The sequence below is a fragment of the Bacillus sp. LB7 genome, from assembly GCF_030449715.1.
GTDB classification, from domain to species: Bacteria; Bacillota; Bacilli; order Bacillales; family Bacillaceae; genus Bacillus; species Bacillus paralicheniformis.
Map to the genome: position 1 here is coordinate 1 of NZ_JASGCA010000007.1, position 201,941 is coordinate 201,941.

Annotated in this window: 169 protein-coding genes and 10 pseudogenes; 56 read left to right on the forward strand and 123 right to left on the reverse strand. The window is 45.4% G+C overall.

Features of this window, described 5'->3' with window-relative positions:
* The first annotated feature begins 159 nt into the window (after positions 1-159).
* The 3 genes from QMZ64_RS11040 (at position 160) to QMZ64_RS11050 (ending at position 2,558) form a co-directional block, all read left to right on the forward strand.
* Entirely contained in the window at positions 160-921 is a 762-nt protein-coding gene (locus QMZ64_RS11040; RefSeq protein ID WP_265626930.1) for a hypothetical protein, read from the forward strand.
* 59 nt (positions 922-980) lie between these two features.
* Positions 981-1,820: a thymidylate synthase gene (locus QMZ64_RS11045; RefSeq protein ID WP_026579651.1), complete on the forward strand. Its 840-nt coding sequence runs from the start codon at positions 981-983 to the stop codon at positions 1,818-1,820.
* A gap of 309 nt (positions 1,821-2,129) precedes the next feature.
* Positions 2,130-2,558 (forward strand): NucA/NucB deoxyribonuclease domain-containing protein, encoded by a 429-nt coding sequence (locus tag QMZ64_RS11050; protein ID WP_301441310.1) that lies wholly within the window; start codon positions 2,130-2,132, stop codon positions 2,556-2,558.
* A gap of 201 nt (positions 2,559-2,759) precedes the next feature.
* On the opposite strand, the gene lexA is transcribed toward QMZ64_RS11050, so the two are convergent.
* Positions 2,760-3,383 (reverse strand): transcriptional repressor LexA, encoded by a 624-nt coding sequence (gene lexA, locus QMZ64_RS11055; protein ID WP_020451591.1) that lies wholly within the window; start codon positions 3,381-3,383, stop codon positions 2,760-2,762.
* Positions 3,384-3,534: 151 nt separating this feature from the next.
* Between lexA and yneA the strand changes: the two genes are divergently transcribed.
* From yneA to QMZ64_RS11085, 6 genes are all read left to right on the forward strand, one after another.
* Positions 3,535-3,846: a cell division suppressor protein YneA gene (gene yneA, locus QMZ64_RS11060; RefSeq protein WP_020451592.1), complete on the forward strand. Its 312-nt coding sequence runs from the start codon at positions 3,535-3,537 to the stop codon at positions 3,844-3,846.
* An 18-nt stretch (positions 3,847-3,864) separates the two neighbouring features.
* A complete protein-coding gene (locus QMZ64_RS11065; RefSeq protein ID WP_265626929.1) occupies positions 3,865-4,512 on the forward strand; it encodes a YneB family resolvase-like protein in 648 nt (215 codons plus the stop codon).
* Positions 4,513-4,577: 65 nt separating this feature from the next.
* Entirely contained in the window at positions 4,578-4,811 is a 234-nt protein-coding gene (locus QMZ64_RS11070) for a DUF896 domain-containing protein (protein WP_265626928.1), read from the forward strand.
* Between the two features lie 163 nt (positions 4,812-4,974).
* Positions 4,975-6,978: a transketolase gene (gene tkt, locus QMZ64_RS11075; RefSeq protein ID WP_265626927.1), complete on the forward strand. Its 2,004-nt coding sequence runs from the start codon at positions 4,975-4,977 to the stop codon at positions 6,976-6,978.
* Between the two features lie 154 nt (positions 6,979-7,132).
* Positions 7,133-7,570, forward strand: coding sequence for a sporulation inhibitor of replication protein SirA (gene sirA, locus QMZ64_RS11080; protein ID WP_043926445.1), 438 nt, complete (start codon positions 7,133-7,135; stop codon positions 7,568-7,570).
* An 84-nt stretch (positions 7,571-7,654) separates the two neighbouring features.
* Positions 7,655-7,873, forward strand: a complete 219-nt coding sequence (locus QMZ64_RS11085; RefSeq protein WP_003182236.1) for a YneF family protein — start codon at positions 7,655-7,657, stop codon at positions 7,871-7,873.
* A gap of 80 nt (positions 7,874-7,953) precedes the next feature.
* Here QMZ64_RS11085 and QMZ64_RS11090 read toward each other — a convergent pair whose 3' ends face one another.
* Positions 7,954-8,115 carry an aspartyl-phosphate phosphatase Spo0E family protein gene (locus QMZ64_RS11090; protein ID WP_276320352.1) on the reverse strand — a complete coding sequence of 54 codons (162 nt, stop codon included), beginning with the start codon at positions 8,113-8,115 and terminating at the stop codon, positions 7,954-7,956.
* A 242-nt stretch (positions 8,116-8,357) separates the two neighbouring features.
* Between QMZ64_RS11090 and QMZ64_RS11095 the strand changes: the two genes are divergently transcribed.
* From QMZ64_RS11095 to QMZ64_RS11105, 3 genes are all read left to right on the forward strand, one after another.
* Positions 8,358-9,065 (forward strand): cytochrome c biogenesis protein CcdA, encoded by a 708-nt coding sequence (locus QMZ64_RS11095; protein WP_065643193.1) that lies wholly within the window; start codon positions 8,358-8,360, stop codon positions 9,063-9,065.
* Between the two features lie 83 nt (positions 9,066-9,148).
* Complete coding sequence (locus QMZ64_RS11100) at positions 9,149-9,514, forward strand: response regulator (protein ID WP_265626926.1); 366 nt, start codon at positions 9,149-9,151, stop codon at positions 9,512-9,514.
* Between the two features lie 78 nt (positions 9,515-9,592).
* Positions 9,593-10,087, forward strand: a complete 495-nt coding sequence (locus tag QMZ64_RS11105) for a CcdC family protein (protein ID WP_116758574.1) — start codon at positions 9,593-9,595, stop codon at positions 10,085-10,087.
* Positions 10,088-10,122: 35 nt separating this feature from the next.
* Here the strand turns inward: QMZ64_RS11105 and QMZ64_RS11110 are convergent, their stop codons facing one another.
* From QMZ64_RS11110 to sspO, 4 genes are all read right to left on the reverse strand, one after another.
* Entirely contained in the window at positions 10,123-10,551 is a 429-nt protein-coding gene (locus QMZ64_RS11110) for a DUF2621 family protein (RefSeq protein WP_243940554.1), read from the reverse strand.
* A gap of 204 nt (positions 10,552-10,755) precedes the next feature.
* The gene (locus QMZ64_RS11115) at positions 10,756-11,163 is read right to left on the reverse strand and encodes an Hsp20/alpha crystallin family protein (RefSeq protein ID WP_243940557.1); all 408 of its coding nucleotides are present in this window, start codon (positions 11,161-11,163) and stop codon (positions 10,756-10,758) included.
* 124 nt (positions 11,164-11,287) lie between these two features.
* Complete coding sequence (locus QMZ64_RS11120) at positions 11,288-11,434, reverse strand: small acid-soluble spore protein P (RefSeq protein ID WP_243940559.1); 147 nt, start codon at positions 11,432-11,434, stop codon at positions 11,288-11,290.
* Between the two features lie 39 nt (positions 11,435-11,473).
* Positions 11,474-11,620 carry a small acid-soluble spore protein O gene (sspO, locus tag QMZ64_RS11125; RefSeq protein ID WP_243940561.1) on the reverse strand — a complete coding sequence of 49 codons (147 nt, stop codon included), beginning with the start codon at positions 11,618-11,620 and terminating at the stop codon, positions 11,474-11,476.
* Between the two features lie 234 nt (positions 11,621-11,854).
* On the opposite strand from sspO, the gene acnA reads away from it, so the two are divergent.
* From acnA to QMZ64_RS11160, 7 genes are all read left to right on the forward strand, one after another.
* The gene (acnA, locus tag QMZ64_RS11130; RefSeq protein ID WP_265626925.1) at positions 11,855-14,581 is read left to right on the forward strand and encodes an aconitate hydratase AcnA; all 2,727 of its coding nucleotides are present in this window, start codon (positions 11,855-11,857) and stop codon (positions 14,579-14,581) included.
* A 69-nt stretch (positions 14,582-14,650) separates the two neighbouring features.
* Positions 14,651-15,157, forward strand: coding sequence for a redoxin domain-containing protein (locus QMZ64_RS11135; RefSeq protein ID WP_059231071.1), 507 nt, complete (start codon positions 14,651-14,653; stop codon positions 15,155-15,157).
* 71 nt (positions 15,158-15,228) lie between these two features.
* Entirely contained in the window at positions 15,229-15,354 is a 126-nt protein-coding gene (locus QMZ64_RS11140) for an FbpB family small basic protein (RefSeq protein WP_065643189.1), read from the forward strand.
* Positions 15,355-15,422: 68 nt separating this feature from the next.
* On the forward strand, positions 15,423-15,566 hold the full coding sequence (locus QMZ64_RS11145) for an acid-soluble spore protein N (RefSeq protein WP_003182261.1): 144 nt from the start codon (positions 15,423-15,425) through the stop codon (positions 15,564-15,566).
* A gap of 25 nt (positions 15,567-15,591) precedes the next feature.
* Positions 15,592-15,828, forward strand: coding sequence for a small acid-soluble spore protein Tlp (gene tlp, locus QMZ64_RS11150; RefSeq protein WP_075754568.1), 237 nt, complete (start codon positions 15,592-15,594; stop codon positions 15,826-15,828).
* Positions 15,829-15,934: 106 nt separating this feature from the next.
* Positions 15,935-16,351, forward strand: a complete 417-nt coding sequence (locus QMZ64_RS11155) for a YbgC/FadM family acyl-CoA thioesterase (protein WP_265626924.1) — start codon at positions 15,935-15,937, stop codon at positions 16,349-16,351.
* Positions 16,351-16,686, forward strand: coding sequence for a hypothetical protein (locus QMZ64_RS11160; RefSeq protein ID WP_265626923.1), 336 nt, complete (start codon positions 16,351-16,353; stop codon positions 16,684-16,686). The genes QMZ64_RS11155 and QMZ64_RS11160 overlap by 1 nt, the downstream gene beginning before the upstream one ends.
* A 191-nt stretch (positions 16,687-16,877) precedes the next feature.
* Here the strand turns inward: QMZ64_RS11160 and QMZ64_RS11165 are convergent, their stop codons facing one another.
* The 4 genes from QMZ64_RS11165 to plsY form a co-directional block, all read right to left on the reverse strand.
* Positions 16,878-17,240 carry a YxeA family protein gene (locus QMZ64_RS11165; RefSeq protein WP_265626922.1) on the reverse strand — a complete coding sequence of 121 codons (363 nt, stop codon included), beginning with the start codon at positions 17,238-17,240 and terminating at the stop codon, positions 16,878-16,880.
* 452 nt (positions 17,241-17,692) lie between these two features.
* Positions 17,693-18,724, reverse strand: coding sequence for a YdcF family protein (locus tag QMZ64_RS11170; protein ID WP_265626921.1), 1,032 nt, complete (start codon positions 18,722-18,724; stop codon positions 17,693-17,695).
* Between the two features lie 296 nt (positions 18,725-19,020).
* The gene (locus tag QMZ64_RS11175) at positions 19,021-19,308 is read right to left on the reverse strand and encodes a HesB/YadR/YfhF family protein (protein ID WP_020451611.1); all 288 of its coding nucleotides are present in this window, start codon (positions 19,306-19,308) and stop codon (positions 19,021-19,023) included.
* Positions 19,309-19,410: 102 nt separating this feature from the next.
* Positions 19,411-20,004, reverse strand: a complete 594-nt coding sequence (plsY, locus tag QMZ64_RS11180) for a glycerol-3-phosphate 1-O-acyltransferase PlsY (protein ID WP_025809960.1) — start codon at positions 20,002-20,004, stop codon at positions 19,411-19,413.
* Positions 20,005-20,182: 178 nt separating this feature from the next.
* Here plsY and QMZ64_RS11185 point away from each other — a divergent pair, with 178 nt between their 5' ends.
* The 3 genes from QMZ64_RS11185 to parC all read left to right on the forward strand — a co-directional run bounded on the left by QMZ64_RS11185 (position 20,183) and on the right by parC (position 25,315).
* On the forward strand, positions 20,183-20,596 hold the full coding sequence (locus QMZ64_RS11185) for a CoA-binding protein (protein ID WP_265626920.1): 414 nt from the start codon (positions 20,183-20,185) through the stop codon (positions 20,594-20,596).
* Positions 20,597-20,919: 323 nt separating this feature from the next.
* On the forward strand, positions 20,920-22,887 hold the full coding sequence (parE, locus tag QMZ64_RS11190) for a DNA topoisomerase IV subunit B (protein ID WP_075754576.1): 1,968 nt from the start codon (positions 20,920-20,922) through the stop codon (positions 22,885-22,887).
* A 4-nt stretch (positions 22,888-22,891) separates the two neighbouring features.
* The gene (gene parC / locus QMZ64_RS11195) at positions 22,892-25,315 is read left to right on the forward strand and encodes a DNA topoisomerase IV subunit A (RefSeq protein WP_265626919.1); all 2,424 of its coding nucleotides are present in this window, start codon (positions 22,892-22,894) and stop codon (positions 25,313-25,315) included.
* Between the two features lie 261 nt (positions 25,316-25,576).
* Here the strand turns inward: parC and QMZ64_RS11200 are convergent, their stop codons facing one another.
* A complete protein-coding gene (locus QMZ64_RS11200) occupies positions 25,577-26,668 on the reverse strand; it encodes a GntR family transcriptional regulator (RefSeq protein ID WP_105980981.1) in 1,092 nt (363 codons plus the stop codon).
* Positions 26,669-27,019: 351 nt separating this feature from the next.
* Between QMZ64_RS11200 and QMZ64_RS11205 the strand changes: the two genes are divergently transcribed.
* The 4 genes from QMZ64_RS11205 to QMZ64_RS11220 all read left to right on the forward strand — a co-directional run bounded on the left by QMZ64_RS11205 (position 27,020) and on the right by QMZ64_RS11220 (position 32,500).
* Positions 27,020-28,627: a xylulokinase gene (locus QMZ64_RS11205; RefSeq protein WP_265626918.1), complete on the forward strand. Its 1,608-nt coding sequence runs from the start codon at positions 27,020-27,022 to the stop codon at positions 28,625-28,627.
* 23 nt (positions 28,628-28,650) lie between these two features.
* Positions 28,651-29,346, forward strand: a complete 696-nt coding sequence (locus QMZ64_RS11210; protein WP_265626917.1) for an L-ribulose-5-phosphate 4-epimerase — start codon at positions 28,651-28,653, stop codon at positions 29,344-29,346.
* A 42-nt stretch (positions 29,347-29,388) separates the two neighbouring features.
* Positions 29,389-30,813, forward strand: a complete 1,425-nt coding sequence (araA, locus tag QMZ64_RS11215) for an L-arabinose isomerase (protein WP_265626916.1) — start codon at positions 29,389-29,391, stop codon at positions 30,811-30,813.
* Positions 30,814-31,093: 280 nt separating this feature from the next.
* Positions 31,094-32,500 (forward strand): sugar porter family MFS transporter, encoded by a 1,407-nt coding sequence (locus QMZ64_RS11220; RefSeq protein WP_265626915.1) that lies wholly within the window; start codon positions 31,094-31,096, stop codon positions 32,498-32,500.
* 214 nt (positions 32,501-32,714) lie between these two features.
* On the opposite strand, the gene QMZ64_RS11225 is transcribed toward QMZ64_RS11220, so the two are convergent.
* The 3 genes from QMZ64_RS11225 to QMZ64_RS11235 all read right to left on the reverse strand — a co-directional run bounded on the left by QMZ64_RS11225 (position 32,715) and on the right by QMZ64_RS11235 (position 34,311).
* Complete coding sequence (locus tag QMZ64_RS11225; protein ID WP_059231099.1) at positions 32,715-33,497, reverse strand: (S)-acetoin forming diacetyl reductase; 783 nt, start codon at positions 33,495-33,497, stop codon at positions 32,715-32,717.
* A 315-nt stretch (positions 33,498-33,812) separates the two neighbouring features.
* Positions 33,813-33,938, reverse strand: a complete 126-nt coding sequence (locus QMZ64_RS11230; RefSeq protein ID WP_261378965.1) for a hypothetical protein — start codon at positions 33,936-33,938, stop codon at positions 33,813-33,815.
* Between the two features lie 28 nt (positions 33,939-33,966).
* Complete coding sequence (locus QMZ64_RS11235) at positions 33,967-34,311, reverse strand: hypothetical protein (RefSeq protein ID WP_243940585.1); 345 nt, start codon at positions 34,309-34,311, stop codon at positions 33,967-33,969.
* Between the two features lie 327 nt (positions 34,312-34,638).
* On the opposite strand from QMZ64_RS11235, the gene QMZ64_RS11240 reads away from it, so the two are divergent.
* Positions 34,639-36,051 carry an alanine/glycine:cation symporter family protein gene (locus QMZ64_RS11240; RefSeq protein WP_243940587.1) on the forward strand — a complete coding sequence of 471 codons (1,413 nt, stop codon included), beginning with the start codon at positions 34,639-34,641 and terminating at the stop codon, positions 36,049-36,051.
* 46 nt (positions 36,052-36,097) lie between these two features.
* Here the strand turns inward: QMZ64_RS11240 and QMZ64_RS11245 are convergent, their stop codons facing one another.
* The 9 genes from QMZ64_RS11245 to QMZ64_RS11285 all read right to left on the reverse strand — a co-directional run bounded on the left by QMZ64_RS11245 (position 36,098) and on the right by QMZ64_RS11285 (position 46,369).
* The gene (locus QMZ64_RS11245; RefSeq protein ID WP_059231105.1) at positions 36,098-36,442 is read right to left on the reverse strand and encodes a hypothetical protein; all 345 of its coding nucleotides are present in this window, start codon (positions 36,440-36,442) and stop codon (positions 36,098-36,100) included.
* A gap of 112 nt (positions 36,443-36,554) precedes the next feature.
* Positions 36,555-37,241, reverse strand: coding sequence for a respiratory nitrate reductase subunit gamma (gene narI / locus QMZ64_RS11250; protein WP_059231107.1), 687 nt, complete (start codon positions 37,239-37,241; stop codon positions 36,555-36,557).
* Positions 37,238-37,780 carry a nitrate reductase molybdenum cofactor assembly chaperone gene (narJ, locus tag QMZ64_RS11255; RefSeq protein ID WP_020451628.1) on the reverse strand — a complete coding sequence of 181 codons (543 nt, stop codon included), beginning with the start codon at positions 37,778-37,780 and terminating at the stop codon, positions 37,238-37,240. The genes narI and narJ overlap by 4 nt, the downstream gene beginning before the upstream one ends.
* 17 nt (positions 37,781-37,797) lie before the next feature.
* The gene (narH, locus tag QMZ64_RS11260) at positions 37,798-39,267 is read right to left on the reverse strand and encodes a nitrate reductase subunit beta (protein WP_020451629.1); all 1,470 of its coding nucleotides are present in this window, start codon (positions 39,265-39,267) and stop codon (positions 37,798-37,800) included.
* Positions 39,257-42,943: a nitrate reductase subunit alpha gene (locus QMZ64_RS11265; protein ID WP_265626914.1), complete on the reverse strand. Its 3,687-nt coding sequence runs from the start codon at positions 42,941-42,943 to the stop codon at positions 39,257-39,259. Before QMZ64_RS11265 ends, narH begins: the two co-directional genes overlap by 11 nt.
* Positions 42,944-43,116: 173 nt before the next feature.
* The gene (locus QMZ64_RS11270; protein ID WP_265626913.1) at positions 43,117-44,358 is read right to left on the reverse strand and encodes a DUF438 domain-containing protein; all 1,242 of its coding nucleotides are present in this window, start codon (positions 44,356-44,358) and stop codon (positions 43,117-43,119) included.
* The gene (locus tag QMZ64_RS11275) at positions 44,355-44,597 is read right to left on the reverse strand and encodes a DUF1858 domain-containing protein (RefSeq protein ID WP_377903314.1); all 243 of its coding nucleotides are present in this window, start codon (positions 44,595-44,597) and stop codon (positions 44,355-44,357) included. Before QMZ64_RS11275 ends, QMZ64_RS11270 begins: the two co-directional genes overlap by 4 nt.
* A gap of 87 nt (positions 44,598-44,684) precedes the next feature.
* Positions 44,685-45,788, reverse strand: coding sequence for a TIGR04053 family radical SAM/SPASM domain-containing protein (locus QMZ64_RS11280; RefSeq protein ID WP_265626912.1), 1,104 nt, complete (start codon positions 45,786-45,788; stop codon positions 44,685-44,687).
* 113 nt (positions 45,789-45,901) lie between these two features.
* A complete protein-coding gene (locus QMZ64_RS11285; RefSeq protein WP_075754603.1) occupies positions 45,902-46,369 on the reverse strand; it encodes a cyclic nucleotide-binding domain-containing protein in 468 nt (155 codons plus the stop codon).
* Positions 46,370-46,518: 149 nt separating this feature from the next.
* Here QMZ64_RS11285 and QMZ64_RS11290 point away from each other — a divergent pair, with 149 nt between their 5' ends.
* The gene (locus QMZ64_RS11290; protein WP_243940597.1) at positions 46,519-47,241 is read left to right on the forward strand and encodes a YwiC-like family protein; all 723 of its coding nucleotides are present in this window, start codon (positions 46,519-46,521) and stop codon (positions 47,239-47,241) included.
* Positions 47,242-47,286: 45 nt separating this feature from the next.
* Here the strand turns inward: QMZ64_RS11290 and QMZ64_RS11295 are convergent, their stop codons facing one another.
* Together QMZ64_RS11295 and QMZ64_RS11300 are read right to left on the reverse strand one after the other, a co-directional pair.
* Positions 47,287-48,000: a fumarate/nitrate reduction transcriptional regulator Fnr gene (locus QMZ64_RS11295; RefSeq protein ID WP_265626911.1), complete on the reverse strand. Its 714-nt coding sequence runs from the start codon at positions 47,998-48,000 to the stop codon at positions 47,287-47,289.
* Positions 48,001-48,146: 146 nt separating this feature from the next.
* Positions 48,147-49,331: a nitrate/nitrite transporter gene (locus tag QMZ64_RS11300; RefSeq protein WP_265626910.1), complete on the reverse strand. Its 1,185-nt coding sequence runs from the start codon at positions 49,329-49,331 to the stop codon at positions 48,147-48,149.
* Between the two features lie 220 nt (positions 49,332-49,551).
* On the opposite strand from QMZ64_RS11300, the gene QMZ64_RS11305 reads away from it, so the two are divergent.
* The 3 genes from QMZ64_RS11305 (at position 49,552) to QMZ64_RS11315 (ending at position 53,013) form a co-directional block, all read left to right on the forward strand.
* Positions 49,552-49,791: a DUF2164 domain-containing protein gene (locus QMZ64_RS11305; protein WP_020451638.1), complete on the forward strand. Its 240-nt coding sequence runs from the start codon at positions 49,552-49,554 to the stop codon at positions 49,789-49,791.
* Positions 49,754-50,503: a Crp/Fnr family transcriptional regulator gene (locus QMZ64_RS11310; RefSeq protein ID WP_265626909.1), complete on the forward strand. Its 750-nt coding sequence runs from the start codon at positions 49,754-49,756 to the stop codon at positions 50,501-50,503. Before QMZ64_RS11305 ends, QMZ64_RS11310 begins: the two co-directional genes overlap by 38 nt.
* A 155-nt stretch (positions 50,504-50,658) precedes the next feature.
* On the forward strand, positions 50,659-53,013 hold the full coding sequence (locus QMZ64_RS11315; protein WP_265626908.1) for a nitric-oxide reductase large subunit: 2,355 nt from the start codon (positions 50,659-50,661) through the stop codon (positions 53,011-53,013).
* Positions 53,014-53,065: 52 nt separating this feature from the next.
* Here QMZ64_RS11315 and ric read toward each other — a convergent pair whose 3' ends face one another.
* Complete coding sequence (ric, locus tag QMZ64_RS11320) at positions 53,066-53,779, reverse strand: iron-sulfur cluster repair di-iron protein (RefSeq protein ID WP_265626907.1); 714 nt, start codon at positions 53,777-53,779, stop codon at positions 53,066-53,068.
* Between the two features lie 165 nt (positions 53,780-53,944).
* Between ric and QMZ64_RS11325 the strand changes: the two genes are divergently transcribed.
* The 4 genes and pseudogenes from QMZ64_RS11325 (at position 53,945) to QMZ64_RS11340 (ending at position 57,174) form a co-directional block, all read left to right on the forward strand.
* Positions 53,945-54,316, forward strand: coding sequence for a DUF1360 domain-containing protein (locus QMZ64_RS11325; RefSeq protein ID WP_243940607.1), 372 nt, complete (start codon positions 53,945-53,947; stop codon positions 54,314-54,316).
* A 426-nt stretch (positions 54,317-54,742) separates the two neighbouring features.
* Positions 54,743-56,290, forward strand: coding sequence for a cellulase family glycosylhydrolase (locus QMZ64_RS11330; RefSeq protein WP_265627806.1), 1,548 nt, complete (start codon positions 54,743-54,745; stop codon positions 56,288-56,290).
* 98 nt (positions 56,291-56,388) lie between these two features.
* Positions 56,389-56,646: a YnfE family protein gene (locus QMZ64_RS11335; RefSeq protein WP_265626906.1), complete on the forward strand. Its 258-nt coding sequence runs from the start codon at positions 56,389-56,391 to the stop codon at positions 56,644-56,646.
* A gap of 26 nt (positions 56,647-56,672) precedes the next feature.
* Positions 56,673-57,174, forward strand: a pseudogene (locus tag QMZ64_RS11340) (GNAT family N-acetyltransferase).
* 351 nt (positions 57,175-57,525) lie between these two features.
* Here the strand turns inward: QMZ64_RS11340 and QMZ64_RS11345 are convergent.
* The 8 genes and pseudogenes from QMZ64_RS11345 to QMZ64_RS11380 form a co-directional block, all read right to left on the reverse strand.
* A pseudogene (locus QMZ64_RS11345) lies at positions 57,526-58,584 on the reverse strand (alpha/beta hydrolase).
* Between the two features lie 322 nt (positions 58,585-58,906).
* Positions 58,907-59,685 (reverse strand): annotated as a pseudogene (locus QMZ64_RS11350) (sulfite exporter TauE/SafE family protein).
* A 112-nt stretch (positions 59,686-59,797) separates the two neighbouring features.
* A complete protein-coding gene (locus QMZ64_RS11355) occupies positions 59,798-61,204 on the reverse strand; it encodes a right-handed parallel beta-helix repeat-containing protein (RefSeq protein ID WP_265626905.1) in 1,407 nt (468 codons plus the stop codon).
* 133 nt (positions 61,205-61,337) lie between these two features.
* The gene (gene brnQ, locus QMZ64_RS11360) at positions 61,338-62,657 is read right to left on the reverse strand and encodes a branched-chain amino acid transport system II carrier protein (RefSeq protein ID WP_265626904.1); all 1,320 of its coding nucleotides are present in this window, start codon (positions 62,655-62,657) and stop codon (positions 61,338-61,340) included.
* A 529-nt stretch (positions 62,658-63,186) separates the two neighbouring features.
* Positions 63,187-63,288: pseudogene (locus QMZ64_RS11365) on the reverse strand (NADP-dependent alcohol dehydrogenase); the annotation flags it as partial.
* Between the two features lie 499 nt (positions 63,289-63,787).
* Complete coding sequence (locus QMZ64_RS11370) at positions 63,788-64,888, reverse strand: MBL fold metallo-hydrolase (RefSeq protein ID WP_265627805.1); 1,101 nt, start codon at positions 64,886-64,888, stop codon at positions 63,788-63,790.
* 210 nt (positions 64,889-65,098) lie between these two features.
* Positions 65,099-66,364, reverse strand: a complete 1,266-nt coding sequence (locus tag QMZ64_RS11375; protein WP_075213286.1) for an ATP-grasp domain-containing protein — start codon at positions 66,362-66,364, stop codon at positions 65,099-65,101.
* 14 nt (positions 66,365-66,378) lie between these two features.
* A pseudogene (locus tag QMZ64_RS11380) lies at positions 66,379-67,627 on the reverse strand (MFS transporter).
* Between the two features lie 364 nt (positions 67,628-67,991).
* On the opposite strand from QMZ64_RS11380, the pseudogene QMZ64_RS11385 reads away from it, so the two are divergent.
* A pseudogene (locus tag QMZ64_RS11385) lies at positions 67,992-68,206 on the forward strand (Tn3 family transposase); the annotation flags it as partial.
* 101 nt (positions 68,207-68,307) lie between these two features.
* On the opposite strand, the gene QMZ64_RS11390 reads toward QMZ64_RS11385, so the two are convergent.
* From QMZ64_RS11390 to QMZ64_RS11425, 8 genes are all read right to left on the reverse strand, one after another.
* A complete protein-coding gene (locus tag QMZ64_RS11390; RefSeq protein ID WP_265626902.1) occupies positions 68,308-69,369 on the reverse strand; it encodes an enoyl-CoA hydratase/isomerase family protein in 1,062 nt (353 codons plus the stop codon).
* Between the two features lie 15 nt (positions 69,370-69,384).
* Entirely contained in the window at positions 69,385-70,170 is a 786-nt protein-coding gene (locus QMZ64_RS11395) for an enoyl-CoA hydratase-related protein (RefSeq protein WP_265626901.1), read from the reverse strand.
* 80 nt (positions 70,171-70,250) lie between these two features.
* Positions 70,251-71,705 carry a CoA-acylating methylmalonate-semialdehyde dehydrogenase gene (locus tag QMZ64_RS11400; RefSeq protein ID WP_265626900.1) on the reverse strand — a complete coding sequence of 485 codons (1,455 nt, stop codon included), beginning with the start codon at positions 71,703-71,705 and terminating at the stop codon, positions 70,251-70,253.
* Between the two features lie 18 nt (positions 71,706-71,723).
* Positions 71,724-72,611, reverse strand: coding sequence for an NAD(P)-dependent oxidoreductase (locus tag QMZ64_RS11405; RefSeq protein WP_265626899.1), 888 nt, complete (start codon positions 72,609-72,611; stop codon positions 71,724-71,726).
* Between the two features lie 15 nt (positions 72,612-72,626).
* Positions 72,627-74,342, reverse strand: coding sequence for an acyl-CoA dehydrogenase family protein (locus tag QMZ64_RS11410; protein WP_265626898.1), 1,716 nt, complete (start codon positions 74,340-74,342; stop codon positions 72,627-72,629).
* 461 nt (positions 74,343-74,803) lie between these two features.
* Positions 74,804-75,760 (reverse strand): mannose-6-phosphate isomerase, class I, encoded by a 957-nt coding sequence (gene manA, locus QMZ64_RS11415; RefSeq protein WP_409365387.1) that lies wholly within the window; start codon positions 75,758-75,760, stop codon positions 74,804-74,806.
* Positions 75,761-75,778: 18 nt separating this feature from the next.
* Entirely contained in the window at positions 75,779-77,722 is a 1,944-nt protein-coding gene (locus QMZ64_RS11420; RefSeq protein ID WP_265626896.1) for a PTS fructose transporter subunit IIABC, read from the reverse strand.
* A 423-nt stretch (positions 77,723-78,145) separates the two neighbouring features.
* Positions 78,146-78,442 carry a hypothetical protein gene (locus QMZ64_RS11425; protein WP_265626895.1) on the reverse strand — a complete coding sequence of 99 codons (297 nt, stop codon included), beginning with the start codon at positions 78,440-78,442 and terminating at the stop codon, positions 78,146-78,148.
* Positions 78,443-78,665: 223 nt separating this feature from the next.
* On the opposite strand from QMZ64_RS11425, the gene QMZ64_RS11430 reads away from it, so the two are divergent.
* Complete coding sequence (locus QMZ64_RS11430) at positions 78,666-79,550, forward strand: hypothetical protein (RefSeq protein WP_265626894.1); 885 nt, start codon at positions 78,666-78,668, stop codon at positions 79,548-79,550.
* 101 nt (positions 79,551-79,651) lie between these two features.
* On the opposite strand, the gene QMZ64_RS11435 is transcribed toward QMZ64_RS11430, so the two are convergent.
* The 11 genes from QMZ64_RS11435 to QMZ64_RS11485 all read right to left on the reverse strand — a co-directional run bounded on the left by QMZ64_RS11435 (position 79,652) and on the right by QMZ64_RS11485 (position 92,409).
* The gene (locus QMZ64_RS11435; RefSeq protein ID WP_265626893.1) at positions 79,652-79,990 is read right to left on the reverse strand and encodes a hypothetical protein; all 339 of its coding nucleotides are present in this window, start codon (positions 79,988-79,990) and stop codon (positions 79,652-79,654) included.
* Positions 79,991-80,480: 490 nt separating this feature from the next.
* Positions 80,481-82,424, reverse strand: a complete 1,944-nt coding sequence (manR, locus tag QMZ64_RS11440) for a mannose transport/utilization transcriptional regulator ManR (protein WP_265626892.1) — start codon at positions 82,422-82,424, stop codon at positions 80,481-80,483.
* A gap of 284 nt (positions 82,425-82,708) precedes the next feature.
* Positions 82,709-83,365 (reverse strand): ABC-2 transporter permease, encoded by a 657-nt coding sequence (locus QMZ64_RS11445; RefSeq protein ID WP_020451664.1) that lies wholly within the window; start codon positions 83,363-83,365, stop codon positions 82,709-82,711.
* Positions 83,349-84,227, reverse strand: a complete 879-nt coding sequence (locus QMZ64_RS11450) for an ABC transporter ATP-binding protein (RefSeq protein WP_265626891.1) — start codon at positions 84,225-84,227, stop codon at positions 83,349-83,351. The genes QMZ64_RS11445 and QMZ64_RS11450 overlap by 17 nt, the downstream gene beginning before the upstream one ends.
* 2 nt (positions 84,228-84,229) lie before the next feature.
* Positions 84,230-84,604 carry a GntR family transcriptional regulator gene (locus QMZ64_RS11455; protein ID WP_003182395.1) on the reverse strand — a complete coding sequence of 125 codons (375 nt, stop codon included), beginning with the start codon at positions 84,602-84,604 and terminating at the stop codon, positions 84,230-84,232.
* A 280-nt stretch (positions 84,605-84,884) separates the two neighbouring features.
* Positions 84,885-85,736 carry an SDR family oxidoreductase gene (locus QMZ64_RS11460; RefSeq protein WP_265627804.1) on the reverse strand — a complete coding sequence of 284 codons (852 nt, stop codon included), beginning with the start codon at positions 85,734-85,736 and terminating at the stop codon, positions 84,885-84,887.
* 35 nt (positions 85,737-85,771) lie between these two features.
* Entirely contained in the window at positions 85,772-86,842 is a 1,071-nt protein-coding gene (gene uxuA, locus QMZ64_RS11465; RefSeq protein WP_265626890.1) for a mannonate dehydratase, read from the reverse strand.
* A 245-nt stretch (positions 86,843-87,087) separates the two neighbouring features.
* Positions 87,088-89,496 carry a glycoside hydrolase family 31 protein gene (locus QMZ64_RS11470; protein ID WP_265626889.1) on the reverse strand — a complete coding sequence of 803 codons (2,409 nt, stop codon included), beginning with the start codon at positions 89,494-89,496 and terminating at the stop codon, positions 87,088-87,090.
* Positions 89,497-89,515: 19 nt separating this feature from the next.
* Positions 89,516-90,811: a TRAP transporter large permease gene (locus QMZ64_RS11475; protein WP_265626888.1), complete on the reverse strand. Its 1,296-nt coding sequence runs from the start codon at positions 90,809-90,811 to the stop codon at positions 89,516-89,518.
* Positions 90,812-90,849: 38 nt separating this feature from the next.
* Positions 90,850-91,365, reverse strand: a complete 516-nt coding sequence (locus tag QMZ64_RS11480) for a TRAP transporter small permease (protein ID WP_301441311.1) — start codon at positions 91,363-91,365, stop codon at positions 90,850-90,852.
* Between the two features lie 33 nt (positions 91,366-91,398).
* Positions 91,399-92,409 (reverse strand): TRAP transporter substrate-binding protein, encoded by a 1,011-nt coding sequence (locus QMZ64_RS11485; protein WP_265626887.1) that lies wholly within the window; start codon positions 92,407-92,409, stop codon positions 91,399-91,401.
* Positions 92,410-92,877: 468 nt separating this feature from the next.
* On the opposite strand from QMZ64_RS11485, the gene QMZ64_RS11490 reads away from it, so the two are divergent.
* Positions 92,878-93,888 (forward strand): LacI family DNA-binding transcriptional regulator, encoded by a 1,011-nt coding sequence (locus tag QMZ64_RS11490; RefSeq protein ID WP_265626886.1) that lies wholly within the window; start codon positions 92,878-92,880, stop codon positions 93,886-93,888.
* A 251-nt stretch (positions 93,889-94,139) separates the two neighbouring features.
* Here QMZ64_RS11490 and arsC read toward each other — a convergent pair whose 3' ends face one another.
* From arsC to QMZ64_RS11515, 5 genes are all read right to left on the reverse strand, one after another.
* A complete protein-coding gene (arsC, locus tag QMZ64_RS11495) occupies positions 94,140-94,559 on the reverse strand; it encodes an arsenate reductase (thioredoxin) (RefSeq protein WP_243940661.1) in 420 nt (139 codons plus the stop codon).
* A 22-nt stretch (positions 94,560-94,581) separates the two neighbouring features.
* Positions 94,582-95,877, reverse strand: coding sequence for an arsenic transporter (locus QMZ64_RS11500; RefSeq protein WP_265626885.1), 1,296 nt, complete (start codon positions 95,875-95,877; stop codon positions 94,582-94,584).
* Positions 95,878-95,999: 122 nt separating this feature from the next.
* Positions 96,000-96,347 carry an ArsR/SmtB family transcription factor gene (locus QMZ64_RS11505; protein WP_265626884.1) on the reverse strand — a complete coding sequence of 116 codons (348 nt, stop codon included), beginning with the start codon at positions 96,345-96,347 and terminating at the stop codon, positions 96,000-96,002.
* 85 nt (positions 96,348-96,432) lie between these two features.
* Positions 96,433-96,699, reverse strand: coding sequence for a hypothetical protein (locus QMZ64_RS11510; protein WP_265626883.1), 267 nt, complete (start codon positions 96,697-96,699; stop codon positions 96,433-96,435).
* A 153-nt stretch (positions 96,700-96,852) separates the two neighbouring features.
* Complete coding sequence (locus QMZ64_RS11515) at positions 96,853-97,446, reverse strand: YdeI/OmpD-associated family protein (protein WP_265626882.1); 594 nt, start codon at positions 97,444-97,446, stop codon at positions 96,853-96,855.
* Positions 97,447-97,569: 123 nt separating this feature from the next.
* Here QMZ64_RS11515 and QMZ64_RS11520 point away from each other — a divergent pair, with 123 nt between their 5' ends.
* Entirely contained in the window at positions 97,570-98,295 is a 726-nt protein-coding gene (locus QMZ64_RS11520; protein WP_265626881.1) for an endonuclease/exonuclease/phosphatase family protein, read from the forward strand.
* A gap of 22 nt (positions 98,296-98,317) precedes the next feature.
* On the opposite strand, the gene QMZ64_RS11525 is transcribed toward QMZ64_RS11520, so the two are convergent.
* The 14 genes and pseudogenes from QMZ64_RS11525 to QMZ64_RS11590 all read right to left on the reverse strand — a co-directional run bounded on the left by QMZ64_RS11525 (position 98,318) and on the right by QMZ64_RS11590 (position 113,781).
* Positions 98,318-99,175 (reverse strand): RhaT/GlcU family sugar-proton symporter, encoded by an 858-nt coding sequence (locus QMZ64_RS11525; protein ID WP_105978827.1) that lies wholly within the window; start codon positions 99,173-99,175, stop codon positions 98,318-98,320.
* Between the two features lie 140 nt (positions 99,176-99,315).
* Positions 99,316-100,509, reverse strand: a complete 1,194-nt coding sequence (locus QMZ64_RS11530) for a glycoside hydrolase family 10-like protein (RefSeq protein WP_483298499.1) — start codon at positions 100,507-100,509, stop codon at positions 99,316-99,318.
* Between the two features lie 92 nt (positions 100,510-100,601).
* Positions 100,602-101,804: a DHH family phosphoesterase gene (locus QMZ64_RS11535; protein WP_265626880.1), complete on the reverse strand. Its 1,203-nt coding sequence runs from the start codon at positions 101,802-101,804 to the stop codon at positions 100,602-100,604.
* A 151-nt stretch (positions 101,805-101,955) separates the two neighbouring features.
* Positions 101,956-102,715: pseudogene (pflA, locus tag QMZ64_RS11540) on the reverse strand (pyruvate formate-lyase-activating protein).
* A 60-nt stretch (positions 102,716-102,775) separates the two neighbouring features.
* The gene (pflB, locus tag QMZ64_RS11545; protein WP_265626878.1) at positions 102,776-105,001 is read right to left on the reverse strand and encodes a formate C-acetyltransferase; all 2,226 of its coding nucleotides are present in this window, start codon (positions 104,999-105,001) and stop codon (positions 102,776-102,778) included.
* A gap of 276 nt (positions 105,002-105,277) precedes the next feature.
* Positions 105,278-106,777, reverse strand: coding sequence for a glycosyltransferase family 4 protein (locus QMZ64_RS11550; RefSeq protein ID WP_265626877.1), 1,500 nt, complete (start codon positions 106,775-106,777; stop codon positions 105,278-105,280).
* Between the two features lie 136 nt (positions 106,778-106,913).
* Positions 106,914-108,386 carry a D-alanyl-D-alanine carboxypeptidase/D-alanyl-D-alanine endopeptidase gene (gene dacB, locus QMZ64_RS11555; protein WP_265626876.1) on the reverse strand — a complete coding sequence of 491 codons (1,473 nt, stop codon included), beginning with the start codon at positions 108,384-108,386 and terminating at the stop codon, positions 106,914-106,916.
* Between the two features lie 62 nt (positions 108,387-108,448).
* Positions 108,449-109,165 carry a hypothetical protein gene (locus QMZ64_RS11560; RefSeq protein WP_265626875.1) on the reverse strand — a complete coding sequence of 239 codons (717 nt, stop codon included), beginning with the start codon at positions 109,163-109,165 and terminating at the stop codon, positions 108,449-108,451.
* Positions 109,162-109,872, reverse strand: a complete 711-nt coding sequence (locus tag QMZ64_RS11565; RefSeq protein ID WP_265626874.1) for a fluoroquinolone export ABC transporter permease subunit — start codon at positions 109,870-109,872, stop codon at positions 109,162-109,164. The genes QMZ64_RS11560 and QMZ64_RS11565 overlap by 4 nt, the downstream gene beginning before the upstream one ends.
* Positions 109,869-110,717 (reverse strand): ABC transporter ATP-binding protein, encoded by an 849-nt coding sequence (locus tag QMZ64_RS11570; RefSeq protein WP_301441312.1) that lies wholly within the window; start codon positions 110,715-110,717, stop codon positions 109,869-109,871. Before QMZ64_RS11570 ends, QMZ64_RS11565 begins: the two co-directional genes overlap by 4 nt.
* Entirely contained in the window at positions 110,710-111,315 is a 606-nt protein-coding gene (locus tag QMZ64_RS11575) for a TetR/AcrR family transcriptional regulator (RefSeq protein WP_243940688.1), read from the reverse strand. Before QMZ64_RS11575 ends, QMZ64_RS11570 begins: the two co-directional genes overlap by 8 nt.
* A gap of 186 nt (positions 111,316-111,501) precedes the next feature.
* Positions 111,502-112,680 carry an NAD(P)/FAD-dependent oxidoreductase gene (locus QMZ64_RS11580; RefSeq protein ID WP_265626873.1) on the reverse strand — a complete coding sequence of 393 codons (1,179 nt, stop codon included), beginning with the start codon at positions 112,678-112,680 and terminating at the stop codon, positions 111,502-111,504.
* 36 nt (positions 112,681-112,716) lie between these two features.
* Positions 112,717-113,151 carry a helical membrane plugin domain-containing protein gene (locus tag QMZ64_RS11585; protein ID WP_243940692.1) on the reverse strand — a complete coding sequence of 145 codons (435 nt, stop codon included), beginning with the start codon at positions 113,149-113,151 and terminating at the stop codon, positions 112,717-112,719.
* A gap of 399 nt (positions 113,152-113,550) precedes the next feature.
* Positions 113,551-113,781 carry an excisionase family DNA-binding protein gene (locus tag QMZ64_RS11590; RefSeq protein WP_145651984.1) on the reverse strand — a complete coding sequence of 77 codons (231 nt, stop codon included), beginning with the start codon at positions 113,779-113,781 and terminating at the stop codon, positions 113,551-113,553.
* 92 nt (positions 113,782-113,873) lie between these two features.
* Here QMZ64_RS11590 and QMZ64_RS11595 point away from each other — a divergent pair, with 92 nt between their 5' ends.
* Positions 113,874-114,098: a hypothetical protein gene (locus QMZ64_RS11595; RefSeq protein WP_265626871.1), complete on the forward strand. Its 225-nt coding sequence runs from the start codon at positions 113,874-113,876 to the stop codon at positions 114,096-114,098.
* 81 nt (positions 114,099-114,179) lie between these two features.
* On the opposite strand, the gene QMZ64_RS11600 is transcribed toward QMZ64_RS11595, so the two are convergent.
* The 10 genes and pseudogenes from QMZ64_RS11600 to QMZ64_RS11645 form a co-directional block, all read right to left on the reverse strand.
* Positions 114,180-116,132, reverse strand: a complete 1,953-nt coding sequence (locus QMZ64_RS11600) for an AMP-binding protein (RefSeq protein ID WP_265626870.1) — start codon at positions 116,130-116,132, stop codon at positions 114,180-114,182.
* A 30-nt stretch (positions 116,133-116,162) separates the two neighbouring features.
* Entirely contained in the window at positions 116,163-117,692 is a 1,530-nt protein-coding gene (locus QMZ64_RS11605; protein WP_265626869.1) for an acyl-CoA carboxylase subunit beta, read from the reverse strand.
* Positions 117,693-117,712: 20 nt separating this feature from the next.
* Positions 117,713-118,495: an enoyl-CoA hydratase gene (locus QMZ64_RS11610; protein ID WP_265626868.1), complete on the reverse strand. Its 783-nt coding sequence runs from the start codon at positions 118,493-118,495 to the stop codon at positions 117,713-117,715.
* 21 nt (positions 118,496-118,516) lie between these two features.
* Positions 118,517-119,428: a hydroxymethylglutaryl-CoA lyase gene (locus tag QMZ64_RS11615; RefSeq protein ID WP_265626867.1), complete on the reverse strand. Its 912-nt coding sequence runs from the start codon at positions 119,426-119,428 to the stop codon at positions 118,517-118,519.
* A gap of 17 nt (positions 119,429-119,445) precedes the next feature.
* Entirely contained in the window at positions 119,446-119,658 is a 213-nt protein-coding gene (locus QMZ64_RS11620; RefSeq protein WP_003182452.1) for an acetyl-CoA carboxylase biotin carboxyl carrier protein subunit, read from the reverse strand.
* Positions 119,659-119,675: 17 nt separating this feature from the next.
* Positions 119,676-121,016, reverse strand: a complete 1,341-nt coding sequence (locus QMZ64_RS11625) for an acetyl-CoA carboxylase biotin carboxylase subunit (RefSeq protein ID WP_265626866.1) — start codon at positions 121,014-121,016, stop codon at positions 119,676-119,678.
* Between the two features lie 237 nt (positions 121,017-121,253).
* Positions 121,254-125,056, reverse strand: a pseudogene (locus tag QMZ64_RS11630) (non-ribosomal peptide synthetase).
* 17 nt (positions 125,057-125,073) lie between these two features.
* Positions 125,074-132,719: pseudogene (locus QMZ64_RS11635) on the reverse strand (amino acid adenylation domain-containing protein).
* Positions 132,720-133,238: 519 nt separating this feature from the next.
* Entirely contained in the window at positions 133,239-134,876 is a 1,638-nt protein-coding gene (locus QMZ64_RS11640) for an AMP-binding protein (RefSeq protein ID WP_265626865.1), read from the reverse strand.
* A 32-nt stretch (positions 134,877-134,908) separates the two neighbouring features.
* Positions 134,909-136,069, reverse strand: a complete 1,161-nt coding sequence (locus tag QMZ64_RS11645) for an acyl-CoA dehydrogenase (RefSeq protein WP_265626864.1) — start codon at positions 136,067-136,069, stop codon at positions 134,909-134,911.
* Positions 136,070-136,300: 231 nt separating this feature from the next.
* Between QMZ64_RS11645 and QMZ64_RS11650 the strand changes: the two genes are divergently transcribed.
* Complete coding sequence (locus QMZ64_RS11650; RefSeq protein ID WP_265626863.1) at positions 136,301-136,861, forward strand: NAD(P)H-dependent oxidoreductase; 561 nt, start codon at positions 136,301-136,303, stop codon at positions 136,859-136,861.
* Positions 136,862-136,896: 35 nt separating this feature from the next.
* Here the strand turns inward: QMZ64_RS11650 and QMZ64_RS11655 are convergent, their stop codons facing one another.
* From QMZ64_RS11655 to QMZ64_RS11690, 8 genes are all read right to left on the reverse strand, one after another.
* A complete protein-coding gene (locus QMZ64_RS11655; RefSeq protein WP_265627803.1) occupies positions 136,897-137,247 on the reverse strand; it encodes a winged helix-turn-helix transcriptional regulator in 351 nt (116 codons plus the stop codon).
* 201 nt (positions 137,248-137,448) lie between these two features.
* Positions 137,449-138,720 (reverse strand): glutamate-5-semialdehyde dehydrogenase, encoded by a 1,272-nt coding sequence (locus QMZ64_RS11660; RefSeq protein WP_265626862.1) that lies wholly within the window; start codon positions 138,718-138,720, stop codon positions 137,449-137,451.
* 25 nt (positions 138,721-138,745) lie between these two features.
* A complete protein-coding gene (gene proB / locus QMZ64_RS11665) occupies positions 138,746-139,867 on the reverse strand; it encodes a glutamate 5-kinase (RefSeq protein ID WP_165427166.1) in 1,122 nt (373 codons plus the stop codon).
* A gap of 38 nt (positions 139,868-139,905) precedes the next feature.
* Complete coding sequence (proC, locus tag QMZ64_RS11670; RefSeq protein WP_075754402.1) at positions 139,906-140,757, reverse strand: pyrroline-5-carboxylate reductase; 852 nt, start codon at positions 140,755-140,757, stop codon at positions 139,906-139,908.
* 339 nt (positions 140,758-141,096) lie between these two features.
* Complete coding sequence (locus tag QMZ64_RS11675) at positions 141,097-141,774, reverse strand: DUF421 domain-containing protein (protein ID WP_075754373.1); 678 nt, start codon at positions 141,772-141,774, stop codon at positions 141,097-141,099.
* A 51-nt stretch (positions 141,775-141,825) separates the two neighbouring features.
* Positions 141,826-141,951 (reverse strand): hypothetical protein, encoded by a 126-nt coding sequence (locus QMZ64_RS11680; protein WP_265626860.1) that lies wholly within the window; start codon positions 141,949-141,951, stop codon positions 141,826-141,828.
* An 85-nt stretch (positions 141,952-142,036) separates the two neighbouring features.
* Positions 142,037-143,176 (reverse strand): sulfate permease, encoded by a 1,140-nt coding sequence (locus QMZ64_RS11685; RefSeq protein ID WP_279599912.1) that lies wholly within the window; start codon positions 143,174-143,176, stop codon positions 142,037-142,039.
* 14 nt (positions 143,177-143,190) lie between these two features.
* Entirely contained in the window at positions 143,191-143,901 is a 711-nt protein-coding gene (locus QMZ64_RS11690; RefSeq protein WP_020451712.1) for a phosphoadenylyl-sulfate reductase, read from the reverse strand.
* Positions 143,902-144,509: 608 nt separating this feature from the next.
* On the opposite strand from QMZ64_RS11690, the gene QMZ64_RS11695 reads away from it, so the two are divergent.
* Positions 144,510-145,274 (forward strand): phosphosulfolactate synthase, encoded by a 765-nt coding sequence (locus QMZ64_RS11695; RefSeq protein WP_265626859.1) that lies wholly within the window; start codon positions 144,510-144,512, stop codon positions 145,272-145,274.
* A gap of 18 nt (positions 145,275-145,292) precedes the next feature.
* On the opposite strand, the gene QMZ64_RS11700 is transcribed toward QMZ64_RS11695, so the two are convergent.
* From QMZ64_RS11700 to gltB, 8 genes are all read right to left on the reverse strand, one after another.
* Positions 145,293-145,916: a YitT family protein gene (locus QMZ64_RS11700; protein WP_145652444.1), complete on the reverse strand. Its 624-nt coding sequence runs from the start codon at positions 145,914-145,916 to the stop codon at positions 145,293-145,295.
* A gap of 90 nt (positions 145,917-146,006) precedes the next feature.
* Entirely contained in the window at positions 146,007-147,113 is a 1,107-nt protein-coding gene (locus QMZ64_RS11705; RefSeq protein ID WP_265626858.1) for a mandelate racemase/muconate lactonizing enzyme family protein, read from the reverse strand.
* 16 nt (positions 147,114-147,129) lie between these two features.
* On the reverse strand, positions 147,130-148,371 hold the full coding sequence (locus QMZ64_RS11710; RefSeq protein WP_483298500.1) for an MFS transporter: 1,242 nt from the start codon (positions 148,369-148,371) through the stop codon (positions 147,130-147,132).
* A 64-nt stretch (positions 148,372-148,435) separates the two neighbouring features.
* Positions 148,436-149,443, reverse strand: a complete 1,008-nt coding sequence (locus QMZ64_RS11715) for a glycosyltransferase family 2 protein (RefSeq protein WP_265626857.1) — start codon at positions 149,441-149,443, stop codon at positions 148,436-148,438.
* Between the two features lie 22 nt (positions 149,444-149,465).
* The gene (locus QMZ64_RS11720) at positions 149,466-151,166 is read right to left on the reverse strand and encodes a DUF6044 family protein (protein ID WP_301441317.1); all 1,701 of its coding nucleotides are present in this window, start codon (positions 151,164-151,166) and stop codon (positions 149,466-149,468) included.
* Positions 151,167-151,305: 139 nt separating this feature from the next.
* A complete protein-coding gene (locus tag QMZ64_RS11725; protein WP_265626856.1) occupies positions 151,306-151,506 on the reverse strand; it encodes a hypothetical protein in 201 nt (66 codons plus the stop codon).
* Positions 151,507-151,738: 232 nt separating this feature from the next.
* On the reverse strand, positions 151,739-153,220 hold the full coding sequence (gltD, locus tag QMZ64_RS11730; protein ID WP_243940736.1) for a glutamate synthase small subunit: 1,482 nt from the start codon (positions 153,218-153,220) through the stop codon (positions 151,739-151,741).
* Between the two features lie 16 nt (positions 153,221-153,236).
* Positions 153,237-157,802: a glutamate synthase large subunit gene (gene gltB, locus QMZ64_RS11735; protein WP_265626855.1), complete on the reverse strand. Its 4,566-nt coding sequence runs from the start codon at positions 157,800-157,802 to the stop codon at positions 153,237-153,239.
* A 148-nt stretch (positions 157,803-157,950) separates the two neighbouring features.
* Here gltB and gltC point away from each other — a divergent pair, with 148 nt between their 5' ends.
* Positions 157,951-158,853, forward strand: a complete 903-nt coding sequence (gene gltC / locus QMZ64_RS11740; RefSeq protein WP_265626854.1) for a glutamate biosynthesis transcriptional regulator GltC — start codon at positions 157,951-157,953, stop codon at positions 158,851-158,853.
* 375 nt (positions 158,854-159,228) lie between these two features.
* On the opposite strand, the gene QMZ64_RS11745 is transcribed toward gltC, so the two are convergent.
* The gene (locus tag QMZ64_RS11745) at positions 159,229-161,145 is read right to left on the reverse strand and encodes a di-heme oxidoredictase family protein (protein ID WP_265626852.1); all 1,917 of its coding nucleotides are present in this window, start codon (positions 161,143-161,145) and stop codon (positions 159,229-159,231) included.
* A 130-nt stretch (positions 161,146-161,275) separates the two neighbouring features.
* Here QMZ64_RS11745 and QMZ64_RS11750 point away from each other — a divergent pair, with 130 nt between their 5' ends.
* From QMZ64_RS11750 to QMZ64_RS11770, 5 genes are all read left to right on the forward strand, one after another.
* On the forward strand, positions 161,276-162,850 hold the full coding sequence (locus QMZ64_RS11750; protein WP_301441314.1) for an alkaline phosphatase family protein: 1,575 nt from the start codon (positions 161,276-161,278) through the stop codon (positions 162,848-162,850).
* A 137-nt stretch (positions 162,851-162,987) separates the two neighbouring features.
* Entirely contained in the window at positions 162,988-163,461 is a 474-nt protein-coding gene (locus QMZ64_RS11755; protein ID WP_265626849.1) for a MarR family winged helix-turn-helix transcriptional regulator, read from the forward strand.
* Complete coding sequence (locus QMZ64_RS11760; RefSeq protein ID WP_265626848.1) at positions 163,458-165,185, forward strand: ABC transporter ATP-binding protein; 1,728 nt, start codon at positions 163,458-163,460, stop codon at positions 165,183-165,185. Before QMZ64_RS11755 ends, QMZ64_RS11760 begins: the two co-directional genes overlap by 4 nt.
* Positions 165,182-167,005 carry an ABC transporter ATP-binding protein gene (locus tag QMZ64_RS11765; protein WP_301441315.1) on the forward strand — a complete coding sequence of 608 codons (1,824 nt, stop codon included), beginning with the start codon at positions 165,182-165,184 and terminating at the stop codon, positions 167,003-167,005. The genes QMZ64_RS11760 and QMZ64_RS11765 overlap by 4 nt, the downstream gene beginning before the upstream one ends.
* A gap of 238 nt (positions 167,006-167,243) precedes the next feature.
* Complete coding sequence (locus QMZ64_RS11770; protein WP_265626845.1) at positions 167,244-168,458, forward strand: cytochrome P450; 1,215 nt, start codon at positions 167,244-167,246, stop codon at positions 168,456-168,458.
* A 46-nt stretch (positions 168,459-168,504) separates the two neighbouring features.
* Here the strand turns inward: QMZ64_RS11770 and QMZ64_RS11775 are convergent, their stop codons facing one another.
* Positions 168,505-169,221 carry a 3-ketoacyl-ACP reductase gene (locus tag QMZ64_RS11775; protein ID WP_265626844.1) on the reverse strand — a complete coding sequence of 239 codons (717 nt, stop codon included), beginning with the start codon at positions 169,219-169,221 and terminating at the stop codon, positions 168,505-168,507.
* 324 nt (positions 169,222-169,545) lie between these two features.
* On the opposite strand from QMZ64_RS11775, the gene ppsA reads away from it, so the two are divergent.
* From ppsA to QMZ64_RS11790, 3 genes are all read left to right on the forward strand, one after another.
* On the forward strand, positions 169,546-172,140 hold the full coding sequence (gene ppsA, locus QMZ64_RS11780; RefSeq protein WP_265626843.1) for a phosphoenolpyruvate synthase: 2,595 nt from the start codon (positions 169,546-169,548) through the stop codon (positions 172,138-172,140).
* Between the two features lie 454 nt (positions 172,141-172,594).
* Positions 172,595-174,019 (forward strand): MDR family MFS transporter, encoded by a 1,425-nt coding sequence (locus tag QMZ64_RS11785; protein ID WP_265626842.1) that lies wholly within the window; start codon positions 172,595-172,597, stop codon positions 174,017-174,019.
* Between the two features lie 145 nt (positions 174,020-174,164).
* Positions 174,165-176,204, forward strand: coding sequence for a molybdopterin-containing oxidoreductase family protein (locus QMZ64_RS11790; RefSeq protein ID WP_265626840.1), 2,040 nt, complete (start codon positions 174,165-174,167; stop codon positions 176,202-176,204).
* A gap of 41 nt (positions 176,205-176,245) precedes the next feature.
* On the opposite strand, the gene QMZ64_RS11795 is transcribed toward QMZ64_RS11790, so the two are convergent.
* On the reverse strand, positions 176,246-176,722 hold the full coding sequence (locus tag QMZ64_RS11795; protein ID WP_165427186.1) for a MarR family winged helix-turn-helix transcriptional regulator: 477 nt from the start codon (positions 176,720-176,722) through the stop codon (positions 176,246-176,248).
* 202 nt (positions 176,723-176,924) lie between these two features.
* Here QMZ64_RS11795 and QMZ64_RS11800 point away from each other — a divergent pair, with 202 nt between their 5' ends.
* Positions 176,925-178,379, forward strand: a complete 1,455-nt coding sequence (locus QMZ64_RS11800) for an MDR family MFS transporter (RefSeq protein WP_301441318.1) — start codon at positions 176,925-176,927, stop codon at positions 178,377-178,379.
* A gap of 4 nt (positions 178,380-178,383) precedes the next feature.
* Here QMZ64_RS11800 and QMZ64_RS11805 read toward each other — a convergent pair whose 3' ends face one another.
* The 7 genes from QMZ64_RS11805 to abc-f form a co-directional block, all read right to left on the reverse strand.
* Positions 178,384-179,481 (reverse strand): spore germination protein, encoded by a 1,098-nt coding sequence (locus tag QMZ64_RS11805; protein ID WP_165427187.1) that lies wholly within the window; start codon positions 179,479-179,481, stop codon positions 178,384-178,386.
* A 39-nt stretch (positions 179,482-179,520) separates the two neighbouring features.
* Positions 179,521-180,717 (reverse strand): Ger(x)C family spore germination protein, encoded by a 1,197-nt coding sequence (locus QMZ64_RS11810; protein WP_165427188.1) that lies wholly within the window; start codon positions 180,715-180,717, stop codon positions 179,521-179,523.
* Entirely contained in the window at positions 180,704-181,804 is a 1,101-nt protein-coding gene (locus QMZ64_RS11815; protein ID WP_265626838.1) for a spore germination protein, read from the reverse strand. Before QMZ64_RS11815 ends, QMZ64_RS11810 begins: the two co-directional genes overlap by 14 nt.
* 30 nt (positions 181,805-181,834) lie before the next feature.
* Entirely contained in the window at positions 181,835-182,941 is a 1,107-nt protein-coding gene (locus QMZ64_RS11820) for a spore germination protein (RefSeq protein WP_165428670.1), read from the reverse strand.
* A 22-nt stretch (positions 182,942-182,963) separates the two neighbouring features.
* The gene (locus QMZ64_RS11825) at positions 182,964-184,532 is read right to left on the reverse strand and encodes a spore germination protein (protein WP_265626837.1); all 1,569 of its coding nucleotides are present in this window, start codon (positions 184,530-184,532) and stop codon (positions 182,964-182,966) included.
* 1 nt (position 184,533) lies between these two features.
* On the reverse strand, positions 184,534-184,659 hold the full coding sequence (locus QMZ64_RS11830; RefSeq protein WP_023855724.1) for a hypothetical protein: 126 nt from the start codon (positions 184,657-184,659) through the stop codon (positions 184,534-184,536).
* 146 nt (positions 184,660-184,805) lie between these two features.
* Positions 184,806-186,533: a ribosomal protection-like ABC-F family protein gene (abc-f, locus tag QMZ64_RS11835; protein WP_265626836.1), complete on the reverse strand. Its 1,728-nt coding sequence runs from the start codon at positions 186,531-186,533 to the stop codon at positions 184,806-184,808.
* 462 nt (positions 186,534-186,995) lie between these two features.
* On the opposite strand from abc-f, the pseudogene QMZ64_RS11840 reads away from it, so the two are divergent.
* Positions 186,996-188,319: pseudogene (locus tag QMZ64_RS11840) on the forward strand (HAMP domain-containing methyl-accepting chemotaxis protein).
* A 44-nt stretch (positions 188,320-188,363) separates the two neighbouring features.
* Here the strand turns inward: QMZ64_RS11840 and csaA are convergent.
* Positions 188,364-188,696 (reverse strand): chaperone CsaA, encoded by a 333-nt coding sequence (csaA, locus tag QMZ64_RS11845; RefSeq protein WP_265626835.1) that lies wholly within the window; start codon positions 188,694-188,696, stop codon positions 188,364-188,366.
* A gap of 220 nt (positions 188,697-188,916) precedes the next feature.
* On the opposite strand from csaA, the gene QMZ64_RS11850 reads away from it, so the two are divergent.
* Positions 188,917-190,245, forward strand: coding sequence for a serine protease AprX (locus QMZ64_RS11850; RefSeq protein WP_243940779.1), 1,329 nt, complete (start codon positions 188,917-188,919; stop codon positions 190,243-190,245).
* A gap of 50 nt (positions 190,246-190,295) precedes the next feature.
* Here the strand turns inward: QMZ64_RS11850 and QMZ64_RS11855 are convergent, their stop codons facing one another.
* From QMZ64_RS11855 to QMZ64_RS11865, 3 genes are all read right to left on the reverse strand, one after another.
* On the reverse strand, positions 190,296-190,706 hold the full coding sequence (locus QMZ64_RS11855) for a DUF5367 family protein (protein WP_265626833.1): 411 nt from the start codon (positions 190,704-190,706) through the stop codon (positions 190,296-190,298).
* Between the two features lie 6 nt (positions 190,707-190,712).
* Positions 190,713-191,312, reverse strand: a complete 600-nt coding sequence (locus QMZ64_RS11860; protein ID WP_265626832.1) for a TetR/AcrR family transcriptional regulator — start codon at positions 191,310-191,312, stop codon at positions 190,713-190,715.
* A gap of 112 nt (positions 191,313-191,424) precedes the next feature.
* A complete protein-coding gene (locus QMZ64_RS11865; protein WP_265627802.1) occupies positions 191,425-191,910 on the reverse strand; it encodes a MarR family transcriptional regulator in 486 nt (161 codons plus the stop codon).
* Positions 191,911-192,049: 139 nt separating this feature from the next.
* Here QMZ64_RS11865 and yqeK point away from each other — a divergent pair, with 139 nt between their 5' ends.
* Positions 192,050-192,679, forward strand: coding sequence for a bis(5'-nucleosyl)-tetraphosphatase (symmetrical) YqeK (gene yqeK / locus QMZ64_RS11870; RefSeq protein WP_411801690.1), 630 nt, complete (start codon positions 192,050-192,052; stop codon positions 192,677-192,679).
* 55 nt (positions 192,680-192,734) lie between these two features.
* Here yqeK and QMZ64_RS11875 read toward each other — a convergent pair whose 3' ends face one another.
* The 9 genes from QMZ64_RS11875 to QMZ64_RS11915 form a co-directional block, all read right to left on the reverse strand.
* On the reverse strand, positions 192,735-193,220 hold the full coding sequence (locus QMZ64_RS11875) for a DinB family protein (RefSeq protein WP_243940783.1): 486 nt from the start codon (positions 193,218-193,220) through the stop codon (positions 192,735-192,737).
* 30 nt (positions 193,221-193,250) lie between these two features.
* Positions 193,251-194,897 (reverse strand): YndJ family protein, encoded by a 1,647-nt coding sequence (locus QMZ64_RS11880; protein ID WP_265626831.1) that lies wholly within the window; start codon positions 194,895-194,897, stop codon positions 193,251-193,253.
* Positions 194,894-195,511, reverse strand: coding sequence for a DUF4166 domain-containing protein (locus QMZ64_RS11885; RefSeq protein ID WP_265626830.1), 618 nt, complete (start codon positions 195,509-195,511; stop codon positions 194,894-194,896). The genes QMZ64_RS11880 and QMZ64_RS11885 overlap by 4 nt, the downstream gene beginning before the upstream one ends.
* A gap of 1 nt (position 195,512) precedes the next feature.
* Positions 195,513-196,412, reverse strand: a complete 900-nt coding sequence (locus QMZ64_RS11890; RefSeq protein WP_265626829.1) for a DoxX-like family protein — start codon at positions 196,410-196,412, stop codon at positions 195,513-195,515.
* Between the two features lie 239 nt (positions 196,413-196,651).
* Positions 196,652-197,224 (reverse strand): TetR/AcrR family transcriptional regulator, encoded by a 573-nt coding sequence (locus QMZ64_RS11895; protein WP_265626828.1) that lies wholly within the window; start codon positions 197,222-197,224, stop codon positions 196,652-196,654.
* A gap of 7 nt (positions 197,225-197,231) precedes the next feature.
* Positions 197,232-197,945 carry an MBL fold metallo-hydrolase gene (locus tag QMZ64_RS11900; RefSeq protein ID WP_265626827.1) on the reverse strand — a complete coding sequence of 238 codons (714 nt, stop codon included), beginning with the start codon at positions 197,943-197,945 and terminating at the stop codon, positions 197,232-197,234.
* Positions 197,946-198,026: 81 nt separating this feature from the next.
* Positions 198,027-198,500, reverse strand: coding sequence for a GyrI-like domain-containing protein (locus QMZ64_RS11905; RefSeq protein ID WP_265626826.1), 474 nt, complete (start codon positions 198,498-198,500; stop codon positions 198,027-198,029).
* The gene (locus QMZ64_RS11910; protein WP_265626825.1) at positions 198,497-198,778 is read right to left on the reverse strand and encodes a zinc ribbon domain-containing protein; all 282 of its coding nucleotides are present in this window, start codon (positions 198,776-198,778) and stop codon (positions 198,497-198,499) included. Before QMZ64_RS11910 ends, QMZ64_RS11905 begins: the two co-directional genes overlap by 4 nt.
* Positions 198,779-198,831: 53 nt before the next feature.
* Positions 198,832-199,767 (reverse strand): helix-turn-helix transcriptional regulator, encoded by a 936-nt coding sequence (locus tag QMZ64_RS11915; RefSeq protein WP_301441316.1) that lies wholly within the window; start codon positions 199,765-199,767, stop codon positions 198,832-198,834.
* Between the two features lie 136 nt (positions 199,768-199,903).
* Here QMZ64_RS11915 and QMZ64_RS11920 point away from each other — a divergent pair, with 136 nt between their 5' ends.
* Positions 199,904-200,455 (forward strand): CcdC protein domain-containing protein, encoded by a 552-nt coding sequence (locus QMZ64_RS11920; RefSeq protein ID WP_265626823.1) that lies wholly within the window; start codon positions 199,904-199,906, stop codon positions 200,453-200,455.
* 40 nt (positions 200,456-200,495) lie between these two features.
* Here the strand turns inward: QMZ64_RS11920 and czrA are convergent, their stop codons facing one another.
* Together czrA and QMZ64_RS11930 are read right to left on the reverse strand one after the other, a co-directional pair.
* Entirely contained in the window at positions 200,496-200,828 is a 333-nt protein-coding gene (czrA, locus tag QMZ64_RS11925) for a Zn(II)-responsive metalloregulatory transcriptional repressor CzrA (protein ID WP_059230573.1), read from the reverse strand.
* 85 nt (positions 200,829-200,913) lie between these two features.
* Positions 200,914-201,738: a hypothetical protein gene (locus QMZ64_RS11930; protein ID WP_265626822.1), complete on the reverse strand. Its 825-nt coding sequence runs from the start codon at positions 201,736-201,738 to the stop codon at positions 200,914-200,916.
* Positions 201,739-201,941 lie beyond the last annotated feature (203 nt).

Genomic DNA, 201,941 nt, shown 5'->3' on the forward strand with positions numbered 1-201,941 from the left:
AAAACTAGATTTCACTCACATTTTAACAAAAAAAGCTTGTCGATCAAGCCACTTTTTATGGCTTTGTCGACAAGCTGAAAAATCCCTTGCTAAGGGATTTTTTTCGTCTCGGGCGCCCGTATATAATAGTGTTAAAATCGCTTCTGGACAGGAGGGAAGATGATGTTTGCTCCGGACGCCATTCTCCGTACGTGGAGAAGATTCGACGCTTTTCCGATGGAAACGCTGACAAAGGCATGGTTTTATCATCAGGCAGGGGATCAGAAACAGCGGAACGTATCAATGATGAAGGAACACCACCTAGAGTACGGCATTGCCGGTAATTGCTTTGACCTTTCGATTTGGCTGCTGGACGAGTTTACAAAAGACGGAGTGGACGCTTTTCCGATCGGCCGTTCGTTCAAAACAGAACGTGCGCATGCCGCAGTCATCGCGCTTGATGAAAGAGGACGGCGCTTTTTGTGTGATCTGGGAGACCAATGGCTGCAGCCGATTCTGATCGACTGCGAATGTGAAGATTATACCAGTGAAAAGCTGGACGGTTTTTTCCCGGCAGCACAAATTCAAGTCAAGCCGACAACCGGCGGAGTTAAGGTCCTTTACCATCGGCCGAACGGAAAGGTGTCAACTCAAGTCTACTTTACAGACCCTGTTGACATGTCCGTTTTTTGGGAGGCGGCTGAATACTCGCAAGCGGCATTGAAGCCTGAGCCATTACTGGAATGCAGAATTCCGTTTCAACATGAAATCGCGCATTGGGAATTCAGCGGCTGGGACATCTATCTTAGCACGAGCAAAGGATTATACAGAGAAGCGAAGCCGGACACAATCGCAGGCTGGACTGAGAAAATCCATGATGTCACTGGATACGATAAAAATGTTATCAGGAAAGCGTTGGAGATTTATCAAACCCGCGCATGATCTTAAACCTTGAAAAAAACTCATTTTATACATATCATGTGGAAAGAGGAGAGGATAAGATGAGCCATTATGACCAGCAATACAATGCAATCATTCAAAAAATTATTGAATCAGGGATCTCCGATGAAGAATATCAGGTCCGGACGAAGTGGGATTCAGACGGAACGCCGGCTCATACGCTGAGCATCATGAGCGAAAAAATGCGGTTTGACAATTCAGAAGTGCCGATTTTGACGACGAAGAAGGTGGCGTGGAAAACGGCCATTAAAGAGCTGCTTTGGATCTGGCAGCTGAAATCCAATGATGTTCAAGTTTTGAACGATATGGGGGTTCATATTTGGGATCAATGGCGGCTTGAAGACGGCACAATCGGAGCAGCGTACGGCTATCAATTAGCAAAGAAAAACAGAACGGTTAACGGTCAGAAAGCCGATCAAGTGGATTATTTGCTCCATCAGTTGAAGCATAACCCGTCTTCACGCAGGCATTTGACTATGCTGTGGAATCCCGATGACTTGGACGGCATGGCCTTGACGCCCTGCGTCTATGAGACGCAATGGTATGTGAAGGAAGGAAAGCTTTCTTTGGAAGTAAGAGCGAGAAGCAATGACATGGCGCTTGGCAACCCGTTCAATGTGTTCCAATATAACGTCTTGCAGCGCATGATCGCCCAAGTCCTCGGTTATGAGCTGGGCGAATACATCTTCAATATCGGTGACTGCCACATCTATACCCGTCACATCGACAATTTAAACATTCAGATGAAACGCGAGCAGTATGAAGCGCCGAAGCTGTGGATCAACCCGGACATCAAAAACTTTTATGACTTTACAATCGATGATTTTAAATTAATTGACTATAAGCACGGCGACAAGCTGACATTTGAAGTTGCCGTATGAACAGGCGGATTTGCCGCCTGTTTTTTTGTTGTGTGAATGAATTATTTTAAAAAACTACATCGATGAAAAAGTTTGCGTATCTGACAGCCGCATGTACGTGTTTACGTTTAGATCGGACGCAAAAGCACGTGCAGTTTAATATCGAGGAATTCTATCACAGGCATGACCGAGCATTTAACTTGATCATAGAAAATAAACGTTTATTTACACAATCTAAACGTCTTTTTCACAAAGAGCCCGAAAAGCAAAAACAATTCTCTCTTAATCTGTTAGTGATACCAGCATATACAAGAGGAGGTTGTTTTTGTCATGATCAAAAAATGGACGGTTCATCTGCTGTTTTCCGCATTGGTGCTGCTCGGGCTTTCGGGAGGGGCTGCATATTCTCCTCAGCATGCCGAAGGCGCTGCAAGGTATGATGACGTATTGCATTTTCCGGCATCGCGCTACCCTGAAACCGGTGCTCATATAAGCGCTGCAATCAAATCGGGCCATTCAGATGTCTGCACAATTGAAAGATCGGGAGCGGATAAGCGCCGTCAGGAATCATTAAAGGGGATTCCGACCAAGCCGGGCTTTGACCGTGACGAATGGCCGATGGCCATGTGTGAAGAAGGAGGAAAAGGAGCGTCGGTCAGATATGTCAGCTCATCGGATAACCGCGGAGCCGGTTCCTGGGTCGGGAACAGGCTGAGCGGTTACGCTGACGGGACGAGAATTTTGTTTATCGTTCAATAAAAGGGAGACAACGAAAAAAATGTTTCCTCCAGGAAACATTTTTGTTGACAAGAAAACCACTTTGGGGGATAATGGTAATGTAAGCATATGATCAATCCCTCTGTTTCAGGCTCGCATCCTTCATTGCCGTATGGATGTGAGCCTGTTTTTTCGTGCAAAAAAAAAACCGCCGGCCGGCGGTTTTGCTGATGAGTCCGTTTTTTAATGAACAGTGCGGAATACGCCAATGACTTTTCCGAGAATCGTCACATTCTGGAGGATGATCGGTTCCATCGTCGGGTTTTCCGGCTGAAGGCGGATATGTGTTTCTTCCTTGAAAAACCGCTTAACAGTCGCTTCGTCGTCTTCGGTCATCGCAACGACGATATCTCCGTTGTTTGCGGTGTTCTGCTGTTTGACTATCACATAATCCTGATCAAGAATTCCGGCATCGATCATGCTTTCGCCCATGATCTCCAGCATGAAGACATGCTCATCCGGCGGCGCCAGGCGGTCAGGAAGCGGAAAGTATTCCTCAATGTTTTCGACTGCGGTAATCGGCGTACCGGCTGTCACCTTTCCGATGACCGGGACATTGACAACCTGGTTTTTCGGAATGTGAATTTCTTCCTCTGTATCGAGAATTTCGATCGCTCTCGGCTTCGTCGGATCCCTTCTGATCAATCCCTTCGTTTCAAGCCTTGCCAAGTGGCCGTGTACCGTTGAACTTGACGCCAGGCCGACCGCTTCTCCGATCTCCCTGACGGAAGGCGGATAGCCTTTGCGTTTCACTTCTTCTTTAATGAAACGCAAAATATCAAGTTGTCTTTTTGATAGCTTCGTCATTTTTTGCACCTCAAAACGTCGATTTTAGCTAGATTATAGCATGTTTTTCCTTTGAGTACAAACATAGGTTCGAAAAAAACGATTGACAGAAACATTTGTTCGTATGTATACTGAAATCATAAAACCGAACAAACATTCTGGGGTGATGGATATGAAAAGAGAATCATTGATTTTTGTCAGTCTGTTTACTGCTGTGATCAGCTGTTGTATTCTGTTTGTGTCTTTTGCCGGTAAAATCGAAGAAAGAAAGCAATATGTTAAAATAGAAGTGCAGGAAGGCGATACATTGTGGGAGCTGGCCGACCGGATCAAAGGCGGAAAACCCGCTGACAAACAAAAATTCATCGAATGGGTCGCCGATAAAAACAATCTGCCGACTTCCGTCATTAAACCGGGCGATGTCTTGGTTCTGCCGGTAGCCAAACAGCACTCCGATCAATATCAGCTTGCAGTTGTAGAATAAAAGATTGAGGGGATTTCCATGAATGCGATTATTTACACCAGGGTAAGCACTGCGAAGGAGCAGCAGGAAACCTCATTAAAACGGCAGGCTGAAGAGCTTCAGTCGCTTGCCGCCGAGCACGGGATGAACGTCGTGAACGTCATTTCCGAGCAGGCGAGCGGATATGAGATGGACCGCGACGGCGTCTTCGATCTGCTCGAGGAAATCAAAACATCAGACATCGACGCGGTTTTAATACAGGATGATACGCGGCTTGGAAGAGGGAATGCCAAAATTGCCCTTCTTCACTGTTTATATAAAGAAGGCGTTCAAATCTACACGCTGGCTCACCGGGGAAAGCTTGAGCTTTCCGAAGCGGATTCGATGGTTTTGGAGATTGTCGGCATTGTCGAAGAATACCAGCGGAAAATACATAACCTGAAGATTAAGCGGGGAATGAAGAAGGCGGTCGAAAACGGCTACCGCCCGGAGAGGAATCTGAAACACCGCAAAGAAGGCGGCGGGAGAGAGCGGATCGAAGCGCCTCTTTCAGAAATCGTCAGGCTCAGGGAGAACAAGCTGACGTTTGCGGAGATTGCAGCCGTGTTGAGAGGGTTCGGATACAGCATTTCAAAAGCAACCGTTCACCGCCGCTACCAGGAGTATAAGGACGGCCTTGCAGACTAATCTGTTGTCAAACGAAAGCGGATTTAGTAGTATGATGGATATATACCGAATCAAAGGAGTATCTTATGATTTCTAATGAAAAAATAGCCAGAATTAACGAGCTTGCCAAAAAAGCAAAGAGCGGATCTTTAACAGACGAAGAAAAAGCAGAACAGCAGAAGCTTCGCCAGGAATATCTTCAAGGCGTCCGCGCGTCTATGAAAAACACGTTGAAAACTGTGACGATTGTTGACCCTGAAGGTAATGATGTGACGCCTGAAAGGCTCAAACAGGAAAAAAGAAACCGCCGATTGCATTAATTTAGGGAATACGCCGATATCGTATTCCCTTTTTGTATATACTACAATTTAAAATGAAGGCAAAGATTCGTCAATTTTCACTGCTTTTGAGCTGAAATGGTTGTGAAAACCGATGGGTAGATTTATGATAAGAAAGTAGAGTCCATACAGGAAGGGGATCATAATGAAAACGATTGAATTAAAATCTGTCGCAACAATACGAACACTCTCCATAGACGCGATTGAAAAAGCTAAATCCGGTCACCCGGGCATGCCGATGGGGACTGCTCCGATGGCTTATGCGCTTTGGACAAAAATGATGAATGTCAGCCCTGAAAATCCGAATTGGTTTAACAGGGACCGTTTTGTGCTGTCTGCCGGTCATGGATCAATGCTTCTGTACAGCATGCTTCACTTAAGCGGGTATGACGTTTCAATTGAAGACCTCAAGAATTTCCGCCAATGGGGAAGCAAAACGCCCGGGCATCCGGAATTCGGACATACTCCGGGTGTAGATGCGACTACAGGCCCGCTTGGCCAAGGAATTGGAATGGCTGTCGGAATGGCGCTTGCTGAACGTCACCTTGCGGAAACTTACAACCGTGACGACTATCGCGTCGTTGATCATTATACATACAGCATTTGCGGTGACGGAGACTTGATGGAGGGAATTTCATCGGAAGCGGCTTCGCTTGCGGGACATTTAAACCTCGGCCGTCTCATCGTGCTTTATGATTCAAATGACATTTCGCTTGACGGTGAATTAAACCGCTCATTCTCTGAAAATGTGAAGCAGCGTTTTGAAGCGATGAATTGGGAAGTGCTTTATGTTGAAGACGGCAATAACATTGCTGAAATTACGGCAGCCGTCGAGAAAGCGAAACAAAATGAAAAGCAGCCGACATTAGTTGAAGTGAAAACAACGATCGGTTTCGGCTCTCCAAACCGCGCGGGAACATCCGGCGTTCACGGCGCTCCGCTCGGCTCAGAAGAGGCGAAATTAACGAAGGAAGCGTATGAGTGGACATACGAAGAAGATTTTCATGTCCCTTCCGAAGTGTACGAACACTTTAACGAAACAGTGAAGGAAGCGGGCAAGAAAAAAGAGGCGGAATGGAACGAGCTGTTCTCCGCATACAAGAAAGCCCACCCGGAACTTGCCGAAGAGCTTGAACTTGCGATGAAAGGCGAGCTTCCTGAAGGTTGGGATCAGAAAGTACCTGCTTATGAGAAAGGAAGCAGCCTTGCTTCGCGTGCATCCTCAGGGGAAGTGTTAAACGGAATCGCTCAACAAGTGCCGTTTTTCTTTGGCGGATCCGCTGACTTGGCCGGCTCCAACAAAACGACAATCAAAAACGGCGGAGATTTTTCAGCGAAAGATTACGCCGGCAGAAATATCTGGTTCGGTGTACGGGAATTTGCGATGGGAGCAGCTTTGAACGGAATGGCTCTCCACGGAGGCCTTCGCGTATTCGGCGGAACGTTCTTCGTTTTCTCCGACTACCTGAGACCTGCGATCCGTCTTGCGGCATTAATGGGGCTTCCTGTCACATATGTGTTTACACATGACAGCATTGCCGTCGGAGAAGACGGACCGACTCATGAGCCGATTGAACAGCTGGCATCGCTTCGTGCGCTGCCGAACTTGTCCGTCATCAGACCTGCGGACGGAAATGAAACAGCAGCAGCATGGAAACTGGCGCTTCAATCAAAAAATCAGCCGACTGCGCTTGTGTTGACACGCCAAAACTTGCCGACAATCGATCAGTCTGCTGAAGCAGCTTATGAAGGCGTTGAAAAAGGTGGGTATGTCGTTTCGAAAAGTCAAAACGAAAAACCGGAAGCGATCTTGCTTGCGAGCGGATCTGAAGTCGGCCTTGCGCTTGACGCACAAAGCGAGCTGAAAAAAGAAGGCATTGACGTATCCGTTGTCAGCGTTCCGTCTTGGGATCGTTTCGACAAGCAGCCGGCCGAATATAAAAATGCTGTTCTTCCAACTGATGTGACAAAGCGTCTCGCAATTGAAATGGGATCGCCGCTCGGATGGGAGAGATATACCGGCACTGACGGGGACATTCTCGGAATCGACCATTTCGGTGCATCAGCTCCCGGCGAAACGATCATGAAAGAATACGGTTTTACGCCTGCAAATGTAGTTGACCGGGTGAAAAAGCTGTTAAATCGCTAATCGGGTATATGAAAGAGAATGATCTGCGGATCATTCTCTTTTTTTCGTTTCGACAAAATTAGTCGCTTCTTTTATCATCATCAGACAATCATTTCTAACCCCCTTTTGTATAATAGAAAGCATATATTCTTCGAAACAGGGGGATGAGACAGTGATGGAACGCCATTATTACACGTATTTGATAGAAGAGGAATTTGCCGGCCATTATTTTGGAAGAGAGTCTGTCATGTTCAAGCTGTTTTACGATTATCATTGGACGAGCCCCGATCAAAAGTCTCAATTAGCCGCCAAGCAGATCGAGTTCATTACAAAACCGATTCCCGCTGCCCATATACACAAAAGAATGAAAATGAACCTCTGCCGGGAAGACTATACACAAGTTGACTATGTATACAGATTGATTGTTCCAAAAGGAAGCGCTTCTTTTATTATCAAAGACCGACATATTGAGATTTTGGCGAAGGGTCCATTCGATGCCGAAACGGTTTTCTTTGAGGTTTTGCGGAAAGTAAGTCCGTGTTTCCTTGCGATGGATTTTAATATGAAACGTTACGGCTGGCTGAACCCTGTGAAAGAAAGAAATTTTGTATAAAAAAAAGATTTTGGACTGTAGATGTTGTATAATAGCGTTTGGTTTAGTACACTTTATACGAGACAACATGAAGGAGGAAATTAAATGGATTTATGGGTTGTCATCCTAGTGGGCGTTTTAGCATTGCTCGCAGGTGTTGCACTCGGATTTTTTATTGCTCGTAAATATATGATGAACTATTTGAAAAAAAATCCGCCAATTAATGAACAAATGCTGCGCATGATGATGATGCAGATGGGTATGAAACCATCCCAGAAGAAAATTAATCAAATGATGAAAGCCATGGAAAATCAAACGAAATAATACGAATGCGATTATGACATAGAAGGAACATGGTTATAAAATAAAAAACCCGCTTCCGGGTTTTTTATTTTGATCTATGATTATTGTGTATGTCCGAGAGATCGTTTTTGGTATTCCAAAAGAAGGATATCCAGCTGCTGGCTGTGCTGAATGGTGATATGTGAAGTCATGCCGTTTGTCATGACGATTTTTAGCAGCTCTTTTCTTTTTTCCTCAATTTCATGAAGCAAATTTTCTTTCATCACAGGAATTTATCCTTTCTTCTGTAAAAATCATCTTTTTGTTGCCTACTAAATGTTATTATATCCATATATAGGTTCCTTTTCAATTCTGAAGGTGATAAGGGTAAATTGTCAAAATTGATTATATAAAGAAATTCGTGAAACCAACATCCTTTTTTGTGATATGTTAGGAAATTGAAATGTAATTGTCATATCAAATGATTTTCTTTCATGGTATTCCAAAAAATAGAAGGGAGAAAGAGATGGCTGATATCAACTATATTCTCGCTTTCGGTGCAGGGTTTCTATCGTTTATTTCGCCATGCTGCCTGCCGCTGTATCCCGCTTTTTTATCATATATTACAGGTGTCAGCATGAGTGAAATCCATTCTGACAGACTTATGTTTCAAAAAAGGAGCCTGATACATACGATCTTTTTCCTGATTGGCTTTTCGATGATCTTTGTGGCTCTCGGCTACAGCACATCGCTTGTCGGGTCCTTTTTTAAGGATTATCATCAGCTCATCAGGCAGCTTGGCGCGGTATTTATCATCTTTTTCGGATTTGTCACACTGGGGGTTTTTAAGCCTGAATTTTTAATGAAAGAAAGGCGCCTCCATTTTAAAAACAGGCCCGGCGGCCTGCTCGGTTCTGTCGGAATCGGAATGGCATTTGCCGCCGGCTGGACGCCCTGCACCGGTCCGATTCTTGCAGCGGTCATCACCCTCGCCGGAACGAACCCGATGTCGGCTGTGCCTTATATGGTGCTTTATGCGCTCGGATTCAGCCTGCCGTTTCTGCTCCTGTCTTTTTTCATTACAAAGATGAAATGGCTTCGGAAGCATCAGCTCATCATCATGAAGATCGGCGGAATTGCAATGATTGTAGTCGGAATCCTGCTGTTCTTTGACTGGATGACGAAAATCATTATCGTACTGTCAGGCCTGTTCGGCGATTTCAGAGGCTTTTAGAAACCTGGCTAAGAACCGCCTTGGTTTTTTGTTACAATAGGACTGATTCACAGCAAAATTGAATAATGATGTTGGAGGGGAGTATGACAAGGGTTTTAATTGTTGATGATGCAAAATTTATGAGAGATAAAATCAGAGAAATACTTGAAACAGAAGACTTGCAAGTCGCGGGTGAAGCCGGGAACGGGGAAGAAGCTGTTTTGCTTTATCAAGAGCTGCAGCCGGACTTGGTTATCATGGATATTACGATGCCTGTGAAAAACGGGATTGAAGCTTTAAAGGACATGATCAAGCTGAACCCGAAGGTGAAAGTGATCATGTGTACGGCCATGCGGCAAAAGCGAATCGTTGTTGAAGCGATCGAAGCCGGAGCCAAGGACTTTATCGTCAAGCCTTTCGAGGAGACGAAAGTCATCGAAGCGATCCGCCACGTGCTCGGAAATCCTTAAAGCTGAAAACTTGAACATGGTTTTTTTCTTCGTTTTGGAGTATAGTAACAAGTAGAGAAATTAGCTTTAGAAAAAGGGATGATATGTATGATGATCGTCGTTTCATCTATACTTGCCGTCGTGATGGCCGTCATTGTCATGGCTGTCAGAATCAAGTCATCTGAAAAACCGGCTACGGCCAAAAAAATTATACTGCCTCCGATTTTTATGAGCACCGGTGCTCTCATGTTTTTATTTCCGATGTTCCACGTGACCGGTGCCGAATTTTTGGAAGCTCTCACAGTGGGCATGATCTTTTCTATTTTCTTAATTAAAACCTCAAAATTTGAAATCCGCGATGATAAAATCTATATTAAACGCTCCAAATCGTTTGTGTTTATTTTAATTGCGCTGCTCGTCATCCGGATTGTGATGAAGAGCATATTAAGCACAACGATTGATTACGGCGCACTGAGCGGAATGTTTTGGATTCTGGCTTTCGGGATGATCGTTCCTTGGCGGATTGCCATGTTTTTATCGTTCAGAAAGCTTTCAAGCCAGATTGAAGCGTCAAATCACATACAGGTCAATTAAAACAAAACCTTTCCTTCTTTCAGGAAAGGTTTTGTTTATTTAAAAAGCTCTTGATATGAAGAGTGATCAATGTTCTTTTCTTTTAAACGCTTCACGAGGAATTTATGGTCTCTTTTCGGTGTGGCCATAATATAGCCTCTGACGATTAAATCCCGGTCGATTGCGTCGGCTTTTTCCTTCAATGCGAGCTCTCCGATCTTTCCGGCGATTTTCGCTTTTGCTACATCGCGAAACAGTTCGGGTACGGGAGAAACCAATTCTTCAAGCAGTTCTTTTTCTTCGTCATTCCACAAATGCCTTGTCCGTTCAATAAAATAATCCTGCCAGTCCAGCTCAGATTTCCCATCTTCTTTAGGCAGCCTTTTTAAAAATTTGCGAAACATGAAAAAACCGCCGATTGACAAGAGGACGATCATGATGACGATCCAAGCGAGCATCAGCCATAAAAACCATCCTTCCAGCATCTCTCATCACTCCTTTGTCTATAACCTATTTTACATGAAGGCGTTTTAGAAGAACATAGAAAAAATAATATAAAATGGGACACCGGCCTGATCAAAAGAGATGCTAGAACATAATCTATTGTATAGCAATTCCCTAATCGGCCATAGAGAATTGCTAGCGGATATTTGACGAACGAACGGAAAAAACCCGGATGGCAAAGTGTTTTAAGCGCTGTCCGGGTTCTGCTTGTTGTGCATGTATGATATAAAAGGAATATGAAATGAAAGCGAAACTTCCTCTTGGCTTGCTTCCTTATTGATTTTAACTGCAAGAATGCTGTTTTCGCATTCCGCTTCGATCTGTTTGTCATTCAAAAAGAAAGGAAGCATCAGCGATTTTTCGTAATGCTGTTCATCGGTTTTAACCGCAAGCTTGAAATCGTAGCCGGAAAACGTCATGTCAAGGTTCCGGGCATTCAAGCGGCTTAAATCTGCTTCGATTATATATTCAGTGCTCGTTTCGTAAAGGTCAATCGGTAAAGTCTCATCATAGAGGAGAAAAGGGTCGTCAACAAACTGTTTCATCCATTCTTTATCAAAATCTGCGGAATCGAAACGTTTTGTATTTGTCATTTGATCATTCCTCCATACCTAGCCTTACCGTTAGATTATGCACAGCTGTGAATTCATGTGAAGGAGGTTGCATCGCCAGCAGAGAGTTAAAGTCAAAACCGCGCCGTGAAAGACGCGGAAAATATTACATATCGTGACTGGAATTATGTTTTTGTCTCGTATGGTTCCGGTTTTTAACTTTTTTGCTTCCGCTCAAGGGCTCTGGCTGCCCATGCTGAGCTCCTTTCGGTGCGTTTTTGCGCATATCTTTGCCGTCGTTTTTATTTGTCAATGTCTTAACCTCCTAAGCCATCATGAAGGATTTTAGTATTTATTGATTGTTCTTCCGTTTTTTGTTGTTTTGGCGTTCCGCCTCAGTGAGAATATGCTGGTCATCTTCAATATATCCCGCGCCGTTTCCTTGGCGTTTAGCATTGTTCATTCCATTGATGACATGGTTTGCTTTTCGTTTGGCCATTTTCGATCACCTCAGACTGTAGTATAGCCTTAGCGGGTGTATTGTATAAAAAAATGTATTTCCAGTAAAATAAACTTTTTTCCGTATATAAGGCATTCTTATTGAATTTAATAAAAACATTGATATTTACTTATGTTTAAAATTGTTTTAAGATTAAATTGTGAGAAAATTGTGGTGAAATATGCCGATTTTTCTGGCGTATGATCTTGATCTTTAAAGGGGGATTTTGGAGAAATGGCGAATCAGCAACAAGTCGCAAAAAAAGACGCTTTTCAATCAAGAAAAACGTTTACAGTACAAGGCAAAACGTACAGCTATTATTCTTTAAAAGCATTAGAGGATCAAGGAATCGGAAACGTATCAAAACTGCCTTATTCCATTAAAGTTTTGCTCGAATCCGTTCTTCGTCAAGTAGACGGGAGAGTCATTACAAAGGAACACGTTGAAAACTTGGCAAAATGGGGCACTGCCGAATTAAAGGATATTGACGTTCCTTTCAAACCATCCCGCGTTATTTTGCAGGACTTTACCGGCGTTCCAGCCGTTGTTGACCTTGCTTCATTAAGAAAAGCGATGGCTTCAGTCGGCGGAGATCCGGATAAAATCAATCCTGAAATACCGGTAGACCTTGTCATCGACCACTCCGTACAAGTTGACAAAGCGGGTACGGAAGATGCATTGACAATTAATATGGATCTTGAATTCCAACGAAATGCAGAGCGTTACAAATTTTTAAGCTGGGCTAAGAAAGCGTTTAATAACTATCAAGCTGTTCCACCTGCTACAGGTATTGTTCACCAGGTGAACCTTGAGTATTTGGCAAACGTTGTCCATGCTGTGGAAGAAGACGGCGAGATTGTCGCTTATCCTGACACGCTTGTCGGTACTGACTCCCATACAACGATGATCAACGGAATCGGCGTTCTCGGCTGGGGCGTCGGCGGAATTGAAGCTGAAGCGGGCATGCTCGGCCAGCCTTCATATTTCCCTGTACCTGAAGTAATCGGAGCGAAGCTTGTCGGAAAGCTGCCGAACGGCACGACGGCGACAGACTTGGCGCTTAAAGTAACACAGGTGCTGCGTGAAAAAGGCGTGGTCGGAAAGTTCGTCGAATTCTTCGGACCGGGTGTTGCGGAACTTCCGCTTGCAGACCGTGCGACAATCGCAAATATGGCTCCTGAATACGGCGCGACTTGCGGTTTTTTCCCTGTTGATGAGGAAGCATTGGAATACATGCGTTTAACAGGCCGTGATGAAGAACATATCAATGTGGTGAAAGAATATTGCCGTCAAAACGGATTGTTCTACACGCCTGATCAGGAAGATCCCGTATTTACCGATATCGTTGAAATTGACTTGTCAAAAGTTGAAGCGAATCTTTCAGGTCCGAAGCGTCCTCAGGATCTCATTCCGCTGACTGACATGAAAGAGACGTTCCACAAGCATTTGGCAAGCCCTGCGGGCAACCAGGGATTCGGTTTAAACGCGAGTGAGGCTGACAAAGAAATCAAATTTAAGCTTGAAAACGGCGAAGAAGCCGTTATGAAAACGGGTGCGATCGCAATTGCGGCGATTACCAGCTGCACAAATACATCAAACCCTTATGTCTTAATCGGTGCGGGCCTTGTCGCTAAAAAAGCGGTTGAACTGGGATTGAAAGTACCGAACTATGTGAAAACATCCCTGGCTCCGGGTTCAAAAGTCGTAACAGGATACTTAGTCAATTCAGGCCTGCTTCCGTATATGCGCGAGCTTGGATTTAACATCGTCGGATACGGCTGTACGACATGTATCGGGAACTCCGGTCCGCTTGCGCCTGAAATCGAAAAAGCGGTTGCCGAAAACGACCTGCTGATTACGTCTGTCCTTTCCGGAAACCGTAACTTTGAAGGCCGGATTCATCCGCTTGTCAAAGGAAACTACCTGGCGTCTCCGCCGCTTGTCGTGGCCTATGCATTGGCGGGCACGGTAGATATTGACTTGAAAAACGAACCGATCGGCGTCGGAGAAGACGGTCAAAACGTATACTTCAACGATATTTGGCCGACGATGGACGAAATCAACTCCGTCGTGAAGCAAACCGTTACTCCTGAGCTGTTCAGAAAAGAATATGAGCGCGTATTTGATGACAATGAACGCTGGAATGCAATTGAAACAACGGATGAAGCCCTGTATAAATGGGATGAAGAGTCCACTTACATTCAAAACCCGCCGTTCTTTGAAAACATGTCAGTTGAGCCTGGTACGGTTGAACCGCTTAAAGGTTTGCGCATTGTCGGCAAATTCGGAGATTCTGTCACGACTGACCATATTTCTCCTGCGGGAGCGATCGGCAAAGACACGCCGGCCGGAAAATATTTGCAGGAAAAAGGCGTTTCTCCTAGAGACTTCAACTCATATGGTTCAAGACGCGGAAACCATGAAGTCATGATGAGGGGAACATTCGCCAACATCAGAATCAAAAACCAGATCGCTCCTGGTACAGAAGGCGGTTATACAACGTATTGGCCGACAGAAGAAGTAATGTCCATCTATGATGCCTGCATGAAGTATAAAGAAGACGGCACAGGTCTGGTCGTCATTGCCGGAAAAGACTATGGAATGGGTTCTTCCCGCGACTGGGCGGCAAAAGGAACAAATCTGCTCGGCATCAAAACCGTCATTGCAGAAAGCTTTGAAAGAATTCACAGAAGCAACCTTGTGCTGATGGGCGTGCTTCCGCTTCAATTTAAAGAGGGAGAAAACGCTGAAACGCTCGGTTTGACCGGGAAAGAAACGATTGAAGTTGACGTGAGTGAGACGGTGCGCCCGCGCGATCTCGTTCAAGTCAAAGCGATTGCCGAAGACGGCACAGTCAAGTCGTTTGAAGCTGTTGTCCGCTTTGACAGCGAAGTGGAAATCGATTATTACCGTCACGGCGGAATCCTGCAAATGGTGCTCCGCAATAAAATGAAACAGTAATTGAATGAGGAGAGAGAGCCTTTAGCTTTCTCTTCTTTTTTCAGCGTGATCCTGAATTGGAGGATGCCGATGATGAAAAAATTGCTGGCTGCCGCGTTTCTTTTCGTTTTGGCCGGTCTTGCGGTATGGAACTTTACAGGGCAAAAGGAAGCCGAAATCGGCATTGCGAAAGGAGACAAGGCGCCTGATTTTACGCTTCCGTCTTTAAAGGATGGAAACGATGTATCTTTATCAGACTTTAAAGGAAAAAAAGTGCTGTTAAACTTTTGGGCGACCTGGTGTAAACCGTGTGAAACAGAAATGCCTGCAATGGAAGAACTCCAAAACGAAAATCAGGACATTGCTGTTTTGGCCGTCAACTTTACATCTTCCGAGAAAAACGAAGAGTCGGTCAAAACGTTTGCCGAAAGGCACGGTTTACATTTTCCCATCGTCTTAGACCGAACGGGCATCAATGCGAAATACGAGATTTTTTCGTATCCGACGACATTTATTATTGATGAAAACGGAATCATTAAAGATATCGTCCTTGGCACGATGTCGAAAAAGAATATGGAAGAAAAGCTGGGATTATAAAAAATCCCGGCTTTTTTGCTTATATTGCCCAAAAAATGGTGAAAATGAAAACAAGCTGGAGGTGATTCAACATGAAAAAAGCGAAAAGGCGGACATTTGAAGAACTTGTCTTGGAAAACAAAAAGGAGCTCATGACCAACCAGGAGTTTCTTGATCGGCTGGAAGATAAGCTTGAAGAGAAATTTAAGCTGAAGTGACTTTTTAAAAATCGATTCATGTTTACGCTCCTTTTTGAGAATCCTAATGCTGAAAAGGAGGGATAGACATGCCGAGGGAACATGACAAACAGTCTAAATTTGCCCCGAGCCATCTTGGGACAAAACCGGTAGAATATAAACGCAACAAAGGAAAAAAGATGCATGATAAATCAGGAGAAACGCCGATCATTATGCAGACAAAAGGCGAGTAAAGAAGAAAAGGAGGCAGAGACCCGCATGACACACCAAAAACATCATCCGGATGACAGATCAGACAACGTGGAGAAGCTTCAAGACATGGTGCAGAACACAATCGAAAATATCGAGGAGTCTGAGGAGCAGCTGTCTTTTGCCAACGAGGCGGAACAGGAGCAGATCCGCGAAAAAAATCAACGCCGAAATGAAAGCATTGAGGCGATGCGTAATGAAATCCATGACGAGGCGGAAGACCGCGAAAACGGATATCACCAATAAACCAGGGCGACCTGGTTTTTTTGCATGGAAGCCGTCTGTCGTGTTTTTGCCCATTGTATATGCTAAAATTGGATTATATACATTGTGAAAAGGGAGTAGAGGGAATTTGTACGTCTCAAAAAAAGAAATAGAAGTCCGCTATGCCGAAACAGATCAAATGGGCGTCGTTTATCACGCCAATTATTTGATTTGGATGGAGGTAGGACGGACGGCTTTAATTAAAGAACTCGGCTTCTCTTACGCCGAAATGGAGAAAGACGGCATCCTGTCGCCTGTCGTGGATATCAATGTCCGCTACGTCAAACCTCTTCGCTACGGTGAAACCGCGACGGTACATACGTGGATTGAAGAATATAACGGCTTTAAAACGGTATATGGGTATGAAATCTTCAATTCCGCTAGTGAAACCGCTGTGAAGGCCACATCGTCCCATATTTGCGTTGACGGGAACAGCTTCAAACCGGTTCAGTTCCGCAAGCTTTATCCAAAGTGGCATGAAGCTTATGAAGAGGCCAAAAAGTAATGGCGTTCGGGATTAAAAGAAACGAGCTGAACGAATGGAAGCGCGCCGTTTCAAACGGCGAAGTTGCGTTCCTCACGCATTACTGGCTCGATGATAGGTATCCGGATGTCAATACCGTGACAAAAGCAGGATGCGGCAACATTGATAAGCTTGCAGAGTGGGGCAAACAGTACGGACTGAAAAAAGAGTGGATCCATAAAAGAAGCAAATTTCCTCACTTTGATTTATTGGGAGAGAAGCAGATCGAGATTTTAAAACAAGAAAAGCTCTCAAGCCATATCAAGCGTTTCAGGCTCGAATCATTCGATGTTTTAGAGAAACCCGGACACCCTTGAAACAAGCAAGCATTGTCCTTGCTTGTTTCATCCTGTTGAGCAAAAATTGAAGGAGAAAAAGACGGAACGATATCTTTAGTTTCAATGATGTCGTACCTCAGTGTTTTTCATCCCTTGGTAAGGCCGCAGTCATTTTATTTTTCATAAAAAAGTCCCTAAAACAAGAAGTTTTAGGGAGCAGAGTGAGCGTCTCATTCATTTTGATTGTTTAATTTGTGCATGATGTCCTGATCTATTTGCTTCTCGCTTACTTTTTCTTTGCTGGATATGATGTCCCTTCTGTCTTCCCAATGAATAATATAATACTGACCTTTCTGCATTTTTTCCTGAGAAGAGAGTTTTAGGTTTTTGGGTTTTCCATCTTTATCATAACCTGTAACATCATAGTTATAATTTATATATGTGTATCCATCACTCGCTTTTTCTTTCACGACTTTTGGATCTTTTGTAATTTTGACGTAATAATCTTCCGTTGAATAATATCCGGAATATAAAAAGTAGCCCCCGGCCAAAATTATCAGTCCTGCCGTTAAAATCCCTAAAAACCATTTCATTATTTATCACCTCGAACCCATCATATATAAAACCTCCAAACGAAACTATTGATTTTTCTTACATATTCCTTTCACTTTTGTAAGCATTTAAAGTTCAAGCGCACCAAAAAAACAGCTACTTGAAGCAGAGAGAAGCATTGAGAAAAAAGAATCTGTTCACCATTAGATCTGATAAGGGTCAATTGAGGCTTTAGCATTTGAGACCATCACTTTTCAGTTGCGGCTTGTTGCAGATAAAAGAAGGGGAGGTTTTTGCGAAATAGCGGGAAAATCGTTTTCCATTCTATTTGAATCATCGGTGTAGTGAAATTATATTTTCCAAGCAAAAAGACATCTTTCTGGTGAAGATGTCCTTCAAAAATACCCATCATAATCCATCGAGACTTCCATCAATAGCATTCTTGTTGGTGCCATCCAGACAAACCAACATCTCAAGACGCATGTTTGACGTTTTAATCAATGAAAAAATGAATTGCGGTCAAAAGTATAGAAAAACCCAATATCGTTCCTACGACAATGCTATGCCGTTTACGATTCATCACAACCACAGCGATATATTCACGGATCATGGCGTTCGGCCAATAATAAAAAGCGGTTTTTGAACCGATGCCGTCGCTTTTCAAGCCTGCTCGTTTTGCATATAGGCTGGCGCGGAACAGATGGAAATTGTTTGTTGTGAAGATGCTGTTATATTTGCCGTCTGTTAATGAGTCCATCAGTTGTTTGGAGAAAAGCATATTTTGATATGTATTGACAGAACGGTCTTCTTTCAAAGTGTGCTCTCCGGGTATCCCTTTTTTTAAAGCATATCTTTGCATCGCTTCAGCTTCAGAAAGATTTTCATCAGGTCCTTGCCCGCCGGAGAAGATGATTTTCGGCGGAGAAGCAACAGCTGTCTGTTTCCAATAAAAATCGACAGCCTTATTGATCCTGCTTGCTAAAAGCGGCGGTACTGTATCGTTAATTAATCCACTCCCGAGAACGATGATGTAATCCTGATTAAGCTTCGGTCTGTTAAATTGATATAGAAAATAAGCTGTTAAGAAATTTGTTAAATGAAAAAAGAAATAGACCGTAATAAGCGATGATCCCGCAAACAATGGCTGAACATTTGGCGATAAAAAACGAGCGGGGTCAATCACTGACAATAGGAAAAATATGATAATGCCTAACCCGGAAATTAAAGTCAAACAATTAGACAATCGTCGTCCTTCTCTTTTGATAAGAATTCTCGCATTCAGAAATAACCCGATCATTAAAGCAAATAGACCAAACGTTAGGATAAAGAAAAAGATCAGCAGCGGTAGAATGACGAACAGTCTGAAAAATCCGATTCCGACAACGTATGCCAGATAGTAGGATAGAACAAGAAATGAACAAAAAAATAGATTGAATAAAAAACCGTTGATGATCCTTCTTCGGTCCGTTAAATAAAAGATCAGAAAAACAGCTAGCAAAATAAAGGTTATCACACCGTAAAACATGTCCAAACACCTCGATGTCAATGACTCTGTATAATAGAAGATTGTGAAAAAATCTTGAAGAATGGGAAAATCCTTGCCGCTTTATTTTAGACGAACTGCATTTTAGATATACAAAATCTGTACCTTACTCATTTGTTCGGGGAGGTGTACGCAGCGCACGGTGTGCATGTGCCGCACACTCAGGCAAGCCGGCCTATGTGTCGGAAGTCTTTTTTTCGGTACTTTAATTAAGATAAAAAATAAAAAAACTTGCAGAATAACAAGAGTTTCTCTGCAAGCTGAAAAAATGCTCTTTTTTACTGATATTCAAAAACAGGCTCTTCCGAAGATTCATTATAGGTGACAAGCAGATCATGGCCGTCGAAATACCATACATCACTTTCTTCAACGAAAAACGTAATGCCGTCTTTTTCCGCACTCACACCGATTTGCTGCGGCTCATCTTTGGAAACCCCAAGGGAGAAGCCTTTTTGAACATTGCTGCAGCCTCCGTAGCGGACAAAGAAGCGAACCTGATCTCCTTCTTTTAAATCAAGCTCGTCCTTATACCATTTAAGCGCCTCTTCATTAATTTTCAAATTCACGGGCAAGCACTCCTTCATCATTTGTTTCAAAGCATGCTGAATCTATTTATAGTATATAACGATTTTGTCCGATCATGAAAATATAATGTTTTTCGGACAGGCTCATTTTTTGCCGGACATCCACTTGATTTTAGGCTCGGTTTTATCCATAATGCGTTTAATGTTCGTCCTGTGTCTGTATACGACAAACGCCGTTAGAAAGGCGACGACTGCCACCAATAAAAGATCTTTGGTAAACAGGCTGTAAACCGTTGTATACAAGCCGGTTAAAATGGAAGAAAGCGATACATATTTTGTGATATACAAAAACAGAAAGAACACCGCAATCATTGTGAGAAACAGAAAAGGCTGATAGCAAAGCAATACGCCTCCGGAAGTAGCGACAGCTTTTCCGCCTTTAAATTTTGCGAACACAGGGAACATATGCCCGATGACTGCGGCTACACCGGCCAACAAAGGGTGTACGCCGATGTGGAGGATGGCGGGCAGAAAGGCGGCGAGCGTCCCTTTCAAAATATCCGCAGCCACCACGATGGAGCCGGCTTTCACCCCAAGTGTCCGGAATGCATTGGTGGCGCCAAGATTGCCGCTGCCGTGTTCCCTGATGTCGATTCCTTTGGCGGCCTTTCCGACAATTAAGCCGGACGGAATGCTGCCGAGTAGATAGGCTAAAACAAATAATAAAGCAATTAACATTTCATTTCTCCTTTTTAGATGATCCCTTCTCTTTATTTTAACATGAGAGGCGCCTTTCATGACGGCTTTTCTTTAAAAGTACCGTATATATCATACAAGATAATGCGCCCTAATCATATGAAAATTTTGATTATCGCCTTTGCTTTCGTGTAAACTGAACGTAAAAGGAGTGATCGCCATGGAAAACCCTTCTAAACAGGAAATCAAAAGCATTCTTGAAAACAGCAAACGAATCGCGGTAGTCGGCCTGTCCGACAATCCTGAAAGAACATCGCACATGGTATCAAAAGCGATGCAGGACGCGGGATATGACATCATCCCTGTCAATCCGGCCATAGATGAAGCGCTGGGCGTCAAGGCTGTGGCATCATTAAAAGACATTGAAGGACATATTGATATCGTCAATGTGTTCAGAAGATCCGAACATCTGCCCGATGTCGCAAAGGAATTCCTGGAGATAGACGCAGATGTGTTTTGGGCGCAGCAGGGGCTTGTCAACGAAGAGGCTTATCGGCTTCTGAGCGAAAAAGGCTATACGGTGATTATGGATTTGTGTATAAAAGTGGCGCACGCGTTAACAAAATCGGCATAAAAAAGACAAAAATCCTTGTTTTTTCAAGGGTTTTTGTCTTTTTTATGCGAGAATATGTTTGCGAATTGCTGTGGAAAACGGCTACAATAAGTCTTGGACAGTTTTTTTAAGAATGATTTTCCAATTGCTGGTGGAAAAGCCTTGTCCTCCAGGGGACGAATCGTGTAAAATGACGGCTGTGCAAAAAAGCGGCTTTCATTTTAACATGTTCCCGACAATGCTTGAAGCGCTTGGAAAAGAATCGGATAATACTTTGCTTTACATGACAGAGTGTGTATTATTCTTTATAAGCAATGTTTGATTTTTGAAAGGGGTTTATGCATTTGGTTAAGAAACAGCAAGTTGACTATAATGATGATTCCATACAGGTGCTCGAAGGCCTGGAAGCGGTCAGAAAACGCCCCGGTATGTACATCGGTTCAACAGACAGCCGGGGCCTGCACCATCTCGTATATGAAATCGTCGATAATTCCGTCGATGAAGTCCTCGCGGGCCATGGGAATCACATTATAGTAAAGATACATAAAGATAACAGCATATCGGTGCAAGACAGAGGCCGGGGAATGCCAACAGGAATGCATAAGCTCGGCAAACCGACTCCCGAAATTATTTTGACAGTGCTGCATGCCGGAGGAAAGTTCGGCCAAGGCGGCTATAAAACGAGCGGGGGGCTGCACGGCGTCGGTGCATCCGTTGTAAACGCCCTGTCCGAGTGGCTGACAGTCACGATTGAGCGGGACGGAAATGTTTACAGGCAGCGTTTTGAAAACGGCGGCAAACCGGTGACATCCCTTGATAAAATCGGAACGACCAAAAAGACCGGCACCCTGATTCATTTCAAGCCTGATCCTACGATGTTCAGCACAACGACATTTAACTTTGAAACGCTTTCAGAGCGTCTGAGAGAATCAGCCTTTTTGTTAAAAGGATTAAAAATCGAATTGATCGATGAACGCGATCAAACAAAAGAAACGTTTTTATACGAAAACGGAATCGAAGCTTTTGTCGCTTATTTAAATGAGGAGAAAGACGCGCTTTCTGAAGTGGTCTCATTTGAAGGGGAGCACAACGGCATCGAGGTGGACTTCGCGTTTCAATTTAATGACGGCTATTCTGAAAACATCCTGTCATTCGTCAATAATGTCAGAACAAAGGACGGGGGAACCCATGAGTCCGGTGCAAAAACGGCGATGACGAGAGCATTCAACGAATATGCGAGAAAGGTGGCCCTTTTAAAAGAAAAGGACAAAAACCTTGAAGGAACGGACATCCGGGAAGGCCTGTCAGCAATCGTTTCCGTCCGGATTCCAGAAGAGCTTCTGCAATTTGAAGGACAGACAAAAGGAAAGCTCGGCACGAGTGAAGCAAGGTCAGCCGTTGATGCGATCGTCTCCGAGCAGCTCGCATATTTCCTTGAAGAAAACAGGGAAACGGCAACATTGCTCGTCAAGAAAGCGATTAAAGCCTCCCAGGCAAGAGAAGCTGCGAGAAAAGCAAGAGAAGAGGCAAGAAGCGGAAAGAAAAGAAAGAAATCCGAAGCGACGCTCTCCGGCAAGCTGACGCCTGCACAATCAAGGAATCCGTCCAAAAACGAGTTGTATCTCGTGGAGGGTGACTCTGCCGGAGGATCAGCAAAGCAGGGAAGAGACCGGAAATTCCAGGCTGTCCTGCCGCTCCGCGGAAAGGTTATCAATACGGAAAAAGCGAAACTGGCCGATATTTTTAAAAATGAAGAGATCAATACGATCATTCACGCGATCGGCGGAGGGGTCGGCGCCGATTTTGACATTGAGGACATCAATTACGACAAAGTCATCATCATGACAGATGCGGATACAGACGGCGCTCATATCCAAGTGCTGCTCCTGACTTTTTTCTACCGCTATATGAAGCCGCTGATCGAGCACGGAAAAGTGTTTATCGCGCTGCCGCCGCTCTATAAAGTCAGCAAAGGGTCGGGCAAAAAAGAAATCATTGAATATGCTTGGTCTGATGAAGAAATGGACGACGTCCTCAAAAAAGTCGGAAAAGGATATACAATTCAGCGCTATAAAGGTCTCGGCGAAATGAACGCTGACCAGCTTTGGGAAACGACAATGAACCCGGAATCAAGAACGCTTGTCAGAGTTAAAATCGATGACGCAGCCCGTGTGGAAAGGCGCGTGACGACATTGATGGGCGACAAAGTTGAGCCGAGAAGAAAATGGATTGAGAAAAACGTCGCTTTCGGACTTGATGAAGAAAGCAACATTTTAGAAAACGAGAATTTATCGGTCGCTGAGGAGGTTTAAATAAATGGCACAGCCAGAGATTTATCATGATTTACCATTGGAAGACGTGATCGGCGACCGTTTCGGCCGATACAGCAAATACATTATTCAGGATCGGGCGCTCCCTGACGCCAGGGACGGCCTGAAGCCTGTTCAAAGAAGAATCCTATACGCCATGCATGCGGAAGGAAACACGCACGATAAGAATTTCCGCAAGGCCGCAAAAACGGTCGGTAATGTAATCGGGAACTATCATCCTCACGGAGACAGTTCGGTCTACGAAGCGATGGTGCGGATGAGCCAGGACTGGAAGGTTCGCAACGTGCTGGTTGAAATGCACGGTAACAACGGAAGCATCGACGGTGATCCGCCGGCTGCGATGCGTTATACAGAAGCAAGGCTCGCAGCGATCGCTTCAGAGCTTTTGCGAGATATTGACAAAGAAACGGTCGAGTTTGTGCCAAACTTTGATGATACAAGCAAGGAGCCCGTCGTCCTTCCGGCGATGTTCCCGAACCTGCTTGTCAACGGATCGACAGGGATTTCCGCCGGGTATGCGACTGACATTCCGCCGCACCATCTCGGAGAAGTGATCGATGCCGTGATAAGGCGGATTGACTCGCCGAACTGCAGTGTGGATGACCTTATGGAGCTCGTAAAAGGACCGGACTTTCCGACCGGAGGAATCATCCAGGGGAAAGAAGGCATAAAAAAAGCCTATGAAACCGGAAAAGGTAAAATCATCATCAGGGGCAAAGCCGAGATCGAAACGATCAGAGGCGGCCGCCAGCAAATTGTCATTACTGAAATTCCGTTTGAAGTCAACAAAGCGAATTTAGTGAAAAAAATGGACGAATTCAGGATTGAACGGAAGGTCGAAGGGATTTCCGAAGTCCGTGACGAGACCGACCGGACAGGACTCAGAATCGTGATTGAGCTGAAAAAAGAAGCGGATGCACAAGGCATTTTAAATTTCTTGTACAAAAACTCGGATTTGCAGATTCCGTACAACTTTAACATGGTGGCTATTCATAACAGAAGACCGATGCTGATGAATCTCACATCGATTTTGGACGCTTATATCGGCCACCAAAAAGAAGTCATCACAAACCGTTCTCAGTATGAGCTGAAAAAAGCGAAGGAAAGGCATCATATCGTAGAAGGATTGATGAAGGCACTGTCCATTTTGGACGAAGTCATTGCGACGATCCGCTCCTCCAATGACAAGCGCGATGCCAAAAACAATCTGATCGAAAAGTTCGCATTTACAGAGCCGCAGGCTGAAGCGATCGTTTCATTGCAGTTGTACAGGCTGACAAACACAGATATTACGGCTCTCCAAGAAGAAGCAAAAGAACTCGATCAGAAGATCAAAGAGCTGGAAGAGATCCTTTCCAATGACAAGAAACTCTTAAAAGTGATCAAAGACAACTTGAAAAAGGTGAAAAAAACCTATGCCGGTCAAAGGCGTTCTGTCATCGAAGAAAAAATCGAAGAAATCAAAATCAATCTTGAAGTGATAGTGGCGTCTGAAGACGTTTATGTGACCGTGACGAAAGACGGTTATATTAAACGAACGAGCCAGCGGTCTTTTGCTGCATCAAACGGCCAGGACTTCGGCATGAAAGATACCGATCGTCTGCTCTGTCAGCTGGAAATGAATACGACAGACGTACTGCTCTTGTTCACAAATAAAGGGAGCTATGTGTATTGTCCCGTTCACCAGCTTCCTGATATCAGATGGAAAGACTTGGGTCAGCACATCACAAATATCATATCGATCGACAGTGATGAATCCATCGTCAAGGCGATCCCTGTCAGGGAGTTTACCGAATCTGAATACCTGCTGTTCTTTACGAAAAACGGAATGGCGAAAAGAACTCAGCTGATGCAGTATAAAGCACAGCGCTATTCAAAAGCACTGGTCGCTCTTAACTTAAAAGGCGACGATGAAGTGGTCGATGTTCATGTAACGGACGGAACGAAAGATTTGTTTATCGCAACACATTCCGGCTACGGTCTGTGGTTCTCAGAAGATGAGGTCAGCGTCGTCGGCGCAAGGGCGGCCGGTGTCAAAGGCGTCAATTTGAAAGACGGCGACTTTGTCGCCAGCGGGCAGGTGTTAGAGGAATCGGATGTGCTTGTGCTCGCGACCCAGCGCGGATCTATTAAGCGGATGAACCGCACCGAATTTGAAAAAACGTCACGGGCGAAACGAGGGGTTCTCATGCTGAGGGAACTGAAGAAAAAACCTCACCGCATCACCGGGCTGCTCGCATGCTCATATCATGCTCAAATCACGCTTCAAACCGAAAAAGGTATCACAGAGGAGCTGCTTGTCAAAGATATCAAGCTTCATGACCGGTACAGCAACGGTTCTTTCATCATCGACGAAGATGAGGCAGGAGAAGTAACAGATGTATGGATCAGCAAACATGAACTGGAGTGAAATTGACCTCATATCACCACATGCCCATCAAGAATAGAACCGCGAAGAATGCTGCTGAAAAAGAACATGCCAGATAAACCTTAAACAGGTTGATTTTTAAACACTAGGCTACTTTTCTTGTGATACAAGCTTTTTTCTTTGTTGGGCTTCTTTTTGGAGTAAGCGTCAAATACATGAAAATTCTCTGCTGCTTAATTGATAACAGAGTAAAACAACCCAGTCCGTATTCACGCCTTTAGTGAACATGGACTGGGTTTTCCTTTATTGTACGTCTAACTCTTTTACGGTTTCACCTTCAATTAACACAGGCTGATAGTAGGTTTCGTTTGGTAAGTCCTTCTTTCCTTGTAATTTCTTGATGACCCAATCAGCTGCATCGTGTCCCATTTGTTCTTGAGGATGTGTCAATGTTGTTAGTTTGATATTCGCATTTTTGGCAATATACGAATTATCCTGACCAATAATTGACAATTTGTCTGGGACAGAAATATTAAGTTGTCTGCATACATTTGCTACTTCCAACCCTACTTCGTCGTTATAGCAAACAATTGCAGTCAACACGTCTCTCTTTTCATTTAAAAACTTCTTCAGGTTTGTGTATAGGTCCAGCTTCGTCTCTGTATTGTATGAAAGCACATGCTCTGGTTGAAATCGTAATTTGGCTTCACCAAGCGCTTTTATATATCCCTTCATTCGATACTTTCCTTGTAAATCATCCATTTTTGAAATGAGACCAATTTGTGTATGCCCTTTTGATATTAATTCTTTTGTAGCGAGATAGCTTGACTGCACATCATCGAGACAAAGAAAAGGAACATCTAATTCTTCATAATAAGCATTGATCATGATGAAAGGAATATCCTGTTCCTTAAACGATAAATAGTAAGCAATATTAGGATTGTATAGATTACTTTTCGTAGGTTCAACAATTAAACCATCTACGCCAAATGACAGCATCATTTCCAAAGCTTTTTTTTCTTGTTCGACATCATTATTTGTACTAGCTAATAGTAACGAATAATTAGCCTCATTCAATCTCCCTTCAATTCCGCGAATAATTGAGGGGAAAATGTAATCTGAAATGTAGGTCGTGATTACACCGATTATTTTATTATTGGAATTCCCGCCAGGTTTTGATTGATACTGGTTACTTACATAAGTGCCAGACCCTTTTTCGCTTCTTAAAAACCCCTCGTTCGCCAGCTCTAAAATGGCCTTTCGAACAGTGTGCCGGCTGACTTTATACTCTTCTTGTATGGCGGATTCAGTAGGAATTTGTTCTCCTACCCTGTAAACTCCTGAAAGGATTTTACTTTTTATATCATTAATAATGACCTTATACTTTGGTTTCATTTCACTCACTTCTTTCATAATTGTTCGCATTCTAATTTTTTTAATTGAATGATTTGTGTGGACATATTTTATCATGGCTTTCAATGAATGAAAAGATTTCGCCTTATTTTCGTGAAAATGAACAGTAATTCTAATTTTTTTCTTTAGATTTTATGTTATACAAATACCTTTTATTATAAGCGTTTAAGAGAAAGCGAACAGAAATATCGTTGTGATATTTATATGAACATATTATATTCAGGATTGACAAATGTACGTACAAAAAATATACTAAGTCTGTAATTAAGTTAAGCGAAAAGGGGAATGCCTTCTTTCGAATAATTTTGAAATCGCTATCAGAGGGGGGATAACGTGAAAGCGAATCAAGTAAACATCAAGCAGGCGATAACTGAGGGAGAAACATCACTTGGAATTGAATTCGGATCCACACGTATTAAAGCGGTGTTGATTGATCGTAGTTTTGAAACAATCGCATCTGGAAGTTATGAGTGGGAAAACCGCTTGGAAGATGGATTTTGGACGTACAACTTGGTAGATATTATTACCGGGTTGCAAACAGCTTATAGTGAAATGAAGAATGAAGTTGAACGAAATTATGGTATCACCATTCGCAAAATCGGTTCTATCGGATTTTCTGCCATGATGCATGGATATATGGCTTTTGACAACACAGGGGAGCTGCTTGTTCCGTTTCGAACTTGGCGTAACTCAACAACCAGTGCTGCAGCAAAAGAATTAACTGATCAATTTCAATTCAATATCCCTGAACGGTGGAGTATTGCTCATTTATATCAAGCGATATTAAATGAAGAGAAGCATTTGCCTCGCATTGATTATATCACCACTTTAGCCGGGTACATTCACTGGTTGCTGACTGGCAATAAAGCAATTGGCATTGGAGATGCTTCGGGCATGTTCCCAATTGATGAATCAACGCAAAATTACAATGAATCGATGATCAAGCAATTTGATGAATTGATTTCGAACAAAGGCTATCCTTGGATGATAAGGGATATTCTTCCTAAAGTTTATATTTCAGGCGAGCAAGCTGGCGAATTATCCGAAATTGGCGCGAAAATTCTGGATCAATCAAAAAATTTACAACCAGGCATTCCGATTTGTCCGCCGGAAGGCGATGCCGGAACAGGAATGGTTGCTACGAATAGTGTGAGGAAACGCACTGGAAACATCTCAGTAGGAACTTCAGTTTTTGCCATGATTGTATTAGAGAAAGAACTTTCAAAAGTATATCCGGAAATTGATTTGGTAACAACGCCAAATGGCAGTCCGGTTGGAATGGTTCATGCGAATAACTGCTCAAGCGATATGAATGCTTGGCTAGGGTTGTTTCGTGAATTTTTTGAGGCAATGGGACAAAAGGTTGAAATGAATAAATTATTCGAAGTGATGTTGAATAAAGCATTGGTAGCTGACTCAGATGGCGGCGGCTTACTAAGCTACGGATATTTCTCCGGTGAAAATATTACAGGACTAGAAAAAGGCCGGCCGTTATTTGTCCGCTCACCAGAGAGTCGTTTCGATTTAGCAAACTTCATGCGGACACACCTTTTTGCAGCTTTTGCAGCTTTGAAAATCGGAATGGATATTTTGACCAAAGAGGAAAATATTGAAATTGATAGCATTTTAGCTCACGGCGGTTTATTCAAAACCCCTCTTGTCGGACAAAAAATTGTTGCAGCTGCAATGAATACGCCAGTATCGGTGATGGCAACAGCCGGAGAGGGCGGTGCGTGGGGGATGGCTATTCTTGCTTCTTACATGATGAACAATGATCAAGAAGAAAGCTTGGAAGATTTCCTCGACAAGAAAGTCTTTGAAGAAGATGCCGGGCAAGAAATTTACCCTGATCAATTAGATGTTGAAGGATTTGAAGCATTTATCGAACGGTACAAAAAAGGTTTAATGATTGAGCAGGCCGCTGTGGATCATTTGATTTAATGAGTGGAAAGTGAGGGGTTGACGTGCTAGAACAACTGAAAGAAGAAGTGTTACAAGCAAATTTGGACTTGCCTAAATATGGACTCGTGAAATACACATGGGGAAATGCAAGTGCCATTGACCGTGAAACTGGTTTATTCGTTATCAAACCTAGTGGTGTTGATTATGAAACAATGAAAGCTAGTGATATGGTGGTTGTTGATTTAGATGGCCATGTTGTTGAAGGAGTACTGAGGCCTTCATCAGATACAGCGACTCACGCGGTACTTTATAAGCATTACCCTGAAATTGGAGGAATTGTACACACTCATTCAACTTGGGCGACAATCTGGGCTCAAGCAGGCCTTGATGTTCCCGCGATGGGAACCACTCATGCAGACACATTCTATGGTTCCGTGCCATGTGCCCGTTACTTGACACAAGAGGAGGTTGATCGAGGTTACGAAGCAGAAACAGGTCATGTCATTATCGAAACTTTTAAAGAGCGCGGGTTAGATATTTTAGCTGTTCCTGGTGTCTTACTTCACGGTCATGGTCCATTTACTTGGGGCAAAGATGTAAAATCAGCAGTATTGAATAGTGTGGTGTTGGACGAAGTCGCGAAAATGAATTTATTTACACGAGAATTAAATCATTTTGCGAAAGAATTACCACAATATATTTTAGATAAACATTATTTACGCAAACACGGTGAAAATGCTTATTATGGTCAAAAGTAAATCGATTCTATCAAACTATTCATTTTAGAAAAGAGGGTTATGATGTTAACTACAGGAAAAAAAGAATTTTGGTTTGTCGTAGGTTCACAACATCTTTATGGGGAAGAAGCGCTGGAAGAAGTCAGAGCGCACGCGCAAGCCGTGACTGATGCTCTAAATGAAAGCGCTGTATTGCCATACCCGCTTGTATTGCAAGATTTAGCTGTGAGTGCAGATAAAATCACAAACATCATGAAAGAAGTGAACTATCGTGACGAAGTTGCCGGTGTTATCACTTGGATGCATACTTTTTCACCTGCAAAAATGTGGATTCGCGGAACGAAATTATTACAAAAACCGTTACTTCATTTAGCGACACAATTTAATGAAAGTATTCCATGGACAACGATTGACATGGACTTTATGAACCTAAACCAATCTGCTCATGGGGACCGTGAATATGGTTTTATCAATGCCCGTTTGAAAAAACAAAATAAAGTTGTCGTAGGTTATTGGGAGCGTCCTGAAGTGCAACAGCAAATTGCGGAATGGATGGACGTAGCGGTTGCTTATAACGAAAGCTTCAACATCAAGGTCGCTCGATTTGGTGACAACATGCGTAACGTTGCTGTTACTGAAGGGGATAAGGTTGAAGCGCAAATTCAATTTGGCTGGACAGTTGATTACTTTGGCATTGGTGATCTTGTTCAATACGTGAATGCGGTTACAGATGAAGAAATTAATCAATTGTTTGCTGAATATGCAGACCTTTATGAATTTGATTATGGTACTTACAGTCAGGAAGATTGGGAGAAGAGCGTAAAAGTACAAGCAAGCTATGAAATCGCCATTAAACGCTTCCTGGATGATGGTGGTTATCATGCCTTCACAACTAACTTTGAAGATTTATATGGGATGAAACAACTTCCGGGTCTTGCCGTCCAACGTTTGATGGCCCAAGGATACGGCTTTGCTGGTGAAGGAGATTGGAAAACGGCAGCGCTCGATCGCTTACTTAAAGTGATGAGCCGCAACCAATCAACCGGCTTTATGGAAGATTACACATATGAATTAGCTGCCGGTCAAGAATCAATCCTTCAATCACATATGCTTGAAGTTGACCCATCTTTAGCAAGCAACAAACCGAAAATTATCGTATCTCCATTAGGTATTGGTGATCGTGAAGACCCGGCGCGCTTAGTGTTCGACGGAAAAGCAGGAGATGGTGTGGTTGTTTCAATGGCAGACTTTGGTACGCACTACAAACTGTTGATTAACGAAGTTTCTGCATTTGAACCAACTGTTCCGGCACCAAACCTTCCAGTGGCACGGGTGCTTTGGGAAGTGAAGCCTAACTTCCAGGATGGAGTGAAAGCGTGGCTTGAGAATGGCGGCGGTCACCATACAGTTGTTTCATTGAATGTAACAGCAGACCAAATGATCACTTATGCAAAACTGGTTGACCTGGAATATGTGGTTATTAAGTAATGCCTCTAACCTCCGAGGAGGTTCTGCTTCCTTGGAGGTGAAAAATAGGGATATCAGATATCGAAATATTCATGATTTTGTAAGCGTTATCGTCATATTCCGGAAAAATTGAAAGCGTTTAATAATAGGCAAATAAAACCATGATGTTAGTGAGAAATCCCACCTATATCCTAGCATGTATTTGCAGTTGGAAAACACTTTTATGAGTTCTTAAACAGCCATCGATAATTTTGGTGGCTGGATTACACAATATCATTTCAACCTTGAGGAGGGAACTTTAATGGTTAATGAAAAGAAAATCTCAAGTGGCTTCATTTATTTTTTCGGGGCTTTTGCCGGCATTCTTTTCGGTTATGATATCGGCGTTATGACGGGTGCTTTGCCTTTTCTGCAACATGATTGGAACCTTCAAGACAACGCCGGGGTTATTGGATGGATTACCTCTTCGGTTATGTTAGGCGCTATTTTTGGAGGCGCCCTGGCCGGACAACTTTCTGATCGTTTGGGACGTCGCAAAATGATTTTAATTTCCGCTGTCATTTTTGTTGTTGGATCCATTTTGTCAGGAATAGCACCTCATAACGGGGTCCTGTTTTTGATTGTTTCTCGGGTTTTATTGGGATTGGCCGTTGGTGCTGCTTCTGCATTGGTCCCGGCCTATATGTCGGAAATGGCGCCTGCACGTTTACGCGGACGGCTGTCAGGAATTAATCAAACCATGATTTGTTCTGGAATGTTGCTTTCTTACATTGTTGATTTTCTCTTGAAAGATTTGCCGGAAACAATGGCATGGCGGTTGATGCTTGGTTTGGCTGCCGTACCTGCTTTGATCTTATATGTTGGAATGTTAAAGTTACCCGAATCACCGCGTTTTTTAATCAAGAACAATAAACTTGATGAAGCTCGAAAGGTGTTGAGCTATATTCGCTCTAACAAAGGAGAGATTGATTCTGAAATAGCACAAATTCAAGAAACTGCAAGAGAAGAGACGAAGGCAAATCAAAAAGCATCTTGGTCTACACTATTAAGTAATAAATATCGTTTTTTATTAATTGCCGGTGTGGGTGTTGCCGCCTTTCAACAATTCCAGGGTGCGAACGCAATTTTTTATTACATTCCTTTGATTGTAGAAAAAGCAACAGGGAATGCAGCAAGTTCAGCGTTGATGTGGCCGATTATTCAAGGTGTTATTCTCGTGCTAGGTTCATTACTATTCATCATGATTGCTGATAAATTTAATCGCCGCACTTTATTAACAGTAGGCGGAACCATTATGGGGCTGTCCTTTATTTTGCCGGCAATATTGAATATATTAATTCCTAATGCAAATCCGATGATGATGGTTGTCTTTTTAAGTATCTATGTAGCACTTTATTCATTCACATGGGCTCCTTTAACTTGGGTCATCGTTGGAGAAATTTTCCCTCTGGTCATTCGCGGGCGTGCGTCTGGATTAGCTTCATCATTTAACTGGATTGGCTCTTTCTTGGTTGGATTGCTATTTCCTATTATGACCGCTTCGATGTCTCAAGAAGTTGTGTTTGCAATCTTCGGTGTGATTTGTTTACTTGGAGTTGTATTTATCCGGACACGCGTCCCTGAAACTCGAGGTCGCAGTTTAGAGGAAATCGAAAGAGATGGAGGAAATAAACAAATTGACGGAAAAAGCGCGCAAATAAACCTATGAGGATTGGAGCGGAATAGAAAGGAGTTATCTTGGTTGCCGCTTATCGCAGGGGAAATCTTTGCACTAGTGCAACAGGGGTTTCAAAGGGAAGACGTTCTTTGGTCAAAATTTTTAAACGGGGCGTGGTTGGACGAACCGTGACGATATCAGCTCTAGCTTGTTATTCAATATGGAGGCGGAAAATTCCGCCCTCCATATTGAATAGATTTTAAAATTAATTAAATACCATTCCGCCATCAATGATAAGAGACTGGCCGGTCATATAATCTGAGTCCGGCCCTGCAAGGTAAGAAACGCATGCTGCTACATCTTCCGGCTCTGATAAGCGTTTTAATGCAATATTTTTAGCGAATTGTTCCATTCCCCATTCAAATGGTTTGCCTGCTTCATCAGCGGTTTGCTGTGCAATCCCCATCATCATAGGCGTTTTAACGATACCCGGACAAAAGGCGTTAACAGTAATACCTAATTCAGCTAGATCTTTTGCCGCCGTTTGCGTAATCCCGCGAACAGCGAACTTTGTTCCGCCGTAAACTGCCAAGCCCGGGTTACCGACTTGGCCGGCTTGAGAAGAAGCATTAATGATTTTCCCGCCGTGCCCAAGTTCTTTAAAGGCTTTTACAGCTGCTTGTATTCCCCAATAAGTACCGCCGACGTTAACATCATAGACTTTCCGATAATCTTCATATGTAATGCTTTCAATAGGTGTGGTTGGTCCAAGACCTGCATTGTTGATTACCACATCAAGACCGCCGAGGCGTTTAACCGTTTCATCGACTGCTTTAAAAACATCGTCACGATCAGCAACATCCACTTTAACTGCAATTGCCTTACCGATATGCTGGTTAATGTCCTCAGCAACTTGTGTCGCAGTTTCTGCATTATAATCGGCAACTGCAACAGCGAACCCATCCTCCGCCAAGCGTTTGCAGATTGCTTCGCCAATTCCTTGGCCTCCGCCAGTAACAAAAGCAATTTTTCCGGATACTTTACTCATATGAACATCTTCTTTCTATAAGTAATTGGTATTTAATTGGTACAGTAACATTATATCTTATATTTGTAGATTTGAAATAAAACGGCGGCAGTTGTTAAAAAAATGTTTAAAATTTTTCGAAAAAATTTAATTGTTTTTGAAGAAGATGGAAAAGTTGTATTTAAGTATAATAGGATTGTTCCGCTTTAAAGTCTTACTGCAATCAGAAGACAAAGGAAGACCAAATGAAAAGGCATGAATCCGTGCAATGCCGGATTCATGCCAATCAAACTGCTTTATGAAATTTTATTGTCCAGCTTTTTCGGGTCGCTAAATTCAGCTGTCCTGGCGATTGAAAAGATCGGTAAACGCGTGCATGAATTCAATTCCTTGAAAAACAAACAAATTGATTGCTGCCAATGAAAATAGTCCAATAATCACCGTTCTTATGATAAATAACATGTTAAAACCTCCCGTTTTTTTCGTATGGTTATGGTTTTAAAACATGCACTTTATCGAAATAAGAAGAGTGATAGAACACCGCGAGCATAAATGCCTTCAGATGCTCTTTCCGCCTGTTCATCATGAACGCCTGGCCGGAAGCCGCAGCTAAGATTAAGAGAAGGATGGATTCAGCTCCGAAGCCGAGTGAATTCCACAATGATTTCGCCTTTTCGTCACCATATTTGCCGACTGTCAGTTCATGGAGTTCATCTCCTGAAACAGCGGCTTTTTGCGTATGGTGATTTGCCGGCATCTGGGGCATTGAGAACGAATGAAGGCTCGCAATGACTAAAAAGAATATGGACAGTTGCAGAAACAATGTCTTTTTCATTTGATCTCATCCCCTTAGTATCTCATCATCTTAGCATATTTTATGTGATAAGAAAAGATGATTATTTTGTGACAGTTGGCAAATATTTATTGACAACATGAGATTTTTCGTAGCGCATTCGGAATGAAAGCGCATTTTTATGTATGAATAAAGATGATACTCTGCTATAATGAGCATTAGGGCTAAAGTAATAATGATGCAAACAGCCTTTATGTTTAAAAAACAGAAAATTCTATCTAGTTTTTCTTGTGTCATTATTATGATATAATCCTACCATGTTAGAAAACTTAACATCAAAACAAAATTCGTTTGTTTCAGGAGGGTGCTATGGAAGAAATTTTAAGCGAAATCATCAATGTCCCGAGCGGTTTTATTTGGACTTATTTAGTTTATATATTAATAGGAATAGGCCTGTTCTTTACGTTTAAATTGAAATTCGTTCAATTCCGCTATTTCTTCGAGATGTTTCGTATCGTCGGACAAAAGGAGGAGAAAGGAAAAGGCGTCTCGTCTTTGCAGGCTTTCTTTATTTCCGCCGCTTCGCGTGTCGGCACGGGGAACCTGACCGGTGTCGCGCTTGCTGTTGCAACAGGAGGACCGGGAGCGGTCTTTTGGATGTGGGTTGTCGCGCTTGTCGGTATGGCTTCCAGCTTTGTGGAAAGTACGCTGGCTCAAGTGTACAAGGTCAAAGACGGCGATCATTTCAGAGGGGGTCCTGCTTATTACATGGAAAAAGCGCTGGGCGCCAGATGGATGGGCATTATCTTTGCCGTTTTAATTACGATTACATTCGGCTTGATCTTTAATGCGGTGCAAGCCAATACGATCGTCGGTTCGATGGAAGGGGCTTTCAACCTTGATAAAACAACGGTCGGCATTATTTTGGCGGTTTTGACCGGATTTATCATTTTCGGCGGTTTGAAACGCGTCGTGACTGTCACGCAATTGATCGTTCCGGTTATGGCGGTCATTTATCTTGCGCTTGCTTTATTTGTCGTGCTGACAAATATCTCTCAAATACCGGCCGTTTTCGCGATGATTGTGAAAGATGCTTTCGGGATCGAGCAGATTGCAGGGGGTACGCTCGGCAGCATCATTATTATCGGTGCGAAGCGCGGCTTGTTTTCAAACGAAGCCGGAATGGGAAGCGCGCCGAACGCAGCGGCGACTGCCAATGTCTCTCATCCGGCGAAGCAAGGCTTTATCCAAACGCTTGGCGTATTCTTTGATACGATGGTCATCTGCAGTGCGACAGCCTTTATGATTCTGCTGTTCAATCTGACGCCGGGCAAAGAGCTTGACGGCATTCAAATTACACAAGCAGCCATGCAGCATCACATTGGAAGCTGGGCGCCTGCGTTTGTCGCAGTGGCGATTTTCCTGTTTGCTTTCAGCTCAATCGTCGGAAACTACTATTATGGTGAGACGAACATTGAATTTATTAAAAAGAGCAAGACGGCGCTTGCTGTTTACCGTACAGCCGTTGTCGCAATGGTGATCTTCGGATCTGTATCCGGTTTCCAGCTTGTGTGGGACATGGCGGATTTATTTATGGGATTAATGGCGATCATTAACCTGATTGCGATTTTGCTTCTTTCCGGGATTGCTGCGAAAGTGCTGAAAGACTATACTGAACAGCGCAAAGCAGGGAAGAACCCTGTCTTTAAGGCAAGCTCGATTCCAGGTCTGAAAAACACAGAGGCTTGGGAAGACGAGAAGGAAACATTGCAATCGAAATAAACCATATGAAAAAAGGCGTCCATGGGGGGCGCCTTTTTCTTATTTTTTACTGACAGCTGAAAGAAGTGATCTCGTTCAGGTCAATACCGAAGTAAACCCAGCGGAATTGACGCGGCCTCCAGCGGTAGCCCGCAATCGAATGACGGCCGACGAAAACCGGGTAGAACCAAAAACGGCTGCCGTTTCTCAAGCGGATGAACGTGTATTTGAACAGGCATCTTCTGATTCCGCCGGGATCAACGGCAAATACCGAAGGGCCGGTGTCTTGCGGAAATTGGCTCGGCGGCGGGGGGAGCAGCTGCTGTTGCTGCTGTCCTCCTGCTCCCGGAGGCGGACCCGGCGGAAATTGCTGGCGATACGGATCATATAGTGAAGGATCGTATGGATACAATAAAAACGCTCCTTTCTGATGGTTTGCTTTATCGTATGATTGATGGGGACTATGGGTAGCTTGCCTATGGAGAAAAAAATCCCTAAAGCCGTTTTAGCTTTAGGGAAAATGTTTACATGCTTTTCCGGGGCGCCCGTTTCCGATAAACAACATAGCTTCTTGTCAAATATTTTAGCGGCATGCTGAATACGTGGACGAGCCGAGTAAACGGCCAGACGATGAAAATGACGTAGCCCATGATGATGTGAAGCTTAAACCAGAGGGGCACGCTCGCCATAAGCCCGGCATCAGGCTTGAATAAGAAAATGTTGCGAAACCACGGGCTGATTGTTGTCCTGTAGTCGAATCCTTTTGAATCAATGTTCAAGAAGGTTGCTGCAAGCCCAGTCGTCATGACGAATAACAAAGCGACCAGCGTGATGAAATCACCGGCAGAGCTCGTTTTTCGAATCCGTTTGTCCGTGAATCTGCGGTAGGTCAATATGATAAGTCCTGACAGCGCGGCGATGCCTGCGGGCAGTCCGAAACCGATCGCGATTTTATGGTACATATGCTCTGATACGCCGAGCGCCTCATAAAGGCTTTCCGGAATTAAAATTCCCATCACATGCCCGCCGATGACAAAAAAGATTCCCCAGTGAAAAAGGCTGCTGCCAAGCGCCAATTTTTTCTTTTCGAGCATTTCGCTTGATTTGGCCGTCCAGCCAAACTGATCATGTTGATAGCGGTATATATGTCCTCCGATAAAAATGGTGATGACGATATAGGGGAGGATGACCCACAGTATTTGTTCGATCATGGCTGTACATTCCTTTCAACACCAATTTCCTCTAAAATCATCATTAATCCGTCCAATAACGGCGTATAGATGCTTTCATTCTCTGAAAGCTGCAATCTTAATTCTTCCAGGTTCGCTGCGTATTTTTGGAAAACAGCCGCAGCTTTTTCATGATCGGCGACTGCAGCAAATTCAAGCATGAGCGGCAGATAATCCGGCAGCTCTTTGTCTGTCGGCTGAAAACCGGACTGCTGATACAGATCTTTCAGCTGCAGCAATTCAATTCCGCGCTCCCTTTGTTCACCGGAGTTGAAATAGGTGACATAAAGGTTCGTTTTTTTGCCGAAATCAAACGTATATACGTACGTTTCGATCAATTCCTCAGACGAATAGGAAGCCGCGCTTTCCAAGAAGGCAAGCAGATGTCCTTTCAGCGCTTCATGTTCGATTTCGCCGATGATCTGCTGCCATTCGGAACGTTCTTTTCTCCACTCTTCATCAGGGTAGGAGAGGAGGTGAGAAAGAGCGGCAAAAACGGTTTGTTTGTCTGTTCCATTCATGAAGCTTCCCTCCAGTGTTATATGTTTTGGCAAGAGCCGGGTCCTCCGGCAAACGATAATCCGCAGCTTCCTTGTTCCATGTACAGATCCGCGACTTCTTCGCGATGGGTTTGCGGAATGACAAAGCGGTCATCGTATTTGGCGATCGCAAGCAGACGGTACATATCTTCAATCTGCTCTTCAGTCAATCCGGTATCTTGAATCAGGGCTGAATCGATCTGTTTGTTCGTTTGGGTCGCCCGCATGTACATACGCATCACAGACATTTTCTTTAATGTCGTTCTTATATGGTGTGTATCACCGGCAGTCAGCAAATTGGCCAAATATTCGATCGGAATCCGCATTTCATCAATGGCAGGGAAGATATCTTCAGCTGATTGGGCCGTTCCTTTTCCTTCAAACATATTCATAATCGGACTGAGCGGCGGAATATACCATACCATCGGCAATGTCCGGTATTCAGGATGCAGCGGCAGAGCGATTTTCCAATCGATGATCATTTTGTAGATCGGAGATTTTTGCGCTGCTTCGATCCACTCCAGCGGAATGCCTTGCGCTTTTGCTTCTTCTGCGACAGCGGGATCATTCGGGTCAAGGAAAATCTCCAGCTGGGAGTGATATAGATCTTTTTCATTTTCGGCTGAAGCCGCTTCTTCGACTTTATCTGCATCATAAAGCATGACGCCGAGATAGCGGATTCTGCCGACGCATGTCTCAGAGCAGATTGTCGGCAGTCCTGCTTCAAGGCGTGGGAAGCACAATGTGCATTTTTCCGCCTTGTTCGTCTGCCAGTTGAAATACACTTTTTTATAAGGGCATGATGATACACAGTGTCTCCATGAGCGGCACGCATTTTGATCGACGAGAACGATTCCGTCTTCTTCGCGTTTGTACATCGCTCCCGACGGACAGGAGGAGACGCAGGAAGGATTGATGCAGTGTTCGCATATCCTTGGCAGATACATCATAAAGACGTCTTCAAATTCAGTCTTGATCGATTCTTCCATTTTTTTGACGTTTGGATCTTGAAGGCCTGTAATGTGGCCGCCGGCAAGATCGTCTTCCCAGTTCGGACCCCATTCAAGGTTCATGAAGTCTCCCGTAATGGAAGACTTCGGCCTTGCAACAGGCTGGTGTTTTTTCTCCGGACTGTTTGTCAGCGTTTCATAATCATAGTTCCAAGGTTCATAGTAGTCATCGATCGTCGGCTGGTACGGGTTGTAGAATAAATTCATGAGCCGTGTTGTTTTGGCGCCTGATTTGAGCTGAAGTTTGCCTTTTTTCAGCTCCCAGCCGCCTCTGTATTTATCCTGGTCTTCCCATTGTTTAGGGTAGCCGATGCCCGGTTTTGTTTCGACGTTGTTGAAGTACATATATTCTGCACCGGAACGGTTTGTCCATGTGTTTTTGCATGTGACGCTGCATGTATGGCAGCCGATGCATTTATCAAGGTTCATCACCATTCCGATTTGAGCTTTAATCTTCAAGCCAATCGACCTCCTTCAATTTTCTGATCACGACATTGAGGTCGCGCTGATTTCCTGTCGGCCCGTAGTAGTTGAATCCGTAGCTGAGCTGACCGTAGCCTCCGATCATCTGCGTCGGCTTGACATGGATGCGGGTCGGGCTGTTATGGGTCCCTCCGCGGTTATTCGTCAGTTTTGTTCCCGGCACATTGATATGCCGGTCTTGGGCATGGTGCATAAAGGCCATTCCTTTTGGAATTCGGTGTGATGTCACGGCCCGCGCAACGACGACTCCGTTTCGGTTAAAGCACTCGATCCAGTCGTTGTCCTGAATGTCGGTTTCTTCCGCATCGTCTTTATTCATCCAGACTGTCGGCCCGCCTCTGAAAAGGGTAAGCATCGGCAGGGAATCAAAATACATGCTGTGAACCGACCATTTATTATGCGGTGTTAAGTAGTTTAAAACGATTTCTTTTCCTTCCTGATCCGGACGCTTGTTCAAGAAAGGGCGGTGGATCAGGATCGGCTTGAATGTCGCCATGTTCTCGCCGAATTCCGTCATCATTTCATGATCAAGGTAAAAAGACTGTCTGCCGGTCAGCGTTCTCCACGGAATCAGTTTTTCAACGTTCGTCGTAAACGGAGAATAGCGCCGTCCGCCTTTTTCAGAACCGCTGAAAGCAGGGGAGGTGATCACCGTTTTCGGCTGAGCCGAAATTTGCTCAAATGTAAAGCATTCCTCTTCCCGTTCTTCAGCTAAGTCTTTCAACTCAAGATTCGTTATTTTTTCAAGCGATTCCCACGCTTTAACGGCTACTTTTCCGTTTGAAGTGGAAGAGAGGGTCAATACCGCTTCCGCAGCCTGTCTTGCATCACTGATGTCAGGACAGCCTTTGGCGATCGTGTTGTCTTTTACGACGCCGAGCGTTTTTTTGAGGGAATCATATTCCACTTGAACAGACCAGTTCATTCCTTTCGTACCAAACGGCTGTTTGACAACATTCGGTCCAAGCGATGTCATCTTATTGAAAATCTGCTTGTAATCCCGTTCCACAACATGAATTTGCGGCATTGTTTTGCCGGGAACGGCAGGGCAGTCGCCTTTGCTCCAATCTTTGATTTTCCCGAGCGGCTGCGCCATTTCCTGTGGAGTGTCATGGAGAAGAGGAGTCGCAACAGCCTCTTTTACAGGTTCCATGTCCATTTCTTCAGCCAGATTGGAAACCGCTTTTGCCAATGCTTTGAAAATATCCCAGTCAGACTTTGCTTCCCACGGCGCGCTGATTGCCGGATTAAACGGGTGGATGAACGGATGCATATCCGTGCTGCTGAGATCGTGCTTTTCGTACCAGGTGGCCGCAGGGAGCACGATATCTGAATAAAGGGCTGTTCCCGCCATCCGGAAATCGAGATTGACCAGTAAGTCGAGCTTGCCTTCAGGCGCTTTGTCACGCCATGAGATTTCTTCGGGGCGGATGCTGTCCTGATCATCGTTCATCAGTCCGTTCGTCGTGCCGAGCAAGTGCTTCAGAAAATATTCATGACCTTTGCCGGAGCTCGAGATTAAGTTGGCTCTCCAGACAAATAAATTTCTCGGGAAGTTCTTTTCATTGTCAGGATCTTCAATCGAAAACTTGAGCTTTTTCTCTTCAAGCTGTCTGGCGATATAGCTTCCGACTTGCTGAGCGTTCTCAGCGCCTGCTTTTTCAGCTTCTTTATACAAATCGATACCGTTTTTCTCAAACGTCGGATACGATGGAAGCCAGCCGAGTCTTGCCGCCAGCACATTGTAATCGGCGTGGTGCTTGTAGCGCGATGTTTTTGCGATAGGGGAAGCGAGCCCGCTGATTTCCTGATCTTCATAGCGCCACTGGTCGGTGGCGAAGTAGAAAAATGATGTTCCGTTTTGCAGTTTGGCAGGGCCTCCCCAGTCTTTTGCCATCGCGATCGTCTGCCATCCTTCGGCCGGCCGGAGTTTTTCCTGGCCGACATAGTGGGCCCAGCCGCCTCCGTTAACCCCTTGAGCTCCGACGAGAAGCACAAGGTTCAGCACAGCTCTGTAAATGGTGTCTGAATTGAACCAATGGTTAATCCCGGCGCCGACAATGATCATTGAGCGGCCCTCTGTGTCAATCGCATTTTGCGCAAATTCCCTCGCGATCTTGATCACCATTTCACTTTTAATGCCGGTAATCGGCTCTTGCCAAGCCGGTGTAAACGGTTCAGGATCATCAAATGATGCCGGCGTCTGTCCGTCGATTCCGCGGTTGACGCCATAGTTGGCGAGCGTCAGGTCGAAAACGGTAGAAACAAAAACTTCCTCGCCGTCCAGAATCATTTTTTTGATCGGAAGCGGTCTTTCAAGCACTTTATTGCCGTCATGTGAGAAGTAAGGAATGTTGACCGTGCCGATCATATCTTCGTGTCCAAGCATGGAAAGCCGAGGTGTGATCGGTTTTTCTGAATCCTCATCAACCATGCGCAGATTCCATTTTCCTTGGCCGTCCCAGCGGGAGCCCATCGTGCCCTGCGGAATCGCAAATCCATCTGTGTCTTCGTCCCAAACGGCAGGCTTCCACTCATCATGCTCTGTCGCACGCCCGATATCTTTAGCATGGAGGAAGCGGCCTGCTGTGAACGTTCCGTTTTCCTCTTTCAAAGTCACCAAAAACGGGAAATCGGTATATTGTTTTGCATAATCAATAAAACGCTCCGTCTTCTGGTTGACATAAAAGTCTTGCAGAATGACGTGGCCCATCGCCATGGCCAGTGCGCCGTCCGTTCCTTGTCTGATGCTCAGCCAATCATCGGAAAACTTTGAGGACTCGGCAAAGTCCGGGCTGATCGAAATCACTTTTGCTCCTTTATAGCGGGCTTCGGCTAAAAAGTGAGCGTCAGGCGTTCTGGTAAGCGGCACATTAGAACCCCATGTCATGATGTAGCCTGAATTGTACCAGTCGCTGCTTTCCGGAACGTCGGTTTGATCTCCCCAAATTTGCGGTGAAGCAGGAGGGAGGTCGGCATACCAGTCATAGAAGCTCAGCATCGGCCCGCCGATCAGGGACATAAAGCGTGACCCCGCTGCGTGGCTGAGCATCGACATGGCTGGAATCGGCGAGAAGCCGACATTGCGGTCAGGACCGTATTTGGCAATGGTGTACAGAAGGGAAGCCGAAATCAGCTTCAGGACTTCGCTCCATTCGGCGCGGACAAATCCGCCTTTTCCGCGCGCCTGTTTATAGGCCTTTGCTTTTTCAGGGTTTTCGATAATCGATTTCCATGCTTCCAGCGGATTTTTGCTGCTGTTTAGCGCCTCGCGCCACATCTGGATCAGCACACCGCGTACATACGGATATTTCACGCGGAGCGGGCTGTATATATACCAGGAAAAGCTCGCTCCCCGCGGACAGCCGCGCGGTTCAAAGTCCGGCATATCAGGGCCAGTCGAAGGGTAATCGAGTCGCTGCCCTTCCCATGTGACGATCCCGTTTTTGACGTAGATATTCCAGCTGCAGGAGCCTGTACAGTTCACCCCGTGGGTAGAGCGAACCACTTTATCATGCTGCCATCTATTTCTGTATACATCTTCCCAATTCCGGTCTTCATAAGTGGTTTGGCTGTGTTGATTGGAATGGCGTTCAATCGGAGAGAAATAATTTAATCTCCTGAAAATGGGACTCTGTTTCTTTTTTTTCATTGCTGGTTCACTCCTTCTGAGTCATTGATGCTACCCTCACTATATATGGAGGAGGCGCTGGACCTTGTTAAATTTGTCACATGGTTTTAGGTTTTAACAAATTTGTCACATTTTCAGGAGGGGGAGAGGGAGGACAAAAAAACAGCCTGCATGGAAGCGGGCTGTCGAATTGGTCAATCGCTCGTGTTCATAATTCTCTTTTCCCCGGTAATCTCTTGAATCGGGGCGATGTTCTGGGTGAATTCCAAAGTCCCGATATAGCGGCCGTTTTCATCGCGTACGGCAAAATAGCGGATGAACACGTATTTGTCTTTAAATTTGATCCAAAAGTCTTCAACGTCTTTTTTGCCGGATTTAAAGTCGTCAAGAAGTTTGTTGACGATGTGGACGCTTGCCGGCGGATGGCAGTTTTGGACGGTCCGGCCGATTACGGCTTTTGTCCGTGCGAAAATCCGTTCCTTTCCGTGTGAAAAATAGCGGACCACATCGTTTTCATCGATGAAGGTGATATCGACCGGAAGATGGTTCATCATATGCTCAAGCTGAGCCACGGACAGAATACCCGTAGGGAGCCTGACATATCCGTCAGCCGCCTCTTCTGTTGTTTTGAGCTGATGGCGTTCAGGCTTCCACACCGCTTCCGGAACAGTCAGGCAATATCCGATCTCGTCGCTTTCAGCCGCGATTTTCAGCCATTCGTCTTCTGTCAGCGTTCTGAGCGCCATCGGCAAGAGGATATTTTCTTCTTTATAAATCATTTCTGTGCCTTCTTGAATGATAAACGTTAGCTCGCGGATGACCTCATCTTTTTTGTCCGGCGTATACTCTTCCAACAAACGCTTCACTTCTTTAATGCTCTTGCGGATAAAATCATCGACAGCCCACATCACTTGGCTGGGCCCTGTAATTCCGTACTTTTCTAAAAAGGGGAACAGAAGATTTTCTTTTCTGCTGTAATGTTTGTCGACATCGGCGAGCAAGTTTAAGTCTGCGAGCAGCTTGAGAATGTTGTCGCGGTGATCTTCTTTTTCAAAGCGTTCCAAATGAAGCTGCATTTTAAAGTTCAAAAGGAGGTCGATTTCTTTATTTTCTTTCATAAAAGTATGAACGGGATGGCCTGGCTGCTTATCGGCGTCAGCGCGGTGAATGTCTTCAATCGACCCTTTAAACACAGCGGCGTGAACGGAACAGAGCTCTTGAATTTCTTCAGGTGTAATGCCTTCTTCCTTCATTAACGCCTGTTCCAGCTGAGCGATTTCTTCGGCATTGACTGAACCGAATGCCTTTTCAAACCGTTTCTTGACGTCGGCAAGCGGTTTTCCTTTATGAAGGTCGATGATGATTTCTTTCAGAAGCTGCTTTTTTTCCTCTGGCAGACCTCGCTGCGTTTCCCGGTTGTTAATGATTTCGCTCATTGTTTTTCTCCTTTCCAAACGGGGTCAAATCCGTGCGCTTTCAATATGTCTAAGACATGCGGCCATTCGATTTGCATCATTCGCGCACCTTTTGGAATCGTCATGATGCGCCCGGCTGTTTCCAGCATGCCGGGCTTCGTAATGCTTTTAAACCCGGCTTCCTTCATCACGGCTTTTAGTTCAGGATGCGATGTGCAAAGTTCGTATACGGAATCGTTCAAATCAATTTTTTTATGCAGAGGGATCACATCCTTTGATAGTGATGATCATTCTCATCTATACCGTAATACAAGTATGCTGAAAAAAATGTGACGTACATCACATTTTTAGCGCAAAGCCTTCGGAATATAAATACAGCTCGGGTCGCTTTCCAGGTAATCGCCCGTCAGAGCATAGGCACGCGAGCGCGAACCCCCGCACACATGGCGGAATTCACAGACGCCGCATTTCCCTTTAAATCCGTCCGGATTTCGCAAATCCTTAAAGATCGGTGATTCGCGATAAATCTCAGCCAGCGGCTGTTCGCGGATGTTTCCGGCTTTAAACGGCAGGAGTCCGCTTGGATATACATCACCGATATGGGAGATAAACATAAAGCCGTTGCCATCGTTCACACCTTTCGGGGCCCGGCCCAATCCGCCGATCACATCCATTTTCCCTTTCTGCAATGCGTGTTCATAGCGGATTTTCATGTTGGGGTCTTTGGCTTCCCGCATTTTTTGCTGAATAACGACCCGTCGGTAGTGCTGGGCAGCTGTCGTTTTGATGTCAAAAGGCGCTTCTTTTGCCAAGCGGCTGAGCCAAAGAAAGACTTTTTCATGGTCCACCGGCGAAATCATATCTTCCCGCTTCGCGCGGCCTGTCGGGACGAGAAAAAACACACTCCATAATACACAGTTCAATTCTTCGATCAGCTTTGCCATTTCATCCAGGTAATCGATGTTATAAGCGGATATGACGGTATTAATCTGCAGAGGCAGCTGACATTCATGAATGTAGCGTATGGCCTTCATGGTCAGGTCGAAGGAACCGTCCGTTCCTCGAAAATGATCATGAATCTCCCGGGTCGGGCCGTCCAAGCTGAACGCCCATCGGGATAAGCCGATTTCTTTTGCTGATTGAATCGCTTCTCTTGTAACATTCGGCGTGGCACTCGGGGTCATGGAGACGCGAACCCCTTTTTGGACGGCATACTCAATAATGGCGAATACGTCGTCTCTCATTAAAGGGTCACCCCCTGTCAGCACGAGGAGGGGATTGTCCATCGCATGAATTTGATCGATTAGATCTTTTCCCTCTTTCAGGGTGAGCTCCCGCGGATCGCGTTTGTTTTGAGCCGATGCCCGGCAATGAAGGCACTTGAGCTCGCACGCTCTTGTCAGCTCCCAAATGACGATAAACGGAGACTTGTCGAAATCGAAATGTAACATCTTTCATCTGTCCTTTCGTTTGCATTCATGTGTATCGTAGCGGAAATGAAAAAGAAAAAAAGTTAAGTAGATCACATTTGGAAAAGGAAGAGAAAGAAGGGGGGAGGCCCTTCTCACGCGTCGTCTTCTGCGGAGGAGTTGAGGTAACGCAAAAAAAGCTGGTAGGAAAAATACAAATTCTGCTGAAGCAGCATGAGAAAGTTCGTCTGTAATTGGCGGTTATAAGTCATCATTTTTTTGAAAGTATGAAATGGAATTTCAAGTACGGCGGTTTCTGCGGCAGTGTTGACTGAAATAAACGGAGATACGAAAGGTTCCCCTTTTTGATCGATGGGAAAAACATCGCCTTTTTCCCACTCGGCGATCGTTCGGGATTCTTCCGGAAGCCTTCTGTCAGAAAAATGAACTTCCCCTTTTAAAACAAAATAGACGGATTGCGAATGAAGGAACGATCGCGAATGCTCAGATGGCTGGATATCGATCACCTTACCGTTTTTCAGCAGCCTTTTGATGATCGGAAGGGGAACCCCGAAAAACATAGGAAGATTTTTCAGAAACAATAAGTAGTCAAACCGGTCCATGGTATATCCTCCTTCTCTATATTAACATTTAGTATAAAGCGCCGGGCTGGAGGGCGCAGTGATTTATTTCACACGCCTGTATGCAAAATGTCACTGTGTAAAAAAGACGAAACTTTTATAATGTAATAGAAAAGAAGGGAGGATGCGTGATGAAAGTGTTCATACCGAAGCAGCATGGCGCCTGGGCGATGCTTGTCATCCCGTTTGTTCTCGGCATGTTCGCCGGGGGCGCGGATGTAAAGCATATTCCGCTGTTCTGCGGATGGCTGTTTCTATATCTTGCGGCATTTCCGGCTACGATGATGGTGAAGAAGAAAAATATCGTTTACTATCAAAAATGGGTTCTCATCTACGGCATTCCGGCCGTCGTTTTCCTGCTTATTTCGGTCTGGCTGGAGCCGCGGCTCGTTTTTCTCGGGTTGCCGCTGTTTCCGCTCTTTCTCATCAATCTTTATTATGCGAAAAGAAACAATGACAGGGCGCTTTTAAATGATATTGCGGCAATCCTTGTTTTCAGCGCGGGCGGGCTTGCGAGCTTCTGGATGGGAGCGGGGAAGCTTAATGGTGAGGCATTGTTTGTTTTTATCCAGTCCGCTTTGTTTTTCACAGGGAGCGCCTTTTATGTCAAGTCGATGATCCGCGAAAAGAAAAACAATCGTTTTAAACTTTATTCATGGGGATACCACGTTTTTCTGCCGTTCATCTCGCTGGCCGCGGGGGCAGGCTGGGCGGTGCTTGGTGTAGTGCCGAGCAGTTTCAGAGCGTGGTTTTTACATGGGAGGAAACTGTCGATTAAGACAATCGGAATCTCTGAGCTGGTGAATGCCTGTTTCTTTATGGCCGTGTTGATCGTTTTTCTGCTGCAAACGTAAAAAACAAGGACACTGTGCTTCATGTCCTTGTTTGTTTTCGCTTTTTCAGTCGATATTGCAGATGTCGAGCGGGCAGTTTTCACAGTCGATTTCGCGTTTTAAATAGTTGATCTGATGAATGACGATTTTTCCCGAGTCCTCAATTGAAATGACACCGTTCTTCCGGAGGTCGCTCAGCATGCGGTTGATGCTCTCCCTTGCGGCGGCGCAAAATTTCGCCAGGTCCTGGTTCGTCAGCACAATATTGATGTGAATCCCGTCGCTCCTTGTGATGCCGTAGCTGTTTGCGAGACGGATCAAGGTGGAGTAGAGCGCGCCTTTTTTACCATTCAGCAAAAGGTCGCGGATTTTCGATTGAATCTTTCGCAAATGCGTGCTCATCCATTTCATAAACTCAAACGTCAGTGCACCGTTTTGAATGAGTTCTTTTTCAAGCTTATCTTTATTGATGACCAACACTTCGCCATCACAGAGGATCTTTGCGCTCAGCATATATTTCGCATCATCTGTAAAAAGCGTAAGCTCCCCGACAATATCATTTTTTTTGCACATTCTGAGAGTCAGTTCTTTGCCATCGGACGTCAATTTGCCGATTTGCACAAGTCCCGACTGAATAAGATACAGTTCCTCCGCATCCATCCCTTCTTGAAAAAGGAATGTGTCCTGCCTGATTTTTCGTCGCGTACTAATCGATTCCAGCAAGTGATGCAGATCGTCTGAGAGCAAATCTGTGTCTGATTTTCTAACAGAAATGTTCATTGAGCGTCACCCCTTTTGCAGTTCTTATTTTAACGTTAAATAAGGCTGAGTGACCTTTTAAATATAAACAATATTGTGAACTTATGAATAAAGTCCCAAAAAAGAGCCTGAGCACATCGGCTCAAGGCTCCTTTTGCAGGAAAGGTTCATAATTGGTTCGTCTTCGTTTTGGACGATGTTTTGTTCACTTCCTGAAAATACATCCAGGCCACGATCACAAAGCTGGCAAGGGCCGCTTCTGACAGCGCCATGAATCCGATCGCATAATGGCCGGTTGCCTGAAAAACGCTTGACAGGATGAGTGGCGGGAAGAATCCTCCTAAGCCGCCCATCGCTGATACAATCCCATTGACGATGCCGGCCTGATTTGTAAAATAAAGCGGCACGAGCTTAAAGATGATCCCGTTTCCAAGACCGGCACACACGGCAACGGTCAATACCCCAAATCCGTAAAGTCCGAGGCTGGGCGAAAAGGCCAATAAAATCCCTGACAAGGTACAGCCGGCAAATACATACATCAACAGCTTCAGCGGGTTGAATTTGTCCGCGAGCCAGCCGCCGACAGGCCTCAGAAAAGTGGCGACAGCGATAAATCCGGCGGTTCTAAGCCCTGAATCGACGGGATCAAGCCCGAAGTGATTAACAAGAAAGTTCGGAAGATAAATCGTAAACGCGACGAAAGATCCGAATGTAATGAAGTAAAACAAGCTTAAAAACCATAATGTCTGATTTCGGTAGACTGCCTTCATTTGCTCTGTTACAGAAACCGTAACTTTTGTTTCTTTTCGATCTCCAAGGATAAAGTTCAATAAAGCGAATACGGCGACTAACACGATGTACATCCGCACCGTATTTTCCCACCCGGCTGTCTTTGCCACAACAGGAGCGGCAAACGTGGTAATCGCTGTACCGACGTTCCCGGCACCGTAGATTCCATTGACAAACCCGTGTTTTTCTTTAGGGTAGTATTTCGGCAGTGATGTGACCCCGATGGAAAAGACCGCTCCGCCGATGCCGAGGAAGAATCCGCCAAGGATCAAGTCGAACAGCGAATCGGCTGTGCTGATCCAAAAAATCGGGAACAGAAGCAGCAAAAAGCTGATCATGAACGTGATTCTCGCACCGAATCTGTTCGTGTAGTATCCCAGCGGAATCCTCAGAAGCGAGCCGAGTATGACCGGAATGGCCGTGACAAGGGATATCTCGCTGTCTGTCAGGGCGATGTCCTGCTTAATGTGGGGCATTAAAGAGGAAATCAACACCCAAACCATAAATCCTGCGACTAAACTAAATGACTGCAGCGGTAATTGTATTTTTTGACGATTTACCATTGCGTTTTTTGCTCCTTTCAAAGGGGAAAATGAATAAATCAATCAGCATGTTTATCTTACAAAAAGTATTTTTAAAACATTGTGAATTACGTCACACGGTCAGTCGCTTGATTTGTGTTTAATATCGGTAAGTGACGGATAGTAAACGGATGTAAAAAATAAATCGTTCATTTGCGGACTTTTTCGTTTATCATGAAAATAAAAAAGGAGTGCCGCTTTTATGTTTATCAAGTTGACGCAAGAAGAAAAACAAGCGATCATCGAGGAAATCAAACGCTTTTATGTTGAAGAAAGGGGAGAAGAGGTAGGAGACATCGCGGCGATTCAAATGTTTGAATTCGTAAAGGAAAAGCTGGGCCCTTACTTTTATAATCAGGCGCTGAAGGACAGCCGCAGAGTCGTGGAAGAGAAGGCAGCGGCGATTGAAGAAGAGCTCTTTGCGCTGGAGCGCCGTCTGTGACAACGCGCTCTCCTTTAGCAAAACCGAAGGGATTGAAAGACCAATGGAGTTTCTGAAGCAATTTATGATTTTCAGCGGGCTGAATGATCAAGAGTTCAAACAAATCGAGCAAATCGCGGTCAAGCGCACCTATCAGCCGAGAATGTTTGTTTTTATGGAAGGGGAAGAGAGGGAAGCGGTATTCTTCATTAAATCCGGTCTTGTTAAAGCCTTTAAAATCGATGAAGACGGCAATGAGCAAGTGATTTCAATACTGCAAAGCGGGGACATGTTTCCCCATGTCGGCTTTTTTGACCGCTCCCCATACCCGGCAACAGCCGAAACCGTTCAGGAAACCGAATTGATCGTAATCCGCATCGCCGATTTTAATGAACTTTTGATGAAATATCCGGAAATGACGATAAAAGTGATGCAAATCATGGGGAAAAAGATTCTCGATTTGCAAGAGCGGATCCAGGGTTTTATCTCAAAAGATGTCCAGCACCGCTTGACACATGTATTAATGAAGCTCGCAGCAGAACACGGCATTCCTCAAGAAAAAGGGGTCTACATCAGCCTGCCCATTACCAATCAGGATTTTGCGAACATGGTCGGAACGTCAAGGGAAACGATTAACCGCACGTTAAATGAAATGAAAAAGAAAAATCTGCTGACAGCTGACAGGAGCGGAATTTTCATACATGATACAGACTGGCTGAACGGCTGCAATTGAAGGAAAAGATGAAGGCTTTCCATTGAATCAACAGATGGAAAGCCTGTTTTTATTTGTTCACAAATCCGCCATTATTTAAGTGATCTGGTTCACAACCGGTGTGCTGGATATCCAGTATCTTAGGACATGCAAAATCAAAAAAGGAGTGAACCGCAATGGAAGTTCAAAGAAAGACAGTGCCCGTTAAAAAAGCATCGAAAAACGGTTTTTTGAAATCTGTTCTCGTCTTTACTTTAATCGTAAGTTTTTCGGTGCTGCTTTTAGGAGGCTATTGGATCTTCAAAGGACTTGCACCAAGACCAGTTGAAGTGTCCGGGCCAAACGGAGAGGTGCTCATGACCAAATCGTCCATTTCAGGCGGTCAGGCCGTATTTCAAAAATACGCGCTGATGGACTATGGCACGATTTTGGGGCACGGATCTTACATGGGGCCTGATTACACGGCCGAAGCCCTGAAAATCTATACGGAAGGGATGCAGGATTTTAAGGCGGAGGCACGATACGGCAAGCGCTTTAAACAACTTTCAGATGAACAGCAGTCCACCATCCGGAATCAAGTCATCCGCGAAATGAGAAAAAACCGTTATAATCGCTCCTCAGATACATTGAAGCTGACAGATGCGCAGGTTTATGGATTGCAGCAAGTGCGTGATCATTACCGCAATGTCTTTACAAAAGGAGACGGCTGGGGGCTTGAGCCCGGTTTAATTAAAGAAAGCCACATGCCTAAACGCGACAGAGCGTGGGTTGACAGCGAAGACCAAATCACGCAGATCTCCGATTTTATCTTCTGGACCGCATGGCTTTCCAGTACATTAAGGCCTGGCGACGACATTACGTACACGAACAACTGGCCGTATGATGAAGATGCCGGAAACACGATGTCATTTGCCGCCGTTTGGTGGAGCGGCGCAAGCGTCACCATCCTTATTTTATTTGTCGGTATTATTTTATTCGTGTTTTACCGTTATAAGCTTGGAATGAAAGAGGCTTACCAGGAAGGGGCGTTTCCGGTATTTGATTTGGATAAACAGCCGCTTACGGCATCACAGGTTAAAACCGGAAAATATTTCGCCGTTGTGTCGCTGCTGTTTTTTGTCCAAGCGATGTTCGGAGCTTTACTTGCCCACTATTATATTGAGCCGGACAGCTTTTTTGGGATCGATTGGATCAGGGATCTGTTGCCCTTCAGCATATCTAAGGGATTTCACCTCCAGCTGGCGATCTTCTGGATAGCAACTTCATGGCTCGGCATGGGCATTTATGCAGCACCGCTTGTCGGAGGACGCGAGCCGAAAAGGCAGGGGCTGCTTGTCGACATTCTGTTTTGGGCGCTGATCGTCCTTGTCGGCGGAAGCATGGCCGGCGAATGGCTTGGAGCAAAAGGCCTTTTAGGCAACAACTGGTTCTTATTCGGTCACCAAGGAATGGAATATATTGAACTCGGCCGCTTCTGGCAGGTCATTCTCGCGCTCGGCATGCTGATATGGCTGTTTATCGTCTTCAGAGGCATTAAGAGCGGTCTCAAGCGGGAGTCTGATAAAGGCGGTTTGATTCATCTGCTGTTTTATTCTTCGATCGCTATTCCGCTGTTTTACGGTGCTGCCTTTTTCTTTAATCCCGGCACAAATATTACAATGTCGGATTTTTGGCGGTGGTGGATTATCCATCTTTGGGTGGAAGGGATTTTTGAAGTCTTTGCCGTCGTGGTCATCGGCTTTTTGCTCGTGCAAATGAACCTGGTCACGAAAAAATCGACCGTCAGAACGCTCTATTTTCAATTGACGATCCTGCTGGGGAGCGGTGTCATCGGAATTGGACACCATTACTATTACAACGGGTCTTCCGAAGTTTGGATCGGCCTCGGCTCCGTCTTCTCATGTCTGGAAGTCATCCCGCTTACCCTGCTTGTATTGGAAGCTTATGAACAATACAAGATGATGAAAGACGGCGGACATCACTTCCCGTATAAAGCAACGTTCTGGTTCTTGATTTCAACGGCGATCTGGAATCTGGTCGGTGCAGGGGTGTTGGGCTTTTTGATCAATCTGCCTGCCGTCAGCTATTTTGAGCACGGCCAGTTCCTGACACCTGCCCACGGGCACGGGGCGATGATGGGCGTGTACGGCATGTTTGCCATTGCCGTCTGGCTGTATACGCTGCGCAATATCGCCAAAAAAGAAGCGTGGAATGATAAATGGCTGAAAATAGCCTGCTGGTCGCTGAACATCGGCCTGTTCGGAATGGTGTTTATCAATTTGCTGCCGGTCGGTTTTCTTCAATTGAAAAAAGCGTTTGAAGGCGGGTACTGGAGCTCAAGGGCGCCAGAGTTTTTAAAGCAGGATACGGTGCAAACGCTGCTGACTTGGAGGGCCGTGCCGGATACGATCTTTTTAGCCGGAATCGTGATTTTGGTCATATTCAGCATCAGAGCATTATTCCATCTCCGCAAACCGACGCATCAGGAAGGAGAAGCGCTGCCTGTTAAAGACATTGCTTCAGATGAATAGATAAACAAAAAGACAGAGGAAGTGAAATCCTCTGTCTTTTTGTTTTATTGATTTATTGATTGGCTTCCGCTTCAAGCCGCGGGAACAAAATATTGTTTTCCAGGTGAATGTGCTGAAAAAGATCCGTTTCCAATTCATCAAGCTTTAAGTAAGTCAATGTATATGTTGTGCATGCCCCTTTAGGAAGGGTATAGTCATTTGTCACTTTTCTCAGTTCCTTCAAGATGCTGCCTGCGGCTTCATGCTCTTGTTCAAGGACATCGATCGCCTGAACCGCTTCTGCAAGGCTGTCCATTGATCGCGTCTCTTCATATGCCCTCACTTTCGGGAAAATGAGTTCCTCTTCCTGGAAGAGGTGATGTTCCAGTTCAGTTTTCAGCTGATGGAACAATTGATGGACCTGGGCGAGTTCCGGATGATGGATGCCGTGAACCCGGTAGACTTTTGTGACAAAGCCTGACAGTTCAGGAAGCACCTCATACAGGTAAGCATGGTGCGTATGAATCACATGGTCGATCAGCTGTGAATACGGGGCTTCACTCCAGTTCGTCTCTTTTGCGTTCAATGCCTTTGTCTCTTGATATAATGTATTGATTCTCGCTAAGATTTCTTCTTCATTTAAATCCTGTTCTTTTATCGCTTCACCGAGCGGGCGGTTGCCCCCGCAGCAAAAGTCGATGCGATATTCTTTCAGCAGCCGGCTGGCTCTTGGAAAACGCGTAACAATATCACCTGTTTTTGTGTTTTGATCAAATACTGCTTCCATTTGTAAAACCTCCTGAAGTGTTTTTTATGCTATGGGTTAAATGTAACGGGTTCACCGATGGAAAATCGTGATCTACATCACATTCTGAAAAAATGACAGAAAAAGCAATAACTCAGAAGAAATCGGGAAATAGCTATAGATAACTTTTCATGTTGGAGGCCCGCAATGGAGCATTTATCCTGGCTTACATTTACGATGCTGATTCTCGCCAGTTACCGGTTAACTCATTTGATTGTTTTTGACAAGATCACGGAGTTTATCCGGAAACCGTTCATGAAGAAAAAGCAGACGGTTGATGAACAAGGGCATGTAGAAACGAAAAAAGTGCCGAAATCAAACTTCGGCTATTTGCTGAATTGCTATTGGTGCGCAGGGATATGGTGCGCTTTGATCATTGCTGTCGGGTATATGATTGTCCCAAAAACGATATTCCCGTTAATTTTAATTTTATCGGTCGCAGGGGGGCAGGCGATTCTTGAAACGTTTGTCGGTGTCGCAACAAAACTTGTCAGCTTTTTCTCCGATTTAAAGAAATAAACCATTCCAAGCGAATGGTTTTATTTTTTTGTCAATAAAGTGACACAAACAGCAGAAAGAACGTGTCGGTTTTATGAACTTTTTACAGCGGTTTTTTCCCGGCTGCCGCATTTTAGGCAGAGGGGAGACGTTATTTTGAAGTGAATCAGGTTTTTAAAATTTCGAATTGAAAGAAAAAGGATGCGCAAAGTCCCCGGCTATACTTTCTTTAGCTTTTCATTATTAGCATTCAGGCCTTCCATTTCATACGAAAAGAGGAAATAGATAGATTTTCAAAACGGAAAAAAACGAGAAATATGGTTGATAGACAATCAATCAATAGTTTTTTTACAATCAGTTCGTGCTACAAGCCAAGAAAGGGGTGGAAATTTCTGCCATAAAGTATTTTTGGAAAATAACATCATTGGAGGAAAAAGAATGTCATATATGAAACGTTCCATTTCTGTCTTCATCGCCTGCTTCATGGTAGCGGCACTCGGCATCAGCGGTATCATCGCACCTAAAGCGTCTGCCGCTTCGCAAACACCCGTTGCTGTAAACGGACAGCTTACCTTGAAAGGTACGCAGCTCGTCAATCAAAACGGAAAAGCGGTTCAGTTGAAAGGAATCAGCTCCCACGGGCTGCAGTGGTATGGCGATTATGTCAACAAAGACTCGTTAAAATGGCTGAGAGACGACTGGGGCATTAATGTCTTCCGCGCGGCTATGTATACGGGTGAAGGCGGCTATATTGACAATCCGTCGGTTAAAAACAAAGTGAAGGAAGCCGTCGAAGCGGCGAAAGATCTCGGAATCTATGTGATCATCGACTGGCACATACTGAGCGACGGCAATCCAAACCAAAACAAAGCGAAAGCAAAAGAGTTTTTCAACGAAATGTCGAGGCTTTACGGCAAGACGCCAAACGTCATTTTTGAAATTGCCAACGAGCCGAACGGCGATGTCAACTGGAAGCGTGACATTAAACCTTACGCTGAAGACATTCTGTCCGTGATCCGCAAAAATTCCCCGAACAATATTGTGATTGTCGGAACAGGCACTTGGAGCCAGGATGTCAACGATGCGGCGGACAATCAGCTGAAAGACGGCAATGTCATGTACGCGCTCCATTTTTATGCGGGTACGCACGGTCAGTCTTTGCGCGATAAAGCCGACTATGCACTCAGCAAAGGAGCGCCGATTTTCGTCACAGAATGGGGAACGAGCGATGCTTCCGGAAACGGCGGGGTCTACCTCGACCAATCCAGGGAGTGGCTGAAATATTTAGACAGCAAAAAAATCAGCTGGGTAAACTGGAGCTTGTCCGACAAACAAGAATCGTCAGCAGCTTTAAACCCCGGCGCCTCTAAAAAGGGAGGATGGTCGCAATCCGACTTGTCCCCATCAGGTAAATTCGTCAGAGAAAACATCCGCAGCGGATCAAACGGTTCGTCAGGAGACTCTGGATCGGATTCGAAAGGGTCTGATCAAAAAGACCAAAAAAAGGATCAAGATAAGCCAGATCAAGACAGCGGCGCTGCAGCCAACGCGATAGCAGTACAATACAGAGCGGGGGACAACAATGTAAACGGCAACCAAATCCGCCCTCAGCTCAACATTAAAAACAACAGCAAAAAATCCGTGTCTTTAAATCGAATCACTGTCCGCTACTGGTATAAAACGAATCACAAAGGACAAAATTTTGACTGCGACTATGCCCAAATCGGCTGCAGCAAAATCACCCACAAATTCGTCCAATTAAAAAAAGCGGTAAACGGAGCAGACACGTATCTTGAAGTAGGATTTAAAAACGGCACATTAGCGCCGGGTGCAAGTACAGGCGAAATCCAGATCCGTCTTCACAATGACGACTGGAGCAATTATGCCCAAAGCAGCGACTATTCATTTTCTTCAGGTTCAAACACGTTTAAAAATACGAAAAAAATCACGTTGTATGAGAACGGAAAGCTGATTTGGGGTACTGAACCTAAATAACGGCACTTTGACGGACACCGGATTTGGTGTCCGTTTTCGTATATATTATAATGGAAGGAATGAGGAATATTTTTGTAAACATGAAAGGAGATGGATGTATGAATGAAACATTGCAGCAATACATGATGCTTGTCAAGGAACACTACGACACGATCAATGGACCGGATTACGCAGGCAAAGAGGAAGACATTGAAAAGCGAAAAGAACAAATCGAGCTTTACGCCAAAACGCTCCAGCAAGGCTTTTCAACAGATGACGACTATGATGAATTCGCAGATGCCGTGATTAAATGCGCATACGGAGATCTGACACTGGAAGAATTAGAAACGGTTTATCGGGAATTAACATCTCCATAATCAATAAAATAAGGGGGAGAAGAACCATGAAAGACACGATCATGAAGACAGACCGGCTGATTTTGCGAAAAATGAAGCGTGATGACGCCGAAAACCTGCTCGAAATCTTTTCTGACCCGACAGCCATGGAATATTATCCATCGACAAAGAATGAAAAACAGACATTGCAATGGATCGACAGGACGCTTGAAAACTATGAAAAACACGGAACCGGCCTGTGGGTTGCCGAACATAAACAAACAGGCGAATTTCTCGGCCAATGCGGCATCGTGCCACAGGAAGTCGAAGGATCGGACGAAATGGAAATCGGCTATTTGTTTAAACGGAGCGTCTGGAAAAACGGCTATGCAACCGAAGCAGCATCAGCATGCAAACAATATGGATTTGAGTCATTTCATCTGAAAAAAATCGTATCTTTACCTGATGCGAAAAATCTACCGTCCAGTAGCCGAACGCATCGGCATGACTTTAGAAAAAACGATACATAAATGGGGAAAAGAAATTGCTGTATATTCAGTGTATCGCTAAATTTTTTATTCTGTCTCACTAACTTGAGTATACTTTGAGATTGAGACAGAATTTCTTTGTAACACTTAACTTCCGAGAATATATATTATGTAAACTAGAAAGAAATGAAGGTCAGGATTATGCAATGTTCCTCCACCAGCTGTACGACACAAAATTAGCCCCTAAACTACTTTCACTAAACGGTTCTTTGACAGAAAATGCAGCATATTTGAAATGTCCACAACTCAATATCTATATGTCAATATCGTGTTCTAGAATCCAGCCAATTTCTAATATCTTCAAGTGTGTTTTTCAACGGTGAAAACACCGCTTATCATTTGACATGCAGTTATCAGCAACCTCTCGGTTATGTCACTTGTTGCTGGTCTTCTTGATCAAGTCCACGCCATCGTATGCCAGACTTTCCACACTTGCAGCCTTCTGCAGTATGTAATGATCAAAAAAGTTCTTCGTATAGTCTGTAACAAGATTTCGCATCTCCATAGCATCCCGTTCGCCTCTGAGTTCCTCATTAACACTGGTAAACACGATGTCGCAGAAATCTAAATGGGCAACACGATCAACAGAGAAATAAAAGGTCGCTGTCGAGAAGGCCGAACGCACCGCTATCCAAGCCAATACCGCAGGCGAACCGGTCGTCCCGGCAAACAATCGCCGTCGTAGGCCCTCCATAAGAATGTCCGACTATGCCCATGCCGATGTCAAGCAACAATCTGCCCTTAAAGATGGAATTCAGTTCTCCAGAGTCCAGTTTGTAAAGATAATCTGCTACATACCTTACATCTTCTGCCTGTAATTCACTATACTCTGTTAACTTGGCAAGTATCGGCAGTGTAAGCACGTTATGGCACATCTCAATGGCAGTTTCATCGTCAGGCCGCATCTCCATCTTACCAGCCAACGCCAGCATCTCCGGATCTTCAGAAAACGCCATAATGACATCCGAAAAATCCTTTGATACATTAAACAGGCGCCCATCTTTACGCTTATACATCGTGCTATTCTGATGGCCGATGCTTACCACAACATATCCCATGCTTGCCAAGTCTGTACAGATCACTGTACCCCATTCTGGAGAACCGCCCCCGCCGCAAACATAGAATAACACCGGATAGCGCTTTTCCTTCCCGGAAAGAGCAAGGTCGTCGTAACACTGGGTCTTGATATCTATAGAGAAACTTCCTTCCCTTTAAGATACGCAGTGACAAGTGGCTGCTCATTAAACATCTCGTAGACTTCAGGAAACATGTACGTTGATGTAGTCTTACCTTCGCTACTGTCGGACGGATAGTACACAAACGCCGTCAGTTCTCTTTTTGAGTGATCTGATGCCGTGTACTCAAAATCCATCTGGGTTCGACCGACAGTATAGCCGCCAATTGGTTTTGGAAATGCGTCATAAGTTTTCACTTTCTTGTCCCCCCTTAATTAATAAAAGTGGCGAATGTGAAATACATACATTGCGCTATAAGCGCTTTTCAAAACTGTGAAACGATTACATCCTAATCTTCAGTGAATCATATCTACTCCTTGGCTTTCTTGAGATCGCTAACAATTGGCGTAAAATGTCCTTGATTAAGGGGAATGACTCGCCCTTTAGCACATTCAGGCTTTATATTCTGTGAATAGAATATAAAAGTGGATCCATTAAATTAGTTTCCTTATTTGACTAGTGTTTATAATGCATACAATGGATCAACATTTTGTACACTCCCCTCTCGTCATTTATGCACTATAACATGATATACTTTTGTACGTAATCCCATATGCTTTTTCCGATTAATAAAACAGTGATTCCAACGAATAATACCTTAACGTACGCAGCGCCATTTTTTATAGCTACTCTCGTACCCACAAGGGCGCCTAATATCATCGCAATTCCCATCGGGATTCCATATTGGAAGTTAACAGAACTGAATAACATAAATGTTATAAGTGCTGCAATGTTGCTTCCTAAATTTAATACTTTAGCGTTCCCCGCTGACTCTACAAAATTAAAGCCTAAAAGCAAAAATGAAAAAATGAGGAAAGATCCTGTTCCGGCTCCTAAAAATCCATCATAAAACCCCAGCAATAATGCGGCTAATGCAATAAAATAAGCCATTTTTTTCGTCAATTCTTTAAAGTTGGACTCCATTCCCCAGCCTTTTTTAAAAAGCGTATAAATTGTTACAAGAATGAGCAAGATCAGAATAATAGGTTTTAAAAATTGGACGGGATTAACTGAACCACATATACACCTGCTCCCGCTCCGATAATTGACAAAGGCAGCAGTTTAATGACAAGTTTTTTGTTAATTTTCCCTGAGTGAAGAAAGTTTATCGTACTTGTTAAAGCTCCCATCGTAGCTGCCAACTTGTTTGTTCCTAATGCGACAGATGGCGGAAGTCCGGCAAATAACAAAGCCGGAATAGAGATAAGTCCTCCACCGCCTACAACGGAATCGATAAAAGCTGCGGCGAATCCAGCCGCGATTAAGAATATTAATATTTCTATGCTGATTTCACTCATATTGTATTTTACTCCTCCATATCTTTTTATTTCTTCAGGTGGAATTTTTATTTTAGAGACGTCTTAACAAGTTCTTTTTTTATCTCCTTAATTATGCCTGTTTTCATTGGAATTATTTAATCACAGACCAAGCCGGTGAATCCGGATCTAATGTAAAGTCATGAGACGTCTCGTCGCGATACATCGGATCGGCATAAATCGAGTCTTGATCTTGATTTGTTGCGTTTTGGTATCGTGAAAACGAGTCGTATTCATTCTTCTTCCAAATCCACAGCCCGTCTTTGCCGGCTTCCTTGTGGTACACGTTATAATTCACTTTATTTCCTTCATTTTTCGTAAAATCGTTTGCGATAAATATTCGCGAATCGCTTGCTGTGATGATGTTTTTTTCGATTGTATTGTTTTTTGTATCATACTGGAGCAAAAGCTGTCCGCCATCCAGCCCCTTTGTATCATTGCGGTAAACAATATTGTGCGCAATGACAGAATGGCTTGTGCCTCCCCGCTTTTGGTCGTATCCGCCGATAGAAATGCCCGTGTACGCATTCTCATACACTTTGTTGTCGGTTATTTGAATATCATCAGCATATTTCCCTTTATGTTCCGACGTCGCTTCTATCCCGATATCGTTGCCGTAAACCGTGTTTTTCTTAATGTCAATACTTTGTCCTCCATCAACATATATTCCGCCCGCAGAGTAGTCATCACCATAGGCAGGATTTCCGTAAGTGGAGTTATTGTAAACCGTGTTGTTTTCTACGATACCGTTGCGCACAAAATCGTTTTGAGCGGCCGTTCCTTCATATCCGATCAGATCAATTCCAATGTTGTTATTGTCGCGAACCACATTGCCTCTCACCGTGAAACCGTCAATGTTTCCGTTCAGCACAACCGCTTCACTCGCTCCGAGTGTCAGCTTTTCAACCGTATTGTCCTCGATCTTGATGTCTTTCATGCTGCCGGAGCCATAGACGGCAATCCCGTGGGCATTGCCATCATCCGCTGTTGTTTTTATATCCCGGACGTGATTGTTTTTAATGGTAATATGACTGCTGGAGCCTGAAACATAAATTCCCATGGCGGTTGCTTCTTCCGATGAAACGGAAAGGTCTTGAATCGTCAGGCCGCTGATTGTAATGTACTGTTGATTGTGAATCTGAATGAGCGGTGTTTCATATTCAGCGTCCCGAATAGATTCACCGCTGATGACGACTTTTTCATTCTCATAGTTTTGAAATGTGATAGGCTTTTCAGCCGCTCCGCTCTTCTTCACATCAAGCGTTTCATGATACGTGCCTTCCCGAATCATAACAGTTGTGCCGGGGACAGCTTTTTTTGCTGCCTGTTTCAGAGTTCGAAACGGCTTTTCTTTCGTTCCTTCATTTTGATCATTTCCATCTGGGGAAACATACAAGCTGTTAGCCGGTTCTGCTTCTTTTGCTCCGGTCTTATCGTAAGCAAAAGCGATGATAACAGAAACTAAAATACACGCTGATAAAATAAAATACCATTTTCTCATACTCAGCACTCTTTTCTTTTCAAAATGGATAAACTAACACCATTATAGAATATCCATTTATGGAAAACCATCGCAAACATTTGAAAGAAAAAGGCAACCCTGGGATCATAGGGTTGCCTCCATATTTATGAGTTTATTCAGACTTCTGCAGTCTATGAATGAGATAGCCGCCTATTCCTCCTAAAATCGCCGGAAGCACCCATCCTAATCCGATGTCATACATCGGGAGAAACTGATTGAAAAATTGATTAATAGCTGCAATTTTGAGTCCGGCAGCATTCAGGCCGTCAAACAGGCTGATGATAAAGGTCAATATCAGACTGCCTTGATACACTTCCCTCTTCCCTTTAAATAAGGGATGTAAAAATGTTAAGAATATTAAAGAAATCGCAATGGGATACAAAGTTGTTAAAACCGGCATTGAAACGTTAATCAGCTGTGTTAATCCTATATTTGCTACAAGGGTGCTGAACATTGATAGAATGACAGCAATTTTTTTGTAGGAGATGTTTGGAAACAAGCCGTGGAAAAACGAAGAACATGCTGTGATGAGTCCCACACTTGTTGTCAGACATGCCACCGTGATCATTAAGCCCAAAAAAACGGAACCATATGGTCCGAAATAATAGGATGAAACCTTCGCTAAAACCTCGGCTCCATTTTCTAAAAGACCCAGTTTTTCAACGCTGGAAGCCCCCATATATGAAAGCGCTGAATAGATCAGAGCCAGGAGCGCCGCTGCAATCGCCGTCGATTTTGCACAAACGATCATGAGCTGTTTTTTGGAGACCGCTCCCTTCTCTTTCATGGCGTTCACAATGATGATTCCAAATACAAAAGCGACAAGGGCATCAAGTGTAAAGTAACCTTCTTTGAACCCTTTAAAAAATACGTGTGATGCATATCCTGCAGACGGAGCTTGAAAGCTTCCGATTGGATGAATAATTGCCGTAACGACGAGCAATCCGATAAATGTTAATTTAATAGGAGTTAAAAATTTTCCGATAACATCAATAATTTTAGTTGGATTCAGAGACAGCAAGCAGGCCACCGTGAAAAATAATACGGTAAATATGATTAAGGCAACAGGGCTTGCATCATGAGATAAAAAAGGTTTAACCCCTATTTCAAACGATACATTACCGGATCTGGGAATCGCGAAAAAAGGGCCGATTGCTAAATAGAGAACCGTCGTAAATACAATGCCGAACAATGGATGCACACGACTGGCCAGAGACTGCAAATCATTTTTTCCTGAAAAAACGAATGCGGTAATGGCGAGTAATGGCAATCCGACTCCGGTCACTAAGAATCCTGCATTGGCTGTCCATACATTCTCTCCGGCCATCTGACCAAGCATAGGCGGGAAAATGAGATTTCCTGCACCGAAAAATAATGCAAACAGCATTAGTCCTATGATTAGGATAAATGAAAAAGGAATTTTTTTTGCCATCATGAGTCCTCCGATTCGGGTTAAGCTATTAGTGCGTTTTAGTAGTCAGCAATGTAGCACGATAAAAATTTCATAAATGAATGTCCTGAATTATCAGTAAATATTAAATAAAAGTACTATCCTACTATAGTAGCTGTTGCTTGTATTGTCAAAGGTTTCGTCTGTATTTGCTTTTACTTTGAAATGGATTTACAAGTTTGTTACAACATGTAAAAATAATAACGGAAAGGAAATTCACATGTGGGAGGTTGTGAAATGCCATTAGGGCCTGCAATTATTTCGGTATTAATAGTATTCGGCATCGTATATGTCATCATGAGAGCTGTGAGGAAATCTAATTGATGGCAGAACGTCTCAGCTCTGACTCTCTTGTCGCAAACTGCTCTTTTTCAGAGATCCAAGCCCGCCAATTTCCAAGCGAGACATATAGAATGAAGCTGTATGTCCATCCGCTCCGCTTAAATTGCCGGATCAGGCGAAAAAAGGCCAGTCAAATAAAATGACTGGCCTATCTGGTATTACATAGAATTTACAAAGTGGAGATATCAATCACGAATCGATAACGCACATCGCTGCGAAGTACGCGCTCATACGCTTCATCTACTTGTTCCGCTCCGATGACTTCAATCTGATGAGTTTTCCACTCAATACTTCAAAGAAAATCCTGTTGACGTAGAACACTTGTTAAATTTTTGGTGATACAATAGATATTGACAACTACATACAAAGTAGTATTGATGACGGAAGCTTCAGTGAGCATGATTTAGGAAATGGCATAAAACTTATCCTTACTATTCTCCAACCTATTTTATTACTTCAGTGAGCGAAACTCCAATTGATGAAAACAAGTTTCAGGTCAAGGCCAGGACAAACAGCTATGGGGTATGTAAGTGTTATAACAGCAATCCTTTTAGTGAGCGCATTATATGGCATCGCAACAGGGGCAATTGCCTATTGGATATTTAATATAATCAAGTTTCTTTCAAAAAAATTCAGTCATGATTAAAGGAATGCAGACTAAAAAGTTTGCAGCCAAATAAAATAGAGAAAAAGCCGTCTCCGGTCTGCGCGGGAAACGGCTTTTTTTAGAGTTGCAAAGAATATGACTTGTATACGGATAAACGGCCTGTTTACATATCCCACCAAAAGGACTCGGGAAGCGAGTATTGGCCGTTTAACAGGATTGTTTCACCAATCGCGGGAGCAATCATGTTGGCGCCTTTTTTCTCAGCTTCTTTCAAAGCACGTTCAATCGGCTCTTTCCAGCCATGATAGGCGAGGGTGAACGCGCCCCAGTGAATCAACATCATGTTCTTTCCTTTTACATCTTTGTGGGCCTGTACAGATTGTTCGGGTGTCATATGAATCCCGGACCAGCGTCTGTCATATTGACCGCCCTCCATTAAGGTGATATCAAAAGGGCCGTATTTTTTGCCGATTTCCTTAAAATGTTCATCATATCCTCCGTCGCCGCTCGTATAAAAACGCGTATGTTTTCCGAGGATAACCCAGCCGCCCCACAGGGTCGTGTTTCGATTCAACAATCCTCTACCCGAAAAGTGTTTCGACGGTGTCAAGGCTATCGTCAAACCTTGAAACTCCGTTTCATCCCACCAATTGAGCTCTGTGATTTTTTCTTTCTCAACTCCCCACCGTATCAAGTGTGCGCTGACTCCGTGGGGAACGAAGAAATGACCGGCCTTTTCCTTCAGTTTTAAGATGGATGGATAATCTAAGTGATCATAATGATCATGTGTGATCAAGACGGCGTCAATCGGCGGCATATCATCGACCATATGCAGGATGTCTTCGCTGTAGCGTCTGCTTCCGATAAATGATACGGGTGAAGCGATTGGACCCAGCATAGGATCTACGAGTATTTTTTTGCGGTCGATGCTCAGTAAAAAAGCGGAATGTCCAAACCACGTTAAGCTGTCTTCGTTACTTTTAACTGTGCTCCAATCGATCTTAGAAACAGGGATTTGACCGGAAGGGTTGCGTTCCTTGCCGCCGGAAACAGCGTCTCTCATCATCGAGAAAACGCCGGAGATTCCACCCATATTCATCTTTTCCGGATTCTGATTGACAAATTTGCCATCTGCATAATTGTCAAAGCTTTGATACAGCTTTTTTTGTTCTGTGCTTGGATTTCCCCCAAACACGGGGTGTAAATTGATGAATAACAAAACACCCGCGCAAAATACGATGATAAAAATGAATAAAAACATCATGATTTTTTTCATTGTTCCTTCCTTTTTAGGATGATCTCTTGCTTCCTCTTATTCTACCGATTATACCTGCATCATCGCCAGTGTAACGCTGTACTGTTTGAGATAATACCATCGTAGCTGAATACCGTGCATAACCAAACAGCGAATAAAAATTTAAAGAACCCTTCGAATTTGAAGAGTTCTTTTTTGAGGCACCTTGACATAGACAAGTCATGTGCCACATTTCTTTTTAAATGAAGGTTTCCATTCTGACAAGTCCTGATAAACAAATGTTATATTGTCACATATTTCATAAGCAACTTCATACATATGTTCTATATCCTTAGCTGTAAATAATATACTTCCTTTGCGCCCTGTACTGTCAACAATAGGTGATATGGTGTCACCCTCTTTTACAAATAGATCAATTAATACGACCTCGGAAATGTTAGCTAGCTCATTGTATTTGATTTCTTTTATGCAACCTGGTTTTGGAATCAAGCTTAAAGACATAGCTTGACATTTTGAAGGTACACATCTAAATTCATCTATAGTCTTGGTAGCTAACGCATCATAATAGTATCCAAATTGAGATATGCCGGTTGTTAGTTCCACCATTTTCCATATGTTTCCGCCACCTATCCTAACTTGAGACTCTATGATTATTGGCTTTTTTTGTTTGTCTAACTTTACCTCTGTATGAGTAATGCCGTCTTCCAGTTGCATGTCCTCCAAAAATAGCATTACTTTCTCAATGATTAATTTTTTTTGGGATTCATCTATAGGTGCCGGCATAATAGTATAGTTTATTATAAACGTATCTTCTTTAAATATTTCAGCTGATATAGCTAGTATAGAGTGTTTTTTGTTATAAGAAACGGTTTCGACCGTATAAACTACGTCACCTTCAACGTACTCTTCCACTAAAACAGGTAGTTGAATACCATTATCTTTAATAAATACCTCTACGTTATCTCCCGTGTCTAGCTTAGACACTCCTATACCACCTGCACCAATCGGAGGCTTTATTATAATGCTGCCTTTTTTGTTCAAAAATTCATCAATGTCTTTTATGTTATTGCAAACTGTCGAATCTATCGAAAAGTCTTTGCCTGCTAGAATTTCACGCATCATGTCCTTATTGCGGGTTATCATATTAGCATTGTAAGAAGGTCCTTTAACATTAAAAATCTTTGCAATTATGCAAGCCGTATCTAAGGCTGCTTCGTTGAAAGATACTACCACCTCAAATGGTTTCTCTTTGTACAATTCTTCAGCATAGTATACAGACAAGGGTATATTTGTTGTGTCTATTTCTTTTTTATAGAAACACTTTTCTAAAATAGTTCCATCAAAGTATATGTGTTTAGTGTAAGACCCTATATACGAAACAGTATACCCCCTATCTAAAGCATCTTGTATAGGTTTTGTCCATCCCCCTATAAATAAAATGTGTGGTGTATTTTCTATGTCGATTCCTTTTGATATCTTATACATCATAATCATCTCCTCTATAATGAACTCGTATATTCAATTTCGGTTCCTTTTGATACGCCTCGCCTTAACAACATCATTAAACACAATGTTGTTCCGAAGCCCCCTATAAATAACGTAGTTTGAAGCCCGAATATAGAAACTAAAAATGCACTAGCAAAACTTCCTAATGCCCAAGCTCCCCAATTAAGCGTACGCTGTACAGCATTTACTCTGCCTAGCATGTGACTTGGTGAAGCAAGTTGTCGTATGGTTGCAGAGTAAGGGCCAAATACACCTTCTCCCATGCCATGTATGATACTTGCAGCTACTATACCGTAAACGGTTCCCAAATATCCCATTATCGGTATAAAGGCCAGACCGATAACTGATACAGTAGCGCTATAAATAAGCATTTTTGTATTATTAATTTGTTGACTTTTTTTCATGAGTAATGTATTGCCTATTAAAAATCCCACCGCTGCTGAACCTACAACAAAGCCTATTTCAAGTTCAGATAGACCCATTACCTTATAAAGGAATATTACTAAAATACTATTTAGTATGTATTTAAAAAAACCGTAAACAGCGCCACAGCTTACAATTGGTTCTAATACAGGGTGTTTTTTAAAATATATCAAACCTTCATATATGTCTTTGTATACGGATTTATTTTATATTTGCGTTTTTTAAAGAGCCCTCTGTATGCGGTTTAAACTTTGAAATAAATAATACAAACACAAAACAAACAAAATACGTTACTGCGTCAACAGTGAAAGAGCCAGTTAATCCAACTAGAGTAATAACGATTCCTGCTAGCATAGGACCAATTACTATAGAGAGAGACTCTGAAAGAGCTAGTAGTGCATTTCCTTTTTTAAAGTTGTCTTTATCTGTTAATATTTCAGGCAAGAAAGAGGGAATTGCAATGTTGTAAAACGTAGTAAATACTCCATTCAAAAACATGAGAAACACCAATAAAGGGAACGTTATTATATTTGTTACAGTCAGTATGAATACTGCTAAAAATAAAACGCCTTGGCATATACTACAGATTAGCAAAACCTTTTTTCTTTGGAGGATGTCTATCAAAGCACCGGCTACTAATCCGAAAACTAGGTAGGGTATGAATATTATTCCACGAAGCAAGGCAGCATTCGCCTCACTTGTTTCTAGCACCTTTAATGCAAAAAGAGGCAAAGCTACTAATGTAAACTGGGTACCTAACAAACTGATAGACTGTCCTAGCCAAAGCTTGTAAAAATTAAAATGTGTTTTATTTTTCATAATAACCCCCTATTAATTCATATTATTCGAAACCTTGTTATACGCCAGTTCCCTTATTCAGCATTGTTTTGGGCGTCTCAATTGTTATTAACCTCCATCCATAGTATATCTCCTATGATGACCCTCTGTACGCGTTTGCGAATGTAAAAGCAAGATATCAAAATTGTAGTTTTTGTTTTGATGTTCAACTACAGGTGTAATTATATTGAAACAAATGACTCAGCTTTTTTAAAAGCTGAGGTACTCTCCAATGATTCTAATGAATGTACAGCATCAATGATCAACGAATTTATAAAACCATATCATTGAACAGGAAACATTTATCGTTGAGATGAGTGTGGATTATGAGAATCACGTGAAGGAATTGAAAAATACAATTCTAATTTTGGATTACATATCAAATGAATCCTTACGTCGTCGTATCAGTGAAAAAGGTGAGACCATGAATGGCCTTGCGAGCGCCTTATTTTTGGGAAACGAGGGGAATTGGGATGGGAACATATTAATTTTCTTGGAGTATACACCTTTGATATGAAGAATATCGCAAGCTTAGGTTCACTCAGCCCTCTTAATCAATGAATTAAAGCCGATGGTACCTTAGCATATTGTTGGTGGCCCCCCAGATAGAAACCGTGGGAGGTTTACAAAAAAAGAGCTGACATTAATCGTCAGCTCCCGCTTTAAAACCGGACAGATTCAGAAGGTTGGAAAAACCGGTCCACCGCTTCATCGGTTACATCTGAAACATGCCGGTACTTGTAGTTCGGTGATAGATCACGGTCGATCAGGACGGACCGGACGCCTTCGAAGAAATCATTGTGCTTTAAAAAGTTCTTTGCCAGCACAAGATCCGTGGCAAAGCATTCTTCCAATGTTTTTTGACGTCCGTCCGCCAGCTGTTTCAATGTGATTTTCAATGAAAATGGCGATTTGGAAAGCATCGTTTTTTTCACATACGAGCTAAAGGTGCTTCCTTCGCTTTCGAGTGATTGAAGGATCTCTTCCAGCTTATCATACTTAAAATGACGGTCAATCGCTTGCTGATCACGGGCGAGCGTACTTTCTTGGGAGGGCTTCGTTTTCGATTCGCCGATCAGCTGATCGAGCTTTTCTTCAACGTTTACAAGGCGCCAATCGGTTTGTTCCACTGTTTGAAGCAATCGTTCTAAAGCGCCGCTCTCCATGTAGGCGTCTGCTCCATTGATATACAGCACATCGGCCGCATGGATGACAGACGCCGTTAATCCAAGATACCGCCCTAAGCGGCCCGGGGCTCTGTTTAAAAAATAGGCTGCGCCGACATCCGGAAAGAAACCGATATTCATTTCGGGCATCGCCCATTTTGTCGTCTCCGTGACAATCCGGTGGCTGGCCCCGTATGTCAGGCCGACGCCTCCTCCCATGACGATCCCGTCCAAGCAGGCGATGATCGGTTTCGGAAAGCGATGGACTGCCATATCGACTTCGTACTCTGTTTCAAAAAAGCGCTCGGCTTCTTGCAGGGCCTGTTTAGACGAACGTGCTTCATAGAGTGCCTTAATATCCCCTCCGGCACACAGTCCTTTTGGTCCTGCACCTTTGATGACCACAACAGAAACGTTTTGATCTGTCTCCCACTCGTTTAACTTTTCACCAATCAGACGGATCATGTCGTATGTGAGGGAGTTGAGCGCTTTCGGGCGATTCAGAACAATCGCTGCGGCGCCGTTTTGATTAACGGAAAACAGCACGTCATCGGACATCTGGATCCACTCCTTTTATGAATGATGAAAGTTTGGTTTGCGCTTTTCGACAAATGCGTGAATTCCTTCTTTGGCATCTGAAGTGATAAACAGCTCGGCGAATCTGTTTCGCTCCCTCTCCAGTGCTTGTTCCATGCTTTCAGAGGCGCCCTGTACGATACATTCGACGGCGCGCCTCACGCTGGTCATGCTTTTTCCTTCGATGAAAGACGACGCGACCCCTGCTGCCGTCTTCATCAGTTCCTCCCCCTTTACCGCCATCTGCGCAATATTCAACTCTACCGCCTCTTGAGCTGAAAGCGTTCGGCCCGTCAGGATGAGATCGAGTGCTGTCGCTGTATCCGTTATGTTGCGAAGACGCTGTGTACCTCCAAACGCGGGAATCAAGCCGAGCTTTAATTCGGGAAGGCCGAGTGTTGCATCGTCTGATACGATTCTGAAGTGGCAGCTCATCGCAAGTTCCAGGCCTCCTCCAAGAGCCGGTCCGTTTATCGCCGCAATGACGGGCTTATTGGAAGCTTCGATTTCATCACAGAGCGCCTGGCCCCCTTTTGCGAGTGCCAACCCTTGTTTTTCGTCCCCGAGTTTTGAAACGAATTCTTTTATATCTGCTCCCGCCACAAAAAATCGTCCTTCTCCTGTGATGATGATCGCTTTTGTCTCCTCGTCGCGGGCCAATTCCCGAAAAAGAGAGCGCAATTCGGCGATACAGGAAGAAGAGAGTGTATTTGCCGGCGGATTGTTCAACGTGACGGTTGTGATGCTATGTTCTGTTTTAAGTGTGGCATATTTCAAGTTCAATATTGATCCCCCCCTGTTGAAATAGAAAAGGCCCCTCTGAAAAAATCTGTTGCGCATGAGAGGGAGCCTTATGTTAACAATTAGAACCAGCGTTCAGTGACGACCTTTTTGCGCGTGTAAAACTGGACGCCGTCCTTTCCGTTTGTCCCAAGGTCTCCATAGAAAGAGGCCTTGTTCCCTGCGAAGGAGAAGAATGCCATCGGAGCCGGTACGTTGACATTGACGCCGATCATTCCGGCATCGATTTTGTCGCGGAACTGCTGGGCGCTTTTCCCGCTCGACGTGTAGATGACAGCGCCGTTGGCAAACTTGGATTGATTGGCGAGCTCGATCCCCTCATCAAGGTCTTGTACGCGGACGACGCTCAAGACCGGCGCGAAGATTTCGTCCTGCCAGATTTTCATCTCCGGTGTCACATGATCGAAAATCGTGGCTCCCACAAAATATCCTTCCTGAACATCCGGATTGCGTCCGTCCACGGCGAGTGCGGCTCCTTCTTTTATACCGCTGTCGATATAGTCAAGGACGCGTTGTTTATGGACTTCGCGGATCAGCGGACCGACAAAGTGATCCTCTGATCTGCCGTCCCCTGTCTTCAGCTTCCGTGTTTCAGAGACGAGCATTTCCATGAAGTCATCGGCAATGTCATCAACGACCGCCGCGACGGAGCAGGCCATACAGCGTTCTCCGCTGCTTCCGAATGCCGCCCCGATGATGCCTTGAACCGATTTTTCAAGATGACAATCCGGCATCACAATCGCATGGTTTTTAGCGCCGGCCAGCGCCTGAACGCGTTTCCCGTTGGCTGTGCCAGTTTGATACACATATTTTGCGACCGGTTCTGAACCGACGAAGGAGACGGCTTTAATATCATCGTTCTCCAATATTCCGTTTACAACATCCTTTCCTCCATGAACGAGGTTCAGCACACCTTTCGGAAACCCGGCTTCATAAAACAGCTCGACAAGCTTCCCGGCAAGAATAGGAGTGCGTTCCGAAGGTTTCAGGACGAACGTGTTTCCGCAAGCAATGGCGAGCGGAAACATCCACAGAGGAACCATCATTGGAAAGTTAAACGGCGTAATACCGGCGACAACCCCCAAAGGATAGCGCCAAATCGATCCGTCGATGCCCCCTGCTATCGCGGGCAGAGATTCTCCCATCATTAAAGTAGGTGCGGCTGTCGCAAGCTCAACAACTTCGATTCCGCGCTGCACTTCGCCTCGGGCGTCTTTTAACGTTTTGCCGTTTTCCGTCGTAATGATGTCTGCCAATTGTTCTTTTTGCTCTTGAAGAAGCTGCAAATATTTGTATAAAAGTCTCGCCCGATTGGGGACAGGCACAAGTGACCAGGTCTGATAAGCGTGCTTGGCAGCCTGCACGGCGCGATCTACATCCGCTCTCACAGATAGAGGCGCATAAGCGATGACGTTTCCGTTTGCAGGATTGAAGACTTCTTCAGCTTCCGTACCTGAGGAATTCACCCACTCCCCGTCGATATGGTTCATCATTTTTTTTGCATTCGTTGTGATCATGTGCTTTTTCACCTCTCCTTACTGATAAGTTGTCTTTTGTTCGCTTATTTTTTTGTATAAAACAGACATATCTTTGTCGCCGTATCCGTTCTGATCGGCGTCTTCATAAATGCCGAAGAGAATCTTGCTCACCGGCAGTTCAACCTCGTTCTTCTCAGCCAAATCGAGTGCAAAGCCAAGGTCTTTCAGCAGCAGCTTCAAAGAAAAGCCAGGTTCATAGTTTTCATCCGCTATGAAACTTTTATAGTTGCGCTCATAGATTCGGCTCTGTCCATAGCTGACGTTTAGCATCTCAAACAATTGGTCGAGATCGAGATTGCTGTTTTTGGCAAGATGCAAGGCTTCACTGACGCCGGCAGTATAAAAACCGATTAAGAGGTTGTTGATCAGCTTCGTATTTGTTCCGCTGTCGATGTTTTCGTTCACATGAAAAATATTCTCGCCCAATACGTTGAAAACAGGCAACGCTTGATCAAAAACGGACTTCGGACCCCCGACCATAAAGGTAAGCGTCCGGTTGACCGCCCCGATCACACCGCCGCTGACCGGTGCCGCAAGAAAATCGATCCCTTTGCTTTTCGCTTCCTCTGCAATCCGGATATTCAGTTCAGGAGCGACCGTGCTTGTATCAATCAGAAGGACGCCTGGTTCAGCCAGGTGTACGAGCCCCTTTTTCCCCAGAAAAACCTCCTCTGCAGCTTTTGATGAAGGAAGGCTTGTCAGGATGGCGTCACACTCTTCAACCATCTTTTCAACTGAAATCCCGATCGTTCCCCCTGCATGATGCAAGGCCAATTCAGCTTCTTTGTTAAGGTCTGTTCCATACACCGTAAAGTTCTCCTGAAGCAGATTTTTCGACATGGGCAGCCCCATATTGCCTAAACCGATAAACCCGATTTTTTTCAAACGGTTTCCCTCCGATCACACCGTATATTTTTCATGAGCGGCTATTTTCTCTGCGATTTCGCGTTTTTGAGCAAACAGATTGCTGAAAAGGGGCAAAGGAAGGCTGCGAGCTTCTTCCAATGCGAGCTTTCTTTCGGCTTCATCAGATGCTATGCCTGATAAGGCGGTCACCGCCATCTCTTCGATTTTGCGGAAGCCTTCTTCACAAATGACGTTCGTCATCATTTCTTTCAACCGTGCTTTTTCACTTCCGCTTCTTTGGATTGCTTTTTCGGTCCGGCGGGCGGCGGATTCCATCACATAGATTTCTTTTTGCATGTCGGCGAAAATCCGCGCGTATTCCTGCTCCTTTTGAATGTTTACGCGGGAGCGTTTAAGCGCTTTTAATGTGTTGCCGAAAAGCCTGTTGGACAACTGAATAAACTGCCGGTTTCGGTTTTCCCCGCTGCTTAATTGAGCTTCCGGCTCTGAGATGCCGTTTTGCTGCATTTCTTTCATCATCAGTTTGGCGATAGTCAAACGGTTAATCTCGTTTGTCCCTTCGAAAATCCGGCTGATCCTCGCGTCCCGGTACAAACGTTCGACTTCGTACTCCTGCATGTATCCGTAGCCGCCATGAATCTGCACCGCCTCGTCTGCATTTCGGTCGAGTATTTCGGAGCAGTGCACTTTATTGATCGCGCATGCGGATGCATAGTTTGTGAGTTTTCTCAGTCTGTCGTCTAATGGCTCAGCCGAATTTAAAACATGGTCCAGGCCATCTGCCGTTCTGTAAGCAGCGCTTTCGGCGCCGAAAATCGAAATCGCCATGTCGGCAATCTTTTCTTGAATCATTGAAAAACCGATGATCGGCTTGTTAAATTGTTTGCGCTGTTTGGCGTAGCTAACGGCAAGGTTCAATGCTTGCTTTGCCATTCCAATGTTCGAAAACGCGAGCTTTAAGCGGGCCATGTTTAAAATGTTCAAAGCGACGTGATGACCTTTCCCGACATGACCCAGAACATTGTCGTTTGGCACCTCGACTTCTTCGAGGATTAAGGTTGCCGTCGAAGAACCTTTGATTCCCATCTTCTTCTCTTCAGGTCCGATGGATACGCCTTTAAACGAACGTTCGACGATAAATGCTGTCATGCCTTCCGTCGTTTTTGCAAAGACAACATATACATCAGCTACTTGCGCGTTCGTAATCCACTGTTTTTCCCCGTTTAATACCCAGGCTGTTCCATCCCGATTCAAGACCGCCGTCGTTTTTGCGTTTAAAGCATCTGAGCCTGCGCCAGGCTCTGTCAGAGCATATGCTCCGATCCATTCGCCCGATGCCAGTTTCGGAAGGTATTTTCGTTTTTGTTCTTCTGTTCCATAATAAATATACGGCAATGTCCCGACTCCGGCATGAATATTAAAGGAGACGCTGAACGATCCGCCGGCTCCCATTTTCTCTGCCACTAACCCGGAAAGCTTCTTGCTGAGTGAAAGGCCGCCGTATTCCTCCGGAACTTCGATACTGAGCAATCCGAGCTCTCCCGCTTTTTGAAACAATTTTTTCACCCTTTCGTGATCCTGCTGATCGATCGATTCAAGAAGGGGCATGACTTCGTTTTTGACAAATGATTCTGTCGTTTTTGAAATCAGTTGATCTTCCTCTGTGAAATCTTCCGGCGTAAATCCTTCAGCAGCCGATCCGTGTTGAGAAATCAAGGGTTCATTCCATCGAAGTTTTGCTTTCCCCATTGCTTTCCTCCTCGCTTCCGCTAAAAAGAGTGATAAACTGAGATAAAAAGACGATGAATCCGCTTACATTTTTCCTGATACGAATCATCGTCTCCTTTTCTCATCCAGATAAAGGCCAATCAATTATGAGGGGCACGGTTGTTTCGGTCATTTAGCAGGCTTTTCTTTTGCCTGTCGCCGGAACATAAGACCCGCTTTTTGTTTCATGTAGCAGCTGTTCCGCGAAAAGCCCCGGGCAGTGCAGCTGATGTGTAAGTTATGAAGCTTTTAATATCAGCTTATCAAATAATTGGAAGATTTCCAAATGTTTTTTGGTTTACTCTATTTTACTTGTGAAAGCTTGGGAATATGCATTGTCAGCCTTGTGGCGAACGCGTTTTGGCAAGCCGGCATTCTTTTTTCGCAAAAATAAAACAGACCATCGTTTTGATGGTCTGTTCAGAAAGTGTACCGTTGATGGCTTATTCAATTGATAGGCTTGAGACGATACATTCTGCACGGCCGGCGATTGTAAATTCTCCAAAGCCCGCAGGCAGCAGCATGTGATCTCCTTTTTTAAAAGAAAAGTCGTTGCCGCAAGTCGCGTTGATTTGCCCTTCCCCTTCTATGACGCTGACAAGAAGAAACGGTTTATCCTGTTTGAAACAGGCTGAACCTTTTACATCCCATTTTGCTACTGAGAAATAAGGACACTCAATCAGTGCGGCGGTCTTGACATCACCCGATGTTTCATATTGAACGTCTTCGCGGTCAGGCGAAGATGGGACATCGATCACTTCTATGCTTTTTTGCAAATGGAGCTCGCGCAGATTTCCTTCAGCATCTTTTCTGTCATAATCATATAGCCTGTAAGTTGTGTCTGAATTCTGCTGCGTCTCCAAAATCAAAATGCCTTTTCCGATCGCATGGACGGTTCCGCTCGGCACATAGAAGAAATCTCCCGGCTTCACTTTGACGCGGCGCAAGAGCTCGTTCCATTTCCCGTGTTCGATCATTGAGACCAGTTCTTCCCGCGTCTGGGCATGGTGGCCGTAAATGATCTCCGCATCTTCTTTGCAATCAATGATATACCAGCATTCCGTTTTTCCAAGCTCTCCGTTTTCGTGCCGTTTTGCATATTCATCGTTTGGATGCACTTGTACGGATAGGTCTTGGGCGGCGTCCAAAATTTTTGTCAGAAGAGGAAAGCGGTCTCCCTTTATATGTCCGAATAAATGGCGGTGTTCATTCCATAATTCGCTGAGCGTGAGCCCTTTATACATGCCGTTTTTCACGACGCTTTGCCCATTTTGATGGGCGGCGAAAGCCCAGCACTCCCCTGTTTGTTCGGATGGAATCTCGTAGCCGAAAGAGGCTAAAGCCGTGCCGCCCCATATTCTTTCTTTAAAAACAGGCTCGAAAAATAATGGTTCAGTCATGACAGGCATCCTCCTTTTTTAGATGATTTCATCCAGAAGTTTGTATGCTTCTTCTTTTGTTTGAGCACAGAGAAGCTTGTCCCTGTAGGTGTCATCCATCAGTTTTCGGGAGAGCATTTGCAGAAGCTTCAGATGCTCGTTTCCCCCGCTTTCTTTCGGGACGGCGATCATAAAGATCAGTTTGGCGTCAGTTCCGTCAAGACTCTTCCAGTCCACGCCCGAACGTTTGATGCCGAATGCTACACTCGGCTTCTTGACGGCGTCAGACTTCCCGTGCGGGATTGCGATGTTCATGCCGATCGCCGTTGTCCCCTCTAGTTCGCGGTTCATGATCGCTTGTTTAAATTCGCTTTCCGAATGCAGTGCGCCTTTACGGGACAATTTTTGAATCATTTCATCGATAATGTCGTCTCTCGTACCTCCTGATAAATGGGGTTCGATCAAATCTGTATCAATGATGTCTGTGAGCTTGTTAATTTCCGGTATTTCGGATTTTTTGCTTTCCGCTTTTATGTCGATGTTCGGCTGCGGAATGTCATGAACTGCAGCAGTTTCACTTACCCCTGCGGGAGCGGCTGCGACCTCTTTTTTGAGTACATTGACCAAAAGAGCGGTGACCAGGGATCCGGCAATAACGGCGATAAAGAACATCAACACATGATCGACAGCGCCAAGCACTGCTACGATCGGTCCGCCGTGGGCGACCCTGTCCCCTACATTACCGATCATGGCGATCACGGAACCAGTCATTGAACCCGCCATAATACTTGGGATGACGCGAAGCGGGTCCTGTGCAGCAAACGGGATGGCACCTTCAGTAATGCCGAATAACCCCATTGTAAATGCTGCTTTTCCCATTTCTCTTTCTTGCGCCTGAAATTTTCTTTTTCCTAAAAACGTTGCGATGCCAAGCCCGATCGGAGGAATACAAATGGCGACGGCGATCGGACCCATAATTTCATAGTTTCCTTCACCGATCATGGCTGAACCAAACAGGAATGCCACTTTATTGACGGGGCCGCCCATATCAAACGAAATCATCGCCCCTAAAATTAATGCCAGAAGAATCGAACTTGAGCCCTGCATACCAGCCAGCCAAACCGTCAATGATTCAAAGATTTGCGCGACAGGCGCGCCGATCAGCAATACGAATGCCAAGCCGACAATAAGCGAGGAAACCACCGGTATGATGATGATCGGCATGATCGGCTGAATGGCTTTTGGCACTTTTAATTTTTTGATGGCCAGCGCCGCATATCCGGCTAAAAAGCCCGCGATAATGCCGCCGAGGAACCCCGCACCGCTTACGCTGCCGTAAAAGCTTCCCGTCGCTGCGATGTATCCGCCGATCATTCCCGGTACAAGCCCCGGTTTATCGGCGATGCTGTAGGCAATATAACCGGCTAAAATCGGGATCATGAATGAGAATGAGGCAGCCCCGATTTGCTCAATCGTTTTCCAAAAAGATTCATCAGGAATCACTAACCCTTTCGGCGTCTTTTCACCTCCAAGCGTCAGCGCGACCGCAATCAACAATCCGCCGACGACAATGAAAGGAACCATAAACGATACACCGTTCATTAAATGCCGGTAAATCGGATTTTGTTTTTTCTCAGTTTGAGCGGAGGCTTCCGTTTTCGCAGCCGAACGATAGACAGGTATATCGCCGCTGATCGCTTTTTGTATTAATTCTTCCGGTTTTCGGATCCCTTCCTGAACACCGACAGCCAGAAGTTTTTTTCCGATAAAACGGTCTTTGTTGACCGAGCGGTCTGCGGCTATAATAATCGCGTCGGCCTCGCGGATTTCCTGTTCGGTCAGCTCATTTTCCACCCCGATGCCGCCTTGTGTTTCGACTTTCATTTGAACGCCCATTCGATCGGCCGCTTTTTGCAAATTTTCCGCAGCCATATACGTATGGGCAATGCCGTTTGGACATGATGTAATCGCTAACAGTTTCATGCGAATCCTCCTTCTGAAACTAAAGTAGTGAGCAGCTCTTGTCATTACTTTATAATAAAAACGTGCGTGTAAAAGCGTTGTTTTTTACCGCAGGTTCCGGAAAAACCGGTTTTTTTCAGAAAGCAGGCTCGGAATGAGTGGCGAATTGTAAAAATATTCGGGACTGAAGGAGACAACTTATGGATGCGGAAAAGAGAGGCAAACCCATTGTAACTGGGAAAGATGTCGAAAGGTTCCTAAAGAACGTAATAACAGAAAAGTTGAAACCTGGAGAGCACAAAGAAAAAAGTTAATTCAAAAAGCATCCGCAGCAATTTCACAATCAACATGGAACAGCATTTAAGATGTTAAGCGAAAATGAAGCACTTCCCTCCAACCGAACTACTTGAACTACACTCCCCTTCTTTTCAGTGGGGATGGCTTTTATATTTGATCTAGGATCTTTAAAAGTTCCGCGTCATTAATTTTGAAAACCATAAATTGAATAGAATCAATTTTATTTGTGTCAGGGAAATTTAATGTGGTTATAGTAAAGTTCGTAGCGTGCTTTCCTAACAGCCCAGCAATACGCAAGGCGACATCTACATTTTCAAAATCAAGCTCAAAGCTTACATACTCTTGATCCGAGTAATAACTTCTTACCTTTGTATCCTTTGGATTTGGTGGGTTTGAAACGACGTCAAGGATTTGCTTGAATTTATTAGAATCAAAGTTAATCAATGTTCTGCCTCCGATATTTTGGTGAGTAAAGTATAGCATATTGCAGTCTTCAGTATTATCTCCACCTTTAAAATTTCCCACATTTACCCGATAATAGGATCGAGGTAAATATTGGTGGAATTTAGTGAAATCGTAAAACATCAGCTTGTGACATCGAAATCAAGAAAATTAATCAAGTTTATTAGAAAGGAGTTCCCCTGAAGGACAGAGCTATTCTGGCCAAATGGACAAATATGAAGCACTTAAACAGTTAGACGACAAAGATCTTTCCTCTGGAATTGCCCGAATGACTAGGATTGAAACAAGCTTCGAAAATTCCAAAAATGCTGCATTTTTTGTAATGATTTTCAACTTGGCTATTGGAGTCATAAAGTTGCTTACTGATGTTGGTGTTGAACTTAATAATATTACAGATAAGATTGCTCAAGGTTTAAATGCAACCTACGGACTTGTTGCTCTTATATTCGCTGGAATTATATTTGGAGCATTGTTGATTGATAAAAATAAGGTAACAACAGCCGCCTATTTCAAAACATTACTTGAGCAAGCTAAAGATGATAGAGAAAACCAAAAAGGTTTCCCCACTTCTGAAACAAGGTCAAATAATCAAATTAAAACAAAAATCTCTAACTGGTGGCCTATTTGGAAAAAGAATAATTTTTATATAAAAGAAGCAAAAAATTTAGAGGAAGTCTTACTTCAATGGACTGATAAAGAATTAACCTTCTATATTAGTGAGTGTTTAGGTTATTGGTCATCTAAAGATAAAAAAGCTGAGCTGCAACGGATCAGGGGATTAGATCTGGACACTATAATTTTGTCTATCGCAAGAATGAAAGAGATTGAAGAGTACTCTGATAATACAAAGGTTGTACCGGGGTTAGCCACTGTAAGTACCTTTTTCGTAACTCAACTCATATACTATTTTACCTTCGAAAATGAGGGACACCCTACTTATATGTCAATTACTATTGGAATTATTTCTTCAGTAATAATCTTTTATTCGTTTAGTTTGGGAATGGATAAAGGAAGGACACACCGAGCAAGAGCAGTTCAATATCGAAGCTTATTGGAACAAGTTAATTCTGAAATGGAGAAGGCGTCCTGATGGATGTCTTTTTTATTTTGAAATTGAAGATGAAAAATCCCATGCAGACACCGGAAATAAGCCTGCCAGAATGGAACGAAAAAAGCAGGTCGACCACCTGCTTAGTCTGTCTTAGCTTTATTCCATTTACTCTTAATAATCACCATAAACAAAATGTGAATCAATACAACGATGATATTATACTTAGGATCAATTTTTAAAAAGACAGCATTAAAAGTCATCACTAGAACCATGAGAATTGTTGCGATCCACCATATAAACTCATATTTTTTATCACTCTGATCTTGACTCCTCTTACGTTTAACCAGGTCAAAAATCAAACAAGCAGTCATAAGAACCACTAAAACAGTTGTTGTCACAGCAGACGAAAAATTTTCTCTAATAGTACTCATTATTATTCCAATCAGAGCACCACCCAAAAAAAACCAAAGAATTCTCATAAAATATCATACCCTTCTTAATTTCTATTAAATAATATTCAGGTATATCCAAAGAAGGTTTATTTTTAAGTAGATGAGCGAACCACTCCCGTTGGATTCATCTTTATTAATGAAAGTCTCTAAGTGTTTACTCTATTGTTAAATTATATCAGAAGAGATGGATGTTAAACAGGTCATTGAGGTTGGTGAGTTCGTCTGATTTACGAGAAACAGTTATTACGAAATAAAAAAGAGCAGTCTCATCAACCGCTCATAATTGGACAAATTCACCAGCATATTTACTGAATTATTGTTCAGTTCAGCAATATGAAAAAGACTTTAATGCTAATGAAAAATCTAATTTTGTGAAAATCATCACCCTTTGTTGTGGTAGCCTGCAATACAAAAAAGAATAGGATAAGCAGAATTGCTCACCTATCCCATTCTGTTGCCGTTTATCATGTGTATATCAATATTTTCTTGAATGTTGATGAAGGCCAGAGCCCCGTTTTTAATAATCCAAATAAGATAAAAATGTCATCACATTTGTTTCTTTCGTCAGCTTTTGGATGAAAGCCGGCTGCTCGCTTAAGCTGGACAGCTCTTGAAACAATTGTTTTGTCATGTTTTGATCCTCGTGTTTGACAGCCAGCATAAAGACGAGCGATACTTTTTCAGAGCCCCAGTCAAGCGGCTCTTTTAATGTGGCGATCGCAATGGCTGATTGTTTAATCAATTTGGCGTTCGCGTGAGGAATGGCGATGCCCGCTCCGATGTTTGTCGCCGACATTTTTTCTCTCATGACGGCGTGTACAGCATATTCTTTTTCCACATAGCCTTTCTCGTATAAAGCCATTGCCAGCTGTTCAATCAGCTTGTAGCGGTGTTCTGATTCTTGCTGCAGGAAGACGAGGAAAGGAGTCGTGTCATTCAGTACTTTAAACGTTTTTTGTGTTTGTCGGGAGGATTCACCGAGCTGATCCATAAAAGCGCTGAGCTTTTTCTCATCAGCCGCCTCGAGCAGCGGTGATACAACGATATGAGGAATTGATAAATCCTCCAGGCGGACCGTTGATATGACAAGCTCGATATCTTCATGTCGTGCAGTATAGTCCGCCAAATCAGCTTTTGCGATGCAGTCCATCACGGCGATTTGGTGGAATTTCCGTTCGATTTTTGTCCGCAGCAGTTGTGACATCCCGATGCCCATATGACAGACGATAATCGCTTTTTTATGCTTGTCTTTTCCATAGCTGAAGCGCTCGATCGCCGCTTGAAAATGCAATGTCAGATAGGCGGCTTCTTCCTCGGGAATCGAAAGTGAAAACGTTTGGTTGATGTCTTCAAGAACATCAATGACAATGTGAAACAGATAGGGGTACATTTTTTTGATATCGTTGAGCATCGGATTTGATACGGAAAGGTCATAGCTCAGCCGGTTTAAAACGGTATTTAGGTGAATTTTTAATCCGTTAATCAAAACCCGGTCCTCGCGAAAATCCATCATTTTCAACTCTGAGACACGCTGGATTAAATATTCGACAACCTTTGGAAGCAAAGGGTTTTCAAGTCCGCTCTCCCCTTCTTTCCCAAATGGGTAACGGACTTTGCCGCCTAATATATGCAATGTTAAATAGACGGCCTCTTCTTCAGGAAAGCGGATCGCAAAAACCGCTTCCAGCCGTTTTAAACAAGCAAACGTCCACTGAAATTCTTTTTTCTTTTTGACTGTATCGATTTCTCCCGGAGAAATGGTAATCGGCTGTTTCATTTTGATGCGGCGAATCATCAGCAGTGTATGCAACAGTAAGTTTTCGAACGTTTCATCAGTGAAATATAAAGAATGTCGCTTTTGCAATGATCTGATTTCGCTTTTAACAAATTCCACTTCATGGCTTAAAAATTGACTTTTAATAAATCGGCTTGTAAACTCCGGGTTGTCAATCAACTCCGAGATGCGCGCCAACGCTTTTCTCTTATTTTTTTCACTACCTTCGATCTTTAAACCGAGGCGCTGCTTGGACAACAAAGTGAGGCCAAACCGCTGGAGCCAAACTTCGATTTGATTCAAATCCCTTTTGATGGAAGACTTATTCAAGAAATGCTCGGCAGCCATTTCTTTTGCAGAAACCGGCTTTGGATGCATTAATAACTGATAAGCGATTTGCAGCATTCTTTCTTCATCAGATTGCTGCTGTGCGGTGTGATGTTCGGTATATAACTGCCGGCTTAAACGGACCCTTTCCTGATCTTCAATATTCAAATAAACGCCCAGTCCCGGTTTGCGAATCAGTTGAGCATCAGAATGCCGATTGAGATAATCTTCAATCGTTTTCAGATCATTTCTGATCGTTTTTTCAGAACACTTTACCTTGTCTGCGAAATCTTGTACGACTAAATAGTCTTCAGGTTCAGATAACAACAGATTCAGAATGTCTTTTTGCCTTGTATTCATATCTCTCTCACCTGTTTTTCTATCCTTCCCGTCAGTTTCACTTAAAAGAAATGATAGTATAAGTATACTATAAACGTAACCGTTTACATTATACAGTGAAATAAAAGGGCCAAAAGTTTCGTTTTTTACCGAAACTTCCGGAAAAAATGCTTTTATCAACATGGAAATTTTTCTTTTATAGGAATTTTTTATAATAGATGATAGTGGGAGGAAAGTAAACCAGCCGTACCGTTCTGAGCAACGGAAAAAGGATCAGCGAAGCTGTTCCCGCTGATCCTTAAACGTTAAAATTCTCTTTTATTATAAAAGCTGAGCGATATTGCATATGAAACAGAGATCATCACGAGCAGTACGCCAACCAAAAGGATGAATGTCCCCGCATTTGACATTTCGCTCAGAAAAGCCGTTAGTTTTTGGCTTAGTGCGAGATTTTCCCCCGCGTTTATAAATTTAAATAAGGCCGTCCCTCCAAATATAATGACGAAAAATATGATGATATTGGCCATTTTGGACTTCAAATAGCCGTACTTAAAAAGCAACGGAAATGAGATCGAGCTAAATAAAGTGACAGCCACAACAGCACCCATGACGCCTGAAAGTGTCAATGGGAAATCAAGCGGCAAATGCAGCATATGTCCGATCGCATTGATCAAAGAATAGAAGAGAATGGCATAAGCCGCATAGACATAAACCGATACATATTTTGATAAGACGATGATGTTTCTTTTAATGGGCAAGCTGATCAGGATTTTATCACTGTTGTTTTTGTCTTCTAAGGAGCTTGCGCCTAATGCCAGCTGATATGTGACAGCCAAAACCGCCACTGTATATCCGACGAGCTCAAGCTGCGACAATGTAAAAGTGAAAAAAATCATCAATAACAGCGAGAGTTTCATTGCCCTTTTTTGCATTAAAATATCCTTTTTAATAAGATGATACATGTTGATCACTCCTGCCGGTTGAAAATACTAAAATATCCTCCAAAGTCGGTTTTTCGATCATGACGGAATCCCCGAAATGCTGAACGACTTCCCGCCTATCTTTGGAGAGCGCTTCGAAGCCGTAGCTGTTTTTCTTGATGCCGATTAAGGCGTCTTCGCTCCCTTTATGCAGCGTATCGAGGTCTCCTTTTACAATGCAGTACTCCTCCAACAGCTCATCCTTTGTTTTGCTCAGTACGAGCCGGCCGTTATGAATGAAAGTGATATAGTCCGCTACTTTTTCTAAATCAGAGGTAATATGCGTCGAAAAGAAAATCGACTTGTTTTCATCCTGCAGCAATGTTTGCAGCACGTCGAGGAGTTCCGATCTGACAAGAGGATCGAGTCCTGATGTCGGTTCATCCATGATCAATAATTCGGCATGATGGGAAAGCGCGACCGCCAGTGAGAATTTCATCTTCATCCCTTTTGACAAGTTTTTGATCTGCCTGTTTAAAGGGAGCTGGAAGTCTTTTGCGTACCGCTGAAAAACAGCCTCATCCCACTTTTTGTAAAACGGTCTGATGATTCCTTTCATTTCGTTCGGCGTCAGTTCTTCGTAAAAATGATTTTCATCGTAAACAAAGCCGATCCTCTGCTTGATTTCGATATTGTGCTTTTCATTGTCGAGACCGAAAATGCTGATGTCCCCTTCGTCTTTTTTGATCAGGTTCATGATCAGCTTGATGGTTGTGCTTTTTCCGGCTCCGTTCGGGCCGATAAAACCCATGATATATCCTTTTTCAAGCGAGAAGTTGATGTTTTTTAAAGAGAAATCTTGATAATGTTTTGATACATTTTTTAATTCCAGTATGCTGGTCACTTTTACCACTCCTCATAAACCAGTTTGAGCATCTCTTGGAGTTCCTCGTATGTAAAGCCGATTTGTTTCGCTTCAGTGACGGCTTCTGCTATGTGTTCTTCGATCAATTTGACTTTTGTTTCTCGCAGCATGTCTTTGTTGATGGCTGCGACATATGAGCCCTTTCCCGCAACTGTGACGATAAACCCTTCTCTCTCCAGCTCGTCATAGGCTCTTTTTGTTGTAATTACGCTGATTTTAAGCTCTTTGGCCAGGTTTCTGATCGATGGAAGCGCCTCAGACTCCGAGAGTTCTCCCTTGACAATTTGATCTTTTAATTGGTTGACGATCTGCAAATAAATCGGTTCATCAGATGAATTTGAAATGATGATATTCAAAGCATGACATCCCTCTATTCGTTATAACTGTATATATACAATATAAACAGTTATAACACCTTTGTCAAACAATAACAAAACAATGCCTATCAATTGAAAAGATTTTGTATTACGTAGCAATTGAAGAAATAAGGAAGCAGATCATACAAGAATGTTGTTTATCTTCTTGCCTGTAAAAAGGAAAAATTGAATGAATAAATCCCAATTTCTCAATGTGACACAGAGAAATTGGGATTTTTATCAGTGTTGAAAATCAGCTTTTTGGAGCAAATCCTCTTCGTTATACTCCAGAATAGGCGGAGAATCCTCCATCGACCGGTATGATGGTTCCAGTGACAAATTGCGATGCTTTATCGCTTACCAACCATAATAATGTTCCGATTAAATCTTCCGGAACCCCAAATCTCTCCAACGGCGTCTGGTTGATAATTTTTTGTGCCCGCTCTGTATACGTTCCGTCTTCATTGAGCAATAGGCTCCTATTTTGGGCGGTAAGAAAAAAGCCTGGGGCAATGGCATTGACACGAATACCGACTTTTGACATATGCACAGCAAGCCATTGTGTAAAGTTACTGACAGCCGCTTTTGCACCGCTGTAGGCGGGAATTTTCGTAAGCGGCGTATAGGCGTTCATGGATGAGATGTTAACGATCACATTTCCGTCGTGATCAGCCATGTCTTTTGCAAATACTTGAGTGGTTAACAGTGTGCCAAGAAAGTTTACATCAAATACAGACCTTACACCCTCTATTTCTAAATCAAAAAACGTAGTCAATTCTTTAGTATTCAAGTCTTTTTTATACAAATATTCTTTATCTGTTGTTCCCTTTGGATGGTTGCCGCCTGCACCGTTAATTAGGATATTGCATCTGCCGAAGGTTCTGTTAATGAGTTGTTTCGCTTGTTCAAGGCTTTGTTTATCAAGGACGTTTGCTGTAAGAGCAAGTGCTTCGCCTCCGTTTTCTTGGATCTCTTTCGCTACTCTGTCAGCCGATTCAACTCTTCGGCTGACTACTGCTACTTTTGCACCGCATTGAGCTAATGCTTTAGCGAAACAGCTGCATAAAATGCCGCCTCCACCTGTCACTACAGCCACCTTATCTTTCAAGTTGACATGAAAAGGTATCTGCACATTCATCCCCCGTCTCTGCATTTTAGTTAGTTTGTTCATTTATTGCATTCAAAGGCGATCCGCTTCTTTTCTTTCGTCAATGTTTCCCACATTCCATTTAAATACACTGCACCCAGCGCCCGGTCATATAAACCATAACCCGGTTTTCCGGTCTCTCCCCAAATCATTCTCCCGTGATCCGGTCTGGCTGGCCCGGCAAAATCAATATCTCTTAATGCTTTTACGATTTCATACATATCTAAAGAACCGTCTTCTGAACGGTGGGAAGATTCTTGAAATGACTTTTCCCCGTTGATCTTAATGTTTCTCAGATGCACAAAGTTGACTTTTCCTTTTTTTCCGAAATAACGAATCAATTCCGGAATATCATTTGTTGAATTTACTCCCAGCGACCCGCTGCATAAACACAAACCGTTAAAGGAGCTGTCATAGAGATTAGTCAACCGCTCCAAATTCTCTTTGTTCGTTATGATTCGAGGCAGTCCAAAGATAGGCCATGGCGGATCATCCGGGTGAATCGCCATTTTGACTTGTTCATCTTCTGCCGCCGGTATAACCGCTTTAATAAAATACGAAAGATTTTCCCATAAATCCTCTTCCGTAACGTGCTGGTATTGTTGAAAAAGATTCTTTAGCTGTCCATCTTCATAGCTTGTGTCCCAACCGGGAAGTTTTAGTTCACCATGCAAAGGGTTCATTTGTTTAACTTTTTCTTCTTCATAAATTAATGCTGTAGAACCGTCTTCTAGTGCATAGTCTAAAGAAGAACGAGTCCAGTCAAAGACAGGCATGAAATTATAACAAACGATTTTAACACCCGCTTTTGCCAAGTTGCGTATCGTCGTTTTATAGTTTTCAATATATTGATCTCTTGTCGGAAGACCTAATTTAATATCTTCATGGACAGGTACACTTTCAATGACACTTAACGATAAACCATGATTTTCAATTTTTTCTATTAACTCTGCAATTTTCTCATAAGGCCAGGCTTCCCCTACAGGAATATCATAAATAGCCGAAACAATTCCAGTAACGCCGGGAATTTGCCGAATATACTCTAATGTGACCGGATCGCTGTCTCCATACCATCGAAACGTCATTTGCATGGCTCTCCCATCCTCTTCCCTCTTTTTATTTAACATTCGATGTCATCATTTCGCATGACAATCACAATATATTGGACCGATTTTCCAAAAAAGAATTTGCTGATTAGTATTCGCTTACATAAATTTTCGTGATAATGATTCATGTATTATGCTCGATGACAAAATTCAGCTTGCCGGGATGTAACCGCGGCCAAAGATTCTTGCTCGAGTAATGGAAACCATTATCATCATGTGGCCTTCATCTTTTAACCACACGGCAAACTGTAAGAAAACTCTCCGTTCTTGCTTTCCAGCTCTGTGCCATTTACGATCAGTTTTCTCTTTTCTCCATTTGGTACGTGAAAAGTGAGTTGATCATACGGTAACTCGTATGTTCCTTCTTTTTGTATTGAAAGCTTGATCCCGTCTACTGTTGTTTCCATATCGACATGAATAAAGGCAAATGTATAAGTATATTCATTTGTTAACCCATCATCTTCGTACAAACGATAAGTCGATTTTCCTTTTCCTTTGAATGGGAATAACAAAAATCCTCTTTCATCTCGGTTCTTTGTTTGGAATGTCACTTTTGCATCATTTACCGGAACGATCGCTCCCGCTTTCGCTAATAGCGGAGTATAATGTAATGGTGCAGGCAGAACGACTGTCTTTCCTCCTTCATGCCAAATTCCCGTATGGAAATCGTACCAGCCTTTTTCATAGTTTGGTAAATACACCTCCCGCTCCGTCATTCCTTTTTCGACGACAGATGCAACCAGCAAAGATTCACCAAGTATAAATTCATCGTTTTCTTCAAATGTTTTCTCATCATGTTCAAAATCATAAAATGTCGGTCGAATGATCGGCTGATAATGTTGGTGCGCCTCATATAGCGCGGTGTAAATGTAAGGGATGATCTTATGTCTAAACTTAATGAGTTCACGGATTTCATCGATTGTTTCAGGAAACATCCATGGTTCATTAACTGTCCCGTCATCGTTCCACGAATGAATGGTAAATCTCGGATGCATGATGCCGTTTTGCACCCATCTTACGAATAGCTCCGGTTCAGGGGCCGGTCCTGAAAATCCCCCGACATCATGGCCGAAATTGTAAATGCCTGATAAACTTAAACCGATGCCAGTTTGAATATTAAATTTTAATGTTTTCCAGCTTGTTCGGTTGTCACCGGTCCAAGTTTGTGCATAACGGTGCATGCCGGGACAGCCGGATCTTGAGATCAAATACGGGCGTAATTCCGGGTTATGTTCTAGCTGCGCCTCGAAAGACGCTTTCATCATTAAAAGCGGATGAAGCGCGCGGATCAGTTCAAATTCCACTTCTTTGCCGAAACCGTGACACTTGGCGTTTTGACTCCATATTTCAAACTCGTTATTGTCATTCCAGGTTGAATCAATTCCGTATTCCAACAGCTTTTCTGTCACTTGAGCCTTCCACCAGTCGAACGTTTGGCGATTCGTGAAGTCTAAATAAGCTCCAATATCATCCCAAAATTGAGCCATTTCCGGTTTTTGTGTTTCTCCGTTTACGATAAACATTTCTTTTTCTTTTAGTTCATCAAAGTACGGATGATCCTTTAGCAAACACGGTTTAATGTTGGCGCATAAGCGCACGCCCTTCTCATGGAATTGTTGCACCATCTCTTTTGGAGCAGGAATTTTGCTCTCATCCCAGTTAAAGACATAACGTTTGTCACCGATAGATGTGTATCCTGACGATAACTGAAACGAATCGCATAATATATCATGTTCTTCACAAAGATGAACGAAATTTTTTAATTGTTCTTGTGCATTTGGAGCATCGGTATAGCTCATCGTAGAGCCTGAATAGCCCAGACTCCATTTTGGCGGCAAGATCGTTTTGCCTGTCAACCAAGAGAATGTTTCGACTACATCTTTTATTTTCGGACCGGCTATGAAGTAGTAGTCTAAATCCCCTTTTTCGGCCTGATAATAGCGGTACAGTCCATGATAGTTATCAAGCTCTAAACCCATATCAAAAATGGAAGCTGATAGATTATCATAGAAAATTCCATAGGAAATGCCTGTTTTCTTATGGCGTGTAATATAAAATGGAATATGTTTGTATAGCGGATCTGACCACTCTGCGTCATACCCCATCGCATCGATATTTAACATCCGGTAGCGTTTCCCGTGTTTATCGATGTTTCCCGTTTTCTCGCCAAATCCAAAATATTGTTCCTGGAAATCGCGTTGTAAATAATGGTATACGCCCTTTCCAAAAGCCCCTTCAAAATTATACCCTTGTGTTCGCCGATCGTTTGCAACATTGATCCATTCAGAACCATTGTGATAAAACCAGCTGATCCTAAAACCGTTCAATTGAACATGAAGCTTGATCTTGCCGGTTTTCACGATAAAAACATCTTTGATTTGCTGACATTCGTATTGAGGCAATGTAAATCCGCTCATGTCTAAACGATGGCGTCCCTCCCATGGTACATCGATCTGTCCAGGCGCGACACTCCACGTTTTTTCAAGCGTTAACGCTTCTCCCTCTGTCAGCAAAATCCGAATCATATCTTCTTCAAGAATGAATATTTTTGCTTGCGCATTGCTGTCATTTAAATGAAAATGCAGCACATTTTTCTCTTCTTTTATAAATGTAAACATGTAGGTTTCTTTAATTGACATTAAACAGACGCCTCCTGTCTTAAAGTCCAAATAATTGAGGCAGCATTAAGCTGATTTGTGGAATGTAGGTAACAATTAAAAGGACGATCATGATCGCAGCGTAAAATGGAAGAATCGGTTTAACCACTCGTTCAATATCAACTTTACCTATGCTGCATCCCACAAACAGAGCACTTCCCACAGGAGGAGTGATATTGCCGATACAAAGGTTAAATACAATCATAATTCCAAAATGCACGGGATCCATGCCAAAGCTTTGAACAATTGGCAGAAAGATTGGAGTGAAAATTAAAACAGCCGGAGTGATGTCCATAAATGTACCGATTATTAATAAGATGATATTCATCATCAGCAGGATCAAAATGGGGTTATCTGTAATCCCTAGAATTCCATCGCTGATTGCCGTCGGTATGCCTGTAAACGCCATGACCAATGACAGCATCGTTGAAGTCCCAACCAAAAACATAATAACGGCTGTGATTTCGACCGTTTCCAGCAGCATTTTGGGGAGCTGTTTCCATTTCAATGTCCTATAAAAGTGCGATAACAATAAGGAATAAGCCACCGCTATTGCTGCACCTTCAGTTGCTGTAAATATACCGGCGATAATACCCCCGATTACGATTACAATGAGCAACAGGCTTGGAATCGCATCGAGAAGCACTTTAAAACCTTGACTCATCGTAATCTTTGGCGCAACAGGATACTTTTTCTTTTTTGCAATCATATAGGCGACAACCATCGTAGCCAGCCCCCACAAAATTCCGGGCAAATAGCCCGCCATAAATAAAGCGGCTACAGATGTTCCGCCGCTGACTAATGAGAAAATGATCAAAAGACCGCTGGGCGGAATAAGTAAACCAGTTGGTGCAGAAGCAATGTTTACTGCTGCAGAGTAAGTCCGGTCATATCCTTCCTTTTCTTGCAGCGGCGACATGACCCCGCCGATTGCAGCAGCAGCAGCTACAGACGAACCGGAAATCGAACCGAATAACATGTTTCCGACAACATTTGTATGGGCCAGAGAACCGGGCAGCCTGCCGCTGATCAATTTTGCGAAGTTAATGAGCCGCATTGCAATACCGCCATTATTCATAATAATGCCTGATAAAATGAAGAACGGTACCGCTAATAAAGCAAAGCTGTCGATTCCAGTGACCATTTTTTGCGCCGAAGTGAAAATGGCAACATCAAAAGGAAAAATGGTAAGCATTGTTACAATGGACGCCGTCGCAATGCTTACAGAAATCGGAACGCCGAGAAACAACAATATGAAGAATACTGCCGATAAAATGAGACCGGCTGCTATGGCCATATCATTTCACCTCTTTTTTAGTTTTTAAAAAGCCTCAGTCACATCTTTGCTGCTTTTTTTACATCATCACCTGACTTTTGTTTTGAATTGAATTCATGTAAAGATTCATATAAACCGGCCAAGCTGTATCCAATGATGAGTATGCCTGCAACAGGAAGTGATAGATAAACAAATCCAACCGGTATCCCTAATGCTGCTGAAGATTGCTCCATTGTGGTGATCACTGCTTTCGAACCTCCTAAAACCAACACAATCAGAGCAAAAGCAATCAAAAGAATCTGAATGAAAGTATGAAGGAAAACAGCTGCTTTTATTGGAAGTTTTCGAACGATAAATTCAATCGCCAAGTGCTTTTTTTTCCAAAATGCATAGGCGCCGCCCAACATAGAGATCCATATCAGTGAATAGCGTAAAAATTCTTCTGAAAACGTACTGGGGGAATTTAGTACATATCGCGTAAATACTTGCCATATCGCAACCAAAACCATGATGGCCATTAGTGCGCAAGTCAAACATTCAATCGTTTTATTCACTGCTTTTTTTAAAGCTAGCATATACATCCCTCCTCCCTGCTCATTCATCCAGAGTCATTTTACTTTTTTAGCTTTCGCACGAATTTCTTTATAGTATTTTCCGATCAATTCTTTTTTGGCAAACTTATCATGAAGCGGGCTTACCACTTCCCGGAATGGAGTCTTGTCTGGTTTGTGGAACTTCACTCCCATTTTCTTTGCTTTCTTAACCGCATTTTCAGTTTCTTCAGCCCAAACGATTTTGTGATACTCAGTAGATTCTTTCGCCGCTTCGATCACCGCATGCTGCTGCTCTTCACTTAAATGATCCTTTTTGTCCAAATTCATGATTAAAATATCCGGAACGATCGCATGTTCTGAGTACGAATATTCTTTTGCCACTTCCCCGTGATTGCTGCTTGTTAAAGCCATTTCGTTGTTTTCGGTGCCATCGATTACACTTGACTGCAATGCTGTATACACTTCTCCATAATCCATTGGAGTAGGTGCTCCACCCATGAGTTCTACCATTCGAATCGCTGTAGCACTCGGCTGTACCCGAATTTTTAAACCTTTAAGGTCATTTGGGTGCATAATCGGTTTGTTCTTTGTGTAAAAGTTCCGTGAACCGGCATCATAGTAGGTTAATCCAATAAAACCTATGTTTTTCGTTGTATCATACATGTCTTTTGCAATATCACTGTCCATGGCTTCATAGAAATGATGTTTGCTGTCAAATAAATAAGGCAGGCTGAAGATGGAGTAGACCTCTGAAAAACTTTCTAAAGCGCTTGCACTTACTTTAGCCAAATCGACAGCCCCGGTTTGTGTCAATTCAATCACTTCACGCTCTGAACCGAGCTGAGCATTTGGATACAATTGCACTTTAACAGTGCCATTGGTTTTCTTTTCTACGTCTTTTGAAAATTTGAGTAAAGACTTGTGGACGGGGTGCTCCTCATTATGGTTGTGAGCAAGCCGTAACGTTACGGTTTTATCGGTGCCTATTACATCGCTGCTTTTACACCCCGTAAGCATTCCAAAGATTAAAGCACATACAAAAAACACGGATAGCATTTTTCTCATGAACTACCCTCCTTGAATCTCATGGACCGTTGCTTTCTAACCAATGATTGATTGCGATTCATGTTTTCTTTCATCGTCATATTTTTTTGATAGCGTTTACAATTTCGCTCAAATAGTGAACGAATAAGCAGAATTTTTGCATTGTATGTTTCGGTTTATCCCCTGAATCCCGTTTCCGATTATGTTCAGTAACAATTTGTGTAATATTTTAGTGGTGCAAGACATTAGATGATCGTCTTTCTCACCCTTCCCCTCCTTTACGGTAAGTTTAACAACGTTGTTAAAAATAAACGTTGCTTCATCATCCGAAAAGTTTTTTTAACAACGTTGTTATTTCCTTCGGCAGATGTATATGATTGTTATTTTATGATGTATCATTTATAATAACAACGTTGTTATTTATTATCATAAAATCATTTCGGAAAATTTGCAATATTATATTTTTAAAGATTTTTTGGAGGATCCAAAATGACTGTAACCATCAAAGACATCGCCCATGCTGCCGGAGTAAGCTATTCAACAGTCTCAAAGGCTTTAAGAAACAGCCCTCTTGTAAAACCGGATACAAAGAAAAAGGTCTTGCAAGTTGCCGAACAATTAGGGTATACTCCGAATTTTGCAGCGAGAAGCTTGGCATCTAAAAAAAGTCAAACGATCGGTCTTGTCTGGCCTACAATTGAAAGAATCGCTTTATCGGCACTTGTTACAAAAATAAATGAAGTGGTCGAAAAGAACAGCTATTCAATGATTTTGTCTGTTAACAAAGCTAAAGAGGCAGTAGAATTGTTCAAGAGTTTTCGCGTGGACGGGATCATGATTTTTGAAGAAGGCGGAGAAACTCAGCTTAGTGATGCTGCTGGATTAACGATTCCTATCTTATCTTACGGAGTGTCGGGTGAACATACACATCCTATTATCGATGTTAATCATAAAAAAGCAATTTACAAAGCCGTTACGTATCTGTATCAACTCGGCCACAAAAACATTAGCTACGTCGGCGACCTCTCCCCAGCCGACAAGCGTCAGATTGAAAAAAGCAAAGGGTTTGAAGAGGTGATGATGGAAGCCGGTTTGAAATTAAGTCGAAATAGTATTTTAAATACTAATGGTTTAAGCTGGTATAACGGTTACACTGCTGCGAAAAAGCTATTACAACAAACCACAAAACCTACAGCAATCATTAGCGGAAGCTACGATATCAGTGTAGGGATTTTACGAGCCGTAAAAGAACAACAGCTCCGTATACCGGAAGACCTATCTTTAATTTCTTATGATAATATTCCTCAAATGGCAAGCCTTGAAACCCCGCTGACGAGCGTCGGGGTTCCAATCGATCAATTGGCTCACAAAATGGTTGATTCTCTGCTGACTCTTATTCGTGAGCCGGGCTCAATCCCATTAACTCAAAAAATGGATCCTGAATTAAACATTAGAATGTCATGCGCTTCTCCAGCAGTTTTAGGTAAAGAAAACAAGTAACATTTAAGTCAGGTCATCTTTTCTTTTTCAAGTGAAAAGTCCCCGGCCTGTAGTTTTTTAGTGACCGCCGCGAATCCCTTGGTACTCGTCCAGCCGATGGCAATGGATTTTCCAGAATTCCTCGGGTGCATTGATTGATTTCTATATTTTTACATGAAGGGCCGCATGCATTCTGGTACGTTCTTTCCAGACGTGTTTTTATATGTTTCTAAAAAATACAAAGCTCAAGTAACAATACTTGAGCTTTGTATTTATTCACCTGTCTCCGCAAATCGCTTGATCCGCTCTCCAATTTCATCGCGCACGCGCTGAAAGAAAGCCCATTTTTGTTCTTCTGTCCCTTCTGCTTTGGCGGGATCGTCAAAACCCCAATGCTCGCGCTTGACATGCGAAGGTGTCATCGGGCATTTATCAGCCGCGTCCCCGCACAGCGTAATGACGAGGTCTGCGTTGTGTAAGATATCGGGATCAATGATATCGGACGTCTGCTCGGAAATATCGATGCCTGCTTCTCGCATGGCTTTGACCGCGTTTGGGTTTAAACCGTGCGCTTCAATCCCTGCACTGTGGACATTCCAATCGTCTCCGAGATATTTCTTCGCCCAGCCTTCAGCCATTTGGCTGCGGCAAGAGTTGCCTGTGCATAAAAAATAGATGGTCTTTTTTGACATTGGTCATCTTCTCCTATCATGTTTAATGGATGATCAACAGCCACACATAAAGTCCGGCAAGCGTGATGAACAGGGTTGGAATGGTCAAAATGACACCTGTTTTAAAATAGGTTCCCCAAGAAATCTTTACGCCTTTCAGTGAAAGGACGTGAAGCCACAAAAGCGTCGCCAAGGAGCCGATCGGCGTGATTTTCGGACCGAGGTCAGAGCCGATGACATTGGCGTAAATCAGCGCTTCTCTGAAAATCCCGTGTGTGTCGGTACTGTGAATCGCTAGTGCATCAATCATCACCGTCGGCATATTGTTCATGAATGAAGACAGGATGGCTGCGATAAAGCCCATTCCGATTGTTCCGGCAAACAGCCCTTGATCGCTGACAGTCTGTATGACCTGTGAGAGAACGTCCGTTAAGCCGGCGTTTCTCAAACCGTATACGACGACATACATTCCTAGTGAAAAGAAAACAATCGCCCAAGGCGCTCCCTTCAGCACTTTCTTCGTTTGCACCGCCGGGCTGTTTTTCGCTGTGAATAAGAAAATGACGGCGATCACGCCTGCGATGATTGAGACGGGGATTGCGAGCAGTTCGCTGATAAAGTATCCCGCCAACAAAACGGCTAATATCAGCCATGACAAGCGGAACATTTTCCTGTCTTGAATCGCCTTTGCCGGCTGTTTTACATTTGTCATGTCATAATGCCGCGGAATGCTTTTTCTGAAAAACAAAAAAAGTACGATCATGCTTGCAATAAGCGAAAACAGATTTGGAACAATCATTCTTGTTGCATATTCGATAAATCCGATGTTGAAAAAGTCTGCTGAGACAATATTGACAAGGTTGCTGACGACAAGCGGCAGCGATGTCGTATCCGCGATAAATCCGCTTGCGATAATAAAAGGAAAAACGAGCTTTTCTTGAAAATGTAACGCGCGTACCATGGCAAGGACAATCGGCGTCAAAATTAAAGCAGCTCCGTCATTGGCAAACAGCGCGGCTACTACGGCTCCCAGCAAGGAGACATAGACGAACATCCGAATGCCGTTTCCTTTCGCTGCCTTGGCCATGTGCAGGGCGGCCCACTCGAAAAATCCGATTTCATCAAGAATCAGGGAGATGATGATGATTGCGACAAAAGTCAAAGTCGCATTCCATACGATTCCTGTCACATCTAATACATCCTGAAAATTGACGACCCCGGCGATGAAAGCCAGCGCTGCACCTCCGCAGGCCGACCAGCCGATCGATAAATTTTTCGGCTGCCAAATCACGAGCGTGAGAGTCAGCAGAAAAATCAAAGTGGCTAAGACTGTCGTCATCGCGTGTACGCCTCCTTCATAAGTTTCCTCTCCGGACACATCTTATAATAAAATTATTATATAAGTCAATACTTATATGATAAATGCATATGAAACAGAGGGACCGTCCTCCCTCTGTTTGTTTATTGGCACGAAACGGGCCTTTCTTTTCTTTTAACGGTTTGAAGAACCTCATCGTGTTCATCGATCTGTTTGAGAATGGCAAGGACCAAATCACGCTCCGGAAAGTCGTCATGAAGTGAATAAAAGCGCCATTGTTCCCTTCTTTCTTCCTTGATCATATTTGCACTTTTCAGCTTTCGTAAATGCTGGCTGATTGCGGGCTGGCTTGTTTCAAACATATCGACAAGCTGGCAGACGCAATAAGGTTTCTCCTGAAGCAGTTTCAGGATCAAGAGCCGGGTAGAATCGCTCAATATCTTCATGCAGCTCACCGTGCTTTTCGAATCAAGCTTCGTTTGTACGGTCATGACATTCCTCCAATCTCAGGCGCTTTGCAGACGGTATATTGCATCCATTATATAAATGTTTTTTTATATAATCAAGCGGTGATCATCAGGGCATGGAGCTTGTGACAGCATCAATAGCCAATGTGAAAATCACTAAAATGATGACCATTAATGTTGAAGCAAAAATCAGGCGTGTTGTTATCATGGCGCTTTTGCGGCCGGTAAAAAGGATGAAGCCCATGATGATCGAACAGCTCCAGATGAAACATCCGGTTTTTGTAGCAAGCAGCTCCCAATGAAAAAGCCAGACATAAAGGATTCCCATATGAATGATGGCCAAGGGCAATGAAATATACGTAAGTACGTTTTGCAATATGATCCCTCCAAATCATAATTATACAATGAACAGGAGCTAAAAATCCCCCGAGGACTCGGAGGATTTAAATTGAGCGGTTCTGATCAATTCACCGTTTCTTCGGCCATTTTTTCAGCTTGGCTCGGCAATGACAGCGCTTCTGTCAATAGACTAGTCATTCAATCCCTTTCCATCGAGAATTTGCTGTGTATATTTTTCAATCCTCGACTCTCGGGTTTTCGATTGTTTTGGTTTAGAAAAATAAAGAATATACGCTCTTTGCCTGCCCGGCGTCAATTCTTCAAAAGCCGTTTTTAAAGCCGGGATTTCAGCGAATTTTTTTTGCAGTTCTTCTGGAATCGTATATTCCGCAGCCTTTTTAAAATCGACTTCAAGACCGGCTTTTTCCACTTCAATCGCTTCATTTATATAAGCTTTCAAGATGTTTTCCATTTCAGCTATTTCTTGTACATTGGTGAATCGAATCTGCCGCGCGGCTTGGACATTCTCCGTCTGCTGGATGAGAATCCCGTTGGGGTCCTTTAACAATGCGCCTTTATGAAACAAGAGCGCACAATATTCTTTAAATCCATGGATTAAGACGATGTTTTTATTCTCGAACGTATAACAAGGATGCTTCCACTTGAAATCTTCGTTCAGCTCACAGTCAAGAACAATTTGACGCAGCTTCTCAAACTCTTTCTTCCACTTCTCGGCTTTGCTTAAAAATTCATCAACCTTTGGATTTGTTCTGCTATTTGCCATCAAGGAACACTCCTCTTTATATCATAATGTCATTTTAACCTAATCTCGCTCCGCCGACAGCAGAAATATTTTAATCGTTCCGGAGGTACAATATGCTTAGCTTAAAGAAGAGGCGGGTTGATTATGAAATTTGGCATCATGACGTTTAATATCCATCATGGAAAAGGAAGGGATCGTCGCGTTGATTTAGAGAGAACAGCCGGTGTGATCGCAGAGAGCGGCTGCGACATCGTTGGTCTTAATGAAGTGGATCAGCATTTCTCCAATAGAAGCGATTACGAAGACCAAATCGGTTCGTTAGCAGAACAATTGAACATGCACTATGCGTACTGCCCCTCCCTTTCATTGAGTTCCGGTGATTCTTCAGTGAACAGGCAATACGGGAACGCTCTCTTAACGCGTTTTCCAATTGTGAAAGAACGGCATCATTCATTCAACTTTGTCAAAGGGCTGATCGAAGGAAGGTCTCTTCTTGAGGCTGATGTCCGGATCGGTGATCGGCTCTTTCGCGTCTTTGTTACGCATTTGAGTCTGAATCCGTGGCTTCACGGCAAGCAGACGGATTTTTTAATCGAGAGGGTTCAAGAGAGCGATCGGCCTGTGATCGTCATGGGAGACTTTAATATGAAGCCTCGTTCACGGGGATGGACAAAGGTCTCGGTAAAACTGGCCGACCTGTGGGATGAAAGACAATACGGACAGGGGTTCACCTACCCTTCGCACCGCCCGAGACGGCGCTTGGACTACATCTTCCTCAGCCGGTCTTTTCATGTGTCAGCGGCTGAAGTTGTCGCCGTTGATCCGAGCGCTTCCGACCACCTGCCGCTTAAGGGCATTGTCACATATTAAAGGACGGCTTGAGAAGCCGTCCTTAAGCTTTTGCAATGCCCAGCAAAACGCCGGCTGTGACGATTAATATAATGCCGATGGCGATACCGATCAGCTGCCGCTTCGTTTTCTTTTCGCCGAGCAAAATAATGCCGCCGAGCGTTGAGATGACGATTCCCATCTGCGATAGCGAAAAACTGGTCGCTACGCCGACCCGCGGCTGGGAAATGAATAAAAACATGTTTCCGGCTGCCCAGATTAAACCCGGAATGATATTTTTGATGACGTAAAAATTAAACGGCTTATGCCTGAATGTCAAGATCAAGCCACCGGCTACCATGCCGATAGCCTGAGGAAAAAGAGCCGCCCAGCCACTGACATCGAAAAGCCGTACGACGACGACATACACGAGATAGCCGAATGTGGAAATCAGCAAAATCACGATTCCCTTTTTCATGTCGCCGGTTTTTTCCTCCGATTTTTGGCTGCGGTCTTCCAGCGATGTCAGCACGATTCCCACGATGATGAAAATCAGCGCCAGAATCCCGAGAACAATCGAGATTGTCGTCGCCCACTCGCGAAAAACAAGCACGCCGAACAAAGAAGTGGATACAAGCTGAAGTCCTGTTGAGATCGGCATCGTTTTAGACACGCCGATCAACTTGATGCTTTTCAGCTGATTGGTCTGACCGAGCGCCCAAAATAGTCCGGAGACGACGCCGACGGCAAATATACGGGGGGATAATTCAGGCTGGACGACGAAGTAGATTCCGATTGAAAAAATTAAAGCGCCGAATGTCGTACCGAGCACCTGGCTGTACGGTCCGCCCCCAAGCTTTACATTAAAGAGCACAATGCTTCCCCAGAAAATCGCTGGTAAAATCGCTAAGAAAATGTCCATTTGATTTAAACCTTTCTTTCCTTGTTTTTATCTATTAAGGTGCACGATACATGCGATTTTTAACACAAAAAATCCATTTTGAACGTTGTCAAAATGGATTGGTACTGTTACCGGCGGCCGTATCACTAAAATATCAGTTTTCACTGTTTGCTGTTTACGCTGTCAAGCCAAGGCATACCGGGAATAGCTGCCGGTTTTTTGTACAAGTCCTGGATCAGCCTGTCTTTTATGCCGAGCGGGTTCCGATTTAAATCTTTCAGGCTGAAATGGATGCTTCCCATCACATTTGAGGCGCGGTTTAAGGCGATCTGGCGCGGATATTCTTCAGGGTCTGACCAGGCGGGATCTGAGTTTTGATTGATTTTATAGGCTGCTTGTCCGATGTATAAATGAACGGGGCGTTGGCTGACTTCATTTTTCCACCAGTATACTAAAATGTCGTAGGAAGCCGGGGCAAAGCCGATGCTCCAATAGATTTGCGGGGCGATGTAATCGATGTATCCCTGCCTGATCCATTCCCTCGTGTCAGCATAAAGGTCGTCATAGTTTGTCATTCCGGCGGCTGTATTCGATCCCGTCGGATCATCTGCTATATTTCGCCATACACCAAAGGGGCTGATCCCAAATTTGACCGATGCTCTTTCTTTTTTGACGGCGGCGTTGATCTGTTTGACAAGCTGGTTGACGTTGTCCCTCCGCCAATCTTCAATATTTGAAAAGCGGTCCTTTCCATATTGTTCATACGTGCTCAAGTCGGGAAATTCGACGCCCGCAATTTTATACGGATAAAAATAGTCATCCATATGAACGGCGTCGACTTGGTAATTCTTGACGACCTCCGCTATGCCTTGGACAATGAATTCCTGCGCCTCAGGAATGCCGGGATTGTAATATAGCTGTCTGCCGTAGGCAACGACCCAATCGGGGTGCATTCTAGCCGGGTGATCGTGTGAGAGCCTGTTCAAATCCGTATGATTCATCGTGATCCGATAAGGATTAAACCATGCATGAAATTCAAGCTTTCTCCGGTGGGTTTCTTCGAGCAAAAATGACAGCGGATCGTAACCGGGGTCTTTTCCTTGAACGCCTGTTAAGTATTCCGACCACGGCCCGTATGCGGAAGGATAAAACGCATCCGCCGCCGGCTTAATTTGAACGACAACCGCGTTCATCCCCATGGCTGTCACATCATCCAAAAGCTTCACATACTCTGTTTTTTGCTCTTCGATTGTCAGCCCTTTTTTCGAAGGCCAGTCAATGTTTGTGACGGTGGCGATCCACACGGCCCGAAATTCTTTTGTTTCGCAGCTTGTGTTCTTCTCTTTCATGAACATCTCCCCTTTTGGAAAAATCAGAACTTTCTGTTATTATATGCCGGCTGTTCTTTTTTGTATATGAAAAAACAGGCCAAGACATGTTGAAGTCTTTAGCCTGTCGTTTGAATCGCCTGTTTCACCTGCTGCATCAAATATTGGACAAATGCTTCATCCCTTGCGAGCCATGCAGCATAATTTCTTTTTATAAACCGTTCTGCCTCTTCGAATGAAGTAAATGTCTCATGCTGAGTCACGCTGTTTAATTGAATGTTCCAGCCGTGTTCTCCAGGAAAGAGAAAAAACTGATCTTCGTCCCTGTTGATATAAAGGCTGCCGTTGTCCGACTCTTTTACATTATAGACGTTTTTAAAGGCATCCGCTCTCAAGGGCTCCAGCGGAAACGGTTCAGTCACATACAGCTTGAACGCTTCATCTGTCAGCGGGCACCCCGCTGCCTTGGCATGGCCGCCTCCGCCGAACGTGCCGGCGATTTCTGATACATCTGTTTCATCATGGATGGTGCGAAGGCTCACTTTTTTGCCGCCCATATTTAAGATGGCGATATAGTCAAGGTGCGGATATGTCTTCCCGAGTTCGTTCCCCACTTCGGAATGATAGGATTCCGCATGCACGATGCCGACGCAGTGTGCATTGATGAAGGTCTGAACGATTTCCCGCCGTTTCCTGCGGATATACCGTTCAATTTTTTCTTCTTCCATATCCAGGATTTTTTCTTCGAATTCATCAAATGAAAATGCGTCGCTTTCTTTAAGACGCCGGACCATTTTTTCCTCAAATTCGTCGATAGAGACCATAAAAAACAGGTCATTCAGGCGTTTCGCTTCGAGCGCGTCCGTCTGCTCCCATTCCCATGTATCATAGAGGCGTACGAGTTCGACGAACTGATCCATCGCTTTTGTCTCTTGAATGTGGCCGTTGTCTATTAAGTATTCATAAAAAAGAGAAGTCGCTGACGCGAGCCTGCCGTCCTCATATTGAACTTTTACCATGCCCCAAGAGCGTTCATTCAAATGAAGCGCAGTTTTATGGTGGTCGATGAGCTTGACCTTTCCGCCCGCTTCAGCATATTGGTCCAGCCTTTCTTCATTTTCTTGATGAACGGACAAGTCCGTGATAAACAGGCCTTCATGCTGTTTTTCTTTTCCTTTTGTTCGTTCCAAAAAACGCCCGACTTGCATATCAAGTCCGGTGACCGAATTGTAGCGGACCTCGACCCGTTCGCCAAAAGCCACCTTTGCGAGAATTCCGCAGCCGACTCCGTCCAAGTCGTTGTGAGAAAACAAATGATACATGCTTCCCGCCCACCTTGCTGTTTTATTGTCGGCCTGCCGCAGCAGGCACATCTTTCTCATACTATTGTAAAAAAAGGGATCTTTTATACGGTTGTGCAGTAAGACAAAAAGGACAGCTTTTGTTGGAAAAAGTCTGTCCGGTTAAAAGGGTTTATGTTTCTTGCAGCATAGTTCCGCCTTGCAAGTGGGCGGTGAGCAGTCTGTATGCGTTTTCGGCCCTGGCGGCACTTGGCGGTTCAACCCCTTTTAACGGATAATCCAGGCCAAGCGCTTCCCACTTGTAGACGCCGAGTTTGTGATAAGGAAGAACCTCCACCTTCTGAACGTTTGCCAGCGTGCCGATAAACGTGCCGAGTGCCGTTAAATCGTCATCGATATCAGAGATCCCCGGAACGAGTACATGACGGATCCAGACGGGGACTTGATGATCAGCGAGAAACCGGGCAAAATCCAATATGTGGTCATTCGGCATTCCTGTCAGGTTGATATGTTTTTTTTCTGTTGATATGCTTGAGGTCAAGCAAAACAAGGTCTGTATACTGGATGAGCTCTTTGATCTGCTCTTGAAATGCCGGCGCCGCCGAATAGCATCCGCCGGACGAATCGAGCGCCGTGTGTATGCCGTGGCTTTTACAGGCTTTAAACAGCTCGATTAAAAATGGCAGTTGTAAAAGCGGCTCGCCTCCGCTAACGGTGATGCCTCCGCCTGATGCTTGAATAAACGGGAGATATTGCTGGACATCCTGAACGATTTCGGAAACCGTCATTTGTTTTCCGGCTCCGATTTCCCAAGTATCAGCATTATGGCAAAATTGACAGCGCATCAGGCAGCCTTGTGTGAAGACGACATATCTGATGCCCGGACCGTCAACAGTGCCGAATGTTTCGATCGAATGAATATTTCCATCCATGATGAAGATCACCTCTTTTTATGGGGCGGAGCGCCTCGGCCGCGCTCCGCTTTATGCTCGTTACATCGATTCATGGAAGGTACGGTTGATGACGTCTAACTGCTGTTCTTTCGTCAGCTTAATAAAGTTGACCGCATAGCCTGAGACGCGAATCGTTAACTGCGGATATTGCTCTGGATGTTCCATGGCGTCGAGCAATGTCTCTCTGTTAAATACGTTAACATTTAAGTGATGCCCTGTTTTTGCGGCGTACCCGTCAAGGATACTTGATAAATTGACGGCGCGGCTCTCTTCGTCTTTGCCAAGCGCTTTCGGGACGATCGAAAAGGTGTTGGATATGCCGTCGAGCGCATAGCTGTAAGGCAGCTTTGCCACTGAAGACAGCGATGCAAGCGTCCCTTTAGTATCGCGGCCGTGCATCGGATTCGCGCCTGGTGCAAACGGTTCTCCCGCGCGGCGTCCATCCGGCGTATTTCCGGTTTTCTTGCCGTAAACGACGTTTGACGTGATCGTTAAAATGGACATCGTATGAACGGACTGGCGATATGTCTGGTGCTTGCGCAGTTTTTTCATAAAGCGCTTGACAATGTCAACGGCGATCGTGTCGACGCGGTCATCATTATTTCCGTACTTCGGAAAGTCGCCTTCTGTTTCAAAATCGACGGCAATGCCGTTTTCATCGCGAACCACGTTGACTTTGGCATATTTGATAGCGCTTAACGAATCGGCCACAACACTCAAGCCGGCGATCCCGGTGGCCATCGTCCGCAAAATGTCCGTGTCGTGCAGCGCCATTTCAATTCTTTCATAGCAATATTTATCATGCATGTAGTGAATGACATTGAGCGTATTGATGTACAAGCCTGCAAGCCATTCCATCGTCTGATCGAATTTATGCATGACTTCGTCATAGTCCAGCACCTCGGAAGCAACCGGAGGCATTTCCGGACCGACTTGCATTTTATGCTTTTCGTCTTTTCCGCCGTTAATCGCATATAAAAGCGCTTTCGCCAAGTTGGCGCGTGCTCCGAAGAACTGCATTTGTTTGCCGATTGCCATTGCCGATACACAGCAGGCGATGCCGTAGTCATCACCGTATTCTGGACGCATGATATCGTCATTTTCGTATTGGATCGAGCTTGTTTTAATAGACATTTTGGCACAATAGTTTTTAAACTTTTGCGGCAGCCTGACAGACCAAAGGACGGTTAAATTCGGTTCCGGCGCCGGACCTAAATTGTCAAGCGTATGCAGGAAACGGAACGAGTTTTTCGTGACGAGTGCGCGTCCGTCGTGCGCTATTCCGCCGATTGATTCTGTTACCCACGTCGGATCGCCGCTGAACAATTCATTGTAGTCAGGTGTGCGCGCAAATTTGACCAAGCGCAGCTTCATGACAAAATGGTCGACTAGTTCTTGGGCCTCTTGTTCAGTTAATGCGCCTGTTTTTAAATCTCTTTCGATGTAAATATCAAGGAACGTGGACACGCGGCCAAGGCTCATTGCAGCTCCGTTTTGCTCTTTAATGGCAGCCAAATAGGCAAAATACAGCCATTGAAATGCTTCTCTCGCATTTGCTGCAGGCTCGGAAATATCAAATCCATAACTTGCTGCAAGCGCTTTAAGTTCGTTCAATGCCCGGATTTGTTCTGACAATTCTTCACGAAGGCGGATGTTTTCTTCAGACATCACCCGAGAGGTGCCGGCCGCATCTTTTTTCTTTTCATCGATCAAGAAATCCACGCCGTAAAGCGCCACTCTCCGGTAATCACCGATGATGCGTCCGCGCCCGTAAGCATCAGGCAGTCCGGTAATGATTCCGACTTTTCTGGCGAGCTTCATTTCGTCCGTATACGCGTCAAACACGCCTTGGTTATGGGTTTTGCGGTAATCGGTAAAGATTCTTTCCACTTCTTCATCCAATTCAAAACCATAGGATTCACATGCTTGTTTCGCCATGCGAATGCCGCCGAAAGGCTGAAGCGACCGTTTAAACGGCTCATCGGTTTGAACGCCGACGACTTTTTCCAAGTCTTTGTCCAAATAGCCGGGACCGTGCGAGGTGATCGTTGAGACGATCTCTGTATCCATATCAAGGACGCCTCCGTTTTCACGCTCTTTTTTTGTCAAGTCCATTACGTGATCCCATAATGCCGATGTAGCTTCCGTCGGAGGTTCAAGAAACGATTCGTCACCTTGATATGGCTCAAAGTTCGAGAGAATAAAATCGCGGACATTGACTTCTTTTTGCCAAACGTTTGTGGTGAAACCTTTCCATTGTTCCATTTAAATCCCCCTCTTTTCAAGTTGAAATGATATAACAGTTGTTGCATATATATCTTATGTTCAATATAACAGCTTTGAATGTGATAAAAATCACATATTTATGTGAAATAGTTAACAAATTTGAGAAAGTTCTTTGAACATCGCGTTTTTCCTAATATAGGATGTTGTTTGAAGCCATTTTCTTATTTGAATCTGTATTATAATAAAGTCAAATAAAACGAAAACTGTTATATAAAAAACCGGCTAAACAGCCGGTTTGCGCAGAAGTATTTATCATCAGCCGAGGGATACGAACTGATTGCCGAATGCTTCGATAGTGCTTTTCAAGACGTAGCGGCCTCGGGGGAGCTGGTGAAATTCATAGCACCCTTTCGAATCGACCGCTTTTGTCTGCAGTAAAACGCCTGACAAATCATAAACATGAATGTAATGTTCCTCTTTTTTAAGTTGGCTTTTGAGATGTTCCGGGATTTCTCCGGCAATCGTGTACTCCGCTTCTGACCTTTTCTTTTCACCGATTTGTTCGAGGATTTCCAGGTCCAGCACCTGTTCTTTTCGATGACTTTTGCAGGACCCCACTGCGCGTTTTTGTGTCTCGAATGTTTGATACAGGTTTTCGATCGACCTCATGTGAAAGCTGATATCCCAATGTTTCATAGCTTTTTGAAACGCTTGGCGGCCCAATTTTTTCCGGGTCTTGTCATCGTCAAGCAGCAGGCGCAGCTTTTCAGCAAGCGCTTCGCTGTCTGCCGGGGGAACAAGCAATCCGTCCGCACCGTCGTCAATGATTTCTTTTACCCCGCCTACGTTTGCCGCCAGCACAGGTTTTGCGGAGAACTGCCCTTCCAGGATGACGAGCGGAAATGTATCGTGAAGCGACGGCAAAACAATGACATCACTAATATTCATTAAGTCGGGTATATCTTTTCGCTTTCCGAGAAAAGAGACCGCCGACGCGATACCGAGCTTTTCGGACAGGCTTTGCAGAGTTTCGAGCTCCGGACCCTCGCCTGCGAGAAGGCAGTGAAAATCATCCCTTTCGCACCGCAGTTTATAAAGCGCTTCGATCAAGTAGCGGTGTCCTTTCACCGGAACGAGCCGCGCCGGACAGAGAATGATCTTTTTTCCTTGATGCCGGCGGCTTTTTGGGAGATGACTTTTCTTTTCGATAAAAGGTGTTTTTACAATTCCATACGGGATGACTCGGATGTTCGAAGGCGTCACACCAATTTGAATCAGCTCGTGTTTCAGCCATTCGCACGGAACGGCCACAACGTCTCCGGACATTGCTCCCAAACATTCTTCGATTTTCATGTATTGTTGTTCCTGGCCGCTTTTCTCGCCATATTCCCCGGTAATCTTTGCTTCGTGATATTTAAAGTTATGGAGGGAAACGATTAAAGGCGTGTGCTGAGGTTTGGAACGGGCCAGTGCTCTTGCCGTCATAAAATCGTGGCAGTGGATCAAGTCATACTTTTCTAGATCAAACTGTTTCACAGCTTGTTCTAAACTGTAGCGCTCCATTTCACGCCAATATATCCACAGGGGATATTTTGCGGTATAAGCCGTTTGAAGACGGTATATCAGCTCATGTTTTAACCGGTGTTTATCGGCCGGCTGCTGATCGGCGACCTGAATGTTGAGCCATCGGGTATCGTGCGACATTAAATCGACAGAATGCCCTTTTCCTTCTAAGCTTTTTCGAAGGATATCAATATAGGTAGAAGGGCCGTTTGTATGTGGAGAGTATCGATAATAAGCCAGCAAAATGTTCATATATTTCCCCCTGCCTGCTGTTAAACTTATAGAAAATGAATCTCTTAACATTATATGGCCGCAGCTGAAAAAAGTACGAAGTGAATGGAAAGCCTTTTCAATAAAGAAAACCCATTGCCTGTCGCAATGGGAGATGTCATGAAGAAGCTAATATTTGAACGATTTTGTCTTCAATATCCTTTCCTTTCTCATCATCCGCGAGCTGATTGAGAAGAATGGAGAAAATCAATGTCTTGCCGCTTGCAGTATCGATATAGCCCGACAATGTACTGACGGTTGAAAGAGAACCTGTTTTCGCTCTGACTCTGCCTTTTAGATCCGGGTCTTTCAGCCGGTTTCTTAATGTGCCGCCGACCATTCTGTCGCTTTCTCCCGCAACCGGGAGTGAACGGGCAAACGACGGAAACCATTTCTCCTCTTGAACGGAATACAATAGCTTTGTGATCTGGTCGGCAGAAATCAAATTGATATGCGAGATGCCTGAGCCGTCTCTGAGAACGAGCTTTTCTGTGTCCATTCCAAATCCCTGCAGTTCTTTATTTAACACTTCCAGACCTTGATCCCAGCTTCCTTCACGACTCGCGGCCCTTCCCATTTCCTTGATCAGTGTTTCGCCATGGCCGTTGTTGCTGAGCTTCATAAAGGGGATCATCAGCTCTGAAAGCGGCATGGATTGATGTGAGGTGATGCGGCGCGCTTTTTTTGGTACTTTGCCGGTTTTAGTCTCTCCCAGGATTCGAATACCTTGTTGCTGTAAAGCCTGTTTAAATAAATCGAGTGCATATTCTGACGACTCCCAAACCGCAACCCATTGTCTGACCCTTGAAGCGCCTTGTGGAATCGTCCCTTTGATTTGGATGGTATTTCCGCCGTGTTCCCTTTTAATCGTGATATCTTTTTTTCCGTCTGTAGCAACGGTCTTGGCACCGTTTTCGATTTTGACATGGCTCGTTTGCGGGGTGAGCGATACAACGGGTTTTTTCCCGGTTTTGCCGTCAGGATTCACGTCGATGATGACCGTTCCGGCATCATAGTCTTCGTTTGGCGAAGCTGTTAAAGCCGAGATCTGCGCTCCGTAGTATGCGTCTTCATCGCTCCAGGAAAGGTCTTGAGAGTAGCGGACCTCATCATACCAGGAATCATCGCCGACCAAGTCTCCCCGGATGACAGTGATCCCTTGTTTTCGGAGTGCCTTGGCCATTTGCTGAAAATCGGCTTTCAAAAGCGTCGGATCGCCTTTTCCTTTTAGATAAAGGCTGCCTTTGAGTGTGCTCGCGGATCGTGCGCCGTCTGTCATCACCTCTGTGGGAAAGGTATAGTCCTCACCCAGGACGGAAAAGGCAGCTGCTGCCGTTAAAAGCTTCAGATTGGACGCCGGTCTCATCCGTGTATCGCCCATATGGCCGTATATCATTTTCCCGCTTTCTGCGGACCTGACGCTGATGCCTGCGAGCGCTCCTTTTAAATCAGGCTCTGTCTTTAACAGCTGATCAATTTGCTCTTTGAGCCCGGCGCCTTTTTCCCCGGCGGCCAAGCCGTCTATGCTGCCGGCCAACGTCAATATAAAGATCATGATCATACACAGACAAAGCTTCATATTTTTCTTCATAGAATATCCCGCCTCCCGCTGATGTTTTAATACTTTATTGCAAAACGCGGCGGGATATACTCCTATTGGTCGGTTTTCACCAAAAACCTCCGGTATAAAAGCAGCAGTATCATGACATGCAGCACAACTCCGATGAACCCGAAAACGAGAACAAGCCCTTCGTGAGAAGTTCCTGCCAAGTACGTTTTCGCTGTCCAGTAGGTCGGTGTGAAAACACCGAGAAGCTGCCACGGCAAAGGAATAAAATAAACCGCGGCCGGCATAAGAGTGAGCAGGCTGAACCCTTTCATTAAAGCAAGCCCTTCCACTTTGTTCGAAGCATAAGCGGCTAAAAGCAGCGTGTAAATCGGGGCTTGAAGCGTCACCATAATCAGGACGAACAAAAGGTACACAGAGCCGGGCCCCATTAAACCGCCGGATGCAAACAGCAAAATGCTGTAGCAAAAAGTGAGCGCCATCGGCAGGATGAGGCGGATCATGACATATCCGCGCTTCGACAAGGGCGTCACGGCAAAATACTGAATCATATTTTCGTCGCGCTCATCAAGCAGGATAAACCCCGACATGGTGCCGAGAATCAGGGGGGTGAACAGCATGGCAAAGCTCATGATCAAATGACGGTATGGGGTGATATTGAATGCCGTCAGTTCCGCTGACAAAGGAATGCCTGCTGCCGTCACAACGATGAGCAGAAAAGGCGCCAGACCGTAAAAAGCGAGCATTGAATCACGCCTGATCTGTTTCATATCTCCGCGTACCAGCTGAATGATTTTCATCATCGTGTATCACCTCCGCCAAGCTTTAATGTGATGAACGTTTGCAGTGAATGCCTCGCCCACAAATACGCGGCTCCATTCCACAACAAAAGAGTGGAAATCGCGTAGATGAGCTCCCACTGCTGGAGGCCGGTAAACGCGGAACCTAACAGCATTAATGAGGCCTTTGACGGCAGAGCGTAAAACAGCGGGCTGCTCCAAATGCCCGCTGTTTCAAACAAAGGCAGAACGAACACAAAGGTGCTCAAAGAAGACAAAAAGAAAAATCCGTTTAAAGTTTCGCACCGCACCGCCAAACCTAAGCCGATCATCGTAAAGAAAAATGAAGTGAACAGCACGCCGCAAGCGAACAAACCGGAATTTGTTCCATAGCCGAACACGCTGCTGTGGATGAACATGCTCGATCCGAGAGACAAAACGGACAAGGACGCGGTTTTTGAAAGAATATACTCACTTGCACTTAGCGGCGTGACAAACAGGCTGTCATGGATGTTTTGCCCTTTCTCCAGTAAAACAAGTCCCCCGATGAAGAAAAACCCCAGGAAGCTCGGATCTGAAAATGTCAAGGCAATGTTGGCCGTCTCCCTGTAATCAGCCGGAAGAAACTGCAACACGGTGATATACACCGCGCTGATCAGCAAATAGGCATAATAAAACCCGTGCTTGAACTGAAGTTTGATATCATGAGAAATCGCTGACAAGATCCTCAACTTAAACGCCTCCCCGTCACATCAATAAAGATGTCTTCAAGCGACGCTTCTTGGGAATGGATGGTTTCTACAGGGTGCTCCTTGATCAAGTTCAAAAATTCCGGGCTGCTGCCGATCTGATCAAGGTCGAATTGAGCGGTTTCCAGCTGCCTGCGGTTGCGGTATTCGACTTTTACGTGCCTTTTTCCTTTTTGCACTTTCAAGGCGCGCGGAGAATCAATCAAAGCCACCCTGCCGTCAACGATGAAAGCGACGCGGTCGCAGATTTCTTCAGCTGTCTGCATGTGGTGCGTGGTGATCAGGATCGTCTTCCCTTCCGCCTTTTTTTTCAGAATAAGCTGTTTTAATGTTTTGGCATGCACGGGATCGAGCCCTGAGGTCGGTTCGTCTAGAAATAAAAGATCAGGCTGATTGATCAGGGCTCTCAAAAAATTCAGCCTCATTTTCATGCCTTTTGAGTAAGCGGATACCTTTGTCCGGCCGTACTCTTCAAGACCCGTTAAAGCGAGCAGCGTTTCCGGCTCCTCGGTTTCAGATGCATACAAAGAACGGAACAAATTTAAGTTTTCCAGCGCAGTTAATCGTTGATAGAAATTCGGAAATTCAAAAGCGACGCCGATTTTAAAGGAGCTGTCGGCTTGATTCAATTCTTTTCCCATCACAGAAACCCGGCCTTCATATTGCTTTAAAATACCGATTAATATTTTTTGAATCGTACTTTTTCCGGCGCCGGAAGGGCCGAGAAATCCAAAAACTTCACCCTTTTGAATGGAAAAGTCGATTCCTTTCAATACGGGCGTTTTTTGTCCGGGGTATGTGAAGCGAAGCCCGCTGACTTCAATCATGAGCTGCATCCTCCTTGGCCGAAAGTCCCTGTCCGATCAATTCGATAAGCAAATCCATCGTTTCGTCGTAGCGGTCTTCCCCAATGTTTGTTTTTTGAAAGGATAAAAGAACAATAGCGCGAATCACGCTGATAATCGTCTCCGGTTTTTTTCTGACAAGCCAGCCTTTTTCCTGGCCCATTTCAATTAAAGGCTTGAAAAAATCTTCGTCGCTGGCGAAGTGCGCCTGCAGCTTTTCTTCAGGGAGTTTGCGGAAGAGCGTCTCAAGTAAGTTGTCATCGTAAACTTGGCGAATATACGGGTTATCTTCCATCACCGCCAATGCTTCACGCAAAAACTGTGCAAATGTTTTCCCGCTTTCAGAAAATAAGGCTTCAAGCTGGGCGCGGATCTTTTTTTCTTCCTGCTGCAAAATCTCAAAATATAGCTCCTCTTTCGAGTCGAAAAATGTATAAAATGAGCCTTGGGCAATTCCGGCCGAGGCTGTCAGCTCTCCGACGCTCGTTTTTTTCAATCCAAGCTGCGCAAAAAGCTCCCTTCCGCTTTGTACTAAAGCTGAACGGATCGCTTCCTTTTCTTTTTCGGTAAATTTCGGCATGTCAGTCTCTCCTTGTTTTATAAACATATGAATATTTTTATTTTATATTCATATAATGCGCTGCGTCCCTCTTTTTGTCAATAGATTTTGGTTCAAATTTACCACAATATTTTCATTTGCCCGTCAAATTTAAAGCAAAAAAAAGCACCACTTATAGTTTAAACTATAAGTAGCGCTTCATTTCCATTAATAAGCCAGGCTGAACAGACCTTTAATATGGCTCAGGTAGCGGACGTTGCTCGCTTCTTTCATCAATGAAGCAGGCAGGCCTTTAAGAGATGTGCTGTTCGCGCCGATAACGGCAACTGCGTCTTTGCGGCCAAGGCTTGCAAGCGTGCCTGAGTTGACAGGGCTGAACGTTTCCATTGATTTGTTTTCTAAGTATGCATACAGGTTGTAGCCGATCAGCTCGCCCATTTGCCAAGCGATTTGAGCTGTCGGAGGGTACGGACGGCCATCCGGACCGAAGACAACGGCGCTGTCTCCTGCAACAAATACGTCTTCATGTGATGTGGATTGAAGGAAATCGTTTACAGTTGCGCGTCCGCGGTTGACTTCAAGACCTGATTCGCCGATCAGCGGATTGCCTTGAACACCGCCGGTCCAGACAAATGTATTTGTGACGATTTTTTGCCCGTCTTTCAAATCAACAACGTTTCCTTCTACATTTGTGACAGGCAGTCCTGTCAAGAATTCAACGCCGCGTTTTTCAAGGCTCTTTGTCGCACGTTCGATCAGCTCATCCGGAAGAACCGGCAGGATTTTCGGACCGGCTTCAACAAGCTTCAGCTTGATTTCTTTCGGATCGACACCGTAGCTTCTCGCAAGGTTCGGCATGATATCGGCGAGTTCACCGACAAGCTCGACGCCTGTTAGTCCGCCGCCGCCGATTAAGATCGTAGCATCCGCTTCATTTTTCGTTTTCGCGTATTCGCGCACGCGCTCTTCAACATGCTTGAAGATTTTGTTTGCATCGTTTGCAGATTTGAGCACCATGCTGTTTTCTGCAAGTCCCGGAATGCCGAAGTAAGCAGTGACAGAACCAAGACCGACGACAAGCGCGTCATACGTCAGGGTTGAGCCGTCAGAAAGAGCGACTTCTTTTTTGTCAACTGAGAAAGTGTTGACTTTGGCGATTTTAAGATCGATGTCTTTTCCTTTGAAAAGCTTTGCAAGCGGCATCGCAATGGCCTGTTCTGACACGTTGCCCGCAGCAAGACGGTGCAGTTCTGTGATGATTTGATGTGTCGGGTATTGGTTAACCACTGTGACTTTTGCTTCTTCTTTTGTGTAGTGTTTGCGAACTGTTAAAGCAGACAGTAATCCGCCGTAACCAGCGCCTAAAATGACGATATGTTTTGACATCGTGAATCCTCCGTCCTTATTCTGAATGTATAGTGATTATTTTTGTTTTTCGCGTTCTGACATGATTTGCAGGTAGCTTTGAACAAAGCGGAACAGCTTTTGGGCCTGCGGATCTTTAAGCATTTTCAGCAAACCGAAAAGTCCGATGACTTCATTGCTTTCGTCAGCGCGGTCTTTTGCTTCAATGGCGGTAGCCGCGAGTTCTTTTGCCGTATCTTTGACAGGCTCAAGAATTTCTGTAATGGCACCGACCGTATCATTTTTTAATACTTCATCAGTTGCAACGGATTGTGCGAAATCGTAAGACTTTGTCAAAATGTTGACCAGTTCTGTCAGCTTTGGAAGCTGGTCGACTAAAGTAGTCAAAGACTCCTGTACTTCAGGTTTTAGCAGTTGATCGATAAGATCGCGTTGGCTTTGGCTTACAGATTCGTTTGTTTGATCAGCTGTTTGATCGATTGTTTCCGGCATAACCAATTCTCCTTTTCAATAAGCGATGTGCTGTTTTTTGAAGGAACCCCTTTTTTCATAGTTTGTGAATTTGTGCACAAACAAGTCCGCAAAAAGGTTCTCCCCTTTTGTGTTTGTTTTGCTGTTTTCGTCTGGAATTCCCGAAAACCCGCAATCTCCAAACACGCTGTATTTTTCACTACTAAATGATAACACTTTTTGAACAAAAAATGAACGTGATTGTTTCGGAAATGAAATAAAATCATAGAAAACTTTATATATAGGGCTTCTTTCATCCCTTTCATTTCCTATATTGTGTCTTTTTTTACGAAATGCCCCGTTCACACGTCATGATTGAGTTGTGCGAACATTTCATAGAATCGTATCTAGTTTACATAATGAAATTATCGTTATCTCTGGTTAATCTTCATCTTTAACATCCGGATCTTCGGGGATGGGTTCGTTCAGAACGGATTCCGCCCACGCTTTATACTTTTCCATCTGTTCCATATGGGTATTGAATTGTTCTTTGTTAATTAAATGCTGCTGTCCGTCGAAGACGGTGCGGATTTTCTTTTCTCTCACAAGCTGTTCAACATATGCTTCTGAAAGCGTTAAATATTCTGCGGTTTCCTTTATCGTCAAGTACATGTTTTGCTTCCTCTCATTTTGATTTAGGCGAACGTTGCGATTTTAGGATCATACGATAAGATATATCAGTTAAGATGATGGAGGCCTATTCTATGTATTCAAAATGGAATTCTCAAAAGTTTTATCCGCCTTCAGCCCCGCAAATGCACACCGGCCAATCTTCTCAGCAGATGAATCAAAGGCTGAAAAATCTCGAAGATCAAATGGAATTGCTGATCAAACTCATGGAATGCAACAATAAGCTGCTGCGTTCAATTGAAGAGCAGCAGAATCGCGTCTGCACGGCATGCGGCGGTTCGGTTATCGTCAGAATGTGAGTTTTGATCATTCGAACTTCTTCAAAATAAAAAGAGGAAGGACGTGTCCTTCTTCTTAGTCTGCAAGCCTTATCCAGTATACTACAGATTTTTTTGCGCTGAAAGGCCGGCAATTTCATCGTATGTTTCACGGTTTTCCAATGTTGACAAATCGCCTGCCGGCTCGTTCAAATAGGCAGCTCTGATCAGCCGTCTCATCACTTTTGCATTTCTCGTCTTCGGCAAACCGCTGACAAAGTAAACCGCTTTTGGCTTGATCGCTTTACCGATCGCATCAGCGGCGAGGTTCAGCAAATCATCTTTTAGTTTTTCCGACGGCTTTTCCGACTGTGTGAGGACGACGAAGCAGACGGCAGCCTGACCTTTGAGCTTATCCGGAACGCCGATAACGCCTGCTTCCGCCACCGCCGGATGGCCGACAAGTACGGACTCTATTTCGGCGGGACCGATCCTTTTCCCGGCAGTATTGATCACATCATCAGAACGTCCGCTGATCGTCCAGTACCCGTTTTCATCCCGTTTTGCCCAGTCGCCGTGCACCCAGACGTCAGTCCAGCGGCTCCAATATGCTTTTTCGTATCTGGACGGCTCCTTCCAAAAACCGTTCGTCATGCCGACCCACGGCTTTGTCAGGACAAGCTCCCCGACCTCATTGACGACTTCCTCCCCTTTTTCATTGAAGACATTGGCCGCCATGCCGGGCAGAGGCGAATTAAACGTCATCGGCGTGATCGGCCGGAGGAGCACATTGCCCAAAATGCCGCCTGAAATTTCCGTTCCTCCTGAATAATTAAAGATAGGAATTCGTTCTTTTCCGGCATGGCGGAAAAGCCATATCCACGGTTCATAATTCCATGGTTCGCCCGTTGAGCCGATTGCCTTCAGACTGCTCAGGTCGCTTTGATGGAGAAAATCTTCGCCGTGCTGCATCAGCGAGCGAATGAGTGTCGGAGAGACGCCGAGATGTGTCACCCGATGTCTGCTGACAAGCTCCCACAGCCGATCCGGGGCCGGGAAGTCCGGTGCTCCGTCATACAGCAAAACTGCCGCTCCGTTGATGAGACCCCCGAATATTAAAAACGGTCCCATCATCCAGCCCATGTCTGTAAACCAGAAAAACGTGTCCCCTTGTTTGACATCCATCCCGAAGCCCGCATCAAATGCAGCTTTCAGCGGAAAACCGGCGTGGGTATGAACCGCTCCCTTCGGCTGTCCTGTCGTGCCCGATGTGTAAAGCAGCATGAGCGGATCTGAACTGTCCATTTCTTCTGTAATCTGGAGAGGATCGCTTTTCATCAATTCATTCCAGTCTATATCTCTCTTATGATTCCAATCTTGTTCGCCATCGTGAAGCCGGCAGACGACAATTTTTTGGACAGTGGGGGCAAGGTCTGCTGCTTTGTCAGCTTCTTTCTTCATACAGACCTTCTTTCCCCTTCGCAAAAAGGCATCTGCTGTGACAAGAATTTTTGCTCCGGCAGCGCTGAGTCTTGCGGCTGCCGCATGAGCGCCGTAGCCTGAAAAAACCGGTGAGAATACCGCGCCGATTTTAGCGGCGGCGAGCATGGCGATGACCGTTTGCGGGATCATCGGCATGTATATCGCAATGACATCCCCTTTTGATATGCCTTGTTTTTTAAAGCCTGCCGCCGCACGGGCGACTTTTTGATGTAAAGAAGAATAGGTGATCCGTTCTGTTTTTCCGTCTTCACTTTCCCAGATGAGGGCCGTCCTGCCGGCCGTATCAGGCTGTCGGGACCATTTTTCCACGGCGCTGCAAACGGCATTTAAGCGTCCGCCGGAAAACCATTTCGGCCATTTTATGCCTTTATCGAGATTCAATGTTTGGCTGTACCGCTTGTACCAGCTGATGCCGAGCGCTTTTTCGGCTTCTTCCCAGAACCAGGCGATATCGTCTGTACTTGCTTTCAAAAAATCATCATAGTCGGAAAAACCGAGAGCTGTCATCCATTGAAACAGCCGGGTCGTTTTTACAAATTCCGGATCAGGCTGCCAAACCGCTTTTTCGGCCATACCGTTTCCCCCTTTTCGTTTCATTGGCCTTTAGACGGGATAAACAGGATGCTTCCGTTCCGTAAATATCATGGATTTGGTCATATATGCATTCAGCCGTTTGATGAGTTCCGTACGAAGCGAATCGGCCGGAATGATCCCGTCGACAATCATTTCTGAAGCAAGCCGGTAAATGTCGATGTCTTTTTGGTATTCTTCCCGTTTTTCGGCAATGAAGGCGGACCGCTCCTCTTCAGGCAATTCCGCAATTTTTTTGGCATAAACTGCATTTACCGCTGCTTCAGGACCCATCACGGCAATCTGAGCCGTAGGCAGCGCCAGACAGCAGTCAGGCTCAAAGGCCGGCCCAGCCATCGCATACAAGCCTGCGCCATAAGCTTTCCTGACGATGACGGATATTTTCGGCACGGTTGCTTCGGCCATCGCTGAAATCATTTTCGCACCGTGTCTGATAATACCCGCCCTCTCGACTTTCGTTCCGATCATAAAGCCGGGGATATCAGCCAGAAACAGCAGCGGGATATGATAGGCATCACACAAATTGATAAACTTTGCAGCTTTGTCTGCCGAATCGTGAAACAACACACCGCCTTTAACCCGAGGCTGATTGGCGATGATGCCGACAGGCTGCCCGTGAATCCTTGCCAAGCCGGTAATCAGCTCTGGCGCGAACAATTTTTTGATCTCATAAAAAGACGCTTCATCAATGATCCGATCGATTAAATCCATCATTTGAAACGGTGCGTTTTGGTTTTTCGGAATGATCTCCTCCAATGACCGTTCAAACGGACGGGCGGGTTTCGCTTCAATGACAGGCGCTTTCTCGGTGTAGTTCGGCGGAAAGTAGGAAAGATATTGGCGCGCCGACTTGATCGCATCTTCTTCCGTTTCGGCAAGAATGTCTCCGCAGCCTGAAACAGAACAGTGCATTCGCGCTCCGCCCATTTCTTCAAGCGACACTTTTTCGCCGATCACCATTTCCGCCATGCGCGGTGAGCCTAAATACATCGAGGCATTACCTTCGACCATGATGACGATATCGCAAAAAGCCGGTATGTAGGCGCCGCCTGCCGCTGAAGGCCCGAATAAAAGACAGATTTGCGGGATGCGTCCGGATAATTTGACTTGCTGATAAAAAATCCGCCCTGCTCCTCTTCGCCCCGGAAACATGTCAACTTGATCCGTAATCCTTGCGCCTGCCGAATCGACCAAATAAAGAAGCGGACAATTTAGCTTTTCGGCTGTTTCTTGGATGCGGATGATTTTTTCGACGGTTCTCGCTCCCCATGATCCTGCTTTGACCGTTGAATCATTAGCCATGACGCAAACGGTTCGGCCGCCGATTTTTCCGATTCCCGTGACGACTCCGTCAGCCGGAAGCCCGTCAGCCATGCAATTTGCAAAAAAAGCGTCCTCAAGGTCGAGGCCTTCATCAAGCAGCAGCTTTAATCGGTCTCTGACAAATAATTTTCCTTTTTTCTCATTGGATTCATGGTATTTTTGCGCTCCGCCTTCCTGAATCCGGCGGACGCGTTCATACAATTCCTTTTCGGCCGGCATCGGCTGTCCCCCCGTTCGTTTTATTCTCCCGTATAATACGGCTTCCGCTTTTCTGTAAAAGCTTTCAGCCCCTCTGTTCTGTCTTTCGTCGGAATCGTCAGTTCATAAGCTTTTTGTTCAATCGCGAGTCCAGTTTCGATATCTGTCTCAAGCCCTTGATTGATAGCGAACTTCGCCTGTCTGACGGCCACCGGTCCGTTCGCTGCGATGTTCGCTGCGATACTTTCGGCCGTTTCCTTTAACTTTTGAAGCGGAACGACATGTTCAACTAGGCTGATCTTTTGCGCTTCTTCGGCGCTGATGCGGCAGCCGGTATAGATCATTTCTTTTGCCTTTCCCCTGCCGATTAAGCGGGGCAGCCGCTGTGTTCCCCCTGCCCCGGGAATGATCGCAAGCGTTGTTTCGGGGAGGCCGAGTTCAATATGTTCGGCTGCGATCCTGATGTCGCACGCCAATGCAAGCTCCAGCCCCCCTCCCAAAGCGCTTCCGTTTAATGAAGCGATGACGGGCTGCGGCAGTTTTTCCGTCTCGCTGACCACTTGTTGAATCATGGAAACGGCCTGCTTCGCTTCTGTGGGGCTCATGCGGGCTCTCTCCTTTAAATCAGCACCTGCACAAAACGTCCTGTCCCCTGTTCCCGTTATAATGACACAGCGGACGGCCGGGTTTGAACGGATATCGCGAAGGATATGCTGAAGGTCGTCGAGAAGTCCGAGCGAGAGGGCATTTGCAGCCTGCGGTCTGTTCAACGTCAACACGGCGACCGCCTGCTCGTTGATGGAATAAAGAACGTTGGGCTCCATTCGGTCTTCCTCCTCCTCAATCTATGAAAAGAAATTCTTTGATTTCGCCGCCTGCAAATTTCGGCTTGGCAGCTCTCTTCCAGTTTTGTCTTCGATCCATTTGGCAGCTGAAAGCAGCTTACTGAGATCAACTCCGGTTTCGACACCCATCTGGGCGCACATGTAAATCAAATCATCAGTTGCCGCATTTCCCGTGGCCCCCGGTGCATAAGGACAGCCGCCCAGCCCGCCGCATGATGCGTCAAATACGGTGATTCCCATATCCATCGCTGCGATCATGTTGGCGAGCGCCATCCCTCTCGTATCATGAAAATGAAGGGCGATATTATCTTTTGGAAAGCGTTTTAAAAGTACGTCAAGCACTCTTTGAACTTGTACGGGATTTGCTGCGCCGATCGTATCTCCGAGAGAAAGTTCGTCGATCCCCATGTCGAACAGCGCTTCAGAGATGCGTATGATTTGCTCCAATGGAACGTGATGCTCATAAGGACAGCCAAATACGGTGGACAAGTAGGCTCTGGCGGTGAGGCCTGCTTGTTTCGCTGCCCCGGTGACTTCCTGTAAGACGGGAAGCGTTTCTCCGATCGATTTGTTAATATTTTTCCGGTTGTGTGTCTCGCTTGCCGACATGAAAACAGAAGCTTCATCGATCCCTCCTTCGAGAGCCCGTTCCAGCCCTTTTCGGTTCGGAATGAGGGCTGCGTAGGTGACGCCCGGCTTCCGGTTAATGACTTTGGCGACGTCAAGGGCATCAGACAGTGCAGGAATCCACTTAGGATGGACGAATGAAGTGATTTCGATATATGAAAGCCCTGTTTGGGAAAGCATGTCGATCCAGGTGATTTTATCGGCTGTCGAGAGTACGGTTTGTTCATTTTGCAGACCGTCGCGCGGCCCGACTTCTTTAATGAAAATTTTCTTCGGTACGTTCATTTGCCATCCTCCAGACCTTATTGAAGCTCCAATAAGACGTCCCCTTCATCGGCAAAATCACCTTCGTTTTTTCTGACGGTTTTGACGGTGCCGGCCGTTTCAGCGACAATCGGAATCTCCATTTTCATCGATTCTAAAATGGCGACTTCCTGCCCCTTTTCGATTTTGTCTCCTGCCTTCACTAATATTTTCCATACGTTTCCCGCCATATTGGTGACAACAGTATTCATGGCACGCCTCCTTGATTTCATTTTGAGTGATAGCGACTGATAAAATCGGTGTGGACCCCGCCTTTTCGGAATTCGTCAGAACGTACGATGTCTTCAAGCAGCGGAATGTTTGTTTTAATGCCTTTCACTTGATATTGTGAGAGCGCTTCGGCCAATGTGCGGATAGCTTCATCTCTGCTATTTCCTTTGACGATCATCTTGGCGATCATCGGATCGTAATACGGGGTAATGTTCATACCTGGGGCTGCTGCGCATTCATGACGGACATTCGGGTGCTCAGGCAGCTTAAGGTCAGTGATCCGTCCCGGCGAAGGGAAAAATGTTTTCGGATCTTCGGCACAGATTCTGACTTCGATCGCATGTCCGTCCCGCCGAATGTCTTTTTGCTTATACGGAAGCGCTTTGCCTGCTGCGATATTGAGCTGTTCTTCGACAATGTCGAGCCCTGTAATTTCCTCTGTCACCGGGTGTTCGACCTGCAGGCGGGTATTCATCTCCAGAAAATAAAAATGATTCTTGCTGTCTACTAAAAACTCGATTGTCCCGGCGTTGGCATAGCCGATCGACAGCGCGGCTTTCACGGCCGCTTCACCGAGCTTCGCGCGCATGTTTTCATCGAATAACGGAGCAGGTGCTTCTTCGATGATTTTTTGCTGGCGTCTCTGAATCGAACAGTCCCGTTCCCAAAGGTAGACGGCATTTCCGTATTCGTCTGTTAAAATCTGAATCTCGATATGTCTTGCATCTTCGATATATTTCTCAATGTACATAGCCCCGTCTCCGAAAAAATCCGCGGCTCGTTTTTGGCTGCCTTCATATGCTTTTGCTAATTCGCTTTCATTGCGGATCAGTTGCATTCCGATGCCTCCGCCTCCTAAAGAAGCTTTGAGCATCACGGGATAGCCGATGGATTCGGCAAGAGCCTTGGCTTCATTCAGACCGGCCAAGCTTTTTGTCACGCCGGGAACGACGGGAATCCCGGCTTGTTCCATCGCTTGTCTCGCTTCAATTTTGCTTCCCATTTTGGCGATCACATCAGGCGGCGGACCGATAAACGTGATATTTTCCTGCAGGCATCTTTCAGCAAAACGGCTGTTCTCGGAAAGCAGGCCGTATCCCGGATGGATGGCACAGACCCCCGCTTTTTTAGCGGTTTCGATGATTTTTTCGATATTTAAATAGCTTTCACTGACCCGCGGTTTGCCGATCAGCCAGGCTTCATCTGCAGCTTTAACATGCAGGGACTCCGCATCCGCTTCAGAGTAGACGGCAGTTGTCTGAATCCCGAGCCGTTTACAAGTTCGAATGATCCGAAGTGCGATTTCGCCGCGATTGGCGATAAGCAATTTTTGAAACAAAAAAATGCCCCCTTTCATATTCAAAAGTGTCTGAAATGGAATTTGAAAGCGTCTTCATTTATTCATTGTGCGAATTTGAAAGTGAAGTAGCTTATCCTGTTTCCTGCCATAGGTTCAGCCGGGTCTTGTCTGTTCTTTACAGCTTATGATGATTTGAAAGAAAAAAGTCCTAAAGCTGAAGAAATCGCTTTAGAACTCTTAATGTTTTGGCTCAGGCCTGTTGTGTTTGGACGGCTTTTACCGGGAATGCTCTGCATGTTTGCCGCTGTTTGTGAGGATATGTTGAATGATCTCGGCGTTTTTTGACAGAAAGGCAGTTTCGAACATATCCTGATGCGGCCCGGCTCCTTTATACTCTTGATAGTTTCTTGTTGTGGCGTCAGCCCATTTTTGCAATATGAATCTGTCGATTTGCTCCGTCTGAATGCCGGCTTCAATAAAGTGGATGTTTGCGTTGATTTGGCCGCTATTGATTAATTGCGCCCAATACTTTTGATAGTTTGCCGTCTTTTTGATGACTGCTTCCCTTAGGTGAGCGGGAACATTTTCTGCCGAGGCGCTGCTTGGCTGAGGCGGCAATGCTTGTTTCTTTTGATACGCATCGACAATAATGAGATCGCTGACCTCCAAACCGCGATTTTCCATTTCTTTGACAATCTCAAAAGCCGTGTTGCCCACCGCTGAATATCCCAGCAGGATATAAGGGCCCCGAGGCTGTTTTTTGATGATGTTGTTGACGTAATGTTCCATACGGCTGTCTTCTTCAATAAAGTTAAATCCGTACACGGTCGCTATGCCGTTTAGCTTGGCAGCGAGATCTTTATAAAATATCCCGAAGCCCGAAATGGGAGGAAAGCAGAAAAGGTTCACTCCGGTCGGCGGATTCAGTCTGCTGACATGCTGTACGGCCGAGGCGCGCAGCTCATGTGAAAACAGCTTATCAGCCATTTGTTCAATTGTCGGATTCTCGAATAATAATTCAATCGGAATATCGATCCCCTGGCTGTTTTTCAGCTGGTGAATGACTTGAAGAGCCTTTAGCGAATGACCGCCAAGTTCAAAAAAGTCATCTTCAATACCGAGCTCCTTCACACCAAGGATAGGTTTCCATATGTCAATCAGTTCTTTTTCGACCCAGTTTCTTGGCGGCACGATCTGTTTCAAAGTCGTTTTTTGCTCAGGTGCAGGCAGCGCGCGGCGGTCGATTTTGCCGTTTGTCGAAAGAGGCATGCGGTCCAGTTTAACCCAATCATGAGGAATCATATAGTCGGGAAGCTGCCTTGATAGTAATGAACGGATCGTTTTTTCCTCTGTTTGATCATCGCTTACATAGTATGCGATAAGGAACGCTTCTTCGTTTTTTTCTTTAATGATGACAGCTGCTTCTTGAACGCCTTCAATCTCGATGAGCCGCGCTTCTATTTCAGCCGGTTCTGTTCGCTTGCCGCGAATTTTGATTTGCCGGTCCATCCGGCTGATATATTCTAAGTTGCCGTCTGGCAGCCAGCGCGCCAGATCGCCGGTTTTGTACATTTTTTCACCTGGTTGAAACGGATGCTCTACAAATGCTTCACTTGTCAAATCAGGTCTGTGCAAATATCCTTTTGCAACCCCATCGCCCCCGACGCAAAGTTCGCCGGGAACGCCGATCGGTGCGAGCTGACCGCTCTCGTCAACAATAAAGGCATTTGAATTGCTGATCGGTTTTCCGATAGGAATCGCTTGTGAAAAATCTTGCTTGACTTCATAAAATGTAGAGAATGTTGTATTTTCCGTCGGACCATATATGTTATAAAGCTTCAGGTTTGGGCACCGATGTCTGACCGTATTCATCAGTGCAGGCGTCAAAGCTTCCCCGCCGACATATAAAGTGGAGAGTCCTGAAAACATGTCCAGCTGGGCTTGTGCCAGCTGGTTAAAGAGAGCCGTTGTTAAAAACAGCACTGTGATATCATGGTGAAGCAAATAGCTGCCAAAACGGGCAGGAGTCAACATCGTCGAGCGGTCAATCACATGAAGACATGCTCCTTTCAGGAGCGCTCCGAATATTTCAAATGTGATGGCGTCAAAGCCGAGTGAACCGGTTAAGATTAATCGGTCATTTGTATCGGCTGATGTGTAATTGCTGTTTGAGATCAGTGATACGACATTGCGGTGCGAAATCATTACGCCCTTTGGTTTGCCTGTCGAACCTGACGTATACATGATATAAGCCAGATCATCCGGACGCGTATTTATGTTTATATCGCCGACAGGTGCCAATTGCGTTTCCTTGGATATCAACACTTTTTTCGGAAAATCAATGTCCGTCTTGAGTCCTTTCTGAACGGCCAATACGTCCGCTCCGCTTTCTTTCAGCATATAGCTGATCCGTTCAGGCGGCAGTTCGGCATCGAGCGGGAGATAGGCGCCGCCCGCTTTCAAAACGGCAAGAACTCCGATGATGAATTCAGGTGAATGCTCTGCTAAAATGCCGGCAATTCCGTTTTTCTTTAAGCCTTGTTCTTGGAAGATGCGGGCCCATGCAGTGGATGTTTGATCCAGCTCCCGGTATGTCATCGTCAAGCCGCCGGCATGTAGTGCGATATGATCCGGCGTTTTCTCTACTTGATTGGAAAACAAGTCGGCGATTGTTTTGTTCGTATCGTAATCCGTTTTCGTATCGTTGAATTCCCCGATGATCCGGGCTTTTTCGTCAGGCGCGATCATCGGCAGCCTGGAGGCGGGGATATCGGTGTCCTCCGCCGCTCTTCGCAGGGCTTCCAGCAGGTGGCCCCTCACACAGTCAATCCATGATTCATCATAAACGTTTGCATTGTAGATGAACTTGATGACGAGTTCATCATCCGGCGCAATCATGAAGTTGAAGTTGTAGCCTGACTGCTCCGACAATTTTACATTTTCGATCTGAAGCGGTGATTTGGCACGGTTTGCCGAGTCTTGCATTTGCTGCAAAGGGTAGTTTTCAAAAACGAAAATATGGTCAATAGCATTCTGTTTGAAAGCGATATGCGACTGAATGTCAGCCAATGGATAAAAGCTGAACATGTCTTGAGCGAGCCTTTCTTTTTGGGAGCGGCGAAGCAGCTCTGAAAAGGTTTCATTTTCGCTCTCGGTCTTGATTCGCACCGGCACAGTATTGATAAATAAACCGATGATCTTCTCAACGCCCGGAATCACGGAAGGACGGCCGGAAACGACAGAGCCGAAGACGACATCATCTGTCCGGTTATAGCGCTGAAGCATTAAGCCCCACACGGTTTGGATGAGCGTGGCGAGTGTGGCTCCATGCTGTTTGGCGATTGTTTTGAGTCTCGCCGTCAACTTTCGATCTAATGAAAACATCAGCTCTTTTTGCCGATATCCCTTTTCCACAGGTTTTGCAGACACTTTCGGAAGACCTGTTGGCGCATTGAAGTCTGTCAAGTAGTTCTTCCAATATTCCTTGGCTTTGTCTTTGTCCTGATCATACAACCAGGCAATTATGCGCTGTATGGCTGAACAGGATCTAAAGGCACAGATTCACCCGTATAGATGGATTCGTACAACTGCATAAATTCTTGCAGCACGATCCCGAGACACCAGCCGTCCATTAAGATGTGGTGATGGCTCCATCCACACACGTGTTTTTCCGGCGCCGTTTTGAACAGAGAAATCCGCATCAGCATATCTTTTTGCAGATTGAAGCCTTTCCGCCGGTCCCGCTCTTTAAACTGGTTGACATATGCGGTTTGATCAGTCTCCGGCATTTCAGTCAAGTCTTCAGCATGCAACTGAAAGGATCGATCGCGTAAAACGACCTGGCGCGGCTCTTTCAGCCCGGCAACATGAGGCAAAAAAACCGTTCTGAAAATATCGTGGCGGTCGATGATCGATTGGACACTTTGTTGGAACCAGTCTAAATGGAGCTGACCCCTTATTGTGAAGACGGACTGTTCAATATATGCGGTTCCTTCGTCTTGCAGGAAAGAATGAAAAAGCATTCCTTCCTGCATGTGGCTTAAAGGATAAATGTTTTGGATTTTTTGTGTATGATCCATTGTTTCCCTCCGCTCGTTTAATGAAATCCGAGTAAGTCGGTGATATTTTTAAAAGCTTCCTCGGTCAGCTCGCGATCATCAAAGTCGCTGACTGTCTTCTCTGTTTCAGTTTTGCCGAGGCAATGGTTCATCAGCTTTCTGAGATAGTACTGGCAATCTTGGGAAAGCCGCTCAATGGTTTCTTTTTGAAAACGACCTGTTTCATATGTCATGTTAACGGTCAGTTTGCCTTCGGCTACGAGTGCGCTGATGTCCAGCGACTGTTCACGCTTCCAAGTGCCGGTGATATCCTCGCCGCCTCCCAAAGGAGAAAATGTAAATGCATCAAGCTGTTCTGTTTCGGTTTGCGCACGGTTTCCGATTTCAAATTGTCCTAAATAGTTAAAGGTGATATCGGGTGCTTTACCGAATTCGATCTTTGCTTTTTCAGGCGGTGTCATATATTTGAGAACACCGTATCCAAATCCTTTATCAGGTATCCGTCTCAACGTGTCTTTTGTTGTTTTTAATGTGCGGATCATATATTCTTCATGATGGTCATCCCATGTATTGGGTTCAAGTTGAAGCAATACTGGATATATGGAAGTAAACCATCCTACGGTTCGGCTGATATCGTGATCTGCCGCCTCAGATTGACGGCCGTGCCCTTCAAGCGCGATTTTTAGCGCCTTTTGCGGCACCCATTGCCATATAGCGAGTACCGCTGACGCCAATAGCAGGTCTTGGGTATCCGTATTGTAAGCATTGTGCACATCTTTTAGGATCGCGTCTGTTTCTTGTTGAGCTAAAGTAAATGATACGGTGTTACGTTTTTTCAAAGCGGATTTGCCGATATGTGTCTGCTCTTTTGGCAGTGCAACTGTTTCATGTTGTTCGATGGTGCGCCAATAGTCTGCTTGCTGTAATAACCGCCGGCTTTCTGCATACTTGGCTAATTGCTCGGTATATGTCTGGAATGATGCGGTTTTTGGCGGGAGTGCTATGTCATCTCCGCGAATCGCCTGCTCATAGCCGGATGCCAAGTCTTCCAGGATAATCCGCCATGATATGCCGTCGACGGCCAAGTGATGGATAGCAAGAAACAAGTCATCTCCTTCACTTGAGCGGAAAAGCCCGGCTTGCACCAGCGGCCCGTTTTCCAAGTCCATTGCTTTTTGCAGCTTGCGAACTTGGTGTTTGATGATGTGTTCATGATCTTTTGGCTCGCCGGTCAGATTGAAGAGTCGCAGGTTGTAAAGCTGGTCCTCCCCGATGTTCGCTGGACGATTGTAAAGGCGCAAGTTCCCTTGTTCATCTTTGGCGCATATTAGCCTGAGTGCATCGTGATGGACGGTTATCGCTTTTAGCGTTTTCTTCAATGCATCTTCATCTAACGGATTTGACCGATGCAGCATAACCGACTGATTAAAATGGTGGGCTTCTTTTATATCTTGAGACAGGAACCATTTTTGCACCGGTGACCATGTAATCTCGCCTTCTACAGATGCTTGGCTGATCGGTTGTTGTGATAAACGGACATATGGCGCCAATTCTTGGATTGTCGGATGGCTGAAGATATCTTTTACGGCCAATTGCTTTCCTGATTGATGCAATCTCGCAGAGACTTGCAATGCCTTAATGGAATCCCCGCCAAGCTCAAAAAATGATTCATCAGTTCCGATCTTGTCCACACCGAGCACCCCGCGCCAGATGGCAGCCAATTCTTTTTCAATATCATTGGCCGGAGCCGTAAATGTTTGCCTAGTCTCTCCCTTGGGCGGGATCTTTGCAAGTGCAGGCTTATTCAGCTTCCCGTTTGGCATGGTAGGCAATGCATCAAGCGTTTGGAAAAACGCCGGTACCATGTAAGACGGCACTTTTTTGGCCAAAGCTTTGCGCACTATGCCGCAATCTGCGCCGTCTTCAACAACGATATAAGCGCACAGTTCCTTATGACCTGCTGCGGTAACAGAATCCACCACTGCCGCTTCTTTTACTACGGCAAGGCCGGAGAGTGCCGCTTCAACTTCTTTAATCTCTATCCGGTGGCCTCTGATTTTGACTTGTTCATCCATCCTGCCGACATACTGCAATGTGCCGTCCGGCAGCCATTTCGCCAAATCCCCCGTCCGATACATGCGCTGATCCGGATGAAACGGATCTTGAACGAAGGCTTTTGTCGTTTGCTCAGGAAGATTGATATATCCTCTTGCAAGTCCCGGTCCTGTAATGCAAAGTTCTCCGGTGACACCGATAGGCTGCAAGTGATCTCCTTTTAAAATATAAACATTTGTATAACCGATCGGCCGTCCGATCGTGACGTTTTCCTGACGTTTTAATCTTCTGGCCGCAGTGGCCGTGATGCTGCTTTCTGTCGGTCCGTATTCATTGGAAATCTCTATGTCAGGGCGGAGCAAGAAACTGCGCTCCAGCAAATTCGGTTCAATCGCTTCGCCTCCTAATGTGACAAGTCGCAGTGTTTGTCCATCTTCCGGCTGCAATACGTCAAGCAGTGTCCGGTATAGAATCGGAACGAGATTCATATGCGTAATGCCGTAATCGGCCAGATATTGTTTAATAGCGAGAATGTCTTTCGCTTCTTCCTCAGCCGGGATAACGGTTTGCACTCCTGATATAAGCGGTGCAAACATACTTGTTACAAATGCGTCAAAAGAAAATGAGGAAAGCTGAAGTACGATATCATGATCATGAAATTCATAAAAAGCACTGCGCCACTGAACTGTATAAGCGACTCCTCTGTGTTCCACCATGACGCCTTTTGGCTTGCCCGTCGTACCTGATGTATATATGATATATGCCAAATGATCCGGCCCGGAAGCAGTTAGAATAGGTGAGGTGTCCTGTTCCTGTACATCTTAAATCAGAAGCACTTCGCCTTTAAAACGATTAGGTACTTGATGAATTGCCGTTTTATCGGTGATCAGCAGTTTTGCTCCGCTGTCGGCTAATACATATTGTTTACGCTCATCCGGATATTCAAGATCAATTGGGACATAGGCGCCCCCCGCTTTCCAGGTTCCGAGAACCGCTGCGATCAAGCCTGTTGATTTAGGAATCATAATACCTACAGTGAGATCCGGACCAATCCCTTGATTTTGCAATGTTCTCGCTATTTTGTTGGACCATTCGTCTAATTCTTGATAAGTGAGCACACCTTCCCGAGTGATGAGTGCAGTTGCACTTGGCGATTTTTCCGCCTGGCGGGCAAATAATTCGTGAACGGTTATGTTAGGGCGGTGTTGTTCCGGCATTCTGTTGAAGTTTGTCTTCAGCAGCTTTTGTTCTTTAGCTGTCAGCATGCTGATGTCATGTAATGCTGTCTGCGGCGCATGGACAATGTGCTCAAGCATTGTCGTGAAATGTGATGCCCAGCGTTCAATCGTATCTTGTTTAAATAAAGATGATGCATATTCAAACCGAAAATGTATGCGTTCATCCCCTTCTGAAACTTGCAGCGTCAGATCAAACTTCGCCCCAGTCTGAGGCATATCGGCAGGCTGAATATGCAGTCCATTCAGGAAAAGTTCTTGGCGATCCATATTTTGTACGACAAGCATAACGTCAAACAGCGGATTGCGGCTCATATCACGGACGACATCGAGTCGGTCGACAAGCTCTTCAAACGGATAATCCTGATGTTCGTACGCCTCAAGCGCCGTTTCGCGGACCTCTCTTAAGAAATCGCTGAAATATTTGTTTTCGGCCGGCTGCGTTCTGATCGCCAATGTGTTGACAAACATGCCGATAACAGGCTCTAAGTCTTTGTGCGGCCTTCCGGCGATCGGCGAACCGATGATGATATCCTCCTGTCCGCTGAGCCGGGCAAGAAGCGTGCTGTATGCGGCGAGAAGAACCATATACAGGGTGCAGCCGTTGTCGCGGGCGATCTTGTAAAGGCCGGCTGAAGTGTCCTCATCAAGTGAAAAAGACACATGTTCCCCGCCAAAGCGGCGCACCGCCGGGCGGGCGTTGTCCGTCGGAAGCTCAAGCACCGGCAGCTCTCCGTCAAGACGCTTCAGCCAGACCGCTGCCAGACGGCATAGTCTTTATATTGAATCCGCAGCGGGGCAAGAGTCCGGTTTGCATACAGCTCACAAAACTCGCGGATGAGCGTGTTCACAGACACCCCGTCGGAAATAATGTGATGCATGTCCACCAATAACAAGTGGCGCTCCTCCGCCTCCTGCACAAGAGCGGCACGGAAAAGCGGCGCTTCTTGGAGCTGGAACGGACGGACAAAGTGTTCTGTTGATGCCTCCTCTGTCAGCTGGAATGGAACTTTGTCATGGATGCACTGGACAGGCTCGCCGTCTGCCCCGGTTTCAAACGACGTCCTGAGCGATTCGTGGCGGCGGTTCAGCTGCCTGAAAACCTCATCAAGCCGGGCGCGGTCGAGCGGTCCTGTCAACTCGAGCGCTGCCGGCATATTGTAGCCTGTGCTGTCTTCGTCAAGCTGCTGGAGCACATACATCCGCTTTTGCGCTGAGGACACCGGGTAGGTGTCTTGTTTTTCCGCCGGTTCAATCGCTGCATAAGAGCTTTCATCCAATTCCTGAATCACGGCTGCGAACTCTTTCAATGTCGGCTTGGCGAAAATCTCCTTCAGCGGCACCTGCACGCCAAACGCTTTGGCAATGCGGGAGACGAGTGCAGTTGCCTTCAGCGAGTGGCCGCCCCGTTCGAAAAAGTGATCGTCAGTGCCGACAGGGCCGTATTTCAGCACCTCTTCCCAAAGCTTGGCGAGCTTCATTTCCGTGATGGTTCGCGGCGCGGTGTAAGCGCTGCGCTCAGCCGCTTCAAGAGGTGCGGGCAGCGCCTTGCGGTCAAGCTTTCCGCTCGGTGTAACAGGCCACTCACGCATCTCGATGAAGGACGAAGGCATCATGTAGGCCGGCAGGCGTTTGGTCAGTTCTGTCCTTACGGTCTGTTGATCCTGACCTTCAATATAGGCGTAAAGCTCGGTCTCCCCCCCTTCAGTCCGGGCGACAACCGCCGCTTCCCGTACGCCGTCGATCTGGCGAAGCGCCGCTTCGACTTCTCCCGGTTCGATTCGGTAGCCGCGGATTTTCACTTGGCCGTCCATGCGGCCTAGCCATTCAACGGTGCCGTCCGGGAGCCATCTCGCCAGATCGCCCGTTTGATACATGCGTTCCCCTCGATAAAAGGGGTCATCAAGAAACCGTTCTTCTGTCAGTTCCGGCCGATTCAAGTAGCCCCTCGCGACACCCGCGCCTGCGATATACAGTTCTCCGGCCACTCCTATGGGCTGGACGGCTTTCTCACTGTCCAAAATATAAAGTCGGGCTCCCGGTACAGGTTTTCCGATCGGAAGCCGCATCCGGTCCCTGTCTTTTTCGTGGTCGTACCGAAAAAATGCGGCATCCACTGTAGCTTCTGTCGGCCCGTACCCGTGAATGACCGCAGTTTCCGGCAAAGACCGGGCAAACCGGGCGGCTGTCTGGGGAGTGAGCGCTTCACCTCCGGCGAATACGCGTTTCAAGGTTTTCGCAAGGCTTGTCCTTCTCTCCTCTGTTTCCATCTCGACCTGGTCTAAAAAGCAGTTGGCCATCGCCGGGATAAAATGTGCCGTTGTCACCCCTTCATTGACGAAAGCTTCTGTCATCAAAGCGGGATCCTTTTCCCAGCCCGGCGGAAGCAAATACATGGAGGCGCCGGGAATCATCCACCAAAACAATTGCCAGATCGAAGCATCAAATGAAAACGATGACTTCAGCACGATGACATCATCTTCAGTTAATGGGAACTGGCGCTGCATCCCGGACAAAAAGGCGTCAGCCTGTCGGTGCTCAACCGCGACGCCCTTCGGTGTCCCGGTTGAACCGGATGTATAGATGACATAGGCGAGTGAGCCGCCATCCGTATGAACGCAAACCGGTTCGGTCTCCGCTGTCTCCGCTTGAAACGACGACAGGTTGACTTCAAGCGTTTCCCCGGAAAATCCGGAGACGGACAAACCCGGCCCTGTGACGAGAAGCTGGGCGCCGCTGTCAGCGAGCATATATCTGAGCCGTTCTTCAGGATAGTCTGGATCAAGCGGCACGTAAGCGCCGCCGGCTTTCAAAACAGCCAGCACCGCGATCACCATCTCCGGTGAACGGTCGGCGAGCACGCCGACGACACTTTCTTTGGCCACGCCTTTTTTCCTCAACCGGACAGCGAGTTGATTGGTATACTGATCAAGCTCTCGGTACGTTAAGATACCGCCGGAAAAACGAAGCGCCGGCATGTTCGGCGACAGAGCCGCGCGGCGGGTGAAAAAACCATGCAGCGTCGGCGCTAAAGGTTTGACGGAATCTGTTTCGTTAAAAACAGACAAAATCCGTTCCTTTTCGTTGGACTCTACCATATCGATGTTTTTAATCGGCTGATCCGGCTTCTCAAGCGCCTTCTCCAAAACGGTTAAAAGATGGGATTGAATCCGTTTGATGTCATGTTCAGTAAACATAGCGGTTTGATAATCAAAATTTAACTGTATGATACCGGTATCAAGGCGCTCTTTAATTGAAACAGACAGCTGATTTGCAGTGCGCCCGCTGAAGTACATGGCCGTTTCATATTCAAAGCCATCCGCTTGTTGCCATTGAAGCGGCTGATACTGTATGGACGTGATGATTAAATTTTGCCAGATCACCATGCTGATGCCTTAATTCGTTCATTAGCAGATTGTAGGGATATTTTTGATGACGCATGACTGACAGCTGTTCTTTTCCGATGCTTGTGACAAAGGAAAGAACATCACAATCAGGATCAACTTCCATTCTGATTGGCAGTGTGCTCACAAACATACCGAGCATGTCTTTTTCCAGCCTGAGGCGCGGTTTCCGTAATAGGTTCCAATCACAATATCCTTGCTGGATGTCAGCCTGCTGATGCATATGTAAAACGAAGCCATAAACAGAGAAAGAATGCTGATTTGATGCTTTTCGCAAAAGTGTCGGATTGATTCTGCCAAAGGATGTGAAAGAGTCAGGGTTTCTCTTATAGCGGCGGTGCTTTGTTGTTGAGGCAAGGCTTTTTCTGTAAGTGGGAAATGTTCTGGAATGGTGTGGTAAGTGTTTGTCCAAAATAAGCGGTCTTTTTCCAACCGGGGAGATTGCAAGTATTGCTTCTCTTTTTCGATATAGGTGAGATAGGAAGGTTCATGATGTTGAGGTAAGGGTTCATTCCGAATCATTTTTTGATACATCTCAATCAGCTGATTGCCTAGCAGATTAAGAGAAATACCGTCCATTATGATATGGTGGAATTTTGCATAGAGCCAAACTTCTTCGCTCGAAATCGCCAGCAGGGTAAATTGATAAAGCGGTGAATGAAACAGCTTAAACGGAATCGAAGTCTGATCGTCAATCCACTTATTCCGTTCGGACTTGCCGGCCTTTGTCAAATCAATTGTCTCTATGGAAAGCGGGCGATGTTCAGCAAGATAAAGATCAGGCTCTTCCCCTTTCCCTTCTGTCAGCTGAAAATGAAGTGAATCATGCCGGGAAACTGAAAAGTCCAAAGCCCGCCGCAGCACATCAAGGTCGATAGCGCCCCTGAATTTGACACAGGCTGCAAGATTGCAGATACTTGTTCCCGGATCGAGCAGCTCGGTAAACCATACTCTCCTTTGAGCATGGGTCAAAGTGTAGGTTGTGTTCAATGGAACCCCTCCATTTCAAATATAAGAGAATAAAAAAAGTAAAATAATTACAGGTTATATGACAATATATGGATAAATTAGACGTATGAGAATCATTGTAATACAAATTCGATAAAATACAACAATGTTTACAATAAATTCAATAATTTTTTAGAAAATGGTTATTTGATCTCATCTGCAAAATTCTTGTCTTTACTGCTCATCACATATGAAAAGCTCAAAATAGAATGAATAAATGGAGGGAATATCAGGATTTTTATACCATTTTATTCAAAAAACAGTGCTGAAATTCAACGCACTCTGAGCGAAATGGAAATAAATTGTCATTGTTTATTTGTGAAAAATATCGTCTCACGTGTTTTTAAAAAACCTCATAAAAAAACTGTACCTTAACCAATCAAGATACAGTTTTGCTTCACTTTTAAAAGCTTTAGGCTACACGGCAGCCGTTTACATGTGCGGATGATCCGTTAAACAAAAGAGTCCCTCATTTTAGTTCGTCGCACTTGCAAGAGAAAATTACAATTGAAAATGCTCAAGCGCCTGCTCCCTTAATTTGAATTTCTGCACTTTTCCTGATGCCGTCATCGGGAACTCTTCGACAAATGCGATATAGCGCGGAATCTTATAACGGGCGATTTTACCTTTGCAGTATTCTTTTAATTCGTCAGCTGTCATGGATGCTCCGCTTTTCAGTTTGATCCAGGCCGACACCTCTTCACCGAATGTTTCGTCAGGCACTCCGACAATTTGGACGTCGAGAATGTTGGGATGCTTGTATAAAAACTCTTCTATTTCCCTCGGGTATATGTTTTCTCCGCCTCGGATGATCATGTCTTTTAATCTCCCGGTAATCCGGCAGTAGCCTTCTTCATCCATTACGGCTAAATCACCTGTATGCAAAAATCCGTCCTCATCGATCACCGCTGCCGTGTCCTCAGAATTTTTGTAATAGCCTTTCATGACATGGTAGCCGCGTGTGCACAGCTCGCCTTGAACGCCTCTTGCAACCTCCTGGTTTGTGCCCGGTTCAGTTATTTTGACTTCAACGTTCGGCAAGGCGCGCCCTACGGTTTCGACCCTTCTTTTGAGCGAATCGTTGACCCTCGTCTGGGTAATGACCGGTGATGCTTCCGTCTGTCCGTATGCAATCGTTATTTCAGACATCCCCATGTTATCGATCACTTTTTTCATAACTTCAATCGGACAGTTTGAACCGGCCATGATACCCGTTCTTAAAGAAGACAAGTCATATGATGCAAAATCTTGATCATTCAGTTCGGCAATGAACATGGTCGGTACACCGTGAAGCGCCGTGCATTTTTCCGTTTCAACGGCGAAAAGCACTTCTTTTGGATTGAATTCTTGCACCGGCACCATCGTTGCGCCGGCGGTGACGCAAGCGAGAGTCCCCAGCACGCATCCAAAGCAGTGAAAAAAGGGTACGGGGATGCACATTCTGTCTTTTCTCGATAAATTCATGCATTCCGCAATATTTGCCGCGTTGTTTGCCAAATTGGAATGAGTGAGCATTACGCCTTTCGGAAAGCCTGTCGTACCTGATGTATATTGCATATTGATGACATCATGCTCTTTGAGTCGTTCCATCCTGTGATCAAGCGCTTTTTCGCTTACCGACCCGGAGAGCTTTAATATGTCATCCCAAAGGTACATGCCGGGATGCCTTTTATCTCCCATCAAAATAATATTTTTTAAGAAAGGCAGTCTTTCAGATGCGAGCTTGCCCGGTTCCGACTCCTTCAATTCAGGAATCAGTTTGTAAAGGATATCAATGTAAGAAGTGCCCCGGTATGATTCCATTAAAATGAGAGTTGTGGCATCTGACTGTTTCAGCACATACTCAAGCTCTGATAATTGATAGTTCGTGTTGACTGTGACAAGCACCGCGCCCGTTTTTGCCGAGGCAAACTGGGCGGTGAGCCATTCCGGAGTATTGGAAGCCCAAATTGCGACATGTTCACCTTTTTCAATACCGAGCGCCATCAGTCCTCTTGCGACTTTTCTGCACAACTGGTCAAATTGCCGGTACGTATAACGGAGGCGGCGGTCCGGATAGACGACAGCCTCATGATCAGGTGCGTTTGCCGCGGTTTTCTCCAACAATTTTCCGATAGTCAAATGGAGCAGCTCTGCCAACGTTGTCCCTCCCTTCTGGTCAGAAAGCGTTTTCAATTTGACGCTTGTTTGCCTATGCCGAGCTGCCTTGCGATGACGAGCCGTTGAATTTCTGAAGTTCCTTCACCGATTTCCATTAATTTTGCATCCCGCAGCATCCGCTCGACTCCGTACTCTTTCATATACCCGTATCCTCCGTGTATTTGAATGGACTGATTGCATGTCCTGAATGCCATCTCTGAGGCATAAAGCTTGGCGAAAGCCGCTTCCTTTGTAAACGGCCGGCCTTGATCTTTCAGCCAGGCGGCCTTCAGCACCATATTGCGGGCAAGCTCAATTTCCATAGCCATGTCGGCAAGCTTGAACTGAATCGCCTGGAAATAGGAGATTGGCCGGCCGAATTGTTTTCGTTCGTGTGCGTATGCGAGCGCGGCCTCAAATGCGCCTTGAGCGATACCGACGGCCAGCGCGGCGATCGAAATTCTGCCCCCGTCAAGTGTATTGAGAAATTGTTTAAACCCTTTTTCCGGGCTTCCCAACAGATTTTGTTTTGGAACGCGGACATTGTCCAAGATGAGCTGTGATGTATTGGAGCCACGGACACCCATTTTGTCATATTCGCTATTAATGGTGAAGCCTTCCGAATCTGTCGGAACGATGATGGCGGAGATGATGTTTTTTCCGTTGTCATCTTTTCCGGTGACGGCGGTGACGATGACGGTCCGGGCATATCCGGCATTGGTGATCCAGCATTTCTCACCGCTGATCACATAGCTGTCCCCTTCCGAGCGGGCTTTTGTCCGGGTGCCGCCTGCATCTGATCCCGCATTCGGTTCGGTCAGCCCGAATGCTCCGAGCGCCCGGCCCGTCGCAAGCGGCACGAGATATTCTTGTTTTTGTTCTTCGGTGCCGAAATAATAAATCGGTGCAGCCCCGAGCGATACAGCCGCAGCATAGCTTAGACCGGTGCTCCCGCACGCTTTGCCGATTTCTTCGACGCTAAGCGCATAGGAAATCGTATCCCCGCCTGACCCGCCGTAGCTTTCCGGAAACGGAATCCCCAAGAGGCCGAGCTCCCCCATTTTTTTAAATGTCTCAACCGGAAATTCTCCCGTCCTGTCAACATGTTCGGCATGCGGTGCAATTTCCTGTTTCGCAAAATCTCTGGCGAGCTCGCGAACCATTTGCTGTTCTCTTGTTAGTTCAAAATTCATAAAGTGACCCCCTTTTTGGATCGTCAAATTCCTTAGGCAGCAGAGCTTTGTAACATTATATTAAAAAAGTGCATTTTTCATGCCAGAGGATTTTGGACATGCAAAATCGCACCCTTTGATGACCAACTGATACTTACCTTTACGTAAGTACCTGAACTAAAAGTGCATACTTACAAATTCGCAGTGTGAACTTTATACTCAAGATGAAAACATGCTGGAGGAGGAAAATATTTGAAAACGCTGGTTATCGTTGCACATCCAAGTTTAGAAACATCAGTTATCAATAAGTGCTGGGTAGAGGAGCTCAAAAAATATCCGGAAAGGTATACGGTTCACGAATTGTCCGACGTTTATCCGGATGGAAGCATTGACGCGGAAAAAGAACAAAAATTGGTGGAAGCGCATGGCAATCTTGTTTTTCAATTCCCTATCTATTGGTTTAACTGTCCGCCTGTTCTTAAAAAATGGCTTGATGATGTATTGGCTTACGGATGGGCTTATGGTTCAAATGGAGGTGATCGATTAAACAATCGTAAAGTGGCATTAGGTGTATCCGCCGGAATTAAAGAAGAAGATTATTGTGAAAACGGAAGGTACCGCTATACGCTTGAACAAATATTAGTTCCATTTGAAACGACATTCCGATATTGTCATGCAGACTATCGTTCATTTTTTGCGTTTTACGGCAAGGAAAATGAGCCCGGCGGAAATGAGGAAGAAGCGACCGGGCCGGGAGCAGGAGAATTGGAGATAAGCGCCCGGGATTATTTGCGTTTTATTGACAATCTTTAAGTTTTACCGGAAATCATTCCGGTTGAAACAGGCTGTCAGCCCAGCCTGTTTTTCTCTCCCCACTCACACATCATATTGAACAAAGGTAAGAGGGAACGTCCGCGTTCAGATAATGAATACTCCACCTTTGGGGGAATTTGGGGAAATTCCTTGCGTATAATAAGGCCGTCTGCCTCCAGTTCTTTTAACATAATGCTCAGCGTTTTGAAGGAAATGGTGCCGATGTTTCGCTTCAGCTCATTATGCCGCATAACTTCGCGTTCAGACAGCCAATATAGAATGATTATTTTATATTTGCCGCTTATCAATGATAATGTATATCCAAAACCGGTGTTATTAAGTTCCACGCCGGTCGGAACACAGGTTTTTCCGGTTGGGGGTTGCATAATGTACACTCTCCTTCTGAATTCTATATCATAGATCATTATGTAATTTGATTAAAAGGATGTAAAGAAAGGATGCTTGAAGAAATACCACTGCGCCTGTATGTTTTCCCGTGATACGGCGGATGCAGCCGGAAGAAAAAAACTGCACCTCAAGATTGTCAGGTGACAATTCAGGTGCAGTTTCAATGCAGGCTTTTTTATTTATCCTCTGATATGGCCGTCGCCTCTCATGATATATTTGCATGTGGTCAATTCTTTCAGACCCATAGGTCCGCGGGCGTGAAGCTTCTGTGTAGAAATCCCGATTTCCGCGCCGAAGCCGAGTGCGCCGCCGTCGGTGAACCGGGTTGAAGCATTGTGATAAAGTGCTGCCGCATCAACGGTATTCAGAAAAGCCTTGGCTGTTTTCGGATTTTCGGTGATAATCGCTTCTGAATGTTTTGTTCCGTATGTTTCGATATGATCGCAGGCTTCTTCAAGACTTCCTGCGACTTTAACCGCGAGATCAAGGCTTAAATATTCGTTCTGCCAATCGGCTTCCCCCGCTGGTATCGCGCCTGGAATCCATTGAACCGCCTGTTCGTCCCCGTGAACTTGAATACCGTGTTCGTTTAAAGCATTGCTAAGCGCTGCGCTGTTTTCCTCAAGCCATTTTTCGTGAACGATCAGCGTTTCAAGCGCATTGCAGACGGCGGGGCGGTCTGTTTTCGCATTGATCATGATATTGATCGCTTTTTCAGGATCTGCTTCCCGGTCGATATAGATGTGGCAATTTCCGACTCCCGTCTCAAGAACGGGAACGGTTGCGTTCTCAACGACTTCCTGAATGAGGGCGCCGCCTCCCCGGGGGATGAGTACATCGATATGCTCTTTCATCTTGAAGAGCTGCTTCGTAGCGCTTCGATCCGTGCTTTCGATAAATTGGACGGCATCGCGGGGAATGCCTGTCGTTTCCAGCGCTTGATGCATGACCGATACGATCGCTGTATTTGAATGAATGGCGGAAGAGCCGCCTTTCAAAACGATCGCATTGCCCGATTTTAGAGCGAGCCCGGTCGCATCGACAGTCACGTTCGGACGCGCTTCATAGATCATGCCGATGACGCCTAGAGGAACGCTGACTTTTTCCGCCTTCAGCCCGTTGTCGAGCGTCCAGCTTGATAGCGTTTCTCCGACCGGATCATCCAGTTCCGCGACTTCCAGCAGTCCATCGGCAAAATCCAGAACTCTGTCTTCATTGAGCGACAGGCGGTCGATGTAGGCTGCATCATAGCCTTTTTTTCGTCCCGCTTCAATATCTTTGGCATTTTCAGTGAGAATATAGCTCATGTTTTGTTTCAGGTGTTCGGCCAGTGCTTCAAGCGCCTCATTCTTGTCTTGTTCAGTTGTCAGCCGCAAAGATTTTGCGGCCGTTTTTGCCTTTATCGCTTTTTCTTCGATTTGTGCTTTGATGCTCTCGCTCGTCGCAGTCATGTCAATTCCTCCTTTGATTTGTTTTTTAAAGCGGAACAGATAGCTCTAAATGACAGACAAACGCTTCTCTGTCAACGACAGCCTGTGAGGAAGCGGCTGTTTCCTGATTCGTATCCTTCTTCCATTTACGAAGCTGGGATGAGGAAAAGTTGACGACGCCGAGGCCGATTTCCTCTCCTTCCTGATCAAGGATTCGAACGACGGAACCGTTGCTGAAACGGCCGTTAATTTCGTAAATACTAGAAGGATACAGGCTTTTTTTACGGTCGATAATAAACTCTTTGCTTTCGTTGTGGACGATGATGTCTCCTTCAGGTCCAGAGTTAAATGCTATCCATTGCTTTTTATGGTTGAGCGTGTGTGAATCGTCATTCGGAATAAAATACGTTCCCCTCGCAGTCCCGCTGATTGCTTCTTGCAACAGACCGGAGGTGTCTGCACGCCCTAAAAATCCTTTAATGCCTGAAGCCATTGTCATTTTAAAAGCGTCCAGTTTGGACTTCATGCCGCCTGTTCCGACTTCGCTTCCGGCATCCCCTGCTGAAGCTTCTATCTCCGGCGTGATTTCATTTACTTCCCGGACGAGTGCGGCGTCAGGCGTTTTTCGCGGATTCGCGTCATAAAGGCCGTCTATATCAGAGAGGATGGTCAGCAGGTCGGCGTCGATCAGACCCGCCACTTTAGCAGAAAGCGTGTCATTGTCTCCGAATTTGAGCCGGTTGACGGTAACTGTGTCATTTTCGTTGATGATCGGAATAATGCCGCGTTTCAGCAGCACATTCATCGTATTTCTCACATTGTTGTACCGTTTTTCATCTGAAAAATCGCTTTTTGTGATTAATATTTGTGAAGCGATATAGCCATGGGATAAAAAGAGCTTGGAATACGCTTCGATTAGTAAGCCCTGGCCGACAGATGCTGATGCTTGTTTTTCAGGCAATGTATCCGGCCTGTTGATGAAGCCAAGTTTCCGGTATCCGGCCGCCACAGCGCCAGAGGAAACGAGGAGGACTTCGTGCCCTTCATCTTTGAGGCGGACGATCTGCTCAACGAGCTTTTCGAGCTTTTTGCTGCTGATTTCGCCGTGAAGACTTGTTAAAGAACTGCTTCCCACTTTGACAACTACCCTCTGTTGATTAGAGGTCATTTTATCACTCCTGTAGTATTTTTCTTCGTTACGGGTGCTTACTTTGCTGCGACTAATTGTTCAAGTTCGAGACTGATGGTTTTGGATCGTTTTGCGGCTTGTTTGACCGCCTGTTCGATCGCTTCGCCTCCGCCGCTTTCCTCCAAGGCCTTTAAACCGGCGGCAGTCGTACCGTTAGGGGAAGTGATGTTGTCTTTGAGAACAGCTGTATCTTCAGAGCTTTCCAACAGCATTTTGGCGGCGCCTAACAATGTCTGCGCGCCGATTTCCCTCGTTAGTTTTTGGCTTAATCCAGCCTCGGCTCCCGCTTTTTCGATGTGCTCCATTAAATAATAAAAGTAAGCAGGCCCGCTGCCGGCAATGCCGGTGAAAATGTCCATTTTGCTTTCTTCGATGGAATAGACTTCTCCCATGCATTGAAGCAGTTGTTTCGCGGTTTTTGACAGATCGGCTGTTACATGGCTGCCTTCGGCCATGGCGGTTGCAGATGCGCCGATTGCACTTGAGGTGTTAGGCATGATTCGGATGACAGGCTGCATGTCGTGCAGCTCGTTTTCAATAAATGAAATTGATATGCCAGCTAAAACTGACACGATAAGCTGATGGGGTTGAATATGCGGTTTCATTGAAATAAGAGCACTCTCTGCATCTTTCGGCTTCATCGCCAAGATGAAGCAATCGATGTTCTGATAGTCAAGTTCTTCTTTTCTGACGCCTCGTATTCCATATTTCTGCTGGAGTTCTTCTAAACGCCGGTGGTTCGTGTGGTTTGTAACATAGATTTGCGAAGCAGGCAGTTTTTTGGATTGAACGATGCCTGAGATCATTCCCTCTGCCATTGATCCTGCCCCTATAAAAGCTACGTTTTTTTGATTAAAGATCTTTAACATCTCCCTTTGTTCGCATTTCTGTTCGTATTTTTCGAACACGGTTAGTATATTAACACTTTAGATATTTATGTCAAGTTTGCGTGTTTTGATTGGACGGCGCAGGTCATGTGAAAAATGGAGATTTTTGAAGAAAAAAGAAGGCTGAAAGCAGATTTTTCAGCTTCAATTGCACTTTTTGTCGTTTGTCTTTCCTCCATTTGAAGGCCGTTTGAATGATTTAACGGAATTTTTTAGAGATTGACAGCCTTTCGGACCGGTAAAAAAGTATGATCCTTTAGCCGTGTGAGCGCAAATAGAAAAGGGCGGGCTCGAAGCTTGTCGAACCCGCGCTTGCCAATATCAATATGTTGTAACGTAAAGCTGCCCTTCATCGCCGCGCCATTCCGCATAAAGCACCTCTTGATACTGTGTAATGCCTTGACTTGATAATTGATTTTGCAGCCAAAGCTCATCAAAGCCGGCTTCATGCAGATTGTTCTTTTCAAGCTCGCCGTCGAGGATTACCGGCACCGGGAGCTGAACCGGTTTGTAAGGGATGTTTAAGTCTTCTTTTGTCGGCATCCCGTATTTATGTTTTGGGAGGACGCTGATCGAACCGTCTGTTTCAAGGATGGCATATTGGATCTCGTTTAAGGAAAAACAGCCTTTTTCACGTGCCAATGTCTGCAGCTGGTTCAGGTCCAATTTATTTTTTTTGAGGGCGCTGTAATCGATTTTTCCTTTATTGATCACAATGCTTGGCCTGCCCTCGAGAAAACCTCTGATGTTTTGCACTTTTTGTGATAATACTTCTATTGAATAGATTAGAATGGCCCAAACGAGGATGGCGAAAAGGACTTTCCAGATGGTGACATCCTGATCGAAAATCGCGTTTCCAACCATCTCCCCCAATATTAAAGCGGAAATAAAATCAAACGGCGTAATTTGGGCAAATTGGGTTTTTCCCAGAATTTTCGTCATCAGAAATAAAGCTGCAAACCCTATCGTCAGTTCGACTACCAAGTGTACATATTCCATCAAGGTTCCCTCCCGAATCTCTCTCTTCATTGTTAACAATCGGGATGCAGTTTAAACCAGAGGAATACTTTTCCTGAGAAATAGGATCATCTGCTGCGCCGCGCCTTCTGCCCATCCATTGTATTCTTCAAAAAATAGCGGCGTCGTGCCAAACTCTTCTTGGATCAACCAGATCAAGCTGAACGGCCGCCTTTTTTCAATCCGGCTGATTCCGGGCAGTTCGGGAACGCTTAGTCCCGATCATCCTAAACAGGCGGCCCGGTTAACTAAAGTCCCTCCATGCGGCAGGCTCTCTTTTACGCCCTCTTCCTCCAACGATCGACTTTATATGATCCCTGTTTCTTCGGACATCTGATTGTTTCTGCCTGGCATGTTTCATAAGGCTTACAGATCCAAGAGTGGCAAGAAAAACACATAAAACAACTGCCACTGAATATAAATCAAAATCGAGAAAGATTTTCACGAGACTATACGAAATGACAAGTGAAAAAACCGGTGAAACAACCCATACTTTCATTAACTTCAAAATCACGCTTTTACGAAAAATTGCCCTTCCCTTTTCAGAAAGGCCAATCCCGATGATGCTGCAAGTCGTAATCTGGGTTTGCGGCACGGGAATGCCGAATAGCGAAGCGCCGATGACCAGGGACGCACCGAGTCCGGAAACACATGACCCTTGCAAAAGCGAAAACTCGGTGATTTTTTTTCCATTCGTCTCAATGACTCTGCTTCCAAGGCAAATGGCTCCGATAGCTACGAACAGCCCCCCAAGAAACGTTCCGCTGCTGACTGACAAGAGGCCTGCTCCAACGAGAGGTCCGACGGAATTGGCGACATTGTTCATTCCCGCCGAAAAGGCTTCTAAAAACCCGGTTAAAATCACTAGTGCGGTGAGCAGCCGCGCCCATTTTTGCTGTTTGAGCCACCGCAGCCTCTTCTCGGCTTTTTTCAGCATTTGTCCAATGAAAAAAGCGAGAAAAAAAGCGGCAATCGGAATGATCAGCCAATACATGACGATCACCAACAGCTTATCGGTAAATACCGCTTGAAACGCGACGCCGACCCCGACAATCGAGCCGACCGTCACCTCGCTGGTTGAAAGGGGAATCCCCGCGATGTTTGCAATAAACAGCGAAATCGCAGATGCTCCGAGGATAATCACGACAATATGCACATTGAGAATAGACGCGGGGATAATGCCTGAACCGATTGTTTTCACAACCTCTCCTCCGCCTATCATGGCGCCTAGAAATACACCGATTCCGCTGATCCACAAGGCCGCCTGCCTTTTCCGGACGGCGCCTGCGCCATACGCTATTCCCATTGAAGCTGCTGCTCCGCTCGCTCCTATGTTCATGGCAAAAAACAAAGCGATAATGAATGCCAAAATGGTAATCGTCATCTTTTACCCAGCTCCTACCGGAATTGATGCAGCCCGCATTCTGTTTTTTCCTGACGGGCCCACCTTCCCGCTCTTAAATTGCCGCCGTCTGCCACGGGAGACGTACACACCTCACAGCCGATGCTCGGATAATCTTGATCATGAAGTTTGTGATACGTCAGCTGATTCAGCTTAATGTAAGTCCAGACATCTTCCCATGTCCAGTGAATAAGGGGGCAGATTTTAATCAGTTTAAAATTGTCGTCTTTGTTGATATAACGGACATGTTTCCGTGTTTCCGACTGCTCCCGCCTCAGCCCGGTCATCCATGCCTCCATCCCTGACAGATGCTCTCTGAGCGGCTCGATTTTGCGAAGGCGGCAGCAATGGTCCGGATGGCGTTTCCAAAGTTCGCTGCCATAGCGTTTTTCCTGCTCTTCAAGCGAGAGGCCGGGTTTTAAAAAGCGAATCGACAGACCCGGATAGCGATCTTTCACTTCATTGATAAGTTCATATGTTTCCGGAAAATGCAGTCCTGTATCTAAAAACACGATGTCCGCTTCTTTCACAACTTTTGAAATCAAGTCGATCAAAACGATTCCTTCCGCGCCGAAACTGCAGGCATAAACGATTTTTTGATATGTGCTGTACGCCCATTTCAAAACGTCCATCTCGCCGCTGAAGGTATCCATCACCTCTTCAGAAGCTTTTTCATTCCATGTGTGATACGTTAAAACATCGTTCATCGATTTTCCCCCAATACGTCCTAAAGGTTTTCTTACCCCCTGATACGAAACATGAACTGAAAGAACATATAGGCAGATTATTCACTTTTCAAACGAAATGTGATCTGGAAATTGTTATGATTTCAGCAATTTTGTGAATATCTGAAAGACCCGGCGCGCCAAATTGAAATAACCGATTCATATCAGTCAATCCTTACATCTGTCTTGCGACACTAAAAATAAAAACGGACGGTGAGAGATCCGGATTTGATATACTGATATATTTTCTAATGTGAAGTAAGGGCTTCGCGAATCTGTCGCGGTCCTTCTTTTTACGTCAGTTTTCATTGTGAAGAACTGGTGAGGAACCATATGAAAGGACGGCGAATATACTTACTTTGACTTCACAAAATGGATAGATACCTAGTTGAGAAGCAAGCCAGGCGATGAGAGGCTAACATGCTGCCTAATGGGGAGGTGGACGAAGATCACTCCTTGCCGAACGGCAACACATGAATGGGAGAAACGATAAACAGGAAAAGGTGAATTCTTATTGTGACAGCTGAATAATGGCCGACAGACATTTACCTAAAAGGATGAAAGATACAGCAGATTGTGAGGGGTAATCAATGATTTCTTCTGAACTGATACTGCCCGACAGGCAGCTTAAACCAAGATTGAAAGGGATCACCATCCTGATTGATAACGGGGTTCCCTTGAACTTTTTTAAAGATACGATTCACGGAGCGGCAGATTATATAGATTTTGTGAAATTTGGATGGGGAACGTCTTTAATTACGAAATATTTGGTTGAGAAAATCGATTGTCTGAAGCAAAATGACGTTCAATTCTTTTTTGGCGGAACATTGTTTGAGAAGTTTTTAAGCCAGGATAAAATTGAAGATTACTATCGCTACTGCAAATTATATGGATGTCGTTATGTGGAAATATCAAACGGAACGGTCCGTCTCTCTAATAAAGATAAAGCAAGCTTTATTTCCGATTTTTCGAAAGAGTTTCACGTGTTCAGCGAAGTCGGCAGCAAAGACAGCGCCCTCAGCAGTGAGCTGGAGTCATCCGAATGGATCGATTACATCCTCGAAGATCTTGAAGCCGGGGCCGAGAAAGTGATCACGGAAACGAGGGAAAGCGGCACGAGCGGGCTGTGCAAAAGCGATGGAGAAATGCGGTCCCAGCTTATTGAGGAGATTCTTCATTCCGGCATCGCTTCAAGGGATTTAATTTTTGAAGCGCCGACGAAACAGCTGCAGACGTGTTTCATTGAAAAAATCGGTCCTGACGCCAATTTGGCTAATATACCGTTTCAGGATGCCATTCCGCTTGAAACGCTGAGACTGGGACTTCGATCAGATACATTTTATTTATATGATTAGGGTCGTTTGAAGAGCGGCCTATTTTTTATTGCGGAGACTGGCGATAGGCATCAATAACGGACGGAAGCGAATCTGATAAATCGCATCGATGATCCTCGTCGAAATCCACTGGCAGATTAGAGCTTGGATAACGATTCCCCAGGCGATGACAGACGCCGTCAAAAGGAAGATGAATGCGTTCATCATAAACAGCGCAGTTCCCGGTTTTCCGCCGCGGTAAATCGATATCATTAAAGCCAGTGCGCCAAAACCGCCGTTCGAAATATTGTATTTATATAGCAGTCCAACCCCCGTCCCCAAAAGGACGGATCCGTAAAATAAATCCAGCCAGATATTGTTCGTCGTCATGAAGGGCATGCAGGATTCGAAGATCTGCACCGAAACGGACGTCATGGTAATCGCCCCCATCGTCCCGAAGACCGTCACGGGTTCAAGCCATTTAACGGCCGTCAAAAGCAGCGAAAAGTTGACAGCCCAGACGGTTAATCCGTGCGGAACCTGAAACCAAAAATTGAGCAAAACAGCGATGCCGGCTGCGCCTCCTGAAGGAATATGGTTCGGAAACAAAAACAGCGCCATGCCGAGACCCTGTAACACGCTGCCCAACACGATAGCATGTACGATTTTGAGCTTTCTTCCCATACGGATATAATCCCCTTTAAAGAAACTTGTCCTCTTCCTACTATATGTAAGGGGAAATGAAAAATATCACATTTTTTCGAGTTGGCGCTATCACATGTAAGACGAGCCGTCCCATCCATACGCTTCTACGAGCTCTGTATCGATTTCGATTTTGTCCGGGACTTGAATGCAGCCGTTTTTTATGCTGACGGGCACGAGTTGTGTGAACGGATTCTCCATCGCATCCCATTCGAGCGGTTCGATATCTTCTCCGTCCATTTTGGTCCAAGGCGGCAGACAGGCTTGTCCGAAAACGGCGTACATTCTTGAAAGTCCGCCGTCATAGCTGTGGGGAGAAACCCTTTTTCCGAAATGCCTGGCAAGTTGCAGAACGGTTTGAAAATCGTCTGTGCCGTTACAGTGCATAACATCGGGCTGAGCAATATCGATTGCGTTCTCCAAAAAAATCGGCAAAAACGGTTTTGCGCCTTTTACATTTTCTCCTCCGGCAACCGGAACAGAAAGCGCTGAACGCAGCATCCGGTATTCAGCGGGGACGTCAAACGGCATGGGCTCTTCAAACCAAAGCACGTTGCCCCAGGCGGAAAACCACGTTTCCCACTTCCGTGCGGCGGCCTGGTCGTAACTCTGGTTTGCATCGAGGATCAGTCCGGTGTTTTGCCCTGCCATCTCCTGGAACGCCTGAATATGCGCCAAATCTTCGGAAAACACCTTGCCTCCCGCTTTCAGCTTGACGGTTTTAAATCCGGACCGCACGGCTTTTTCGACGAGCCGGAGGGAATGGCGGCTCCAATCGGGCCTGTCTGAATACGATTGGAATGACGCATAGACCGGGATCTGCTCCCTCAGTTTTCCTCCCCATAATTCACATACTGAAAGGCCTGCTTTTTTCGCCGTGATGTCCGTTAAAGCCATGCTTACAGCAGCGGCGGCCCGTTGATGCCACTTTTTGATGACGGTGACAAGCTCCGTGCGATTGCCCGCTTCTTTTCCAATTAAGTAAGGAATAATCCGTTTTTTAAAGCCCGCATCCAATGCAGGCAGCCAATCCGCGCATTCCCCCCATCCCGACAGGCCTGAAGCTGTCGTGATCCGAATCAGGTAGCACGTTCTGTAGCTTTTCAATCCGTTCGCATCGCCGTAAGGAGAGGAAAGCTTGTGGAACAGCGGAAATGTGTCAACCTTTTCTATGCGCATGTTTTTACCTCCCCTTCTATCTTGCGTCAGCAGGCTGCAGCCCTTTCTCCCCTTTTTTGGTGTCTTCCTTTTTGACGTGAATCATCGTCAGCACCAGCACACCGACGACTAAAGTCAGGCCAGCAATCGACATAAACATGCCGAGTTTCGACCATTCCATCAACCTCCCGAAAATCGGCGGACCGATCGCGACGCCTAAAAATCTGACCGATCCGTACAGCGAGGTCACAAAGCCGCGCCTCTCTTTTCCGACAGCCCCGGTTATGAAGCTGTTGACACACGGCAGAACAAAGCCTGTACCGATGCTGCTGATGACAAGGATCGAAATAAAAGGAATGAGCGCGGAGAAAAAAGACAGTGTGCCGTAGGAAATCGTAATCAGAGCAAGACCGATGACCATCATTTTTTTCATCAGCCGCTGGTTTTGTCCAATTTTACTGCCTGTTATATATGATGTTGTACACATCACAAGCAGAGGGATCGCCAAGATCAGACCTTTCTTTACGCCGTCTGTATGAAATTCTTTTTCCAAAACATCAGATAAGTAAAAGAGGATGCCAAACAGAGTAAACAAACAGACGGCTCCTGCGAGATATGCGGTGAAAAGCCATCTGCCCTCATGTTTAAAAACGCTTGTCAGCCCTTTCACATATTTTCCGAGAGGCGGCGGCTCTTTTTTCTTGTCTTTTTCTTTGATAAAAATCCAAGTCAAAATGATCGGTGCAATACAGAAAGCCGGAAATGCAAAAAACACCCAAAACCAAGCGATCAATGCAATCAATGATCCTAAAATCGGAGACAGCACTTTTCCGAAGCCGTTCGAGGCTTCAACGAGACCGAGCACCCGGCTTTCTTCAGACCCTTTAAAAAGGTCTCCTGTCAGCGCCATTGCGATCGGCGCTGTACCGGCTGCCCCAAGCCCCTGCAGTCCTCTCCCGAAAAGCACCCACGGGAAGGCGTTCGCAAAGGTCGTCGATGCAAATCCTGCAAGAATCCCGCCGGCCCCGTAAAGGAACAAGCACGGAATAATCACCACTTTCCTTGAGAAGCGGTCCGCCAAGTAACCCAGCAGCGGAATAAAGAGCGCTGCAGTGATCGAAAACACGGTAATGACAAGGCTGACTTGAAATTGCAACAAATTAAGTTCAGATTTCATCTTCGGCAAAATCGGAATCAGCATCGAATTTCCCAACGTCATGATCAATGGGATCGACCCGATAGCGACAACCGTCATGCCAGAGGTTTGTTTTTCTGCCATAAGTTTGTACATCCTTCCTTATTCATAATGAACTGTAAAGTTAGGTAATCCGTTTGGCCCGTCATTAACTGAGCTTCGTTCCGGGCCGTTTTTCAGGTTCGCGCCGGCCGAGCCGTTCCGTATACAAATCGATATCCACCGCATACCTCGGCCTTCTTTTCACTTCGGTGAAAATCGTTCCGATATATTCGCCGATAATGCCGATCCCCATCAATTGCAAACCGCCCAAAAACCATATCGAAATGATCAACGAAGCCCAGCCTGCATTCGTGTAGCCGAGCAGCTTTTGAATCATGGCATATATACCTGCGATACAGCTTAGGAAAAATAAGAAGAAGCCAATCAGGGTAAAAAAACGAATCGGAGCGACACTGAATGACGTAATCCCGTGAAAAGCGAAAGACAGCATTTTTTTCAGCGGGTATTTCGTTTCTCCAGCCAGCCGCTCTTTACGGTCATAGTAAACTTTGGTCGACCGAAGGCCGATCAAAGGCACGAGACCGCGCAGGAAAACATTTGCTTCTGCATAGCGGCTGAGCTCTTCAAGCGCCCGTTTATTCAAAAGCCGAAAGTCGGCATGGTTATCGACCAGCTGGATGCCGAGCTTATTCATGATCCGGTAGAACCATGCGGCTGTCGTTCGTTTAAACCATGTATCCGTTTTCCGGCTGCGGCGTACTCCGTAGACGATTTCATAGCCTTCATGATATTTTTCGATAAACCGGCGAATCGCCGAAATGTCATCCTGAAGGTCGGCATCGATTGAAATAACGCAATCCGATCTTTGCTTCGCTTTATCGAGTCCGGCTAAGAGAGCTTTTTGATGCCCCGAATTACGGGCCAGCTTCAAGCCTGTCACATAGCGGTTTTTTGTGCTTTCCATAGCAATCAGCGGCCATGTGCGGTCCGTCGATCCGTCATCGACAAACAAAAGCTTGCTCTCTGCAGAGATCAGCTTGTCTGCTGTGAGATCATCCAATACCGCAGTCAGCTGTTTTGCGGTTTCGGCAAACACGTCCTCTTCGTTATAGCAGGGTATGACGATTGTCAGCAAAGGCTGTTGAAGATTCAATTTGCTTCCTCCTTATCGATGCTTATTTCGCTTCATATACATAGATGTTCCAAGCGGACTGCGGGTGGCTGAACCGCTTTAAAAACGCCAGCTTGTTTTGTTCTGCATTCATAATCGGAACCGAAGAAAAAATATAGCGCCCCCCCATTTTTTTGAACGCTTCAGTGTTCAATTCGAGGTTCGTGATTTTTTTCTTCGTGTTCTTTTTGAACGCGTAATGTTTTCCGAGCTCGTCAACAAACAAGTAGCAGCGGCTCCCCCACTCATCGAAATAGCGCTTCAGGACCGGATTTTTATCAAGCTCTTTGGCGATGATTTTCCGAAATTGATACTTGTATTTCAGCGGATAAATATTGGCATACGTATCAAGTGTATAAAAACCGTTATACTGCGCAATCGCGGGATGCAGGCCGATGCTCGCCACCCGGTAGGAATCGGGAGAACGGCCGATGAACCGTTTGATCTGTTTGAACTGATCTGATGCATAAAATTCCCGAAAGGTCGGGGCGTGGTGGTATGCGCCGTAAGTCAGCTCTTCATGAAACGGTATAAGCACGAGCAGCTGGGCGACCAGCGCGGCATGGACGAACTGCCGCCATCGCTTCCCCATTTTCCACAATATGTAGCATGCAACGGCAAAGCTTGCATATATCACAAGAGGACGCAAAAAGTGAAAACGCGCGAAATTGAATGCCGAAAGCAGACTGATCTTTTCCTTGGGAAGCGCCCATAGCTTGTTGAACCAGAGGGCATACCATAAAGAAAGCGCATAATTTAAAATGAATAAAAAGATGAACAGCTTTTCTTCGCTTGGCCGCTTTTTTCGTTGTCTCGCAACGACGAGCCCGAAAGTGAGCACAATCAAAGGCAGTATCACTGCCGTATGGACGGTCATGACATGATTGTGGCCGAGCACGAAATTTTTAAATGACAGCCGAAACGAATGAAGGATGTCATGCCTGGATGAAATAAATTCAACCCGATGCATCGTTTCGCCTGAAGCGAAAACCGAATAAACAAGCCGGTATTCTATCGCCAGAAAAATGCCTGTCATGAGAGCGATGCTTCCGAGAAAGCGAAGGTTAAAGCTCCGCTTTGTAACCAAATCATAAAGCCAAATCAGCGAAACGGCCGCCAGGAAAAAGAAGAAACCGAGCACAAAGCTTGAGTAAAGCGGCAAAAGCGCAAGGATCGCCCATTCTTTCCATGAGTCTCTTCCTGCCCTGATGTTTAAAAACGCCCATAAAGCGAAAGGATGGCCAAGCGTGCTGAGCATTCCCGAAGGCCAAAAAGGTGTCATGGCAAAAGCAAGCGATACCGCGATTCTGATGAAATACGCTTTTTCATCGCGAATCACATGGCTTTTCAGCAGCAGATACATCCCGACAAAGGCAAACACCCTCGTGATCGTTTGGCTTATAGCGTATGCGGTCATCGAGGGAAACAGGGCATGAAGCCAGACAATGCCGCTCCATTCCGTTCCGTAAGCATCCCGCGGCAGTCCGTTGATGATTTGCGGAATAACGGCTTTAACACCGCCGAGCAGTTGACCGCTTTCCGCCAGCACCTTATACCATGCAATGTTGGAATCCAGGTTGTCATGCACGCGGATATGAGCGTCTTCATTTAATATGTAAAGCGGAAGGACATAGAGAAGAATGACACTGAATGCGAAAATCAAATATCGCTTTTCCTTGCTGGTCTTTTTGACGAATAACGACACGAATACCACATCCAATTTTGTTCTCTTTTGGAAATATAGAGCTTTTATCATATCGCTGTTATTATTCGTGGAAGCGTTTTGAAAAATTCATCAAAATGAAAAAAGCTGTCTGTTTCACCAGACAGCTTCGCTTTACCCATTACCAAGGGTACGGGTAGTAAGGGTAGTATGGATAAAAAGGAAAGAACGGATAGAAGAATGGATACGGATAAAACGGCGGTCTCGGTCTAGGGCGCGGTCTTGGCCGCGGATAGGGGTAGCCGCCATAGCCGCCATAAGTATAAGGCTGCTGTCTATCCGCATCCGCCCAGTCATCTTGATATTGATAAGTTTCTTCCACTGTTATAGCCTCCTTTATTGCGTTGCATAATTTAGGTTATGTTATATACCATGAAATGGAGTACGTACACAATTTTTTATCATTGCCTTTGTATAACTTCGAACAAATAACGATATGGCAAGTCGAATCAGCAGGTGAAAACTGTGAATCAAACAAAAAAACAGCCTGCCCTGTCAACCTAAAGAAGGTCGCAGGACAGGCTTTATTTATATGATGTGAATACCCCTTTGTTTTACGGCAGTACAGAACTCCCCATTAAATATTTGTCAACTTCACGGGCGACTTCGCGTCCCTCGTGAATCGCCCAAACGATCAGGCTTTGTCCTCTTCTCGCATCCCCTGCTGCGAAGACTCCATCGACATTCGTTTTATATTCCCCGTATGCTGCGTCAACTTTATTTCTCACCGTATTTACCCCGAATTGCTCAAGCAGCGGCTGTTCCGTTCCTTCAAAGCCGATGGCGATAAAGACATATTGAGCAGGCCATACTTTTTCCGTTCCCGGAATTTCGTGAAACTCAAATTTTCCTTGATCATTCTTTACTTTTTTCATTTGAATCGTATGCAGTTCTTTCAAATGGCCGTTTTTGTCTGCGACAAGCTTTTTCGTTTGGATCGAATATTGTCTCGGATCGCTGCCGAATGCTGCTTGCGCCTCTTCATAAGCATAGTCCAGTGAATGGACATGCGGCAGTTCCGGCCACATATTTTCGGCGGTTCTTGTATCGGGCAGCTTCGGATGTTTGCCGAACTGGACGACGCTTCGCGCTTTTTGGCGCAAGGCCGTTGCCACACAGTCTGCCCCGGTGTCTCCCCCGCCGATGACGATGACATCTTTATTTTTCGTATTGATAAACTGTTTATCTTTAAAATTCGAATCGAGCATGCTTTTAATAGTGCCTGTTAAATAGTCCATGGCAAAGTGGACACCTTTTGCTTCCCGGCCTTCAATCAAGAGATCGCGCTGTTTTTGGGCCCCTGTGCAAAGGATAACCGCATCGTACTGTTCTTTTAGCTCGTCGGCTGTAATATCTTTGCCGATTTCCGTATTGGTGACAAAGTCGATGCCTTCCTGCGTCAATAGTTTGATGCGGCGTTCGACAACGCTTTTTTCAAGCTTCATGCTTGGAATACCGTACATTAACAGGCCGCCCGGGCGGTCGCTGCGCTCATAAACAGTGACCGAGTGCCCCGCTTGATTCAATTGATCGGCGCTTGCCAGACCGGCAGGCCCTGAGCCGACGATCGCGATTTTCTTGCCGCTCCGTTTTTTCGGAATCCGCGGCTGAATCCATCCGTTTTCAAATCCTTTGTCAATAATCGTCCGTTCGATCCCTTTGATGGATACGGCCGGGTCGGAAATCGCCACTGTACAAGAGCCCTCACAAGGAGCCGGACAGACCCGCCCCGTAAATTCAGGGAAGTTGTTTGTCTTCAGAAGGCGGTCAAGCGCTTCTTTCCACCTTCCCTTGTAAACGAGGTCGTTCCATTCAGGAATTAAATTGTGAATCGGACATCCTGACGTATAACCTCCTATATCCATGCCGATTTGGCAAAAGGGGGTGCCGCAGTCCATGCAGCGCGCTCCCTGTCTTTTCGATGCTTCCTCAGAAAATGGAGACGAATATTCGTTCCAGTCATTTATCCGTGTGAGAGGATCGCGTTCAGCAGGCTTTTCCCGCTTGAATTCCATAAATCCTGTTGCTTTGCCCATTTTCCCCTCCCCTTTCTTACTGTGCCACCGCTTCTTTTGATGAAGCAGCCGCAGACGGTTCAATCTTTTGCTTCGTACCGGCTTCAAACGCGTACATCAGCGCTTCTTCATCAGACAAGCCGGCTTCTTTTTGCTCTTTAATCCGCTCTATCATTTGCTTGAAGTCTTTCGGAATCACTTTCACAAACCGGCCGACGGCCTCTTCCCAATGATCAAGTATCGAAGCTGCTTTTGAGCTTTCGGTATATCTGTAATGGTTTTCGATCATCGTTTTCAGTTCGGCGATTTCCTCAGGTGCTTCAAGTGTTTCAAATTCGATCATTTCAGGATTGCATTTTCGTTTAAAGGCTTTTTTGTCTTCGGTGTACACGTAGGCGATTCCGCCTGACATGCCCGCGGCAAAGTTTTTGCCGACGTCGCCGAGAATGGCGACGCGCCCGCCGGTCATGTATTCGCAGCCATGGTCGCCGATGCCTTCAACGACAACGCTGACTCCGCTGTTTCTGACGGCAAACCGTTCGCCGGCGAGTCCGTTAATATAAGCTTCTCCGCTTGTGGCACCGTAGAACGCAACATTTCCGACAATAACATTTTCACGGAATGCAGGGTTGAATTCGTCAGGCGCTTTGACGGCGATTTTTCCGCCTGAAAGACCTTTGCCGATGTAATCATTGGCATCTCCTGTCAAATACATTGTCATTCCTTTTGGTACGAACGCGCCAAAGCTTTGCCCCGCTGAACCTGTGAATCGGAGCGTAATCGTATCTTCAGGGAGGCCTTCTTCGCCGTAGCGCTTAGAAATTTCGCTTCCGGTTATGGCTCCTGTTACACGGTTGATGTTGCGGATTTCAAAAGATGCTTCCGCAGACGTGCCGTTTTCAACAGCTGACTGGACAGCGGGTAGAATTTGCGTAAGATCGAGCGATTCATCGATTTTATGGTTTTGCGGCGTACGGAATGTGCGTGCGCCTTCCGGCTGATATAGCAGGTTTGATAAATCGAGCTGACCCGCTTTCCAATGTGCTTTCGCCCGTTCACTGACACGAAGGACATCCGTGCGGCCCACCATTTCATCAACTGTTCTGAAACCGAGCCGGGCCATCAATTCGCGTACTTCTTCTGCGACAAAGAGCATGTAATTCACGATGTGATCCGGATCGCCCATGAACTTTTTGCGCAGCTCAGGGTTTTGCGTCGCTACCCCGACAGGGCACGTATCCAAATGACAGGCTCTCATCATAACGCATCCGAGAACAACGAGCGGCGCTGTGGCAAAACCGAATTCTTCGGCTCCTAAAAGCGCAGCCATGACAACGTCTCTGCCGGTCATTAATTTGCCGTCTGTTTCCAATACGACGCGTTCGCGCAAACCGTTCATCATTAGTGTTTGATGAGCTTCGGCGAGCCCTAGTTCCCATGGGAGGCCGGTATGCTTAATACTTGTTTTCGGTGATGCTCCAGTGCCCCCGTCATAGCCGCTGATGACGATGACATCGGCGGTCGCTTTGGCGACTCCGGCTGCAATCGTGCCGACCCCGGCTTTAGCGACAAGCTTTACACTGATCCGTGCATCGCGGTTGGCGTTTTTCAAATCATGGATCAACTGTGCCAAATCTTCAATCGAGTAGATGTCATGGTGCGGCGGCGGTGAAATCAAGCCGACCCCAGGCGTAGATCCGCGAACATTTGCAACCCATGGATACACTTTGTTGCCAGGGAGCTGTCCGCCTTCTCCAGGTTTTGCACCCTGCGCCATCTTAATTTGCAGCTCGTCGGCATTGACGAGATAGTGGCTTTTCACACCGAAACGTCCTGAAGCAATTTGCTTGATCGCGCTGCGGCGGTTATCGCCATTCGCGTCTGGGGTAAAGCGCGCCGGATCTTCTCCGCCTTCCCCGCTGTTGCTTTTTCCGCCGAGACGGTTCATTGCAATCGCCAGCGCTTCATGGGCTTCCTTGCTTAAAGAGCCGAATGACATCGCCCCTGTTTTAAAGCGGCGCACAATCGATTCAGCGGATTCGACCTCTTCAAGCGGCAGCGGCTTCCGGTTTTCATCAAACGAGAAGAGATTGCGGAGAAAACCGATTCTTTCTTCATCAGCTGCTTGCGAATATTGTTTAAACAGGCTGTAATCACCTTTGCGGCATGCCCATTGCAGCGTGTGAATCGTTTTCGGGTTAAAAGCGTGGTGCTCCCCGCCTTTTCTCCATTGAAAATCGCTTCCCGAATCAAGCGTTTTGCTGAATGTATCTTCATAAGCTTCCCTGTGGCGGCGCTTTGCTTCTTCGGCAATCGTGTCCAGGCCGATTCCGCCGAGCTGTGATGCAGTTCCTGTGAAATAGCTGTCTATGACGTCTTTGTTGATCCCGACCGCTTCAAAAATCTGTGCGCCTCTGTAGCTTTGGACAGTGGAAATACCCATTTTGGACATCACTTTTACGACGCCCTCTGTCACGCTTTTGCTGTATTTTGTAACGGCTTCTTCATAGCTGATGGAGAGCGCTCCGTCTTCGACCGCCTGCTTGTATGTCGCATACGTGAGGTACGGATGAATCGCATCCGCTCCGTAGCCGATCAGGGCGGCAAAATGGTGAACTTCGCGCGCTTCACCGGATTGGGCGATAATGCTGACTTTCGTACGTTTTCCCGCGCGGACTAAATATTGATGCAAGGCACTGACGGCTAGCAGCGCAGGAATCGGCGCTTTCTGACCGTCCATTTTGCGGTCGGATAAAATAAGGAGAGTCACGCCTTCGGCGATCGCTCTGTCCGCTTCTTTAAACATATCTTCGAGACCGCTCTTCAAGTCGTCTGTAAAGAGCGTATGAATCGTTTTGCTTTTGAAATCCTTATGCACAAGTCCTTTTAAAGAATTGAACTGCGCGTTTGTCAAGACCGGTGTATATAATTTAATCCGGCGGCAGCTGCTTTCGTTCGGATGGAGAATATCGCCTTCCGCACCGAGCCATGTCAATGTCGAAGTGACGATCTGCTCGCGGATTGCATCAATCGGCGGATTTGTAACTTGTGCAAACAGCTGTTTAAAATAGTTGAACAGCGATTGCGGACGGTCTGACAACACCGCCAGCGGGACATCGTGACCCATTGAACCGAGCGGATCTTTGCCTTCTGTAATGACAGGAATTAAATATTTGTGAATATCTTCGTACGTAAAACCGAATGCTTTTTGGCGGGTCAATAGGTCAGGCACAGATTTTTCTTCGGTTTCCTCAATATCGTTTGAGACATGAACCAGTTCTTTACTGAGCCATTCCTGGTACGGAAACTCTCCGGCGATTTCGGATTTGACTTCTTCATCAGAGATAATCCGCCCTTCTTCAAGATCAACAAGAAGCATTTTCCCGGGATCCAGCCGGTCTTTATATAAGATATTTTCCTGTTCGACATCAATTACGCCGACTTCGGAGGAAAAAATAAGGTAGTCGTCTTTAGTGACATAATAGCGGGCGGGTCTGAGCCCGTTCCGGTCTAAAATGGCTCCGATCTGTTTTCCGTTTGTAAAAGAAATCGCAGTCGGGCCGTCCCACGGCTCCATTAAAGAGCTGTGATATTCGTAAAATGCCTTCTTTTCTTTTGACATGTACGGGTTCTCGTTCCACGGCTCGGGAATCAGCATCATTGCAGCATGGGCCGGCTTCCTTCCAGCCAGTACAAAGAATTCAAAAGCGTTATCCAGGATCGAGGAGTCGCTTCCGTTTTCATCCAGGATCGGCAAAACCTTCGGCAAGTCTTCACCGAATGCTTCAGAAACAAACTGCTGCTCCCTCGCTTTCATCCAGTTCATATTGCCGCGCAGCGTATTGATTTCCCCGTTGTGGATCAGATAGCGGTTCGGATGCGCCCTTTCCCAGCTCGGAAACGTGTTAGTGCTGAAACGGGAGTGAACCAATGCAAAAGCTGAGACGAAGTCCTCGTCCTGCAAATCTTCATAGAAAGCATCAACCTGCTCGGGCGTTAAAAGTCCTTTATATACGATGGTATTGCTAGAGAGGCTGACAAAATAGAACGTTTTCTCGTGTTCTTTTGCCCAATTTTCTGCCTGTTTGCGAATGATATACAACTTCCGTTCGAATGCCAGATTGTCTTTCAGCGTTTCATTTGCTCCGATGAATACCTGGCGGACGACCGGCGCGCTTGCCTGTGCAACTGTTCCGATTTTTCCGACATTTACAGGTACAGTTCGCCAGCCGAGCACCGTCTGCCCTTCCTGTTCGATCAGCTCGTTAATGCGCGCTTCGGTTTTTTCGCGCCCGCTGTCATCCTTAGAAAAGAAGATCATCCCGACGCCGTAGCGTCCTTTTTCAGGCAAGTTGAAACCGGCGCAGACTTTTTTGAAAAAAGCATCCGGAATCTGCATCATGATGCCTGCTCCGTCTCCGGTATGCGGGTCACTGCCCTGACCGCCCCGGTGGTCTAATTGGCAAAGCATTTGCAATCCTTTTTTGACAATATCATGAGTAGGAAGGCCCTTCAAATTAGCGTAAAGGCCGATTCCGCATGCATCATGTTCAAATTCAGGACGGTAGAGACCTTGTGCCTTTGGTAGTTGATTATAAGTCATTGTTCCTCTCCCCCGTTCATTTTTCCCGTTTGTCCCCGGTCATAAAATCTTACAAACTCTAATCCTATTGTAGGTTTTCAAATCTATACAAACAATATATAATTTAGATTAAAACTATCTCATTTTGAGATGAGCAGGTGAAACAACGATGGAATTACGCCAATTGCATTATTTTATGGAAGTTGCAGAAAGGGAGCACGTATCGGAAGCGGCCATGCACCTTCACGTCGCTCAGTCGGCGATCAGCAGGCAGATCGCCAATCTCGAAGAAGAGCTAGGTGTTGATTTGTTCGAGCGCGAAGGCCGCAATGTGAAGCTGACTCCGATCGGCAGACAGTTTTTAGATCATATTAAAACGGCGATGAAAGCGATCGATTTCGCGAAAGAACAAATCGATGAGTATTTGGACCCGAATCGCGGGACCGTTAAAATCGGTTTCCCGACAAGTCTTGCGGGCCAGTTCCTCCCGACGGTTATTTCCGCTTTTAAAGAGGAGCATCCTAATGTCGCTTTTCTTTTAAGGCAGGGATCTTATAAATTTTTAATCGAAGCGGTGAAAAACAGGGATATCGATTTGGCTTTTCTCGGTCCTGTTCCGTCAAATATCGCTGAGATTAAAGGGGACATTTTGTTTTCGGAAAGCCTTTTGGCACTCGTGCCGATCAATCATCCGCTATCAGGCCAGAAAAGCCTTCATCTAGGCGATCTCAGAAATGATCAGTATGTGCTGTTTCCAGACGGATACATCCTTCGAAAAATGGCTGTTGATGCATGCAAGCAAGTGGGATATACGCCTAAAATTTCCTCAGAGGGCGAAGATTTGGATGCGATCAAAGGGCTGGTTTCTGCTGATATGGGGGTGACGCTTTTGCCGGAAAGCGCCTTTAATGAAACGGCTCCCCGTTTTACAAAGAAGATTCCGATTGATTATCCTCAAGTAAAGCGCACAGTCGGAATCATTACCCCTAAAAACAGGGATCTTTCCCCTTCTGCAAAAGTCTTTTATCAGTTCGTAAAGAAGTTTTTTTCTCGCCTTCAGCAATACCAATAGCCAGTATGACAACGAAATCAGCCGGGCGCAAAAGCTTGGCTGCTTTCATTTTATCATAAACAGCTATTGATATCTGAATTTTCTGCACATTTATTCACTGCCGCATCTCTTCTATTGTAAAAAGTGCATCTTATATATGTATGTTCATCCCCTTTTTTTATGCTGATTTTTCATACTGACGCCAGTTTTTTCTGTCTAAAAACTGACTCGCCTGCCTGGCTGCAGCCTGGAACCGGCCCTGGACTCGTCAAAACCGCTGAAGTGAATGACATATTGCATCACACAAAGGATCGAAAAGACGATCATATCGCCGCTCCCGTGACGAAGATTAAAAAAAGGCCGCCATTCAGGCGGCTTATCGTTTCATTTTATTCCTTACTTTTTCGGCATATCGGTATGGATTAAATAATGAATCAACGCTTTTTGCTCCTGTTCGGAAAAGCCGCTTTTGGCGTCGATCCAGAATTCATGACCTTTGCCGGTTACCCTGACCGCTTTTAAGTCGGGCGATTCCGAATTGCTTGTGACGACCTGCTGTCTTAAGTCTCTGTCGATCATCGCCAGCAAACTGTTATAAGGGTCCGCCTGTTTACCTTTTATGACCGTATTTGGTATGCCCGTCTCTTTTAATGAGCTTCCCACAGCAACCCCTCCGTCGTGCAAATAAGGAGCGCGCCAGTAAACGCCGATCAGACTCGGCACTTTGTACCCGCCTTCGGAATCTCCCTGCGCCCACGAAAGCTTGATCTGTTCGGGGTCAAACCCGGCTGTCGGGACTTTCAGGATCTTTGGCTTGCGCGGCAGAGGCACCGGTGTGTCAGGTGAATGTATAAGGCTTTTCCCGAATATGTTTTCCGTTTTCTTAAAAGACCGGGCCCTTGTCGGCTCGGTTCCGATTGTTTCAGCCGAGATGACCTTGTTGTTCGTCAAATACCGGCCGGCATGGCAGGATATGCAGCCCGCTTGTTCAAAAACGCGCCTGCCGCGCCTGACGGTTTGTCTGTCAGTTTTTTGCCGCGGATCAGGCGGTCTAAGTGTATTTTGCCAGGCGGATACAGCGTTGTTTTCTTCATTCACTTTTCGTCCGGGTGAGCTCACAAGTACGCCGTCGGGCGCCGCCAATGTGATGTTAGGAAAGCTTGGCGGCTTGACCATTTGGTTGACGCCCGGTACTCCGGGAGTGGGATCGGCTTTTTTGAAAAACGCAGTCGGACTTTCCTTTTTTTTCGGCTGATACCTGTATGTTGAGGCGGGAGCTCTTTGCAGGATCGTCCCGATATAAACATCTTCGCTCATGCCGAAAAGCGCCCGGCTTGCCGGGGCTTGCGAGAGGCTGTCCGAATTTTGCGCATGAACATTATTACTGAATACAGTCAAGCCTTTAAAAGGACCGGCCATTGCAGCGCCGCTCCAGCTGTACGGATGGTCGCCCAATGTATAAGCATCCGGAATCTGCGTGGGATTGCTTTTCATATCGATCGTCGAGTCGAAAAAACCTCTCGGCCACTTCAGGAAGATACGATCGACTGCATCTTCGAGGCGGTCCGGATCGGGGAGGCGTTCTTTTTTGCCGTTTCTGGCGGTGATCATAGTGCTTTTATCATTCATGAATTGTTGAATGTTATCAATTTCGGCATGTGTAAAATATGCCGCTGAATTTGTCGCCAGCGCCAGCATCAGCCCTGTATTTAAATCAGGATTTGTCACGCCTTCCATCACCTTCATCGTTTTCGGATCGACTGCGGCGTGGCAGGCCGCGCAGCTGATGCCGGCTTTGATTTTTCCGTCAGCGTATTTGAAAGGCATGCCGAGCGGTGCGTATGCCCCTTTTGCAACATCAATGCCGGTGTCGATCTTCTCGCCTTTTTTAAAGGTTTTCCCCCCGATCTTAACGGTTTCGGCCAATTCGATGCGCAAGTTCGTCGTCCCTTTCCCTTTCAATCCGGCAATGGCTTTCGTCATGTTGGCTGCTGTAATTGGACCGTCAAGCAGTCCGGTGATATCTGTTAAAAACACTTCATTGCCGAAAGTTTCCTTATAAAACGTCTCCCGCCCCAAGTCGAGCAGGCGGTCATCAACCTTTACAGCTCCCTCCCCTGCGGAGGCGGGCTTGTCCGGTGTAAATGCTCCCCATAGATCGTATCCGTGCACTCGTTTTTCCTTTGAGATGACTTTTTCTTTAGGAGGCATATATGCATATTCCGGTTCAAGATGTCTGACCACTACATAGCCAATAACGGCTAAAATTGCGATGATAGCAAATGCGGCTAACCATTTATGCTTTTTCATCATTGACCCTCCTTTCTAATTGAATAGGCTTCCCAAGTGCTTCCGTGATTCATTTAGAACCTATTACCAGCTATAACTTCCGGCGTCCCATGCCAAAATATGCATATGATGGGATTAAAGGAATGAGGCCGTTTTGAAAAAGCTAAGCATTGTACTTGTCATTTTTATATGTGCGCTGATTTCATTTATTATATGGCTGAATGCCGGGGATGAAAAATTGGGGCTCCCGGATGAAGAAGCAGAGGCCGTCAAATCTTCCAAAAAACCGGTCATTGTCCTGATCATCGACTCTTTGATGGATCAGCCTTTGAAAAAAGCGATTCAAGAAGGCCGCGCCCCGGCATTAAAATTCTTTCTTGAAAACGGTCATTATGAACCTGAAGTGGTGAGCGCGTATCCGACGATGTCGGTCTCGATTGACAGCACGCTGCTCACCGGAACTTATCCGAATATCCACCGCGTTCCCGGGCTCGTCTGGTATAACCAGGATGAACAGAGAATCGTGAATTACGGGAGCGATAAAAAAGAAATCGTCGCGCTAGGCATCAAACAAACGATCGAAGACGGACTATATTCTCTTAATCACCTCCATTTAAGCCGAAAGGCGGCAACGGTCCATGATGATTTGCAAGCGCGAGGAAAACAGTCGGCATCCATCAACGGGCTCATATACAGGGGGCCTGACCGCCGCGAATTAAACATCCCGCCCCCGCTCAAGAAGCTTAAATTGATGCCTGAACATATGACGGTAAACGGGCCGGCTCTTTTTTCATTCGGCCGCTTTGCCCAGCTCGATCCCGATAACCCCTACCACCATATTTGGCAAGGTTATGGCGTTAACGACAAGTTCACGGCACAGGAAATAGCCTATTTAATTAAAAAGAGGAAGCTTCCTGCGCTGACTGTCGCCTACTTGCCCGATTTTGACCACGATGCACACAAAAAAGGCCCGATGGATATGAAAGGCCTCGAAAAAATGGATCAGCAGCTGCAGCGCATATTGAATGCATATGATTCTTGGCGCGATGCGGCCGAAAAAGCAGTGTGGGTCGTCATGGGTGACGGCGGGCAGACAGCGATCGGACGCGATAAAGACAAGGCCGCCATCCGGCTTCATTCGCTTTTTAAAGGATACCGGATCGCTAAAATAAACGAAGTCCCCGATCGAAACGATCAGCTTCTTTTTGCGGTAAACGACAGAATGGCATACATTTATGTCACGGATCGAAACATGCCGCTGCAAGATGCCGTCAATGAATTGAAAAAAGACGAACGAATCGCTTTCACAGCGTGGAAAAAAAACGGCTGGATATACGTCGATTCGAAGCGTTCTTTAAAACCGCTGCGGTTTCGTCCGGAAGGCGGTTATCAAGATCCTTACGGGCAGTCATGGACGATCAGCGGAGATTTTTCTTTATTGGACATGAAAGCGGACGGCGCATCGATCAAATACGGCGATTACCCGGATGCTCTTGCCCGCCTGTACAGCGCCATGCATTCGCATCGCGGACAGTTTGTGATCGCCGATGCGAAACCCGGGTTCCAATTTGCCGGCGAAAAGTCTCCCCTCCATTTTGGCGGAGGCGGCCATGGCTCGCTTTATAAAACGGATAGCTTGGCTCCGATGATCATCGTCGGATCGGAAAAAGTTCCGGAACATCTTCGCCATCTTGAAATGAAAGATTTTTTTATGAAGCTCGTACAATGACCCGATCATGTCATCAATGATCGGGTTTTTCTTTTTTCTAAGTTTCTTCTTTGACAATCTTTTGTTGTTCTATGTATGATAATACAGTGTTTTAGTTTATTTACTTAATTAATTAAAATGGAGAAGCAGGTGCTTTTATGAAACAAGACAAAGTCAGCCGCGAGACCGTTATACAGTTGATCGAAGCTTTCAAACGGCTGCGGTATGCGGAAGTGAAACAGTCATTTCCTGCAGTTGAATGGAAAAAGACTGAGGCAAAAGCGCTGATGTTTTTAAATGAAGCAAGCGGTGAAGGAAAAAAGGCATCCGAAATCAGCCGCGCTCTACATGTCACCTCCCCCTTCGTCACGCAGATGTTGAACAGAATGGAAAAAAAAGGACTCGTTTTTCGGCGTATGGATGAGAATGACAGGCGGATCGTCCGGATTTTTTTAACCGATGAAGGAAAAAAAGCGGCGGACGATGCGCTTAAAGGACTGGATCGGTGGTTCCTGCAGCTCACCCGGTTTCTGGGCGAGGATGAAAGCAGGCAGTTCGCCGATTTGATTCATAAGTTATCCGAGTTTATCGAACACGGAGAAAAAACAAGTGAAAAGAAGGTTGAAAAATGATCTCACTCTTAAAATATTTAAAGCCTTATAAGCTGCAAGTGATTCTTGTCGCTGTTTTTACTTTGCTGAGCAGTGTGCTTGAGCTTTATTTGCCGATGTTAATGGCTGATGTCGTTGATGTCGGAATCGTGAACGGCGACATGCCATTCATATTGAGAACCGGCGGCTGGATGATCGCCTGCTCTCTTCTGGCTATCATCATGACTGTCGGAAAAGCGTTTTTCGCTTCGAAAACAGCCCTCGGCTTTGGAAGAGATATCAGGCGCAAGCTGTTTGTTAAAGTTGAACACTATTCAATGGATGAATTCGGAAAAATCGGTTCTGCTTCTCTCATTACCCGTACCACCAACGATGTCAAGCAAGTCCAAGATGTGCTCAACATGATGCTTTCATTGATGACGAGAGCGCCGTTAATGCTGGTCGGCGGTATTGTGCTTGCCGTTTCCAGAGATGCCAAGCTGTCGATTATATTTCTGGCCGCTCTCCCGATCCTTGCGGGGCTGATTTTTCTCATTACAAGGAAAGCTGTTCCCTTATTCGGCGTTCTTCAAAAAAAGACGGATCGTCTTAACCTCGTTCTCAGGGAAGGTTTGACGGGGGTTCGCGTCATTCGCGCGTTTAACCGTGTTGATCAAGAAAAAGCCCGTTTTCAAAAGGCAAACGAAGAGTTTCGCGATACAGGTATCGCCGTTAACAGAATCATGGCTTTTCTATTCCCGGTCATGATGATTATGATGAATTTCACGAACATCGCGATTATCTGGTTCGGAGGCATCCGCATCGATCAAGGCAGCATGCAGGTCGGGAACTTAATGGCTTTCCTTCAATATGCATCCATGATTTTAATCGCGCTGATCATGCTTGCGATGACATTCGTGATGATCCCAAGGGCTCAGGCGTCTGCCGACCGCATTAACGAAGTGCTGTTAACAGTGCCTTCGATTACCGATCCGAAAGAGCCGCAGAAAGACAGCGGCCTGCGCGGTTATGTGGAATTTCAAGATGTGACTTTTCGTTATGCCGGAGCTGAAAAGCCCGTTCTCGAAAATATCACGTTCAAAGCAAAACCGGGTGAAACGACTGCGCTCATCGGCAGCACAGGGGCCGGAAAAACGACGATTCTTCAATTGATCCCGAGATTTTTCGATATTGAAAAAGGGTCTGTGCTTGTCAACGGAACAGATGTCAGAAAGATGGCGCAAAAGGAGCTTCGCGCGAAAATCGGCTATGTCCCGCAAAAAGCTTCAATATTCAGCGGGACGATCAAGGACAATATCCGATTTGGCAAAGAAGACGCAACAGATGAAGAAATTTTGGAAGCACTTGAAACGGCACAGGCTGCCGAGTTTGTGGAAGGCAAGAAAAATGGAATTGAATCTGATATCGAGCAGGCCGGAGCCAACCTTTCAGGCGGCCAGAAACAGCGGCTTTCCATCGCCCGGGCATTGGTCAGAAAACCGGAAATTTATTTATTTGACGACAGCTTTTCCGCGCTTGATTACAAAACGGATCAAAAGCTGAGAAAAGCGCTGAAGAAAACCACCGCTGATGCCGCCGTCATTATTGTTGCCCAAAGGGTAAGCACGATTACGGATGCGGACCAAATCATCGTATTAAATGAAGGAAAAATAGCCGGTATCGGCACCCATCAACAATTGCTTGCTGAAAATGACATTTACCAGGAAATCGTGGCATCACAGCAGGCTGAGGAGGAAAGCGCATGAGCCAACAACAAAAGCATCACGGCTCGATACCAAAAGGAATGCACGAGACAAAACCGAAAGAATTTAAAAAGACCCTCTTGAGATTGGCCCGCTATTTAAAACCGCGGACCTTCCAGCTGGTGCTCGTTGTCTGTGCTGCAATATTGGCGACGTTGTTTAATGTCATCAGTCCAAAACTTCTCGGAGATGCGACCTCTTCCCTTTTCGCCAGCTTTACAGAAGGCACCGGTGTTCAATTCGGCTTTCTCGGCAGGATCACGATGATCCTGGCAGGGCTGTATCTGCTTTCTGCTTTCTTTACGTTCTTGCAGCAATACCTGATGGCCGGCGTAGCCCAGAAAACGATATACGAAATGCGCCAGGAAGTGAATGAAAAGCTGACGCGGCTCCCTTTAAAGTACTATGACAAGCATTCGCACGGCGACACGCTCAGCCGCGCAGTCAATGATATTGACAATATTAATACGTCACTGCAGCAGGCGCTGACGCAAATGATTACGTCTGTCATTACGATAGTCGGCATCATTGTCATGATGCTTCTCATCAGCCCTGTACTGACGCTCGTCGTCTTCATCACGGTTCCGCTCAGCATGCTCGCTGTCCGATTTATAGCCTCATTTTCGCAGAAACACTTCGGCGTGCAGCAAAAAGAACTCGGCGACATCAACGGACACGTTGAAGAGATGTTCACAGGGCATCAGGAAGTAAAGGCATTCGGTCATGAAGAAAAAGCGATTCAGCAATTCGATGAAGTGAATGAGCGTCTTTACCAGTCAGGCTGGAAAGCGCAGTTTATTTCAGGTCTGATGATGCCGATCATGACATTCATTGGCAACCTCGGCTATGTATTTGTCAGCATTACCGGCGGTATTTTCGTTCTTAACGGCACCCTTTTGATCGGAGGCGTGCAGGCTTTTATTCAATACACGCAGCAATTTTCCCAGCCGCTCGTTCAAGCTGCCGGAATCGCGAATACAATCCAATCGGCAATCGCATCCGCCGAAAGGGTGTTCAGTCTTTTAGACGAAGGCGAGGAAATCGAGGAGACGCCGGCTTCCATCGATACCGGCACATTAAAAGGCGATGTATCATTTGAACGTGTCGCCTTCGGCTATGATGAAAACGTTCCGGTCATCCGCGATTTAAGCCTCCATGCCAAAGAAGGTCAGACAATTGCGATCGTCGGACCGACTGGCGCAGGAAAAACGACGATCATCAATTTGCTGATGCGGTTTTATGAATTAAACAAAGGCAGCATCAAGGTCGGCGGCACCGACATCAGCGAACTGTCGCGCGAACAGGCCAGAAGCATGTTTGCGATGGTTTTGCAGGACACATGGCTGTTCAACGGCACCATCCGCGAAAACATCGCCTACGGACGTGAAGGCGCGACAGATGAAGACATCATCAGAGCGGCAAAAGCCGCCTATGCCGACGATTTTATCCGCACCTTGCCGGACGGCTATGATACGGTACTGGGCGAAGATGCCCAAAACATCTCGCAAGGGCAGCGGCAGCTCCTCACGATCGCGAGAGCCATTTTAGCCGATCCGAAGATTTTAATATTGGATGAAGCGACAAGCAGTGTCGACACCCGAACGGAAATGAATATTCAAAAAGCGATGAATAAACTGATGGCTAACCGCACAAGCTTTGTCATCGCCCACCGTCTTTCTACCATAAAAGATGCCGATTTGATTCTTGTGATGAAAAACGGAGATATTATTGAAAAAGGCAGCCATGAAGAGCTTCTTCGTGAGAACGGATTTTATGCCGATTTGTATAACAGCCAGTTCTCCCATGGAGAAGCTGTCAGCTGAAAGATCGAGGCCGTACCTGATCAGGTGCGGCCTCGTTTTTTTCATCCATCTCTGAGCTGATGTTCCCGCAGTTGTTCAGCATACCTCGCCTTTTTACCTTTTTTAGATCCGATACTTTCGGCCAATTGACAATTTTTTCATGATATGTCCGTTGAAACCGTTGTAAAAATAGTGATAACGTAAAGATTGAACCGGTTCATCATGTATAAACGATTCATGTTAAAGGAGAGAATTGACTGTGGCAAATTCAAATTCACTTCAATCAAGCAAGCACTATGCCAATTGGATTCCGATGAAGGAAATCAGCTCCCGTAATGACCGGCTGTTTCCGTTCCCGATTTATAACCGGATCAGAAAGACGTCTCCTGTACGTTACGATGATGAGCGAAAATGCTGGGATATCTTTTCGTATGAAGACGTTCAATTCGTGTTAAAAAACCCGAAGCTTTTCTCTTCAAAGCGCGGCGGTAATATGGAAGGAAAAAGCATATTAACAATGGACCCGCCGAGACACACAAAAATGAGGGCTATCGTTAATAAAGCTTTTACGCCGAAAGCGGTGAAAGAGCTTGAGCCGCATATCGAAGAAGTGACGGCTTTTTTATTTAACGAAGCGAAGCAGAAGGATTTGTTTGATGTGGTGGATGACTTGGCTGCTCCCCTTCCCGTCATTATCATTGCTGAACTTTTGGGCGTTCCGGCTGAAGACCGCCTCATGTTTAAACATTATTCAGACATCCTTGTCGCAGGTGCGGAAGACCGCTCGGCTGAAGCCGCTCAACAGATGTACAAACGCCGTGAAGAAGGCAATCGGTTTTTGGCGGATTATTTTAAAAACATTATCAAGCAGCGAAAAAAGGAGCCAAAAGACGACCTGATTTCGCTTTTGCTGCGGGCGGAAGTTGACGGCAAGTCGCTGACAGAAGAAGAGCTGCTGAATTTTTGCATCATTCTTTTGGTCGCAGGCAACGAAACGACAACCAACCTGATCGCAAACAGTGTCCGCTATCTCACCGAAGACAAAGCCACACAGGAAGCCGTAAGACAAGATTTGTCCCTTGTTCCTGTTTTTGTTGAAGAAATACTGCGGTATTATCCGCCCGTGCAAGCGATCGGCCGCACGGCGGCTGAAGACCTTGACATCAAGGGCGTGCGGATTGCAAAAGGTTCCACGGTGATCAACTGGGTCGCTTCAGCGAACCGTGACGAACTGAAATTTGACGATCCCGACAGCTTTAGGCTTGATCGTAAATCAAACCCTCATATGAGCTTCGGCTTCGGCATCCATTTTTGTCTCGGTGCTCCCCTTGCCCGGCTTGAAGCGAAAGTCGCACTCGATTACTTGCTGCGGCATGCATCAGTGGAAAGGGACAGCTCAGAGGAGCTTGAAGCGATTCAAAGTCCGTTTGTCTTCGGCGTCCGCCATCTCCCCGTACGCCTTTCGCAAAAATAGCATGAAAAAAGGACAGGCTGTTTCAAGCCTGTCCTTTCCCGATTGTTTAAGGGTTTGTAGACCACATGCCCGCTGATTTAATGAAAATGCGAGGGTGCAGTTTAAGCTGGGCGACCATGTATTCGGCCAGATCTTCGGGCTGCATGACGCGTTCCGGATTGCCGTCTGTTAATTTGGAGTCGATTGCCAAGTCCGTCGCAACCGTGCTCGGTGTAAGGGCGCTCACGCGGATATTGTGTTTTCTGACTTCCTGCATCAGCGATTCGGTCAATCCGAGTACCGCGAATTTAGACGCGCTGTAGGCGCTTGTCCCGGCTGCTCCCCTTTGGCCTGCTGTAGAAGAAATATTAATAATATCGCCCGCTTTTCTTTCGATCATTTCAGGCAGAACGACGCGTGTTACATTGTAAACCCCCATCAGATTCACCTGGACAATATTTTCCCACTCTTCAGGGGATTGCTCAAGAAATCCTGCAAACCCGCCGATCCCGGCATTGTTAATGAGAATGTCGATTTGTCCAAGCTCTCCTTTTACGGATTGGACCGCACGTTCTACAGCTGTTAAATCCTTTACGTCAGCTGCGGCTACAGATACTTTTACGCCGAACGCCTTTAATTCCTCTGCTGCTTTTTCAAGATTCGCAGCTGTACGGCCGATAAGGGCGATATGTACGCCTTCTTTTGCAAGGGCAATCGCTGTTGCGCGGCCGATCCCTCTTCCCCCTCCTGTAATCAGAGCGGTTTTGTTTTGTAAAGATTGCATATGAAAAACTTCCTTTCTCTATGTATCACACGTTTAAATTATAGGAAAATAAACTGCGTTTTTGCAAATATGACGACTTGCGAAGAATAAACCGCCTGCGAACCGCCCATTAAATCGGCCATCGTTATATTCGATTGCTTGAAGAAACAAAAAAAGAACCTGGATCGTTTTACCAGGTTCTTTTCATATTGCATAAAAACAGACGCGATGATATAATCAGATCACGTATGTTTTAGATTAATAGTCATAGGTATCCCATCTTATACTTTAAGTCTAACATATTGAAAAGCTCTTGTCAAATTTTTTTCGAAGGAGAGATGCAGAATGAGTGATTTCGTTCTCGGTTTTCACGAAATGGAAAAAACACAGCTTTTGCTTGTCGGGGGAAAAGGGTTAAATTTAGGTGAATTATCAAACATTCAAGGAATACAAGTACCAGAAGGCTTTTGCGTCACGACAGCAGCGTTTCAAAAAGCCATCAATCGAAACGAAACGTTCCAAGCGTTGCTGGATCAACTGGCCATGCTAAAAGTTGAGGATCGGGATCAAATTGGTGAAATCAGCAGGAAAATTCGGCAAATCATTATGGAAGCAGAAATTCCTTCTGATGTTGTGAAAGCAGTTGCACACTATCTCTCCCAATATGGCGTGGAACATGCTTATGCAGTGCGTTCCAGTGCGACTGCTGAAGACTTACCGCATGCTTCTTTTGCCGGTCAACAAGATACCTATTTAAATATTATCGGCATGGATGCGATCTTGCAGCATATCAGCAAATGCTGGGCTTCCCTGTTCACGGAGCGCGCGGTCATCTACCGTATGCAGAATGGATTCGATCACAGGCAAGTTTATTTATCCGTTATCATTCAAAAGATGGTTTTCCCGCAGGCTTCAGGGATTATATTTACCGCTGATCCGATAACTACCAACCGGAAACTGCTTTCAATCGATGCCGGATTTGGACTTGGAGAAGCTCTTGTCTCCGGCTTGGTCTCTGCCGATTGTTATAAAGTGCAAAATGGCCAAATCGCCGATAAGAGAATAGCGGCCAAGAAATTGGCGATTTATGGACGAAAACAAGGCGGAACAGAGACAAAGCAGATCGATCCTGATCAGCAGATGTCTCAAACACTCACTGACGGGCAAATTTTACAGCTGGCCCGTATCGGAAGACAGATCGAAGCTCATTTCGGCCAGCCGCAAGATATCGAATGGTGTTTGGCTGATGATACATTTTATATTGTTCAGAGCCGGCCGATCACGACTTTATACCCGATCCCTGAAGCGAATGATCAAGAAAATCACGTCTATCTATCTGTTGGTCATCAGCAAATGATGACTGATCCTATTAAACCGTTGGGATTGTCTTTTTACCTGTTAATTACTCCTGCACCGATGCGTAAAGCCGGCGGGAGATTGTTTGTTGATGTTGCGCCTAGGCTGACAACACGTGCCGGCCGGGAAACTTTATTAAATACCGTGGGAGCAGATCCGCTTACAAAAGACGCACTCATGACCGTAATCGAGCGAGATTTTATAAAATTGATACCAAATGATCAAACAGCACCGATTCCGGGCAATGGTCAAACAGATATGCCGGCGCAATTCGAGAACGATCCGACAATCGTTTCTGATTTGATGAAGCGCAATCAAACATCGATCGAAAAGTTAAAACAAAATATCCAAGCGAAATCGGGATCGGATTTGTTTGATTTTATTCTGGAAGATATCCAGCAATTAAAGAAGATCGTATTTGACCCGCAAAGTACGGCTGTGTTTATGGCTGCTATAAATGCGACAACATGGATCAATGAAAACATGAACAAGTGGCTAGGCGAAAAAAACGCCGCTGATACCCTTTCTCAATCTGTACCGGGCAATATTACTTCGGAAATGGGTCTGGCACTGATGGATGTGGCGGATGTGATTCGCCCTTATCCAGAAGTGATTGATTATTTGCAGCATGCAAAAGAAGATCACTTTCTCGATGAACTGGTTAAGTTTGATGGAGGAAAGCAAATCCAAGACGCTATCTATGATTATCTCAGCAAATACGGAATGCGGTGTCCCGGAGAAATCGATATTACAAGACCTCGCTGGAGTGAAAAACCAATTACACTTGTCCCTATGATTCTTAGTCATATTAAAAACTTTGAGCCTAATGCCGGCAATCGAAAGTTTGAACAAGGGCGGCGGATTGCTTTGGAAAAAGAACAAGAGTTAATCGATCGATTGAAGCAATTACCGGATGGTGAACAAAAAGCTAAAGAAACAAAACGAATGATCGACCTCATTCGGAATTTCATCGGCTACCGGGAATATCCAAAATACGGCATAGTCAGTCGCTACTTCGTATACAAGCAGGCGTTGCTGAAAGAAGCCGAACAACTCGTACAAGCGGGCGTTATTCATGAAAAAGAAGATATTTACTACCTCACTTTTGAAGAGCTTCACGAAGCCGTACGCACAAAAAAAATAGATGACCAAATCATCAGCAAACGGAAAGACGAGTACAAATCATATGAAAAACTAACTCCACCGCGTGTGATTACGTCTGATGGCGAAATCATTACAGGTGCGTACAAACGAGAAAATTTGCCGGCTAATGCGATTGCAGGCCTGCCTGTTTCTGCCGGAGTGATAGAAGGAAGAGCGCGTGTCATTTTAAACATGGAAAATGCCGATCTGGAAGATGGAGATATATTAGTCACCTCCTTTACCGACCCAGGCTGGACACCATTATTTGTATCTATAAAAGGCCTGGTCACCGAAGTCGGCGGATTAATGACCCACGGAGCGGTGATCGCACGCGAATATGGCCTGCCGGCAGTTGTCGGAGTGGAGAATGCTACTGGGCTGATAAAAGATGGGCAACAAATTCGCGTGCACGGTACAGAGGGATATATCGAAATATTGTAATGGTGTCTGCTGCGAAAAGGAATACGGGAGTCGACAGTGCATGTAAAAGAACTCTTCAGGTTTGGAGAGTTCTTACCTTTTTTATCTATCAGGGAAAGGATCCGGGCATGATTTTCTTCAGTCAGAACAGCTGCCCGCAATACAGGTAAAATACACCGTAATAATGGACTTATTTGACTGAACGGATGATCTATGCCCTTCCCTCCCTGTCTTTTCATAATCATCCACTCGTTAACTTGAAAAGATGAACCTGACAATTTTATTGTAAATATGGGTGAAACCGAGTATACTCATATAGTTGCCAATCATGAAGAAAAATGATGAACGGCGGTGGAGACACGTTATTATATAAGATGAAAAACGAAAGAAGCAAATTGGGACTCCGGATATTCGGGAATCCTACATATCATTTGTCGTCATGTTTTTGGGTAAATTGTATTACAGGAGGTTTGATATGGAGAAAAAGTTTAATTCTAAAGCAATATTAGTCACCTTCATGATTGGTGCATTTTTTGCAATATTAAATGAAACATTGTTGAACATCGCATTAACAGAGCTGATGGAAGTCTTTCACGTTGATGCCCCGACTGTTCAATGGCTGGCAACCGGATTTATGCTTGTCATGGGTGTTTTAATGCCTGTTTCCGCTTTACTGATTCAATGGTTCACGACAAGACAGATGTTTATCGGCGTCATGTCGACTTTTTTAGTCGGAACCATCATCGCCGCTTGCGCAGTGAATTTTCCGATGCTCTTGACGGGACGCATGATTCAGGCGGTCGGTACAGGTCTCTTGATCCCTATTATTATGAACGCACTCTTGCTGATTTATCGGCCTGAAGTCCGCGGAAAAATCATGGGGACGTTCGGTTTGGTCATCATGTTCGCTCCGGCGATCGGTCCCACTCTTTCGGGCGTCATTGTTGACATCCTCGGCTGGCGCTGGCTGTTTATCATCGTCATTCCTTTTGCAGTATTTTCAATTCTGTTTGCGATGAAGTATTTGCAAAATGTCGGAGAAGCGACGCGCCCGCGGGCTGATTTTTTATCGATCATTCTCTCAACCATAGGGATCGGCGGAATCGTATACGGATTCAGCAGTGCCGGAGAGGCTCCGGAAGGGTTTCAGTCCCCTCTGATCATCGGTGTAATCATCGTCAGCCTGATCAGTATCGTGCTGTTCGTGCTTCGTCAGCTGAAGCTTGAACAACCGTTGCTGGATGTGCGTGTGTTCGCCTATAAAAATTACACGCGCGGGGTCTGCCTATTTGTGATTGTCATTATGGCGATGTTCGCTTCCGAAATCGTGATGCCGATGTATTTGCAAGGACCGCTTGGTTTTACAGCCAAAGCAGCAGGGCTTTTACTTTTGCCCGGGGCCTTGCTAAACGGTCTCATGTCACCGGCCATGGGCGCTTTATTCGATAAGTTCGGGCCGAGAAAACTCATCATTCCGGGTACGATCGTTCTCGTCGGCGTGATGTTTTTCTTCAGCAGGATCAATCCTTCGGTGCCGGTCTGGGCGTTTATTATTGTGTACATCATCTTGATGCTGTCGATCTCAGCCATCATGATGCCTGCGCAGACGAATGCATTAAACGAATTGCCGAAACATTTATATCCTCATGGAACAGCAATTTCCAATACACTTCAGCCTGTTGCAGGCGCACTCGGTGTTTCGGTGTTCGTCAGCATCATGAGCCAAGGCCAGAAAAGCTATCTTGCCGGACAAGAAACCGCAAGCCCGCAAATCGTGAATGAAGCGATGACTCACGGTGTTCACCATGCCTACTGGTTTGCTCTCGCTTTATGCTGTATCGCTTTCTTTACCGCTTTATTTATTAAAAAAGCGGTCGCACCTGATTTTGATCAAGAATAAACAAAAACTTAAAGGATGCCCTTCCGGGGGCATCCTTTTTTATCGTTGTTCTGCCGTGATTCTTTGGCTCTTATTTTCAGAATTGACGAGATTTTGTGATATAATGCTAGAATCATATTCATTTTATCGGAAAGGAACGGATTCCATGGAGTCATTTGTTGATCAAAAAGACGGGATTTTCAAATCCGTATGTTCGCTCGACTGCCCGGATCAATGCGGGCTGCTCGTTCATAAAAAAGAAGGAAAAATCGTTAAAATACAAGGCGACCCGGACCATCCGGTCACACAGGGCAATATTTGCAATAAAGTCCGCAATATGACGGAGCGTATTTATGATCCCAAACGGCTGAGAACCCCGCTGAAACGGACGGGGCCAAAAGGAGACGGGATATTTGAACCGATCAGCTGGGATGAAGCAATTGAAACGATTCGCTCCCACTGGCAGTCGCTCATTGAACAGGAAGGTCCCGAAAGCATTCTGCCCTACAGCTTTTACGGCAATATGGGAAACTTGACGGCTGAAGGAATGGACAGGCGCTTTTTTCACCGCCTCGGATCGAGCCAGCTTGACCGGGCGATTTGCACTCCTGCCGGTTCTGTCGGCTATAAATACACGATGGGCGGAAGCATCGGCACAGACCCTGAAGATACAACGGAAACAAAACTGTTTATCTTTTGGGGAATCAATGCGGTCTCAACCAACATGCATCAAATCACCATTGCTCAAAAAGCCCGGAAAAACGGTGCAAAAATCGTTGTGATCGACGTTCATAAAAATCAGACCGGGCGGATGGCGGATTGGTTTATTCCGATTCGCCCCGGCACGGACAGCGCGCTTGCGCTTGGCATGATGCATGTCTTATTCGAGGAAAATTTGGCTGATGAACCATTTCTGAAAGAATTTACAGTCGGCCATGAAGAGCTCCGCCGCCATGTGCTGCAATACGATCCCGCCACAGTAGAGGCAATCACCGGCGTATCCCGGAATGATATCATCGAGCTCGCCCGCTTGTACGGCCGCACCTCCCCTTCCCTGATCCGGATCGGCAACGGTCTTCAGCATCATGACAATGGAGGAATGATCGTTCGCACCATCGCGTGCCTGCCCGCGATCACGGGCCAATGGACGAAAAAAGGAGGCGGGGCGATCAAAGGCAACACGGCATTTTTGGCCTATAATACAAAAGCTTTGCAGCGTCCCGATTTACTAAAAGGCAGAACACCAAGGGTCATCAACATGAATCAGCTCGGCAAAGCTCTCCTGGATACCGAGCCTCCGATCCGTTCGCTGTTTGTGTACAGCAGCAATCCGGCCGTCGTCGCGCCGGAGGCGAACAAAGTCAGGAAAGGGCTTGAGCGCGAAGATTTATTCACGGTTGTTCACGATTTATTCCTGACGGAAACGGCACGGTATGCCGATATCGTCCTGCCGGCTTCTTCCGCTTTCGAAAATACGGATTTCTATACATCATATTGGCACCATTATGCGCAAATTCAGCAGCCTGTTATTGAGAAATACGGAGAGAGCAAGTCAAATACAGAAGTATTCAGACTTTTGGCTGAGGCGCTGGGCTTTGATGATGAACCGCTGAAAGATTCCGACGAAGAGATGATCAGACAGGCGCTTGACTGCCCTGATAATCCGTGGCTCGACGGCATTGACTACGACAGCCTGACTGAAAAGCATTTTGTCAAAGCCAATCGGAAAACGATTTTTCCTGATAAACTGCCAACCCCCAGCGGAAAAATTGAATTGTATTCAAAACTGATGGAACAGCACGGCTACCCGGGTCTGCCGACTCATACCCCGCTTGTTGAAACAGACAAGTATCCGTTTTTATTTGTACCTGGACCGAATCATAATTTTTTAAATTCGACCTTTTCAAACAATGAAAAGCATACCAAATTAGAAAAGGAGCCGAAGCTTCACTTGAATATAAAGGATGCCGAAGAAAAAGGCATTGAAAACGGAGATTTGGTGAAAGTTTGGAATGACCGCGGATCATGCATCCTGCCCGCTGCGGTCGGAGAACACGTCCTTCCGGGTGTGGCCGTCAGCCAAGGATTATGGGCGGATGCAGATGGGAAGCATTATCTCGTCAATGCACTGACGCCTGATCGATTAGCTGATATGGGCGGCGGAGCAACTTTCTTTTCCGGAAGAGTTCAAATTGGAAAAATATGAACGTGTATTAAAGACCGGTTGATGCAAAACCGGTCTTTTTGTCATTTTAGCTTCTTTAAAGTTTTGGCATAATCGGCGGCAAACGCCGTGCTGTTTTTCAAAAATTTGATAATGGTTTGCAGTTCTTCCTCTGAATATCGGCTTAAAAATCCGGCAGATTCTTGCGCCAAGTCTTGAAAGATATGAGAGATCTTCTCCAGGTTTTCCGGGATCAGCTCGACTAATAGACGCCTTCTGTCGGACGAATCCCTGATGCGTCTGACATAGCCCGCTTTCTCAAGACGGTCGATCACGCCTGTGATCGCTCCCGTTGTCAGCCCGCTTTTTGCGGCAAGCTCCCCCGCTGTTACTTTACCTTCCCGCGAGATGATCTCAAGGCATTTATGATCCGTTGCGTTCAGTCCGATTTTCTCGCCGATCGCCTCGTGCAGAAAAATGGTTGCGGTGCTGTGAAACCTCAATTGCTGTATCAGCTCGTTGAGCAGCCCGTCTCCTTCAATATGATTTGTTCTTGACATCGGTAACACCCTTCTATAAAATCATTATGTCTTAGCAGCTAAGATATTTATTTCCTGATATAAATAATCATAACAGGATGAAGCATCCATGCCAAACGCTGCTTTAGAACGAATTGATTTAAAAGGAGAATCGATTGATTTGTCACAAACTCAAAATCAAAAATTAGGATTTGTTGTAGCAGGACTTTTGCTTGCTATTTTGATGGCTTCGATGGACAATACCATTGTTGTCACGGCAATGGGAACAATTGTCGGCGATCTTGGCGGACTCGACAGCTTTGTCTGGGTTGTATCTGCCTTTATGGTCGCCGAAATGGCCGGCATGCCAATATTCGGCAAGCTGTCGGATATGTATGGCAGAAAACGTTTTTTTCTTTTTGGCAGCATCGTGTTCATGGCGGGATCAGCATTGTGCGGAACGGCTACAACCATTGAGCAGCTCAGCATTTACCGCGCGGTCCAAGGAATTGGCGGAGGCGCGCTCATTCCGATTGCTTTTACCATCATTTTTGACATTTTCCCACTGGAAAAGCGCGGTAAGATCACTGGACTTTTCGGCGCTGTTTTTGGCCTTTCGAGCATTTTCGGACCGCTCATCGGCGCCTATGTCACTGACTACATCAGCTGGCACTGGATTTTTTATATGAATCTGCCGCTCGGTATGGTTTCTTTTGTTTTCATTCTTCTATTTTACAAAGAGACGAAACAGCATGAAAAGCATCGCATTGATTTAGGAGCGATCACGCTCGTAGGAGCGGTCGTCTGCCTCATGTTTGCGTTGGAGCTCGGCGGGGAGAAATACGCATGGGATTCGAATGTCATCCTTACTCTTTTCGGAAGTGCAGCCGGCTTATTGATTTGCTTCCTCATGATCGAACGTAAGGCCAGTGAACCGATCATTTCGTTTCATATGTTTAAAAACCGGCTGTTTGCCGGCAGCACGCTTGTCGCTTTATTTTACGGCGGGACATTTATTTCGGCGACCATCCAGATTCCGATCTTTGTTCAGGGTGTGTACGGAGATTCTGCGACAAACTCCGGCCTTGTTCTTTTGCCGATGATGCTCGGCTCTGTCGTATCAGCCCAGCTTGGCGGATTCTTGACGACAAAAATGAGCTACCGGAACATTATGCTCATCTCCGGACTGGTTCTCGTCAGCGGGTTTTCTTTATTAAGCACGCTTAACATGGACACTCCGCGTTTATTATTAACAATTTATATGATTGTTGTCGGCTTGGGAGTCGGCTTTTCATTCTCTGTATTAAGCATGGCGGCTATCCATCATTTCGGTCCGGAACAGCGCGGTTCAGCGACTTCCACGAGCAACTTTATGCGCTCTCTCGGCATGACGATCGGCGCCAGTATGTTCGGAATGATTCAAAAAAACCAATTTTCAGAACAGATGGAAGATATGTTTAAAAGCACAGGCGCTTCAAATCCCGCCTCACCGAATGACGCCAACCAGATTTTGTCTAGTGCCCGGGCATCAATGCCGCCGGATATTTTAAATCACATCACCGAGGCGCTGTCAAATTCGATTGTTCATACGTTTACTTGGGCAATTTTCCCCGCAGCGGCCGCCTTTTTGCTCGTGTTTTTCATGCCGAATGACAGGGTGAAACCGAGAGCTAAAAAGCGAGTCAACAAAGCGGGCTGAACATCTAGCTTTGCAAAGATTTCTTTTTTCTCATTTTCGAAATCAATAACAGCGGAATCGGCACAATGCCGAATAAAACAGCCGCTTGATAGCCGATCATGTCGCCGAGAGAAAATACATCATCGATATTTTTTGGCGTCATTGCAAGCAAATACATTACCGGAAGCAGACCGAACATGATCGGTCTGCTCTTTTTTTTGAAAATTTGCGAGAGCCCCAGGGATGCAGCGTAAAATGAGACGGAAAAAGTTGCAAACAGCTGCATAATCCAGATGACAAGGAGCAGCGATTCAAAACGTTCAAATATCAAGCCGGGCATTTCAAAACTGCGGATGAGGTCAAGCGTCGGCCATGTCATCGCGGTCACCCCGTCAACTGACAGCCCCCCGATCACGAATACGACCGTTGTTAAATAAAAGAGCATTGCGATGCCGACTCCCATAACAGCGACTTTGACACCATCTTTCGGTTTTTTCATAAACGCCAAAAGGAACACCATCACCTCTGCGCTGATGAAAGAAAGCGTTGTCGCTTTTGTCCCCTTTATTGCCGGCATGATGCCTTTCCCAAGGACAGGCCGCAGATTATCCAGTTCAAATATGCCAAAGCTCATAAATACGACGGTTAAAAAGAAAAGGATTGTCACCGGAAAAATAATTTCAAATAAACGGGCGAGCGACCCCATTCCGTCTTTGATCGAATAAAATCCGACCCACATCATCGACATGACGATCGCCCAAATCGGTGTTTGCTGCAGCAAAAAAAAGGTGATGACTTCCGCCATGATTCTTGCTTCAAAAGCCGCAATCGCTATGAAATGGTCAATGAAAAGCAGACTGACCACAATACTGAGCCACTTTCCAACAATGTCTTCACCATATTGAAAAAATGTTTGACCGGGATAATCTTGGCTTAATTTTGTCATCACCACTCCGACTGCCGTTGTGATAAGTCCGCCTAATAGGACGGAAATCCATACATCCGGCGTCCCGGCTTCTTCTGCAGCGGTTCTCGGCAAGGAGAGAATCCCGGCCGCCATAATATAACTGACAAAGACAACGATTGCCTGAGAAGTCGTGATTTGATCTTCGGAACGGATCATTGCGCGTTTCTCCGCCTTTCGTGATTAGAAGTACTTCTGTTACTGATCCCCAACGGTTCCGTATTCTTTAATCGCGATTTGAACATGATATGTAATCGGTATATCGGTAAACGTCTCATCCCAATTTTTCTTTAGTTTTTCCCAAAGCCTCGGATACTTGATCCTCAGCTCGGTTCCGAATCCGGCAAGATCTGCTTTGTATTCGGTTTTCATTTTTTTTGTAATGTCCTCCATCGATTTTTTCACCGTTTTCGCGGTTGTTTTTTCGACTTTTTCTAAAAATTTGTCATCAAAAGCTTTTTCATTCGTGTTCCAGTTTTCCGCAAGATACCCATCTGACTTTATGTTCACTTCAAAAGACAGACGGTTTCCTTTAACGATGGGCTTGATGTTGCTTTTAATCGATTCGACGCCAAATGCGGTCACCTTCTTTTCTTTCGGATCATAACTTTTAACCGTGCTTCCAATTCCCTTACCGGTGATCCACATCACTCCTTCTAAATCATGTTCATCCAAATAGCCGATCAGCTTATTGGTTTTTCCGTTGATCGCAGCTGCTCCTGCATATTTGACTTCTCCATCGGTACCGATAACATTTTGAAGAAGATAGCTCGTTCCTGACCTCATTTTGCCTGTCAGTTTGGCAAGCGTCACAGGAGGAAGAATTTTTTTCGCTTTATATTCATTTTCGACGATTTTGCGCAGACGAAACGCCGGCATTTCGCCGGTTTCCTTCAGCTCAAGCGTGTCTCTCGCCCGCCCTCTTGTGACCATCACCATACTGCTCGGCCTGATTTCATTATCGCGGAGAGGCTGATCAAGCAGTTCTGCCAGCGAATAGGTGCGGAGAAGCTCAGCGGCGATGACAATCACCTTTAAATGAGGACTGAATACAGGTCTGTCCTGTCTCAATGCTACTTCGGTGTTAATTTGCTGAAGCGAGTCTCCCGTTTCATAAACGTTAATATACGTTTTTTGATCAGTACTTCCTCCGGTCGATTTTGAACCGGCGGCTTGTTCGTTCACGTATTGATAGATCATCGTAATCCGGTCTTTTTTCGGGTAATCGCCTCCCATTTCGTCAAATTTTTTTTCGAGTTCGGTTTCTTTGCCTTTGTCAATCCCCATCGCAAATGTGAGACCAAGCTCTTCAATTTCGTGGCTGCTCCAGCACCCGGTTAATAAAAACAAAAGGAAAGCAATCGTTAAGTAGCGAATGGTGTTAATTTTTTTCAAACTTTCTCCTCCTTACTTTCGATATCACCAAAAGCATGAGCGGGATTAGCCCGACTAAAAAGATGGCGCTGTTGCCGATCAGATCTCCCATTTGAAAGAGTTGGTTGATATTTTTAGGCGTCATTGCAATGAGATAAATGACCGGAAGCAAGCCGAATAATATCGGTTCCATCCTCCTCTTCAAGAGTTGTGACAGACCTACTGCAGCAGCAAAATAGCTGATCGTAAAATTGGAGAATAGTTGCATGATCCAGATGACCAGCAGCAAGGACTCAAACCGTTCAAAGATCAACCCCGGTATTTCAAAGCTTCTCATTAAATCAATCGTCGGCCAGGTCCGGGATGTCACTCCATCGATCGACAGTGCACCGATGACCATAATAACGGTGATCACATAAAAGACAATCGGGAAAGAGATGCCTATTAAAGCAGCTTTTAACGCTTGCTTAGGCTTTCTCATAAAAGGAACGATGATCAGCAGAACTTCTATGCCTGTATAAGCAAAAGACGTTGTCTTGACTCCTTGCATCACCGGCACGATCCCTTTCCCGAGAACCGGCCGCAAATTGTCGGTATCGAATATGCTTGCGCTCATAAATATGACGATAAGAAAAATGAGAACTGTAATCGGAAAAATGATTTCATAAAGTCGGGCAATCGGATTGATACCGCCGGTTATTAAATAGATCCCGCTCCATAAAAAAACCATCGCCATCGCCCAAAGCGGCGTTTCTTCCAGTAAGTAAAATCCCATAACTTCTGTAACGGAGCGGACTTGGAAACTTGACGTTGCGAGAAAATAGCAAATCAAAAGCAGGCTGAAAAGCCTTCCCGGCCACTTGCCAATAATATCGCGACTGTATTGATATAACGTTTTTTCGGGGTACTCCATGCTTAATTTCACCATGATGAAACCTGCTAATAGAGCAATCAATCCTCCAAATGCAACAGACAGCCAGACATCCGGTGTCTTGACAGCTTCCACAGATATCCGCGGCAGTGTCAAGATGCCTGTTCCCAGCAGAAAATTCGTGATGACGATAACGGTTTGTGAAACGGTAATTTTGTCTTGCTGACTCACCATCATGGAGAAATCCCCCCTTTCCTTTTTCAATCATCAGCCTCTGTCAGTTCCTTGTTTCCTCCTTCTTATTTTTGAAATCACCAGCAGAACGAGCGGGGTCAAGCCGCCTAAATAAACGCCGCTGTTTCCAATAAAGTCTCCGAATGCAAACATGTTGTTGATATTTTTCGGGATCATGGCCATGAGATAAATCACCGGAAGCAAGGCAAACAGTATCGGCCGAATATTTGTTTTAAAGAGATTGGCCAGGCCTAATGCCGCACCATAAAAAGAAATGACAAAGGTGCAGAACAGCTGCATGATCCAGATGACCAGCAGCAGCGACTCAAACCGTTCAAATATCAGACCGGGGATTTCAAAGCTTCTCATCAAATCAATCGTCGGCCAGGTCCGTGAAACCACCCCGTCTATAGACAGGGCGCCGATTACCATAACGACGGTGATCATATAGAAAAGCAAAGGGATGGCGATCCCGATCACAACCGTATGAATGGCCTTGCGAGGCTGATACATGAAGGGCATCAGGATCAAAATGATTTCAATACCTGAAAAAGACAATGCGGTCACCTTTATTCCTTTTAAGACAGGCCCTATTCCCTTGCCAAGTACAGGACGCATGTTGTCCACATCAAAAATTCCGATACCCATAAACACGACCAGCAGAAAAAGAATAAATGTAATGGGGAGCACGATTTGGAACAATCGGGCGATCGAACTTAAACCGCCAACGATCAAGTATAATCCGACCCATAAAAAAATCATCACTATGGCCCAGCGGGGGGTTCCTTCCAGTAAAAAAAAACGGATGATTTCAAGCATTGAGCGGACCTGAAAACCCGAATGGGCCAATAGATAAGACACGAAAAACAAGCTGATCAGGCTGCCGATCCATTTTCCGATGATGTCCTGATTGTATTCATAAAAGGTTTTATCAGGGTATTGATGGCTGAGCTTTACCATGATGATCGCGGCCAAGAGTGCGATCAAGCCGCCTAATATAAGCGTGATCCAAACATCAGGTGTCCCCACCTCGTCAACAGACGTTCGCGGGAGCGTCAGGATCCCTGTTCCAAGCAGGAAATTGGTGATGATAACAGCTGTTTCCGAAGTGGTAATGCGCTCTTCGTGCCTGACCATTATAAGCGTCTCCCTCCTTTCTCTGCTACTGACGTGTCGAATCGTCTGTTTTTAGCATCTTCGGCCGCTTTTTCATCATCTGTATCGGCATGCGAACGATGAAATCTTTCCAATCGCGCAAACGATAAGGGACAGCCGGGCTTGCGTATGGAACACCGAAGCTTTTCAGCTTCACCGCGTGGCTGGCAAGCATGAGGAAAAACAAAATCACCCCGTACAAGCCGAACGCGGCTGCACAAAACATCGCCACAAATCTCAGCATGCGCAGCGAAATACCGGCGCTGTATTGCGGAATGGCGAATGAAGAAATCGCGGTAACGGCAACAACGATGACCATAATCGGGCTGACAATGCCTGCCTGCACGGCAGCCTCCCCGATGATGATACCGCCGACGATTCCCATCGCCGGACCGATTGGTTTTGGCAGCCGAAGGCCGGCTTCGCGCAAAATTTCGATCGCCACTTCCATAATGAGCGCTTCGATCAGCGATGGAAAAGGTACACCCACCCTCGTTCCGGTAATGGAAATCGCAAGTTCACTCGGAATCAGCCCAGGATGAAACGATATAAAGGAAATATATAAAGCGGGTCCAAGAAGCGAGATCATCGCTGCGCCAATTCGCATGATGCGGATCAGTGAACTCGGGAGCCAGCGTTCATAATAATCCTCGGGCGATTGCAGGAGCATACTGAATGTAACCGGAACGATTAAAACAAAAGGCGTCCCGTCCAATAAGATGGCCACTCTGCCCTCCATTAACGCACTCATCACCCTGTCAAGACGTTCAGTGCTTTGCACCTGCGGAAATGGACTGAGATAATTGTCTTCGATCAGCTGCTCGACAAAACCTGATTCGAGCACATCATCGATATCAATCTTTTCGATTCTTTTTTTGACTTCTTCAACCAGTCCTGGTTCAGCCACGTCTTTAATATAGGCGACGACAAGATTTTTGACAGCTCGCTTCCCAACTTGAAATTGAACCATAGACAAATTTTGATTTTTGCCGTGCTGCCTCAAAAGGGCTGTATTTGTGCCAATTGTTTCCGTAAAGCCGATGCGCGCCCCTCTGACCAAGGATTCAGATACGGGCTCTTCAATGTTCCTTGTATTTTTTTTAACGGTTCCCAGCAATAAAACTTCCGCTGAACCGTCGATCAGCAGTATGGCCGTACCCATCAACACTTCCGGCACCACTTCGCTGACATGCTTTGCCACTGATACTCCGCTGATTGATAAAATCTGCTTTTGGATTAAGTCCGGTATATTGCTGCTTAATGAAGAAAGCTCAATGTTATATTCTTTGGAGAAATCATCCATAAGGGATTTCATAATATGTTTGTCAATCAGGTCTTGATCTGCAAGCATTTCAACAAAAACAATCGCCGCCCGGATGCCGGTGCGCCCTAAGTTGAATTCTCGGAAATGAACGTCTGAGTTATTCTCCAAGGCTGTTTTGACCGCTTGCAGGTCGTGATCAAAATCGCCGGTCAAATACCCCGTTGATTCCAAAGCCGGCACTTCATTTTTAGGTTTTTCCGGCTTGTTGGACGATTGTATCAATCTGCGCGTTTTTGCTTTCCACCATCTCATATCAATCATCCCCTGCCGTACGAAGCCACAGAAATACTTTTGATATGGCAAACGGGACGAAAAAAACAAAAAAAGCCTGCATCAGGACCATCCAGTCCGGAAAATAGGAAACAATCGTTTTCCACATGTTGATCACCCTTTTTTATTGCTGTAGTAAGTCCATCATTTTTATCCTATTATTACCTTGGGTGCCATATCTAATGGGTGGTAATTTAAACCACGTCAAACAAAAAAGAACCATCTGTGTTAAAAAACACAAATGGTTCTTTCCATTTATTCTTTTTCTAAAAACGCCCGTTTGCGTTTGGCCAGCTCTGAAAATTCCTGATCCAATTGATGATATCTCGGGTCTTGGGGTGTGAGTCCGGCCAATTCTCCGAGAACGGCGGTCATCCGATTTTCGATGCGAAGCCGCTCCTCTTCATCGCGTTTTGCATGTCGCTGTTTCTTTCTGTTCCGATAATCTTTCAATCCGGTTTCGACGCGGATGATGCGCCCATTTTCAAATACAAGAAGTTTGTTGCACAATTGATCTGTAAAATACAGGTCATGCGACACAATGATGATCGTGCCTTGAAACTCAAGCAATGTCTGTTCAAGCTGCTCTCTGCTTGGCAAATCAAGGTGGTTGGTCGGTTCATCCAGAATCAGCAGATCATAATCCTTTAAAATCATACCTGCCAGTTTAATCCGGGTCCGCTCCCCGAGGCTGAATGTCCCGATTTCATTATGAAAGCGGTTTTCTTTGATTCCCATATTGGCCAAAATGGTCCGCGCATTTGCGATTTCGGCTCTGTCAGACAAATTCAGTACTTCAGCCACTGTTTGATCAACGCTTAAATCACTGACATCCTGGCTTAAATATGCGGCCTTTACAGATCGGCTCTTCCATAGCGTTCCGGCTGTTGCAGGTTCAGCATCCAACATCATCTTCACAAGGGTCGTTTTGCCGCAGCCATTGTCTCCGATAAGCGCTATTCTCTCACCATGACTAACGTAAAAATGGCTGTCTTTGAATAAAGTGCGTCCGTCAAACGCTTTTGTCAGGTCTTTTGCTTCAATAATCCGCTTGCCCCTTTTTTCTCCCGATGAAAATTGAAAATTTACAGATTCTGCTTCTTGTGGCTTTTCCGCTTTGTTTTTTTCAAGTTCTTGTTCAAGGCGTTTAAGCTTTGATTTGACTTGGTTATCGAGCTTTTTGGCTTTTACCCGGTGGTATTCTTTAAAGCCCAGCTGCCTTCGTTCTGACCGTGATCCCTGTTTTGTTGAGTCATGGTGGGCTTTCTGTGACCAATTTTGGAGCGTTGCAATCTGTGACTCGATTCTTTCTTTTTGCTTTTGCTGGACTTCATATTGGTGCAGACGTTCTTCATATAACCGTTTTTTCTCCTGCCGGTATGCACTATAGTTTCCTTGATAAGTGTGCAATTTCCCATCTTCCAGCTCAAGTATTTTGGAGACGGATTGATCCAAGAAATAACGGTCATGAGAAATAATCAATACAGCCCCTCGATATTGTTGCAGTTCTTCAAGGAGCCAGCTGATTCCTTTTAAATCCAAGTGATTGGTCGGCTCATCTAAGATGAGGAGATCAGGCACCGTTTTCCAGACGTGCGCCAGTGCAAGCTTTAGTTTTTCTCCCCCGCTCAAATGGCTGAGCCGTTCGGAATTCCAGCTCTGGACCTTTGATAAGCCAAGATGGCTGGCCAACTGATATAATTTCCCGCCCTCATCGCCTGTTAAGATGCTGTTGAAATCATGAACGGAGTACTCAATCGACTGGAGCAGATAGCCGATTTTAAGCGTCCGGTCTGTTTGAACAGTACCTTTGTCGGCTTCTATATGACCGCTCAATATATTTGCGAGCGTTGTTTTCCCCGCTCCATTGTATCCGACCAACCCAATCCGCTCTTGATTGGAAATGTCAAAATCGATGTTTTTTAAAATCGTTTGCTCTCCAAAGCTTTTTTGCAAACCTCTTATTTTCATTAAGATCGTCATACCGTTCACCTCTGTTTTATTTTGGCTGACAACAAAAAACCTCTCGCGGAAACCCGGAGAGGATATCATGCCAAAATACGCATCGTGAAAGCGGTATGAACCGATCCCAATTCTTTGCACGACAAAAAACATGCAAATTTCAGAAATTGATGCAAGGTATAAAAGGGCATACTCATCCTATTCTCCAAGTTTCCGTTTTTTCATATTTAAAAAAACGATGGAAAATAAGATTACTGCTTCATGTCCCCTATACCTATTCCTTTCACTGTATTTACCGATTAGTATATAAACGAAGGTAAACTTTGTCAACAGTTATGCAGCCCTTTTTCAGCCAATCCCGAAAACTGTTGCGTTCGCCTTAGTTGAGAATTTTATTTCGAAGTCTGAAATTTAAAATTTAATGCAAAAGTGTGAAAATTGTCCGATATTAATCTCGTAACCTATAAAAAGGAGTTTTGGCGAATGAAAAAAATATTGGACTGGTTCAAGCATCCATCTCTTTCCAAAAGATTAGCGGTCTCATTTTTATTGATTTTAACGCTCCCTGTTTTAATCCTTTCAGGTGTTTCCTATTATACGGCAGGCGGGTCGATTGAAGATGAAATCATGAGAAGCGCAAGAAACAGCGTCGATCAATTAAATGAAATGATCGATCAAAACATTGAGAAAAAAGCGGATGCTGTTACATATTTCAGTGAAGAGATCAAAGAAAAAACATACAAGGAAAAAGGCCAGACTTCGTTAAGACAACAGTTTGAACAATACGCCAGACAAAATAAAGATGTAGAAGCCGTGTTCACAGGCTCTGCAGACGGTGTCTACGTGCAGCATCCTTATACGAAAATGCCTGACGGCGGAAAGACCTTGGTTTAAAGAATCGGTTGAGAATGTCGCCTCATCATCAGAGCAGCTGACTGCAAGCGCGGAACAGACGAGCCAGGCGACAGAACATATTACTTCTGCGATCGAACAGTTCTCTAACGGGGCCGAAAGCCAGAATGAAAAAGTCGAAACCAGCTCGCAGCAGCTCAGTCAAATGAATGATCATCTGAGCGAAAAGACCGAAGTGTCAGAATCGATTACTGAATCATCGATCAAATCGACAGAAATCGCCGAAACCGGCGGAGAACTCGTTCAGAAAACGGTCGGCCAGATGAACTCCATCGATCGATCTGTCAAACAAGCTGAGAGCGTCGTCAAAGGTCTCGAAGGCAAATCGAAAGATATCACATCAATTCTCAGGTTCATTAACGGAATTGCCGATCAAACGAATCTATTGGCATTGAACGCTGCGATTGAAGCGGCCCGCGCCGGCGAGTCAGGCAGAGGCTTTTCCGTCGTCGCCGAAGAAGTTCGAAAGCTTGCTGCCCAATCAGCGGATTCGGCAAAAGAAATCGAAGCGCTGATTCAGGAAATCGTCAAAGAAATCGAACATTCTCTCAACATGTTTCAATCGGTCAACGATGAAGTCCAATTCGGACTCAAAATAACCGAGAAAACAGAAACGAGCTTTCACGAAATCAGCGGCATGACGAATGAGATCGCCGGCAAGCTGCAAACGCTCAATGCGGCAGTCGAACAATTGTCGAAAGGCTCGCAGGAAGTCTCCGGTGCCGTTCAGGAAATCGCCGATGTTTCAAGGGAAAGCACAGCCGGAATACAAGATATTGCAGCATCAGCGGAAGAACAGCTGGCTTCAATGGAAGAAATCAGCACGTCCTCTGCCACACTTGAACAGATGGCGGAAGATCTGCGAGAATTGACGAAAAAATTCAAGGTGAAATAAGAAAGAGGCTCCCTCCTGTTTGGAGGGAGCCTCTCTTTTATGTATCAGCTGATCTTCGTTCCATTGGGCGCTTCCTGATCAGGCGCCAGCAAAATAACGTCGCCTTTTTCCGGCACGCCGGCAAGAACGAGAACTTCAGATTTAAACCCGGCAATCCGCCGCGGCGGAAAATTGACGACTGCTGTCACCTGCCGCCCTACAAGCTTTTCAGGTGTATAACGCTTTGTGATTTGAGCGCTCGAACGCTTGACGCCAATCTCTTCTCCGAAATCGATCTCAAGCTTAATAGCCGGCACTTTCGCTTCCGGAAACTCTTCCGCTTTTATAACTGTCCCAACCCGAATATCAAGCTTTAAAAAATCTTCGATTGTTGCCATGAATTCAGCTCCTTTGGCCGCTTTCTAGAGGGTGATATTGACATGACTAGAATATCATGTATTTTGATTCGTTGAAACCCTGGACTTCCGTTGCCACTTCCAGAAGCGAATAGGAAACAGGCCTCTTTTGCCGCCGTTTTAGGACAGCCAACTTTACGGGAACCCCCTTTCATTCATAGATTAAGAGGAAGAAAAAACTAAGAGATGAGGTGGAACTAGGATGTTCGGTTCCTATATGGTTCAAATGGTAAGGTCCAACGCCCATAAACTGGACCGGCCGCTGAGAGAAAGCGTGCTGAAACTCTATAAACCTTTTAAATGGACACCTTGCTTTTTACACGGATTTTTCGAAAAAATATTAATGAAGAACAAAAAAATACCGGTCATTATTGAATTTGAAAAAGACAGCCACCATAAAGGCTATCAATTAGTCAATGAAATGATCGGCAGTAATAGAAGAAACAAAATCAAGCATCGCTTCTCCAACATTAGCTGCTGCAGCGCGGAAGTCACCCCTTCTTCTTTGCAATCGCTTCTATCTCAATGCGGTGACATTCGCAAAATTTATTTAAATCGCAAAGTGAAAGCGCTCCTTGACGTAGCGGTTGAATCAAGCCGTGCCAAAGAGGTGATCAGAAACAACCAGACACTGACAGGCAAAGGTGTCACAATCGCTGTCATTGATACGGGCATATACCCTCACAAAGATCTTGAAGGCAGGATCAGGGCTTTTCAAGACTTTGTCAACCAAAGGACAGAACCGTATGATGACAATGGCCATGGCACACACTGCGCCGGCGATGCATGCGGAAACGGAGCGGCCTCATCGGGTCAGTACCGCGGACCTGCTCCTGAAGCGGAACTTGTCGGTGTAAAAGTATTGGACAAAATGGGATCCGGCACGCTGGAAACCGTCATTCAAGGGATCGATTGGTGCATTCAATTCAATGAGGAAAATCCTGATGATCCGATCGACATTCTTTCAATGTCATTGGGGGCAGATGCGTTACGCTACGAGAATGAGGAAGAAGATCCGGTCGTTAAAGCTGTTCATGCAGCATGGGACGCAGGCATTGTTGTATGTGCTGCAGCCGGAAATTCCGGCCCTGATGCGCAAACGATTGCAAGCCCCGGCGTCAGCAGCAAGATTATTACAGTCGGAGCTTTGGATGACCGGGATACAGTCAGCCGGGAAGATGATGATGTTGCCTCTTATTCAAGCAGAGGGCCGACGATCTACGGTCAAGTTAAACCGGACTTGCTGGGACCGGGCACAAATATTACATCGCTTCGTTCACCCGGATCTTTCCTCGATAAGATGCAAAAAGCAAACAGAGTCGGCACGGATTATATGATATTATCGGGAACCTCGATGGCCACGCCGATCTGCGCAGGCATTGCAGCACTTATTCTTCAGCAAGCCCCGGGGACAGAACCTGATGAAATCAAACAACTGTTAATAGACGGAACCGATTTATGGAAAGATCGCGATTCAAATGTTTACGGTGCGGGATACATCAATGCAGAACAATCGGTTCCGCAAGATTAAAGACCGTTCGCCCGTTTTGGCATAAAGCGGGCGAATCTTACATAATACATTTAAACTGCAGACCTTCTTTTTTCAAGTATGAGCGGTATCGTCAAATACATGGCATACGCGAAGACCATCCAAACCGCAAATCCAATCACCTGGCCCTTTGAAAGCGCCGGGAAGATCAATGAATGATGCCATAAAGAAAAAGTGTCGAGAAATAAACCGACTGCCGACCCTACAATGCCAAGCTTAACCGCCGCAAACCTCGATTTGTCAACTCGCCGGTAAGCGAGGATCACGGCATATAGCAGGGCAAAAGTTCCGGCTTCAAGAAGCAAAAAGCGGAGCATAAAAGCACCTTGGCTGGGTTCGGCAAGAACCGCACTGCCGAACAGCATAAAAAACACGGTGGCGCCAAGCCAGACAACGAACGAAAAAACAAGAGTCAAACCGAGTTTTTCAGTCAACATCTCCATCTCCCTTTACTCCCCTCCATGCTGTTTTACAGCGGTTTCCGTCAGCATCTGCAGCACCGCCTCTAATTCCCCGTAGACTTTTTCAGAGGCAAATTCCGGAGACATCAGCGACTGAAGCGCAAGACCGTCGATTAGTGCGTTTAAAAGAACGCCCCACGTGCTGAAAGAAACCCCGTCAACAGGAGAACGCTTCCACATCTCGGAAAGCTGTTCTGCCAACACCGCATTTTCCTCTTCGAGAAGTTCTCCAAGCTGTTCGTTTATCTTTTCATTTCGAAAACCTAAAACGGCCAATTCTAAAAAAAGCTGATGGTAATACGCATCTTTCCGTGTTCTTGATTTCGCCGATAACAATCCGTCTTTTATCTTTTCGGCAGCGGGTTTATCATTTGCCTTCAACCTTTCCCACGACGCGCGGCAAAGGTCGCGGACCACTTCAAACACAAGCTGCTCTTTTGTCCGGAAATGATAGTAAACCGTTCCCTGTGTCACCTTTGCTTCTTCAGCAACCGCCTTTAACGTCAATTTGTCCAGACCATGTCCGGCAATGCGGCGCTTAGCCGCCTCAATTAACGTTTCTTTTGATGTCACATTCGGCCTTGCCATTCACTTCACCTCTTAGTTATCTGGATAACTAACTTATTAGCTTAACTATAATCTGGAAGTGTTTTCTTGTCAATCGGTTTTATCTTCTTTTTTTCAAGTTAACATAATATTATTATTGTTTATTACCTGTTTCTGCCATATGCGCCATGCCTTGAAGAAATTTCAAAATAGCTCCCTGTTCTGCTGCAGAAAACGAATCGAGAAACCTCTGAAACTGTTCCGCTTTTTGCTGATGGAGCTTTTCATGAAGTTCATACACTTGTTTTCCGCTGGGCGTCAGCCTGAAGTAGATCTCTTTTTTATTGTCCGTCAATTGAAACCGTTTAATGAGGCCTTCTTTCAGCAGCTTTGAACTGATTTTTGTAATATTTGCTTTTGATAAATTCATTTTTTTGGCGATGCCTGTGTTGTTAATCGGTTCATCATGACCGATACAGCTGATGACATGGATCGTCGTCATATTCCCCGGGAGCCGTTTAACATCAGATTCTGCCGCCTGCTTTAAAAATGCCTTGAGATCAGTATCCGCTTTTTGTTCGTTCAGGTGCAGGAGTTTAACATACATATCATAGATCAGCTGTTTTGTCAGTTCAGACATAGTCAATCGACAGTCCCTTCTTTTTATTTTCCGGTTAACAAAATATTTTAATTGTATGTTCTAGGATTTGTCAATGTTATGATAAGATAACGAATGTGTTTTGTTTATCATGAAATAACATCAAAAAGGAGAATCGCTGATGAATATTGAAGGAATAGAGATGGAAGTTCGCTGCACAGGCGATGTATTTTCAGGTGCCCTTGAATTTTTGAGACGCCATAACCACGAAAAAACGGCCGAACATTCGATAAGGGTGAAAAAAGCGGCTGAAGAATTGGCAAAGCGTTTTCATGTTCCTGCACAAAAAGCGGGAATAGCCGGAATTTTGCATGACATCAGCGGTGTCATCCCTAATGCAAAAAGAATTGCAGCTGCTGAGGCGCTCGGTATTGATATTCTGCCCGAAGAACGGATATTTCCGATGATTATCCATCAAAAACTGTCGAAAGTGATGGCGCGGGACCTGTTTCAGGTGGCGGATCAAGATATTTTAGATGCAATAGAATGCCATACAACGCTTAAAAAAAATCCCTCCCAGCTCGACCTTGTCCTGTTTTCAGCGGACAAAATCGAATGGGATCAGACGGGGACTCCGCCTTACATCAAGGAGCTTCATGAAGCGCTTGAAATTTCTCTGGAGCACGGGGCGTTTGTTTATATTCAGTATTTGTGGAAACAAAAAGATAAACTGAAAGTTGTCCATCCCTGGCTAAAAGACGCCTATTATCACCTAAAAGCAATAATCGAAGCATCCCCCCAGGCAAAATGAACTGCGGCTTAGGGTGGGTGACCGCCTTAAGCCGCCATCTTGCCTGACAACACCGTTAGTTGACGCCTTTTGAAGGGTCCCACGATTTCTGCTGTTTTCGGATGGTGACGATTTGTCCCAGATGGTAAGCGTTATGAAGAATGAGAAGGGACAAAATCTCCGCCCAGGTGGAATGCGGATCATGCTGGGCCGGCTCGTTCAGCATCTCCTCTTCGCATGCCGAAAGCGCATCGATCCATTCGTCATAGATCGTATTCAGTTCCTGCCGGCTTTCTTCCCAGCCCAGTCCGCTTTTGTTTACAAACGTATCATCGATCGTATAATCAAAAGCCGGAACGGGAATTCCTTTAAACCGCTTTAAATAGCGCTCGTTGTAAAAAATCAAATGGTTGGCAATTTCTAAAATCGAATTTTCCGAACCTTCCCCTTTTTGCCTTGCCTGGCTTTCCGTGAGATCAGCGGAAGCCGTTTGAAAACAAACAAACCAAGTCGTTTCGTTATAGCATGCTTTAAACTGTTCAAGCAAAACGTTTTTTAGCATAAATACCCTCCAGTTCGATTCGATTTTTGCCTAGCTTTCATTTGCTATTTTCGCCCTATTGACGGCAGAATCCTTTTTTTCAATATGATATTGAATGTCGAGAAACCGTATGCCGAACAGCCACATGCGGTGATGGGCGCAGAGCCTCTTTCGTCCCTGCTCTTTGATGATAAAGCGTTCGACAAGCGGCAGTTTAAACGTACCTGTTCCGGTCGAAAGGAAAATCCCTTCATCCCCCCGGTCAGATCGTTTGTCACTGCTCGTCAAAATCAGGCAGCCGTCTTCTGCTTTCGGCTTTAAAATGCCTGTCATATTGGAAAACGGCAATGGCAGCGCAATATTCATATATGTGATGTGATTATGGGTATGAGCAGAATAAAGCGCCACGAACACAGTCTCGCCTTCCTCGTTCGTTCTGACCCAGGCGCGCACATTCTTCCTGCCGTCTTTGGCTGAATCAACACCGATAATCTCGCCCTCCATCGTTTGCCGCCCGGTCTTTGTCCCCAAATGAATTTGCCCTGTCATTTTTGAAATCAGCCGGTATATGTGTGCAAGCGGCTTAAACCATGGACGCCAGGCGATCTCCGCTGTTAACGAATAATCGGCAGTATGCTCGTAGAAATCGAGAATAAGAGGAGAAACGGTCTCAAGCTGAAATCCGTTTCTCTGAAATGCGCTCATATCATCGGTAAGACCTTGGTAAGACGAATCGCTTTGTAATCGGTGCCGGTGTAAAAAATCGGCTCCGATTCTCCATGTACCGTAAATGTTGCTCATCGTTTCGCCTTGCCTCCTTTCACAGTCCGGCTCAGGAGATTCAAGACGCCAGCCGGTCAGCGCTGGAATAATGACGCCTAAAGCGTTGACAAGTCCGTGAATCCAAATCATTTCCTGAACTGTAAAAGTCGGCCGGCCGCGAAAAACGCCGTAAGAGTAAATGAGTGAAAAAGCAATAGTGATCATCAATGTTAAAGACGAAAAGATAACAAAGCGGCGAGCCGAGCTATTTTTGAAGGCCGCGATCGAGACGAGAAAGCCGCTGCCGTATATGGCCGCCAAATACAGCGCAACGGCGAAGACATCAATGGTTTTCGAAAACGATATGCCGACCGCAATGAAAAGCGGAGACAGCATGATGAGCCATGTCACCGCCGCATAAAGAAGGCCTTTCTTTTTCAGCTTCCTTCCGAGCAATCCATTAAAAATCGGAATGAGAAAGGCAGAATAATGAAAATGCACCGCTGTCAGCAGCACGATCAGCGGGCTGAAATCCATGACCTGGAGATTCAGCGTATAAGCAAAAAGCCAAACCCCTCCGAAAGGAAGGTAAAGCAGGCCGCTGTCAATCGATGCCTCGTCAAGGCCCTTTCCTCCTCTTTCCCAGAGGCGAAGGACGCCGTAAAAGGCGATCATCCCCGTATAGCACAGCCAAACCGATGAAAAAAGCGGGGAATGGAACAACAGGGATAACGAAGCCGCACATGCCGCATAAGGAAAACACGCGCTGATCAGCCGAAACATTCCGTTTTCATGCTGAATGAGATCGAGCGCGGCCGGAACAAAAAACAGCATCGATAATAAAAGCAGCGCCTCTGCTGCCGGGATGTCCGGCGCTTTTCCGGCGAAAAAAACCGCAAAGCAAAGAACGCTTACAAAAAAGCGGCGGACTTTCATGCCGTCTCCCCCTCCCTGTTAAACGTTCCTCTGTAGGCAAACAGCGTCCCGAACAGCGGGTTTTTCACATGAACATCAATCGTAAAACAGCCTTTTTCTTCGTCATACGATTCATTCACGCTGGAAATACCGTATAAACACTTTGGGAGGGGCAGCTTTTTACTGAATAAAGGCAGCCATTGTCTGACAGAAGTAATCGACAACGATCCGTCGGCTTCCGCCTTAAACCGCAGGCTTGAGATTAAGATTGGCGGATGTCCGAAATAGTCGATGATTTCAACACGGCTTTCATCATAAATCATGACAGCATCAAAATACCTTTGTTTGTCACGAAAAAAGAAAGTTCTGTTCCAAACGGCTGCCGGTGTATCATTTTTCGTCAGTCGAATATGATTTTCAATCGTGAACGGAACGTTCCTCCCTCTTTCGGGAAAAAAACAGCGGAAGACCGTTCCCGCTTTAAACAACAGCCTGATCAAGTACGAACCGCCGGATATTTCCGTCATGACTCCTTTTCCTCTGAACGCGCTTTCTTGAGTGAGGTGATACCGTTCCTTGAGTTTTGGGTGAAGAAGGTGAAAGTCCTCGATCACCCGTTCATACATCGAAACCAAATCAACGCCTCTTTCTGATCGTATTACCCGCGTTTGGAATGCCGCAAGCGTTCACATAGCCGACAACGGACAAGATGATAAGCGCTGCATTCAGCACGACCGGGTTAAAAGGTTGGACAAAAGATGCGAAATCAGCCATTCCCGCAGATGCCGAAAGCAGCACAAGCAGGGCGATATGCAGAAGGAACCACTTCCTTTTCCGACCTGGATAAAGCCATAACAGACCGACCATCACCTCGGCCAAACCGATAAGCTTCAGGAGCATTTCGGGATGAAAACGGCCGCCCGTGAAAGCCGAAAGCATGCTGATTTCCTCAGGATGAGCCATGATGAGCTTTGGAACAAGCCCTTGGTAAATCCAGACGAAAGAAAACAGCAGACAAACGAGCCAATAGATCAATGTTTTTTGAAAAAGCAGCCTTGGATGAAGTCCTTTTTCAAGCCAAATCTTCAGCGCAGCAAAGCTCCAGGCCGTCGCCCAGCCGATGAGCGGCCTGAATGCCATATCTGCAAGCCGGCCCAGCCTCCCGTAACGGGTGTCATAATCGTATTGTGTCATAAACGTGATCCCGGTTTCGCTCTCGCTGTATTTCCAGTATCCTCTGCCTTCGCGAATGACAGAAAGCGGGTGGTTTGTAGCGAACTTGAGTGACGAGACTCTGTCTCCCGTGTCTTGATATACGTTTCCGACAGACTCTCCTGTACCGGAAATTTTCAAGCCGAAGCCGATTCTTGTTTCGTATAAAAACCTTTGCGGTTCACCCGGTCTGCGCTTTAAATAGGTAATGTCCGTAAATCGCAAGTCCCATTGCCGATGGAGGGCAGGATCTTGGGTATAGCGCCATAGCCGCTCCATATCTGTCTGGATAGATATTTCTACGTAAATCGGAGTTTTTTTCATTGCGCACGCCCTTTTGTGAATATATTCACAATAACAGCATAACATGGAACCCATCATGTGTGAACCAATTTTTGCATATCCAGTCTCTCTTTGCATAAAAAAATCCTCGGCTGTTAGGCCAAGGCAATTAGTGGCTGGTTAAGCCTTCTCATACCTATGACTCAAAAAATGGAAGAGCCATACGACAATCATACTAAATTTTCGAAAAAATGTAAACAATTAAGGGGAAATTCCCTTGTTTATTCGGTCTGATAGACAGCAATGCCTTTTAGGAAGGCACGGATTGTCAGATCAAAACTTTCTTCCACATCATAAGGAAGTCCGAACGCATCGTGTTGCCTGAGTGTTGCAAATCCATGCATGATGCTTCTCAAGCCTCTGACCGCATGGATCGCGAAGTCATCGTCTAAATGATAGTCTTTCAGAACGGAAAGCACCAAGTCGATGATTCTGTCTCCTGCTTCGTCGAGCCGTTCATCTTCATCAGGCATTGCAATAAAAGTGGCTTCATAAAGCCCCGGTCTGTTTTTGGCAAAAGCGACATATGCGTGAGCCATTCTGCTGACAGCCTGATCCTCTTCGGCTCCCTCGACAGCAGAAGCCATGTTTTCATAAAGTATCGTCAAGCCGTAAAGTGCGAGTTCTTTTCGTAAGTCGTTCAATCCTTTTATATGATTGTAAAGAGACGGAGATTTGACATTCAGCCTTTTGGAAAGTGAAGCAAGCGTCACTTCATGAATGCCTTCCTCATCAGCCAGAAATGCGGCAGCTTCCAATACTGCATCTTTATTCAAACCGATTCGCGGAGACACGATTTCTTCATCCTTTCCTGTTCAATTTGATATATGCTTCGTTTACCGCTTTTTTCATCGCTTGAGCCGGATTATGGACAAGATCGCCGTGGCCGGCAGCAAGCGCCTTCGGTTTTAAATCTAACAGCTTTTGCGCGCTTTCTAAAGCAATTTCTTTGTCCCACGTGGCCAAAGCCGGAAAAGGGAATGAGAGCTTTAAATGCCCCGATACCGTCATGCCGCTTCGCGTATGGTACGCGTCACCGGCTATGAGAAGGCCGCTTCTTTCATCAAAAAACGAAATGCTGCCAGGCGTATGCCCGGGTGATGAAACGGTCAGCAATGAACCGATCTTGTCTCCTTCCTTTAAAAGGATATCAGGATTTGTTTTGATGTTTTTCGGAACGCCTCCTTTGATTGTTCCGCGCTCCCCTTCCAGCATCTCTGTATCACCTTTTAACAGACGTGCATCCCGTTCAGATATGGACACTTTCACACCGGGAAGGCTGTGGCACAGCTCGTCAAGCGAACCGACATGGTCGCTGTGGGCATGAGTCAGCAAAATCCGTTTAATCGGCTTGCGGAGATGATCCGCAGCCTTTAAAATCCCTGTTTTGCTGATCGGAATCCCTGTATCAATTAATGTAAGGCCGTCTTCTTCATCCGCTAAATAACAGTTGACAGGAAATATGCGCGGAAAAAAAGTCAGCTGGTAGACCGATTCAAATCGGGTAATCCTCATTGCTTTCACCTCTTCGATCAAAATAAAAAACTAATACCGTTAGTTTTCATTTTAAAACTAACGGCATTAGTTTTGCAAGCATTATTTTTTTCGATCGACAGCAACATAGATGGTAACTTGGGCGCTTTCGGGATTCTCTGCTTGTTCATCATAAACTTCAAAATCGCCGGTATAAGTACGGAGATTTTTTTCATCCCATGTCCAAATCTCCTGCCAAGTCTCAAGCACGACCTCCGCGATACTCCCCCGCTTTGAAACAAAAACGGCATATTCGGATGCAGGGAGCGAAATGTGATTGGCCGCTTTTTCTTGCTGATCAACGAACGTTCCGATTGAAAATGTATATGTCCCGTGTTCGTCCGTCTCATAATCTGAATAAAGGGCGATCGTGTCTCTCCTTATGTCCTGGCGTTCAGTATGCAGAAATTTTTCACGGTATAAACTCCACATGGAAGGAATTTTACCTTTTTCAGATGCTTCATCGCGGTTGCTTGTCACGGTCGATATCCCGCTGAATAACTGTGCCTTCTGTTTTTCGAAATGAGAAAAGCTCATCTTCTTTGCCCGCCTTTCGTTTGCGTATCCGCCGCCCACCGTTTTAAATGAGGGAGCGTCCGCTCCAAGAGCGCTCTCGCTTCTGCTTCTGTTTCCTCTTCTTTTATATAAGGAACACAGATTTCGATCATATCTTTCAATGTCGCATCCGGATGTGTATATGCTCCGTTTTCATAGCAGTACACACAGTAGTCGCGATTCTTCCCCCCGTCTTTTTCTGTGCCGAAAAGTTCGCTTGTCATCGGCATGCCGCAGCTTTGGCAAACATGATGTTCCATGTTTCATTCCTCCTTTTTCTTCATCATACAAAAAGAAACCTGACAGCATCGTGTCAGGTTTCGTATAAATGTACAATTTGATTAGCCAAGTTTTTTATTTTTTGACGGATGCGGGGAGGTGCGAGAACTTCGATATGTGTTCCAAATTGGAGCAGAAATCCGTACAGCCATTGATCTTCCGGATAAGAAACGGTTGCCACGCATTGTCCGTTTTCATAAGTGAGCGCTTCTGAGCCAAACCATTCTCTCGCCAAAGGCTCTCCCGACGGCTTAATGAGAAGGGTCAACTCGGTCAGATTGTCCGGTTTGTACCATGATGTTTCCCAAGGAAGTGAAGACAGATCGACTACCTTTCTTTCAAACTTTTCTTCAAGCATCCGCACGTCTTTCATACGCAGCAGTTTAAAGAAGCGAAACGCCTGTCTCTTCAGGCAGAACGCATATAAATACCAGTGCCTTCCCTTTAGGACGAGGGTATGCGGCTCCACTTTCCTTGTTCCGGTTTGCCCCTCTCTGTTCACATATGTAAAGGAGACCGCCCGCGTGCTGTCTGCCGCCTCATCTAACAAGCGGATCTTTTCTTTGATGACAGGACTTTCACCCCAGGAAGAGATGTCAACAAACCATTTTTCCGTTTTCTTGCGGAATTCCGGCATTTCTTCTTCGGAAACGAGAAACCGGATTTTTTCAAGGGCAGAACCGTGATGGAGCACTTCATACGTCGAAGAAACGCTTTCCAAAGCCGTCGTAATGGCAGCCAGTTCGTCTGCAGAAAGCAGTTTATTTTCGAGCCGGAACCGGTCCATGATGCTGATCCCGCCTCCCGCTCCCTGTGAGGTGACAATCGGAATGCCCGCCTGGTTGATCGCCTCGATATCCCGGTAAATCGTTCTGACAGAGACCTCGAACATGCCGGCAAGCTCCTTTGCCTGCACCTGGCGTTTATTAATCAATAAAATCACGATGGCCAATAGCCGGTCAATTTTCACCGCAGATCCCTCACATTCATCTTACGCTGCCTATTTTCATTCTAACGCACACACCATTTGGAATATCATGACAAAAAAGGGGATCTGATCACCCAATTATTTAGAAAATCACTTTTCCTGTTACGATTTATACAGTTTGGACATATACTCCTTAAAAAAAGGAGGTTTTAAAAACATCATATTTTATTTTTTACAGTTTTTCGCGATTGTGTCCATCGTCTATATCAAGTTCAAACGCTCAGTCGGCTATCAGCCTTTAAAGCCGGCACGCATGTTGTTCCGGATCATCCTCTTTTCGGGAATTTTCGTTTTTCTGCTGACGATGAGCGCACTTCACCCTTTATCATACTTTTATGATCTGATTGGGATCGCGCTCGGGCTCATCTTGACCGTCTATGCGCTGAAGCATGTGTCAATCGAAAATCGGGACGGCATCCTTTATTTCAAAACGCATTTATGGATTGAATTGATCGTACTTTTGTTATTTTTATACCGGTTTCTTTACCGGATCGCCGAGATCAGCCAGCTCCAGTCTGCGGTTTCAAACGGGGGTTCAGCAGCGTACGGCGCCCTTTTTGCGCAGGACCCTGCGACGATGATCGGTTTTTTTGTACTGGCCGTTTATTATGTCGGTTTCTCTTTTTTTGTTTTAAAAAAAGGGAGAATCGAAGAAAAACGCTCAGCGTAAAAGGCAAACTCGGGATGTGGAGTTTGCCTTTTCATAAGCTTTAGTCATGCTGTGTATGATCGATCATCTGCTGAAGTACATCTAGGACATGCTGGTCTTCCGGGGAATAAAAAATGGAAGTCCCTGCCCTTCTTGATTTGACGAGACGAAGGTTTTTTAAAAACCTGAGCTGGTGAGAAACGGTTGACTGCAGCAAACTCAGCTTCTCCGCTATTTCATTGACCGAATGTTCGCCTTGTGAGAGCAGGTGAAGAATTTTGATTCTCGTAGGGTCTGAGAGCGCTTTAAACGTTTGTGAAACGAGAAATAAAGTTTCTTCATCTAACTCGGCCTGCACCTGTTTTTCTGTTGTTTCCTGATTGTGCTCACTCATGCTTTTCACCTTTTCCGCGCAACTTTTACCTTCATATCATATACCAAAACATACCGGTTGAAAAGTTTTATAGCCAGGGAACAGATCAAGTCGAAAACAGCGTCCCCTGAAGCGCTTCTGCATACCTTGCTGCTGACAGCTGTACACGTTCTCCGGCGTGATTTTCCACTGAGCGGCGAAAAGCGCCATACAGCCGGTTGAATGGAACATTTTTTATTTGATCAGCCATTTGCTGCACTTTGCCGGCGGGAAGAGGAATCAAATTTGGATAGCTGTACATAAAACTCACCCATCTGCGATCTTGAACGACTTGGATAATGTCTCCTGAGAGGAGGATTCCCTTGCCTCCGTTTCCGTTTGCCCAATGGCAGACCGCTCCCCCTTTAAAATGGCCGCCAAGCCGGTGCAAGATCAATCCGCTTGACAGCTTGAGGGAATCGCCGGACCAAAACACAATCCGGCTGCTCGGCCGTTGCACCCATTGTTTGTCATCTTCATGAATATAGATCGGAGCATCAAACATTTCAGCCCATTCCGTTTGTGCAGCATAATAATGCGGATGTGATAAAGCGATCGCCTGGACTCCGCCCATCCGCTCGATGTTCTCAAACGTCCGCTGATCCAGGTATGTGATACAATCCCACAGCAAGTTAAAACCGGGCTCCTGAATCAGGTATGCCGATTGACCGATGCCGAATTCGGGCGTTGTCGTTAAACTGTATAGGCGCTCTTCTTCCAATGTGATCTCGTTTTGAAACCTTCCGCTTTGCTTCATTTCTTCCAGTGTTGTCCAAGCTTGCCCTGAATGATTGACATACTGCCTTTCTTCATTGCAAATAATGCATTCCGCCGGCTCTTTCGGAGCAGCGTCATATTGAACACCGCACGTCGTGCAAATATAGTTAGTCAAAATTGCTCCCTCCCCTTTCAAACTATATTTTACCACCTTCTTCACATATACATGATTTTTTCGCTACTATATGCAGTCTATTATTCATGATATCCAGGCTGATCTGTCCGCATCATCCTGAAACGTAATAATAACCACCCGTGCTAACGGGTGGTTTTCTCTGCGGCTGAAAGCCTTTGTTACTGACCAAACCCTAAAGGGTT

Excerpts from the sequence above, each read along its gene's own strand:
- QMZ64_RS11040 (WP_265626930.1), top strand. The coding sequence starts at position 160 with ATGATGTTTGCTCCGGACGCCATTCTCCGTACGTGGAGAAGATTCGAC.
- QMZ64_RS11050 (WP_301441310.1), top strand. The coding sequence starts at position 2,130 with ATGATCAAAAAATGGACGGTTCATCTGCTGTTTTCCGCATTGGTGCTG.
- QMZ64_RS11185 (WP_265626920.1), top strand. The coding sequence starts at position 20,183 with ATGGAAAACCCTTCTAAACAGGAAATCAAAAGCATTCTTGAAAACAGC.
- QMZ64_RS11370 (WP_265627805.1), bottom strand. The coding sequence starts at position 64,888 with ATGATGTTTTTATTCATTTTTATCATCGTATTTTGCGCGGGTGTTTTG.
- QMZ64_RS11695 (WP_265626859.1), top strand. The coding sequence starts at position 144,510 with ATGATTTCTTCTGAACTGATACTGCCCGACAGGCAGCTTAAACCAAGA.
- QMZ64_RS11135 (WP_059231071.1), top strand. The coding sequence starts at position 14,651 with ATGATGAAAAAATTGCTGGCTGCCGCGTTTCTTTTCGTTTTGGCCGGT.
- QMZ64_RS11330 (WP_265627806.1), top strand. The coding sequence starts at position 54,743 with ATGAAACGTTCCATTTCTGTCTTCATCGCCTGCTTCATGGTAGCGGCA.
- QMZ64_RS11880 (WP_265626831.1), bottom strand. The coding sequence starts at position 194,897 with ATGAAAGTCCGCCGCTTTTTTGTAAGCGTTCTTTGCTTTGCGGTTTTT.
- QMZ64_RS11600 (WP_265626870.1), bottom strand. The coding sequence starts at position 116,132 with ATGGCCGAAAAAGCGGTTTGGCAGCCTGATCCGGAATTTGTAAAAACG.
- ppsA (WP_265626843.1), top strand. The coding sequence starts at position 169,546 with ATGAGTGATTTCGTTCTCGGTTTTCACGAAATGGAAAAAACACAGCTT.
- QMZ64_RS11240 (WP_243940587.1), top strand. The coding sequence starts at position 34,639 with ATGGAAGAAATTTTAAGCGAAATCATCAATGTCCCGAGCGGTTTTATT.
- brnQ (WP_265626904.1), bottom strand. The coding sequence starts at position 62,657 with ATGGCAAAAAAAATTCCTTTTTCATTTATCCTAATCATAGGACTAATG.
- QMZ64_RS11085 (WP_003182236.1), top strand. The coding sequence starts at position 7,655 with ATGGATTTATGGGTTGTCATCCTAGTGGGCGTTTTAGCATTGCTCGCA.
- QMZ64_RS11825 (WP_265626837.1), bottom strand. The coding sequence starts at position 184,532 with ATGAGATGGTGGAAAGCAAAAACGCGCAGATTGATACAATCGTCCAAC.
- gltC (WP_265626854.1), top strand. The coding sequence starts at position 157,951 with ATGGAATTACGCCAATTGCATTATTTTATGGAAGTTGCAGAAAGGGAG.
- QMZ64_RS11520 (WP_265626881.1), top strand. The coding sequence starts at position 97,570 with ATGAAATTTGGCATCATGACGTTTAATATCCATCATGGAAAAGGAAGG.
- QMZ64_RS11755 (WP_265626849.1), top strand. The coding sequence starts at position 162,988 with ATGAAACAAGACAAAGTCAGCCGCGAGACCGTTATACAGTTGATCGAA.
- uxuA (WP_265626890.1), bottom strand. The coding sequence starts at position 86,842 with ATGCAAATGACGTTTCGATGGTATGGAGACAGCGATCCGGTCACATTA.
- QMZ64_RS11285 (WP_075754603.1), bottom strand. The coding sequence starts at position 46,369 with ATGGACCGGTTTGACTACTTATTGTTTCTGAAAAATCTTCCTATGTTT.
- QMZ64_RS11620 (WP_003182452.1), bottom strand. The coding sequence starts at position 119,658 with ATGAATACTGTTGTCACCAATATGGCGGGAAACGTATGGAAAATATTA.
- QMZ64_RS11445 (WP_020451664.1), bottom strand. The coding sequence starts at position 83,365 with ATGTATCATCTTATTAAAAAGGATATTTTAATGCAAAAAAGGGCAATG.
- QMZ64_RS11200 (WP_105980981.1), bottom strand. The coding sequence starts at position 26,668 with ATGAAACCAAAGTATAAGGTCATTATTAATGATATAAAAAGTAAAATC.
- QMZ64_RS11590 (WP_145651984.1), bottom strand. The coding sequence starts at position 113,781 with ATGTACTTGACGATAAAGGAAACCGCAGAATATTTAACGCTTTCAGAA.
- QMZ64_RS11900 (WP_265626827.1), bottom strand. The coding sequence starts at position 197,945 with ATGAGGATTACCCGATTTGAATCGGTCTACCAGCTGACTTTTTTTCCG.
- QMZ64_RS11830 (WP_023855724.1), bottom strand. The coding sequence starts at position 184,659 with ATGTGGAAAACGATTGTTTCCTATTTTCCGGACTGGATGGTCCTGATG.
- tkt (WP_265626927.1), top strand. The coding sequence starts at position 4,975 with ATGAAAACGATTGAATTAAAATCTGTCGCAACAATACGAACACTCTCC.
- QMZ64_RS11110 (WP_243940554.1), bottom strand. The coding sequence starts at position 10,551 with ATGCTGGAAGGATGGTTTTTATGGCTGATGCTCGCTTGGATCGTCATC.
- QMZ64_RS11265 (WP_265626914.1), bottom strand. The coding sequence starts at position 42,943 with ATGAAAAAAAAGAAACAGAGTCCCATTTTCAGGAGATTAAATTATTTC.
- QMZ64_RS11795 (WP_165427186.1), bottom strand. The coding sequence starts at position 176,722 with ATGTCAAGAACAAATCATATTGAAGGAGACGGGCTGCTCAACGAGCTG.
- QMZ64_RS11305 (WP_020451638.1), top strand. The coding sequence starts at position 49,552 with ATGTTTATCAAGTTGACGCAAGAAGAAAAACAAGCGATCATCGAGGAA.
- QMZ64_RS11690 (WP_020451712.1), bottom strand. The coding sequence starts at position 143,901 with ATGAACGATGTTTTAACGTATCACACATGGAATGAAAAAGCTTCTGAA.
- csaA (WP_265626835.1), bottom strand. The coding sequence starts at position 188,696 with ATGGCAACAATCGAAGATTTTTTAAAGCTTGATATTCGGGTTGGGACA.
- QMZ64_RS11585 (WP_243940692.1), bottom strand. The coding sequence starts at position 113,151 with ATGCCGGAAACAATCGATCAAACAGCTGATCAAACAAACGAATCTGTA.
- QMZ64_RS11145 (WP_003182261.1), top strand. The coding sequence starts at position 15,423 with ATGCCGAGGGAACATGACAAACAGTCTAAATTTGCCCCGAGCCATCTT.
- QMZ64_RS11570 (WP_301441312.1), bottom strand. The coding sequence starts at position 110,717 with ATGATTGAAGTCAGCGGGCTTCGCTTCACATACCCCGGACAAAAAACG.
- narI (WP_059231107.1), bottom strand. The coding sequence starts at position 37,241 with ATGATCGAACAAATACTGTGGGTCATCCTCCCCTATATCGTCATCACC.
- QMZ64_RS11515 (WP_265626882.1), bottom strand. The coding sequence starts at position 97,446 with ATGGCAAATAGCAGAACAAATCCAAAGGTTGATGAATTTTTAAGCAAA.
- QMZ64_RS11280 (WP_265626912.1), bottom strand. The coding sequence starts at position 45,788 with ATGTTACATTTCGATTTCGACAAGTCTCCGTTTATCGTCATTTGGGAG.
- pflB (WP_265626878.1), bottom strand. The coding sequence starts at position 105,001 with ATGGAACAATGGAAAGGTTTCACCACAAACGTTTGGCAAAAAGAAGTC.
- QMZ64_RS11045 (WP_026579651.1), top strand. The coding sequence starts at position 981 with ATGAGCCATTATGACCAGCAATACAATGCAATCATTCAAAAAATTATT.
- QMZ64_RS11700 (WP_145652444.1), bottom strand. The coding sequence starts at position 145,916 with ATGGGAAGAAAGCTCAAAATCGTACATGCTATCGTGTTGGGCAGCGTG.
- plsY (WP_025809960.1), bottom strand. The coding sequence starts at position 20,004 with ATGTTAATTGCTTTATTATTTGTTTTAGCCTATCTACTCGGCAGCATT.
- gltD (WP_243940736.1), bottom strand. The coding sequence starts at position 153,220 with ATGGGCAAAGCAACAGGATTTATGGAATTCAAGCGGGAAAAGCCTGCT.
- QMZ64_RS11860 (WP_265626832.1), bottom strand. The coding sequence starts at position 191,312 with ATGGCAAGGCCGAATGTGACATCAAAAGAAACGTTAATTGAGGCGGCT.
- QMZ64_RS11165 (WP_265626922.1), bottom strand. The coding sequence starts at position 17,240 with ATGAAATGGTTTTTAGGGATTTTAACGGCAGGACTGATAATTTTGGCC.
- QMZ64_RS11105 (WP_116758574.1), top strand. The coding sequence starts at position 9,593 with ATGATATGTATGATGATCGTCGTTTCATCTATACTTGCCGTCGTGATG.
- QMZ64_RS11890 (WP_265626829.1), bottom strand. The coding sequence starts at position 196,412 with ATGAAAAAAACTCCGATTTACGTAGAAATATCTATCCAGACAGATATG.
- QMZ64_RS11400 (WP_265626900.1), bottom strand. The coding sequence starts at position 71,705 with ATGATCACAACGAATGCAAAAAAAATGATGAACCATATCGACGGGGAG.
- QMZ64_RS11605 (WP_265626869.1), bottom strand. The coding sequence starts at position 117,692 with ATGCCGGCCGAAAAGGAATTGTATGAACGCGTCCGCCGGATTCAGGAA.
- tlp (WP_075754568.1), top strand. The coding sequence starts at position 15,592 with ATGACACACCAAAAACATCATCCGGATGACAGATCAGACAACGTGGAG.
- QMZ64_RS11095 (WP_065643193.1), top strand. The coding sequence starts at position 8,358 with ATGGCTGATATCAACTATATTCTCGCTTTCGGTGCAGGGTTTCTATCG.
- QMZ64_RS11485 (WP_265626887.1), bottom strand. The coding sequence starts at position 92,409 with ATGAGAAAAATGCTATCCGTGTTTTTTGTATGTGCTTTAATCTTTGGA.
- QMZ64_RS11230 (WP_261378965.1), bottom strand. The coding sequence starts at position 33,938 with ATGTTATTTATCATAAGAACGGTGATTATTGGACTATTTTCATTGGCA.
- acnA (WP_265626925.1), top strand. The coding sequence starts at position 11,855 with ATGGCGAATCAGCAACAAGTCGCAAAAAAAGACGCTTTTCAATCAAGA.
- QMZ64_RS11610 (WP_265626868.1), bottom strand. The coding sequence starts at position 118,495 with ATGGAGCCCAACGTTCTTTATTCCATCAACGAGCAGGCGGTCGCCGTG.
- QMZ64_RS11580 (WP_265626873.1), bottom strand. The coding sequence starts at position 112,680 with ATGTCAAAACATATCGTCATTTTAGGCGCTGGTTACGGCGGATTACTG.
- QMZ64_RS11335 (WP_265626906.1), top strand. The coding sequence starts at position 56,389 with ATGAATGAAACATTGCAGCAATACATGATGCTTGTCAAGGAACACTAC.
- yqeK (WP_411801690.1), top strand. The coding sequence starts at position 192,050 with ATGAATATTGAAGGAATAGAGATGGAAGTTCGCTGCACAGGCGATGTA.
- QMZ64_RS11070 (WP_265626928.1), top strand. The coding sequence starts at position 4,578 with ATGATTTCTAATGAAAAAATAGCCAGAATTAACGAGCTTGCCAAAAAA.
- QMZ64_RS11530 (WP_483298499.1), bottom strand. The coding sequence starts at position 100,509 with ATGTTCATGAAAGAGAAGAACACAAGCTGCGAAACAAAAGAATTTCGG.
- QMZ64_RS11805 (WP_165427187.1), bottom strand. The coding sequence starts at position 179,481 with ATGATCCGTTCCGAAGATCAAATCACGACTTCTCAGGCAATCGTTGTC.
- QMZ64_RS11435 (WP_265626893.1), bottom strand. The coding sequence starts at position 79,990 with ATGAGAATTCTTTGGTTTTTTTTGGGTGGTGCTCTGATTGGAATAATA.
- QMZ64_RS11575 (WP_243940688.1), bottom strand. The coding sequence starts at position 111,315 with ATGCCGAAATTTACCGAAAAAGAAAAGGAAGCGATCCGTTCAGCTTTA.
- arsC (WP_243940661.1), bottom strand. The coding sequence starts at position 94,559 with ATGTCAAAAAAGACCATCTATTTTTTATGCACAGGCAACTCTTGCCGC.
- manA (WP_409365387.1), bottom strand. The coding sequence starts at position 75,760 with ATGACTGAACCATTATTTTTCGAGCCTGTTTTTAAAGAAAGAATATGG.
- czrA (WP_059230573.1), bottom strand. The coding sequence starts at position 200,828 with ATGAGTGAGCACAATCAGGAAACAACAGAAAAACAGGTGCAGGCCGAG.
- QMZ64_RS11855 (WP_265626833.1), bottom strand. The coding sequence starts at position 190,706 with ATGGAGATGTTGACTGAAAAACTCGGTTTGACTCTTGTTTTTTCGTTC.
- QMZ64_RS11375 (WP_075213286.1), bottom strand. The coding sequence starts at position 66,364 with ATGTATAAGATATCAAAAGGAATCGACATAGAAAATACACCACACATT.
- QMZ64_RS11430 (WP_265626894.1), top strand. The coding sequence starts at position 78,666 with ATGGACAAATATGAAGCACTTAAACAGTTAGACGACAAAGATCTTTCC.
- sspO (WP_243940561.1), bottom strand. The coding sequence starts at position 11,620 with ATGGCCAAACGAAAAGCAAACCATGTCATCAATGGAATGAACAATGCT.
- QMZ64_RS11560 (WP_265626875.1), bottom strand. The coding sequence starts at position 109,165 with ATGATGAAAATCATTCAGCTGGTACGCGGAGATATGAAACAGATCAGG.
- araA (WP_265626916.1), top strand. The coding sequence starts at position 29,389 with ATGTTAACTACAGGAAAAAAAGAATTTTGGTTTGTCGTAGGTTCACAA.
- sirA (WP_043926445.1), top strand. The coding sequence starts at position 7,133 with ATGGAACGCCATTATTACACGTATTTGATAGAAGAGGAATTTGCCGGC.
- QMZ64_RS11090 (WP_276320352.1), bottom strand. The coding sequence starts at position 8,115 with ATGAAAGAAAATTTGCTTCATGAAATTGAGGAAAAAAGAAAAGAGCTG.
- dacB (WP_265626876.1), bottom strand. The coding sequence starts at position 108,386 with ATGAAGAAAAATATGAAGCTTTGTCTGTGTATGATCATGATCTTTATA.
- proB (WP_165427166.1), bottom strand. The coding sequence starts at position 139,867 with ATGACCTCTAATCAACAGAGGGTAGTTGTCAAAGTGGGAAGCAGTTCT.
- QMZ64_RS11220 (WP_265626915.1), top strand. The coding sequence starts at position 31,094 with ATGGTTAATGAAAAGAAAATCTCAAGTGGCTTCATTTATTTTTTCGGG.
- QMZ64_RS11790 (WP_265626840.1), top strand. The coding sequence starts at position 174,165 with ATGGAGTCATTTGTTGATCAAAAAGACGGGATTTTCAAATCCGTATGT.
- QMZ64_RS11270 (WP_265626913.1), bottom strand. The coding sequence starts at position 44,358 with ATGAGCGAAATCATTAACAACCGGGAAACGCAGCGAGGTCTGCCAGAG.
- QMZ64_RS11865 (WP_265627802.1), bottom strand. The coding sequence starts at position 191,910 with ATGTCTGAACTGACAAAACAGCTGATCTATGATATGTATGTTAAACTC.
- QMZ64_RS11290 (WP_243940597.1), top strand. The coding sequence starts at position 46,519 with ATGAAAGTGTTCATACCGAAGCAGCATGGCGCCTGGGCGATGCTTGTC.
- QMZ64_RS11645 (WP_265626864.1), bottom strand. The coding sequence starts at position 136,069 with ATGAATTTTGAACTAACAAGAGAACAGCAAATGGTTCGCGAGCTCGCC.
- QMZ64_RS11910 (WP_265626825.1), bottom strand. The coding sequence starts at position 198,778 with ATGGAACATCATGTTTGCCAAAGCTGCGGCATGCCGATGACAAGCGAA.
- QMZ64_RS11760 (WP_265626848.1), top strand. The coding sequence starts at position 163,458 with ATGATCTCACTCTTAAAATATTTAAAGCCTTATAAGCTGCAAGTGATT.
- QMZ64_RS11850 (WP_243940779.1), top strand. The coding sequence starts at position 188,917 with ATGTTCGGTTCCTATATGGTTCAAATGGTAAGGTCCAACGCCCATAAA.
- ric (WP_265626907.1), bottom strand. The coding sequence starts at position 53,779 with ATGGAAGCAGTATTTGATCAAAACACAAAAACAGGTGATATTGTTACG.
- QMZ64_RS11160 (WP_265626923.1), top strand. The coding sequence starts at position 16,351 with ATGGCGTTCGGGATTAAAAGAAACGAGCTGAACGAATGGAAGCGCGCC.
- QMZ64_RS11295 (WP_265626911.1), bottom strand. The coding sequence starts at position 48,000 with ATGAACATTTCTGTTAGAAAATCAGACACAGATTTGCTCTCAGACGAT.
- QMZ64_RS11100 (WP_265626926.1), top strand. The coding sequence starts at position 9,149 with ATGACAAGGGTTTTAATTGTTGATGATGCAAAATTTATGAGAGATAAA.
- QMZ64_RS11745 (WP_265626852.1), bottom strand. The coding sequence starts at position 161,145 with ATGATGAAAAAGCATAAATGGTTAGCCGCATTTGCTATCATCGCAATT.
- QMZ64_RS11065 (WP_265626929.1), top strand. The coding sequence starts at position 3,865 with ATGAATGCGATTATTTACACCAGGGTAAGCACTGCGAAGGAGCAGCAG.
- manR (WP_265626892.1), bottom strand. The coding sequence starts at position 82,424 with ATGAATACAAGGCAAAAAGACATTCTGAATCTGTTGTTATCTGAACCT.
- QMZ64_RS11710 (WP_483298500.1), bottom strand. The coding sequence starts at position 148,371 with ATGGCAGAAAAACAAACCTCTGGCATGACGGTTGTCGCTATCGGGTCG.
- QMZ64_RS11325 (WP_243940607.1), top strand. The coding sequence starts at position 53,945 with ATGGAGCATTTATCCTGGCTTACATTTACGATGCTGATTCTCGCCAGT.
- QMZ64_RS11785 (WP_265626842.1), top strand. The coding sequence starts at position 172,595 with ATGGAGAAAAAGTTTAATTCTAAAGCAATATTAGTCACCTTCATGATT.
- QMZ64_RS11655 (WP_265627803.1), bottom strand. The coding sequence starts at position 137,247 with ATGCAACCCCCAACCGGAAAAACCTGTGTTCCGACCGGCGTGGAACTT.
- QMZ64_RS11675 (WP_075754373.1), bottom strand. The coding sequence starts at position 141,774 with ATGGAATATGTACACTTGGTAGTCGAACTGACGATAGGGTTTGCAGCT.
- QMZ64_RS11875 (WP_243940783.1), bottom strand. The coding sequence starts at position 193,220 with ATGCTAAAAAACGTTTTGCTTGAACAGTTTAAAGCATGCTATAACGAA.
- QMZ64_RS11535 (WP_265626880.1), bottom strand. The coding sequence starts at position 101,804 with ATGTATCATTTGTTTTCTCACAACGACTTGGACGGAGTCGGCTGCGGA.
- QMZ64_RS11480 (WP_301441311.1), bottom strand. The coding sequence starts at position 91,365 with ATGCTAGCTTTAAAAAAAGCAGTGAATAAAACGATTGAATGTTTGACT.
- QMZ64_RS11550 (WP_265626877.1), bottom strand. The coding sequence starts at position 106,777 with ATGAACATTTTGCTGGCTTATTATCGATACTCTCCACATACAAACGGC.
- QMZ64_RS11505 (WP_265626884.1), bottom strand. The coding sequence starts at position 96,347 with ATGACCGTACAAACGAAGCTTGATTCGAAAAGCACGGTGAGCTGCATG.
- abc-f (WP_265626836.1), bottom strand. The coding sequence starts at position 186,533 with ATGACGATCTTAATGAAAATAAGAGGTTTGCAAAAAAGCTTTGGAGAG.
- QMZ64_RS11685 (WP_279599912.1), bottom strand. The coding sequence starts at position 143,176 with ATGACGATTACCATTTTGGCATTCATTATCGCTTTGTTTTTTGCCATG.
- QMZ64_RS11800 (WP_301441318.1), top strand. The coding sequence starts at position 176,925 with ATGGCTTCGATGGACAATACCATTGTTGTCACGGCAATGGGAACAATT.
- gltB (WP_265626855.1), bottom strand. The coding sequence starts at position 157,802 with ATGACTTATAATCAACTACCAAAGGCACAAGGTCTCTACCGTCCTGAA.
- QMZ64_RS11115 (WP_243940557.1), bottom strand. The coding sequence starts at position 11,163 with ATGACAAATACAAAACGTTTCGATTCCGCAGATTTTGATAAAGAATGG.
- QMZ64_RS11235 (WP_243940585.1), bottom strand. The coding sequence starts at position 34,311 with ATGAAAAAGACATTGTTTCTGCAACTGTCCATATTCTTTTTAGTCATT.
- QMZ64_RS11225 (WP_059231099.1), bottom strand. The coding sequence starts at position 33,497 with ATGAGTAAAGTATCCGGAAAAATTGCTTTTGTTACTGGCGGAGGCCAA.
- QMZ64_RS11470 (WP_265626889.1), bottom strand. The coding sequence starts at position 89,496 with ATGTCAATTAAAGAAACCTACATGTTTACATTTATAAAAGAAGAGAAA.
- QMZ64_RS11525 (WP_105978827.1), bottom strand. The coding sequence starts at position 99,175 with ATGGACATTTTCTTAGCGATTTTACCAGCGATTTTCTGGGGAAGCATT.
- QMZ64_RS11420 (WP_265626896.1), bottom strand. The coding sequence starts at position 77,722 with ATGAAACTGTTAGCGATTACATCATGTCCAAACGGCATTGCCCATACG.
- QMZ64_RS11475 (WP_265626888.1), bottom strand. The coding sequence starts at position 90,811 with ATGGCCATAGCAGCCGGTCTCATTTTATCGGCAGTATTCTTCATATTG.
- narJ (WP_020451628.1), bottom strand. The coding sequence starts at position 37,780 with ATGAATGGAACAGACAAACAAACCGTTTTTGCCGCTCTTTCTCACCTC.
- QMZ64_RS11300 (WP_265626910.1), bottom strand. The coding sequence starts at position 49,331 with ATGGTAAATCGTCAAAAAATACAATTACCGCTGCAGTCATTTAGTTTA.
- parC (WP_265626919.1), top strand. The coding sequence starts at position 22,892 with ATGGCACAGCCAGAGATTTATCATGATTTACCATTGGAAGACGTGATC.
- QMZ64_RS11355 (WP_265626905.1), bottom strand. The coding sequence starts at position 61,204 with ATGAGAAAATGGTATTTTATTTTATCAGCGTGTATTTTAGTTTCTGTT.
- proC (WP_075754402.1), bottom strand. The coding sequence starts at position 140,757 with ATGTTAAAGATCTTTAATCAAAAAAACGTAGCTTTTATAGGGGCAGGA.
- yneA (WP_020451592.1), top strand. The coding sequence starts at position 3,535 with ATGAAAAGAGAATCATTGATTTTTGTCAGTCTGTTTACTGCTGTGATC.
- QMZ64_RS11410 (WP_265626898.1), bottom strand. The coding sequence starts at position 74,342 with ATGGGGAAAGCAAAACTTCGATGGAATGAACCCTTGATTTCTCAACAC.
- QMZ64_RS11815 (WP_265626838.1), bottom strand. The coding sequence starts at position 181,804 with ATGATGGTGAGTCAGCAAGACAAAATTACCGTTTCACAAACCGTTATC.
- QMZ64_RS11705 (WP_265626858.1), bottom strand. The coding sequence starts at position 147,113 with ATGCGCATAGAAAAGGTTGACACATTTCCGCTGTTCCACAAGCTTTCC.
- lexA (WP_020451591.1), bottom strand. The coding sequence starts at position 3,383 with ATGACGAAGCTATCAAAAAGACAACTTGATATTTTGCGTTTCATTAAA.
- QMZ64_RS11775 (WP_265626844.1), bottom strand. The coding sequence starts at position 169,221 with ATGCAATCTTTACAAAACAAAACCGCTCTGATTACAGGAGGGGGAAGA.
- QMZ64_RS11390 (WP_265626902.1), bottom strand. The coding sequence starts at position 69,369 with ATGTCCGATGACGTGCTGTTTTCCGTTAATCAAAACGGCGCCGCAGCG.
- QMZ64_RS11595 (WP_265626871.1), top strand. The coding sequence starts at position 113,874 with ATGTATTCAAAATGGAATTCTCAAAAGTTTTATCCGCCTTCAGCCCCG.
- QMZ64_RS11315 (WP_265626908.1), top strand. The coding sequence starts at position 50,659 with ATGGAAGTTCAAAGAAAGACAGTGCCCGTTAAAAAAGCATCGAAAAAC.
- QMZ64_RS11490 (WP_265626886.1), top strand. The coding sequence starts at position 92,878 with ATGACTGTAACCATCAAAGACATCGCCCATGCTGCCGGAGTAAGCTAT.
- QMZ64_RS11140 (WP_065643189.1), top strand. The coding sequence starts at position 15,229 with ATGAAAAAAGCGAAAAGGCGGACATTTGAAGAACTTGTCTTGGAAAAC.
- QMZ64_RS11170 (WP_265626921.1), bottom strand. The coding sequence starts at position 18,724 with ATGTTTTACGGTGTGATAACCTTTATTTTGCTAGCTGTTTTTCTGATC.
- QMZ64_RS11615 (WP_265626867.1), bottom strand. The coding sequence starts at position 119,428 with ATGAACGTACCGAAGAAAATTTTCATTAAAGAAGTCGGGCCGCGCGAC.
- QMZ64_RS11905 (WP_265626826.1), bottom strand. The coding sequence starts at position 198,500 with ATGAGCTTTTCTCATTTCGAAAAACAGAAGGCACAGTTATTCAGCGGG.
- QMZ64_RS11765 (WP_301441315.1), top strand. The coding sequence starts at position 165,182 with ATGAGCCAACAACAAAAGCATCACGGCTCGATACCAAAAGGAATGCAC.
- QMZ64_RS11500 (WP_265626885.1), bottom strand. The coding sequence starts at position 95,877 with ATGACGACAGTCTTAGCCACTTTGATTTTTCTGCTGACTCTCACGCTC.
- QMZ64_RS11660 (WP_265626862.1), bottom strand. The coding sequence starts at position 138,720 with ATGACTGCGACGAGCGAGAGCATCAAAGCACAAATCGAAGAAAAAGCG.